Source organism: Mycobacterium sp. SA01, from assembly GCF_041287105.1.
Lineage (GTDB): Bacteria > Actinomycetota > Actinomycetes > Mycobacteriales > Mycobacteriaceae > Mycobacterium.
The window spans coordinates 338710-569395 of record NZ_JBGGNO010000019.1 but is presented as its reverse complement, the minus strand read 5'-3'; the positions used below and the strand labels follow the sequence as shown (position 1 = coordinate 569395).

Annotated in this window: 218 protein-coding genes, 3 pseudogenes and 1 riboswitch (2 of these 222 running past the window's edge); of the genes and pseudogenes, 118 read left to right on the top strand and 103 right to left on the bottom strand. The window is 67.2% G+C overall.

Annotated features, from left to right (window positions below):
• Together kdpA and AB4879_RS18695 are read right to left on the bottom strand one after the other, a co-directional pair.
• Positions 1-1655 carry the 5' portion of a potassium-transporting ATPase subunit KdpA gene (gene kdpA, locus AB4879_RS18700; RefSeq protein ID WP_370508756.1) on the bottom strand. Its footprint begins 28 nt before the window's first position, so 1655 of the gene's 1683 nt are visible here — the first part of the coding sequence; its start codon is at positions 1653-1655; its stop codon lies beyond the left edge, outside the window.
• A complete protein-coding gene (locus AB4879_RS18695) occupies positions 1655-1744 on the bottom strand; it encodes a K+-transporting ATPase subunit F (protein WP_102808100.1) in 90 nt (29 codons plus the stop codon). The genes kdpA and AB4879_RS18695 overlap by 1 nt, the downstream gene beginning before the upstream one ends.
• Positions 1745-2005: 261 nt before the next feature.
• Here AB4879_RS18695 and AB4879_RS18690 point away from each other — a divergent pair, with 261 nt between their 5' ends.
• Positions 2006-2710 carry a hypothetical protein gene (locus AB4879_RS18690; RefSeq protein WP_142391388.1) on the top strand — a complete coding sequence of 235 codons (705 nt, stop codon included), beginning with the start codon at positions 2006-2008 and terminating at the stop codon, positions 2708-2710.
• A 20-nt stretch (positions 2711-2730) separates the two neighbouring features.
• Here the strand turns inward: AB4879_RS18690 and rfbB are convergent, their stop codons facing one another.
• The 6 genes from rfbB to AB4879_RS18660 are packed head-to-tail and all read right to left on the bottom strand — an operon-like array spanning position 2731 to position 9563.
• Positions 2731-3726: a dTDP-glucose 4,6-dehydratase gene (rfbB, locus tag AB4879_RS18685; protein ID WP_370508755.1), complete on the bottom strand. Its 996-nt coding sequence runs from the start codon at positions 3724-3726 to the stop codon at positions 2731-2733.
• Positions 3727-3755: 29 nt separating this feature from the next.
• The gene (locus tag AB4879_RS18680) at positions 3756-4613 is read right to left on the bottom strand and encodes an LLM class F420-dependent oxidoreductase (protein WP_102808104.1); all 858 of its coding nucleotides are present in this window, start codon (positions 4611-4613) and stop codon (positions 3756-3758) included.
• Positions 4614-4643: 30 nt separating this feature from the next.
• Positions 4644-5483, bottom strand: a complete 840-nt coding sequence (locus tag AB4879_RS18675) for an LLM class F420-dependent oxidoreductase (RefSeq protein ID WP_102808105.1) — start codon at positions 5481-5483, stop codon at positions 4644-4646.
• A 16-nt stretch (positions 5484-5499) separates the two neighbouring features.
• Positions 5500-6333 (bottom strand): LLM class F420-dependent oxidoreductase, encoded by an 834-nt coding sequence (locus AB4879_RS18670; protein WP_370508754.1) that lies wholly within the window; start codon positions 6331-6333, stop codon positions 5500-5502.
• Between the two features lie 29 nt (positions 6334-6362).
• The gene (locus tag AB4879_RS18665; protein ID WP_102808107.1) at positions 6363-7847 is read right to left on the bottom strand and encodes an ATP-binding protein; all 1485 of its coding nucleotides are present in this window, start codon (positions 7845-7847) and stop codon (positions 6363-6365) included.
• 15 nt (positions 7848-7862) lie between these two features.
• Entirely contained in the window at positions 7863-9563 is a 1701-nt protein-coding gene (locus AB4879_RS18660; protein ID WP_199189927.1) for an FAD-dependent oxidoreductase, read from the bottom strand.
• A 284-nt stretch (positions 9564-9847) separates the two neighbouring features.
• Between AB4879_RS18660 and infA the strand changes: the two genes are divergently transcribed.
• The 8 genes from infA to truA all read left to right on the top strand — a co-directional run bounded on the left by infA (position 9848) and on the right by truA (position 14505).
• The gene (gene infA / locus AB4879_RS18655; RefSeq protein ID WP_005140011.1) at positions 9848-10069 is read left to right on the top strand and encodes a translation initiation factor IF-1; all 222 of its coding nucleotides are present in this window, start codon (positions 9848-9850) and stop codon (positions 10067-10069) included.
• A 64-nt stretch (positions 10070-10133) separates the two neighbouring features.
• Complete coding sequence (rpmJ, locus tag AB4879_RS18650) at positions 10134-10247, top strand: 50S ribosomal protein L36 (protein ID WP_003879483.1); 114 nt, start codon at positions 10134-10136, stop codon at positions 10245-10247.
• Positions 10248-10432: 185 nt separating this feature from the next.
• Positions 10433-10807, top strand: coding sequence for a 30S ribosomal protein S13 (gene rpsM / locus AB4879_RS18645; protein ID WP_036340806.1), 375 nt, complete (start codon positions 10433-10435; stop codon positions 10805-10807).
• A gap of 6 nt (positions 10808-10813) precedes the next feature.
• Positions 10814-11227, top strand: a complete 414-nt coding sequence (gene rpsK, locus AB4879_RS18640) for a 30S ribosomal protein S11 (protein ID WP_036340804.1) — start codon at positions 10814-10816, stop codon at positions 11225-11227.
• Between the two features lie 15 nt (positions 11228-11242).
• Positions 11243-11848 (top strand): 30S ribosomal protein S4, encoded by a 606-nt coding sequence (rpsD, locus tag AB4879_RS18635; RefSeq protein WP_036340802.1) that lies wholly within the window; start codon positions 11243-11245, stop codon positions 11846-11848.
• A 94-nt stretch (positions 11849-11942) separates the two neighbouring features.
• Positions 11943-12995, top strand: a complete 1053-nt coding sequence (locus AB4879_RS18630) for a DNA-directed RNA polymerase subunit alpha (protein ID WP_071949501.1) — start codon at positions 11943-11945, stop codon at positions 12993-12995.
• A 60-nt stretch (positions 12996-13055) separates the two neighbouring features.
• Positions 13056-13619: a 50S ribosomal protein L17 gene (gene rplQ, locus AB4879_RS18625; RefSeq protein ID WP_370508753.1), complete on the top strand. Its 564-nt coding sequence runs from the start codon at positions 13056-13058 to the stop codon at positions 13617-13619.
• A complete protein-coding gene (truA, locus tag AB4879_RS18620) occupies positions 13501-14505 on the top strand; it encodes a tRNA pseudouridine(38-40) synthase TruA (RefSeq protein ID WP_370508752.1) in 1005 nt (334 codons plus the stop codon). Before rplQ ends, truA begins: the two co-directional genes overlap by 119 nt.
• Here the strand turns inward: truA and AB4879_RS18615 are convergent.
• From AB4879_RS18615 to AB4879_RS18595, 5 genes are all read right to left on the bottom strand, one after another.
• On the bottom strand, positions 14502-15185 hold the full coding sequence (locus AB4879_RS18615; protein WP_370508751.1) for a cutinase family protein: 684 nt from the start codon (positions 15183-15185) through the stop codon (positions 14502-14504). The two genes, truA and AB4879_RS18615, sit on opposite strands and share 4 nt — an antisense overlap.
• A 3-nt stretch (positions 15186-15188) precedes the next feature.
• Entirely contained in the window at positions 15189-15851 is a 663-nt protein-coding gene (locus AB4879_RS18610) for a cutinase family protein (protein WP_370508847.1), read from the bottom strand.
• Between the two features lie 46 nt (positions 15852-15897).
• Positions 15898-16569, bottom strand: coding sequence for a cutinase family protein (locus tag AB4879_RS18605; RefSeq protein WP_102808112.1), 672 nt, complete (start codon positions 16567-16569; stop codon positions 15898-15900).
• A 77-nt stretch (positions 16570-16646) separates the two neighbouring features.
• Positions 16647-17240: a cutinase family protein gene (locus tag AB4879_RS18600; protein ID WP_370508846.1), complete on the bottom strand. Its 594-nt coding sequence runs from the start codon at positions 17238-17240 to the stop codon at positions 16647-16649.
• A 125-nt stretch (positions 17241-17365) separates the two neighbouring features.
• Complete coding sequence (locus tag AB4879_RS18595; RefSeq protein WP_370508750.1) at positions 17366-18361, bottom strand: DMT family transporter; 996 nt, start codon at positions 18359-18361, stop codon at positions 17366-17368.
• Positions 18362-18434: 73 nt separating this feature from the next.
• On the opposite strand from AB4879_RS18595, the gene AB4879_RS18590 reads away from it, so the two are divergent.
• Both AB4879_RS18590 and eccB read left to right on the top strand, forming a co-directional pair.
• Positions 18435-19001 carry a CGNR zinc finger domain-containing protein gene (locus tag AB4879_RS18590; RefSeq protein WP_370508845.1) on the top strand — a complete coding sequence of 189 codons (567 nt, stop codon included), beginning with the start codon at positions 18435-18437 and terminating at the stop codon, positions 18999-19001.
• Positions 19002-19037: 36 nt separating this feature from the next.
• On the top strand, positions 19038-20384 hold the full coding sequence (gene eccB / locus AB4879_RS18585; RefSeq protein WP_370508749.1) for a type VII secretion protein EccB: 1347 nt from the start codon (positions 19038-19040) through the stop codon (positions 20382-20384).
• On the opposite strand, the gene mycP is transcribed toward eccB, so the two are convergent.
• Positions 20349-21605, bottom strand: a complete 1257-nt coding sequence (gene mycP, locus AB4879_RS18580) for a type VII secretion-associated serine protease mycosin (protein ID WP_370508844.1) — start codon at positions 21603-21605, stop codon at positions 20349-20351. The genes eccB and mycP overlap by 36 nt on opposite strands.
• A gap of 50 nt (positions 21606-21655) precedes the next feature.
• A complete protein-coding gene (locus tag AB4879_RS18575; RefSeq protein WP_370508748.1) occupies positions 21656-22981 on the bottom strand; it encodes an EsaB/YukD family protein in 1326 nt (441 codons plus the stop codon).
• A gap of 92 nt (positions 22982-23073) precedes the next feature.
• Here AB4879_RS18575 and eccCb point away from each other — a divergent pair, with 92 nt between their 5' ends.
• The 7 genes from eccCb (at position 23074) to adhP (ending at position 32383) form a co-directional block, all read left to right on the top strand.
• Positions 23074-26592 carry a type VII secretion protein EccCb gene (eccCb, locus tag AB4879_RS18570; protein WP_370508747.1) on the top strand — a complete coding sequence of 1173 codons (3519 nt, stop codon included), beginning with the start codon at positions 23074-23076 and terminating at the stop codon, positions 26590-26592.
• Positions 26589-27500 carry a type VII secretion-associated protein gene (locus tag AB4879_RS18565; RefSeq protein WP_370508746.1) on the top strand — a complete coding sequence of 304 codons (912 nt, stop codon included), beginning with the start codon at positions 26589-26591 and terminating at the stop codon, positions 27498-27500. The genes eccCb and AB4879_RS18565 overlap by 4 nt, the downstream gene beginning before the upstream one ends.
• A gap of 48 nt (positions 27501-27548) precedes the next feature.
• A complete protein-coding gene (locus AB4879_RS18560) occupies positions 27549-27857 on the top strand; it encodes a WXG100 family type VII secretion target (protein WP_102808116.1) in 309 nt (102 codons plus the stop codon).
• A 15-nt stretch (positions 27858-27872) separates the two neighbouring features.
• Positions 27873-28166, top strand: coding sequence for a WXG100 family type VII secretion target (locus AB4879_RS18555; protein ID WP_370508745.1), 294 nt, complete (start codon positions 27873-27875; stop codon positions 28164-28166).
• Positions 28167-28331: 165 nt separating this feature from the next.
• A complete protein-coding gene (locus tag AB4879_RS18550; RefSeq protein ID WP_370508744.1) occupies positions 28332-29627 on the top strand; it encodes a GAF domain-containing protein in 1296 nt (431 codons plus the stop codon).
• A 110-nt stretch (positions 29628-29737) separates the two neighbouring features.
• Positions 29738-31261, top strand: a complete 1524-nt coding sequence (locus AB4879_RS18545) for an aldehyde dehydrogenase family protein (RefSeq protein ID WP_370508743.1) — start codon at positions 29738-29740, stop codon at positions 31259-31261.
• A gap of 60 nt (positions 31262-31321) precedes the next feature.
• Positions 31322-32383: an alcohol dehydrogenase AdhP gene (gene adhP, locus AB4879_RS18540; protein ID WP_370508742.1), complete on the top strand. Its 1062-nt coding sequence runs from the start codon at positions 31322-31324 to the stop codon at positions 32381-32383.
• On the opposite strand, the gene AB4879_RS18535 is transcribed toward adhP, so the two are convergent.
• Positions 32374-33018, bottom strand: a complete 645-nt coding sequence (locus tag AB4879_RS18535) for a GNAT family N-acetyltransferase (RefSeq protein ID WP_370508741.1) — start codon at positions 33016-33018, stop codon at positions 32374-32376. The genes adhP and AB4879_RS18535 overlap by 10 nt on opposite strands.
• Positions 33019-33080: 62 nt before the next feature.
• On the opposite strand from AB4879_RS18535, the gene AB4879_RS18530 reads away from it, so the two are divergent.
• From AB4879_RS18530 to AB4879_RS18500, 7 genes are all read left to right on the top strand, one after another.
• Positions 33081-33983 carry a PaaI family thioesterase gene (locus AB4879_RS18530; protein WP_370508740.1) on the top strand — a complete coding sequence of 301 codons (903 nt, stop codon included), beginning with the start codon at positions 33081-33083 and terminating at the stop codon, positions 33981-33983.
• Positions 33984-34185: 202 nt separating this feature from the next.
• Entirely contained in the window at positions 34186-34629 is a 444-nt protein-coding gene (rplM, locus tag AB4879_RS18525) for a 50S ribosomal protein L13 (RefSeq protein ID WP_036340754.1), read from the top strand.
• A 38-nt stretch (positions 34630-34667) separates the two neighbouring features.
• On the top strand, positions 34668-35147 hold the full coding sequence (rpsI, locus tag AB4879_RS18520) for a 30S ribosomal protein S9 (RefSeq protein ID WP_370508843.1): 480 nt from the start codon (positions 34668-34670) through the stop codon (positions 35145-35147).
• A gap of 315 nt (positions 35148-35462) precedes the next feature.
• On the top strand, positions 35463-35921 hold the full coding sequence (locus AB4879_RS18515) for a hypothetical protein (RefSeq protein WP_370508739.1): 459 nt from the start codon (positions 35463-35465) through the stop codon (positions 35919-35921).
• Between the two features lie 160 nt (positions 35922-36081).
• Positions 36082-37419 carry a phosphoglucosamine mutase gene (glmM, locus tag AB4879_RS18510; RefSeq protein WP_370508738.1) on the top strand — a complete coding sequence of 446 codons (1338 nt, stop codon included), beginning with the start codon at positions 36082-36084 and terminating at the stop codon, positions 37417-37419.
• A 49-nt stretch (positions 37420-37468) separates the two neighbouring features.
• Positions 37469-37759 (top strand): type VII secretion target, encoded by a 291-nt coding sequence (locus tag AB4879_RS18505; RefSeq protein ID WP_370508737.1) that lies wholly within the window; start codon positions 37469-37471, stop codon positions 37757-37759.
• Entirely contained in the window at positions 37756-39066 is a 1311-nt protein-coding gene (locus AB4879_RS18500; RefSeq protein ID WP_370508736.1) for a hypothetical protein, read from the top strand. The genes AB4879_RS18505 and AB4879_RS18500 overlap by 4 nt, the downstream gene beginning before the upstream one ends.
• Before the next feature lie 18 nt (positions 39067-39084).
• Here the strand turns inward: AB4879_RS18500 and AB4879_RS18495 are convergent, their stop codons facing one another.
• Together AB4879_RS18495 and AB4879_RS18490 are read right to left on the bottom strand one after the other, a co-directional pair.
• Complete coding sequence (locus AB4879_RS18495) at positions 39085-40125, bottom strand: LLM class F420-dependent oxidoreductase (protein WP_370508735.1); 1041 nt, start codon at positions 40123-40125, stop codon at positions 39085-39087.
• Between the two features lie 42 nt (positions 40126-40167).
• Positions 40168-41019, bottom strand: coding sequence for a dienelactone hydrolase family protein (locus AB4879_RS18490; RefSeq protein ID WP_370508734.1), 852 nt, complete (start codon positions 41017-41019; stop codon positions 40168-40170).
• Positions 41020-41073: 54 nt separating this feature from the next.
• On the opposite strand from AB4879_RS18490, the gene glmS reads away from it, so the two are divergent.
• The gene (gene glmS, locus AB4879_RS18485; protein ID WP_370508733.1) at positions 41074-42942 is read left to right on the top strand and encodes a glutamine--fructose-6-phosphate transaminase (isomerizing); all 1869 of its coding nucleotides are present in this window, start codon (positions 41074-41076) and stop codon (positions 42940-42942) included.
• Between the two features lie 9 nt (positions 42943-42951).
• Here the strand turns inward: glmS and AB4879_RS18480 are convergent, their stop codons facing one another.
• From AB4879_RS18480 to AB4879_RS18470, 3 genes are all read right to left on the bottom strand, one after another.
• Complete coding sequence (locus tag AB4879_RS18480; protein ID WP_370508732.1) at positions 42952-43620, bottom strand: peroxiredoxin-like family protein; 669 nt, start codon at positions 43618-43620, stop codon at positions 42952-42954.
• A 67-nt stretch (positions 43621-43687) separates the two neighbouring features.
• Positions 43688-44359 carry a TetR/AcrR family transcriptional regulator gene (locus AB4879_RS18475; protein WP_370508731.1) on the bottom strand — a complete coding sequence of 224 codons (672 nt, stop codon included), beginning with the start codon at positions 44357-44359 and terminating at the stop codon, positions 43688-43690.
• Positions 44360-44378: 19 nt separating this feature from the next.
• Positions 44379-44756: a nuclear transport factor 2 family protein gene (locus AB4879_RS18470; protein ID WP_370508730.1), complete on the bottom strand. Its 378-nt coding sequence runs from the start codon at positions 44754-44756 to the stop codon at positions 44379-44381.
• A 62-nt stretch (positions 44757-44818) separates the two neighbouring features.
• Between AB4879_RS18470 and AB4879_RS18465 the strand changes: the two genes are divergently transcribed.
• Both AB4879_RS18465 and AB4879_RS18460 read left to right on the top strand, forming a co-directional pair.
• Entirely contained in the window at positions 44819-46243 is a 1425-nt protein-coding gene (locus AB4879_RS18465) for an NAD(P)H-hydrate dehydratase (protein ID WP_370508729.1), read from the top strand.
• 11 nt (positions 46244-46254) lie between these two features.
• Positions 46255-47634: a glutamate decarboxylase gene (locus AB4879_RS18460; protein ID WP_370508728.1), complete on the top strand. Its 1380-nt coding sequence runs from the start codon at positions 46255-46257 to the stop codon at positions 47632-47634.
• Positions 47635-47640: 6 nt separating this feature from the next.
• Here the strand turns inward: AB4879_RS18460 and AB4879_RS18455 are convergent, their stop codons facing one another.
• Positions 47641-49041, bottom strand: a complete 1401-nt coding sequence (locus tag AB4879_RS18455) for an FAD-dependent oxidoreductase (protein ID WP_370508727.1) — start codon at positions 49039-49041, stop codon at positions 47641-47643.
• 80 nt (positions 49042-49121) lie between these two features.
• On the opposite strand from AB4879_RS18455, the gene AB4879_RS18450 reads away from it, so the two are divergent.
• Complete coding sequence (locus AB4879_RS18450; protein ID WP_370508726.1) at positions 49122-49619, top strand: nitroreductase/quinone reductase family protein; 498 nt, start codon at positions 49122-49124, stop codon at positions 49617-49619.
• Here the strand turns inward: AB4879_RS18450 and AB4879_RS18445 are convergent.
• Together AB4879_RS18445 and AB4879_RS18440 are read right to left on the bottom strand one after the other, a co-directional pair.
• Positions 49600-52056, bottom strand: coding sequence for an FAD-dependent oxidoreductase (locus AB4879_RS18445; protein WP_370508725.1), 2457 nt, complete (start codon positions 52054-52056; stop codon positions 49600-49602). The two genes, AB4879_RS18450 and AB4879_RS18445, sit on opposite strands and share 20 nt — an antisense overlap.
• A 16-nt stretch (positions 52057-52072) precedes the next feature.
• Positions 52073-52993 carry a choline/ethanolamine kinase family protein gene (locus AB4879_RS18440; protein ID WP_102808136.1) on the bottom strand — a complete coding sequence of 307 codons (921 nt, stop codon included), beginning with the start codon at positions 52991-52993 and terminating at the stop codon, positions 52073-52075.
• A gap of 55 nt (positions 52994-53048) precedes the next feature.
• Between AB4879_RS18440 and AB4879_RS18435 the strand changes: the two genes are divergently transcribed.
• Positions 53049-53813, top strand: a complete 765-nt coding sequence (locus AB4879_RS18435; RefSeq protein WP_370508724.1) for an HAD family hydrolase — start codon at positions 53049-53051, stop codon at positions 53811-53813.
• Here the strand turns inward: AB4879_RS18435 and AB4879_RS18430 are convergent.
• Together AB4879_RS18430 and AB4879_RS18425 are read right to left on the bottom strand one after the other, a co-directional pair.
• Positions 53810-55042: an HNH endonuclease signature motif containing protein gene (locus AB4879_RS18430; protein WP_370508723.1), complete on the bottom strand. Its 1233-nt coding sequence runs from the start codon at positions 55040-55042 to the stop codon at positions 53810-53812. The two genes, AB4879_RS18435 and AB4879_RS18430, sit on opposite strands and share 4 nt — an antisense overlap.
• Before the next feature lie 43 nt (positions 55043-55085).
• Positions 55086-55901, bottom strand: coding sequence for a GntR family transcriptional regulator (locus AB4879_RS18425; RefSeq protein WP_370508722.1), 816 nt, complete (start codon positions 55899-55901; stop codon positions 55086-55088).
• Positions 55902-55996: 95 nt separating this feature from the next.
• Here AB4879_RS18425 and alr point away from each other — a divergent pair, with 95 nt between their 5' ends.
• From alr to groL, 9 genes are all read left to right on the top strand, one after another.
• Positions 55997-57184, top strand: a complete 1188-nt coding sequence (gene alr, locus AB4879_RS18420; protein WP_370508721.1) for an alanine racemase — start codon at positions 55997-55999, stop codon at positions 57182-57184.
• Complete coding sequence (locus AB4879_RS18415; RefSeq protein ID WP_370508720.1) at positions 57174-58373, top strand: alpha/beta fold hydrolase; 1200 nt, start codon at positions 57174-57176, stop codon at positions 58371-58373. The genes alr and AB4879_RS18415 overlap by 11 nt, the downstream gene beginning before the upstream one ends.
• A complete protein-coding gene (gene tsaE, locus AB4879_RS18410) occupies positions 58366-58836 on the top strand; it encodes a tRNA (adenosine(37)-N6)-threonylcarbamoyltransferase complex ATPase subunit type 1 TsaE (protein WP_370508719.1) in 471 nt (156 codons plus the stop codon). The genes AB4879_RS18415 and tsaE overlap by 8 nt, the downstream gene beginning before the upstream one ends.
• Positions 58836-59480, top strand: a complete 645-nt coding sequence (tsaB, locus tag AB4879_RS18405) for a tRNA (adenosine(37)-N6)-threonylcarbamoyltransferase complex dimerization subunit type 1 TsaB (RefSeq protein WP_370508718.1) — start codon at positions 58836-58838, stop codon at positions 59478-59480. The genes tsaE and tsaB overlap by 1 nt, the downstream gene beginning before the upstream one ends.
• Complete coding sequence (gene rimI / locus AB4879_RS18400) at positions 59477-59932, top strand: ribosomal protein S18-alanine N-acetyltransferase (protein WP_370508717.1); 456 nt, start codon at positions 59477-59479, stop codon at positions 59930-59932. The genes tsaB and rimI overlap by 4 nt, the downstream gene beginning before the upstream one ends.
• Positions 59929-60969 (top strand): tRNA (adenosine(37)-N6)-threonylcarbamoyltransferase complex transferase subunit TsaD, encoded by a 1041-nt coding sequence (gene tsaD / locus AB4879_RS18395; protein WP_370508716.1) that lies wholly within the window; start codon positions 59929-59931, stop codon positions 60967-60969. Before rimI ends, tsaD begins: the two co-directional genes overlap by 4 nt.
• On the top strand, positions 60969-61961 hold the full coding sequence (locus AB4879_RS18390; protein WP_370508714.1) for an alpha/beta fold hydrolase: 993 nt from the start codon (positions 60969-60971) through the stop codon (positions 61959-61961). Before tsaD ends, AB4879_RS18390 begins: the two co-directional genes overlap by 1 nt.
• 209 nt (positions 61962-62170) lie before the next feature.
• The gene (gene groES / locus AB4879_RS18385; protein WP_036346100.1) at positions 62171-62473 is read left to right on the top strand and encodes a co-chaperone GroES; all 303 of its coding nucleotides are present in this window, start codon (positions 62171-62173) and stop codon (positions 62471-62473) included.
• 85 nt (positions 62474-62558) lie between these two features.
• Positions 62559-64181 (top strand): chaperonin GroEL, encoded by a 1623-nt coding sequence (gene groL / locus AB4879_RS18380; RefSeq protein WP_102809289.1) that lies wholly within the window; start codon positions 62559-62561, stop codon positions 64179-64181.
• 70 nt (positions 64182-64251) lie between these two features.
• On the opposite strand, the gene AB4879_RS18375 is transcribed toward groL, so the two are convergent.
• The gene (locus tag AB4879_RS18375; protein ID WP_370508713.1) at positions 64252-64773 is read right to left on the bottom strand and encodes an SRPBCC family protein; all 522 of its coding nucleotides are present in this window, start codon (positions 64771-64773) and stop codon (positions 64252-64254) included.
• Positions 64774-64855: 82 nt separating this feature from the next.
• On the opposite strand from AB4879_RS18375, the pseudogene AB4879_RS18370 reads away from it, so the two are divergent.
• Positions 64856-65080, top strand: a pseudogene (locus AB4879_RS18370) (hypothetical protein); the annotation flags it as partial.
• A 39-nt stretch (positions 65081-65119) separates the two neighbouring features.
• On the top strand, positions 65120-65482 hold the full coding sequence (locus AB4879_RS18365) for a hypothetical protein (protein WP_370508712.1): 363 nt from the start codon (positions 65120-65122) through the stop codon (positions 65480-65482).
• Here AB4879_RS18365 and AB4879_RS18360 read toward each other — a convergent pair.
• Together AB4879_RS18360 and AB4879_RS18355 are read right to left on the bottom strand one after the other, a co-directional pair.
• Positions 65479-65943 (bottom strand): OsmC family protein, encoded by a 465-nt coding sequence (locus AB4879_RS18360; protein ID WP_102809292.1) that lies wholly within the window; start codon positions 65941-65943, stop codon positions 65479-65481. The genes AB4879_RS18365 and AB4879_RS18360 overlap by 4 nt on opposite strands.
• A gap of 44 nt (positions 65944-65987) precedes the next feature.
• Entirely contained in the window at positions 65988-66506 is a 519-nt protein-coding gene (locus AB4879_RS18355) for a hypothetical protein (protein ID WP_102809293.1), read from the bottom strand.
• 129 nt (positions 66507-66635) lie between these two features.
• Between AB4879_RS18355 and AB4879_RS18350 the strand changes: the two genes are divergently transcribed.
• Positions 66636-66842 (top strand): excalibur calcium-binding domain-containing protein, encoded by a 207-nt coding sequence (locus tag AB4879_RS18350; RefSeq protein ID WP_233209470.1) that lies wholly within the window; start codon positions 66636-66638, stop codon positions 66840-66842.
• 15 nt (positions 66843-66857) lie between these two features.
• Here AB4879_RS18350 and AB4879_RS18345 read toward each other — a convergent pair whose 3' ends face one another.
• A complete protein-coding gene (locus tag AB4879_RS18345) occupies positions 66858-67424 on the bottom strand; it encodes a TetR/AcrR family transcriptional regulator (protein WP_370508711.1) in 567 nt (188 codons plus the stop codon).
• A 138-nt stretch (positions 67425-67562) separates the two neighbouring features.
• On the opposite strand from AB4879_RS18345, the gene AB4879_RS18340 reads away from it, so the two are divergent.
• Together AB4879_RS18340 and AB4879_RS18335 are read left to right on the top strand one after the other, a co-directional pair.
• Entirely contained in the window at positions 67563-68501 is a 939-nt protein-coding gene (locus tag AB4879_RS18340) for an oxygenase MpaB family protein (RefSeq protein WP_370508710.1), read from the top strand.
• A 49-nt stretch (positions 68502-68550) separates the two neighbouring features.
• Positions 68551-69585 (top strand): alcohol dehydrogenase catalytic domain-containing protein, encoded by a 1035-nt coding sequence (locus AB4879_RS18335; protein ID WP_370508709.1) that lies wholly within the window; start codon positions 68551-68553, stop codon positions 69583-69585.
• Between the two features lie 20 nt (positions 69586-69605).
• Here the strand turns inward: AB4879_RS18335 and AB4879_RS18330 are convergent, their stop codons facing one another.
• Together AB4879_RS18330 and AB4879_RS18325 are read right to left on the bottom strand one after the other, a co-directional pair.
• On the bottom strand, positions 69606-72911 hold the full coding sequence (locus AB4879_RS18330; protein ID WP_370508708.1) for a hypothetical protein: 3306 nt from the start codon (positions 72909-72911) through the stop codon (positions 69606-69608).
• Between the two features lie 21 nt (positions 72912-72932).
• On the bottom strand, positions 72933-73382 hold the full coding sequence (locus AB4879_RS18325) for a hypothetical protein (RefSeq protein WP_370508707.1): 450 nt from the start codon (positions 73380-73382) through the stop codon (positions 72933-72935).
• 289 nt (positions 73383-73671) lie between these two features.
• Here AB4879_RS18325 and AB4879_RS18320 point away from each other — a divergent pair, with 289 nt between their 5' ends.
• From AB4879_RS18320 to AB4879_RS18305, 4 genes are all read left to right on the top strand, one after another.
• Positions 73672-74388 (top strand): glycoside hydrolase, encoded by a 717-nt coding sequence (locus AB4879_RS18320; RefSeq protein WP_370508706.1) that lies wholly within the window; start codon positions 73672-73674, stop codon positions 74386-74388.
• A 33-nt stretch (positions 74389-74421) separates the two neighbouring features.
• Entirely contained in the window at positions 74422-75318 is an 897-nt protein-coding gene (locus tag AB4879_RS18315) for a DUF4349 domain-containing protein (protein WP_370508842.1), read from the top strand.
• Position 75319: 1 nt separating this feature from the next.
• Positions 75320-76957 (top strand): CocE/NonD family hydrolase, encoded by a 1638-nt coding sequence (locus tag AB4879_RS18310; RefSeq protein ID WP_370508705.1) that lies wholly within the window; start codon positions 75320-75322, stop codon positions 76955-76957.
• A gap of 61 nt (positions 76958-77018) precedes the next feature.
• Positions 77019-77768, top strand: a complete 750-nt coding sequence (locus AB4879_RS18305; RefSeq protein WP_370508704.1) for an SDR family oxidoreductase — start codon at positions 77019-77021, stop codon at positions 77766-77768.
• Positions 77769-77820: 52 nt separating this feature from the next.
• On the opposite strand, the gene AB4879_RS18300 is transcribed toward AB4879_RS18305, so the two are convergent.
• A complete protein-coding gene (locus AB4879_RS18300; protein ID WP_036340684.1) occupies positions 77821-78111 on the bottom strand; it encodes a WhiB family transcriptional regulator in 291 nt (96 codons plus the stop codon).
• 378 nt (positions 78112-78489) lie between these two features.
• Here AB4879_RS18300 and AB4879_RS18295 point away from each other — a divergent pair, with 378 nt between their 5' ends.
• The 3 genes from AB4879_RS18295 (at position 78490) to AB4879_RS18285 (ending at position 81256) form a co-directional block, all read left to right on the top strand.
• Positions 78490-79299, top strand: a complete 810-nt coding sequence (locus AB4879_RS18295; protein ID WP_370508841.1) for a hypothetical protein — start codon at positions 78490-78492, stop codon at positions 79297-79299.
• Positions 79300-79386: 87 nt separating this feature from the next.
• Positions 79387-79965 (top strand): sigma-70 family RNA polymerase sigma factor, encoded by a 579-nt coding sequence (locus AB4879_RS18290; RefSeq protein ID WP_102809303.1) that lies wholly within the window; start codon positions 79387-79389, stop codon positions 79963-79965.
• Entirely contained in the window at positions 79958-81256 is a 1299-nt protein-coding gene (locus tag AB4879_RS18285) for an anti-sigma-D factor RsdA (protein ID WP_370508703.1), read from the top strand. The genes AB4879_RS18290 and AB4879_RS18285 overlap by 8 nt, the downstream gene beginning before the upstream one ends.
• A 1-nt stretch (position 81257) precedes the next feature.
• Here AB4879_RS18285 and AB4879_RS18280 read toward each other — a convergent pair whose 3' ends face one another.
• Positions 81258-81662, bottom strand: coding sequence for a DUF5319 domain-containing protein (locus AB4879_RS18280; protein WP_036340680.1), 405 nt, complete (start codon positions 81660-81662; stop codon positions 81258-81260).
• A 99-nt stretch (positions 81663-81761) separates the two neighbouring features.
• Here AB4879_RS18280 and guaB point away from each other — a divergent pair, with 99 nt between their 5' ends.
• Together guaB and AB4879_RS18270 are read left to right on the top strand one after the other, a co-directional pair.
• Positions 81762-83351 carry an IMP dehydrogenase gene (gene guaB / locus AB4879_RS18275; protein ID WP_286145655.1) on the top strand — a complete coding sequence of 530 codons (1590 nt, stop codon included), beginning with the start codon at positions 81762-81764 and terminating at the stop codon, positions 83349-83351.
• 19 nt (positions 83352-83370) lie between these two features.
• Positions 83371-84498, top strand: coding sequence for a GuaB3 family IMP dehydrogenase-related protein (locus AB4879_RS18270; RefSeq protein WP_102809340.1), 1128 nt, complete (start codon positions 83371-83373; stop codon positions 84496-84498).
• A 73-nt stretch (positions 84499-84571) separates the two neighbouring features.
• On the opposite strand, the gene AB4879_RS18265 is transcribed toward AB4879_RS18270, so the two are convergent.
• A complete protein-coding gene (locus AB4879_RS18265) occupies positions 84572-85438 on the bottom strand; it encodes a hypothetical protein (protein ID WP_370508702.1) in 867 nt (288 codons plus the stop codon).
• 194 nt (positions 85439-85632) lie between these two features.
• Here AB4879_RS18265 and AB4879_RS18260 point away from each other — a divergent pair, with 194 nt between their 5' ends.
• On the top strand, positions 85633-87369 hold the full coding sequence (locus AB4879_RS18260) for a GMC family oxidoreductase (RefSeq protein WP_102809306.1): 1737 nt from the start codon (positions 85633-85635) through the stop codon (positions 87367-87369).
• Between the two features lie 4 nt (positions 87370-87373).
• Here AB4879_RS18260 and AB4879_RS18255 read toward each other — a convergent pair whose 3' ends face one another.
• Entirely contained in the window at positions 87374-89728 is a 2355-nt protein-coding gene (locus AB4879_RS18255) for a glycoside hydrolase family 65 protein (RefSeq protein ID WP_370508701.1), read from the bottom strand.
• Entirely contained in the window at positions 89725-90525 is an 801-nt protein-coding gene (locus tag AB4879_RS18250) for a beta-phosphoglucomutase family hydrolase (RefSeq protein WP_370508700.1), read from the bottom strand. Before AB4879_RS18250 ends, AB4879_RS18255 begins: the two co-directional genes overlap by 4 nt.
• A gap of 171 nt (positions 90526-90696) precedes the next feature.
• Between AB4879_RS18250 and guaA the strand changes: the two genes are divergently transcribed.
• Positions 90697-92265 (top strand): glutamine-hydrolyzing GMP synthase, encoded by a 1569-nt coding sequence (gene guaA / locus AB4879_RS18245; RefSeq protein WP_370508699.1) that lies wholly within the window; start codon positions 90697-90699, stop codon positions 92263-92265.
• 102 nt (positions 92266-92367) lie between these two features.
• Here the strand turns inward: guaA and AB4879_RS18240 are convergent, their stop codons facing one another.
• Positions 92368-93267: a fructose bisphosphate aldolase gene (locus AB4879_RS18240; RefSeq protein WP_370508840.1), complete on the bottom strand. Its 900-nt coding sequence runs from the start codon at positions 93265-93267 to the stop codon at positions 92368-92370.
• Positions 93268-93421: 154 nt separating this feature from the next.
• Between AB4879_RS18240 and AB4879_RS18235 the strand changes: the two genes are divergently transcribed.
• Complete coding sequence (locus tag AB4879_RS18235) at positions 93422-94108, top strand: hypothetical protein (protein ID WP_370508698.1); 687 nt, start codon at positions 93422-93424, stop codon at positions 94106-94108.
• A 1-nt stretch (position 94109) separates the two neighbouring features.
• Positions 94110-95687 carry a DNA polymerase Y family protein gene (locus tag AB4879_RS18230; protein ID WP_370508697.1) on the top strand — a complete coding sequence of 526 codons (1578 nt, stop codon included), beginning with the start codon at positions 94110-94112 and terminating at the stop codon, positions 95685-95687.
• On the opposite strand, the gene AB4879_RS18225 is transcribed toward AB4879_RS18230, so the two are convergent.
• From AB4879_RS18225 to AB4879_RS18205, 5 genes are read right to left on the bottom strand one after another with little or no spacing between them, the layout of a single operon-like run.
• Positions 95678-96751, bottom strand: coding sequence for a nucleoside hydrolase (locus tag AB4879_RS18225; protein WP_370508696.1), 1074 nt, complete (start codon positions 96749-96751; stop codon positions 95678-95680). The two genes, AB4879_RS18230 and AB4879_RS18225, sit on opposite strands and share 10 nt — an antisense overlap.
• Before the next feature lie 25 nt (positions 96752-96776).
• The gene (locus AB4879_RS18220; RefSeq protein WP_370508695.1) at positions 96777-99389 is read right to left on the bottom strand and encodes a LuxR C-terminal-related transcriptional regulator; all 2613 of its coding nucleotides are present in this window, start codon (positions 99387-99389) and stop codon (positions 96777-96779) included.
• A gap of 60 nt (positions 99390-99449) precedes the next feature.
• Positions 99450-101267: an SDR family oxidoreductase gene (locus AB4879_RS18215; RefSeq protein WP_370508694.1), complete on the bottom strand. Its 1818-nt coding sequence runs from the start codon at positions 101265-101267 to the stop codon at positions 99450-99452.
• 31 nt (positions 101268-101298) lie between these two features.
• Complete coding sequence (locus AB4879_RS18210) at positions 101299-101697, bottom strand: thioesterase family protein (protein ID WP_233209472.1); 399 nt, start codon at positions 101695-101697, stop codon at positions 101299-101301.
• A gap of 10 nt (positions 101698-101707) precedes the next feature.
• Entirely contained in the window at positions 101708-102415 is a 708-nt protein-coding gene (locus tag AB4879_RS18205; protein WP_036340645.1) for a histidine phosphatase family protein, read from the bottom strand.
• Between the two features lie 93 nt (positions 102416-102508).
• Between AB4879_RS18205 and AB4879_RS18200 the strand changes: the two genes are divergently transcribed.
• On the top strand, positions 102509-103378 hold the full coding sequence (locus AB4879_RS18200) for a MaoC/PaaZ C-terminal domain-containing protein (protein WP_370508693.1): 870 nt from the start codon (positions 102509-102511) through the stop codon (positions 103376-103378).
• A gap of 24 nt (positions 103379-103402) precedes the next feature.
• Here AB4879_RS18200 and AB4879_RS18195 read toward each other — a convergent pair whose 3' ends face one another.
• The 3 genes from AB4879_RS18195 to helR are packed head-to-tail and all read right to left on the bottom strand — an operon-like array spanning position 103403 to position 107064.
• Positions 103403-104119, bottom strand: coding sequence for a VIT family protein (locus AB4879_RS18195; RefSeq protein ID WP_370508692.1), 717 nt, complete (start codon positions 104117-104119; stop codon positions 103403-103405).
• A complete protein-coding gene (locus AB4879_RS18190) occupies positions 104116-104808 on the bottom strand; it encodes a DUF899 domain-containing protein (RefSeq protein ID WP_370508691.1) in 693 nt (230 codons plus the stop codon). Before AB4879_RS18190 ends, AB4879_RS18195 begins: the two co-directional genes overlap by 4 nt.
• A 57-nt stretch (positions 104809-104865) precedes the next feature.
• Complete coding sequence (helR, locus tag AB4879_RS18185) at positions 104866-107064, bottom strand: RNA polymerase recycling motor ATPase HelR (protein WP_370508690.1); 2199 nt, start codon at positions 107062-107064, stop codon at positions 104866-104868.
• A gap of 88 nt (positions 107065-107152) precedes the next feature.
• On the opposite strand from helR, the gene AB4879_RS18180 reads away from it, so the two are divergent.
• Positions 107153-110446 carry an error-prone DNA polymerase gene (locus AB4879_RS18180; RefSeq protein WP_370508689.1) on the top strand — a complete coding sequence of 1098 codons (3294 nt, stop codon included), beginning with the start codon at positions 107153-107155 and terminating at the stop codon, positions 110444-110446.
• On the opposite strand, the pseudogene AB4879_RS18175 reads toward AB4879_RS18180, so the two are convergent.
• Positions 110447-111729, bottom strand: a pseudogene (locus AB4879_RS18175) (HNH endonuclease signature motif containing protein).
• Positions 111730-111831: 102 nt separating this feature from the next.
• Entirely contained in the window at positions 111832-112242 is a 411-nt protein-coding gene (locus AB4879_RS18170; RefSeq protein WP_370508688.1) for a TIGR03667 family PPOX class F420-dependent oxidoreductase, read from the bottom strand.
• 23 nt (positions 112243-112265) lie between these two features.
• Between AB4879_RS18170 and AB4879_RS18165 the strand changes: the two genes are divergently transcribed.
• Entirely contained in the window at positions 112266-112907 is a 642-nt protein-coding gene (locus AB4879_RS18165) for a nitroreductase family protein (protein ID WP_036340623.1), read from the top strand.
• 10 nt (positions 112908-112917) lie between these two features.
• On the opposite strand, the gene AB4879_RS18160 is transcribed toward AB4879_RS18165, so the two are convergent.
• Entirely contained in the window at positions 112918-113382 is a 465-nt protein-coding gene (locus AB4879_RS18160; protein WP_370508687.1) for a tRNA (cytidine(34)-2'-O)-methyltransferase, read from the bottom strand.
• Positions 113383-113414: 32 nt separating this feature from the next.
• Here AB4879_RS18160 and AB4879_RS18155 point away from each other — a divergent pair, with 32 nt between their 5' ends.
• The 6 genes from AB4879_RS18155 (at position 113415) to AB4879_RS18130 (ending at position 118708) form a co-directional block, all read left to right on the top strand.
• Positions 113415-114020, top strand: a complete 606-nt coding sequence (locus AB4879_RS18155) for a trans-aconitate 2-methyltransferase (RefSeq protein ID WP_102809321.1) — start codon at positions 113415-113417, stop codon at positions 114018-114020.
• Positions 114021-114231: 211 nt separating this feature from the next.
• Positions 114232-116829, top strand: a complete 2598-nt coding sequence (locus AB4879_RS18150) for an ATP-binding protein (RefSeq protein WP_370508686.1) — start codon at positions 114232-114234, stop codon at positions 116827-116829.
• On the top strand, positions 116826-117239 hold the full coding sequence (locus AB4879_RS18145) for a roadblock/LC7 domain-containing protein (protein ID WP_102809323.1): 414 nt from the start codon (positions 116826-116828) through the stop codon (positions 117237-117239). The genes AB4879_RS18150 and AB4879_RS18145 overlap by 4 nt, the downstream gene beginning before the upstream one ends.
• Positions 117236-117592 (top strand): DUF742 domain-containing protein, encoded by a 357-nt coding sequence (locus AB4879_RS18140; protein ID WP_370508685.1) that lies wholly within the window; start codon positions 117236-117238, stop codon positions 117590-117592. The genes AB4879_RS18145 and AB4879_RS18140 overlap by 4 nt, the downstream gene beginning before the upstream one ends.
• Positions 117573-118148, top strand: coding sequence for an ATP/GTP-binding protein (locus AB4879_RS18135; protein WP_102809325.1), 576 nt, complete (start codon positions 117573-117575; stop codon positions 118146-118148). Before AB4879_RS18140 ends, AB4879_RS18135 begins: the two co-directional genes overlap by 20 nt.
• A complete protein-coding gene (locus AB4879_RS18130; protein ID WP_036340605.1) occupies positions 118148-118708 on the top strand; it encodes a pentapeptide repeat-containing protein in 561 nt (186 codons plus the stop codon). Before AB4879_RS18135 ends, AB4879_RS18130 begins: the two co-directional genes overlap by 1 nt.
• Here AB4879_RS18130 and AB4879_RS18125 read toward each other — a convergent pair.
• A complete protein-coding gene (locus tag AB4879_RS18125; protein ID WP_370508684.1) occupies positions 118695-119399 on the bottom strand; it encodes a TetR/AcrR family transcriptional regulator in 705 nt (234 codons plus the stop codon). The two genes, AB4879_RS18130 and AB4879_RS18125, sit on opposite strands and share 14 nt — an antisense overlap.
• A 194-nt stretch (positions 119400-119593) precedes the next feature.
• Between AB4879_RS18125 and AB4879_RS18120 the strand changes: the two genes are divergently transcribed.
• From AB4879_RS18120 to AB4879_RS18105, 4 genes are read left to right on the top strand one after another with little or no spacing between them, the layout of a single operon-like run.
• Positions 119594-120019: an MmpS family transport accessory protein gene (locus AB4879_RS18120; RefSeq protein WP_102809328.1), complete on the top strand. Its 426-nt coding sequence runs from the start codon at positions 119594-119596 to the stop codon at positions 120017-120019.
• Complete coding sequence (locus AB4879_RS18115; protein WP_370508683.1) at positions 120016-122916, top strand: RND family transporter; 2901 nt, start codon at positions 120016-120018, stop codon at positions 122914-122916. The genes AB4879_RS18120 and AB4879_RS18115 overlap by 4 nt, the downstream gene beginning before the upstream one ends.
• A complete protein-coding gene (locus tag AB4879_RS18110; RefSeq protein WP_370508682.1) occupies positions 122913-123275 on the top strand; it encodes a DUF732 domain-containing protein in 363 nt (120 codons plus the stop codon). Before AB4879_RS18115 ends, AB4879_RS18110 begins: the two co-directional genes overlap by 4 nt.
• A gap of 59 nt (positions 123276-123334) precedes the next feature.
• A complete protein-coding gene (locus AB4879_RS18105) occupies positions 123335-123766 on the top strand; it encodes a DUF5078 domain-containing protein (protein ID WP_370508681.1) in 432 nt (143 codons plus the stop codon).
• 15 nt (positions 123767-123781) lie between these two features.
• Here the strand turns inward: AB4879_RS18105 and AB4879_RS18100 are convergent, their stop codons facing one another.
• The 3 genes from AB4879_RS18100 to AB4879_RS18090 all read right to left on the bottom strand — a co-directional run bounded on the left by AB4879_RS18100 (position 123782) and on the right by AB4879_RS18090 (position 128145).
• A complete protein-coding gene (locus tag AB4879_RS18100) occupies positions 123782-124237 on the bottom strand; it encodes an MPT63 family protein (RefSeq protein ID WP_370508680.1) in 456 nt (151 codons plus the stop codon).
• A 94-nt stretch (positions 124238-124331) separates the two neighbouring features.
• Entirely contained in the window at positions 124332-126908 is a 2577-nt protein-coding gene (locus AB4879_RS18095; protein WP_370508679.1) for an FHA domain-containing protein, read from the bottom strand.
• 37 nt (positions 126909-126945) lie between these two features.
• Positions 126946-128145: an NADH:flavin oxidoreductase gene (locus AB4879_RS18090; RefSeq protein WP_102809334.1), complete on the bottom strand. Its 1200-nt coding sequence runs from the start codon at positions 128143-128145 to the stop codon at positions 126946-126948.
• Between the two features lie 68 nt (positions 128146-128213).
• Between AB4879_RS18090 and AB4879_RS18085 the strand changes: the two genes are divergently transcribed.
• The 4 genes from AB4879_RS18085 to AB4879_RS18070 are packed head-to-tail and all read left to right on the top strand — an operon-like array spanning position 128214 to position 131594.
• On the top strand, positions 128214-129062 hold the full coding sequence (locus tag AB4879_RS18085) for a bifunctional methylenetetrahydrofolate dehydrogenase/methenyltetrahydrofolate cyclohydrolase (protein WP_370508678.1): 849 nt from the start codon (positions 128214-128216) through the stop codon (positions 129060-129062).
• Positions 129059-129388 carry a DUF3017 domain-containing protein gene (locus tag AB4879_RS18080; RefSeq protein ID WP_370508677.1) on the top strand — a complete coding sequence of 110 codons (330 nt, stop codon included), beginning with the start codon at positions 129059-129061 and terminating at the stop codon, positions 129386-129388. The genes AB4879_RS18085 and AB4879_RS18080 overlap by 4 nt, the downstream gene beginning before the upstream one ends.
• 59 nt (positions 129389-129447) lie before the next feature.
• On the top strand, positions 129448-130059 hold the full coding sequence (locus tag AB4879_RS18075) for a TetR/AcrR family transcriptional regulator (RefSeq protein WP_102809336.1): 612 nt from the start codon (positions 129448-129450) through the stop codon (positions 130057-130059).
• Entirely contained in the window at positions 130056-131594 is a 1539-nt protein-coding gene (locus AB4879_RS18070; RefSeq protein WP_370508676.1) for an FAD-dependent monooxygenase, read from the top strand. Before AB4879_RS18075 ends, AB4879_RS18070 begins: the two co-directional genes overlap by 4 nt.
• Here AB4879_RS18070 and AB4879_RS18065 read toward each other — a convergent pair.
• Genes AB4879_RS18065 through AB4879_RS18045 form a run of 5 tightly spaced genes read right to left on the bottom strand, consistent with a single transcriptional unit; the run spans position 131558 to position 137169 of the window.
• Entirely contained in the window at positions 131558-132733 is a 1176-nt protein-coding gene (locus AB4879_RS18065; RefSeq protein WP_370508675.1) for a GGDEF domain-containing protein, read from the bottom strand. The two genes, AB4879_RS18070 and AB4879_RS18065, sit on opposite strands and share 37 nt — an antisense overlap.
• 9 nt (positions 132734-132742) lie before the next feature.
• The gene (locus AB4879_RS18060; RefSeq protein WP_370508674.1) at positions 132743-133915 is read right to left on the bottom strand and encodes a diguanylate cyclase; all 1173 of its coding nucleotides are present in this window, start codon (positions 133913-133915) and stop codon (positions 132743-132745) included.
• Positions 133916-133934: 19 nt separating this feature from the next.
• Positions 133935-134669: a class I SAM-dependent methyltransferase gene (locus AB4879_RS18055; RefSeq protein WP_102809722.1), complete on the bottom strand. Its 735-nt coding sequence runs from the start codon at positions 134667-134669 to the stop codon at positions 133935-133937.
• Complete coding sequence (locus AB4879_RS18050; protein ID WP_370508673.1) at positions 134666-135805, bottom strand: homoserine O-acetyltransferase; 1140 nt, start codon at positions 135803-135805, stop codon at positions 134666-134668. Before AB4879_RS18050 ends, AB4879_RS18055 begins: the two co-directional genes overlap by 4 nt.
• Positions 135806-135816: 11 nt before the next feature.
• The gene (locus AB4879_RS18045) at positions 135817-137169 is read right to left on the bottom strand and encodes a bifunctional o-acetylhomoserine/o-acetylserine sulfhydrylase (RefSeq protein WP_370508672.1); all 1353 of its coding nucleotides are present in this window, start codon (positions 137167-137169) and stop codon (positions 135817-135819) included.
• 44 nt (positions 137170-137213) lie between these two features.
• Positions 137214-137333, bottom strand: a riboswitch (SAM riboswitch).
• A gap of 176 nt (positions 137334-137509) precedes the next feature.
• Here AB4879_RS18045 and AB4879_RS18040 point away from each other — a divergent pair.
• On the top strand, positions 137510-139735 hold the full coding sequence (locus AB4879_RS18040) for an NADP-dependent isocitrate dehydrogenase (RefSeq protein ID WP_370508671.1): 2226 nt from the start codon (positions 137510-137512) through the stop codon (positions 139733-139735).
• A 6-nt stretch (positions 139736-139741) separates the two neighbouring features.
• Here AB4879_RS18040 and AB4879_RS18035 read toward each other — a convergent pair whose 3' ends face one another.
• Positions 139742-140581, bottom strand: a complete 840-nt coding sequence (locus AB4879_RS18035; protein WP_370508670.1) for an alpha/beta fold hydrolase — start codon at positions 140579-140581, stop codon at positions 139742-139744.
• Between the two features lie 51 nt (positions 140582-140632).
• Here AB4879_RS18035 and AB4879_RS18030 point away from each other — a divergent pair, with 51 nt between their 5' ends.
• Complete coding sequence (locus AB4879_RS18030) at positions 140633-141436, top strand: exodeoxyribonuclease III (RefSeq protein ID WP_370508669.1); 804 nt, start codon at positions 140633-140635, stop codon at positions 141434-141436.
• A gap of 62 nt (positions 141437-141498) precedes the next feature.
• Here the strand turns inward: AB4879_RS18030 and AB4879_RS18025 are convergent, their stop codons facing one another.
• The 3 genes from AB4879_RS18025 to AB4879_RS18015 all read right to left on the bottom strand — a co-directional run bounded on the left by AB4879_RS18025 (position 141499) and on the right by AB4879_RS18015 (position 143902).
• Positions 141499-141729 (bottom strand): hypothetical protein, encoded by a 231-nt coding sequence (locus AB4879_RS18025; RefSeq protein WP_370508668.1) that lies wholly within the window; start codon positions 141727-141729, stop codon positions 141499-141501.
• An 86-nt stretch (positions 141730-141815) separates the two neighbouring features.
• The gene (locus AB4879_RS18020; protein WP_370508667.1) at positions 141816-142841 is read right to left on the bottom strand and encodes an esterase/lipase family protein; all 1026 of its coding nucleotides are present in this window, start codon (positions 142839-142841) and stop codon (positions 141816-141818) included.
• Positions 142841-143902: an esterase/lipase family protein gene (locus AB4879_RS18015; protein WP_370508666.1), complete on the bottom strand. Its 1062-nt coding sequence runs from the start codon at positions 143900-143902 to the stop codon at positions 142841-142843. Before AB4879_RS18015 ends, AB4879_RS18020 begins: the two co-directional genes overlap by 1 nt.
• A 62-nt stretch (positions 143903-143964) precedes the next feature.
• Here AB4879_RS18015 and trpS point away from each other — a divergent pair, with 62 nt between their 5' ends.
• Positions 143965-144981 (top strand): tryptophan--tRNA ligase, encoded by a 1017-nt coding sequence (gene trpS, locus AB4879_RS18010; RefSeq protein ID WP_370508665.1) that lies wholly within the window; start codon positions 143965-143967, stop codon positions 144979-144981.
• An 18-nt stretch (positions 144982-144999) separates the two neighbouring features.
• On the top strand, positions 145000-146040 hold the full coding sequence (gene yhjD, locus AB4879_RS18005; RefSeq protein ID WP_370508664.1) for an inner membrane protein YhjD: 1041 nt from the start codon (positions 145000-145002) through the stop codon (positions 146038-146040).
• A gap of 92 nt (positions 146041-146132) precedes the next feature.
• Here yhjD and AB4879_RS18000 read toward each other — a convergent pair whose 3' ends face one another.
• From AB4879_RS18000 to AB4879_RS17985, 4 genes are all read right to left on the bottom strand, one after another.
• Positions 146133-147368: a D-alanyl-D-alanine carboxypeptidase family protein gene (locus tag AB4879_RS18000; protein WP_370508663.1), complete on the bottom strand. Its 1236-nt coding sequence runs from the start codon at positions 147366-147368 to the stop codon at positions 146133-146135.
• Between the two features lie 76 nt (positions 147369-147444).
• Positions 147445-148443 (bottom strand): SMP-30/gluconolactonase/LRE family protein, encoded by a 999-nt coding sequence (locus tag AB4879_RS17995; protein ID WP_370508662.1) that lies wholly within the window; start codon positions 148441-148443, stop codon positions 147445-147447.
• A complete protein-coding gene (locus AB4879_RS17990) occupies positions 148440-149819 on the bottom strand; it encodes an aspartate aminotransferase family protein (protein ID WP_083121588.1) in 1380 nt (459 codons plus the stop codon). Before AB4879_RS17990 ends, AB4879_RS17995 begins: the two co-directional genes overlap by 4 nt.
• Positions 149816-150247 carry an Lrp/AsnC family transcriptional regulator gene (locus AB4879_RS17985; RefSeq protein ID WP_102809728.1) on the bottom strand — a complete coding sequence of 144 codons (432 nt, stop codon included), beginning with the start codon at positions 150245-150247 and terminating at the stop codon, positions 149816-149818. Before AB4879_RS17985 ends, AB4879_RS17990 begins: the two co-directional genes overlap by 4 nt.
• A 206-nt stretch (positions 150248-150453) precedes the next feature.
• On the opposite strand from AB4879_RS17985, the gene AB4879_RS17980 reads away from it, so the two are divergent.
• The 7 genes from AB4879_RS17980 to AB4879_RS17950 all read left to right on the top strand — a co-directional run bounded on the left by AB4879_RS17980 (position 150454) and on the right by AB4879_RS17950 (position 157508).
• Entirely contained in the window at positions 150454-151956 is a 1503-nt protein-coding gene (locus AB4879_RS17980) for a gamma-aminobutyraldehyde dehydrogenase (protein ID WP_370508661.1), read from the top strand.
• A gap of 44 nt (positions 151957-152000) precedes the next feature.
• Positions 152001-152675, top strand: coding sequence for a TetR/AcrR family transcriptional regulator (locus AB4879_RS17975; protein WP_370508660.1), 675 nt, complete (start codon positions 152001-152003; stop codon positions 152673-152675).
• A 132-nt stretch (positions 152676-152807) separates the two neighbouring features.
• The gene (locus AB4879_RS17970) at positions 152808-153671 is read left to right on the top strand and encodes an ABC transporter substrate-binding protein (RefSeq protein ID WP_370508659.1); all 864 of its coding nucleotides are present in this window, start codon (positions 152808-152810) and stop codon (positions 153669-153671) included.
• Between the two features lie 15 nt (positions 153672-153686).
• The gene (locus tag AB4879_RS17965; RefSeq protein ID WP_370508658.1) at positions 153687-154469 is read left to right on the top strand and encodes an amino acid ABC transporter permease; all 783 of its coding nucleotides are present in this window, start codon (positions 153687-153689) and stop codon (positions 154467-154469) included.
• 16 nt (positions 154470-154485) lie between these two features.
• Positions 154486-155253, top strand: a complete 768-nt coding sequence (locus AB4879_RS17960; RefSeq protein ID WP_370508657.1) for an amino acid ABC transporter ATP-binding protein — start codon at positions 154486-154488, stop codon at positions 155251-155253.
• Positions 155254-155298: 45 nt separating this feature from the next.
• The gene (locus AB4879_RS17955; protein ID WP_370508656.1) at positions 155299-156831 is read left to right on the top strand and encodes a gamma-glutamyltransferase family protein; all 1533 of its coding nucleotides are present in this window, start codon (positions 155299-155301) and stop codon (positions 156829-156831) included.
• The gene (locus tag AB4879_RS17950; RefSeq protein ID WP_370508655.1) at positions 156828-157508 is read left to right on the top strand and encodes a YoaK family protein; all 681 of its coding nucleotides are present in this window, start codon (positions 156828-156830) and stop codon (positions 157506-157508) included. Before AB4879_RS17955 ends, AB4879_RS17950 begins: the two co-directional genes overlap by 4 nt.
• Here the strand turns inward: AB4879_RS17950 and AB4879_RS17945 are convergent.
• Positions 157505-159244: an APC family permease gene (locus tag AB4879_RS17945; RefSeq protein ID WP_370508654.1), complete on the bottom strand. Its 1740-nt coding sequence runs from the start codon at positions 159242-159244 to the stop codon at positions 157505-157507. The two genes, AB4879_RS17950 and AB4879_RS17945, sit on opposite strands and share 4 nt — an antisense overlap.
• Positions 159245-159369: 125 nt before the next feature.
• Positions 159370-159945: a carboxymuconolactone decarboxylase family protein gene (locus AB4879_RS17940; RefSeq protein ID WP_370508653.1), complete on the bottom strand. Its 576-nt coding sequence runs from the start codon at positions 159943-159945 to the stop codon at positions 159370-159372.
• Between the two features lie 93 nt (positions 159946-160038).
• Between AB4879_RS17940 and AB4879_RS17935 the strand changes: the two genes are divergently transcribed.
• From AB4879_RS17935 to fadD1, 7 genes are read left to right on the top strand one after another with little or no spacing between them, the layout of a single operon-like run.
• Positions 160039-161217, top strand: coding sequence for an acyl-CoA dehydrogenase family protein (locus tag AB4879_RS17935; RefSeq protein ID WP_115316768.1), 1179 nt, complete (start codon positions 160039-160041; stop codon positions 161215-161217).
• 1 nt (position 161218) lies between these two features.
• Positions 161219-162325 (top strand): acyl-CoA dehydrogenase family protein, encoded by a 1107-nt coding sequence (locus AB4879_RS17930; RefSeq protein WP_370508652.1) that lies wholly within the window; start codon positions 161219-161221, stop codon positions 162323-162325.
• Positions 162322-162819 (top strand): MaoC family dehydratase N-terminal domain-containing protein, encoded by a 498-nt coding sequence (locus AB4879_RS17925; RefSeq protein ID WP_102809700.1) that lies wholly within the window; start codon positions 162322-162324, stop codon positions 162817-162819. Before AB4879_RS17930 ends, AB4879_RS17925 begins: the two co-directional genes overlap by 4 nt.
• Positions 162816-163253 carry a MaoC/PaaZ C-terminal domain-containing protein gene (locus AB4879_RS17920; protein WP_102809699.1) on the top strand — a complete coding sequence of 146 codons (438 nt, stop codon included), beginning with the start codon at positions 162816-162818 and terminating at the stop codon, positions 163251-163253. Before AB4879_RS17925 ends, AB4879_RS17920 begins: the two co-directional genes overlap by 4 nt.
• Entirely contained in the window at positions 163253-164452 is a 1200-nt protein-coding gene (locus AB4879_RS17915) for a thiolase family protein (RefSeq protein WP_370508651.1), read from the top strand. Before AB4879_RS17920 ends, AB4879_RS17915 begins: the two co-directional genes overlap by 1 nt.
• Complete coding sequence (locus tag AB4879_RS17910; RefSeq protein WP_370508650.1) at positions 164452-164865, top strand: Zn-ribbon domain-containing OB-fold protein; 414 nt, start codon at positions 164452-164454, stop codon at positions 164863-164865. Before AB4879_RS17915 ends, AB4879_RS17910 begins: the two co-directional genes overlap by 1 nt.
• Positions 164862-166436, top strand: a complete 1575-nt coding sequence (gene fadD1, locus AB4879_RS17905) for a fatty-acid--CoA ligase FadD1 (RefSeq protein ID WP_370508649.1) — start codon at positions 164862-164864, stop codon at positions 166434-166436. The genes AB4879_RS17910 and fadD1 overlap by 4 nt, the downstream gene beginning before the upstream one ends.
• Here fadD1 and AB4879_RS17900 read toward each other — a convergent pair.
• The 5 genes from AB4879_RS17900 to sdhC all read right to left on the bottom strand — a co-directional run bounded on the left by AB4879_RS17900 (position 166433) and on the right by sdhC (position 172022).
• Positions 166433-168520: a cellulase family glycosylhydrolase gene (locus AB4879_RS17900; RefSeq protein ID WP_370508648.1), complete on the bottom strand. Its 2088-nt coding sequence runs from the start codon at positions 168518-168520 to the stop codon at positions 166433-166435. The two genes, fadD1 and AB4879_RS17900, sit on opposite strands and share 4 nt — an antisense overlap.
• Positions 168521-168598: 78 nt before the next feature.
• Positions 168599-169369, bottom strand: a complete 771-nt coding sequence (locus AB4879_RS17895) for a succinate dehydrogenase iron-sulfur subunit (RefSeq protein WP_102809694.1) — start codon at positions 169367-169369, stop codon at positions 168599-168601.
• On the bottom strand, positions 169369-171123 hold the full coding sequence (sdhA, locus tag AB4879_RS17890; protein WP_370508647.1) for a succinate dehydrogenase flavoprotein subunit: 1755 nt from the start codon (positions 171121-171123) through the stop codon (positions 169369-169371). Before sdhA ends, AB4879_RS17895 begins: the two co-directional genes overlap by 1 nt.
• Positions 171124-171141: 18 nt before the next feature.
• Positions 171142-171582 carry a succinate dehydrogenase hydrophobic membrane anchor subunit gene (locus tag AB4879_RS17885; RefSeq protein ID WP_370508839.1) on the bottom strand — a complete coding sequence of 147 codons (441 nt, stop codon included), beginning with the start codon at positions 171580-171582 and terminating at the stop codon, positions 171142-171144.
• Positions 171583-171599: 17 nt separating this feature from the next.
• Complete coding sequence (gene sdhC / locus AB4879_RS17880) at positions 171600-172022, bottom strand: succinate dehydrogenase, cytochrome b556 subunit (RefSeq protein ID WP_081845012.1); 423 nt, start codon at positions 172020-172022, stop codon at positions 171600-171602.
• A 173-nt stretch (positions 172023-172195) separates the two neighbouring features.
• On the opposite strand from sdhC, the gene AB4879_RS17875 reads away from it, so the two are divergent.
• From AB4879_RS17875 to AB4879_RS17860, 4 genes are all read left to right on the top strand, one after another.
• On the top strand, positions 172196-172609 hold the full coding sequence (locus AB4879_RS17875; RefSeq protein WP_370508646.1) for a cytidine deaminase: 414 nt from the start codon (positions 172196-172198) through the stop codon (positions 172607-172609).
• Positions 172606-173928 carry a thymidine phosphorylase gene (locus tag AB4879_RS17870; RefSeq protein WP_370508645.1) on the top strand — a complete coding sequence of 441 codons (1323 nt, stop codon included), beginning with the start codon at positions 172606-172608 and terminating at the stop codon, positions 173926-173928. The genes AB4879_RS17875 and AB4879_RS17870 overlap by 4 nt, the downstream gene beginning before the upstream one ends.
• Positions 173925-175013 carry an adenosine deaminase gene (locus AB4879_RS17865; RefSeq protein ID WP_370508644.1) on the top strand — a complete coding sequence of 363 codons (1089 nt, stop codon included), beginning with the start codon at positions 173925-173927 and terminating at the stop codon, positions 175011-175013. Before AB4879_RS17870 ends, AB4879_RS17865 begins: the two co-directional genes overlap by 4 nt.
• Positions 175014-175182: 169 nt before the next feature.
• Positions 175183-178338, top strand: coding sequence for an RND family transporter (locus tag AB4879_RS17860; protein WP_102808530.1), 3156 nt, complete (start codon positions 175183-175185; stop codon positions 178336-178338).
• On the opposite strand, the gene AB4879_RS17855 is transcribed toward AB4879_RS17860, so the two are convergent.
• The 3 genes from AB4879_RS17855 to AB4879_RS17845 all read right to left on the bottom strand — a co-directional run bounded on the left by AB4879_RS17855 (position 178335) and on the right by AB4879_RS17845 (position 180859).
• A complete protein-coding gene (locus AB4879_RS17855) occupies positions 178335-179336 on the bottom strand; it encodes a Gfo/Idh/MocA family oxidoreductase (protein ID WP_370508643.1) in 1002 nt (333 codons plus the stop codon). The two genes, AB4879_RS17860 and AB4879_RS17855, sit on opposite strands and share 4 nt — an antisense overlap.
• Positions 179333-180178, bottom strand: a complete 846-nt coding sequence (locus tag AB4879_RS17850; protein WP_370508642.1) for a phytanoyl-CoA dioxygenase family protein — start codon at positions 180176-180178, stop codon at positions 179333-179335. The genes AB4879_RS17855 and AB4879_RS17850 overlap by 4 nt, the downstream gene beginning before the upstream one ends.
• Before the next feature lie 78 nt (positions 180179-180256).
• A complete protein-coding gene (locus AB4879_RS17845) occupies positions 180257-180859 on the bottom strand; it encodes a class I SAM-dependent methyltransferase (RefSeq protein ID WP_102808533.1) in 603 nt (200 codons plus the stop codon).
• Positions 180860-181119: 260 nt separating this feature from the next.
• On the opposite strand from AB4879_RS17845, the gene AB4879_RS17840 reads away from it, so the two are divergent.
• Positions 181120-182583, top strand: a complete 1464-nt coding sequence (locus AB4879_RS17840) for a PE-PPE domain-containing protein (RefSeq protein WP_370508641.1) — start codon at positions 181120-181122, stop codon at positions 182581-182583.
• On the opposite strand, the gene AB4879_RS17835 is transcribed toward AB4879_RS17840, so the two are convergent.
• A complete protein-coding gene (locus AB4879_RS17835; protein WP_370508640.1) occupies positions 182584-183846 on the bottom strand; it encodes a primosomal protein in 1263 nt (420 codons plus the stop codon).
• 44 nt (positions 183847-183890) lie between these two features.
• Here AB4879_RS17835 and AB4879_RS17830 point away from each other — a divergent pair, with 44 nt between their 5' ends.
• Together AB4879_RS17830 and upp are read left to right on the top strand one after the other, a co-directional pair.
• Positions 183891-184463 carry a YdcF family protein gene (locus tag AB4879_RS17830; RefSeq protein ID WP_370508639.1) on the top strand — a complete coding sequence of 191 codons (573 nt, stop codon included), beginning with the start codon at positions 183891-183893 and terminating at the stop codon, positions 184461-184463.
• A gap of 21 nt (positions 184464-184484) precedes the next feature.
• A complete protein-coding gene (gene upp / locus AB4879_RS17825) occupies positions 184485-185108 on the top strand; it encodes a uracil phosphoribosyltransferase (protein ID WP_370508638.1) in 624 nt (207 codons plus the stop codon).
• On the opposite strand, the gene AB4879_RS17820 is transcribed toward upp, so the two are convergent.
• Positions 185109-186701 carry a phospho-sugar mutase gene (locus AB4879_RS17820; protein WP_370508637.1) on the bottom strand — a complete coding sequence of 531 codons (1593 nt, stop codon included), beginning with the start codon at positions 186699-186701 and terminating at the stop codon, positions 185109-185111.
• Positions 186698-187129, bottom strand: coding sequence for a MarR family winged helix-turn-helix transcriptional regulator (locus AB4879_RS17815; RefSeq protein ID WP_370508636.1), 432 nt, complete (start codon positions 187127-187129; stop codon positions 186698-186700). The genes AB4879_RS17820 and AB4879_RS17815 overlap by 4 nt, the downstream gene beginning before the upstream one ends.
• An 87-nt stretch (positions 187130-187216) precedes the next feature.
• Here AB4879_RS17815 and AB4879_RS17810 point away from each other — a divergent pair, with 87 nt between their 5' ends.
• Positions 187217-188329: an AbrB family transcriptional regulator gene (locus AB4879_RS17810; protein WP_370508635.1), complete on the top strand. Its 1113-nt coding sequence runs from the start codon at positions 187217-187219 to the stop codon at positions 188327-188329.
• Here AB4879_RS17810 and AB4879_RS17805 read toward each other — a convergent pair.
• Complete coding sequence (locus AB4879_RS17805; protein ID WP_370508838.1) at positions 188248-189039, bottom strand: purine-nucleoside phosphorylase; 792 nt, start codon at positions 189037-189039, stop codon at positions 188248-188250. The genes AB4879_RS17810 and AB4879_RS17805 overlap by 82 nt on opposite strands.
• Positions 189040-189070: 31 nt before the next feature.
• Here AB4879_RS17805 and AB4879_RS17800 point away from each other — a divergent pair, with 31 nt between their 5' ends.
• Genes AB4879_RS17800 through galE form a run of 3 tightly spaced genes read left to right on the top strand, consistent with a single transcriptional unit; the run spans position 189071 to position 192377 of the window.
• Entirely contained in the window at positions 189071-190258 is a 1188-nt protein-coding gene (locus tag AB4879_RS17800) for a M20 family metallopeptidase (RefSeq protein WP_370508634.1), read from the top strand.
• Positions 190255-191424, top strand: a complete 1170-nt coding sequence (locus AB4879_RS17795; protein ID WP_102808542.1) for an amidohydrolase — start codon at positions 190255-190257, stop codon at positions 191422-191424. Before AB4879_RS17800 ends, AB4879_RS17795 begins: the two co-directional genes overlap by 4 nt.
• Entirely contained in the window at positions 191424-192377 is a 954-nt protein-coding gene (galE, locus tag AB4879_RS17790; RefSeq protein ID WP_102808543.1) for a UDP-glucose 4-epimerase GalE, read from the top strand. Before AB4879_RS17795 ends, galE begins: the two co-directional genes overlap by 1 nt.
• On the opposite strand, the gene AB4879_RS17785 is transcribed toward galE, so the two are convergent.
• Positions 192374-192856 (bottom strand): gamma-glutamylcyclotransferase, encoded by a 483-nt coding sequence (locus AB4879_RS17785; RefSeq protein WP_036340427.1) that lies wholly within the window; start codon positions 192854-192856, stop codon positions 192374-192376. The genes galE and AB4879_RS17785 overlap by 4 nt on opposite strands.
• A 63-nt stretch (positions 192857-192919) precedes the next feature.
• On the opposite strand from AB4879_RS17785, the gene AB4879_RS17780 reads away from it, so the two are divergent.
• The 4 genes from AB4879_RS17780 (at position 192920) to AB4879_RS17765 (ending at position 197588) form a co-directional block, all read left to right on the top strand.
• Positions 192920-194335, top strand: a complete 1416-nt coding sequence (locus tag AB4879_RS17780; RefSeq protein WP_102808545.1) for an NAD(P)H-quinone dehydrogenase — start codon at positions 192920-192922, stop codon at positions 194333-194335.
• Positions 194336-194344: 9 nt separating this feature from the next.
• Complete coding sequence (locus tag AB4879_RS17775) at positions 194345-196090, top strand: glycerol-3-phosphate dehydrogenase/oxidase (RefSeq protein WP_102808546.1); 1746 nt, start codon at positions 194345-194347, stop codon at positions 196088-196090.
• A 7-nt stretch (positions 196091-196097) separates the two neighbouring features.
• Positions 196098-196958 (top strand): pseudouridine synthase, encoded by an 861-nt coding sequence (locus tag AB4879_RS17770; RefSeq protein WP_370508633.1) that lies wholly within the window; start codon positions 196098-196100, stop codon positions 196956-196958.
• 72 nt (positions 196959-197030) lie between these two features.
• Positions 197031-197588, top strand: coding sequence for a DUF1269 domain-containing protein (locus AB4879_RS17765; RefSeq protein WP_102808548.1), 558 nt, complete (start codon positions 197031-197033; stop codon positions 197586-197588).
• Here AB4879_RS17765 and nei2 read toward each other — a convergent pair.
• The 8 genes from nei2 to AB4879_RS17725 all read right to left on the bottom strand — a co-directional run bounded on the left by nei2 (position 197557) and on the right by AB4879_RS17725 (position 207361).
• Positions 197557-198324, bottom strand: a complete 768-nt coding sequence (gene nei2 / locus AB4879_RS17760) for an endonuclease VIII Nei2 (protein ID WP_370508632.1) — start codon at positions 198322-198324, stop codon at positions 197557-197559. The genes AB4879_RS17765 and nei2 overlap by 32 nt on opposite strands.
• Before the next feature lie 9 nt (positions 198325-198333).
• Positions 198334-198606 (bottom strand): hypothetical protein, encoded by a 273-nt coding sequence (locus tag AB4879_RS17755; protein WP_370508631.1) that lies wholly within the window; start codon positions 198604-198606, stop codon positions 198334-198336.
• Between the two features lie 634 nt (positions 198607-199240).
• The gene (locus AB4879_RS17750; RefSeq protein ID WP_370508630.1) at positions 199241-199558 is read right to left on the bottom strand and encodes a hypothetical protein; all 318 of its coding nucleotides are present in this window, start codon (positions 199556-199558) and stop codon (positions 199241-199243) included.
• 199 nt (positions 199559-199757) lie between these two features.
• On the bottom strand, positions 199758-200249 hold the full coding sequence (locus tag AB4879_RS17745) for a hypothetical protein (protein WP_370508629.1): 492 nt from the start codon (positions 200247-200249) through the stop codon (positions 199758-199760).
• A gap of 411 nt (positions 200250-200660) precedes the next feature.
• Positions 200661-201422: a hypothetical protein gene (locus AB4879_RS17740; protein WP_370508628.1), complete on the bottom strand. Its 762-nt coding sequence runs from the start codon at positions 201420-201422 to the stop codon at positions 200661-200663.
• 281 nt (positions 201423-201703) lie between these two features.
• Positions 201704-201898, bottom strand: a complete 195-nt coding sequence (locus AB4879_RS17735) for a hypothetical protein (RefSeq protein WP_370508627.1) — start codon at positions 201896-201898, stop codon at positions 201704-201706.
• Positions 201895-202125: a hypothetical protein gene (locus tag AB4879_RS17730; protein ID WP_370508626.1), complete on the bottom strand. Its 231-nt coding sequence runs from the start codon at positions 202123-202125 to the stop codon at positions 201895-201897. Before AB4879_RS17730 ends, AB4879_RS17735 begins: the two co-directional genes overlap by 4 nt.
• Before the next feature lie 724 nt (positions 202126-202849).
• Entirely contained in the window at positions 202850-207361 is a 4512-nt protein-coding gene (locus AB4879_RS17725) for an ATP-dependent helicase (protein ID WP_370508837.1), read from the bottom strand.
• A 165-nt stretch (positions 207362-207526) separates the two neighbouring features.
• Between AB4879_RS17725 and AB4879_RS17720 the strand changes: the two genes are divergently transcribed.
• Positions 207527-210691 (top strand): adenylate/guanylate cyclase domain-containing protein, encoded by a 3165-nt coding sequence (locus AB4879_RS17720; RefSeq protein WP_370508625.1) that lies wholly within the window; start codon positions 207527-207529, stop codon positions 210689-210691.
• Here the strand turns inward: AB4879_RS17720 and AB4879_RS17715 are convergent.
• From AB4879_RS17715 to AB4879_RS17695, 5 genes are all read right to left on the bottom strand, one after another.
• On the bottom strand, positions 210688-211971 hold the full coding sequence (locus AB4879_RS17715) for an acyltransferase domain-containing protein (protein ID WP_370508624.1): 1284 nt from the start codon (positions 211969-211971) through the stop codon (positions 210688-210690). The two genes, AB4879_RS17720 and AB4879_RS17715, sit on opposite strands and share 4 nt — an antisense overlap.
• A gap of 145 nt (positions 211972-212116) precedes the next feature.
• Positions 212117-214720: an AAA family ATPase gene (locus AB4879_RS17710; RefSeq protein WP_370508623.1), complete on the bottom strand. Its 2604-nt coding sequence runs from the start codon at positions 214718-214720 to the stop codon at positions 212117-212119.
• Positions 214721-214739: 19 nt separating this feature from the next.
• A complete protein-coding gene (locus tag AB4879_RS17705; RefSeq protein WP_370508622.1) occupies positions 214740-216002 on the bottom strand; it encodes a cytochrome P450 in 1263 nt (420 codons plus the stop codon).
• Between the two features lie 10 nt (positions 216003-216012).
• The gene (locus tag AB4879_RS17700) at positions 216013-217413 is read right to left on the bottom strand and encodes an NAD(P)/FAD-dependent oxidoreductase (protein ID WP_370508621.1); all 1401 of its coding nucleotides are present in this window, start codon (positions 217411-217413) and stop codon (positions 216013-216015) included.
• Positions 217410-217625, bottom strand: coding sequence for a ferredoxin (locus tag AB4879_RS17695; RefSeq protein ID WP_083121535.1), 216 nt, complete (start codon positions 217623-217625; stop codon positions 217410-217412). The genes AB4879_RS17700 and AB4879_RS17695 overlap by 4 nt, the downstream gene beginning before the upstream one ends.
• Positions 217626-217709: 84 nt before the next feature.
• On the opposite strand from AB4879_RS17695, the gene AB4879_RS17690 reads away from it, so the two are divergent.
• On the top strand, positions 217710-218801 hold the full coding sequence (locus tag AB4879_RS17690) for an epoxide hydrolase family protein (RefSeq protein WP_370508836.1): 1092 nt from the start codon (positions 217710-217712) through the stop codon (positions 218799-218801).
• 1 nt (position 218802) lies between these two features.
• Here AB4879_RS17690 and AB4879_RS17685 read toward each other — a convergent pair whose 3' ends face one another.
• Positions 218803-219453: a TetR/AcrR family transcriptional regulator gene (locus tag AB4879_RS17685; RefSeq protein ID WP_102808554.1), complete on the bottom strand. Its 651-nt coding sequence runs from the start codon at positions 219451-219453 to the stop codon at positions 218803-218805.
• A 50-nt stretch (positions 219454-219503) separates the two neighbouring features.
• Here AB4879_RS17685 and AB4879_RS17680 point away from each other — a divergent pair, with 50 nt between their 5' ends.
• Positions 219504-219950 carry an ester cyclase gene (locus AB4879_RS17680; protein WP_370508620.1) on the top strand — a complete coding sequence of 149 codons (447 nt, stop codon included), beginning with the start codon at positions 219504-219506 and terminating at the stop codon, positions 219948-219950.
• Here the strand turns inward: AB4879_RS17680 and AB4879_RS17675 are convergent.
• The gene (locus AB4879_RS17675) at positions 219947-221473 is read right to left on the bottom strand and encodes an aldehyde dehydrogenase family protein (RefSeq protein ID WP_370508619.1); all 1527 of its coding nucleotides are present in this window, start codon (positions 221471-221473) and stop codon (positions 219947-219949) included. The genes AB4879_RS17680 and AB4879_RS17675 overlap by 4 nt on opposite strands.
• On the bottom strand, positions 221470-222708 hold the full coding sequence (locus AB4879_RS17670) for a 2-oxoadipate dioxygenase/decarboxylase family protein (RefSeq protein WP_370508618.1): 1239 nt from the start codon (positions 222706-222708) through the stop codon (positions 221470-221472). The genes AB4879_RS17675 and AB4879_RS17670 overlap by 4 nt, the downstream gene beginning before the upstream one ends.
• Before the next feature lie 30 nt (positions 222709-222738).
• Here AB4879_RS17670 and AB4879_RS17665 point away from each other — a divergent pair, with 30 nt between their 5' ends.
• Genes AB4879_RS17665 through AB4879_RS17655 form a run of 3 tightly spaced genes read left to right on the top strand, consistent with a single transcriptional unit; the run spans position 222739 to position 225279 of the window.
• The gene (locus tag AB4879_RS17665) at positions 222739-223212 is read left to right on the top strand and encodes an Lrp/AsnC family transcriptional regulator (RefSeq protein ID WP_370508617.1); all 474 of its coding nucleotides are present in this window, start codon (positions 222739-222741) and stop codon (positions 223210-223212) included.
• A 48-nt stretch (positions 223213-223260) separates the two neighbouring features.
• Positions 223261-224592: an L-lysine 6-transaminase gene (gene lat, locus AB4879_RS17660; protein ID WP_370508616.1), complete on the top strand. Its 1332-nt coding sequence runs from the start codon at positions 223261-223263 to the stop codon at positions 224590-224592.
• A gap of 12 nt (positions 224593-224604) precedes the next feature.
• Positions 224605-225279, top strand: a complete 675-nt coding sequence (locus tag AB4879_RS17655) for a sensor domain-containing protein (RefSeq protein WP_370508615.1) — start codon at positions 224605-224607, stop codon at positions 225277-225279.
• Positions 225280-225353: 74 nt separating this feature from the next.
• Here AB4879_RS17655 and AB4879_RS17650 read toward each other — a convergent pair whose 3' ends face one another.
• Both AB4879_RS17650 and AB4879_RS17645 read right to left on the bottom strand, forming a co-directional pair.
• Positions 225354-225536, bottom strand: coding sequence for a Rho termination factor N-terminal domain-containing protein (locus AB4879_RS17650; protein WP_109751034.1), 183 nt, complete (start codon positions 225534-225536; stop codon positions 225354-225356).
• A gap of 80 nt (positions 225537-225616) precedes the next feature.
• Positions 225617-225829 (bottom strand): hypothetical protein, encoded by a 213-nt coding sequence (locus AB4879_RS17645; RefSeq protein WP_102808561.1) that lies wholly within the window; start codon positions 225827-225829, stop codon positions 225617-225619.
• Between the two features lie 212 nt (positions 225830-226041).
• Here AB4879_RS17645 and AB4879_RS17640 point away from each other — a divergent pair, with 212 nt between their 5' ends.
• Positions 226042-226455 (top strand): hypothetical protein, encoded by a 414-nt coding sequence (locus tag AB4879_RS17640; protein WP_370508614.1) that lies wholly within the window; start codon positions 226042-226044, stop codon positions 226453-226455.
• A 7-nt stretch (positions 226456-226462) separates the two neighbouring features.
• Here the strand turns inward: AB4879_RS17640 and AB4879_RS17635 are convergent.
• Positions 226463-226546: pseudogene (locus AB4879_RS17635) on the bottom strand (hypothetical protein); the annotation flags it as partial.
• A gap of 286 nt (positions 226547-226832) precedes the next feature.
• On the opposite strand from AB4879_RS17635, the gene AB4879_RS17630 reads away from it, so the two are divergent.
• Together AB4879_RS17630 and AB4879_RS17625 are read left to right on the top strand one after the other, a co-directional pair.
• Positions 226833-227270 carry an ATP-binding protein gene (locus AB4879_RS17630; protein ID WP_102808563.1) on the top strand — a complete coding sequence of 146 codons (438 nt, stop codon included), beginning with the start codon at positions 226833-226835 and terminating at the stop codon, positions 227268-227270.
• A 62-nt stretch (positions 227271-227332) separates the two neighbouring features.
• Positions 227333-228058: an RNA polymerase sigma factor SigF gene (locus AB4879_RS17625; protein WP_036340373.1), complete on the top strand. Its 726-nt coding sequence runs from the start codon at positions 227333-227335 to the stop codon at positions 228056-228058.
• Here the strand turns inward: AB4879_RS17625 and AB4879_RS17620 are convergent.
• Complete coding sequence (locus tag AB4879_RS17620) at positions 228029-228469, bottom strand: STAS domain-containing protein (protein WP_370508613.1); 441 nt, start codon at positions 228467-228469, stop codon at positions 228029-228031. The two genes, AB4879_RS17625 and AB4879_RS17620, sit on opposite strands and share 30 nt — an antisense overlap.
• Positions 228470-228686: 217 nt before the next feature.
• Between AB4879_RS17620 and AB4879_RS17615 the strand changes: the two genes are divergently transcribed.
• On the top strand, positions 228687-229232 hold the full coding sequence (locus AB4879_RS17615; RefSeq protein WP_370508612.1) for an NTP transferase domain-containing protein: 546 nt from the start codon (positions 228687-228689) through the stop codon (positions 229230-229232).
• On the opposite strand, the gene AB4879_RS17610 is transcribed toward AB4879_RS17615, so the two are convergent.
• Both AB4879_RS17610 and AB4879_RS17605 read right to left on the bottom strand, forming a co-directional pair.
• Positions 229229-229549 carry a hypothetical protein gene (locus AB4879_RS17610; protein WP_370508611.1) on the bottom strand — a complete coding sequence of 107 codons (321 nt, stop codon included), beginning with the start codon at positions 229547-229549 and terminating at the stop codon, positions 229229-229231. The two genes, AB4879_RS17615 and AB4879_RS17610, sit on opposite strands and share 4 nt — an antisense overlap.
• A 1-nt stretch (position 229550) precedes the next feature.
• Positions 229551-229901: a DUF1707 domain-containing protein gene (locus AB4879_RS17605; RefSeq protein ID WP_370508610.1), complete on the bottom strand. Its 351-nt coding sequence runs from the start codon at positions 229899-229901 to the stop codon at positions 229551-229553.
• A gap of 128 nt (positions 229902-230029) precedes the next feature.
• On the opposite strand from AB4879_RS17605, the gene AB4879_RS17600 reads away from it, so the two are divergent.
• Positions 230030-230686 carry the 5' portion of a phosphatase PAP2 family protein gene (locus AB4879_RS17600; protein WP_370508609.1) on the top strand. It continues 63 nt past the right edge of the window, so the window shows 657 of its 720 coding nt (coding positions 1-657); it begins with the start codon at positions 230030-230032; its stop codon lies off the right edge, out of view.

Sequence of the window (230686 nt, the reverse complement as noted above, 5' to 3'; positions counted from 1 at the left end):
AGCGCGAGCATGGGCAGGAAGGTCAGGGCCACCAGGATGAGAGTCACGCCGGCCACCATGCCGACGAACTGGGGCCGATGCGTGGGCAGCGTGCCGATCGACTCCGGGGTATGGCCCTGTTTGGCCAGGGCCCCGGCGAGGGCGAGCACCAGGATGATCGGCAGGAACCGGCCGAACACCATCGCCAAGCCCAATGCGGTGTTGTACCACTCGGTGTTGACGCTGAGGCCGGCGAACGCCGAGCCGTTGTTGTTGGCCGCAGAAGTAAAGGCGTACAGCACTTCCGATAATCCGTGCGGCCCGGTGTTGAGCATGCCTGCCCGCTGCCCGGGCATGGCCATGGCGATGGCGGTACCGGTCAGCACGATCAGCGGCGTTACCAGGAAATAGCTTGCAGCCAGCTTGATTTCGCGGGGAGTGATCTTCTTGCCCAGGTACTCCGGCGTGCGTCCGACCATCAGGCCGGCGACGAAGACCGTGATGACGGCCAGGATCAGCATGCCGTACAAGCCCGATCCGGTACCACCGGGCGCGACCTCGCCGAGCTGCATGTTGAACAGCGTCATCATGCCGCCGAGGCTGGTGTAGGAGTCGTGGAACGAATCCACCGCACCGGTGGACGTCAGCGTGGTGGCGTCGGCGAACACCGCCGAGTCGGCTATCCCGAACCGTTGCTCCACGCCTTCCATCGCCGATCCGACGGCGGTGGGGACAGTGCCGTGGCCCTGCAACTGGAACCGCAGCATCAGCGTGACGCTGATGAGCGCGAGCACAGCCATCACCGCGGCGATGGCCAATCCTTGTTTGCGGCTGTCGACCATGCGTCCGAAGGTGCGCGGCAGGGAGAAGCTGATCACCAGCAGCAGGAAGATCTCGACCCAGTTGGTCCACGTGGTGGGGTTCTCGAACGGGTGCGAGGAGTTGGCGTTGTAGAACCCACCGCCGTTGGTGCCCAGCTCTTTGATGGCCTCCTGGCTGGCCACCGGTCCGCCGGTGATGGTCTGCTGCGCACCGGCCAGGGTGTTGACCACCTGATCGTGCAGATGGAAGTTCTGGATCGCGCCGCCGGTGATCAGGATGATCGCGGCCACAACCGAGATCGGCAGCAGGATCCGCAGTGCGCCACGAACGAGGTCCACCCAGAAGTTGCCCAGTTCGGTGGCGTTGCGGCGGGCGAACCCCCGCACCAGCGCGACCGCGACGGCCATGCCGACCGCGGCGGAGGCGAAGTTCTGCACCGCAAGGCCGGCCATCTGAACCAGGTGCCCTTGGGTGGATTCACCCGAATACGCCTGCCAGTTGGTGTTGGTGACGAAGCTGACCGCGGTGTTCCACGCCAGCGCGGGCGTCATCGGGGTGCCGGGGTTGTTGAGGTGCAGCGGCAGTGTGCCCTGCACCAGCTGGAAGACGAACAGGAACAGGATGCTGACCGCCGAGAACGCCAGCACACTGCGGGCGTACGCCCCCCAGGTCTGCTCGGCCTTCGGGTCGGCGCCGATCAGTCGGTAGATGACCCGCTCGACCGCAGAGTCTTTCCTGACGGACTTCTCGTCGGAGTACACCCGGTACATGTAGTCGCCCAGCGGCACATGTACGGCGGCCAGCGCGAGGATGAGTAGGACGAGGAACACGATCCCCGCCGATGTGGTGGTCACTAGAACCTCTCCGGAAACAGCAGTGCGGCGGCCACGAACAGGGCCAGTAGCACGGACAAGATCAAGCCGACGACGTTCTCGTAGCTCACAGTCGCTCGACCAGCTTCTGCACCAGGCCGAGCAGGGCGAAGATCGCCACGGTCAGCAGCACGAATATGAGGACACTCATGACGGCGACGCTAGAGCCCGAAAACCCCCGCCAGCACCGGCGTTGACGGTTTCTTTACGCCGGAACGGGCCGTCTTGACGAAAGTCCGGCCACCCGTTGATTCAGCGAGCCCACAGCGGCATCAGAGCGGCCCCGAGGTTTGGGCGCGCACCGTCGATGGGGGAAGGAAAGAGGTGCTGCAGTGACATTGTCGACAAGTTTTCGGTCCTGGGTCCGGGCCTGTCCACCCGTCGAGCATCCGGAGATACGGCGAATGATCTGCTGCCGGGACGCGTGCGCGCCCGCCGAGGTGTCGTTCCCGGCCGGGGCGCTGCACGACGCGCTGGTGGCGCGCTGGGTTCGTGAGCACAGCTGGGCTGTCGATGTCCGCACCGTCGCGGAGTTGCATTCGGCCATCTCGGTCGGCATCCATCCGGTGCGGATGACCGTCCACGCCGACCAGTTGGGTACCGGTGGGATTCGCCGGGCCAGTGCCGCCGGGGTGGGCGGGCTGGTGCTCAGCCGTCGCGAGCAGATCGCGACGTTGCGGGCCAGCCGCACCCACCATGTGCTGGTGCGCATGACCGACGCCGCACTGCGCGGCTCCCACAACGCGGCGGACGCGGTGATCGCTTGCCGGTCAACGATTTTGGTCGGACTGCTGTGTGAGGTCGGTGCGGCCGGCGGCTGTTCGGTCCCGGTCGGCGACACCCTCGCCGAGATGGATCGCATCCGCCGTCGGCACAATATCGTGCTGACACGACTCGTCGTCGGGCTCGGCGACGCCCTCCCGACCACCGGCAGTTCAGTAGTACGCCGTGACCTTGCCGAGGAGATCGGTGAGTCGGTCGACGACGCCTGCGCGGCGTTGCGGTTCCCACGTCCCGTCGTTGTCATGGCGGCGTGATCGGACGTGCACACCCGTTGTCACTGGCCGCGTTCGGCGTAGCCGGCCTCGACCTGTTCTTTGAGTGGACCCCACCACCACTCGTTGGCGCGGTACCACGCGATCGTGCTCGTCAATCCCTCGGTCAGGTCGGTATGCGCCGGCGTCCAGCCGAGTTCGCCGCGCAGCGCGTTGGCGTCGATCGCATAGCGGAGGTCGTGGCCGGCGCGGTCGGGAACATGGTCGAAATCGTCGGCGTCGCGGCCCATCAGCTGCAGGATGAGGCGCAACACCGACAGGTTGTCCCGCTCGCCGTCGGCGCCGATCAGGTAGGTGGATCCGCTCACGCCGTCTTCCAGGATCCGCCACACCGCGCTGTTGTGGTCGTCGACGTGGATCCAGTCGCGCACGTTGGCGCCCGTGCCGTAGAGCTTGGGACGGCGGCCGGTCAGGACGTTGGTGATCTGGCGCGGGATGAACTTCTCGATGTGCTGGTATGGCCCATAGTTGTTGGAGCAGTTGGAGATTGTCGCGCGCAACCCGTAGGACCGCACCCACGCGCGCACCAGCAGGTCGGCCGAAGCCTTGGTCGCCGAATACGGGCTCGACGGGTTGAACGGAGTCTGCGCGGTGAACCGCTCGTCGCCGTGCAGGGGCAGATCGCCGTACACCTCGTCGGTGGAGACATGGTGCAGCCGAACCCCGTGCCGCCGAACGCCTTCCAACACCGAGAACGTGCCGACGACGTTGCTCCGGACGAACGGCGCTGGACCGGCCAGCGCGTTGTCCACGTGGGTTTCGGCGGCGAAATGCACCACCGCGTCGGACTCGGCGACCAACCTGTCGACCAGCGACTCGTCGACGAGGTCGCCCTCGACCAACCGGATGTGATCGTCCACGGAGCGCAGCGACTCGCGGCTGCCTGCATAGGTGAGGGCGTCCAGGACGGTCACCGACACCTCGGGCCGTTCCCGCACGGTGCTGTGGACGAAGTTGGCGCCGATGAAACCGGCGCCGCCGGTCACCAACAGCCGCATGCCGCCACCCTAACGGGCCGGTGGAACGCTCACCCCTTCGCGGTCAGCCCCAGCGGTCCGGCCAGCTCGGTCAGTGTCGGCAGCAGCTTGTCCCAGCCGCCGAGCACCTGGATGGTCACGTGGTCGGCGCCGTTGTCGAGGTGTTCGGCCAGCCGCGCGGCGATGGCGTCGGCCGTTCCGTGGGCGACCACGGCGTCGATCAGCTTGTCGCTGGCCGGCGGTGCGACGTCGGCGTCGGTGAATCCCAGCCGCTTCCAGTTGTTCACATAGTTGCTCAGCCCCAGATAGAAGCCGACGCTGTCGCGGCCGAGTTCGCGGGCCTCGTCGGGATCGGTGGTCAACACCACCTTGTGTTCGGGTGCCAGGAACACCGTCGGGCCGACCAGATTGCGGGCCTGCCCGGTGTGTTCGGGGGTGGTCAGGTAGGGATGCGCACCGGCACTGCGTTGCGCGGCCAGCTGCAGCACCTTCGGGCCGAGGGCGGCGATAACCCGGCGGCTGGTCGGCACATGCTTGTCGTCGAGTTTGTCGAGATAGTTCACCAGCGCCTGGTAGGGCTTGGTGTACTCCTGGGTGTGCTCCGGGTGTCCGACGCCCACCCCGAGCAGAAACCGCCCGGGATAAGCCTTTTCGATCCGGTGATAGGACTCGGCGACCTCGTCGGCCGGGGCGTTCCAGATGTTGACGATTCCGGTGGCGACCGACAGGTTCTCGGTCTCGGCGAGGATCGGCTCGACGAACGACAGATCGGCCGCCGGCGAACCGCCGACCCACACCGCGCCGTAGCCGAGCCGCTCGATCTCGACCGCCTGCTCCGGTGTGACCGGTCCACCGGTCCACACCCCGTAGCGGCCGAGATCTGGTTTGAGCAGCGACGGATTGGTCACGAGTCCCTCTCGTTGGGGTTGGTTGAGTCCCTACGGTTGTTTGAGACCCAGCGGGCCGGCCAGCGCGGCCAGTGCATCCACCAGCTTGTCAGATGAGGTGAGTACCTGGACGGGCACGTGGTCGGCACCCGCCTCGAGATGCTGGGTCAGCCGGGCCGCGATCGCCTCGGGGGTGCCGTAGGCCACGACGGCGTCGACCAGCCGGTCGCTGCCGGGCTTGGCGACGTCGTCGTCGTTGAATCCCAACCGTTTCCAGCTGTTGAGGTAGTTCTGCAGGTTGAGGTAAATGTCGAGGGCTTGCCTGCCGACTGTGCGCGCCTGATCCGCGTCAGTGGTCAGCACCGCCTTGTGCTCGGGCGCCAGGAACGCCTCGGGTCCGATCAGCTGCCGCGCTTCGGCGGTGTGCTCCGGCGTGGTCAGGTAGGGGTGCGCACCGGCCGCCCGAGTGGCCGACAGCTTGAGTACCTGCGGGCCGAGCGCGGCGACCACGCGCCGATTCTTCGGAACCCCGTACTCGTCGAGTTTGTCGAGGTAGCCGCGCAGCGCGTCGATCGGCTTCTGGTATTGCTGATGCGCCTCGGGATGTCCGACGCCGATGCCGAGGATGAACCGGCCGGGGTAGGCCTTCTCGATGCGGTGGAACGACTCGGCCACCGGGCCGGCCGCGGCGGTCCAGATGTTGACGATGCCGGTGGCCACCTTCAGCGTGGTGGTGTTCTCCAGAATCGGCTCCACCCAATCCAATTCGGCAGGAGGCGAACCGCCCACCCACACCGCGCCATAACCGAGGGCCTCGATCTCTTTGGCCTGCTGCGGGGTGACCCCGCGACCGAACGACCCGAACTTGCCCAGATCCGGCTTGTCTGTCATCGATCTTTCCCTTCGGTCAGCTCAGCCCGAGCGGGCCGGCGAGATCGGCCAAGGTGGGTACGACCTTGGCCTGCGACGTGAGCAGTTGGATCGGGACGTGGTCGGCGCCGGCCTCGAGGTGCTCGGTGAGCCGCGACGCGATCGTGTCGGGCGTTCCATGGACGATCAGGGCGTCCACGAGCCGGTCACTGCCGGGGCGGGTGATGTCGTCATCGGTGAAGCCCAGCCGCTTCCAGTTGTTGAGGTAGTTGCTCAGCCCGAGATACATCTCCAGTGTCTTACGGCCGACGGCTCGGGCGTGCTCGACATCGGTGGTGGGGACAACGGGTACCGCGGGCGCCAGGAACGCGTCGGGACCGATGAGTTCGCGCGCCTGCGCGGTGTGCTCGGGCGTGACGAGGACAGGGTGGGCGCCGGCGCTGCGCCGTGCCGACAGTTTCAGGACCTGCGGTCCGAGCGCGGCCAGAACGCGGTGCTCGCGTGGTACGCCGTGTTCGTCCAGCACGTCGAGGTAGGCGTTGAGCGCGGTGATCGGCTTGGTGAACTCGGCGTCGGCCTCGGGATGGCCGACACCGAGGCCCAGCAGGAAGCGGCCAGGGTGCGCGTTCTCGATGCGGTGGAACGAGGCGGCGACCGCCTCGGGTTTGGCGGTCCAGATGTTGACGATGCCGGTGGCCAGTTTCAGGGTGCGGGTCTGCTCGAGAGTTCGGTCCACCCAGTCGAGCTCGGCGGGTGGCGAGCCCGCCACCCACACCGCGCCGTAACCGAGCGCCTCGATTGCCGAGGCGTCCTCAGGCGTGATGCCCATGCCGAAGGACGCGAACTTACCGAGATCGGGCTTGGCGCTCATGGCGGCTATAACCCGGGCCCGAGTGTGAGCTATTCCGCTGCGGTGGAAAGTTCACCCGGAGTTACCGCGACGGGCGCGGACGCCACCAGCGGCAGCAGGATGATGAAGCGGGTGTTGCCCGGTTCGGATTCGACCCGGATATCGCCCTGATGCTTCTCGACGATGATCCGGCGGGCCAGATCCAGGCCGAGGCCGTCGCCCTCACCGAAGGGCTTGGTGGTGAAGAACGCGGTGAAGATCCGGTCGATGATCTCTTCCGGGATGCCGGGGCCGTCGTCGCAGATCTCCACCCGGATCCGGTCGTCGCCCTGGCGGGCGGTCCGGATCGTCAGGGTGCCGCGGCCCTTCATCGCCTGGATGGCGTTGTTGATGATGACGTCCCATACTTCGTTCAAACCGCCTGGGTAACAAGCGATTTCGGGAATAGACTTGTCCCATTCCTTGACCAGTTTGATGGGCTTGTCGGCGCCGACCTTGTCGCCGAACAGCGTCTTGAGCGTGCTGTGCAGCAGCTCGTGGACGTTGGCGACCTGGTATTCGGCGCGGTCCATCTGGGAGTACTTCTTGGCCCCGGCGAGCAGACCCGAGATGCGTTCGCTGGCGTCGGCGATCTCGTTCATCCGCAGCTCGGTGTCGATCGTGTACTTCAGCCAGCCGATCGCGCTCTGCAGCGTCGCCGAACAGTCCACCGAGTCGATCGAGGCCTCGATGCGTTCCAGCCAGTCCACATCGAGACCGGCTTCGACGAACGTGGGGGCGTAATCCCACGCGCTGGCGATGCCGTGGTCCTCGAGCCAATCGCCGACTTGGTCCTCGCGGTCGGAGGTCTCGAGCGCGGACAGTTCCTGCACCTTGGACTTGGCGACCTGTTCGGCCACCTCGTCCTGGATCCGGACCAGCACCCGCAGCGCCTCGGGACTGAATTGCCCGTCGGCGAGCATCGACAGCTTGTAGCGCATCTTGCCGACGCCTTCACGAAGGTCGGCCACGGCGCGCGCGGTAGCTGCCGCCGGGTTGTTCAGCTGGTGGGTCAACCCGGCCGTGATGGTGCCCAGCGCCAGCAGCTTCTGCCGCTGGCCGAGGATCTGGCTCTGCCGCCGCCCGCCGACCATGTGGCCCTCGAGCAGATGCACGGCCATCGGGAACTCCGACTTCATGAACTGCGCGAAGGCTTCGGCGTCGAGCACGAAGAACCGCGACGGCTTCGTGACGCGCACCGAGGCCTGATAGACCTGCTCCTCATTGGGGATGTAGGCCGACCACGCCCCGCAGTACACGCCGCGCTGCGAGGTGCGGGTGGTTTCCACGTCCACACCGCCGGAGCGTTTCGACATCACCAACTCGCCGTCGAGCAGGACGTAGAAGCAGGTGGCCGGTTCGCCTTCGACGACCACCGGGCCGGTTTCGAACGTCGCGATATGCCCGTTGTCGCACAACGTCTGGAGCTGTTCGGTCGACAGCTTTTCGAACAAGAACAGCGTCCTGAGTTCGTCGGGCATGCAGTTCTGGCCCATGTCGTTACGCCCTTTCTAGGCCTCCGCCAAATACCGGTGCACCAGCATCACCGCCATCGACCCTTCGCCGACGGCGGCCGCCACCCGTTTTGCGGACTCGGAGCGCACGTCTCCTGCAACAAACACACCGGGCACACTTGTTTCCAGGTGGTGCGGCGGGCGGTCCAGAGTCCAGCCGGCCACGTTCAGCAGGTCGGGACCGGCGAGGACGAAACCGTGGTCGTCGACGGCGACGACCTCCTTGAGCCAGTCGGTGCGGGGCTCGGCGCCGATGAAGCAGCACATCCGGCTGGCCTCGACGGTTTCGCGCTGGCCGGTCTGCCTGTTCTCCAGGATCAGGCCGGTCAGGTGGTCGTCCTCGCCGAGAGTGTCCACCACTTCGGTGCACGTGCGGACCGAGATCGTCGGGTTCTTCTCGATCTGCTGGATCAGGTAATGCGACATCGACGCCTCGAGCGACGGTCCGCGCACCAGCATGGTGACCGAGCGGGCCTCGCGGGACATGTACATCGCCGCCTGCCCGGCCGAGTTGGCGCCGCCCACGATGTAGACATCCTCGCCGCGGCACTCCGAGGCGTCGGACACCGAGGCGCCGTAGTAAACGCCGCGTCCGACGTAGTTGCATGCGGGATCGTCGGGGTTGTCCCAACAGCCGGTGACCTGCAGCTGGCGGTACGCCACACCGGTGGCCAGGATGACGGCGCGGGCGGCGATGGTGCTGCCGTCCTCGAACTCGATGGTGCGTGCGGTGCCCGCCTCACCGGCGGAGAGCTTGATCGCCTTGCGGGTGGTGATCACCTCGGCGCCGAAGCGCTCGGCCTGCCTGCGGGCCGACGTGGTGAGTTCGGCGCCGGAGACGCCGGTGGGGAAGCCGAGGTAGTTCTCGATGCGGGAGCTGCGGCCGGCCTGACCACCGGTGGTGGTCTCCTCGATCAGCACGGTCTTGAGGCCTTCGGAGGCGCCATAAACCGCGGCCGCCAGCCCGGCCGGGCCGCCGCCGATGACCGCCAGGTCGTACATCTCCAGCGACGGGCTGGTGGACAGTCCCAGCATCGCGGCCAGCTCGGCATCGGTCGGGTCGACCAGGATCTGACCCTGTTCGCTGATCACCACCGGCAGCTGGAACTCGTCAAGGCCGCCCGCGTCCAGCAGCTGCTTGCCCTTGGGCTCGTCGGCGTTGAACGCCCGGAACGAGTGCAGGTTGCGGGCCAGAAACTGGCGCACCTCCCACGAACGTTCGCTCCAGCGGTGCCCGATCACCTTGGTGTGCGGGATGGCCCGGTCGCCGGTGGCGTGCCAGGCCTCCAGCAGCGCGTCGATCACCGGGTAGAGCTTCTCCTCCGGCGGATCCCAGGGCTTGAGCAGGTAGTGGTCGAGGTCGACGACGTTGATCGCGTCGATCGCGGCGTGGGTGTCGGCGTAGGCCGTCAGCAGAACGCGGCGAGCCATCGGGTAGACGTCCATCGCCTCTTCGAGAAACTGGATGCCGCTCATCTGCGGCATCCGGTAGTCGGCGACGAACACCGCGACGGTTTCGCCGCGCAGCTTCAGTTCATTGATCGTTTCCAGCGCGTCGAGCCCGGATTCGGCGCGGACGATCCGATACCGCTCGCCGTAGTGACGGCGGAGGTCACGTGCCACGGCACGTGAGACGGCGGGGTCGTCGTCCACAGTGAGAATCACGGGTTTGCGGGGCTGGGGGGCGGGTCCAGTCATCACCGTCAAGTATGCGCTTGTTGTCCAGTGCTTATTAGGGTGGGCTTTGCGGGCCCGAGGTTGCCGCCGCGTCGCGTTCTCCGGCAGATGAAGCGGAGGTCAGCGCCGCTTCGGCGCGTTTTGGAGTACCGCGCCCGAGCGGGTATCGTTGACCAACGGTGCGGATTCCGCGCCGACTCTTGCGTGCCCTGTCTGAGGAAATCCCGGAATTTCCCGCTCCCGGCTCACGTTTTGCAGTCGGGGCGAATGCTGCCCCAAACCGAGAAAGCAGGATCGAAGAGGACATGGCCAAGAAAGACGGTGCCATCGAGGTCGAGGGCCGCGTGGTCGAGCCCCTGCCCAACGCGATGTTTCGCATTGAGCTGGAGAACGGACACAAGGTACTCGCTCACATCAGCGGCAAGATGCGGCAGCACTACATCCGCATCCTTCCCGAGGACCGGGTGGTGGTGGAGTTGTCTCCCTATGACCTGACCCGCGGGCGCATTGTGTACCGGTACAAGTAAGCCCCACCGACCCGAACCAGCACGCACGAATACAAACCGACCGAACTAGAAGGATCGAACAGCCGTGAAGGTGAACCCGAGCGTCAAGCCGATCTGCGACAAGTGCAGGGTGATCCGCCGGCACGGGCGGGTCATGGTGATCTGCTCTGATCCGCGCCACAAGCAGCGGCAGGGCTAACACCCGGCGCGAGCACTACCCACAACTGAATGCAGACCTCCCAGTACCACTGAGGGCCCGGCATCTTTAGAGATGAAGCGCCTCATCTACGTCCGGCACGGAGGCCGGACCCCGCTGAAAGGCCCATTTCGGGCGGCGGAACGGACTGGGATCAGACCTCCGCAAAGAGAAGGAATCACTGCCTGATGGCACGTCTCATGGGCGTAGATCTCCCGCGCGACAAGCGCATGGAGATCGCGCTGACCTATATCTACGGCATCGGCCGTACCCGTAGCCAGGAAATCCTGGACGGCACCGGCATCGACCGGGACCTGCGCACCAAGGACCTCACCGACGATCAGGTGACCCAGCTGCGCGACTACATCGAAGGCAACCTCAAGGTTGAGGGTGACCTGCGCCGCGAGGTTCAGGCCGACATTCGCCGCAAGATCGAGATCGGCTGCTACCAGGGCCTGCGGCACCGCCGTGGCCTGCCGGTGCGTGGCCAGCGAACCAAGACCAATGCGCGTACCCGCAAGGGCCCCAAGCGCACCATCGCCGGCAAGAAGAAGGCCAGGTAACCCCGGATGGCACAGGCAAAGAAGGGCACCGGCGCCAAGAAGGGTCAGAAGACCCGTCGCAGGGAAAAGAAGAACATCCCGCACGGCGCCGCTCACATCAAGAGCACGTTCAACAACACGATCGTCTCGATCACCGATCCCCAGGGCAACGTCATCGCCTGGGCTTCGTCGGGTCACGTCGGCTTCAAGGGGTCGCGTAAGTCGACTCCGTTCGCCGCGCAGCTCGCCGCCGAGAACGCTGCCCGCAAGGCGCAGGAGCACGGCGTGAAGAAGGTCGACGTCTTCGTGAAGGGCCCGGGTTCGGGCCGCGAAACGGCGATCCGCTCGCTGCAGGCCGCCGGCCTCGAGGTCGGCGCCATCTCCGACGTCACTCCGCAGCCGCACAACGGCTGCCGTCCGCCCAAGCGGCGCCGGGTCTAGGGAGGATAAAGAAAAATGGCTCGTTATACCGGACCCGCTACCCGCAAGTCGCGCCGCCTCGGCGTCGACCTGGTCGGTGGTGATCAGTCGTTCGAGAAGCGCCCCTACCCGCCCGGCCAGCACGGTCGCGCGCGGATCAAGGAGAGCGAATACCGTCAGCAGCTGCAGGAGAAGCAGAAGGCTCGCTTCACCTACGGCGTGATGGAGAAGCAGTTCCGCAAGTACTACGAAGAGGCCAACCGGTCCACCGGCAAGACCGGTGAGAACCTGCTCCAGATCCTGGAGACCCGGCTGGACAACGTCGTGTACCGGGCGGGCCTGGCGCGTACCCGCCGGATGGCTCGACAGCTGGTCAGCCACGGCCACTTCACGGTCAATGGTGTCAAGGTGAACATCCCGAGCTACCGGGTGTCGCAGTACGACATCATCGACATCAAGGACAAGTCGCTGAACACCTTCCCGTTCGAGCTGTCCCGGCAGACCGCCGGTGAGCGCCCGATCCCGTCCTGGCTGCAGGTCGTGGGGGAGCGTCAGCGAATCCTCGTCCACCAGTTGCCGACTCGTGAGCAGATCCAGGTTCCGCTCGCCGAGCAGCTGATCGTCGAGTTCTACTCGAAGTAAAGAAGACGACGCAGTCCTCTGCGGGGCCAACCGGTCCCTGTGGATCACTTAACGGCATCAAATAGCGGTTGCCGAGAAGGAGATAGAAAAAACCATGCTGATTTCTCAGCGCCCCACACTGAGCGAAGAGGTTATCGCCGAGAACCGGTCGCAGTTCGTCATCGAACCGCTGGAGCCGGGATTCGGTTACACCCTTGGCAATTCGCTGCGGCGTACGCTGCTGTCGTCGATCCCCGGCGCGGCCGTCACGAGCATCCGCATCGACGGTGTGCTGCACGAGTTCACCACCGTGCCCGGGGTGAAGGAAGACGTCACCGACATCATCCTGAACCTCAAGGGACTCGTCGTCTCCTCCGAGGAGGACGAGCCGGTCACCATGTATCTGCGCAAGCAGGGCCCGGGTGAGGTCACCGCCGGTGACATCGTCCCGCCGGCCGGCGTGACCGTGCACAACCCGGACATGCACATCGCGACCCTCAACGACAAGGGCAAGCTCGAGGTCGAGCTGGTTGTCGAGCGCGGCCGCGGCTATGTGCCTGCCGTGCAGAACAAGGCCTCGGGCGCCGAAATCGGCCGTATCCCGGTCGATTCCATCTACTCGCCGGTGCTGAAGGTCACCTACAAGGTGGAGGCCACCCGCGTCGAGCAGCGCACCGACTTCGACAAGCTGATCCTCGATGTCGAGACCAAGAACTCGATCAGCCCGCGTGACGCCCTGGCGTCGGCTGGCAAGACCCTGGTCGAATTGTTCGGTCTGGCACGGGAACTCAACGTCGAGGCCGAAGGCATCGAGATCGGCCCGTCGCCTGCCGAGGCCGATCACATCGCGGCGTTCGCGCTGCCGATCGACGATCTGGACCTGACCGTCCGGTCGTACAACTGCCTCAAGCGCGAAGGTGTGCACACCGTCGGCGAGCTGGTCGCTCGCACGGAGTCCGATCTGCTGGACATCCGTAACTTCGGTCAGAAGTCGATCGACGAGGTCAAGATCAAGCTGCACCAGCTGGGTCTGTCGCTCAAGGACAGCCCGGCCAGCTTCGATCCGTCGGAGGTCGCCGGCTACGACGTCGCCACCGGCACCTGGAACAGCGATGCGGGTTACGACCTGGACGCCGAGCAGGACTACACCGAAACCGAAGAGCTCTAAGTACACATCAGTCCCGGTCCTACCTGATACGGGGACCGGCCCCATTTAGGAGAAGTCGCAATGCCCAAGCCCACCAAGGGTCCTCGCCTCGGCGGGTCGTCCTCGCACCAGAAGGCGATTCTGGCCAACCTGGCCACCTCGCTGTTCGAGCACGGCCGGATCAAGACCACCGAGCCCAAGGCGCGGGCGTTGCGGCCCTACGCGGAGAAGCTCATCACCCATGCCAAGAAGGGTGCGCTGCACAACCGGCGTGAGGTGATGAAGAAGATCCGCGACAAGGACGTGGTGCACGCCCTGTTCGCCGAGATCGCGCCGTTCTTCGCCGACCGCAACGGCGGCTACACCCGCATCATCAAGGTCGAGCCGCGCAAGGGCGACAACGCCCCGATGGCGGTCATCGAACTGGTGCGGGAGAAGACGGTGACCTCCGAAGCCAACCGGGCCCGCAAGAGCTCGGCCGCCAAGGCTGCGCCGGTGGCTGCCGCTGCCGACGAGGCCCCCGCGGATGAGCCGATCGAAGCCGTCGAGGCTGAAGACGCCGGCATCGCCGACGCGCAGACCGCCGAGGCTGCCGAGGAGCAGGCCGAAGAATCCGCCGAGGATTCGGACGCTGACAAGTCCTGACGCCGTGAGTACGAACGAGCCCGTCACCGACAGCGGTGACGGGCTCGTTCGTCTACGGCTCGACATCGCCTACGACGGAACCGATTTCACCGGTTGGGCGGCGCAGGAAGGCCACCGCACGGTCGCGGGTGTCCTCGAGGAGGCCTTCTCGACGGTCTTCCGGGAGCCGGTCCGGGTCTTCGGGGCCGGCCGCACCGACACCGGAGTACACGCCACCGGCCAGGTGGCCCACCTCGACGTCCCGGCCGACGCCCTGGCTCACGCGTATCCGCGCCACGCCCGGCCCGGCGAGCCCGAGTTCCTGCCGCTGGTCCGCCGGCTGGCCCGCTTCCTGCCCCAGGACGTCCGAGCACGTGACATCACCCGCGCCCCAGCCGGATTCGATGCCCGCTTCTCGGCGCTGCGTCGGCACTACGAATACCGGCTGTCGCTGGCGCCCTACGGTGTCGAACCGCAGTCCGCGCGGTACGTGACACCGTGGTCGAAGCCGTTGGACGTCGACGCCATGAATTCGGCGTCCCGGCATCTGGTCGGGTTGCACGATTTCGCCGCTTTCTGTCGCCACCGGCCCGGTGCGACGACCATCCGCGACCTGCAGCGCCTGGACTGGGTACGCGACGGCGATGCCGTGACGGCCCACGTCACCGCTGACGCGTTCTGCTGGTCGATGGTGCGATCACTGGTCGGTGCACTCCTCGCGGTCGGGCAGGGGCGGCGCGAACCATCCTGGTGCGCAACGCTGTTGACCGCGGACGCGCGTTCCAGCGACTTCGCCGCGGCGCCGGCTCGGGGCCTGACGCTGGCCGGGGTGGACTACCCGCCGGATGACGAGCTCGCCGCGCGCATCATGATCACCCGCGACCTGCGGACGCTGGACAAGCCCTAGAGTTTGCCCGCCACGAAATCGGCGGCCTGGTCGATCATTCCGGCCTTCTGGTAGGCGGCGGCGAGGTGGTCGGGCCAGTTGGCTTCCCAGGTGTCCGGGTCGGCGGGATTGCAGATCGGATCGGCGCCGTGGCACAGCTCGATGGTCCGGTCCCGATACTCGGGGCTGAAATTCGTGATGGGACCCAACCATTGGGTGCCGTTGCCGAACAAGGCGACTGCCGCGATGTGGCTTCCGGCGTCCGGGGGCAGAAGGGTCTTGAAGCCCAGAATGGGGATCGGAACGGCCAGCACCATGTCGGTGGCCGCCGCGCCCAGCGAGTACCCGCCGAGGACCAGTCGCGTATTCGGGCAATTGTTGATGTTGTAGATGATGCGCTGGCTGATGTCGTTGGCGCCGACGTCGACCTGGTTGTCGGCCGGGTACTTCACCGCGTAGAGGCCGACGTTGCGGTGGACGCGCGAGCGTAGTGCGCTGACGAACTGGTTGCCGATGATTCCCGCGCCGGGGGATTCGAGGCGGCCCCGCGCGAAGATCACCTCCACGTCGGGGCAGCCCGCTGCGGAAGCCTGCGGCGCCGCCACCACGCCACCCCCAGGCAGTGGAGTGGGGCCGAGCACCATCGCCGCGGCCGCGACGACCACCGTGACCGCACGGGTCACTGTCCGGCGAATGCGCATGCGTCAGAGCCTGTCTGCGGTGAATTGGGCGGCCTGGTCAACCAGACCCGAGCCGATATAGGCGTCCTGCAGGTGCGAGTTCCAGTTGTCGGCGAGGGTGCTCGGATCGATGCCGTTGCAGATCGGGTCGTCCACGTTGCACTGGTCGATGGTCTTGGGGCCGTACACCGGACTGTTGGCCGCCGACACCGGCCCGAAGATGCTGCGGGTGCCATTGCCGAACAACACCACCGCCGCGACGTGATCGGCGACGGAGGCGGGCAGCGGTGAGTTGAAGCCGAATTGCGCCGTGTTCGAACCGACTACGACGTCGACCACCGCGGCACCCAGCGAGTAGCCGCCCGGCACCTGGCGGGTGTTGGGGCAGTTGGTCGCCATGTACTGCATGTGCCGGCTCAGATCGTTCGCGCCCGGCACGATGTCCCAGTCGGCGATGTAATTGACCCCGTACACCCCGACGCTCTTCGGGGTTTTACCGCGCAGCGAATCGACGAACGCCTGGCCGATGCGGCCGATGCCTGGCGGCTCGAAGCGTCCGCGCGCGAACATCACCTCCGCGTCGGGGCAGTCCGCGGCGGACGCCACCGCCGTCGGCAACAGTGATGCGGCGACGGACATCACCGCCGCCGCCGCGCTCAGAACCGTTTTCGCGCGCATGCCAGCAATGGTAGACGAGCCTGGGAAAATGCTGGCAGCAAATAAATTCGCGCGGCTACAACAGTCCGGCGAGGAAGCCGGCGGCCTGCGCCGGCGCCGGACCCTGCTCGTAATCGGTGTGTGCGAACGGATTGCGTCCCCGCGAGCAGATCGGGTCGCCGTCGTTGCACAAGTCGACGCCCTTACCGGCGAACGGCCCGCCGGCCGAGGTGATGGGGATGCTGAATTTGGTGGACGGATTACCGAAGACCGCCAGCCCGGCGACGCGGTTGGCCAGGTTGCCCGGCAGCGGTGGCGCCGAGCCGATGTCACCGACCTTGTTGCCCAGCGGCGGAATGCCGACCAACATGTCCACCACCGCGGCGCCCTGCGAGTAGCCGCCCAGGACGAATTTGGTCGCCGGGCAGGCCGCGGCCATGGTGGCGATGTGGTTGGTCGCGTCCGTGGCGCCGTCAGCGGCCCCCAGGAAGTCGTAGGTCGCCGGGTAGTTCACCGCATAGGCGCCTACCGAGCGTCCACCGAGTTGGCCCTGCAGATTGTCGACGAGGGCTTGTCCGACGCGGCCGATGCCCGCCGGCTCGCTGGTCCCGCGGGCGAAGACCACTTCGACGTCCGGGCACGGCTCGGCCTGGGCTGCCGGGGCGACGACGATCGGCGGCAGGATCGCCAGCGCCGCGATCGAGGCAACACCGAGTTTGCGGCGTGGTGTCAGGGTCGGCCTGGCCATGCTGATGAGAACCCCTTCGTCGCGAGCATTCGGCTAATAGTCACACACCCGGCTGGGAGGCCCAAACCGTTTGTGATCTAGAGCAGACCGGCGACGAACGAGGCGGCCTGAGCCGCCGACCCGTCGCTGTTGTAGATGCGGTGGGCCTGGACGTCGTCGCCGCTGCTGCAGATCGGGTCACCGGCATTGCACAGGTCGATGGCCCGGCTGCCGTAGACGGCGCTGCTGGTCAGGGGCAGGCCGACTCGTGTGGTGGGGTTGCCGAAGACGGCCAGCGCGGCGACGTGGTCCGGCACGTTCGGCGGCAACGGGTTGTTGAAGCCGACCGCCGGGAAGGGGACCGAGGTGATGATGTCGATGATCGCCGCGCCCTGCGAATACCCGCCGAGCACCAACCGCGTATTCGGGCAGTCGTTGACCACACCCTGGATGAACGCACTCGCGTCGTTGGCGCCGCCGGCGGCCGCCAGGAAGTCGTAACTGGCGGGATAGTTCACGGCGTAGACGCCCATTGAGCGGTTGCCGATCTTGGGTCGCAGCGCGTTGACGAATGCCTGCCCGACCCGGCCGATACCCGGCGGCTCGTCGGTGCCGCGGGCGAACACCACCTGCACGTCATTGCACGCGGCCGCCGCTGTCGGCACGGCAGCCGGGCTGACCAGCGCGAACATCGCGGTGAGGACGGCAGCGGCGGCGGCCAGGAGGAAACGCTTCGGCGCAGCGGTTGATGTCACATCTGGATGTTACAGATGAGAGCGGAGTTTCATTCCCGACGTTTGCTTGCGCGCCGCGGAAATCAGCTCCGCGCGGCCGCTTCCTCGATCGGTCCCGCATCGGGCCACGTCGCTGCGGTGACAGCGGCGCTGCGGTCACCCTGGCGGGCCAGAGCCAGGCCCAGCAGCACCACCACACCGCCGACGGCCTGCACTGCGGTCACGGCCTCACCCAGCAACACCCACGCCGACAGCACGGCGAACAGCACCTCGCCGAGGCCGACCAGAGAGGCGAAACTCGGGCGCAACCGCGCCACTCCACTGATGCCCAGCGTGTAGGCGATCGCGGTGGCCACCACGGCCAGCATCACCACCGGAACCCACCAGGGCACCGTCAGTCCGGCGACGACCGCGTTGTTGGCGGTGAAGATCAGCGGCATCACGCCGGTCAGGCCGAGCAGCACCACTGCGATCGTGCCGACCACAAGCCCGCCGGCGGCCAGGGTGATCGAGTTCAATCCGCCGCCGTCGGCGCTGACCTCATCGGACATCATGAAGTAGCAGGCTGCGCAGATCGCCGCACCCAAACCCCACAGAACGCCGGCCGTGTTGATGTGCGCACCTTCGAAGACGTTGAGTACCAACATGATTCCGGCAACGGCGAGTGCCACTCCGGCCAGCGTCATGGCGCGGGGGCGGCGCCGGGTGGTTCCCCAGATCCAGCCGACGACGAGGATGGGCGCGGTGTATTCGAGCAGCAGCGCCACACCGACCGACAGATGAGAGACGGCGTTGTAGTAGCAGAGTTGGGCCCCGGCGATCGGGACGAGCCCGTAGGCCACCACGACGCGGGCGTGCGCGCGGGCCTCGCGGACCCAGCCGGGCTTGACGATGGTGGCGAAGATCGCCATCACCAGCGCACCGCCGGCGAGCCGGGCGGTGACCGCGGCGGTCGGCGACCAGCCGGCGCCCATCAGCGATTTGGCGAAGGGGCCGGACATGCCGAACGTGAATGCCGATCCGATGGCGAACATCAGCCCAAGCCGGAAGTGGTCGTGGGTGCGGACCAGCGTCGACATGAGGCACTCCCGGATGTAATGAGTAAAATAGATGTTGGTCATGACACTACGTCCGGAGGAAGTCATGAGTCAAATGCTTTTCAGTCATGACACTGAGCTCACGTTGCGTGCTGCCTGTGCGCTGATCAACACCGACCGCGTCGACGGTGAGCAACTGGGCGACCAGCCCGCCCTCGACCACTATTTGGACAGCCACGGCTGGACCGGACGGCGCGATCGCGACGACGCCGAGGTCTCGGCGGTCCACACGTTGCGGAACCGGCTGGGCCGGATCTGGGCGGCAGCCGCCGACGAGGAACGCGCGGTCGGTCAGATCAATGCGTTGCTGTCCGACACCCGCGCCTCCCCGTGGCTGACCCGTCACCCGGAGATGCCGGAGTGGCACCTGCACCTGGCGTCCATCCACGATCCGCTGGCCCAGCGGATGGGTGCCGAGATGGCGATGTCGCTGGCCGACCTGGTGCGTGCCGGTGAACTGCGCAGGCTCAAGATCTGTGCGGCCCCGGACTGCGATGCGGTGTTGATCGACCTGTCCCGCAACCGCTCCCGGATGTTCTGCGACACCGGCAACTGCGGCAATCGTCAGCACGTCGCCGCCTACCGGGAGCGTCGCTCGAAAGAGGGGGCTGTTGATGAGTGACACCGCCGCCTAAGAGGGTGTTCTAGCGTCACGCAGATGGTCGGCCCCCCACGTCGAGTTCAGCTGAGTGCACAGCGATTCCTCTTGCGCCGCTTGGAGTATGCGGTCCTGGCGCGGCAGATGCCGGCCTGGCACGACCCCCTTCGCGCCCGCAAGCTCTCGCTCCTGGTCGGCTGCGGTGTTGCGGGGGTTGCCGTGGTCCTCGACACGATCCTGGGATCGACGGCCCGCGGTGTCATCCCCGGCGATGCGACGGTGGTGATGGTGCGAGGGTCCGGCGCCCTGTTCGTCAGGATCGACGACCGTCTGCGCCCGGTGGCGAACCTGACGTCGGCCCGCTTGATTCTGGGTTCACCGGCCACACCGCGACTGGTCGACGACGCCGCACTCGGCGATACGGCTACCGGTCCGATCCTGGGGATCCCCGGCGCGCCTGCGTCGTTCGGGCGCGTGATGGCGCCCCGCGACGTGAGATGGGCGGTGTGCGACGACGTCGAGGGGAAGACCACCGTCGCCGTCGGCGACGACGCCATACCGCCCGACCTGGACCGGCGCACCGCCGTCCTCGCCACAGTGGCGCACGGTGACGGATCGGCCTACCTGCTGTACGACGGCACGCGCGCCATGCTCGATCCCGGCGACCCGGCCACCGCGCGCGCCTTGCGGATCACCGAGGCGGCGCTGCGCACGGTGTCCTCGACCGTGCTCAACACGATCCCCGAAGTACCGGCGATCAGTGCACCCCGGATCGCCGGAATGGGACAACCGTCCGGGGTGACCGGAATCGCGGTCGGAACCGTCCTGCGCGTCGCGCGGACCGGGTCACCCGAGTACTACGTCGCGCTGCCGGGTGGCCTTCAGCGCATCGGCCGGCTGGCCGCCGAACTCATCCGGTTCAGGGACCCGGCCGCGCAGGCCGAGATCACCGAGGTGCCGCCGGAGCTGATTGCGCGCAGCCCGCTCGTCGACACCCTGCCGGTCGGTGGGTATCCCGATGAGCCGCCCGCACTGCTCGGTGCCGGCGACGACGTCTGTGCGACATGGATATCCGGACACAGAGGTGTCGCCGTCGCAGCACACCCCGGCGATCGTCCCGGCGCGGTCGACCTGGCCGGATCCGACGGGGACGGACCCGCCGTCGACAGTGTGCGGATGATCCCCGGCGCCAGCGTGGATGTCACCGGTGGGCCGGGAACAGGACGCTACCTCGTCACGAGCGCGGGAGTGCGCTTCCCCGTTGATGATTCGGCGACAGCCGCCCTCGGGCTCAGTGGCGTTCCCGCCACTGCGCCTTGGTCGATCGTCGGCGTGCTTCCCGCCGGTCCGCACTTGGGCCGGGACGCCGCCCTAGTCGGCCGGGACGTCCTCGGTGCGGCGCCGTAGCCGCACCGACGCCGCCACCACGCCGGCCACACACAGCGCCGCCGCACTTCCCACGAGTGCGTAGCGGTGCCTCTTCTCGGGCTGCGTCGGTGGTGGCGCCGAAGACCGCGTTGTCTGGTGCGGCAGCGGCTCGCTGGTGTGATCGCTGAGCGCAGCCAGAGGATCGATGACACCGTTGCCCACCGCGGCGTTCCACCCTTGCGCGGGATGATGCGCGGTGCCTTCGATGCGCGCCATCACCTGGCGGGCCGAGAGCCGCGGAAAGCGGGACCGCACCAGGGCCACCACGCCGGAGACCACTGGCGCGGCGTAGCTCGTGCCCGACATCGACGCCTGTCCCGCCGGCGTCGGTAGGGCGTTGATGACGCCGTCGCCGTCGGGATCCAGCGACACGACATTCTCGCCGGGGGCCGCGACGTCGACCCACGGGCCGTTGAGGCTGAATTCCGATGGCGCGCCGTCGGAGCCCACCGAGCCGACTGTCAGGACATAGTCGTCGTACCACGCCGGGCTCGCGATCACACTGGGCTGTGCCGTGGTGTTCTGGCCGGGGCACTGGCCGTCGCCGCCGACATTTCCCGCAGCGACCACCACCACGGAATCCTTGACATCGACTGCGTACGACAGTGCCGCCCCCAGCGCACGGTCGTCCAGACTCGACTCGGCGCAGGCCACCGACGAGATGTTGATCACCGACGCGCCCATGTCCGCGGCCGTCCGCACCGCCATGGCCAGCGTGCTCACATCGCCGAAGCCGTGCTCACCGGGATCAGCCAATGGCCCGAAATTGTTGCTGGACTGACGAATTCCTATCAGGGTGACCTCCGGAGCGATCCCGGAGAACCCCGTCCCATCAGTCTGATCTGGGGCAGCCGCGATGATGCCCGCGACGACGGTCCCATGTCCGTCGCAGTCCTGTCTGCCGTCGCCGGTCGACACGTAGTCGCCGCCTGCGACGACATCGGGCAACCGGCGATGCGCGGCGATCCCGGTGTCGATCACCGCGACGCGCTGACCTGCTCCCCGGGTGAGCCGCCACATCGCCGCCACGTCGACACCGGCGAACTGCGGCGCCGGTGCGCCGGACTCGGTGGGAAGCGGCACGGTGCAGGGCCGGCGTTGTTCGGTCGGCTGGGGTGGGGCAGCGGGAGCCGCCGGCGGCAGCAGCGAATTGTCGATCGGCGGCGGGATCACCGCGAACGCGATTGGCGCACAGTGCATCACCGTGAGAAGCGCCGCCGCGACGGCGGATGCGATCCGCGCGGTGGGCCTCACCAGGCCGAACCGATCTGAGCGAGCCCACTGAACATGCCTGCTGCCGCGCACGCGCCGGGTACGACCGCGGCGCCGAGCATCAGCTCCACGGTCGAGACCACCCGGCGAACCGCCGGGGCGATGGGGACCGGTCCGCGGTGCGTGACCCATACCGCCCCGGCGGCGATGAGCGCGCAGACCCCGCACAGCCAGGGGATGCTCTGCGGTGCGGCGACGGCGCACAAGACGCCGAGCGCGGTCACGGTGATTGCGGACGAAATGCTGTGCGCGACAATCCGGTATCGGGTGTGCTCTCGGACGGTCCGGAGAATCAGCAGTGTGGCAATGATCGCGAGGAAGATCGCCGCGGGAAGGAGATGCGAGGTGGTCATCGCCGTGACCGCCGCGCCGAGAGCCGTCGCAGCTGCTGCCGTCGCCGCGATCAGCGTCAGCCGGTGATGAGCCCGTCGTGCCAGGGCGTCGAGGTCGGTGTCGGCGAGGCGGGCGCTGGCCAGCCCGGAACTGTGGATCGACAATCGCGCCGACGCCGCCAACGCGGCCACTGACCCACATGCCAGCATCGGCCCGCAGGTGTCAGCCGGCCAGCACCCCGCCACCGCCCCCATCGTCGTCATCGATGCCGCCATCGCAACAGCGGCCAGCGGAAGGAAAACCTCAGTCACACAACCCAACAGGCGCCAGGCCAGCAGCGAGGCCGACGCGATCGCGGCCATCGCGACCACGAACGTCGGCATCGCCGGCGGACCCAGCGGAAGTAGGGCTGCGGTCAGACCCGCGAGGACGACAGCCAGGACGCCGAGGCCCGCCACCGTCACCTGGCCGGTTGTTGTCCGGTGCACGATGACCGCACCGGACATCGCGAGAAGCGCTGCGGCCGCAGCGACTACGGGATGACGGCTTGCAGTCGGGTCCGCGATCGCACGGCCCAGCAACACCAGCAGTGCCACGGCCGACCATCCCAGCACGCCGTGACCGACGCCGCGTCGGATGAGCCGGCACGTCGGTTCCGGCAGCGCCGCAATAGCATCGGCTACGATGCCGCCCACATCGAACCGGGTGATGGGCGCCGGCGGCTCCGCGGTGGTCAGGATCAGAAGTTCACCGTTATGGACGGCGGATTGCACGAGGGTCCTCTCCGGGTCGAGCCGTTGTCCGCACACGCGGATGAGATGCAGATCGGTGCCGCTGAACTCCGCCGCGCCGATCACGTCGACCACGGCGGGTATCAGCTCGGCGATCGGGATGCCGGCGGGCAGGCTGACGTCTGCTTCCCGGTCGGCGATACGGATCGACACCTGGCAGGTCTGGTCGGTGGCAGCCATGACAGCGGACGGTAGTGATCTCGCGGTGGTGTCGAACTCCGCTGTCCACAGGTGAATTGCCGGTCCGCGCCGACGGTGTCTACCGTCCGTACATGAATCGGGCTTGCCGGTCGGCGATCGACTTCCCGACCGACGATGTGGTCATCGGTGAGTTGCCCCGTGTCGAGCAGACGTCGGCCCTGTCGCGGTTCGTGCCGTTGGTCGCGGTCGGTGCGGTGGTCGCCGTCGGTGCCGTGATGTGGGGGTCGGGAGTTGCCTCGCACGGACCGACGACGGTGATGCTGCCGGCCATGATGGTGCTGTCGGCGGTCGGAATGGCGCTGCAGGCCGGGGCCGGGCGATCAGGCCGCGGGGTGGATCACCAACGCAGACGCTATCTGAATCATCTCGACCGGCTCAGCGAGCAGTTGCGGGACACGTCGCAGCGCCAACGCTCTGCACTGCAGCAGCGACATCCGGAGCCGGCCGCGCTGTGGACGCTGGTCGGTAGCCCACAGCTGTGGGAGCGCAGCGATCAGGACCCGGACTTCTGCCACGTCCGTGTCGGTGTCGGCCGACACCGGCTGGCGCGCCGGATGGTCGTTCCGCCGGTCGGCTCGGTGGACGAGCTGGACCCGGTGACCGCCGGTGCGTTGTGGCGCTTCGTGCACCACCACGCGACGGTCGACGATATGCCCGTCACGGTCGTGCTGCCCAAAGTTGGTGTGTTGGTCGTCGAAGGGGATCCGTCGAGTGCGCGTGCCCTGGTGCGTGCGATGCTCTGCCAGCTGGCCGTGTTCCACAGCCCGGCAAACCTGGTGATCACAGCCGATGTCACCGCAGAGCACCGGCAGCAGTGGGACTGGTTGAAGTGGCTGCCGCACAACGATAGTCGCGGACTTTGGGGCGGGTATCGGATCGTCGTCGTCGACGGAGCGGATCACCGAACGCACGCCGGGCCCGGCACCACCGTCATCGCCGTCGCGCAGGTGGAACACGATTCAGAACCGCGGCGCCTGCGGGTCGACGGGGACCGCCTCGCGGTGCGCAGCGGTGCGGGCATCGACGAGTTCGCCACCGCCGACACCATGACGATCATGCAGGCGCGGACGTGTGCCCGCCGATTGGCGCGGTACCGCCACCAGGACAGCGGGTTCGGCGTGAGTTGCCCGGAGTCGGAGGCTCTCTGGCCGCCGCTACCCTCGTCCGAGCAACTCCGGGTTGAGCTCGGTGCGGGGGTGAGCGGCGAAGCGGTCGTTCTCGACATCAAGGAGCCGGCCGACGGTGGCCACGGTCCGCACGGGCTGTGTGTGGGTGCGACGGGTTCGGGAAAATCCGAACTGTTGCGCACGATCGCTGCCGGGATCGTCGCCAGGCACTCGCCGGACGACGTCAACCTCGTGCTCATCGACTTCAAAGGCGGCGCGACGTTTCTCGGTCTGGAGGGTCTGCATCACGTCGCCGCGGTCATCACCAATCTTGCCGACGCCGCGCCGATGGTGGCGCGCGCGAAGGCCGCGCTCGGCGGCGAGGTGCACCGCCGTCAGGAGCTCCTACGGCGGGCAGGCAATGCGGTCAACCTCGCCGCCTACCGGCGGCGTCGAGGCGCAGACCCCGGGCTGCCCGCGCTGCCGACGCTGCTCGTCATCGTCGACGAGTTCGCCGAATTGCTGACTCATCAGCCCGATTTCGTCGATCTTTTCGCGATGATCGGACGGGTCGGACGCTCACTCGGAGTACATCTGTTGCTGGCGAGTCAGCGCCTGGACGAGGGGCGCCTGCGCGGTCTCGAATCGCATCTGTCCTATCGCATCTGTCTCAAGACAGCGACGGCCGCGGAATCGCGGGCGGTACTGGGTGTCACGGACGCTGCCGAGCTGGCGGCCACCCCGGGCGCCGCACTGCTGCGGACCGCCGACGGGCGGCTGGTGCGATTTCAGGCGGCCTATCTCGGGGGCGCGGCCCCGGCGAGTGTCACACCAGCGAAAGTCGCCACCGTGGCGGTGTTCGCCCGGGAATCCGCCTCGCCGCCGGCGACCGTCGAAGCCGCCGGGCCGTATCGAACCGTGTTCGATGCGATCGTCGACCGGTTCAGCGGCACCGGAACGCCGGCGCACCAGATGTGGCTCCCACCGCTCACCAGATCGGTGAACCTCGCTGACCTGCCACCCGGTGCGAGGCCCGATCGTGCGGTGGCGATCGGGGTGATCGACCTGCCGTTCGAGCAGCGACAGGCACCCATGACCGTCGACCTCACCGGTGCCCTCGGCAACGTTGCGGTGGTCGGAACTGCACAAAGCGGAAAGTCCACCACGGTGCGGTCGCTGATCACCGCGATGTCCGCCCGGCACGACGCGCGGAAAGTCCAGTTCTACTGCATCGACTTCGGCGGCGGCACCCTCGATTCACTGCGAGGGTTACCGCACGTGGGATCGGTCGCGGGCCGGGGCGAGACCGAGTTGGTGCACCGGACGATCAGCCACGTCGGCGCCGTCCTGTCCGCTCGCGAGAACCACGACGATGTCGACCCGTACGGTGAGGTCTTCCTCGTCGTGGACGGTTGGTCGAGCGTGCGGGAGGAGTGTCCCGATCTCGAGGCGGCGATCGCCGGCATCGCCTCCCGCGGTCTGTCGTTCGGCATCCACCTGATCCTGACCGCCGGTCGGTGGGCCGACATCCGGCCCGCGCTCAAGGACCAGATCGGTACCAGAATCGAACTGCGGCTGGGGGATCCGATCGACTCCGAGATGGATCGCAAGCAGGCGGCGCTCGTTCCGATCGACGTCCCGGGGCGCGGCATCACCCGCGACGGCAACCACTTCCTGATCGCCGTCCCGGACGGCGCAGACATTCTCTGCGACGGGTCGTGGCAGGCGCCGCCGGTGCGACTGCTGCCCGGACACATCGATCACTCCGCGGTCGTCGAGATGGCACCCGGCGACGTGGATGGTGTTCTGCTCGGCCTGGGTGAAGACCAGTTCGCCCCGGTGGCAGTCGACTTCCGTCGCCTGGCGCACCTGCTGGTCCTCGGCGACCAGGAATGCGGGAAGACCTCGGCACTGCGGACGCTGTGCCGCGAGATACTGCGCGTTGCGACAACGCAACCCGCGCTGCTGTTCGTCGTCGACTACCGCCGTGGACTGCTCGATGTCGCCGATGCCGATCACGTGCTCGACTACGTGTTCTCCGAACACGGCCTCGCGCAACGACTTCCCGGACTGATCGCGTTGCTGCAGAACAGACTGCCCACCGCCGACACCACGATCGAACAGCTCAGGGCGAGATCGTGGTGGACCGGACCGGAGATCTATGTCGTGGTCGACGACTACGACGTGGTCGCCGCCACCTCGCCGGAAGCGCTGAGTCCGCTGGTCGCACTGCTGCCGCACGCCGCTGACATCGGGCTGCGCATGGTCATCGCACGACGCTGCGCCGGATCTGCGCGGGCGATGTTCGAACCCCTGCTGGCGCACGTCCGGGACAGCGGGTGCGGCGCGATGCTGATGAGCGGCAGCTCCGACGAGGGCCCGCTGATCGGCCACCACCGCGCGACCCAGCGCCCGCCCGGACGCGGACTGCTGGTGACCCGGGCCGGCGCCGAGCTGGTCCAGGTCGGCTGGAGCCCACCGTGACAGTGCTGGAAGTCGGTCCCGCAGTGGTCACTCGGCTGACGCCCCACCCGCAGCGCACGGGAGACCCGGAGATGGTGACGGCTGCCCTGGCCGGCATCGACGACACGGTGGTGCTGTTTCGCGAACGGCCGGTCGCCGTTGCCGATCTGTGGCGGACGATCTTCGCCGACTGTGTCGAGGAGCGCTGCGAGACACTGACTGTCGTGCACCCGTCGTGGTGGACACCCCACCGGGTCTCGCGACTCGTCGATGCTGCGGCAGCGGTCGCCACCGAGGTTCTCGCGCAGCCCAGGTCCGCGGTGCTCGCCGAGACGATCGAGGAACCCACTCCCGCGACGGCGGCGCCAGGACCCGTCCCGCGGCGACCGTGGCGGGCAGCGGCGGCTGTGGCGGCCGGCGTGGCGTTGACTCTGTGCGTGGTGGGAGTGGCCGCGGTCGGCACCCCGGCGGTACCGACTCCCAGAGGCATCTACATCGTCGAAGGCCGCGTCACAGTGCGGATCCCACCGGATTGGGTGATCACCCGCGTCACGGCAGGCCCTGGTTCGCGCCGCGTTCAGGCCAGCTCGCCAACCGATTCGAACACGGCCCTGCACGTCACCCAATCCTATTCTCCTGAAGAGACTTTGGATCAGACCGCCGCGACCCTGCGCCAGGCGATCGACGAGCAGCCCCGCGGTGTGTTCGTCGACTTCAACCCCGCGGACCGGCGTGGCGGGCGCCCAGCGGTCACCTACCGGGAAGTCCGCATCGCCCGCGAGATCCGTTGGGCGGTGGTACTCGACGGGTCGACGCGCATCAGCATCGGCTGCGAGTCTGCGCAGGGCCGGCCCGATTCGATCGCCGAGCCCTGCGATGAAGCCGTTGAATCCGCTCATGAATTCGGTGGAACCGCAGACGGCTCATGAGCGTCGAAACCATTGTAAGCCTGCGTAACTCGACCGGAAGGACCACACGTGACGACTTTGAGCACCGACTTCGACCTGATGCGCTCGGTCGCTGCGGCTGCCGACACCCGCAACGACGAGATACGGGTTTTGTTGCACGGCTTCATCACCCGGATGGAATCTGTGCCACCCACAGTGTGGGGTGGATTGGCTGCCGCGCGATTCCAGACTGTCGTCGCGCACTGGAACAACGAGTCCACCAAGCTGTCGCAGGCATTGGCCGGGATCGCGGACACGATCAGAAACAACGAACACCAGCTGCGTGAGGCCGCTCAACTGCATGCCCAGCGCATCGCCGCCGTGACCGCACACCTCTAGACAAGGAGCACCTCCGTGGACCCCGTCCTCTCTTACGATTTCGCCGAGATCGACGCGGCGGTACTCGCCGACATCCAGCGCACGTCGGCGCGACTCGGCGCGGCCTTGGACGATCTGAGTCGTCAGATCGCTCCGCTCCAACAGGTCTGGACCCGGGACGCGGCGGCGGCCTATCAGGCCGAACAGGCCCAGTGGCAGCAATCAGCGTCGGCACTGCGCGACATCCTGGTCCGACTGGGCGTTGCCGTGCGTGACGGTGCAGCGGACGTGGCCGATGCCGACCGTCGCGCCGCCGGGGTGTGGGGCTGACGGCGTCCCTCGATCTCTGTGCGGCCCCCGCGGAGGAGAGCCAACGGGGCCGCACAGTCATCTCGACCCGATCGCATCCGATGCCCACATGCCGGTCGAGATCTGGCGTATCGTGGCCGCACGCGCGCCGGTCTCCGGTGACCGCACGCAGGAGTGTGATCGCCGATGGGCATATCCAGAACGACGCGAACCGGGGCCGGTGGCGCCCGGCCGTCGGCGCTGCTGCGCGCGGTCCACGAGCTGTTCGTCGCCGGTGAGGTCGATGCCAGCTACCTGGAATCGAGCGCGCTGCGACCGATCGTCGCCAAGAGTTGGCAACGCAGCCTGGCCAAGGGCGTCGACCCGGACGGCGCAGCCCAGCCCTCCCCGGTCGGCGAGAAATTGGCCCGGCTGCGCGAGGCGCATCCGCTGGCACCCGCACTGCCGGTGATCCGCCGGCTGCTCGTCGACGATGCCGCCGGGTCCGGGGTGGTCGTCGCCGTGAGCGGTGCCGACGGCACGCTGCTGTGGGTGGAGGGTGACCCCAACGCCTGCCGGCGTGCGGAGGCCATGAACTTTGTGCCCGGGGCGGACTGGAGTGAGCGCGGCGCGGGGACCAACGCGCCCGGTACCGCGCTCGCGGTGGACGCTGAGCTGCAGATTCACGGTTCCGAGCACTTCTCCCGCGTCGTGCAACCGTGGAGCTGCACGGCGGTCCCTGTGCACGACCCCGCCACCGGTGCCCTGCTCGGCGCACTGGACCTGACCGGCGGATCGCGGGTCGCCACGCCGCAGGCCCTGGCGCTGGTGCGCGCCACCGTCGTCGCCGTCGAAACGCACCTGGCGCTGCTGCGGCTGACCGGTGGACCCGTCGAGGCCGCGCAGCCACGGCCGCGGCTGGCCGTGCTCGGTTCCGAACGCCCGCGCTGGCTGGTCACCGACGAGTTCGGGCACCTGCGTGCCACCACGCTGACCGGGAGGCACGCCGACATCCTGGTGCTGCTGAGCCGTCACCCCGAGGGGCTGAGCGCCGACCACCTGGCGATGCTGCTCGACGACAAGGACCTGGACGTCGTGACGGTGCGTGCCGAGATGTCGCGGCTGCGCAAGGTTGTCGGCGCCGATGCCATCGAGTCGCGGCCGTATCGGCTGATGGTGCCGATCACCACCGACATCGGTGAGGTGTATGAGGCGCTCGATGCCGGGGACGTGACCGGCGCGCTCGATCGGTATCCGGGACCGCTTCTGCCGCAGTCCATCTCACCGGCAGTCGGGAGATTGCGCACAGAGTTGGCGATGACGTTGCGGGGCGCTGTGTTGTCCACCGGCGACCCCGCGGTGCTGCGCCGTTGGCTGGACAGCCCGGATGGGCGCGACGACCGCGACGGGTGGCGCGCGTTGCACGACGGGACGCTGCCGGGCTCGGTGCAGCAGGCCCAAGCCCGCGGCAAGCTGGCCGGACTGGACTTCGACCTGGCCTGAGCCGCGCCTGCAACGGTGCGCAACTCAGTGCAACCGTGCTGCAACCCCGCACTGCCTACCTTCAGTGACGACCGACACATTTCGTCGTCTTGACCAGGTAGGAGAACACCATGACCGTATACGCGAGGCCCGGTACAGAGGGCTCGCTGATGTCCTTTGCGGCCCGCTACGAGAACTTCATCGGTGGTGAGTGGACGGCGCCGGTGGGTGGCCAGTACTTCGAGAACCGCACGCCGGTGACCGGTGAGGTGTTCTGCGAGGTGGCGCGGTCCACCGATGCCGATATAGAGAAGGCGTTGGACGCCGCCCACGCCGCCGCACCCGGCTGGGGGAAGACCTCCGCAGCCGAACGGGCCCTGGTCCTGAACAAGATCGCCGACCGCATCGAGGCGAACCTGGAGTCGATCGCGCTGGCCGAGTCATGGGACAACGGCAAGCCGATCCGGGAAACCCTCAACGCCGATATTCCGTTGGCGGTGGACCACTTCCGCTATTACGCCGGGGCGATCCGCGCCCAGGAAGGCTCACTGAGTCAGATCGACGAGGACACCGTCGCCTACCACTTCCACGAGCCGCTCGGTGTGGTCGGGCAGATCATCCCGTGGAACTTCCCGATCCTGATGGCGGTGTGGAAGTTGGCGCCGGCGCTGGCCGCGGGCAACGCGATTGTGCTCAAGCCCGCCGAGCAGACCCCGGCCTCGGTGCTCTATCTCGTCTCGCTCATCAGTGATCTTCTCCCCGCCGGAGTCCTCAACGTAGTCAACGGATTTGGCGTTGAGGCCGGCAAGCCGCTGGCGTCGAGCAACCGGATCGCCAAGATCGCGTTCACCGGCGAGACCACCACCGGCCGGTTGATCATGCAGTACGCCTCCCAGAACCTGATCCCGGTCACCCTCGAACTCGGCGGCAAGAGCCCCAACATCTTCTTCTCCGACGTACTCGCCGCCAACGACGACTACCAGGACAAGGCGTTGGAGGGCTTCACGATGTTTGCCCTCAACCAGGGCGAAGTCTGCACCTGCCCGTCCCGCAGCCTGATCCAAGCCGACATCTACGACGAGTTCCTCGCCATGGCCGCGATCCGCACCAAAGCGGTCCGTCAGGGCGATCCACTGGACACCGAAACCATGATCGGCGCGCAGGCCTCCAACGACCAGCTCGAGAAGATCCTGTCCTACATCGAGATCGGCAAAAGCGAAGGTGCCCAGATCGTCACCGGCGGGGAGCGCGCCGCCCTCGGTGGCGACCTCAACGGCGGCTACTACGTGCAGCCGACGATCTTCACCGGTGACAACGCGATGCGAGTCTTCCAGGAAGAGATCTTCGGACCCGTCGTCGCCGTCACGTCCTTCACCGACTACGACGACGCCATCCGCATCGCCAACGACACCCTCTACGGCCTCGGCGCCGGAGTCTGGAGTCGCAACGGCAACACCGCCTACCGCGCCGGCCGCGACATCAAAGCCGGACGCGTCTGGACCAACTGCTACCACCAATACCCCGCTCACGCGGCGTTCGGCGGCTACAAGCAGTCCGGCATCGGACGGGAAAACCATCTGATGATGCTCGACCACTACCAGCAGACGAAAAACCTCCTCGTCTCCTACTCCAACAAAGCCCAAGGCTTCTTCTGAGCGCTTGCGCGAAGAAGCGAAGACACCGCTGAGAACGCCACCACCCCAAAGGAAATGACCATGACACAGACACTTGGCGCACCCGCCGCATCGACCGACACCGACACCATGCGCGCTGCAGTCGTCACCGAATTCGGTGCACCACTGCACGTCGCCGACCTCGACTTGCCCACTCCCGGCCCCGGGGAAGCGCTGGTCAAACTGGAGACATCCGGGGTCTGCCACACCGATTTGCATGCCGCCCATGGTGATTGGCCGGTCAAACCAGCACCGCCCTTCATCCCGGGCCACGAGGGTTACGGCACGGTCGTCGCGCTCGGCGAAGGCGTCACCGACCTGAAACTCGGTGACAAGGTCGGTAATGCGTGGCTGTGGTCGGCGTGCGGCAGTTGTGAATACTGCCGCACCGGCTGGGAGACGTTGTGCGAGAGCCAGCAGAACGGCGGCTACAGCGTCAACGGCAGCTTCGGTACCTACATGCTGGTGAATGCGGCGTACGCCGCCCGGATTCCGGATGGCATCGACCCGCTCGAGGTGGCACCGATCCTGTGCGCCGGCGTCACGGTCTACAAGGGCCTGAAGGTCACCGACACCCGGCCCGGCCAATGGGTCGCGATCTCCGGTATCGGCGGCCTGGGGCACATCGCTGTGCAGTACGCCCGTGCGATGGGCCTGCGCGTGGTCGCCGTCGATATCGACGACGCGAAACTCGCACTGGCCGAACGCCTCGGGGCCGAGGTGACTGTCAACGCCAGAACCTCCGACGTCGTCGACGAGGTACAGAAGGCCACCGGTGGTGTGCACGGCGTGCTCGTCACTGCAGTGCACCCGCAGGCGTTCGGCCAGGCGATCGGACTGACCCGGCGCGGTGGAACCATCGTCTTCAACGGCCTCCCGCCGGGTGACTTCCCCGCACCGATCTTCGACATCGTGTTGAAGGGCTTGACTATTCGCGGCTCGATCGTCGGCACTCGCCAGGACATGGCCGAGGCGCTCGACTTCTACGCGCGCGGGTTGATCCACCCCACCGTCGAAGCCGCCAAGCTCGACGACATCAACGAGGTGTTCGGCCGGATGGAGCGCGGCCAGATCGACGGCCGCGTCGTCATCGACTACCGCTGAGTCCCCAGCTGCCCGCGAACGGCCTCGATGCCGACCAGACGAATGTCGTCGCGTCGGATCGTGGCCCACCGCCCCGGCGTCATGGCGAAACCCACCATGGTGTCGGGGCGGTCGCGTCGGAGCTCCACGGTTCTGACGGTTTCGACATAGGGCAGCGAACGCGTGACCGCCAGCGACGCGGCGTTGTCATGCCAGGCTCGCGTGATCGCGAGATCGGCGTCGAATCCAGCGAAGATCAGATGCAGAGCCGCCTGGCGGACCTCCTTGCCGAGACCCCGGTCCTGATGAGCCAGGCCCAGCCAGGAGCCGGTGGTCAACCGGCGGTTGCCCGGAAAGTCCTCGGCGTGAACCGAACACATCCCGACCACCGATCCGTCGACCACCACCGCGAGGTCCAGGTTCCACCGTTGGACGGACGCCTCGGCGCGGTTGCGCCAGTAGTACTGCAGGCTGTTGCGCTCCAGCTCCGGCGAGGGCACATCGGTCCACGGCTCGGTGAACGGCATGGTCGCCGGATCGTGAATACCCTTGGCCGCCAACGTTGCCAACGCCGCGCCGAGCTCGTCGTCGATATAGCGCAGCGCGATGCGCGGTGTCACCACCTCGAGGTCGAACAGCGGCCAGATATGCGGCATGCCTGCGATCCGACCACAGGCGGTGTCGGCTCCGAAAGCGAATTACGGCAAGATGCCAGGAAATGAGCACACCTAACGGGCCTCAGTCGGTCTTCTGCGTCGGCAACACCGGAGTCAGTGAGGCCGGCATCTCGCTGGATCAACAGGTGAATTCGACGCTCGTCGACCACCGCGGTCTGCTGGAGATGCCCGCCTACGCGGTGATGGCCGAATCTGTCACCAGCGGCGCCTACTGGTACACGTTCGCCGAGCCGGTCGCCACAGTGCAGTCGTGGCTGGCGCTGACCGCCGGCGCCCGCCCCACGGTGGGGGACCGGCTGCACGCCGTCTCGGCCATGGCTCACCGCGACGACGCCCACGGCACCGCCACCATGACCATCACCAATGGCTCACATGAGGTCGTCTGCTCGGGCGTGGCCCGCGCCGTCCGGGTCGGCCGCAGCACCGAGGCGCTGCGTGCCCTCGACAAGGATGCGATCGCCGAACCCGTCGAGACACTGCCCACCCCGCCCGACATCGACACCGCAGTCTCGGCCATCGACCCGGACTGGGACGGCCGGCGCATCCTGACCGCGATCAGCCGCGGGGACATCGCCCGCGGACCCTTGAGCGAACTGCTCGCCATGACCGTCGAAAGCGCCGACGAGCCGATCCTGGCCATCGACCCGCAGCCATGGATGGCCAACCCGCTCGGCGCCATCCAGGGCGGGGTGATCGCCTCGATCATCGGGCAGGCCTGCTCGCTGGCCGGCCAGGCGCACACCGGCGCGGGCGATAGCTACACCCTGGCTGACCTGTCCGTTTACTACTTCCGGTCGCCGCCCGTCGACGGGCGGTCCCTCACATTGGCCACCACGACCGAGCGGGTCGGGCGCCGAATGGGGACGGTCTCGGCCACCATGACCGACGCTGCGGGTACCCCCTACGTCCGGGCTGTCGCCAACATCGCCTACGAGCGGGCATGAGCGTTTTGACCTGCCCCGATCGTCGCAGGTAAGCTGCCACGTTGGCGTGCGGTACGCCGCGGTTTCGCACCGCGGGTTAAGGCGGGTTCTCGGGTCAGTGTTGGTCGCCGAGGAACAATCCCGACCGTCGCGCTTCGACCGGCACCCGGGTCATACCGGGACTCACACCGGGGTGAAGACCCCAAACGAGAGAGGTAGCGCTGTGCCTACGTACACGCCGAAGGCGGGTGACACCACACGTTCGTGGTACGTCATCGACGCCACCGACGTGGTGCTCGGCCGGCTCGCCGTCGCGGCAGCAAACCTGTTGCGCGGCAAGCACAAGCCGACATTCACGCCGAATGTGGACGGTGGCGATTTCGTCATCGTCATCAACGCCGACAAGATCGCCGTCAGCGGCGACAAGCTCCAGTCCAAGATGGCCTACCGTCACTCGGGTTACCCCGGTGGCCTGCGGGCGCGCACCCTCGGCGACGAGATGGAAAAGCATGCCGATCGCGTGGTCGAGAAGGCCATCGTCGGGATGCTGCCGCACAACAAGCTGAGCCGGCAGATCCAGAAGAAGCTCAAGGTCTACGCGGGCCCGGATCATCCGCACGCCGCCCAGCAGCCGATTCCGTTCGAGATCAAGCAGGTGGCCCAGTGAGCGAAACGACAGACGTGACCGAGGTCGTGGAGACCGAAGTGACCGAGACCGCCGACGCGACCGAGGCCCCCGAGACCTCCGACGCCCCCGAGGCCGCTGCCGAGAGCACGCCGCGTGCTCCGGTGATCATCGACCGTCCCATCCAGACCGTCGGCCGCCGCAAGGAGGCTGTGGTGCGGGTTCGGCTGGTGCCGGGCACCGGCCAGTTCAACCTCGACGGCCGCACCCTGGAGGCGTATTTCCCGAACAAGGTGCACCAGCAGCTGATCAAGGCCCCGCTGGTGACCGTTGACCGGGTGGACAGCTTCGACATCTACGCCCACCTCGACGGCGGCGGCCCCTCGGGTCAGGCCGGTGCGCTTCGCCTCGCGATCGCCCGCGCGCTGATCCTGGTGCAGCCCGAGGACCGTCCGGCGCTGAAGAAGGCCGGCTTCCTCACGCGTGATCCGCGTGCCATCGAGCGCAAGAAGTACGGCCTCAAGAAGGCCCGCAAGGCGCCGCAGTACAGCAAGCGCTGATCTGCCGCGTACATCTACGCAACGGCCCACCGGGCGTCGCCAGTCTTTCGGCTGGAGGCGCCCGGTGCGTCGTTTATGACCTGGGTCACATGTCGTGTTGCCTGCTCAGCGTGCATGTCCAGATCGAGTGCCACGTTCCGGTTTGAGCCGACCGCCCTTCGGCAAGCCTCTGAGAGGCTGGCGGAAACGTCGGCTGCCCGAGGTAGGAGGCGGGACCCTTCGGGGGGTCGGTGTTCTCCTTCGGGGCTGTGAGGTGAGCTGAGTGCTCCCGCAGCTCTGATTCCCTGCCAATCACGCAGAAGAAAAGGAGCGATTATGAACACGTTCACGAAGACGGCCGCTGGTGCGGTTCTTGGCGGCTCGCTGCTCGTCGCGAGTGGTTTCGGACTCGCGAACGCGGCTCCCGAGGCCCCGGCGCCGCAGCCCCAGGCGCCGCAGGCGGGCGACCAGCTCAATGTGGGCCTGACCGTCAACGGTGAGCAACTCGGCACCATTCAGAACGTGTCGGTCAGCAGCGCGCAGACCCTGGCCACCAGTGTGTGCCCGGGCGACGACCTCTCGTCGAAGCTGCCGCAGCTCGCCAGCAAGGAGATCTCGACCGTTCCGGTGTGCGCCAGCAGCGCCACGGGCGTGAGCTACACGTTCACCCAGGCCGGACCGGGTAACTCCGAACTGGCTCCCGGCCAGAACGGACACGCCGACGCCGGTGTCGGCGCGACCGCCGTGCCCGCCGCCCCGGAGCCTGCCGAGGCGCCGATGACCGGCAGCCGGTAATCGCCGGCCAGCTGGATACCAGCAGCGCACTGCCCGCACCCGCACCGGGTGCGGGCAGTGTTCGTTCTCGGTGTCTCGTTGCCATGTCGGTTTGGCGGCGACACGGCCGTTAACCTCGTTGGTTGTGTTCTGAGCGGCTAGTTGTGAGAAATTTGTCCACATGGGTCGACTGTTCGGGACCGATGGTGTCCGCGGCGTCGCCAACCGAGAACTGACTGCCGAGCTGGGCCTGGCGTTGGGCGCGGCGGCGGCGCGCCGGCTCGCGACCACCCGAAGCTCCGGCCGGCGCCTCGCGGTCGTCGGCCGTGATCCGCGCGCCAGCGGCGAGATGCTCGAGGCGGCGGTGATCGCCGGCGTGACCAGTGAGGGTGTGGACGCGCTGCGGGTCGGAGTGTTGCCGACACCGGCGGTCGCCTTTCTGACTGCGGCCTACGGCGCCGATTTCGGTGTGATGATCTCGGCATCGCACAACGCGATGCCGGACAACGGCATCAAGATTTTCGGCCCCGGCGGACACAAGCTCGACGACGACGCCGAGGATCGGATCGAAGAGCTCGTCGCTCAAGGTCCCGGGTTGCGTCCGGTCGGTGCCGAGATCGGGCGTGTGCTCGATGCCCGCGATGCGCTGGAGCGCTACCTGCACCACATCCGCGGGGCGGCACCGGTGCGATTGGACGGGCTGACGGTCGTCGTCGACTGCGCGAACGGCGCCGCGTTCCAGGCCGCGCCGCGCGCTTACCACGCTGCGGGCGCAACCGTGATCGCGATCAACGCCGAACCGGACGGCCTGAACATCAACGACGGCTGCGGCTCGACGCACCTGGAGCAGGTGCAGGCCGCGGTGCTGACCCATGGCGCTGATCTCGGTTTGGCGCACGACGGCGACGCCGATCGCTGCCTGGCGGTGGACGCCGACGGCCGGGTCGTCGACGGCGATGCCATCATGGTGATCCTCGCCCTGGCCTTGCGCGAGGCCGGTGAGCTCGCGTCCGAGACGCTGGTGGCCACCGTGATGAGCAATCTCGGGTTGCATATCGCGATGCGTGAAGCCGGTATCACGGTGCGCACCACCGGTGTTGGTGATCGCTATGTCCTGGAGGAACTGCGCGCCGGGGAGTACTCGCTCGGTGGGGAACAGTCCGGCCACATCGTGATGCCCGCGTTGGGAACGACCGGCGACGGCGTCGCCACCGGTTTGCGGTTGATGGCGCGGATGGCGCAGACCGGCTTGTCGCTTGCCGAGCTGGCAGCGCCGATGCAAACGCTGCCGCAGGTGCTCATCAATGTCACGGTGGCGGACAAGGCGACGGTCGCCGAGGCGCCCGCGGTGCAGAGCGCGGTACGCGAAGCCGAGGCTGAACTCGGTGACACCGGGCGAATTCTGTTGCGCCCATCGGGAACTGAACAGATGGTGCGGGTCATGGTGGAAGCCGCCGACGAAGACACCGCGCGGCTACTGGCGATTCGTGTCGCCGAGTCGGTCAGCGCCGAAGGCTGACGAAGAAACACCGGGAACCGGTCGGGCCCGCCGTGCGTCATACCCGGATATGGGTAACACGCGCGTGGACTGCGCCGGGCTGCGCGCTGCCGCGCAACATTTCGACTCCACCGCCGAGGTGCTCGACGAGGCACTGCGTGGGCAGCTGAGTCGGCTGCGATTCGACGGCGCCGTGGCCGGTCGTGCGCACGTCGCCCACGGGGATGCGGTGCGGGCAGCGCTGGAGCGGCTGACAGCCACAGTGACGCAGTGGTCGCGGGCTGCCGAGGAAACGGCCGTCGCGCTGCGGGCCACCGCCGACCGCTACGGTGATGCCGAACTGCGTGCGGCGGCGCTGTGACACTGGACGTGGCGTCGCGGCTCGCAGTCGGGCGACCCTCGGTGGCCAACACCGCGGCCTACGTGGCAGCCTGCCACGCCGTCGGCTATCAGCATCCGGACCTGACTGCGCACGCCGCGCAGATCTTCGAGTGGTACGGCGGTGACGACGGCTTGGACCTGGCCGCGCTCGAAGCCGACTGCGCAGCGCTACGGGCCGCATCGGCCGCCGCCGACCAGGCGGTGCGCGTTTCGCGCGACGGGCTGGCCGCCATGGCGGTGGCGTGGGACGGTGAATCCGGTTCGGCGGCAGACGAATTCATCCGTCGACACTGTGCGGCGGGCGCGGCGGTGGCCGACTCGTTGCGGGCTGCGGCGCAGAGCTGCGAGGCGCTGCGCGACGGGCTGTCGCGGTCGGTCGACGACAAGGTCCGAGCAGTCGTGTCGATCGATGACCGTCGCGCCGGCGAGCGGCCGGGATGGCTGACCGCGGCGGCCACCGTGACGGGCGGGGGAGCGGCACGCGAGCAGGCCATCGATGTCGTCGCTCACCAGATCACCCCATACGTCGACGCCGACATCCGCACTGATTGGCTCTCCGCCATACGAGCGGCGACCTCATCGGCGACGTCCGCCTACGCGGATGCGGTGCGGCAGTTGGATCACGCTCCGACAACACATTTCGAGGTGCCAGGAGCCTTCGGTGGGCCATCGGCAGGATTCGCTGCTGCTTCACCGCGCACCGCGCCGGCCGCAGCGCCTGTCCTGCCGCCGTCCGTCGCCGAACCCGGGCGAGCTGCCCCGCCCGCGTTCTCACCGCTGGCGGATACCCCGGCAGATCAACCACTTCCGGCGCAACCGCTTCCGGCGCAGCCGCCTGCCGAACCGCCGGCGCTGCCCGCTCTGGCCACCCCTCCCTCGGCCGCGATACCGGCCATGCCCGATGTCGGGGGCGGCTTCTCCGGGCTGGTCGGACAGATCGCCGACGCGCTCGGAGGGCTGTTCGACGGCATGCCGGATAGCGCGGTGGACGACGTGCCTACGGGTCTGGACGATCCCGCGCCCGAGGGCGATCCCGCCGCCGATGGCGAGCCCGAGGATGTCGTCAAACCCGAAGACGCTGTGCCCGAGGATGATCCGACCGTCGAGCAGTCAGAACCCGCGGGTCAGCCGGCCGAGGTACCGCCGCCCAGCCCGGCTGCGGAGGCGGTCGAAACCGAGCCGCCGCCATCCCAACCCGAGGCACCGGCACCGCCGGTCGTCGAGGAGTCCGATGACAAGACACCCTGCGAGATAGCCGCCGACGAACTACCGCAGGTCGGCCAGTGACCGAATACAGCTCCGCGATCAGGGCAGCAGCTGCTGCAACTCCTCGACCCAGCTGATGTATTCGCCTGCGTCAGTGGTGGTCGGCGTGGCCAGCAGTGTGGTCACACCGGCCTCGGCGAAGGCGGCGATGCGTTCCTTGACGAAGCCGCGCGGGCCGATCAGGTTCACGTTTCGTACGAGCTCGTCGGGCACGGCGGCGACCGCCTCGGCCTTGCGGCCGGACAGGAACAGCTCCTGGATGTGATCGGCCACCTCGCCGTACCCGTACCGGGTCGCCAGTTTGTGGTAGAAATTCTGACCCTTCGCGCCCATGCCGCCGATGTACAGCGCAAGGTGCGGCTTGGCCCAATTCAGCCGTTCCTCGACGTCGTCGCCGATGGCCAGTGACACTCCGACCATCACATCGAGATCACCAAGTGCACTGTCGCGCTTAGCTTTTCCGGCGCGCAACGCATCACCCCACACGTCGTCGGCCTTCTCCGGGTAGAAGAACACCGGCTGCCAGCCTTCGGCGATTTCAGCGGTCAACTCGACGTTCTTCGGGCCCAGTGCGGCGATGGTGATCGGAATCCGCTCGCGGACAGGGTGATTGATGAGCTGCAGTGGCTTGCCCAATCCGGTGCCCTGGTCGGCGGGCAACGGGATCTGGTAGCTGCGGCCCTGATGCTGGACCCGCTCGCGGCGCCAGACCTGCCGGCAGATGTCGACGACTTCGCGGGTGCGGCCGAGCGGGGCGTCGAACGGCACCCCGTGAAAGCCCTCCACCACCTGCGGACCGGACGTGCCGATGCCCAGCCGGAAGCGGCCGTCGGACACGAAGTCCAGGCCGGCCGCCGTCATCGCCAGCAGCGACGGCGTCCGGGTGTAGATCGGAAAGACGCCGGATCCCAGCTCGATCGTCGAGGTCTTGGCGGCCAGGTAACCGAGCTGGCTGACAGCGTCATAGGAGTAGGCCTCGGCGACCAGCGCGATGTCGACCCCGGCCTTCTCCAACACCACGATGTGATCGACGGCCTCACGAAAGCCGCCCGAATAGTCCAGAAAGATCCCGGTACGCATCCGGAAAGTAAAACACCAACCAGTTGGTTGGGCGACGGCGGGTTACTTCAGCAGCGCGGCGATCTGGCCCTCAGTCGTCACCGGCGGGGCCTCGGGATCGAGCGCCTCGGTCTTCGGCAGCACCGCTTCCGGGTCGGCGAACTCGCGGTACGCCTTGTCGCCGGTCAGGTGAAACAGCAGGAAGCCGGTCAGCAGGGCGCGCACCGTCTTCTGGGTGCGCTTGTCGGAACCCGGCATGCCGAGGACCTTGGCGAACCGGCGCTTCTCGGCCAGCCCGGACGACTCGGACTTGCTGACGATGTGCAGCACCGAGCCCTTCCATGCGTCGGCCAGGTGCAGGGCGTCGGTGCGCAGCGATTGCGGATCGTCGGGCGCGCTGAGCACCAGACCGGGCACCGTGAGCGATGCCGCCGGTTCCTGGGCGGGGGGACGGGTCACCGACGGAAACAACGCCGCGACCGCCTTGGGTGCGCCCGAGGCCGCACCGGCCAGACCCGCCGCGGCGAACACCGCCGCCGAGCCGCCGAAGCCGTGTCCGGCCAGGCCCAGTTTGGTCGGATGCACGCTGATCTCGCCGGGGCCCAGTCGCACACCGGTGATGATGTCGAGCGTCGTGCCCAGGTCGACCGACAGGTTCAGCACCGACGGGGCGAGCCCGCGCTCGGTGCCGGGGGCGGCCGCCACGATGCCCCAGGACGCGAGGTGCTCGAGGGTTTTCACGTAGTGATCGACATCTGTGAGCCAATCGTGGCCGAAGGCCACACCGGGCAGGTTGAAGCCCGACGCGGGGGTGAAGACGATGCCGGGTAACCCGGCAAAGGCCAGGTCACCGCGTAGAACCTGATGTGGACCGCGGCGCGTCAGCGCCGCGAAGAGCTTGCGTGTCCGGGCCACCCCATGAACCTAGCGGACGGGCGTAATCAGGGTGCTGCACTACCCTGGGTAAACATGTGCGGAATCGTGGCCTACGTCGGGCATCGTCCTGCCCGAGGTGTCGTGGTCGACGCTCTGCGGCGGATGGAGTATCGCGGTTACGACTCATCCGGGGTCGCCCTGCTGGATGGCGACGGCGGCCTGACCGTCCGTCGCCGTGCCGGCCGGCTGGCCAATCTCGAGGAGGCGCTGACCGAAACCGGCGGCGACGCGCTCGCCGGCACCGCTGGAATGGGCCACACCCGGTGGGCCACCCACGGTCGCCCCACCGACCGCAACGCCCACCCACACTGCGACGCCACGGGCAAGTTCGCCGTCGTCCACAACGGGATCATTGAGAACTTCGCCACGCTGCGCTCCGAACTGGAGGCCGAGGGCGTCGAGTTCGCCAGCGACACCGACAGCGAGGTGGCCGTACATCTGGTCGCCCAGGCGTACCGCCGAGGTCCGACCGCGGGTGATTTCGAGGCATCGGTGCTCTCGGTGCTGCGCCGGCTGGAGGGGCACTTCACGCTGGTCTTCGCCCACGCCGACGACCCGGGCACGATCATCGCCGCGCGCCGGTCGACGCCACTGGTGGTCGGCATCGGCGACGGCGAGATGTTCATCGGCTCCGACGTCGCGGCATTCATCGAATTCACCAGGGATGCCGTCGAGTTGGGTCAGGACCAGGCGGTGGTGATCACCGCCGACGGGTACTCGATCACCGATTTCGACGGCGCCGACGACACCGCCAACGCGCGTGTTTTCCACATCGACTGGGACCTGTCCGCCGCGGAAAAAGGCGGCTACGACTACTTCATGCTCAAGGAGATCGCCGAGCAGCCGGCGGCGGTCGCCGACACCCTGCTCGGGCATTTCGTCGACGGCCGCATCGTGCTCGACGAACAGCGGCTCAGTGATCAGGAGCTCCGCGAGGTCGACAAGGTCTTCATCGTCGCCTGCGGCACCGCATTCCATTCCGGGCTGCTCGCGAAATACGCGATCGAACACTGGACCCGTTTGCCGGTGGAAGTGGAGCTGGCCAGCGAGTTTCGCTATCGCGACCCGGTACTGGATCGCGGCACCCTGGTGATCGCGATCTCGCAGTCCGGTGAGACTGCCGACACCCTGGAAGCCGTCCGCCACGCCAAGAGCCAGAAGGCCAAGGTGCTGGCGATCTGCAACACCAACGGCAGCCAGATCCCGCGGGAAGCCGACGCGGTGCTCTACACCCGCGCCGGACCCGAGATCGGGGTGGCGGCCACCAAGACGTTCCTCGCCCAGATCGCGGCCAACTACCTGGTCGGCCTGGCGTTGGCTCAGGCTCGCGGTACCAAGTACCCCGACGAGGTCGAACGCGAGTACCACGAACTGGAGTCGATGCCTGAGCAGGTCACCCGGGTGCTCGAGCACATGGAGCCGATCACGAAATTGGGTCAGCAGTTCGCGTCGTCGCCGACGGTGCTGTTCCTGGGCCGCCACGTCGGCTACCCGGTGGCTCTCGAGGGTGCGCTCAAACTGAAGGAACTGGCCTACATGCACGCCGAGGGCTTTGCCGCCGGTGAGCTCAAGCACGGCCCGATCGCGCTCATCGAGGACGGCCTGCCCGTCATCGTGGTCATGCCGTCACCGAAGAATGCGGCCACGTTGCACGCCAAGCTGCTGAGCAACATCCGCGAGATCCAGGCTCGCGGTGCGGTCACCATCGTCCTCGCCGAGGAGGGCGACGACACGGTGCGGCCCTATGCCGACCACATCTTCGAATTGCCGGCGGTATCAACGCTTTTCCAGCCGTTGCTGTCCACGGTGCCGCTGCAGGTGTTCGCCGCTGCGGTGGCCCGGGCCCGCGGTTTCGACGTGGACAAGCCGCGCAACCTGGCCAAGTCCGTCACGGTCGAGTGACGACGGCGCTCAGCCCAGTTGGGCGACGGCGGCCAGGATCTCCGCAACCTCGGTGCGAGTGGTGTAGTCGGGATGGATGTCGCTCCATGCGATAACGCCGTCACCGTCGACGACCAGGACGGTGGGCATCGGCAACTCGTAGCCGCCGTCAGCATTGGCTTCTCGCAAGTCGATGCCGAGCTGCTGAGTGACCGCGCGTGACGCTTGTGAGGGTGTGACGACGATGCCGAGCGCCGAGGCGATCTGGTTGCCGGGGTCGGAGACCACGTCGAAGGTCAAGGCGTTGGCTTCTGCAGTGGACAGCGACCCGTCGGGCTTCTGGGGGCTGACGGCGATCAGCGGTATGTCGCGCGACGTGAGTTCCGGTACCAACTGGTCCTGGTACGTCTTCAGCGCGAGATTGCAGTATGGGCACCACGCGCCGCGGTAGAAGACCACAACCGCCGGACGGTGCGCGCGCAGCGCACTAATCGTGGTCGATTTCCCGTGCGCATCAACAACTTCAGGATCTGGCAGGGCAGTCCCCGGCTGCGCCGCACCGGGCGGTACGCCGTCCTCGACCATACGTTTCTGGTCTGCGGTGAACACCTCGATGGCGTCGGCGGGCAGGTGACCCGCCATGCCCTGCTGCATGTCTGCGACCTGGGAGGCGATGGTGGCCGGTTCAGTGGTGGACATGGAGACTCCTTTTCATAGGCCTGACGCCGATGGTGTCCGGGAAAAAATGGAGTGTCAACACCAAAAATCAACGCGATCGAGCGGTCCCTGTGGACGTCTCGATCAGGAGCCCGCCGATGTGAGTGATCACGGTGTCCATTGCCGCGGTCAACGCGGCGGTATCCCGGTTGACCTGGCTCAGGAGGAGGCCTCCCTGGGTCGCGGCCAGCAGCGCCAGGGCCAGGCGGTCGGTATCGGTGCCCTCGGCGAATTGACCCGCAGCAGCCATGGCCGCGAGTCCGGTGCGCAGTATCCGCTCCCACTCGGCGAACCAGCGTGCCAGTTGTGCGCGTGCGACGGCGTCGGTCTCTGCCAGATCTGCGGCCAAAGATCCCAGCGGGCAGCCGCCCACACAGTTTTGCGCCGTACGAATACCGACAACCAGATCGCGCCAGCGCCACAGATCGGCCAGGCACGCCACCTTGTCCAGGCCCAGGTGCTGGACGTCGAGAACTCGTTGTCCTTGTAGCTCGATGACCGCTGCCACCAATGCGTCCTTGTCGGCGAAGTAGTGGTACAGCTGCGACGAGCTGATTCCGGCCGCCGCCTGGATGTCCTCCACGGTCGTGCGGGCCACGCCACGCTGCTGCATCAGGTCCGCGGCCACCGCCACGATTCGATCCCGGGTCTGCACGCCTTTACGGGTCAGTCGCCGGCCGTTCACCGCCGCGGCCACTGCGCTGCGCGCTGGATCGTTCACTCCAAAAGTGTAGCGAGCGTCAACCGGTCTTGGCGGTCTGCTGATACAGCACCAGCCGCCACCTGCCGTCGACGCGGTGATACACCGACGACATCGCTCCGACGAACGGTTCGTCGGCTCCGTCGCGATGGGCCGTGCCGACGTACACCAGCGCCGCGGCGTCGGCTCCTGCGGAGATGACGCGCTCATCGGACAACTCGAAGCTCGCCCACGGCGGCGCCTGGCCGAGTGCAGAAGTCACCGCGGAGCGATCCATCACCGAACCGTTCGCCAAGACCATGACCGCGTCGTCGGTCATCAGGTCCCCGTAGAAGCGGTCGCCGGTCGACTCGCACAACGCCTGCCACCCCGCGCGTTCGATCGCCAGGAGTTCATCGAGTAAGAGCTGATTGGTCATGTCAGTGAATACCCACGCGGACTCGGCCGTTATCGGGGGTTCAGCACGTAACCTTGGTGCCGATGCGGCACTACTACACCGCCGACGCGATTCGCGCCGCCGAGGCGCCCTTGCTGGCCGGCCTGCCCGATGGTGTGCTGATGCGTCGTGCCGCCTACGGATTGGCCACCGCGATCGCCCGCGAGCTGCGAACGCGCACCGGCGGCGTTTCCGGCCGCCGGCTCTGCGCGGTGGTCGGCTCCGGCGACAACGGCGGCGATGCGTTGTGGGCGGCTACCCTCCTGCGCCGCCGTGGGGCCGCCGCGACCGCGGTACTGCTCAACCCCGACCGCACTCATGCCAAGGCGCTGGCCGCGTTTCGATCTGCCGGCGGCCGGGTGGTGCCGGCGGTGCCGCCGTCGACCGATCTCGTGATCGACGGGGTGGTCGGCATCTCCGGCAGCGGACCCCTACGCCCGGCAGCCGCCGAGGTGTTCGCCGCCGCCGACGATGCCGAGATTCCGGTGGTGGCCGTCGACATCCCCAGCGGCGTCGACGTACAGACCGGCGCGATCACCGGGCCTGCCGTGCGCGCAGCACTCACCGTCACCTTCGGTGGCCTCAAACCCGTTCACGCCCTGGCTGACTGCGGTCGGGTCGAACTGATCGACATCGGTTTGGACCTCCCGGCCACCGACGTGCTGGGCATGGAAGCCGCTGATGTCAAGGCCCGTTGGCCGCTGCCCGGCGTGCGCGACGACAAGTACACCCAGGGTGTCACCGGCATCCTGGCCGGATCGTCGACGTATCCCGGCGCGGCGATCCTGTGCACCGGGGCCGCGGTGGCGACGACATCGGGTATGAAACGCTACGCCGGGTCCGCTGCAGCCGAGGTGGTGTCGCACTGGCCGGAGGTGGTGGCCGCGCCCAACCCGCACGCCGCCGGGCGAGTGCAGTCCTGGGTGGTCGGACCGGGCCTAGGTACTGATGAAAAGGGTTTCGCCGCTTTACATTTCGCACTCAGTACTGATCTGCCGGTGGTGGTCGACGCCGACGCGCTGACCATCTTGTCCACCCAGCCGGATCTGGTGGCGGGCCGAGCGGCCCCGACGGTACTCACCCCGCACGCGGGCGAGTTCGCGCGACTGGCCGGTGCACCGCCGGGGGAGGACCGGGTGGCCGCCACCCGCCGCCTGGCCGATGCCTTCGGCGCGACCGTGCTGCTCAAGGGCAACGTCACCATCATCGCCGAGCCCTGCGGCGGCGTCGTCTACCTGAACCCCGCAGGTGGTTCCTGGGCGGCGACCGCCGGATCCGGGGACGTGTTATCGGGGATGATCGGTGCGCTGCTGGCCTCGGGTCTGCCGCCGGCCGAGGCGGCCGCGGCGGCCGCATTCGTGCACGCGCGCGCCGCCAACGCCTCGGCCGCCGATCCCGGCCCGGCCCCCGCGCCGACATCGGCCTCGCGCATCCTCGCCCACATTCGTCAAGCCATCGCAGAACTGTAGAAAGGACACCCGTGCCCCACGTCAAATATCGTTCCCCGTCGATCGCACCGGCCTACACCGGACGCCTGTCGACCGACCCGATCCCGTCACTGCGGCTGCCCGATGAGGCGATGGAACCCACTGCGGCATACCGGTTCATCCACGACGAGCTGATGCTCGACGGCAGCTCGCGGCTCAACCTCGCCACGTTCGTCACCACCTGGATGGACCCCGAGGCCGAGAAGTTGATGTCGGAGACATTCGACAAGAACATGATCGACAAGGATGAGTACCCGGCCACGGCTGCCATCGAATCACGTTGTGTGGCAATGGTTGCCGATCTGTTCCATGCCGAGAACCTGCGCGACGACGACGCCTCCACCGCGGTCGGGGTGTCCACGATCGGGTCGTCGGAGGCCGTGATGCTCGGCGGTCTGGCCCTGAAGTGGCGCTGGAAGGCCCGCGTCGGGGACAAGTGGAAGACTCGCACCCCTAACCTGGTGATGGGTTCCAACGTGCAGGTGGTGTGGGAAAAGTTCTGCCGCTACTTCGAAGTCGAGCCGCGCTACCTCCCGATGGCCGAGGACCGCTACGTCATCACCCCCGAACAGGTTCTGGACGCCGTCGACGAGGACACCATCGGCGTGGTGGGCATCCTGGGCACCACCTACACCGGTGAGCTGGAGCCGATCGCCGAGATCTGTGCGGCACTGGACACGTTGCAGGCGGACAAGGGACTCGACATCCCGGTGCATGTCGATGCGGCCAGCGGCGGATTCGTGGTGCCGTTCCTGCACACCGACCTCAAGTGGGATTTCCGGTTGCCGCGAGTGGCGTCGATCAACGTCAGCGGCCACAAGTACGGGCTGACCTATCCGGGTATCGGATTCGTGGTGTGGCGCAACGCCGATTGCCTACCTGAGGAGCTGGTGTTCCGGGTGAACTACCTCGGCGGGGACATGCCGACGTTCACCCTGAACTTTTCCCGCCCGGGCAATCAGGTGGTCGGCCAGTACTACAACTTCCTGCGGCTGGGCCGGGCCGGCTACACCCACGTGATGCAGTGCCTGTCGGCAACGGCCCGCTGGTTCTCCGACCAACTGGAGGCCTGCCAGCACTTCGAGGTGATCTCCGACGGCTCGGCGATACCGGTGGTGGCGTTCCGGCTCAAGGGCGACTTGGGCTACACCGAGTTCGACGTGTCGGCGGCGCTGCGTTCCTACGGCTGGCAGGTGCCGGCGTACACGATGCCCGACGGCGCGGAGAACATCTCGGTGCTGCGGGTTGTTGTGCGAGAAGGGTTCTCGGCCGACCTGGCCCGCTCACTGTGGGCGGACCTCAACGCTGTGCTGGGCCACCTCGACGCGATCCAGCCCGAAGGCCACTTCACTCAGGAGCACTTCGCGCACTAGGCCCGATCAGCTGCTCGGTGCCGCCAATGCGCCGAGCAGCTGATTGAAGGCTTCCGTCATCGACGGGTGCGTATAGATGGTGTCGCGCAACTCGGTGGCGGTGATGCCGTGCCGCATGGCCAGCGCAACGGTGTTGATGACTTCATGCGAGTCGTAGCTGAGAAGCGCTGCGCCCAGGATCTTGTCGGTGCTCGCATCCACGACGACCTTCATGAGTCCTGCCGTCTCGTCGACGATGCGGGCCCGTGGCACCGTCGCCATGGCGGCAACCGGCAGCGTGGCGACCAGGATGTCCATCCCGGCTGCCGCCGCCGCGCTCTCGGTGATGCCCACCCGCGCCAGCGGTGGTGTGGTGAACAGGACGTAGGGGACGGCGGTGCGGGTGGCGGTGCTCCGGGATCCGTCGCCGGCGAGCTGCGAGAGCACCACGCGGTAATCGTCGAGCGAAATGTAGGTGAACTGCGGACCACCGTTGACGTCACCGACCGCGAAGATGTGCGGCTGGCTGGTGCGCAGATACTCGTCGACGACAATCGCACCCGCACTGGTGGTTTCGACACCGGCCTCGGTGAGGCCCAGGTCGTCGGTGACCGGCTCCCGGCCGAGTGCCACCAGGACGGCGTCGCCCTCGGCGGTGTGTTGCATCCGGTCGGCCTGATAGGTCACCGTAACCGCCTGGCCGACTCCGGTCACCGAGGTGACCTCAGCGGAGGTGATGATCTCGACGCCGCTGTCACGAAGAATGTCCTGCAGGCAGGCCGCGACATCGGCGTCCTCGCGACCGAGGATCTGCGGACCGTGTTCCAGCACGGTCACCTCGGAGCCGTACCGGGCGTACATCGCGGCGAACTCCAGGCCGACGTAGCCGCCGCCGAGCACCGTCAGCCGCGCAGGCAGCTCCGGCATGCTGAGCATTTCCGTACTGGTCTGGACCTGGGGCGTGGTCGTCAGCCCGGCGATGTCGGGCAGCACCGGACGTGAGCCGGTACCGACCACGATCGTTTGGGCCACCACGGTGACGGTCGCGCCGTCGACCGTCTCGACCTGCAGCGTGTGCGGATCGGTGAAGCGGGCATGCCCGGTGAGAACCGTGACCGAGTCGAGGTTGTCGAGCATCGCGAAATTCACCGCGCGCAGGTCGGCGGTGAGTTCGGCCGTCGCCCCCACGGCGTGGTGATAAGCGTCCGGGTGGACACCGCCGGCCGCGAGGTGCTCGGCCCGGTACACCATCGACTTCGTCGGCACGCAGCCGATGTTGATACAGGTGCCGCCGTACATCTGCGCCGACTGCTCGATCATCACCACCCGCCGGCCCTGACGGCCCAGCGTGGCGGCCAGCGTCTTACCGCCTTTGCCGAAACCGATGACCGCGAGGTCGGCATCGATGTGATCGACGTTCACCGGCATCTGTCACTCCATCCTCGCGGGTACTCCGACGAATGCTAGCGTCGGAATGCCCTGAGCGATTACCGACCGGAAGAGGTCTGATGGCTGACGCTGACGCTGACTCACTACGCTCTGACCGTGCTGACTGGACGGCACAGCACCTCGCGACATACCTGGAAAGCGGTGGGGCGCAGGGGCACGTCCTCGACCTGAGTGACGTCGGGGGCCGGTCGTTCACCACCCACTGCTTGATCCGCTACACCGGGCGCAAGTCGGGTCGGCAATACATCAAGCCGTTGATCTACGGCAACTCCGGCGGCGAAATCGTGGTCGTCGCGTCCAAGGGCGGCGCCGACAATCATCCCGAGTGGTACCTGAACGTCGAGTCGAGGGCAACGCTCGAAGTGCAGATCGCCACGCAGGCCTTCGAGGCCACGTGGCGCGAACCGCAGGGCGATGAGCGACATCAGGTGTGGGAGTACATGTGCCACCTGTATCCGCCATACATCGCCTATCAGCAGTCCACCAGCCGGCGGATCCCGCTCGTCATGCTGAGCCTGCTGCGCCCGACCGAGACGTTCAGCGCACCCGCTCGTTAGCCGGGTCGTAGATGGCCTTGAGCGACACGGTGATCGGATAGATCTGACCGCCGACGTTGACCGCGTAGGAACCCGAGCGCACCCAGTCGGGTGTGACGACGGTGTCGTCGGTCGAGCGGACGTAACCCAGCCCCACGCACGCACCGGTGGTGGCACCCCATGCCGCCGAGCTGACCTGTCCGGCGACGGCGCCGTCGCGCAGGATCAGTTCGCCGCCCCACAGCATCGGGTCGGGCGAGTCGACGGCGAAGCTGACCACCCGCCTGCGGGGACCGTCGGCCTTGGCCTTCTCCACGGCCGCCCGGCCGAGGAAGTCGACATCGGTGGACAGCTTGCAGGCGAACAGCAGTCCGGCCTGCACCGGACTGTCGTTCGGCGTCAGTTCCCGGCCGAACGCCCGATAGCCCTTCTCCAGCCGCAGCGACTCGATCGCGTAGTAGCCGCCGCGGGCGATCCCGTATTTCTCACCTGCTGCCAGCAGGTCTTCGTAGACGCCGACCGCGAACTCGGTGGGAACGTAAAGCTCCCAACCCAATTCGCCGACATAGGTGATCCGGGTGGCGCGCACGGTGGCGTAGCCCAGCGAGATGACCTGGCTGGTGGCGAACGGGAATGCGGCGTCGGAGAGGTCGGCGTCGGTGAGCTCGCCGAGCAGCTCGCGTGACTTCGGGCCCATCACGCCGAAGACCGCCATCGACGATGTGACGTCGACGAGTTCGGCGTGCGCCCCGGCGGGCAGGTTCTTGCGGATGTGGTCCTTGTCCCGTTCGGTGGTCGCTGCGCTGCTGACGATCAGGAACTCCTGCGGCCCGGTTCGGGTGACCGTGACGTCGGATTCGTAGGTGCCGCGTTCGTTGAGCATCCCGGTGTACACCGATTTGCCCACCGGCACAGCCACATCGGCGGTGCACAGCCATTGCAGACCAGCCTCGGCTCCGGGCCCGGCGAGTACGTATTTGGAGAACGACGTCTGATCGAACACTGTGACAGCGGTGCGGGTGCTGACCTGTTCGGCCGCCGACCACGGCAGCCAGTTCTGCTTACCCCACGAATATTCGATGACCGGCTCGTTGCCCGGAGGTGCGAAGAAGTTCGCCCGCTCCCAGCCCATTCGGCTGCCGAAGTTGGCTCCCGCCGCCGCGAGCAGATGGTGCACCGGGGAACGGCGGAACGGCCGCGCCGTCGCCAGTTCCCGGTTCGGCCAGGGGATTTCGTAGTGCACACCAAGGATCTCGGCGACTCGGTCATGCAACCAGGCCACGTTGCCGTTGAACGGTGCGAAGCGACGGATGTCGACGCCGGTGAGGTCGGTGGTGGGGGAGCCGTTGACGATCCATTCCGCCAGTGCGCGGCCCGCACCGCCGGCGGAGGCGATGCCCACCGAGTTGAATCCCGCGCCGACGAAGAAATTGGCGCACTCGGGAGCCTCGCCGAGGATGAACTGGTTGTCCGGGGTGAAACTCTCCGGGCCGTTGTACAGCTTCTTGAGGCCGGTGTGCTCGAGTGCGGGAATCCGCAACAGCGCGTTGTCCATCAGGATCTCGAAGTGCTCCCAATCCTCGTCGAGCAGCTGGAACTCGAAGGGGTAGGGGATCTTGTCGGGGGCCACCCACGGCTTGGCTTCCGGCTCGAACCCACCGATGACCAGCCCGCCGACCTCCTCCTTGAAGTAGGTGTAGCCGTCGGGATCACGCAGGATCGGCAGATCAGGATGGACGCCGGCAATGGTTTCGGTGACCACGTAGAAGTGTTCGGCGGAATACAGCGGCACGTTGACGCCCGCCAGTGCGCCGATCGCCTTGGCCCACTGGCCTGCGCAGTTGACCACGATTTCGGCTTCGATGTCGCCGGCGTCGGTGCGGACTCCGGTCACGCGGCCGTCCGCGGTGAGCACGTCGAGCACGCGAACGTGTTCCAACACCTTGGCGCCGCGCTGACGTGCACCCTTGGCCAAAGCCATCGTCAGGTCGGTCGGATTGGCCTTTCCGTCGGCGGGCAGCCAGATCGCGCCCACCAAGTCGTCGACCCGCATCACCGGGTAGCGTTCGAAAGCCTCTTCCGGACTGAGCAGTTCGCAGTCGAGCTGATAAGCGGCAGCATTGGCCGCAGTGCGGCGAAGCTGGATCATCCGGTCTTCGCTGCGCGCCACCGTCACCCCGCCGCACTGCTTGTAGCCCGCGCTCAGCCCGGTCTCCGTCTCCAGTTCGGCGTACAGCTGGGTGGAGTACTGGACCAGCCTGGTGCCACTCTCCGATGCGCGCAGCTGACCGACCAAACCCGCTGCATGCCAGGTGGTTCCGCACGACAGCTGGCCCTGTTCGAGCAGCACCACGTCGATGTGACCCAGTTTGGTCAGGTGGTAGGCGACGCTGGTGCCGATGACGCCGCCGCCGATGATGACGACGTGGGCACGGTCGGGCAATGATGGGGTCGACATGTGTTCCTATCGGTCGTCAGTCGGGTGCCTGGGCATCGGCGAGCAGGCGGGGGAAATCTGGCCCGCGGAACTCGGCGACCGCCGACTCATAGCGTTCCATCGCCCATTCCCAGAAGTCGAAATCCAGTGTGCTGGTGGCATTCTGAATGCACCCCCACAATGTCCAGCCGTACTTGCCGACGATCCCCTGCAGGCGGGATCGCGCTGTCTTGTGTCGTAGCCGACGGCCGTAGTACGCGCTGACCAGTTCGTCGAGCTGATCGGTGGACAGTCCGCACTCGGCCCAGATGTTGCCGAGTTCGAAGCAGGGATCGTTGTTGCCGGAGTACTCGTAGTCGATCAGCCAAACCTTGCTGCCGTCGTCCACGAAGTTCCCGGCGAGTAGATCGTTGTTGCACGGAACGGTTGCGTGTTCGCCGATGCCGAGGATGCGCTTCATCGCCTGGAACTCGCGGGTGAAGTACAGATAGTCGGTCGGTATCCGGAACCCGCGCTCCAGAACGACTTTCAAGTAGCCGGGTTGTAGTTCGAACATGTCGAAGCGGTCGCGGAAGCGCGGACCGGCGTGCAGAGTGCGGCATCCCTGCGCGACCCTGGCCAAGACGTCGGGGCGCTGAAAGTCCGCGTTGGTCAGCGTGGCGCCTTCGAGAAAGCCGACCAGCAGAATGCCGAGGTCGGGCCGATAGTCGATCACCGGCGCTCCGACGCCGGCCTTCTCCGCCGCGGCGCTGTTGTAGTACTCGTTGTCCCGGTCGATGCCGAGCAGGTCGGTGGACGTGACGCTGCACCGGGCGACGTAAGTCCCTGCCTGCGTGGTGATCTTGATGTTGCGGTTGGTGAGGCCGCCGTGGAGTTCTTCGATCTGGCGGGGTTGTCCAGCCAGCGCCGGCAGCTGATCCAGCAGCGCATCCAGTTCCGGATCGGAAATGAACGGCATGAGGGCATCCTTGCGGAGAAAGAGTGTCGCGCGTAAAAGACTAGACTATTGACTTGTGGCTGTGCCAGTGTTTGACTCGGCCGTGCCGATCTATCCGGATGCCCGTCTGGCCCGTGAGATAATCACCGGCTGGGCGGTCGGCCCGCAACCCGCGGTGATTTTCGACTTCAACGGCACGTTGTCCGATGACGAGCCGATCCTGTTCCGTATCTTCAGCGAGCTGTTCGGTGAGCACCTGAACTGGGACTTGAGCCAGCAGGACTATGACCGGCACCTGCTGGGCCACAGCGACCGCGAGATCGTCGAGAAGGCTTTGGAGATCACTGGGAAGATCACCGGCGCCGACGGTCACGACGTCGACAGGCTGCTCGAACTGCGCAAGCACCGGTACCGCGACCTCGTCGCCGGTGACAACCCGATTCGGCCCGACACGGTCCGGCTGGTGCAGTTGTTGGCCGAACACGAGGTGCCGATGGCCATCGTCACCGGGGCGCAGCGCGACGATGTTCGGGCAGTACTGTCAACCAGCCCGGTCGGTGAGCTGATCCGGGTGGTCGTCGCCGAGGAGGATGTCACGAGCGGCAAGCCGGATCCAGAGGGGTTTTTGTCCGGTGCTGCCCAACTCGGTTGTGCACCAACACAGATCGTGGTTTTCGAAGATTCGGTACCCGGGGTGCGCGGTGCCCTCGCGGCCGGGATGAGCTGCGTAGCAGTGGCGCCCGAGCCCAGCGACGAACTCGCCGCTGTGGCCCCGGCGATCGTTGCGCGGCTGTCGGTCGACATCGTCGAGCACATCTTGCCGTCGTTGCGCGGTCGCTAATTGTCCGTTGGTGGTGCCTTCGGCTGAAACGGTTGGTACCACTTCCAGCCGGCGCGTTCGCCGGTCGGTCCGGGGCAGGGCGGAACTGTTGGTGGTGGGTGGTTTGGCGGGCGGGCGAGTGACCCTGATGTGAGGAGTTCGCCGTCGCTGTCGAGGACGGTGAGTTGGTGTGCGGGGCCGAAGATGGTGATGTCGCCGTGGTGGTGTGCGCGGTGGTGAAAGGGGCACAGCAGCACCAGGTTGTGGAGTTCGGTGGGGCCGCCGTCTTCCCAGTGCTGGATGTGATGAGCATGCAGTCCGCGGGTGGCGCTGCAGCCGGGGACTGCGCAGGTGGTGTCGCGGTGTTCGAGGGCGCGGCGAAGTCGCCGGTTGATGGTGCGGGTGGTGCGGCCGGCGCCGAGGGGTTGTCCGTCGCGCTCAAACCAGACCTCGCGGGTGGCGTCGCAGGTCAGGTACTGGCGGTCGCCATCGGAGAGCAGCGGACCCAGGTGCAGTTGCCCAGTCCTCTTGTCGACGTCGAGGTGAACCACCACGGTGGCCCGCTGCCCGTGCGGGCGGCGGGCCACGTCGGCGTCCCAGCCGGCCTCGACCAGGCTCAGGAATGCATCGGTGGTGTTGGGTAGCGGTGGCGCGTTGTCGGCACCACCGTTGTCGTGGTCGCGTTTCCAGTCGGCGACCAACGCATCGAGGTGGGACTGCAGTGCGGCGTCGACGGTGGCTGCCTCGCTGTGCGGAAGGGTGATCTTCCAGGTGGTGGATTCGTCGCCGACGGTCTTGCGTATCGAGCGTGGCGGGTCGGGTTGGGGGCCAGGCTTGGGTGGGCGGGGTTCGAGTTTGATGGCGGTGCGCAGCTGGCTGACGGTGGCAACCGTGGCCAGTTGTGCGTAGTGCTCGTCGGAGCCGTCGGCGGCGCGTTCGGCGATGACGCCGACCTGATCCAGCGACAACCGTCCCTCACGCAGCGCTTGTGTGCATCGCGGAAATTCAGAAAGTCGATGCGCGACAGCTGAAATGGTGGTGGCGGTCGACGATGAGGTGCCCAGCTTCCAGGCCACCACGGCGGCGACGGAGCGCGCCCCGGTCATACCGCAGAGGTCGTCGCGATCCAATTCGGCGACCAGCTCCACGATGCGCCCGTCGATCGCATTGCGCTGGCCGGCCAGCTCCGCCAACTCCTCGAACACCACCTCCAGGCGCTCCTTCGGGCTGAGCGCGGTGGTCGAGGACATAACCCGATCATGTCAGCAGGGTCCGACAAAACGGGCTGCGACGTCAGGACGCCGGCGAGGTCTCCACTGCGGCGTCGGGTCCGCGGTCGACGCCGGACTTGACCCGGATCCGGGTGCGGTCGGAGCGGAAGTAGTCGTAGGAGAATTCGACCGGAACATCGTTGCGGTCGTACGCCGTTCGCGTCACCAGAAGCAATGGATCGCCGACCGCAACGCCCAGCAGCCCGGCCGATGACTCGCTGGCCGGCACCGCCTCGATGTGCTCGTCCGCCGAACGCAGCGGGGTGTCGAATTCGTCGGCCATCAGCGTGTACACCGATCCGGTCAGGTCGGCGGACAGCAGTCCGGGAAACCGGGCCGCCGGAAGGTACGTCTCCTCGATCAATACCGGCGTGTTGTTGGCCGAGCGCATCCGGACGATCTTGTGCACCTGGGCGCCCCGCTTGAGGTGCAGGGCCTGGCGCACCACCGCGGTCGCCGGGCGGGTCGCCGCGCCGATCACCCGCGCGCCGGCGGCCATATCCAGCCTGCGCAGCTGCTCGGTGAACCCGGGCAGGCCGATGTGGTCGAACTCCAGCCGCGGCGTCTCGACGAAGTTGCCCCCGAAACGTCCCCGGCTGCGCCGGATGAGTCCCTTGGCTTCGATGGCTGCCAGCGCCTGGCGCAGCGTCATCCGGCTCACGCCGAGCGCCCCGGCGATCTCGACCTCCGCCGGCAACTTGTCGCCGGGCGCCAGCGCACCGGAAACGATCAGTTTCTCCAGCCAGGTCGCGATCCGGGCGTGGGCCGGCTGCTCGGACGGCCCGCTCAGGTCGGGACGTTCGGCCAGGACGGCGTCGTCCATCGACAGCACCCGCATTGGGCCGACTCTACCGCTCCTACCGGCACGAAATGACAGGTCAGCGCCCTATGCGGGCTCCCGAGTCGGTTTCTGGGACAATTGGCGACGGTGACATGACTATGCACACGACTTCGTTGACCCCGTCGACGCACACCCAGGTTTGGCGCCCCGGCGCCGAGGCGATCGTCGATCTGGGGGCGATCGCCCACAATGTGCGCGTTCTGCGTGAGCATGCGGGCTCCGCTCAGGTGATGGCGGTGGTCAAAGCCGACGCCTACGGCCACGGCGCTGTTGCGGCCGGTCGCGCCGCGGTGGACGCCGGTGCCGCCGAGCTGGGAGTGGCCACCATCGACGAGGCGCTGACGCTGCGCCAGGGTGGGATCACGGCGCCGGTCCTGGCGTGGCTGCACCCGCCGGGTACCGACTTCGCCCCGGCGTTGACCGCTGACATCGGAGTCGCCGTGTCATCGGTCCATCAGGTCGGTGCGGTGCTCGACGCCGTCGAACGCACCGGGCGCACGGCAGAGGTCACCGTCAAGGTCGACACCGGGCTCAACCGCAACGGGGTCAGCGCCGCCGACTATCCGGCGCTGCTGGCCGAACTCCAGCGCGCCGCGGCCGCCGACGCCATCCGGCTGCGGGGCATCATGTCGCATCTCGCCAACGGCGATGTCCCCGACGATCCGCTCAACGACCTTCAGGCACAGCGCTTTACCGCGATGATCGCCGAAGCGCGTTCGCGTGGAATCGAATTCGACGTCGCACACCTATCCAACTCGCCTTCGGCGATGACCCGACCGGATCTGGGTTTCGACATGGTCCGCCCCGGCATCGCGGTGTACGGGCTGAGCCCCATCCCCGAGCGTGGCGACATGGGCCTGCGCCCGGCGATGACGCTTCGCTGCACCGTCGCGATGGTCAAGCCGGTCAAGGCCGGCGACGGGGTGTCATACGGCCACACCTGGATCGCCGAGCGGGACACGAATCTGGCCTTGCTGCCCATCGGTTACGCGGACGGCCTGTATCGCACACTCGGCGGCCGTATCGACATTCTGATCAACGGGCGGCTGCGGCGCAGCGTCGGGCGGGTCTGCATGGATCAGTTCGTCGTCGATCTCGGTCCGGGCGATCCCGGGGTTGCGGCCGGCGACGAGGCGATCCTGTTCGGCCCCGGCACATCCGGTGAACAGACCGCGCAGGATTGGGCCGACCTGCTCGGCACCATCCACTACGAGGTGGTCACCAGCCCGCGTGGACGCGTGGTGCGCACGTACCGGGAGCCCAGCGCCGATGGACAGTGACGGCCAGAAGAATCCCAAGCCGCGCGGCATCGATCAGCGGCTGGCCCGCCGTGCCGAGAAGAGCGCGCAGCGGTTGGCGCGCAAGGCAGACCATCCGGGTCTCGGTGTCGGCAAGCGCGCCGGTCTGCTGGCCGGCGTAGCCGGACTCGGTGCGGTCGGCACGGTCGCCGGCGTTTCGGCGGCTCGTTCGTTCGGACAGCGGTCCGGTGTCGAAGATGTGTATCAGCGTGAGGATTTCGGGCTGCTGGACGCCGATCGCGGTTGTGTGGTGACCACCCCGGACGGCATCCCGCTGGTGGTGCGCGAGGTCGGGCCCACCACCGCTCCCGTGACCGTGGTGTTCGCGCACGGCTTCTGCTTGCAGATGGGATCGTTCCATTTCCAGCGCGCGGCACTGGAGTCCCGGTGGGGTGATCAGGTCCGGATGGTCTTCTACGACCAGCGCGGCCACGGCCAGTCCAGCGCCGCGCCCGTCGACACCTATTCGGTGGAACAGCTGGGCAAGGACCTGGAAACCATTCTGCAAGTGATGGTTCCGCGCGGACCGGTGGTACTCGTCGGGCACTCGATGGGCGGCATGACCGTGCTGTCGCACGCCCGCCAGTTCCCCCAGCATTACGGCAGCCGGATCGTCGGCGCGGCGCTGATCTCGTCGGCCGCCGAGGGGCTGTCCCGCTCACCGCTGGGCGAGATTCTGCAAAACCCGGCGCTGGAGGCGGTGCGCTTCGCCGCCCGGTACGCGCCCAAACTAGTCCACCGCACCCGCGGTGCGGCGCGCTCGGTGATCCGCCCCATCCTGCGTGCCGCCTCCTACGGCGACGACCATATGAGCCCGAGTGTGGTCGCCTTCTCCGAGAAGATGATTCACGACACACCGATCGCGACCCTGGTGGAGTTCCTGCATGCCCTGGAAGTCCACGACGAGAGCGCCGCGTTGCCCGTGCTGGCCCGAATCCCGACGTTGATCGCCTGCGGTGATCACGACGTCCTCACGCCGATGGTTCATTCCGATGAGATGGCAGCGGTACTGCCCAACAGTGAATTGCTGATCGTGCCCGGAGCCGGACACCTCGTGCAGTTGGAGCAGCCCGAGCTGATCAACGACGCGCTGGTGCGCCTGGTCGAGCGTGCGACCCCGTCGAAACTGGTGGCCTTCGCCCGACGACTCAAGGACCGCAACCGTGGATAGCACAACGGTGCAGGACGGCACCCGCGAACTGCCCACCGTCGAGGACACCATCGCGCTCGGTGAACAGTTCGGCAGACAACTGCGGGCCGGTGACGTCGTTGTCCTGTCCGGGCCGCTGGGCGCCGGAAAGACCGCATTCACCAAGGGGATTGCGCTCGGCATGGATGTGGAAGGTCCGGTGACCTCACCGACGTTCGTGCTGGCCCGTGTGCATCGGGCGCGCCGACCGGGAACCCCGGAGCTCGTGCATGTCGACGTCTACCGGCTCCTCGAACACACCGGCGCCGATCTGCTGGCCGAGCTCGATTCGCTGGATCTCGACGCTGACCTCGAGGACGCCGTCGTGGTGGTCGAATGGGGCGAAGGTCTGGCCGAGCGGCTGTCGGAGAACCATCTCGACGTCAGGCTGGAGCGCAGCGCCGAGAACGACGTGCGCACCGCGACATGGCGATGGAACCACTGATGATCCGCACCATCCTGGTCATCGACACCGCCACGCCGGCCGTCACCGCCGCGGTGGTGATTCGCGACGGCTCGGGCAGCCCGACAGTGGCCGCCGAGCGGATCACCCTCGACGCCCGCGCCCACGCGGAGACGCTGACCCCCAATGTGGTCGCGGCGATGTCGGACGCCGGGTTGGCCATGTCCGATCTGGATGCCGTCGTGGTGGGTTGCGGCCCAGGCCCGTTCACCGGTCTGCGGGTCGGGATGGCCACCGCCGCCGCCTACGGGCATGCGCTGGATCGGCCGGTGTTCGGGGTGTGCAGCCTGGACGGCATCGGCACGCAGACCACCGGGGCGGCCCTGGTGGTCACCGATGCCCGCCGCCGAGAGGTGTACTGGGCGCAGTACGTCGACGGGATTCGGGTCGAGGGCCCTGACGTCGCCGCTGCCGCCGACGTGCCGGTCGGTGATGCCGCGAGCGTGGCGGGATCGCCGGATCATGCCGCGTTGTTCGGCCTGCGGGTGATCGGGCCGGCCTACCCGACAGCGACGGGACTGGTTGCCGCCGTTGCGGATTGGGATGAGGCGCCAGCGCCGTTGGTTCCGTTGTACCTGCGCCGCCCGGACGCGAAGACGCTCGCCGAACGTGGAGTTCTGCGATGAACGTTCGTTACGGCCCACTGCAGAAGACCGATGCCGCCCGCTGCGCCGAGTTGGAGAACCTGCTCTTCGACGGTGACGATCCGTGGCCGGATTTCGCGTTCGTGCGTGAACTGGCAGCCCCGCACAATCGGTACATCGCGGCCCGGGTGGACGACAAGCTGGTCGGATACGCCGGCATCTCCCGGTTGGGCCGCATTCCGCCGTTCGAATACGAGATCCACACCGTGGGCGTGGATCCCGCCTACCAGGGACAGGGGATAGGTCGGCAGATGATGGTCGAGCTGCTCAGTGAGGTCGGCCCGGAGTCGACGGTGTTCCTGGAGGTGCGCACCGACAACGAGCCGGCGATCGCGCTGTACACCAGCCTCGGCTTCGCACGCGTCGGTGTGCGCAAACGCTACTACCGGGTCAGCGGTGCCGACGCGTACACCATGCGACGGGATCCGCAATGAAAATCTTGGCCATCGAAAGCTCCTGCGACGAAACAGGAGTCGGCATCGCGCGGCTCGATGACGACGGCACCGTCACGCTGCTGGCCGACGAGGTGGCTTCCAGTGTCGACGAGCACGTCCGGTTCGGCGGAGTCGTCCCCGAGATCGCATCCCGGGCCCATCTCGAAGCGCTCGGGCCCACCATGCGCCGGGCAATGCAGACCGCCGGCATCGACAAGCCCGACGTCGTCGCGGCCACGATCGGGCCCGGGCTGGCCGGTGCCCTGCTGGTCGGGGTCGCTGCCGCGAAGGCGTACGCCGCTGCGTGGGGTGTGCCGTTCTATGCCGTCAACCACCTCGGCGGCCATCTCGCAGCCGACGTCTACGACCACGGCCCGCTACCGGAATGTGTTGGGCTGCTGGTATCCGGTGGGCACACCCACCTCCTGCACGTGCGCTCGCTCGGTGAGCCGATCGTCGAGTTGGGCAGCACCGTCGACGATGCGGCGGGGGAGGCCTACGACAAGGTGGCTCGGCTGCTCGGTCTGGGCTATCCCGGTGGCCGACCGCTGGACGAGCTGGCGCGCACCGGCGATCGCACTGCAATCGCCTTCCCGCGCGGCATGACCGGCCCACGCGACGAACCGTTCGCGTTCTCGTTCTCCGGGCTCAAGACCGCCGTGGCCCGTTACGTCGAACACCATCCCGACGCGCCGACCGCCGATGTCGCCGCCGGATTCCAGGAAGCCGTCGCCGATGTGCTCACCGCCAAGGCGGTGCGGGCCGCTACCGAGCTCGGAGTGTCGACATTGCTGATCGCGGGCGGGGTGGCGGCCAACTCGCGGCTACGCGAGCTTGCTGAAGAACGCTGCGCCGCAGCAGGTTTGACGCTTCGTATTCCGCGACCGCGGCTGTGTACCGACAATGGGGCGATGATCGCCTCGTTTGCCGCGCACCTGATCGCCGCCGGTGCGGCTCCCTCGCCGCTGGATGCGCGCAGTGACCCGGGTCTGCCGGTCGTCGCGGGACAGGTCACCGCCGGCCGAGCCGATCGTTGATGCACTACGACGTTCGGCTGCGTCCCGCGCAACCGGCCACCCCGGCGGCCGATGCGTTCATCATCCACCGATGCGAGGTGCCGGCAAGCCCCGGCCGAGACGGGCTGTCGCTGGCCGTTGTCCGTGAGGGGATAGGTGGTTACCCGCTGCTGTTGTTGCACGGCTACCCCGAGACCAAGCGGATCTGGTGGCGCAACATCGCCGCGCTCGCCGACGCCGGCTACGAGGTGATCGCCCCGGACCTTCGCGGGCACGGTGACTCCGACCTCTCGCAGGACGACGTGTATGACATCGCGGCCTACAGCCGAGACGTCCACCTGCTGGTGCACGACGTCCTGGGTCACGAACGGTGCGGGGTCGTCGGCGGCGACGTCGGTGGGGTGGTCGCGGTGGATCTGCTGCATCGCTATCCCGGCTTCGTCGACAAGCTGGTGTTCTTCGACACCGTGCCGCCGCTGGTATTCGACGACTATGTCGCGGCGGGCCTGGACCCGATGAGCATCCTGAGTGACGGTCCGACCGGCGACTACCGCCACCGGCAGGGTGCCACCCCGGACGAACTGGCCGCCGAGCTCGACACCGCAGACAAGCGTCGGCGCTACATCGGCGAGATGTACGGCCACCGGCTGTGGGCCTCGCCGGGCACGTTCAGCGCGGAGGACGTCGACTTCATGACCGAGCCGTTCAGCAGTGAGGAGCGGCTGCGGGCCGGATGGGCCGTCTACCAGTTAGCTCATGGCCGCCCGGTCAGCGAGCCGCCGATCATGGACCGCAAGGTCGATGTGCCGACCCTGATCCTCTACGGCATGGACGACCATGTCGTCGGCCCGGAGTTCGTGCACTTCTGCGAGGTCGCGTTCACCGACCGGAGCGGACCCGTCGTGCTGCCGGGCGCCGGGCACTTCCTGCAGTGGGAGCGAGCCGATCTGTTCAATGCCCTGGTCGGCGCGTTTTTTGGCGACTTACGCGTCCGTCACGAGCTGTCGGACTGAGCCGCGGCGTCCGCTCTGGGCGAATAGGCAGGATGCCACCCTTGAGTGCTAGCACTCGCATGTATAGAGTGCTAGGTGGCTTACGGACATCCCCTGCGCCGGCACCCGCGACGACGACGCGAGGGCACGGACGTATGCCGAACACCTGGTAATTCCGACTGGTCCGGGCGCACTCGCCCCGGCAACAAGTTAACTAAGTGGAGGACTCCATCGTGGCCGTGAACATCAAGCCACTCGAGGACAAGATCCTCGTACAGGCCAATGAGGCCGAGACGACCACCGCGTCGGGTCTGGTCATCCCGGACACCGCCAAGGAGAAGCCGCAGGAAGGCACCGTCGTTGCCGTCGGCCCCGGCCGCTGGGACGAGGACGGCGAGAAGCGGATTCCGCTGGACGTCGCTGAGGGCGACACCGTCATCTACAGCAAGTACGGCGGCACCGAGATCAAGTACAACGGCGAGGAGTACCTGATCCTGTCGGCCCGCGACGTGCTGGCGGTCGTCAACAAGTAGCAACCGTGAACCGCCCCGGAGATCCCCGTATTCATGCGGGTGGTGTCCGGGGCGGAACGCGCTTAAGCGAAATCAGGACTGACATATGAGCAAATTGATTGAGTTCGACGAGACCGCACGCCGGGCCATGGAGATCGGCGTCGACAAGCTCGCCGATGCCGTGAAGGTGACCTTGGGTCCGCGCGGTCGCCATGTGGTGCTCGCCAAGTCGTTCGGCGGCCCCACGGTCACCAACGACGGCGTGACCATCGCGCGTGAGATCGAGCTGGAGGATCCGTTCGAGAATCTCGGTGCGCAGCTGGTGAAGTCGGTGGCCACCAAGACCAACGACGTGGCCGGCGACGGAACGACAACGGCCACCGTTCTGGCCCAGGCCATTATCAAGAACGGCCTGCGCAATGTGGCCGCAGGCGCGAACCCGATCGCCCTTGGCTCGGGCATCGGCCGGGCTGCCGATGCCGTGTCCGAGGCGCTGCTTGCGTCGGCCACGCCGGTGGCCGGTAAGACCGGCATCGCCCAGATTGCCACCGTCTCCTCGCGCGACGAGGAAGTTGGCGAGCTGGTCGGCGAGGCGATGACCAAGGTCGGCACCGACGGTGTGGTCAGTGTCGAGGAGTCCTCGACGATGAACACGGAGCTGGAGATCACCGACGGCGTCGGGTTCGACAAGGGCTTCATCTCGGCCTACTTCGTCACCGATTTCGATTCGCAGGAGGCTGTCCTCGAGGACGCGCTGGTACTGCTGCACCGTGACAAGATCAGCTCCCTGCCCGACCTGCTGCCGCTGCTGGAGAAGGTCGCTCAGGACGGCAAGCCGCTGCTGATCGTCGCCGAGGACGTCGAGGGCGAGGCGCTGTCGACTCTGGTCGTCAACGCAATCCGCAAGACGTTGAAGGCTGTTGCGGTCAAAGCGCCGTTCTTCGGTGACCGCCGCAAGGCGTTCCTCGACGACCTGGCGGTCGTGACCGGTGGCCAGGTGGTCAACCCCGACGTCGGCCTGCTGTTGCGTGAGGTCGGCATTGAGGTGCTGGGCACCGCGCGCCGCGTGGTGGTCAGCAAGGACTCCACCGTCATCGTCGACGGCGGCGGATCTGCCGACGACATCGCGGCCCGCGTCAAGCAACTCAAGAGTGAGATCGAGGCGAGCGAATCCGACTGGGACCGCGAGAAGCTGCAGGAGCGGCTGGCCAAGCTGGCCGGCGGCGTTGCGGTGATCAAGGTCGGTGCCGCCACCGAGACCTCGCTCAAGGAGCGCAAGCACCGGGTCGAGGACGCCGTGTCGGCGGCCAAGGCCGCGGTCGAGGAGGGCATTGTCGCCGGTGGTGGCAGCGCTCTGGTGCAGGCCAACAAGGCGCTCGATTCGCTGCGGGCATCGGTGTCCGGCGACGAGGCACTCGGCGTCGAGGTGTTCGCCTCGTCGCTGTCGGCCCCGCTGTTCTGGATCGCCACCAACGCCGGTTTCGACGGTGCGGTCGTGGTCAACAAGGTCGGCGAGCTGCCCACCGGGCACGGCTTCAATGCCGCGACGCTGACCTACGGCGATCTGATCGCCGACGGTGTGATCGACCCGGTGAAGGTGACCCGCTCCGCGGTGCTCAACGCCGCATCGGTGGCACGCATGGTGCTCACCACCGAGACTGCGATCGTGGAGAAGCCGGTCGATGCCGACGAGCATGCCGGCCACGGTCATCACGGGCACGCGCACTAAGTAGTTGTCTACGAGCAGACGGAAACGCCCCCGACACTCCGAGTGTTTGGGGGCTTTTCCGTCTGTTCGCCTACCCGTCCTGTTCGTATTCGACTGGCCGAGGCTGAACTTCGATCGCCTTCTTCAGATACAGCAGTTCGGCTCGCGCGTGGGCGCGGTCCTTCTCGATGCCGTCAAGCAGCCGCTCGAAGACGAAGGAGGCCGCTCGACCGATGGTTGTCCGGGGAAACTGTGCCCACACCGTCGCGCTGACCGTGCACGCCTGAGCCCCACGCGGCTCGACTCGCCAAGTGACACCCTCCCGGACATGCACTGAGACACCGATCCATCGATAGCGGGCCTCCGCTTCCCAGCTGACCGCCGTCCCTGGCTCGACAGCAGTGATCGTGCCGACCGCTTCGCCGGGGATGCCGCCAATCTTTTCCCGAATCCGCAGCGCGGCACCGACTTCGGTCACCGACCGGGTGTCGAGGTGTTCGAGGGATTGGTGTTCCGGATTGGATTCAAGCCACCAGTCATCGATGTCGCGGAGGACATCCCATGCGTGTGTGGGCGCAGTCGCAACATCTACCGCTTCAGTGAATTCGAACATCGCTCACTCCCTTCGCCAGGTGCCTACCCCAAGATCGCCGAAGTATGCATCGTTGCGCATGTATTTTCGGCCGGTGGCGAGCACCACCAATGTCGCGGCTCGCGTCGAGCAGCTCACCAAGACCACCGGTGACGCGATTCTTCTCACTCAACAGACCGTCGGCGCCTTCGTATCTCGCCCTGCAGGGCTGGCCGACCGAGGCGTCCACGCGCTGAAAGGCAAATCGGCGCCCGCGCGAGTGTTCGGCCTTGATCCGACGGCGAGCGCAATTGTTGAGATCGGTAGCGGCGCCGAGCCCGTGCACTGATCGTGCGCTTCGCCGCAGATGTCAGTCGAAGGAGGAACGATGCGCCGAACGGTTCTGCCCTGGGCTGGGGTCCTCGCCGCTGCCGCCGCCCTCGCGGGTGGCGCACCAGCCACTGCTGATCCGTTGGACCCGATACCGGGTGAGGGTTTCTTCCTCGTCGGCCCTGACATTGCACCTGGCGTCTACAACACCAGCGGGTCGGCGTCGTCTTGGACGATCTACATCAACGATGTGCCGACACAGGACTCGATGTGTGTGTGGTTCACCTACAGCACGCCGGACACAGACAAAGATCACGTAGTAGCCACGAACATGTCCGTCGGCCCCATGAACGCGGCGATCACTTCGACGGTGAAGGCCTTCGAGTCACACAACTGTCAGCCATGGACTCGGGTGAGCTAGACGACGAGTGACGTCGCGATGTCGACTTCGGACGTCAGTGTCTGGTGCACCGGGCAACGCTCGGCGATCATCAAGAGCCGCTCGCGCTGGGTGTCGTCGAGGTCGCCAACCAAGGTGATGGTCCGGTCGATGTGGCTGACCCAGCCTTTCTTGGTTTCGCAGTCGGCGCAGTCTTCGGCGTGAATCCTCTTGTGCTGCAAGGACACCTCTACCCGTTCAAGTGGCCAGCCCTTCTTGTTGGCGTACATCCGCACCGTCATCGACGTGCATGCCCCCAGGCCTGCCAACAACAGGTCATACGGCGTCGGCCCGGCATCGTCGCCAATCGGCAGCGGTTCGTCTGCGAAAAGCTGATGCTTACCGGCGGTGATGGTCTGGGTGTAGGTGCCGGTGCCCGTTTCTGTCACCGTCACGGTGCCCTCGGATGACGCGGCGTCGCCATTGGTGTTCTGTGCCGTCATGGCTGCAATAGAACACCACACCGCACTCGCGGTGTCGGGCAGACTCAGCTGAGCGGATTGCCCGGCGGTGTCGGCTGAATCGACACCAGGCGTAAGACGCCCGGCTGGGCGTCGTCAGGCGTGAACCGGACCACCAGCACATCCGGCGGGAACTGCGTGGCGAGGTCATTCAGCGTCCTGGGCATGAACACTTTGGTCTTCGCATTGGCGTACCAACTGGGATCGAACTGATCGACGCTGAGCTGGCTGACGCTGTCGATGGTGGAGTCCCAGCGTTGCACAGGCTCGGGTGCCGAATCGCCGAACCCGGTCGATTTCAGATACGCATCGCCTTGTCCCGCAAGGGTTATCGCCGCACCGCCACCGACCGGCGCGCCGGTGATGGTGCCGTTGACGGCGTCGGCTGTGACTGACGTCAGCCGCGCGGTGCACTCGTTGCCGACGACGCGGGCCGGGGTGCAGAAATCGGGCAGTGGGTCTGCGTGCGCGGGTGCAGCCGACAATGCCAGGGCGGCCAGCGCCGCACCGGTGGTGATTGCTGCACGGTGGCACTCGGTCGTCATGTCGATCCTCCTGGCGTCACTGATGTAGTCGGCGCATCGGTCGCCGCAATTACATGAGCGGGCAAAAGTCCAGGTCACAATTTTGACGTTCCAGTCAATCGTCCGGCAATTGTGAATATCCTCCTCACCGTGATCAAACCTGTCGCACTGCTCGCGGCGTCGGCGTTCAGCGTCATCGCAGTCGGGGTCTCGGCACCCGCCCACGCGCAACCAAGCGCACCGTTCAAGAACTGCACAGCCGCGAAAGCCGCCGGGTACTGCGATATCCCCACCGACAGCCCGCTGTACACGCCGAGCCAAGACCGCGACAGCGACGGGCTCGCGTGTGAGTGCTGATGAGTCTGTCGGGGCCTAGTCGCGGCCGCCGACCAGTAGGCCCGCAGAGGCGAACTTGAGCCCGGCCCGCAGTTCGTCCAGCGAGATGGGATCGTCAGATTCGATGTAGCGCATGGTCGTTGCGACGGCCATGTTGAAGAACAACCACGCCAAGGCGCTGGTGCTCAGTTCGTCGCGGTAGTGGCTGCGGTAATGCGTCATGTGCAGTCTGGTCATCGCCAGCAGGGTGGCGTTGAGGCCGGAGACGTTCTCGAAAGTCCGGACGTGCTCGGGGCGTTCGTTGAGGTAGCGGATCAGCCGACGGTTGGCGATCGTGAAGTCGATGAGCATGTCGATCGCGGACTCCATGGCGGATTCCGGCTCGTCGAGCGTGTTCGCCCGCAACATCTCCTCGATCGCGGGGGCTTGTTCGGTGGCGAGTTGCTCGACAGCCGCGTTGATCATCTGATCCTTGTTCTCGAAGTACTGGTAGATCGACCCCTTACTGATGCCGGCCTTCTCCGCGATCAGGTTGGTGGTGATCTCCTCCGGCGCATGCCGGTGCAGCAACATCGCCGTGGTCGAGACAATTTTTGCGACCATCTCCCGGGAGCGTGCCTGTTGCGGCGACTTGCGACGCCCTGACCTGGGCTTAGCTGGGCTCACCAAATGCTCCTGACGCGACTTGAATGCGACCTGATAGTCAGGTTAGCGTCTGGCCAACCGACAGGAGGGTCACCGATGACCGCCACACCAGACTGTGATGTCCACCAGGCATTCGCTGACTCCAGGCCCGTCGAACTCGTTCCACCGGACTCGCTGACCGCCGAACACACCGGCCACTGGACGTTTCTCGTCCTCGAAGGCGCGGCGTTCATGATGCAGGCCATGCACCCGGTGATCGCCGAGGTCACCGGGAAGTACTCGGCTGCATTCCACGGCGACCCGGGCGGTCGCGCGATCCGTTCCGTCGACTCCGTCCTGCGCTGGACCTACGGCGGTGCGGAGGCCGCCGCCGAAGGCGACCGGGTGCGCGACCTGCACAAGCCGATCACGATGAAGAGCGCCGAAACCGGTAAGCAGATCAGCGCGCTGAATCCCGATGCCTACCAATGGGTGATCGCCACCGGCTACATCGTCAATGCGCAGGCCGGCCGGCTGATGATCGGGCGTGAGTTCACCGACGCGGAAAAGGATGAGCTGCTGCGGGACAATCGGCGACTGGCTCGCCTGCTGCACGTGCCGATGCGTGGTTACCCCGAGACGCAGCGGGAGATGGCCGACTACTACGAGGCGATGATCGACACGCTGCAGGGGACCCCGCAGGCGCTGTCATTGATCGAGGATTTGAAGAACGGCAAAGCCGAAGTGCCGCCGACGATTCCGAAGCCCGTGGCGGCGATCGTGCGTGCGTCGCTCAAGCCGGCGCTGCGGCTGAACTACCTCTCGATCGTCGGACTGCTCGATCCGCGGCTACGCGACAAACTCGGCGTCACCTGGAGTGCCGACGAGGAACGTCAGCTCGCCCGCCGGTACACGGCTATCCGTATCGCCTACCGAGTGCTGCCCGAGCGACTCACCTACTTCCCGTTGGCCTACCACGCCCGCAAGCACCACAAGTGCTTCGAGAAAATGAAGCAGCGTCAACAGAAGTCATTCGCCTACAACCTCCGGCAGTGACCGAGGATGCGCCAGGCGGTGGCGACCACCGGCGATCTACTGTCGAACCATGCGCGCAACCCTGATGTACGAGGCCGGCGACGTTCGCGTCGAGGACGTACCGGATCCTGTCCTGAAAGATCCCACCGACGCCATCGTGCGGGTCACCCGCTCCTGCATCTGCGGCAGCGACCTCTGGCCGTACCAATCCATGCCGCACAAGGAAGGCGGCCGCCGGATGGGCCACGAATTCATCGGGATCGTCGAGGACGTCGGCGCCGACGTCGGGGGTCTTCAGCGTGGTGATCTGGTCGTCGCGCCGTTCGTCTGGGCGGACAACACCTGCGATTTCTGCCGCGAGGGTTTGCAGACGTCATGTCGCCACGGCGGTGGTTGGGGCGCTCGCGGAGTCGACGCCGGGCAGGGCGAGGCGGTGCGCGTTCCCCAGGCGCAAGGCACTCTCGTGAAGCTTCCCGTCGCCGAAGACTCAGCACTGATGCCGTCGCTGCTGACGTTGTCCGACGTGTTCTGCACCGGCCACCACGGCGTTGTCACCGCTCGTGTGCGGCCCGGCTCGTCGGTGACCGTCATCGGCGACGGTGCGGTCGGACTGTGCGCGGTGCTGGCCGCCAAGCGCCTCGGCGCCGAGCAGATCATCCTCAACGGCCGTCACACCAGCCGAACCGATCTGGGCCGCGATTTCGGTGCCACCGATGTCGTGGCCGAACGCGGTGACGAAGCAGTCGAGAAGATTCGGGAACTGACCGGTGGCGACGGTACCCACGCCGTCATCGAATGCGTCGGCACCGAGCAGTCACTCGTCACCGCACTCGGCGCCGTCCGGGCCGGCGGCGCGGTCAGCAGGCTCGGCGTCTCCCAATACCGCAACGTTCCACTGGGATTCGACACCATGATGCGCAACATCACCCTCACCGGTGGTGCCGCACCCGCCCGCGCCTACATCGAGGAACTCATGCCCGACATCCTCGAGGGCGTCATCGAGCCCGGCCGGGTTTTCGACCGGGTGATCGGGCTGGACGAGACGCCCGACGGCTATCGCGCGATGGCCGACCGCGAAGCGCTCAAGGTGCTGATCTCGCCCTGAGCGGCGGTATGCCGGCAGAGTCAGTACCGCCAAGTCGAGGTCGAGTGTCCATTCGTGCCGGTGGTCGCTGACACGCGCTCGCTGGCGAAGGTCGCGTTCCTGGACGCGCCGGTCGCCACGGCACCGACGACGTCCGGCGAGATGCCGGCCGTGGATGGCGTAGGAGGAGGTTCAAACGGCGGGCGACCGATGCCGGTCTGCGCGGCATCGCCTGCGGCTTGTTCTGCCTGTAAGGCGATTTGTCGGCCCAGCTCCGTGTACGCCGCAAACTGTCCCTCATTGAACCATTGGTTCGAGGTCGGATCGTGAGGGAACTGCTCATTGCCCTTCGACGCCGCGAAAGTAAGCAGCCAATACGGGAGTTTCTCCCACAGAACAGTTTTCGCGAAAATCAGAGTGCCGAAGCAGTCCGGTCCCAAATCGGCCGCGGCGGGATATTTGATCCGGCCGACCAAGACCGTCGCCTTCGTCAAACGGGCGTCTAGACAGACGAATTCAGCCTGGTCATCTCGGCCGTCAAGAGATCCCGAACCCGGCGTCAGATCATCGACGGACCACGTGGTGTGGCCTTCACTCGTGGACCCGTTGGCCGAACCGCTGGTTTGCGGGGCTGGCATGACGTCGAGATCGATATCGACACCGAGTTCGAATTTCGCCAGTCGCATCGCGTCGGCGAGCCCGCCGAGTAGCGGGGGAGCGTCACCGCCGGAGTCGATGCAGACGATGAGGCGGCATCGACGCCGAAGCGCTTCAACCAAGCCCAAGTTTTCGTAGTGCCCGCCATCGGTGACCTGAATCAAGCGAGCATCTGCTCGGGTGATGCCGAACAGTTCGCGGTAGAAGTAGGAGATTCCGCGCACGGACGGAAGTCCTTTGGGAAAGTTGCCCGAATTCGCGTGACGGCTGACGTTCTTCACGAAACGCGGGTTCGGTAACCAAGTGCCCAGTCGGGCTCCCGACGCTGCGAGTAGTGTCTGGAACCCATGGTTCTGGCGGCCCATCGCAGAGGCGAATGCGGCACCACTGATCGCGACGGCGGATTGCACCGTGAGGTCGCTGCGGAGCCTGGCTGGGGCGACGTTGATCAGTTCGCTCGTGTTGAGCCAGCCCAGCTCGGGACCGCCGACGTAGTCGGCGCTCATCACGAACGACACGGCATTGAGCCCAGGCGCGGGCTTGTTGTCTCCGGAAACTGCCGCTGCGGCCGCGAATAAGAACTTCGGTGCCCGTTTGCCCAGTGCTTCAGACCGATTCGCCTGGCCGTACTGGTCCAACCATGTCATCTCCGACGGCGGGTACACGTTGGCCTGCTGCGTGTTTCCCACAACGTCCCGGCGGACTGCGAAAACCCGTGACAGGCGTTCCCGATAGAAGGGATACAGGCTCAGTGACGTCACGTCCATGAAGGACAAAACCGCCAGTGCGGCAGCGATGCTGATAATGAGCTGCCAGTAGGGGAACGCGGGACTGCCGGCGTGGGTGACGATTGCGCTGAAGGTCTTGAAGGCTGAGAGCCCCAGGGCGAGTAGCCAAACCACGCCCAGAGTCAGCAGAGTGAGCAGGACGATCCCGAGCTGAATGACTCCAGCCGGAAGAAATGAACGCTTGCCTCGCTCCTCACCGGGCTTGGCTATCGGGCTGTTGTCTTTGTGTTTCCGCGCCATCGCGATGAGCGCTGCAGCGTACTGAACTACCACCAATGCGCTGATCCCGCCCGCGGCGATTTGCTTGTTGGCGCCATCGACCAGGTGGGCGGATAGCCACATCAATGCCGGTAACGCGACAGTGAGACCGCAAATCGCGAGGGCGAAGCACAGGACGGCCGCGGCGAGTTGGCCCGAGAAGTTCTGGATCCGGGTACTGAGCTTGTTTGACGATGAGACCTGGCACACGAGCAACGGGATAGTCAGCACGACGGCCAGCACTGTGGGCACCCCGACGGCCCACCACGCCGCGGCGTGCGGAATAAGTGCCAGCGATCCGATGCCTGGTGAGACTGTCGGATGGTCGAGCAACGGGACAAACGCCGCGATGGCCAGGTGGGCCAGCGCCAATCCGCTGAGCCATCCGACCACAACAGCTGCGGCATAGATCATGAAGAATGCGGCAATCAGGTTTTTCATGACTTCGGCCAGGGCCCGGAGCAATGCGGCCGGGGAATCGGCGATGTAGCTTGCTCGGCGACGGAGATAGTCGAACTCTACCGAGCCGCTCTCAAACCGCTCGGACAGCGCGGGACCTTCAGGATCGGACTCGTCAATTCGCCTCGGACCCAAACCAAGTCGACAGAGAATCCTGCGGAGCGGGAACCGCACCCGAGCATAGATCCGGCGAATGAGACCGCCCTCGTCGGTGGAGGCCGAGACAGATGGGGTACTGCGTCGAATCATCGGGTTTGGTTGGCACGCCAACAGGCGAGCGCCGGCGCTGTAGCCGCCGCCGGAGACCGAGATGACATAGTCGAATTCGTCCATCCACGGTGACTTCGTGGGCGATCCCGGTCGTGGCTGAGAGAGGGTCTGCATGGCACCCATGGCCACGCAGGCCGAGCGAACTCCACCGCCGGACAAGCACAACGCGGTAACCGGTGCACCCTTGCGAGCTGTGATCACATCGTCAGCGCCCGGCACCGAGTATCCGGCGCGCCATCCGGGCTCATTCGTCTTGTCTGCGCCCCAGACTTCGGCTGGCGAGCTTGTTATGGAGACGGATTGGGGCTCGATCTTTCGGTCTTGAGGCATTTTGGGAAGCAACCGATCCCACCACTGCCGGCCCCCCCGCCAGTGGCGGAACTGATACACGTGGGCGCGGACACTTCTTCCGAGTGTGTAGATGGCGGCGGGAATCGCACCCAGGGCGATCAGCAGTGCAGCGCACTTGATGGTCGCCGTCACCGCAATGGGGAGTTGGTATGTCCACGATGTCATCGAGATGTCGATGAGGTGGTTCTCCATAAGATCGGCAGCGACGGCGACCGCCAAGGCGGCGATGCTCGCTTTGGCGAACCGATCTCCCAGACGGGAGAACGCCAATCGACAGAAAATGACCCCACACGTAAGGATGATCAACGTGTAGCCGGCGATGACAAGCCAGTCGGCATCCAGTTCACGGTGAATATACGACCGCAACACATCCTTCGGCCCAATGCGCGGCACATAGCCGTACCACAGTCGGGTCAGGCTCCGCTCGCCGAAGGTATATCGATTGATCGGGCCCTGCGCGTTGTGAAAGTTCCACCATAGCAACAGAATTCCAAGACATATCGATATGGGTGCCAACACCCAGAAGGTGCACCAGGTGACTCGGGTGAGCTTCGGCTTGGTCATTCCACTTCCTTAATGGGAGAGTCAGAATCTGCATGCAATGACGTACACGGGCCCGTAGTCGCTTCCGATCGCTGCGAGCCGGCCGGCCACGTTGTCGACAATTGGATCGAGTGACCACCGTTCTGCCTGGGTAGTGTTCGAAGGCAGGTACGAGTAGATGCGATTCATCCAGTCCCGCTTGTCGTCTGGGTCGCTGATCTGGTCCCTCATCGCACGGCAGGCAGCCTTCTTGACCTGCTTTTCTGCGAAGGTTCCTTCCTCGAGTTCGCCGATGAATTTCGCGAGCTGTCGCTGAGGGAAGGACAGTCCTTGCCCCGGAAGCGGTGGTGGTATGTCCGGGTGCAGCGGTGGTATATCGGTGCCGCCCTTGGGTATTTCGTTCGGCTTGATCGGCGGCAGGGGTATGTCGGGAATCTTGGGAAAGCGCCCTTGCTGAAGTTCGCCGGGCAGGTCAGCCACTTTGTTCAGCACGGCTGGTAGTTGTCGCGACTCGTTGCGAGCCGCAGGTGTGCATCCACCCGCAAGTACTGCGACGGCAATCGCGGCGACGGATAGGCGCCGTTGCGTGGGTCCCATGATGTTCCGCTTTCTCTTCGTCGAGATCGGTACGTACTTCGCAGTGGGTGAACCGAAACTAAGACCGAAGTTGTGCGGGGGATCGAGTAAGCGCCTACTCGATCTCGATTCGAACGGCACGCCGGCGGTGCGTAGTCATCCGCGGGAGCGCTGGAATCGGCGGGGCACCCCGCATGCGCCAAAAATGGGTCGGCGAAGGTTGCCCCATGGCAACACCCGCCGCAGTAAAGTGCTGCTCGTGGTCAACGTGTTCGCCGGTGCAGGGGGTCGCTGGCTGGCGGTCGCGGCTTCGGTGACCGTTGCCGGGGCGATGTTCTATGCCCAAAGCACCGAAACCAAGTGTTGTGTTGCGGCGCCGACGGTTTCGCCCGCCGCCCAGACCGCCGTCGCAGCCGACGTGCCGCGCATCGCGCAGCCCACCGAGGCGGAGCTGCTCGCCGCCAGCGCACCCCTCGCCGCCGGTAACTTCCAAATGGCGATGCCGCGCGGCATCGCCCCCGAACAGGGTCTGCAGATCCACACCATCTGGGTGGCCCGCGCGATCAGCATGATGTTCCTGGAGATCAAGACCATCGGGGGCTACCGGCAGGACCCGTTGAAGTGGCATCCCAACGGATTGGCCATTGACGTCATGATTCCGAACTATCACACCCCGGAAGGGATCGAACTCGGCAACCAGATCGCCGGCTTCGCCCTGGCGAACGCCAAACGATGGGGTGTGCTGCACGTGATCTGGCGGCAAGGCTTCTACCCGGGAATCGGGGCGCCCAGCTGGACCGCCGACTACGGCAATGAAACGGCCAACCACTTCGACCACGTTCACATCGCCACCGACGGCGGCGGCTACCCGACCGGGCGTGAGACGTACTTCCTCGGATCGATGCAATCAGAGCCGGCCTAGCAGGTGCTTACCGCGAAAGCTCGGGTGGCGGCGCTGGCCGTCGTGGGCATCGCCGCGCTGAGCCCGGTCACAGCGTGTGCCGGGCCCAATCCGCGCCAACCGACCGCGCCCGCTCCGTCGGTCAGTTCGGCCGAGGGTGCCGGCGCGCCGATGCCGCAGGACGCACCGGGCCAACCCCCGATGGCCAAGCGAGATGTGGTCAAGACGGCATCGATGTCCATCTCGGTGGCAGACCCGGCGGAGGCCGCGGACAAAGCCGCGGTCATCGTCGAGAACGCGAAGGGTCGCGTCGACAGCCGTTCCGAGGACGCGGGATCCGGTACCGGACGGGCCCGCTCGACGGTGGTCTTACGGGTACCTGCCGCCAAGCTCGACGAGACGCTGCGCGAACTCAAGACGCTGGGCACCGTCGAGCACGTTCAGGTGAGCGCCGACGACGTCACCGCCCAGCGCGTCGACCTCGACGCCCGGATCACGGCATTGCAGACCTCGGTCGACCGGCTGCTCGGCATCATGCGCGACGCCAAGGACCCCGACGCACTGATCAAAGCCGAAAGCGCGTTGTCGGAACGTCAGGCCGACCTCGACAGCCTGCGGGCCCAGCGGCAGGCGCTCGGTGACCAGATCGACTACAGCACCGTCGACGTCACCTTCGTCGCCCAGGAGATCGGCGGGCCTGCCCCCACCGAGTATCGAGGATTCTTCGGTCAGGTCGAACGGGGTTGGGACACACTGGTTTCCGTAGCCGGAAACCTGATCCTGCTGTTCGGTCTGCTGCTGCCCTGGCTGGCGGTGCTGGCGGTCGCCGGTGCGATCGTCTACCTCATCGTGCGCCTCACGAAGGCCCGCCAGCCCGCGCCGCAACCCGGGCAACCTCCGCTACCCGCCACGGTCGGCGCTCCCGATGAGGATGAGGCGCCCCCCAGCTGACATGGCACCCCGATACGACCGGCCCTGGCGACGCCCCGGCGCAGCGGCTTACGCCCGCCGTCGGATCCGGACCTTCCTGCATCCTCCGGTGACCGTCGTGCCCGCGCCGGACGACCTGCTCAAGGACCACGACGTGGCTGTCCGGATGCGCGACGGAGTCACGTTGCGCGTCAACGTCTATCGCCCACCCGGCCGGGGCCCCTTCCCGATCATCCTCTCGGTGCACCCCTACGGCAAGGATGCCCTGCCGCGCCGAACGCGCCGGGGGTGGCGGCTCAACTTCCAATTCCGGATCATGAATCAGCCGTCGCCCTTTCAGATTTCGAGTGAAACCGGGTGGGAGGCGCCGGACCCGGTGGCATGGGTCGCGCGGGGCTATGTCGTGATCAACGCCGATGCGCGGGGCGCGGGCACCTCCGATGGGACCGGCACGCTGTTGTCCGACGACGAGGCCCGCGACACCTACGACCTGATCGAGTGGGCCGGAACGCAGCCCTGGTCCAACGGCCGGGTGGGAATGCTGGGTGTCTCGTATCTTGCTCTCTCGCAATATAAGTCGGCAGCCTTGCAGCCGCCGCATCTCGCGGCGATCTGTCCATGGGAGGGATTCACCGACGCCTACCGCGATTTCATGACACCGGGCGGCGTCCCCGAGCGCGGTTTCTCGGTGATCTGGCAGGCCCTGACCCGCCGGGTCGCCCGCCTGTCGGTCGACATCGGCGAACAGCGGCGTCGGCATCCGCTGCGTGACGAGTGGTGGCAGTCCATCACGCCCGACCTCGCGCACATCGAGGTGCCAATCTTGGCCTGCGCCAGCTTCTCCGACCACAACCTGCACAGCCAGGGTTCCTGGCGACTGATCGAACAGGCGGGCTCGGCCGAACGCAGCGCATACACGCACCGCGGCGGGAAGTGGGCCGTGTTCTACAGCGACGAGGCCCAACGCGCCCAGACGGTCTTCTTCGACCGTCACCTGCGCAGCCTCGACGTGCCCGCGCTGCCGCGGGTCCGGCTGGAAGTCCGCGAGCGCCGGGACGCCGTGGTCGGCGTGCGCACCGAAAATGAGTGGCCATTGGACCGGACACGCTGGACCGCACTGCATCTCGGCGACAACGGAACGCTGGCCGAGCTGGCATCGGCGGCCGCCGGGACCGCGACGTTTCGGCTGCGCAGGCAAGCGATCGCGTTCTCGCACCGCTTCGATCGCGATGTCGAGCTCACCGGCCCGATGAGCCTGCGGCTGCGTATCGCGCTGGACGGCGCCGACGACGCACACCTGTTCGTCGGCGTCGAAAAGTGGAGCGACGGGCAGTACGTACCGTTCGAGGGGTCCTACGGCTACGGCCGGGACCGGATCGCCGATGGGCGGCTGCGGCTGGCGCTGCGAGACTCCCTGGACGCCCTCACGCCGCTGCATCCGGGAGAGGTTGTCGACGCCGACATCGCGCTGAGCGCCTCCTCGACGTTGTTTCGGGCCGGCGACGAGTTGCGGTTGCTGATCGCCGGGCGCTACCTCGAACCGTTCAACCCTCTGTTCGGCCACCTGCCCGCGCGGTACGCACCGAGCCGGCGGGGGAGTGCGGTCGTGCACTGGGGGCCGGGCGCCTCGGCGCTCACGATCCCGGTGATACCGGGATGAGAATGCGAACACGGCGGCGTTCGACCCAACAGGTATCCGTTCTCGACACTGGAGGTCTTACATGCGTATCGCGGTAGCAGGCGCAACCGGCAACATCGGTGCTCGCACCGCCGCGGCTCTCGAACGCGACGGGCACGAGGTCGTGCGGATCAGCCGGTCGGAAGGTGTCGACCTGATCACCGGCGCGGGCCTGGACGCGGCGCTGAACGGGGTGGACGCGGTGGTCGACGCCATCAGCGCGCCACCCATGGGCGTGGACGAGACCCGTGAGTATTTCGCAACCACGACGACAAACCTGCTCGCAGCCGAGCAACGCGCCGGCGTGCGTCATCACGTGCTTCTCTCGATCGTGGGGATCCACCGGCAAGAAGCCGGAACCGCCCATCACGTGGGCAAGGTGGCGCAAGAACAGTTGGTCGAGGCCGGCCCGGTTCCCTGGACGATCGTCCCGGCGACCCAGTTCCACGACTTCGCGGCGATGGTCGCCGGCTGGAGCGAGCAGGACGGCGTCGCGCTCATCCCGCCGCTGCTCGTGCAGCCCATCGCACCGGACGATATCGCCGCGGTGCTCGCCGAGATCGCGGTCGGCGCGCCCCAGGGCCGACATGTCGACGTCGCGGGACCGGAAACTCAGGATCTGGTGGATATGGCGCGACGGACCCATGCCGTGCGCGGCAAGTCGGTGAAGCTGGTTCCGACCTGGGAGGGTCCGCAGGGGGTCGAGTTCGCCGGCAATGTCCTTCTGCCTGGCGAGGGCGCGCGGATCGCCCGGACGACGTTCGAACAGTGGCTGGCGGCGGGCGCTCAGTGAGAAAGAGGCCCACCCCGGAAGTGGGTGGGCCTCTTCGCACGTTTGCTGGAAATCAGGCGGTCCGGCGAATTCCGCGCTTGAGCAACAACTCGCGTTCCGCTTCGCTCAAGCCTCCCCAGATGCCATACGGCTCCGCGACAGCCAGCGCATGCGAACGGCATTGGGCAATCACCGGGCAACTCCGGCACATTTCCTTGGCGCGCATCTCACGCTGGGCGCGGGCGCGGCCACGTTCCCCGTCGGGGTGGAAGAACATCGACGAATCGACACCTCGACAGACGCCCTGCATCTGCCAATCCCAGATGTCTGCGTTCGGGCCAGGTAGCTGCTGCGGCTGTGGCATTGGAAAACCCCTCTCTCCGCACATCTTTCAATATGCGTGAGTTGTGGAACCGATCTGAGCACTGTCGCCGGTGACTACTCGTGATCACAAATTAGGGGCGCGTTGCAAAGCGCGTCAATAGCCATGCGATGTGCGCAATCACATAATCGCAGCTCGAGAATTTACATCACGTTCATCATTGCGACCCACCGTCGCCGGGCGGCGTGCTATCCGATGCACGTCGATCGTGATGGTTTCGTGATTTGCGCAGTACGGCGCCCTCCGTATCGGCAGCTGAATTCCTGGCGCTCAATAGGCAGTAAACACAGCCGTAACACAGCGACCATGAACTGTTAACTGAGATCTTCTTCGTCGGCGGTTGATAGCGTGCCGGGTCAGATGGACGTCTCCGCACTGACCGCCGCCGCCTTCGGCGACCACCCCGACTGCTGGCCGCTGCCCGCCGGGGACACACCCGAACAGCTCTGGCATCGGGCGGTCGCCGCCGCCGGCCAGGGCCGCTACAGCACTGCGCGCGTGGATCTCGCCGAACTGCGCCGTCGGGACGCCGCCGGGGCGTTCGCATCGCTGGCGTCGAGTACCGAGGCGTCGTTGCTGCGCCAACTCGGCGGGCACCGGTCGGCGGCGGGCTGGGATGGCCGCGCGCTGGCGCTGGCGCAGACCGCCGGGGATCATCCGATGGCCGCGCAGGCCTGTGCCGACGCGATCGTCGGTTTGGCCGCCGACGCTCTGGGAGTGGGCAGGCTTGCGACCTCGGCACGGCTACTCGAGCGGGCCGGCGAGCTGACGGGTGGGTCCGGGGTGCCGCGGCTGGCTGTTCGCCTGCAGTGGGTGCGCGCTGAACTGGCGATGGCCGAAGGAAGTGGCGAGGAGGCTGTGCGGCACGCCCGGCGCGGGATCGAGATTGCCGAGCAGGCGTCGCCCGCCCTGCGACGGCATCGGGTCAAAAGCGATGTGGTGCTCGCCGCGGCGCTGTGCTGTGCCGGGGCGCTGGAGCCCGCCCGTACGGTGGCGGATGCGGCGTTGCGCGACACCGAGACCTACGGTCTGGTTCCGCTGCGGTGGGCGCTGGCGTGTCTGCTCATCGATATCGGTAGTGCATCGCTTACGTCACAGCAGGTCTCGGCCATCCGAGACGACTGTGCTGGCCTTATCACGCGGCGCGGCGGCCGATGGAGCCGCGGCTAACGCCCGATCGACAGGCCGGGCCGATATTGTCTAGCTGAATGGCTGCCGGGAAGCGTCCCGAACGTAACGTTGGAGATATCGCCGTCGATGACAATTCCAGGAGAACGTCTCGACGCCGCCGTTGCTGAGGCAGTGGCCGGCAGCCGGGATGCCCTCCGGGAAGTTGTGGAGACCATCCGCCCCATCGTGGTTCGTTATGTCCGGGCTCGCCTCGGGGCCACGGAGCGGGTCGGTCTCTCCGCCGACGACGTCGCTCAGGAGGTTTGCTTGGCCGCCATCCAGGCGCTGCCGCGCTACCAGGATCAGGGTCGCCCCTTCCTGGCCTTCGTGTACGGCATCGCTGCCCATAAGGTCGCCGACGCGCATCGCGCCGCGGCCCGTAACCGATCCGATCCCACCGAGGTGGTGCCGGAGCGGTTCTCGCTCGACGCAGGGCCCGAGCAGATGGCGATGCAGTCGGATTCCGCCGCGCGGATGACCAAGTTGCTGGAGATCCTGCCCGAGAAGCAGCGTGAGATCCTCATGCTGCGCATCGTGGTCGGGTTGTCCGCCGAGGAGACCGCCGACGCTGTCGGCAGCACACCCGGGGCGGTGCGCGTCGCCCAGCACCGCGCATTGGCCAAGCTCAAGAACGAGATCACCGCGGCAGGTAACGGCTATGCCTGACTTCGGACGTTCTTCCCGCAACGACGACCCGTCGCTGGACGCCATTCTGGCCAGCGAGCGGTTCATCGACGCTTTGGCGTCGGGGCATCCGGTGGCGCCGCAAGATCGGGCCGACGCCGAACTCGCCGATCTGCTGGGTGGGTGGCGCGACGAGATGCGCTGGCCGCCGGCGACCGGCTTGATCACCGAGCGTGACGCCGTCACCGCACTGCGCGCCGGGCTGGCGGAGAAGCAGAGCAGCGGACGCAGCCGGCGCGGGCTGAGCATCGTCGGTGCGGCAGCCGCAGGCGTGCTGGCCCTCGGCGGTTTCGGCGCGGTCGTGGCCGGTGCCGGACCGGGTGACGCGCTGTACGGACTGCGGTCGTGGCTGTTCGGTGCGCCCACCCAGGTGCGCGACGACCAGGTGGCTCTGGCTTCGGCCAAGGAGCAGCTCCAGCAGGTGCAGCAGTTGGTCGCACAGGGCGACTGGCAGCAGGCCCAGGCCAAGCTGGTCGAGGTCAACAGCCAGGTGAGCGCAGTGGCCGACCAGCCGGAGAAGCAGCAGGTCCTCGAGCAGTGGAATCAGCTGTCGGCGAAGGTCGTGCAGAAGGATCCGGAGGCGACGGTGCCGCCGGGTATCACCTACACCGTTCCGGCGTCGGCGCCCGAGCTCGTTCCGGCCGTGATCACCCCGACCGATGGGCCCGAGGTGCCGCCGACCAGCGTTCCGGGTCTGCCGTCGATCACGATCTCGACGACACCCGACGGGACCGGCACGTTCGGCCCGTCGACGTCGGAGACCCCGACCTCGTCGGTCGAGCAGACTGATCCGTCGACCAGCACGACGGCTCCGTCGACGACGACCGTCGCGCCGACCACGACGACACAGCCGACCACAACGGCACCCACGACGGCGCCCACTACGCCGACGAGCGCGACGACGACAACGACCAGGTTGCCGACGACGACCACAACCACCACCACGCTGGCCGGTACGACGTCGAGCCCCAGTTCGGCTGCCCAGTCGCCGGCCGCGGCGACAACGACCCCGGCGGCCCCGCAATCCCCGGCCGCGGCGGCGACATCGTCGGCCGTGGTGGAGCAGTCCTCGGCGTCGGTCGCACCGTCCGTAGCGGCGACCGCGACGGCCACGGCGACGGTGCCTCAGACCATTGCGTCGATTCCGTCGACGGCCATTCAGGCCCCGCGGATGCAGTCGCCGGGAGGTGTGATGACCACCACGATGATGTTCCCGATGCCGCAGGCGCCTGCGTTACCGCAATTGCCGAAGCTGCCCAGCTTCGGCGGGTAGCTCAGCGGAAGCCGTCGTAGTCCGATGTCGCCTCGTTGAGTGAGGCGTCGGCATATCCGCGGCAGTAATCCCACGTGACGTAGGCGTCCGGCTCGGGATCGTATGCGGGCTCGTGCGGCCGGACCGTTCCGTCGACCAGCAACTGAAGTAGGTTGGCGCGCAACATATCCCAGTCGTGGTAGTGGTCTTGCTGGCATTCGTCGCAGCAGACGACCAGGCCGCGGATGCCGCGGTGCGCCAGCAGGGCCTCGTAGACAGCCAGATCTGCCAGATCGGCCTCGACCGCAGCGCGCTCCTGGGGATCCAGGGGTTGACCCGGTTCCAGCGCATCCAACGCGGCCGACGGGTCGGCGGGGTCGTCGGCGAACGGATCTGGTGGCAGGCCTGGTGGGAGGTGGTCGCGCACGGCTCCACACTACGTAACGCGGCGGGTATCGCGCCAGGGAACGTGACCGTGAGCCGATAGGATGGTGTCCACATTCCGCCACTGATGGGGGCCTCACCGATGACCATTGCCGAAGGCAGCACCGGCCGCATCGACGGCTTGACCGCGCATCTGAATGCCCTGCTGGGGGAATCGGTTCCCACCGGCGGCGACGACCCCAACAAGATCGCGATGCTGGGTCTGACGTTCGACGATGTGCTGCTGCTGCCCGCCGCCTCCGACGTGGTGCCGGCCACCGCCGACACGTCGAGCCAGCTGACCAAGAAGATCCGGCTCAAGGTGCCGCTGGTCAGCTCCGCGATGGACACCGTGACCGAGGCCCGGATGGCGATCGCGATGGCCCGCCAGGGTGGCATGGGCGTACTACACCGCAACCTGTCCATCACCGAGCAGGCCGGACAGGTGGAGATGGTCAAGCGGTCCGAGGCCGGCATGGTGACCGACCCGGTGACGTGCTCGCCGGACAACACGCTGGCCGAAGTCGATGCGATGTGCGCCCGGTTCCGTATCTCGGGTCTGCCGGTCGTTGACTCGAAGGGCTCACTTGTTGGCATCATCACCAACCGCGACATGCGCTTCGAAGTCGACATGAACAAGCCGGTCGCCGAAGTGATGACCAAGGCTCCGCTGATCACCGCCCAAGAGGGCGTGACCGCCGACGCCGCACTGGGTCTGTTGCGGCGCAACAAGATTGAGAAGCTGCCCATCGTCGACGGGCATGGCCGGCTCACCGGTCTGATCACCGTCAAGGACTTCGTCAAGACCGAGCAGCACCCGCTGGCCACCAAGGACAGCGATGGCCGACTGCTGGTCGGCGCGGCCGTCGGCGTCGGTGACGACGCGTGGGACCGGGCGATGGCCCTGGTCGACGCCGGTGTGGACGTGCTGATCGTCGACACCGCGCACGCCCATAACCGCCGGGTGCTCGACACCGTCGGCAAGCTCAAGGCCGAGGTGGGGCATCGGGTCGAGATCGTCGGTGGCAACGTCGCGACCCGCAGCGGCGCCGCGGCGCTGGTCGAGGCCGGCGCCGACGCGGTCAAGGTCGGTGTGGGTCCGGGATCGATCTGCACCACCCGGGTGGTGGCCGGCGTCGGGGCGCCACAGATCACGGCGATCCTGGAGGCCACCGCGGTGTGCAGGCCGGCCGGTGTGCCGGTGATCGCCGACGGTGGTCTGCAGTATTCGGGTGACATCGCCAAAGCGCTGGCGGCGGGCGCGTCGACGGCGATGCTGGGCTCCCTGCTGGCCGGCACCGCCGAGGCCCCCGGCGATCTGATCTTCGTCAACGGCAAGCAGTTCAAGAGCTACCGCGGCATGGGGTCGCTGGGCGCGATGCAGGGCCGGGGTGCGGCCGGATCCACCGGGCGGAGCTACTCCAAGGACCGCTACTTCCAGGACGACGTGTTGAGCGAGGACAAGCTGGTGCCGGAGGGCATCGAGGGGCGGGTGCCGTTCCGCGGTCCGCTGGCCACCGTCATCCACCAGCTGACCGGCGGCCTGCGCGCCGCCATGGGTTACACCGGCGCCTCCGGCATCGAGGGACTGCAGCAGGCGCAGTTCGTCCGGATCACCGCCGCAGGTCTCAAGGAGAGCCACCCGCACGACGTCACCATGACGGTCGAAGCCCCCAACTACTACGCCCGCTAGGGGTCAAGCTGTGCGCGACATGGTTGAAATCGGCATGGGCAGAACTGCCCGCCGCACGTACGAACTCGACGAGATCAACATCGTTCCGTCCCGGCGGACCCGGTCGTCGAAGGACGTCTCCACGGCGTGGCAGCTGGATGCCTACCGGTTCGAGATCCCCGTCGTGGCCCATCCCACCGATGCGCTGGTGTCGGTGGAATTCGCCATCGAACTCGGCCGCCTCGGCGGGCTCGGGGTGCTCAACGGGGAAGGCCTGATCGGCCGCCATGCCGACGTCGAGGCCAAGATCAGGGAGGTTATCGAGGCCGCCGATAAGGAGCCCGAGCCGTCCGCGGCGATCCGCCTGCTGCAGCAGCTGCACGCCGCGCCGCTGGACCCCGAGCTGCTCGGTGCGGCGGTGTCCCGGATCCGCGACGCCGGCGTCACCACCGCGGTCCGGGTGAGCCCGCAGAACGCACAAGCACTGACGCCCGCACTCGTGCAGGCCGGCATCGACCTCCTGGTGATCCAGGGCACGATCATTTCCGCCGAGCGGGTGGCCTCCGACGGCGAACCGCTGAACCTGAAGACGTTCATCTCCGAGCTCGACATTCCCGTCGTGGCCGGCGGGGTACTGGATCACCGCACCGCGTTGCACCTGATGCGTACCGGCGCCGCCGGCGTGATCGTGGGCTACGGCTCGACGTTCGGGGTGACCACCAGCGACGAGGTGCTGGGCATCAGCGTGCCGATGGCGACGGCCATCGCCGACGCGGCCGCGGCTCGGCGGGAGTACCTCGACGAAACTGGCGGGCGCTACGTCCACGTCCTGGCCGACGGCGACATCCACACCTCGGGTGACCTCGCCAAGGCCATCGCCTGCGGCGCCGACGCGGTCGTGCTCGGCACCCCGTTGGCCGAATCCGCCGAGGCCCTCGGCGACGGCTGGTTCTGGCCGGTGGCGGCGGCGCACCCGTCGCTGCCGCGCGGCGCCCTGCTGCAGATCGCCGCGGGGGAGCGGCCGTCGCTGGACCGGGTGCTCAACGGACCCTCCGACGACCCGTTCGGTTCGCTCAACCTGGTCGGTGGCCTGCGCCGGTCGATGGCCAAGGCCGGGTATTGCGACCTCAAGGAGTTCCAGAAGGTCGGCCTGACCGTCGGCCGCTGAGGCTTGTCGCGCCGAGCAGACACAAACTTGTACTTTTTCGCGCGCAATCGCCTGAGTTTGTGTCTGCTGGCGGTTACGCGGCGAGGTGGAACGCGATGCGATTGGCGAGTCGGGCAGGTTGCTGGCGAACGTCGGCACTGACGATCGGGATCATGACCCAGCCGAGTTCCTGAATCCCAGCGAACCGCGCTCTGTCTCTGAGCATTTCATCGCGCCCCGCATGCCATTCAACGCTGTCGTATTCGGCCGCCACCCGTGCGTCCGGCCACGCGAAGTCAACTCGCCAGCGTTGGCTGTCGCGGCCCTCTATCTCGTACTGCAGTTCTGGCGCAGGCAATCCGTGGTCAAGCATCACCAAGCGCGCTTCGCTTTCCATTGCCGACTCGGACCGGCCGTCGGCGACCTCGAGAAGCTCGCGTACCTTCACGATTCCGCGCCGGCCTCGTTGTTCATCTACGACGCGAGCCAGGTCGGTCGGGGTGCACCACGACGAATGCAAGGCCGCGTCAAGCGTCGCCAAAGCGCGAGGTCGTGACAGCTGCCTCGCGACCTCGACAGCTGTCCATGCTGGTGTGGTCGCCAGCCGACCCGCGATCCTCCGGATGGGTGCTCCGGTGCGCTGATGCACCATGAGGCCGACGGTTGGACGCATCCTGGTGCCGTCGTCGAGTATGTGCACCGCGCTGGTCGCTTCCGTATCGAAGCCGTACAGTGCCGCGGCGGTGCCCAGGCATGCGACGGCCTCGTGCCTCATCAGGAGATCCAGGGCAGCGAGCCGATCCCTGGTCGTCGGTTCGTGGGTCGCATAGACGCCTGACCACACGCGGATGAGCTTGCCCCGCTGTATCTGCGTGTCGAGTTGCTGCCTGCTCATCACGCTGAGCAACTGCGCCGTTGTAGCCAGGCTGGCAGGTGGAACCATATGGCGGACGTCGGGCATGGTCGGCATCGTGGTGCGCGAAGCGCAGCTGAGGCAGTCACGCGTTCGTTGGCCTGGGGATAACCCGCCCCTGTACGCGCGAGCAGACACAAACTCTGGCATCTCGCCTCGAAATCGCCCGAGTTTGTGTCTGTTCGCTGACTTAGGCGCACCTCGCTAGCTTGTTACCCGCCGGTAAGTTCATACTGGTTTGTATGGCGCCGGATTTCGACATTCTCATCATCGGCTCGGGTTTTGGCGGCAGCGTCAGCGCGCTGCGCCTCACCGAGAAGGGCTACAAGGTCGGCGTTCTGGAAGCGGGCCGCCGCTACGCCGACCATGAGTTCGCCAAGACCTCCTGGCGACTGCGGGAATTCCTGTGGGCGCCGCGGCTGGGTTGCTACGGCATCCAACGCATCCACCTGTTGCGCAACGTGATGATCCTGGCCGGCGCGGGCGTCGGCGGCGGATCGCTCAACTACGCCAACACCCTGTACGTGCCGCCGGACCCGTTCTTCAACGACCCGCAGTGGAAGCACATCACCGACTGGCGCGCCGAATTGATGCCGCACTACGACCAGGCGCAGCGGATGCTGGGCGTCGTCAAGAACCCGACCTTCACCGACGCCGACCGCATCATGAAGGAAGTGGCCGACGAGATGGGGGTCGGCGACACGTTCACCCCCACCCCGGTCGGGGTGTTCTTCGGGGTCGACGGCGAGAAGACCCCCGGCAAGACTGTGCCCGACCCGTACTTCGGTGGTGTTGGGCCGGCGCGCACCGGGTGCATCGAATGCGGCGAATGCATGACCGGCTGCCGCCACGGCGCCAAGAACACTCTGGTCAAGAATTACCTCGGGTTGGCGGAAAAGGCTGGCGCCCAGGTCTTCCCGATGACTACCGTGACCGGATTCGCTCAGCGGCCCGACGGGGTTTGGGAGATCAAGACCGTGCGTACCGGGCGGGTGGCGCGCAAGGGCCGCCGCACGTTCACCGCCAACCAGGTCATCCTGGCGGCTGGCACCTGGGGGACCCAGAAGCTGCTGTTCAAGATGCGCGACACCGGCACGCTGCCCAAGCTGTCGGACAAGCTCGGGGTGCTGACCCGGACCAACTCCGAATCGATCGTCGGCGCAGGACGTTTGGAGGCCCGGCCCGACCTCGACCTCACTCACGGGGTGGCGATCACGTCCTCGATCCATCCCAGCCCGGACACCCACGTCGAGCCATGCCGATACGGCAAGGGCTCCAATGCGATGGGCCTGCTGCAGACCTTGATGACCGACGGGCCGGGACCCGAGGGCAGCGACGTGCCGCGCTGGAAGCAGTTGCTCGACAACGCCGCCGAGGACCCGAAGGGCATGATCCGGATGCTCAGCCCGCGCCGCTGGAGTGAGCGCACCATGATCTCGTTGGTCATGCAGCACCTGGACAATTCGATCACCACCTACACCAAGCGCGGTGCGTTCGGCAGACGGCGGATGACCAGCAAGCAGGGTCACGGCGAACCCAACCCGACCTGGATTCCGGTGGGCAACAAGGTGACTCGCCGTGTCGCGGAGAAGATCGACGGAGTGGCCGGCGGCACCTGGGGCGAATTGTTCAACATTCCGCTGACTGCACACTTCCTCGGCGGTGCGGCAATCAGCGAGAGCCCCGAGAACGGCGTTATCGACCCCTATCAGCGGGTGTACAACTACCCGACTCTGCACGTCATGGACGGCGCCTCGGTGTCGGCCAACCTCGGCGTCAATCCGTCGCTGTCCATCACCGCCCAGGCCGAGCGGGCAACGTCGTTGTGGCCCAACAAGGGTGAAGAGGATCTGCGCCCCGCGCAGGGACAGCCCTATCGGCGCCTCGCGCCGATCGCGCCCAAGAATCCGGTGGTGCCGACCCACGCGCCCGGCGGTCTGCGCAACCTGCCGATCGAGCCGATCAACACCGGGGCGTAGCGGCTCACTCCGCAATGTGCCGGCGCGGCGCCCGGCCCGGCGGTTGCTCGGGAGTGGGAAGCAGGGCGCGACGGGTCCGCAGCGGCACGGTGGTCGTGTTGCGGGTGTTCAACGTCAGCTCGTCGCCGGCGTGCCGGATGGTGAGCTGCCCGTCGGGCCCGTCGCGCAGCGTGTAGGTGACCTCGTCGTGGCTGACATCGGCGGTGAGCCGGTACTTGCGCCAGTGCAACCCGAACTTCAGTCGGGAGATCTCCTCGGGCAGTGCAGGATCCAGCGACAAGATGTGTTCGTCGTCGCGAAGACCGCCGAATCCGGCGACCAGCGCCGTCCAGGTTCCGGCCAGTGAGGCCATATGCAGACCGTCGCGGGTGTTGCGGTGCAGATCGCGAAGATCGATCAGCGCCGCTTCCTGCGTGTAATCGTGGGCCAGCTCCAGGTGCCCGACATCGGCGCACATGACGGCTTGGGTGCTGGCCGACAGTGACGAGTCGCGCACCGTGCGCCGCTCGTAATAGTCGACATTGCGGGCCTTCTGCGCATCGGTGAACGCATGGCTCTGCCACTGCATGGCCAGCACGAGGTCGGCCTGCTTGATCACCTGGGAGGGGTAGAGCCGGACGTACGGTTGATGCAGCAGCAGCGGATAGACGGTGTCGTCGGTGAAGTTCCATTCCCGCAGCCGAGTGAAACCCTCGCATTGCTGGTGTACGCCGAGCTGGTCGTCGTACGGGATATGGGCGTTGTCGGCGGCATTGCGCCATGCCGCCGTCTCCTCGGTGCTGACGCCCATTTCGTATGCGGTTTCGGCATTGCGGTTGCAGGCGTCGGCGGCGGTCCGAAGGTTATGTGCGGCCATGAGATTGGTGAACACGTTGTCGCGCACCACGGCGGTGTACTCATCGGGTCCGGTCACGCCGTCGAGATGCCAGACACCGTCGCGATCGTGGTGTCCCAGCGACATCCACAAGCGGGCGGTCTCGACGAGAACCGCCAGTCCACAATCCTTTTCCAGGGAGTGGTCCCCGGTGACCGTCCGATACCGTTCGAACGCCATGGCGATGTCGGCGTTCACGTGCCACGCTGCGGTACCCGCCGGCCAGTAGGCCGAACACTCCTCCCCGCGAATCGTCCGCCACGGGAACGCCGCGCCCCGAAGGTCGAGCTGCTCGGCACGCTTCTTGGCCAGACCCAGGATCGAGGAACGCCAGCGCAGCGCGTCGGCGGCCGCCTCCGGCTTGGTGTAGGTCAGCACGGGGAGCACGAAACCTTCCGTGTCCCAGAACGCGTGGCCGTCGTAGCCCGGTCCGGTCAGACCCTTGCCAGGGATCGCCCGTCGTTCGGCACGGGCGCTGGCCTGGATCACATGGAACAGACCGAACCGCACCGCCTGCTGAACGTCCGGATCGCCCTCGACCTCGACGTCGGCGCAGTCCCAGAACTCGTCGAGATACTCCCGCTGCGTCTGCACCAGACCCTCCCAGCCGGTGTAGCGCGCTCCGGCCAGTGCGCCGGCCACCTGGTCGCGCAGCGCGGGGCGAGACCGCAGACTCGACCAGCCGTAGGCCAGGAACTTCACGATCCGTAACTTCTGGCCGGGCCGGAGCCCGCAGATGACGGTGGTGCGGGCGATGTCCTGGTGCGCGATGGCGTCGATCTCCACCCGGCCGGGGACCTCGACCAGATGATCCATCGCGGCAGCCATCATCAGCTTGCTCGCTTTGGTGCGGTGCACCAGCAGCGACCCCTCTTCGGAGACCTCGTGCTGGATCGCCTCCAACGGATGCTTCAGTACCGCCGACACCCGCGGATCGCCGGATTGCTCCGGTTGGTCCTCGTTGGCCACCAGCTCGGATTGCACAGTGACACGGGTGAATTCGTCGAGCGCCTCGACCACGTACTCGATCGCCGCCACCGAGCGCTGGACCAGCGACACCAGTCGCGTCGACACGATTCGGATCTGCTTGCCCGCCGGTGATCGCCACAGCACGCGGCGAGTCAGCGTTCCCGCGCGCAGATCGAGGATTCGCTCGTGCTCGTCGAGGTCGCCGTATCGGACATCGAGGGGCTCGTCGTCGACGAGGAGTCGCAGAATCTTGCCGTTGGTGACGTCGACGATCGTCTGGCCGTCCTCGGGGTAACCGAAGCCGGATTCGGCGTAAGGCAGCGGCCGGGTCTCGTAGAAGGAGTTCAGATAGGTCCCCGGGATCCCGAATGGTTCACCTTCGTCGAGATTGCCGCGAAAGCCGATGTGCCCGTTCGACAATGCGAACAGTGACTCCGATTGTGCCAATTGGTCGAGATCCAGATGGGTTTCCCGGACCTGCCAGGGCTCGATGGGGAACGCTTCGCCACTGATCATTTGGAGTCGAGCAACTCTGCGAGATCGGTGACGACGATGTCGGCGCCGTTGCGCCGCAACGCATCAGCCTGCCCCAGGCGATCGACGCCGACGACGAACCCGAAGTTCCCGGCCCGGCCGGCCGCGACACCGGCCTGGGCGTCCTCGAACACCGCAGCGTTCGCCGGCTTGACGTCGAGAAGCTCGGCGCCGCGCAGGAACGAATCGGGCGCGGGCTTGCCGCGCAGGTTCTCGTCACGGATCGTGACTCCGTCGACCCGCTGCTGGACAAAACGGTCCAGACCGGTGATCCGGAGGACCTGTTCGGTGTTGGCGCTGGAGGACACCACCGCCGCGGGAATGCCCGCGGCATGCACGGCCTCGAGGTAGCGCCGCGAGCCGTCGAACACCTCCACACCCTGCTTCTGCAGGATCTGCTGGAACAACGCGTTCTTGCGGTTGCCCAGCCCGTTGACCGTCTCGGCGGTGGACGGGTCGGACTCGTCGCCGTCGGGCAGATCGATGTTGCGACTCGCCAAGAATGAGCGCACACCGTCCTGGCGTTTCTTGCCGTCGATGTAGGTGCGGTAGTCCTGCGCAGGGTCGAATGGCACGAACGCGGTGTGAGCGCGTTGCGCGCGTCGTTCGAGGTAGCTGTCGAACATTGACTTCCAGGCGCGGGTGTGCACCCGGGCTGTGTTGGTCAAGACGCCGTCGAGGTCGAACAAGCAAGCATGTACCTCGTCTGGCAGTCCCAGCACCCGCGGTCTCCTTTGTCGATCCCCCCGCTGTCCATTCCCGTTCTTACCCGAGAACATTCCTGGTCCGGCGCAAAGCTGCTAGAAGTGGCGCCGACGGTGCTGGGCCCGGTTGCCGCGGCGCCGACCCGGCCGGGCGGCCCCAGTGGTCCTGTGACCTGGGCCCTCGCCGGCCGAACGCCACCTGCGCCTGCCGGGGGGTCGGGCCGTCCGGCGCACTAGACTCTATGCGTGACATCCCCCTCGCCTCGTCCTGTGTTGGTGATCGATTTCGGCGCGCAGTACGCCCAACTGATCGCCCGTCGGGTCCGGGAAGCCCGGGTCTTCTCCGAGGTCATCCCGCACACCACGACCGTCGAAGAGATCAAGGCCAAGGATCCACAGGCCATCGTGCTCTCCGGCGGACCGGCCAGCGTGTATGCCGACGGCGCCCCGCAGCTCGATCCCGCTGTCTTCGACCTCGATGTGCCGGTGTTCGGGATCTGCTACGGCTTTCAGGCCATGGCCCAGGTGCTCGGCGGCACCGTCGCTCACACCGGCACCAGTGAGTACGGCCGCACCGAAATGGAAGTGCTTGGCGGGGAGCTGCATTCGGGTCTGCCCGGTTCACAGCCGGTGTGGATGAGCCACGGCGACGCCGTCACCTCGGCGCCGGAGGGGTTCGAGGTGGTGGCCGCCAGCTCCGGTGCCCCCGTCGCCGCCTTCGAGGACCGTGCCCGTCGGCTGGCCGGGGTGCAATACCACCCGGAAGTCATGCACACTCCGCACGGGCAGCAGGTGCTCAGCCGGTTCCTGCATGAGTTCGCCGGCATCGGTGCGAGCTGGACTCCGGCCAACATCGCCGAGAGCTTGATCGAGCAGGTGCGCGAGCAGATCGGCGACGGCAAGGCCATCTGCGGGCTGTCCGGCGGTGTCGATTCCGCGGTGGCCGCCGCACTGGTGCAACGCGCCATCGGCGACCGGCTGACGTGCGTGTTCGTCGACCATGGATTGCTGCGTTCCGGTGAACGCGAGCAGGTGCAAAGGGATTTCGTGGCCGCCACCGGCGCCCGCCTGGTGACCGTGGATGCCGAGGGACGGTTCCTGCAGGCGTTGTCGGGTGTGCATGACCCGGAAGGCAAGCGCAAGATCATCGGCCGGGAGTTCATCCGAGCGTTCGAGGGTTCGGTGCGAGACCTGCTCGCCGAGAACGACTCCGACGGTCATCCGGTGGAATTCCTGGTGCAGGGCACGCTGTATCCCGACGTCGTCGAGTCCGGTGGCGGAACGGGAACGGCAAACATCAAGAGCCACCACAATGTTGGCGGCCTGCCCGCCGACCTGAAGTTCAAGCTCGTCGAGCCGTTGCGGCTGCTGTTCAAGGACGAGGTGCGGGCGGTGGGGCGCGAGCTCGGCCTGCCGGAGGACATCGTTGGCCGCCAACCCTTCCCGGGTCCCGGGCTGGGTATCCGGATCGTCGGTGAGGTGACGGCGTCCCGGCTGGACACCCTGCGCCGGGCCGACCTGATCGCCCGCGAGGAGCTGACGTCGGCCGGTCTGGACCACCAGATCTGGCAGTGTCCGGTGGTGCTGCTGGCCGATGTCCACTCGGTCGGCGTGCAGGGCGACGGACGTACCTACGGTCATCCGATCGTCCTGCGGCCGGTGTCCAGCGAGGACGCGATGACCGCGGACTGGACGCGGGTGCCCTATGAGGTGCTCGAACGCATCTCGACGCGCATCACCAACGAGGTGCCTGAGGTGAACCGGGTGGTGCTCGATGTGACGAGCAAGCCTCCCGGCACCATCGAATGGGAGTGATTCAGCCGCGGCATCGCCGCATTTCATGACCCGACAGTGAAATAGCGCCGAGTGCGATCTTCGGCCGGGGCCGTCGCTCTCAGCGCTATCTCAACGTGAAATCTAAGTCGCTGAGGCGGCGGCGATTTCGGCGATCGCCTCATCCAGGGTCTTGTCGAATTCGTCGTCGCTCTGCTGTGCGGTCAGCCCCTCGGTCAGCGCCCGGGAGAAGCTGGCGATGACACCGTGGTTGCGGGCCAGGCGCTCGCAGGCATCGGTGCGGTTGTAGCCGCCGGACAGTGCGACAACCCGCATCACCTTGGGGTGCTCGACCAGCTCGTGGTAGAGATCGTCGGTGTCGGGCAGGGTGAGCTTGAGCATCACCTGCTGATCGTCACCGAGGGCACCGAGGTGGCTGATGATCGCGGACTTGAGCTGCTTTTCGGCCGCAGCCTTTTCCGGGCTGTGGATGTCGACCTCGGGTTCGATGATCGGCACGAGTCCGGCGCCGAGGATCTGGTGAGCGATCGCGAACTGCTGCTCGACCACGGCGTCCAGGCCACCGCCGGGCAGCTTGATGACCGAGCGCATCTTGGTGCCGAAGATGCCCTTGTCCTTCGCCCGGGAGAGCAGCGCGTCCAGGCCGTCGATGGGCTTCATCACCTGAGCACCGTCTTCTTCGGCGGCCAGACCCTTGTCGACCTTGAGGATCGGTACGACGTTTTTGACGTTCCACAGATAGTCGGCGGTGGGGCGGCCGTCGACCTCGCGGTCCATCGTCATCTCGAACAGGATGGCCGCGATGATCCGGTCGCCGTTGAAGCTCGGGCTGGTGATGATCCGGGTGCGCATCTCGTGCACGAGGTCGAACATCTGCTCGTCACCGGAGTAGGCGTCTTCGGCGATGCCATAGAGCTTGAGCGCCTTGGGGGTGCTACCGCCGCTCTGGTCGAGCGCGGCGATGAAGCCGGCTCCGTTGGCCACCTTGTCGGCTTGTTCGCGGTTGATCGTCATGCCCTGCATCGTGCCAGGTGCGATTTCGGCCGCGTCACCACCGTCGGCTTGGGTGCACAGCCGGGAGATTTCCGCCTTGACGCTGTCGGTGGGTAGGTGTTTACTCGGACTATCGAACATACATTCGAACACAGTGAATCGGGATTGCGGTTGGAGGTGGCCGATGACGGCGGCGATTGCCCTGGATAAACGTCAGCTCAACCGTGCTGAGCAGCTAGAACAACTGCGACGCAAGATGGCGGCGGTATCCGGGAAGGTGGGCGTCACCCGACCTGTTACGGATGTGGCGGATGAGGTCATTCCTACCTCTGAAAGTTTGCTGCCGGTCCCCGAATCGCTGGCCGAACAGCTGCCGGCGGGGTTGCCGCGCGGCGCTGTCGCAGTGGCGTCGGGAGCGCTCTCGCTTCCGGTGAGTATGGCAGCGGCGGTCACGGCAGGCGGGGGACATGTGGCCGTCGTCGGACTGCCGGATTTCGGTCTGCTGGCCGCGGTGGAGATGGGTGCGGATCTGAGCAGGCTGGCGATGATCCCGGACCCCGGCACCGACCCCGTCGAGGTGGCCGCGGTGTTGATGGACGGGATGGATCTGGTTGTGCTCGGGCTGGCCGGCCGGACGGTGACCGCCACCCGGGCGCGGGCGGTGGTGGCCCGGGCGCGCCAGAAAGGTTGCACCCTGCTGGTTGCCCGGGGGGACTGGCAAGGCGCGACGATGCGTCTTGACGCGCGGGTGCGCGGTTATGAGATCACCGCGGGTCGTGGCGATGCCCCGGTGTCAGGCTGTGGCCGTATCAGTCGGGTACGGCTGTCGGTCAGGGCGCACGGTCGCGCCGCCCGGTCCAGGGTGAGCTGACATGACCGGCCGGGTGCTGGCGATCTGGTGCATGGATTGGCCGGCGGTCGCCGCGGCCGCGGCGGCCGGACTGCCGGCGACGGCCCCGGTCGCGGTCACCCTGGCCAACCGGGTCATCGCCTGCTCGGCCGCCGCCCGCGCCGCCGGGGTGCGTCGCACCTTGCGCCGGCGCGAGGCGCAAGCCCGCTGCCCGCAGCTGCACGTGGTCACCGCCGACCCGGCCCGCGACGCCCGCTACTTCGAAGGGGTGACGGCGGCGGTCGACGAGGTGGTACCCCGCGCCGAGGTGCTGCGGCCGGGACTGCTGGTGTTGGGAGTTCGCGGCGCGGCCCGCTACTTCGGCTCCGAACCCGCTGCCGCCGAGCGCTTGGTCGACGCCGTTGCCGCGGCCGGTGCCGAATGTCAGGTGGGGATCGCCGATCAGCTTCCGACGGCGGTCTTCGCGGCCCGCGCAGGTAGGGTGCTCGAGCCCGGCGGGGATGCCAGATTCCTCTCGGCGCTGTCCATCCGTCAGCTGTCCGGCGAGCCCAGCCTGTCCGGTCCCGGCCGGGAGGAACTGGCTGACCTGTTGTGGCGCATGGGTATTCGCAACCTCGGTCAGTTCGCGGAATTGTCGCGCAGCGATGTCGCTTCCCGGTTCGGGGCCGACGGGGTGGCCGCGCACCGCTTCGCCCGCGGAGAACCGGTACGCGGGCCGTCCGGCCGTGAGCCGGCTGCCGACCTGGATGCGGTACTGAATTGCGACCCGCCGGTCGACCGGGTTGACGCAGCGGCATTCGCCGGGCGAACGCTGGCCGGCGCCCTGCATCGCAGCCTGGAGGCGGCCGGTGTGGGATGCACCAGGCTGGCCATCCATGCCGTCACGGCGAATGGCGGTGAGCTGACCCGGGTATGGCGCTGCGCCGAGCCGCTGACCGAGGATGCCACCGCCGATCGGGTGCGCTGGCAGCTCGACGGCTGGCTCAACAAGCGCAGACCCGACGATCGCCCGAACTCGCCGGTGACGATGCTGCGGCTGCAGCCGGTGGAAGTTGTTTCCGCGGAAGCGCTTCAGTTGCCGCTGTGGGGCGGCGTTGGAGAAGAGGATCGGCTGCGGGCACGCCGGGCGCTGGTGCGGGTGCAGGGCTTACTGGGGCAGGAAGCCGTTCAACTCCCGGTGTTGTCCGGTGGCCGTGGTCCCGCCGAGCGCATCACGTTGACCCCGCTCGGTGACGAGCTGGTGCCCAGGGCCGCCCCCGACCGGCCGTGGCCCGGCCGGCTCCCCGAGCCCGCGCCGGTGGTGATCCTGGATGATCCGGTGGAATTGCTTGATGCCCAGGGCAATCCGGTCCGGGTCACCGGCCGCGGGATGTTCACGGCCGAGCCCGCGCGATTGGACGGTGCGGGCCACCACTACCAGGGTGCACTGAGCTGGTGGACCGGGCCGTGGTCGGTGGACGAACGGTGGTGGGACAACAGCCACCAGTCCAGGGCCGGCCGCACGGCACGCGCTCAGGTGCTGGTGGACGGCCAACCCGGTGTCGCGCTGCTGCTGTGTTACCGGCAGCGCCGGTGGTATCTGGAGGGCGTCTACGAATGAGTCAGCCGGCGCGCGAACGGGCCCACCCGCTCGATGAACCGGTCGAAGAACGCCTCGGGATCGACCCCGACGCCGACGTGCGCGTTGGGTTCCCTGCCCCACCGCCGGCTCCAGTCCGCGATCGTCATGCCGCGGGTCAGCGTTCCGGTGAGCTCTACATCCACGGTCGTCGCGCGGGTTTGGATCAGCCCGGGATCGAGTGCCACCGCCGCCGCCAGTGGGTCGTGCAGATGCGCCAGATAGCCCTCGCCCTGGTCGAAGTGGAACTCGAAATAGAACCGCATCGCATCCTCGAGCGCGCGGATCACGTGGTTCTCGGCCGTCGACCGGGTGCCCCGCGCGTCAAGCACGCTCATCGCGGTGGTGGCGGTGTCCGCCGCGGCGGCAAGGCGGCTCAGGATCTTCGGTGTCAGCGCGATGTTCTCGGTCAGGTTCAACCCGCACACGATCGGAAGCTGATGCGGGGCAATCGTATTGGCATCCGCGGCCCGCCCCCAGGCATCGAACACCTCGGCCGCGGCCTCCGGGTCGACGCTGATGTTCCACTCGGCAACCGGCGTGGTGTTGCCGCGGTAGTCGAACGACCCGCCCATGATCACCAGCCGGCGCAACAGCGACGGAAGGTTCGGTTCATCACGTACCGCCAGTGCGAGGTTGGTCATCGGCCCGGTGACCAGACCGATGAGCTCCCCGGGTAGGGCGTGGGCGGCGCGGACCCAGGCTTCGGCCGAGTCATAGCTGGTGAGTTCGCGTTGATGCGGGGGCAATTCGGCATAGCCCAACCCGGCTGGGCCATGAGTGTCCTCGGCGGTGCGCAGCTCGGTGCTCAGCGGTTGGTCCGCGCCCCGGGACACCGGGATCTCGGGTGCTCCGCACAGCTCGAGTAACCCGAGGTTGTTGCGGCACACCTGATCCACGTCGACATTGCCACCGGTGGAGGCGATCCCGACGAGGTCGGCATCGGCGCTTGCCAGCAGGTACACCAGTGCCATCGCGTCGTCGACGCCGGTGTCCACATCGGCGAAAACAGGCAGGGCCGTAGGCTGGTCATCCCCGACGCTCACCGCGGTAACGATACCTGCCCGGGCATCAACTCAGCGGATCGCGCGTACCGCGTGGTCGGATGATGGCGGCCAGCCCATCACGATCGGACACACCGAGTTTCAGGCATGCCCGGTACACGTGTCCCTCCACGGTGCGCACCGAAACTGACAGCCGCTTGGCGATTTCGCGGTTCGACAGCCCGGCCGCAACCAACTCGGCGACCTCGAGTTCACGCGCGGTCACCGGCAGCGGCCGCGCCGCGGCCCGAATCGCGGGTGATGAGGCGCCACCGCACAGGGCGACCAAACGCATTGCCCGCGTTACAGATTCGATCTCCCTGCGGCGGTCATGGCGCTGCTTATGGCTCGCGGCCGCCAGCGCGGCGGCGTCGGCGGCCGACAGCAGCAGTCCGGCGCGTTCGAACTCGACGCTCACCGCGTCCAGCGCGTCGCCGTCGGAGTCCGCCACCGCCGCGGCGTGACGGGCATACAGCTGCGGCAGTGGACCATCGACACCCGCCACCAGCGACTGCAGCCGATTCGCGAGCCTGCGGTCGCCGAAACGGGCCGCGTCGTGCAATGCCTCGGCCTCCACGGCGAGCTGCCCGCTGCGGTGTGCGGCGTCGGCGGCCGCGCGGGCCAGTTCGACGGCGCGCCGCCCCCCGCCCCGGGCCGCGGCGATCCACGCCTTGGTGACCATCACCTGAGGGTCGAACAGTGCGACCGAGGGGCCGACGTGCTCGGCGGCCTCGGCCAGCACCCGCTCGGCGTCATCGGCGCTGCCCAGGCCGGCATAGGCGCGGGCCAGCAACAGCCGGCCGGGCAACCGCCACGGCAGCGAGTTCTCCGCGTTGAACGCCGCCATCGCCTGCTCGAGCGTCGGAATCGCGTCGGCGAACCGGCCCCGGTAGGTCGCCACCAAACCGGACATCGTCTTGGCGATCGCCCAGCCGAGAAACTCTCCTGACGAGGAGAACTCGGCGTAGTTCGCGGCCTGTGTTTCGGCTTTGTCGAGTTCGCCGGTGTGCACCAGCGCCAGCACCTCGCCATATCGGGCGAGCATCCGGATCAGACCATCGGTCGACTTCTGGGTGTCGAAGCAGCGCGCCATGATCGCGGTGAACTCATCGCCGCGTCCGGCCAGCGGCATCGCCATCCCGGCCGCGAAGGCGGCGGTCTCGACCGCCTGTTCGGGAGCCACCGGATCGGACAACACCGCCTCGGCTTTGGCCAGACCTTCGGGCAGCTTGTTCTCGAAGATCGTGAACGCGGCGTCGGCCGCGTCGACCATCGGCCGCAGGACCGGATGGGTGACCCGGCTCCGCAGCAACTCCATCACCTCGTAGGCGCGCGCGACCTCACCGAGTGACCAGAACACGATCGAGGCCCGCGGAACGCCCCACAGCAGCAGCTGACCCTCGTCGAGGTCGTCGGGGTCGAACCGGGCCAAGATCTCGTCGGCCTCGGCCGGCCGGCCCTGCCACATCAGCGCCCGTGACAGCAGGTGCGCCGGTCGCATCCCGCCTTCGCGTTCGAATGCGGTGCGGGCCAACCGTTCTCCCAGCGGTGCGTTGGCCAGCGACACAGCGTCCTTGGCCGCGGCGACCAACAGCCCGGTGTCGGCGGTCTGGTCGCTGTCCAGATAGAGCTCCGCGAGCCTGATCCGCCCGGCCACCGATGTCGGCTTCCGCCGGTTGAGCACGGTGACGATCCGGCCGCGCAGTATCCGCGCCGATGCCGTTCCGATCTGCCGCCGGATGACATCTCCGTAGAGCGGATGGCTGATGCGTGCGGCCAGCGTCGGGCCGTCCCGGTCGATCCGGATCAGCTGGGCCTTTTCGGCGGCGTCGATCGCCTGCTCCCCGGCCAGTTCCACCAGGGCGTCGAGGTCCAGCGGCTCGCACAGCGACAGCAGTCGTAGCGCGGTCACCGCATCGGGGTCGGCATGGTCGAAGCGGCTTTCCAACAGGGTCGCGAGACCGGACGACACCGTCGTCGCCCCGCGCAGCTGCCAGACGCCCTTGACCTCGCTCAGGGTGCCGGCCTCCAGCGCCGCCTCCACCATGTGCCGCAGGAACAGCGGGTTGCCGCCCGACTGTGACCAGATGACGTTGGCGCTGAGCTCCTCCAGGGTGCCGCCGAGCACCGACTCGACCAGGGCGATGCACTCCTCCCGGCTGAACGGCTCCAGGTCGATGCGGTGCAGGTAGCCGTCTTTCCACAGCGTCATCACCGAATCGGGGACGGCTTCCCCGCTGCGGACCGTCGCGACGATCGACCCGGTGCGTTCGACGGCGATCTGGTGCAGCAGCGTGGCCGACAGCTGGTCGAGTAGGTGCGCGTCGTCCACACCGATCACCGTGGGACCGTCGGCCAGCAGGGACTGGCGTGCCGAGACCAGCAGCTCGATCGGATCCCGCGCTTCGGTGGGCGTGACCCACTGCGCGAACGCGCCCAGCGGGATGCTGCTCGACGATGCGGTGCAGGCGGCCCATCGGGCGCGGCCCGGCAGGGCGGAGGTGACCGACCGGGCCAACGTCGTCTTGCCGACCCCGGCCGCGCCGGTGATCACCACCCCGGAAGCTTCGCTGTCTGCCAGCGCGGCCCTGATGACCTCGTGCTTGGCCGGCCGCTCCAATAGCTGCCAGCCCGTCCCCATGCGGTCAGCCTAAGTGCCCACCGGGTCCGCCGTTGGATTGTCGCTATGAACTGACTGAGTTCACCAATGCACGCCGGGTACCAGGCGCACGACTTGTTTGACCGGGCGCGGTGCGCGAAGCCGGATCACCGGCAGGCGCGGACCGTGGGCAGCCGGGCGCCGACCCTCGCCACGGGCGGCGGGCGAGTCGGGGTAGCCCAGATAGAGCTGGTGCAGGACCCGGCGGGCCAGTTTCGGGGTGAAATACTGGCCGGCGTCGGCCAGCGTCCCCAGCGGGGTGTCGATCCGGACCGGCTTGTCCACCAGTGCGCGGACCACCATCGCGGCCGCGTGTTCGGCGCTGATCGGCGGCACCGGGTTCAGCCGGCCCGACGGCGCGATCATCGGCGTCTTCACCAGCGGCATGTGGATCGTGGTGAAGGTGATGTTGTCCGACAACGTTTCCGAGGCCACCACGTCGGTGAAAGCATCGAGCGCCGCTTTGGTCGGCAGGTACGAGCTGTACTTGGGGTTTCGGGCCTGCACGCCGGCGCTGGACACGTTGACCACGTGGCCGAACCGGCGCGCCTGCCAGTGCGGCAGCAGCGCCAGCACCATTCGCACCGCGCCGAAATAGTTGACCGCCATCACCCGTTCGTAGTCGTGCAGCCGGTCGGTCGAGGCGGTCACCGATCGGCGGATCGAGCGGCCCGCGTTGTTCACCAGATAGTCGACGTGGCCGAACTGGCCGAGTATCTCGGCGATCGTCGTGTTGACCGATTCGGTGTCGGTGACATCGCAGCTGAAGGCGAACGCCCGCCCGCCGTCGGCGGTGATCTCGTCGACCAACGCGTGCAGCGCTTCACCGTTGCGCGCCAACGCGAACACGGTGGCACCGCGGGCCGCCACCGCCACGGCAGAGGCGCGGCCGATGCCACTGGACGCGCCGGTGATGATCACGTGTCTGCCGGCCAGCGGTGTCCCGGGATCGGAGCCGCTGCGCTCGGGGTCGAGGTGCTGGGCCCAGTACCGCCACAACACCGGGGCGTAGGCGGAGAACGCCGGCGGCTCGATCCCGCTGGGGAGCAATGCCTTTCGGGTGGCGTCCGAACCGAACACGGCGGTGGTCTGCAGAGTGTCGATGGCCTCGGGCGGCACCCCGAGTTGCGTTGCCGCCATGTCCCGCAACACTTTCGCCCGTCCGCGCGCGGCAAGCAGCGGCTGGGCCATCTGGCGGGGCAGGCCGCCGCGCAATGGCGGCAGTCCGGCGCCGCGGGCCACGCTCCGGTAGATCTGGCGCAGGCTCACCGACTCGGCGGCGGTCAGGTGGAACGTCTGCCCGTCGCGGCCCTCGGCATGGATGAGTTCCACCATCGCGGCGACGACATAGTCGACCGGGACGACGTTGATCCGACCGAGGTCCGGCAGAAGTATCGGCGTGAACGACGGCAGTGCGGCCAGTCGAGCCAGCAGCCCGAAGAGGTGATACGGCCCGCTGATCCGGTCGGTTTCGCCGGTGCGTGAGTCGCCGACGACCACCCCCGCTCGGTAGATGCGGAACGGAGTATTCGAGGAACGTACCCGCTGCTCCGCCTCGAATGCCGCCCGGTGACGGCGGGTGGGCAGCTGCTGGCCGACGTCGAAATCGTCCTCGGTGAACTCGCCCCGGAAGTCGCCGGCCACCGCGACCGAGGACAGGTGATGCAGCGTCGCGCCGAGTTCGCGGGCGAGCGCCACGGCCGACTCAGTGTCGGCAATCCGGCAGTTGATGACATGGTCGGCTCGCTCCGGCCGGTCGTCGGTCGACGTCCACACCTGTGCGTCATCGTGACTGTCGAGCAGCCGGGCTACGACCCGACGTCCGATGAACCCGGTACCGCCGGTAACGACATAGCGCATGGGTCATCATTGATCGCCGATCACGCCGCGGTCAACAGGCTGAGGACATCCGCTCCCGGAACCAGTCCGGCCACGGCCGCTTCTCGAACGTCACCGCGTCGACGCAGACGTGGATCATCGTCGCCTCGGCGATCAGCTCCTCACCGCGGCGGATGGCGAAGCGGCTGCTCAGCGAGGTCCGGCCGACGGGTTCGAAGCCGACGCCGACCACCAGGTCGTCGTCGAACCGCGCAGGCTGGCGGAACTGCAACTCGGCCGCGGCCACCACGAAGTCGATGCCCCCGTCGAGCAGCACCTGGTAGTCGCCGAAGATGTCGCGGACGGCCTCGTTGATGGCCATGTCGAACCAGGTCAGATAGTGGCCGTTGAAAACCCGGCCCTGCATGTCGCATTCGACGTACCGCACGCGCAGCGGCATGCCGAAGCTCATCTGCGTCATCTCAGAACGAGGTGATCCCGTCCCAGTCCACCAGCGTCCAGCCGATCACCGGATTGCCGGTCACCACCACCCGGCCGGTGTTCGGCAGCGGATGATCGGTCGCCAGGCTGTCCTTGGCGTTACGCGCATTCATCAACGTCCACAACATGATTGAGGCGGCGCTGGAAAACGCGACGGGCTTGTTGTTGCCGCTCTCGTAGATGCGTTGCACCGCCCCGGTGAACTTGCCGTTGAACTCGGCGCCGCTGACCGAACCGGGGATGCTGAAGTCGGTATCCCCGCGCAGCCAGTCGGCCGGGGCGACCATGTACGTCGCGGCGGCGTTCTTCACGCTGCGGCCGTCGAACCACCCGGCCGAGATTTCGTTGAGGCCCGGCAGCACGGTGACCTGCTTGCCCAGGGCCTTGGCCATCGGCGCCGCGGTCTGCTGGGTGCGCACCATGTCCGAGGCGTAGACGCCGTCGTACCCATTGCTCTTCAGCCGGTTGGCCGTTGCGGTCGCCTGCTGCTCGCCCGCTTCTGTCAGCGATGGTCCTGGCACGGACGTGTCGATGACCCCGGCCGCGTTGGCTTCCGACTCGGCGTGCCGGATGAACGTCAGGGTGATCGTGCGATCGTGCGGCGTATCGGAACTGCAGCTGGCGAGGAGGACGGCCGCCAGGAATGCAGCGATCAGCGAGACGAGGGTCCGGGCGCGCGGAAGATGCATGCTCCTAGCGTGCCTTGTCGAACGCTGTGGTGGGCGCGATTCTGGCCAGTGCGACTATGGAGTTTCTCCATCCACGACCTCAGGAGTGCGGCAATGGCCATCGACCCCACGGCAATCGGAGCGGTCACCGACCCTCAGCCCTACCAGTGGACCGATCGCGACGCGATGCTCTATGCACTCGGCGTCGGTGCGGGTACCGATGATTTGGCCTTCACCACCGACAACAGCCACGACATCACCCAGCAGGTCTTGCCGACGTTCGCGGTCATCTGCTGCCCGGCGTTCGGAGCTGCCACCAAGGTCGGGTCGTTCAACTGGGGCATGCTGCTGCACGGCTCGCAGGAGATCCGCTTGCACGCCCCGCTGCCCGCCTCCGGTCAGCTCTCGGTGGTCTCCGAGGTGGCCGACATCCAGGACAAGGGCGAGGGCAAGAACGCCATCATCGTGATGCGGGGCAAGGGCACTGATCCGGCCACCGGCGAGCTGATCGCCGAAACCTTGTCGACCGCGGTCATCCGCGGTGAGGGCGGGTTCGGCGGCCAGCCCGGGCAACGTCCACAGGCCCCTGAATTCCCCGACCGCGAACCGGACGCCCGCATCGCGATGCCGACCCGCGGCGACCAGGCGTTGATCTACCGGCTTTCCGGCGACCGCAATCCGCTGCACAGCGACCCCTGGTTCGCCCGTGAGATGGCCGGCTTCGACAGGCCGATCCTGCATGGGCTGTGCACGTATGGGTTCGCCGGCCGGGCGCTGCTGGCCGAACTCGCAGGCAACGACGCGGCGAAGCTGACCGCGGTCAGCGCACGATTCACCTCGCCGGTCTTCCCCGGAGAGACGCTGACGACCTCGATCTGGCGCACCGAGCCGGGCCGGGCGGTGTATCGCACCGAAGCCAGTGGCCCGGACGGTTCCAACACGCGAGTCGTGCTCGACGACGGCTCAGCCGAATACGTCGACTGATTCGCGGCGCCGTCGCGCCGACGGTCAGCCGACCGCGCCGCCGACGAGGTGGCCGATGCCGAACGTGACGGCCATCGCCAGCGCACCCCCGATGACCACCCGGTAGATCGCCCGCCGCGGATCGGCGCCGCCGAGGCGCGCGCTGACCCAGCCGGTGACCCCCAGCGCGATCAGCACGGCGACGAAGGTGATCGGCACGCGAATCGACGCCGGTGGCAACAGGATTGCCAGCAGGGGCAGGACCGCGCCGACCGTGAACGACACTGCCGAGGAGAACGCGGCCTGCCACGGGTTGGTCAGTTCGTCGGGATCGATACGCAGTTCGATGTCGACGTGGGCGGCGAACGCGTCGTGATCGGTGAGCTCCTCGGCCACCGTGCGCGCGGTGGCGGGGGACAGGCCCTTGGCTTCGTAGAGCGCGGCCAGCTCGTCGAGTTCGGCGGCGGGCTCGGTGTCCAGTTCGTTGCGTTCCTTGGACAGCATCGCTTTCTCGGAATCGCGCTGCGTGCTGACCGACACGTATTCACCGACCGCCATCGACAGTGCGCCGGCTGCCAGGGCCGCGATGCCTGCGGTGAAGATCGGGCCGCGCTCGACAGTTGCCGCGGCGACGCCGACCACGATGCCGGCGGTCGAGACGATGCCGTCGTTGGCGCCGAGGACCCCGGCGCGCAACCAGTTCAGTCGACTGCCGAAGGCGTCGTGGTGCGGCTCGGACGGATGAAGCTGCGGGCTGGTCACCTGTGCAGCGTAGGACTTTCGCCGTAGGCGCGCGCGATGTCTTCAGAGCCGGCCCAACCGGAGTATGTCGGGCGCTGCGGCCAGCCGGCCGGGGAGTCCTGCCACTCTTCCTGCCGACCCCACGGCAGCAGGTCGATGAGGGCGAACGAGTGGCTGAGTTGCTCGGTGCCGCGACCGTTGGTGTGCCAGGTGCGGTAGACGGTCTGGCCGTCGCGCAGGAAGACGTTGACGCCGAAGCCCTCGCCGGGGGCTGCGTCGACGTCGGCGCCGAACGTGCTGCCCGCCGACGAGTACCAGTCCATTCTGTTGCCGACCTTGGCCTTGTAGGCCAGGGCTTCGTCGATCGGTCCGTTGGTGACGATCACGAAGCGGGCGTCGTAGTTGTCCAGGAATTCCAGGCGGGTGAACTGGGAGGTGAAACCGGTGCAGCCCGGGCACTGCCAGTCCGCGCCGTCGGTCCACATGTGGTTGTAGACGATCAATTGCGAACGTCCGTCGAACACCTCGGCCAGCGCGACGGGGCCGTCGGGTCCGGTCAGGACATAGTTCGGCATCTCGACCATGGGCAGCCGCCGGCGTTGCGCGGCGATCGCGTCGAGTTCACGGGTGGCGGCCTTCTCGCGCGCGCGAAGTTCGTCGAGTGCGGCGCGCCAGGTCTGCTGATCGACCACCGGAGGCAGGGCGGACATGGGGACTCCTTTGTGTCGGGTTCCGTCACAAGGATGGACTCGCCCCGCCCCCGAAAGTCATCGGTTGTGTTCGACAAGCCCGGCCAGCGCCGGCGGCAGCGGGTGCTGATGCAGCACACCCAACCGCTGGGTGGCACGGGTGAGCGCGACGTAGAGCTCGGCCGCGCCGCGCGGACCGTCGGCGAGGATGAGTTCCGGCTCGACGACCAGCACCGCGTCGAACTCGAGGCCTTTGGTTTCCGACGGCGCGACCACACCCGGCATGCCCGGCGGTCCGATCACGATGCTGGTCCCGTCGTGATCGGCCTCCGCCGCCACGAATTCGTCGATGGCGCGCGGCATCTGCTCCGCGGTGACCTGCCGGGACCAGGGGCGCACACCGCATGCGCGTACTGATTCCGGGGGCCGGACGTCCGGCGCGAAGTCGGCCAACACCGCGGCGGCGACGGTCATGATCTCGGCGGGGGTGCGGTAGTTCACCGACAGCGACCGGTACACCCACCGGCCGGGCACGTACGGCTCCAGCATGTCCGCCCACGACGTCGCACCGGCCATCGAGCGGCGCTGCGCGAGATCGCCGACCACCGTGAACGACCGGCTCGGGCAGCGCCGCATCAGCACCCGCCAGTCCATCTCGGAGAGCTCCTGGGCCTCATCGACCACCACATGCCGGTAGGTCCAGTCCCGGTCGGCGGACGCGCGTTCGGCGAGATCCCGGTAGTCGCGCTCGGTGAAGCGTTCGGCCAGGCCAGCGGCGTCGATCAGGTCCTGCGCGAGCAGATGGTCCTCGTCGTCCATCAGATCCTCGTGGGCGACCATGTTCTCCAAAACGCCTCTGGCGTAGTCGGTTTCTTCCTTGAGCGCCTGTGCGGCGGCATCGTCGGCCGCCTTGTCGCGGCCCAGCAGATCGACCAATTCGTCGAGCAGCGGCACATCCGAGGTTGTCCAGGCGTCACCGACTTCCCGCAGTAGCGCCGGGTCGGCGCCGGCGGCGCGTAGCCGCTCCGGCGAGGTATACAGCTCGGCCAGCAGCTCATGCGGCTCGAGGACCGGCCAGAGTTGATCGAGGGCCGACAGGAACCGCTCGTTGTCTTCGAGGTCGGCGAGCAGATCCGCGCGCACCTTCTCCCAGGCGTCGCGATTGTCGCGGGTCAGCCAACCACGACCGATCCGGACGATCCCGCGCTCGGTCAGTACGTAGGTGACGATGTCGCGGAACACCGCACGAGCCGCGTTGTGCGGCAGTCGGCTTGCGCGCGCCTCGTCGATGGCCCATTGCGCGGTGTCGGCGGCGATCTGCATCGTGACATCGCCCAGCGGGATCTCCAACGGCTGCTCGGGCACACGTTGGCGGTCGGCGATCGCAGCCGCGAGGACATCCAGCATCGCGCGAGAACCCTTGATGCGGGCGACATCCGGGGTGTCCTCGGCGGTGACGTGCAAACCGGGCAGGAGATCGCCGACCGTGGCGAACACCACTTCCGACTCGCCCAGCGACGGCAGCACGCGCCCGATGTGATTCATGAACGCCTGGTTGGGCCCGACGACGAGTACCCCGTGGCGTTCGATCCGCGCCCGCTGGGTGTAGAGCAGGTACGCCACCCGATGCAGAGCCACCACGGTCTTGCCGGTGCCGGGGCCGCCCTCGATCACCAGCACGCCCGGGTGATCGAGCCGGATGATCTCGTCCTGCTCGGCCTGGATGGTCGCCACGATGTCGCGCATGCCCGGGCCGCGGGGCGCGTTGACGGCCGCGAGCAGTGCCGCGTCACTGCTGTACGGGCTGTCGTCACCGGCGTTCGGGTCGGGGCGGCCGAAGACCTCGTCGGTGAAGTCGACCAGCCGCCGCCCGAGAGAGTGGAACTGGCGACGCCGACGCATGCCCTCGGGGTTGGCGGCGGTGGCGATGTAGAACGCGCGGGCGGCCGGCGCCCGCCAGTCGAGCAGGAGTAGCTCGTTGTCCTCGTCGAAGATGCCGATTCGGCCGACGTAGAGACGCTCGCCCGTAATGGCGTCCAGTCGTCCGAAACACAGCCCCTGGTCGGCGATGTCCAACCGCGCCGCGGATTGCGCCAGGGTCCGCACCTCGGCATCGCGGGCAACCAGGGTGCCGCCGTCCTGGATGTCGATCGGGCCGGAGAGTGCGGCGCGGTACTGGGCCTTGACCCATCTGCGCCTGGCGTCGAGCCGGTCGTAGAGATCGGCCAGGTAGTCGCGCTCCGACTCCAGCTCATGGTCGTGTGCCTGCGTCGTCATGCCCCTCATCTCTTTGGTTCGACAACCATCTTCGTCTAGTTTTCCCGGCAGCTCAGACTTAGAACACATGTTCGATTAGGCTGGGCGGGTGCGTTGGTTCAACGGGCCGCCGAGTTGGGGCGAGATGGAGCGGGTGCTCAACGGCAAGCCCCGCCGCCCCGGCCTGTCCCTGGGTGAACCGCACGCCGACGGTGGCGACAGTCCGGCGTGGTCACGTCGACGGGAACCCTACGAACCGATCGGCGACCGCCCGCTGCGCTCGACGGTGCCCTACGCCGAGTTGCATGCGCATTCGGCCTACAGCTTTCTCGACGGGGCCAGCACCCCCGAGGAACTCGTGGAGGAGGCTGCGCGCCTGGATCTGCGGGCCATCGCGCTGACCGACCACGACGGTCTCTATGGCGTGGTGCGATTCGCCGAGGCCGCGAAGGAACTCGACATGCGCACCGTCTTCGGTGCCGAACTGTCGCTGGGCAATACCGCCCGCACTGAGGTGCCCGACCCGCCGGGTCCGCATCTGCTGGTGCTGGCCCGCGGGCCGGAAGGCTACCGTCGGCTGTCTCGTCAGTTGTCTGCCGCGCACCTGGCCGGTGGCGAGAAGGGCAAACCGCGCTACGACTACGACTCGCTCACCGAGGCGGCAGGCGGACATTGGCACATTCTCACCGGTTGTCGCAAAGGTCATGTCCGGCAGGCGCTTTCACAAGGTGGCCCGGAGGCGGCGGCCGTCGCGATGGCCGACCTGGTGGACCGCTTCGGCCGGGACCGGGTCAGTATCGAACTCAGTCATCACGGTGATCCGTTCGACGACGAGCGCAATGCCGTGCTGGCCGCGCTGGGTCCCCGGTTCGGGGTGGGGATCGTCGCCACCACCGGGGCGCACTTCGCCGAACCGAGCCGCGGCAGGCTCGCCATGGCGATGGGGGCGATCCGGGCACGCCAGTCGCTGGACGAGGCCGCCGGGTGGCTGGCCCCGCTGGGTGGCGCGCACCTGCGGTCCGGTGACGAGATGGCTCGGCTATTTTCCCAGTGCCCCGAAGCCGTCAGCGCTGCAGCCGATCTCGGCGAGCAGTGCGCTTTCGGGCTGGCGCTGATCGCCCCGCAGCTGCCGCCGTTCGATGTTCCCGACGGGCACACCGAAGACAGCTGGTTGCGCGAGCTGGTGATGGTCGGCGCCGCCCGGCGCTATGGACCGCGCGCCGGTGCGCCGGAGGCCTACGCCCAGCTCGAACGCGAACTCGAGGTCATTGCCGCCTTGAAGTTCCCGGGGTACTTCCTGGTGGTCCACGACATCACCCGATTCTGCCGGGACAACAAAATCCTCTGTCAGGGAAGAGGATCGGCAGCCAACTCCGCGGTGTGTTACGCGCTCGGCGTCACCGCCGTCGACCCGATCGCCAACGAACTGCTCTTCGAGCGCTTCCTGTCCCCGGCCCGTGACGGTCCACCCGATATCGACATCGACATCGAATCGGATCTTCGGGAGAAGGCCATCCAGTACGTCTACGACCGCTACGGCCGTGACTATGCCGCGCAGGTCGCCAACGTCATCACCTACCGGGGCAAGAGCGCGGTGCGCGATATGGCCCGTGCTCTCGGCTTTTCGCAGGGGCAGCAGGATGCCTGGAGTAAGCAGATCAGTCACTGGCACTCCGAGGCCGACTCGGCCGATCTCGAGGGCATCCCCGAGCCGGTGGTCGACCTGGCGGTCCAGATCAAGAACCTGCCCCGGCACATGGGTATCCACTCCGGCGGCATGGTGATCTGCGACCGCCCGATCGCCGACGTCTGCCCGGTGGAGTGGGCGCGCATGGAGAATCGCAGCGTGCTGCAGTGGGACAAAGATGACTGCGCGGCAATCGGATTGGTGAAGTTCGACATGCTGGGCCTCGGTATGCTCTCGGCGTTGCACTACTGCATCGATCTGGTGGCCGAACACAAAGGCATCGAGGTCGACCTGGCTCGCCTGGATCTGTCCGAACCCGCGGTGTACGAGATGCTGCAGAAGGCGGATTCCGTCGGGGTGTTCCAGGTGGAGTCGCGCGCCCAGATGGCCACCCTTCCGCGGTTGAAGCCGCGGGTGTTCTACGACCTGGTGGTGGAGGTGGCACTGATCCGTCCAGGGCCCATCCAGGGCGGCTCGGTGCACCCCTACATCAAACGGCGCAACGGGCTCGAGGAGGTCACCTACGACCACCCGTCGATGGAACCTGCGCTGCGAAAGACGTTGGGGGTGCCGCTGTTCCAGGAGCAGCTTATGCAGCTGGCGGTGGATTGCGCGGGATTTTCGGCCGCCGAGGCCGACCAGCTGCGCCGGGCCATGGGTTCCAAACGTTCCACCGAGAAGATGCGACGGCTGCGGGACCGGTTTTATGCGGGGATGGCGCAGCGCCACGGCATCACCGGCGAGGTCGCCGACCGGATCTACGACAAGCTGGAAGCCTTCGCCAATTTCGGTTTCCCGGAGAGTCATTCGCTGAGCTTCGCCTCGCTGGTGTATTACTCCTCGTGGTTCAAGCTGCACCACCCGGCGGCGTTCTGCGCCGCGCTGCTGCGCGCCCAGCCGATGGGTTTCTATTCGCCGCAGTCGCTGGTCGCCGACGCCCGCAGGCACGGGGTGACGGTGCACGGGCCCGATGTCAATGCCAGCTTGGCGCATCCCACACTGGAGAACTCCGGGATGGAGGTGCGGCTGGGATTGGGCGCCGTGCGGCATATCGGTGACGAGCTGGCTGAGCGGATCGTCGAGGAGCGTGACGCCGGTGGGTCCTACGCATCACTGGTGGATCTGACTGGGCGGGTCCAGCTTTCGGTTCCACAAACCGAGGCGCTGGCCACCGCCGGCGCGCTGGGCTGTTTCGCGATCACCCGGCGGGAGGGGCTGTGGGCGGCCGGGGCGGCGGCGTCTCAGCGGCCAGACCGGCTGCCCGGCGTCGGCTCGTCATCACACGTGCCGGCGTTGCCCGGTATGACCGAGGTGGAGTTGGCCGCCTCCGATGTGTGGGCCACCGGCATCTCACCGGACAGCTATCCCACCCAGTTCCTGCGCGAGGACCTCGACGCGATGGGTGTGGTCACTGCCGACCGACTGTTGGACGTGCCGGACGGCAGCCGGGTGCTGATCGCCGGTGCGGTGACACACCGGCAACGGCCGGCCACCGCCCAGGGCGTGACGTTCATGAACATCGAGGACGAGACCGGCATGGTCAATGTGCTGTGCACGCCGGGGGTGTGGAATCGGCATCGCAAGCTTGCCCAGACCGCATCGGCGCTGCTGATCCGCGGGCAGGTGCAGAACGCCACCGGGGCGGTGACCGTGATGGCCGAGCGGATGGGCCGCATCGCGTTGAAAGTGAGTTCGCGCTCCCGGGATTTCAGGTAGCTAGTCCTTTTCGTCGTTTTTGGGGAGCAGACGCTCGGGGTGGTGATAGGTGTTGGTGCCGCCGATGAGCGGAACATCGTGCGGCGGAATCCATTCGGTATGTCCGTTGGCGACTTGGCGGGTGGTCCAGCCGTCGTTTTCGACGAGCAGGTTGTCACACTTACAGGCCAGGGTGAGGTCGTCGATGTCGGTGGCGCCGCCGTGTTTCCAGTCCTTGGCGGCGTGGTGGACCTGGCTGTTGTAGCCGTTGACGGTGCAGCCGGGTGCGGTGCAACCACGGTACTTGGCCAACAGCATGATGCGCTGGTCCGCGGATGCCAAGCGCTTGGACCGGCCGAGCCAGAGTGATTGGCCGGTGACGCCGTCGAAGACGGCGAGGTAGTGGTGGGCGGGGGTGGCCATCTGGATCAGGTCGGTGATCGGGAGCAGGGTGCCGCCCGCGGTGACGGCGTGCCCGGCCCCGGCCTGCAACTCCTGCAACGTGGTCGTGACGATGACGGTGACGGGAAGGCCGTTGTGCTGGCCGAGTTTCGGGTCGCCGAGGCGGCCGCGCACCAATTCGGCGAGCGCGTCGTGTTGGCGTTGGGCGTGGCTGCGTAGGTCGTCGGGTTCGGGTGCGGCGAATTTCGCCAACCATGCATCCAGCATCGCCCGCAGTTCCGGATCAGCCACCAGCTTCGCGACGCTCATACCGTCGGGGCGTTGACCGCCACACCATTGGAAGCCGCGCTTGCGGGCCCGGTCTTCGTCGGAGAATCTGCCGTCGGGGTTGAGGTGGGTGGCGAGGCGGTCGGCGATCTTCTCCAGCTGATCGGGACGCATGGTGTGGGCGTGTTCGGCCAGGGTACGTTCGGCCTTCTCGATCTCGACCGGCCCGACATGATCGGGCAGATCGCGGAAGAACTTCTGAATCACCCGCACATGCTCACCGTCGAGGAGGCCGGCGTCCCAGGCCTTCCCGGTCTCCGGCAACAGTGGCGCCAACGGTTCACCGGTCAGCGCGGTGCGCGGCTCAACTGCTCGGCATCACGCAGTCGGCGTTTGGCGGCGCCGCGGCTGATCCGCAAGACATCGGCCACCACGATCGGGATCGGCGGGCACCCCTCGTAGCGCTCCAGGTGCGTCAGCTGGGCGTGGGACACCGCGACCTGGCGGCGAATCGCTGTCTCGAGCCGTTCCAGAGCCGCAAAGCGTTCCGGGGCGGGCAACTCTTCGATATCGGCGGCGCCCACGAGTTCGACTGCGGCATCGAGGGCGTCCAACGCCTCGGCTATCGAACTCATGTTCGAAACACTACGCCCGCCCACCGACAAAAACTGACGGCCAAAACAGACCTGTGGATGAAGTCAGATCTGTGGAAAACGTTGCGCCGCTGGGCTTCAGCGCTACTCCGTCGGCGTCGTCCACACCTTGTCGATGCTGATCCGCAGCCGCAGGTTGTACCCACCCATCGAGTCGGTCAACCCGGCTTGATCGGACAGTGCACCGTATTTCGCCCAGAACGCAGGGTCGTCACGCGGGTCGGCGTCCTCGCTGTCAATGGTGGCGGGACCGCCGACGACGATGATGCCGCCGCCGTCGCCGCTGGAGTCCAGATTCAGGCTGACCCGCGGGTGCGAGCCGATGTGGCGCACCTTGGCCGAGCCGGGCGCGGTGTAGATGATGACGTCGGTGCCGTCGAAGAAGAACCACACCAGCTTGGGCACCGGCTGGCCGGATTTGGCGACTGTTGTCAACCAGCCGAAGTTGTCGCCGACAAGCCGATCGCGCACCTCTTGATCCAGTTCAGTTGCCATATCGCCGAATGTAGTCTCGCCTCATGACACTCGATCTGACCGTTGATGAACTCCTCACTTCCACCCGATCGGTGCGCAAGCGGCTCGACTTCGACAAGCCCGTGCCGCGCGAGGTGCTGATGGAGTGTCTGGATCTGGCCCTGCAGGCGCCGACGGGTTCCAATGCCCAAGGCTGGCAATTCCTGTTCGTCGAGGATCCCGCCAAGAAGAAGGCGCTGGCCGATATCTACCGGGCCACCGGCACGCCCTACCTCGACATGCCCGCCCCGGTTCGCGGCGACATGCGCGATGCGCAGATGGACTCGGTGCTCAGCTCGGCCAAATACCTCAACGAGAACCTCGAGAAGGCTCCGGTGTTCCTGATCCCGTGCCTGGAGGGCCGCCCCGACGGCGCCCCCGCCGGCATGCAGGCGTCCTACTGGGGTTCCCTCATTCCAGCCGTCTGGAGTTTCATGCTGGCCCTGCGGTCGCGCGGGCTGGGCTCGGCGTACACGACGCTGCACCTGATCGGGGACGGCGAAAAGCAGGCCGCCGAGCTGCTCGGCATCCCGTTCGATCGCTACACCCAGGGCGGCCTGTGGCCGATCGCCTACACCAAGGGCACCGACTTCAAGCCCGCCAAGCGGCTGCCCGCCGAGCAGCTCACCCATTGGGACACCTGGTGACCCGGCGGGTCTAAACCCCACCTTCGAAGCCGTGCTGCCGCCACGCCTCATAGGCCATCACCGCGGCAGCGTTGGACAGATTCAGTGACCGCCGCCCGGACAGCATCGGGATCCGCACCTGCTCGGTGATGTGCGGGTCGGCCAGCGTGGCGGCGTCCAGACCGGTCGGTTCCGGACCGAAGAGCATCACGTCGCCCGGCTGGTAGGCGATATCGAACGACGACCGGGTGGCGTGCGCTGTGAACGCGAACACCCGCGCGCCGGCCACCGCCGCCCACGCCTGATCCAGGCTGGCGTGCACCGTCACCGACGCCAGGTCGTGGTAGTCCAATCCGGCCCGGCGCAGCTTCGGTTCGGACAGGTCGAAGCCCAACGGCTCCACCAGATGCAATTCGCATCCGGTCGCGGCAACCATGCGGATGGCGTTACCGGTGTTCGGTGCGATCCGCGGTGAGTAGAACATCAGCCTGAACACAGCCACCCTCCGGACACGGGGATAATGGCGGCATGGTCGAGACCAGTATCTGGATGCAGAAAGTCGCGGCCGATCCCGGGCATTCGCGGTGGTACATCGAGCGGTTCCGTGCGATGGCCCGCGCCGGTGACGACCTGGTCGGCGAGGCCCGCTTCGTGGATGCGATGGCTGCGCGCGGCTCCCACATTCTCGACGCCGGCTGCGGTCCCGGCCGGGTGGGCGGATATCTGGCGTCGGTCGGTCATGACGTTGTCGGCGTCGACGTCGACCCGGCGCTGATCGAGGCGGCCGAAGAGGACCATCCCGGCCCGCGCTGGCTGGTCGGCGATCTCGCCGAACTCGACCTGCCTGCGCGCGGTATCACCGAACCGTTCGACATCATCGTCTCGGCAGGCAACGTCATGACGTTCGTCGCGCCCAGCACCCGCGTGCAGGTGCTGAGCCGGCTGCGCGCCCACCTCAAGGCCGATGGCCGCGCGGTGATCGGTTTCGGCGCGGGGCGCGACTATGAGTACAGCCAGTTCCTCGACGACGCCGCTCACGCCGGGCTCGCGCCCGATCTGCTGCTGTCCACCTGGGATGTGCGGCCCTTTTCCGATGACTCCGACTTTCTCGTCGCGCTGCTCAAACCAGCGTAGGTAATTCGTGTGAGTTGATGATCTCAGTTGTGCCGCAGCGCAATTTGCTCGACACCCCCATAGGCGTAATGGGTGGGCGTCACCGGTATCTCTCTGTTCAGTAACGACTCTGGAAGTGCTGGGCAATCGCTGTCATACTCAACGAATTGCCAGGGGTTATGCGCAGCTCCGTTGTGGTCAACACGGGCAGCGATGACCAGGAAGTCTCCGGATGAATCAGATTCAACAGCCGACAGCTGTGCCGCCGAAGCGGCCGTCGCGGTGGTCGCTACGCAACTGGCCGGTGCGCGGCAAAGTGTTTGCGATCGTGGCTGTTCCACTCGCGCTCGCGCTCGCCTTCGCCGGAGCCCGCATCTGGGACGGCGTCGAATCGGCACGGGAGCTGCAGGTCGCCGCCGATCGCGCCCAGATGATTCCGGTGATCGAAAGCTATGTCGGCGCCCTGCAGGGAGTGCTGCTGGCCTACTCGTCGAACGGGGACACCCAGGCGAGAGCTAACACATTCGACAAGAGCAAAGCCACCCTGCAGAACAAGCTCAATTCCACCGACGTCGCTCCCGACGTCCGCACCGGGGTGACCAACCTGCTCATCGGTGGCCAGCAACTGGTGGCGGCGGTGTCGGCGAACACGATTGGGCTGCGCGACCGCATCACCACCTACGCACCGATCCTGTTGACCGCTGAAGACGCCATCAACGGCTCGGTGCGCCTCGACGACGAAAAACTGCGCGTCCAGACCCAGGGATTGAGTCGCGCGATCGGCGCCCGCGGCCAGATGCTGATGCAGGAGCTGCTCGTCGAGCAGGGCGGCGACCTACCCGAGCCGGAACTGCGCACGTCGATGATCACGCTGGCCGGCACCGAGCCGTCGACGTTGTTCGGCATGAGCCAGGTCCTCGGCGTCGGCTCGCCCGAGGCCAAGACGCTGCAGAACGAGATGGTTCGCCGGATGGGCATCATGTCCAGCCCGGACGCCACGCTGGCGGGTAACGCCGACCTGCGCCAATCGTTGCAGGCCACCGACGCCATCGCGGAGAAGGTCGTCGCGAGCACCACCGACGAGGTCACCACCTCGGTGCAGCGGCTTGCCGCCGACCGCCGTCACGCCGTCATCCGCGACGGATTGCTGGCGCTGGCTGCCTTCATCGTCGCGCTGGTCGTGGTGTTCCTGGTCGCCCGGTCCCTGGTCCGACCGCTGCGCATCCTGCGCGACGGCGCCCTGCGCGTCGCGCACACCGATCTGGAGCAGGGCATCGCCCGGGTCCGGGCCGGCGACGAACGCGAACCCGAGCCGCTGCCGGTCTACACCACCGAGGAGATCGGCCAGGTCGCCCACGCGGTCGACGAGTTGCACACCCAGGCGCTGCTGCTGGCCGGCGACGAGGCGCGGCTGCGGCTGGTCATCAACGAGATGTTCGAAACGATGTCGCGGCGCAACCGAACGCTCGTCGATCAGCAGCTCTCGCTCATCGACCAGCTGGAACGCAACGAGAAAGACCCCGAACGGCTCGACAACCTCTTCCGGCTCGACCATCTGGCGACCAGGATGCGTCGCATCGGCTCCAACCTGCTGGTGCTCGCCGGCGCGCAGGTGTCGCGCGACCACCGCGAGTCGTTGCCGTTGGCCAGCGCGGTCAACGGCGCGGTCTCCGAGGTCGAGGACTACAAGCGGGTGGAGATCGGCGAGGTGTCCGACTCGGCCCTGATCGGGCGCGTCTCCGCCGACGCGGTGCACATGCTCGCCGAGCTGATCGACAACGCGCTGCGGTATTCGCCGCCGATCTCGCCGGTGCGGGTCACCGCGGTGCACGCAGACAATGCCGGGGTCGTGATCGAGGTGCACGACGACGGCATCGGCATGACGGACAGCGACCTGCGGATCGCCAACATGCGCCTGCACGCCGGTGGCGAGGTCAGCCCGGACAACACCCGGCACATGGGGTTGTTCGTGGTCGGGCGGCTGGCGCACATGCACGGCATGCAGGTGCGGCTGCGCAACGCCGTCGAGGGGGACCCGTCGTCGGGAACGACGGCCGAGCTCTACATCCCGGCCAAACTCCTGGAGCACGGCGAGCCGGTCGGCACCGACGAGCAGCGGTATGACGCCCCCTCCGAAAAGCCTGCCGGGCAAGACATTCACGATGCACCGGCCCCGGCTACGGCCGCGCCGGGCGCGGTCGATCCGAGTGGGTTGCCGCGACGATCCCCGGGCACCAGCGGCATCACCGGAGCGCCGCCGCCCCAGCCCCAGACCAAGCCTCAGCCTCAGCCCGAGCCCGAGCCCGAGCCGCAGCCGTCGCTGTGGTTCGCGGGGGCGGAGCAGTCGGCTGCCGAGAACGCGCATGCGTCGGACACCTCAGGGTTCTTCGCGGCTCGTGCCCGCGCCGAGGAGACGCGCGACGAGCACCTCGACATCAGCGATATGGGTGTGCTGGCGGCAGGGCTGTCTGCGCCCGATTTCGAGGACACCGACACCGATTTCATCTACCAGAAGATGCTCAACGAGCTGATGGTCGACCCGCACACCATTGCCGTGCCCCAGGATTGGAAGTCGGTGTGGGACAACGGCTGGGAGACCGCCGCCGAGGTGGACAACGTACCCGTGCAGGACCACACCGAACACGGCCTGCCGGTCCGCGATCCCGGCGCCCGGCTGGTGCCCGGCGCCGCCGAGTCGCCGGCCCCCGCGCTCCCGCAACGCGATCCCGACGCGGTCCGCGCCTCGTTCAGCAGCCACTTCGGCGGCGTGCGCGCGGCGCGGTCGGATCGTCAGGCCGGTTCCGCAGAGAACGGACAAGACCACTCATGACCGTGCCGCAGCGGCCGCAGAACAATTCGCTCGACTGGCTGGTGTCCAACTTCGCCCGCGACGTGCACGGAGTCTCGCACGCGGTGCTCGTCTCGGTCGACGGCCTGCTCATCGCGGCGAGCGAGCAACTGCCTCGTGATCGCGCCGAGCAGCTCGCCGCGGTGACCTCCGGGCTGGCCAGCCTGGCCGCGGGGGCCGCCCAGCTCTTCGAGGCAGGTCAGGTACTGCAGTCAGTCGTCGAGATGGCCGGCGGCTACCTGTTGGTGATGCGGGTCGGGGACGGATCGCACCTGGCCACGCTGGCCGCGCCCAGCTGCGATATCGGCCAAATCGGTTACGAGATGGCGGTTCTGGTGGAACGGGTGGGCACCGTCGTCTCATCGTCGCGGCGGGCCACCCACCCGTCGTGACCGGTGACGCCGAGGCGAACCTGGTACGCCCCTACACGCTGACCGCGGGGCGCACCGACACCTCCGTGGAGCTTCCGGTCGAAGCGCCGATTCAGGCTGTGCCGTCGGCGAAGCAGCAGCACTGGCCGTCAGGGGATGTCCGCGGGCGCATCTGTGACCTGTGCGCCGACAGCCCCTCGGTGGCCGAGATCTCGGCCGTGCTGGATCTTCCGCTCGGTGTCGCGCGCGTCCTGGTCGGTGACCTCGTGACGGCGGGCTATCTTCGGGTACTGACGACATTGACCGACCGCTCGACACCCGACGAGCGCCGCGACCTGATAGGAAGGACCCTCCGTGGCCTACGAGCCCTCTGAGGGGCGATCATCCGCCTCGACGAAGATCGTCGTCGCGGGTGGGTTCGGTGCGGGTAAGACCACTTTCGTGGGGGCGGTGTCGGAGATCATGCCGTTGCGCACCGAAGCGATGGTGACCGACGCGTCCACCGCGGTGGATGTGCTCGACGCCACACCAGATAAGTCGACGACGACGGTCGCGATGGACTTCGGGCGCATCACCCTCGACCAGGATCTGGTGCTCTACCTGTTCGGCACTCCCGGCCAGCGCCGGTTCTGGTTCATGTGGGACGACTTGGTGCGCGGCGCCATCGGGGCGATCATCCTGGTCGATGTGCGCCGCCTGCAGGACAGTTTCGCCGCCGTCGACTTCTTCGAGCACCGCAAGATGCCGTTCCTGATCGCGGTCAACGAATTCGACGGCGCGCCACAATATCCCACCGACGAGGTGCGGCGGGCGCTCACGCTGCCCGACACCACTCCGGTGGTCACCGTCGACGCCAGGGACCGTAAATCGGCCACCGACGCGCTGATCGCGATCAGCGAGTACGCACTGGCGAGCCTGGCGTCGAACTAGTGGAGGCGGAGCACCACTGGACCGATCGCGAATTCGTCGGCCACGACTTTCGCGACGAGGATCTCTCCGGCCTGCAGACCGATCAGGTGGTGTTCACCGAATGCGATTTCGGTGGCGCCAACCTGTCCGAATCGGTGCACCGGGGGTCGGCATTCCGGAACTGTCGATTCCTGCGGACCACCCTGTGGCACAGCACTTTCCGGAACTGCAGCATGCTCGGATCGACCTTCGAGAACTGCCGCCTGCGCCCGCTCGTCTGCGATGAAGTCGATTTCACCCTCGCGGTGCTCGGCGGCGCCGACCTTCGCGGAGTTGACCTGTCCGGGTGCCGGCTGCGAGAAGCGAGCCTGGTGCAGGCCGATCTGCGGAAGGCCGTGTTGCGCGGCGCCGATCTGACCGGTGCGCGCACCAACGGGCTGCGACTCGAGCAGGCCGACCTGCGGGGCGCGCGCATCGACCCCACGCTGTGGACCACCGCCGCGTGCCGGGGCGCGCGTATCGACGTCGCGCAGGCGCTGGCGTTCTCCGCCGCGCACGGTCTCGACGTCAGCGGGGAGTGACCGCGGGTGCGCCCGCCGGCTCCCAGGTGTGCATGGCGAGGTCGAGTTCGGTTTCGCTGAGTGCCTCCACCGGCAGCCGGGTCTGGCCGGTGCGGCAGCGCAGTCCGTCGATGAACAATGCGACGTAACGGCGCCACAGCTCGGTGTTGACCGGGCCGGCGAACTCACTCACGGTTCCGGCGAGCAACCCGAGGACGGGCATGTCCGGAGCGGCGATCTCCGGCCGTAGGTGACCGTCCGCCTGTGCTCGCTCGACCAGTTTGTTCAGTGCCGGGACCAGCCGCTCTTGGGCGGCGCTGACCCGGTCGCCGGCGCAGCTCTTGCTGAAGGCGATCTCCCGCAGACCTCGGTCGGTTGCGGTCAGCTGACACATCTGCTCGACGAACCACGCGAAGCCCTGCCACGAATCCTCCTGGCGCGCCGCCAATTCGGCAAACGTGCTCAGCTGATTGATCCCGTCCGAGAAGATCGCTTCCAGCAGTTCTTCCTTGGTGGCAAAGCGTCGGTACACGGTGCCGACTCCCACCCGGGCGTGGTGAGCGACGTCGTTGAGGCTGGGCTCGATGCCCTTCTGCGCAAAAAGGTCGCGTGCCGCGTCGATGATGCGCTGCCGGTTGCGCTGCGCGTCCTTGCGCAGCGGACGCTCCTTGGCCGAATCGGGTCTCACGTGTCCGAGTGTAACGACCGCCACAAATAAGTGGATTGACTCTATCCGTTTTTATAGTTAGCTTATCTCTCGGTACTGATCAGTACTCCCGGCCGCTCGTGCCGCGGTCGTCCACGCTGAAAGGCCGGGGCCATGAGAACTGCTGGCGACCCTCCGCTCGCGACAGCCGTTGCGCGCCAAAGTCAATCGCCCGCCATGGCCGGCGCGGAAGCGCTCCGATGACCCGGGTGCTCGGCCGGTTGTGGATCCCGGTCCTCGTCGTTGTCGTCGCCGCCGCGGGAGTCGCCGCGGTGAAGAACGCCCGCGAGATCTTCGGCTCGAACCCGGTGGTCGTGACGCCGATTACCTCCGACGGTGCGGAGGACTTCAATCCCAAAGTCGTGACCTACGAGGTGTTCGGTTCGGGTGCCACCGCCGAGGTCAACTATGTGGATCTCGACGGCATGCCCCAGCGGACCGGAAGTGTCTCGCTGCCATGGACTTTGACGCTGCGAACGACGAATCCGTCGGCCTCGCCGAACATCGTCGCCCAGGGCGACGGCAGCGAAATCGGATGCCGGATCACCGTCGATGACGTGGTCAAGGAGGAAAGGACCGCTACGGGAATGAATGCCGCAACCTTCTGCTTGGTGAAATCCGCATGAGCCTCGACGTCGACGACACACCCACCGACGCCATCCCGGCCGCCCGTCACCGGGCCCGCCCGCGACTTCCCCGGCTGATCCGAACATTGGCGGTGCCGATCCTTCTGGGCTGGATCGCACTGATCGTGGTGCTCAGCACCGTGGTGCCGACACTCGAGGATGTCGGAAAGCTCCGCGCGGTCTCGATGAGCCCCAACGACGCGCCCTCACTGATCGCCACCAAACGGGTCGGCCAGGTGTTCAAGGAATACGACACCAGCAGCTCGGTGATGGTGGTCCTCGAAGGCGATCAGCCGCTGGGTGCCGAAGCGCACGCCTACTACGACAAGATCGTCGCCGAACTGCGCGCTGACACCAAGCATGTCCAGCATGTGCAGGACTTCTGGGGCGATTCGTTCACCGCGGCGGCTGCACAGAGCGCCGATAACAAAGCCGCGTACGTCCAGGTGTACATCGGCGGTGACCAGGGTGAGACGCTCGCCAATGAATCGGTGGAGGCTGTCCGCAAGATCATCGCGGACACGCCCGCCCCGCCGGGGGTGAAGGGGTACGTGACCGGGCCGGCTGCCACCACCACCGACCAGAACATCATCGGCGACAAGAGCATGCAGACGATCGAACTCGTCACGTTCGGCGTCATCGCGATCATGCTGCTGATCGTCTACCGGTCGGTCATCACCACACTGATCGTGATGGTGATGATGGGTCTCGGATTGTCCGGCGCCAGGGGAGTGGTTGCGTTCCTGGGCTACCACAACGTTTTCGGGTTGACCACGTTCGCGACCAATATGGTGGTGACATTGGCCATCGCGGCGGCAACGGACTACGCGATCTTCCTGATCGGCAGATATCAGGAGGCGCGCCGAGCAGGTGAAGACCGGGAATCGGCCTACTACACCATGTTCCACGGCACCGCCCATGTCGTGCTCGCGTCGGGCCTCACGATCGCCGGCGCGACGCTGTGTCTGCACTTCACCCGGCTGCCGTACTTCCAGACCATGGGTATCCCGCTGGCCTGCGGCATGGTGATCGTGGTCGCCATGGCGCTGACCTTGGGTCCGGCGCTCATCTCGTTGGCGAGTCGGTTCGGCCGCGTCCTGGAGCCCAAAGGCAACGGGAGACACAAACTGTGGCATCGAGTGGGCACGGCCACCGTCCGCTGGCCAGGTGCCATCCTGGTCTGCGCCATCGCCGTTTCGCTGGTCGGTCTGGTGGCGCTGCCCGGCTATCACACGACCTACAACGACCGCATCTATCTGCCCGACAACGCTTCTGCCAATGTCGGTTACACCGCGGCGGAGCGGCACTTCTCCCGGGCAAAGATGAATCCTGATCTGCTGATGGTCGAGTCCGACCACGATCTGCGTAATCCGGCCGACTTCCTCGTCATCGACAAGATCGCCAAGGCGCTGGCCCGAGTGCACGGGATCGCCCAGGTGCAGACCATCACCCGGCCTGAGGGTAAGCCGATCGAGCACTCGACCATTCCGTATTCGTTGAGCCAGAACGGTAATGGCCAGATCATGAACAACGACTACCAGCAGACCATCATCGCCAACACTCTCAAACAAGCCGACGACATGCAGGTCAGTATCGACTCGATGACCAAGATGCAGGGCATCACCCAGCAGCTGTCCGATGTCACCCGGAGTATGGCCGCCAAGATGGACGTCACCTCCGCCGACATCGCGACCGTGCGGGACCACCTTGCCGATTTCGACGATCAGTTCCGGCCGATCCGCAACTATTTCTATTGGGAGCCACACTGTTTCGACATTCCGATGTGTTGGTCGCTGCGCTCGGTGTTCGACTCGCTCGACGGCATCTCGACGATGTCGGACGATTTCCAAGACATCGTGCCCGATCTTCACCGGATGTCCGACCTGACCGGACAGATGGTCACGATCATGCCGTCGATGATCGCGTCGATGAAGAGCCAGAAGCAGCTGATGCTCAACCAGTATCAGGCGCAGAAGGCCCAGCAGGACCAGAACATGGCCCAGCTCAAGGACAACAACGCGATGGGTCAGGCCTTCGACGCGGCCAAGAACGACGACTCGTTCTACCTGCCTCCGGAAGCCTTCGACAACGACGATTTCAAGCGCGGCATCAAGTTGTTCCTCTCACCGGACGGACACGCCGTCCGCTTCACCATCATTCACCAGGGCGATCCGCTGACCGAGGAAGGCACCTCACGGATCGAACCGCTGAAGATCGCCGCCGCGGACGCGATCAAGGGAACCCCGTTGGAGGGGTCCAGCATCTACCTCGGTGGCAGTGCGGCCATGTACGCCGACATGCAACAGGGGGCCAACTGGGATCTGATCATCGCTGCGATCGCAGCGCTGATTCTGATCTTCGTCATCATGGTGATCCTCACCAGAGCCCTGGCGGCCGCGGCGGTCATCGTGGGCACCGTGGTGCTCAGTCTCGCCGCGTCGTTCGGCCTGTCCGTTCTGCTCTGGCAACACCTCATCGGGCTGCCGTTGCACTGGATGGTGATGCCGATGTCGGTGATCGTCCTGCTGGCCGTCGGTGCGGACTACAACCTGCTTCTGGTGTCGCGCATGAAGGAAGAGATCCACGCCGGCGTGAAGACCGGGATCATCAGGGCGATGGTGGGGACCGGCTCCGTTGTCACCGCAGCCGGTATGGTCTTCGCCTTCACGATGGCGTCGATGGCGGTGAGCAAGATGGTCGTCATCGGGCAGGTCGGCACGACCATCGGACTGGGTCTGCTGTTCGACACCCTGGTCGTGCGATCCCTGTTGACGCCGTCCATCGCGACGCTGCTCGGCCGCTGGTTCTGGTGGCCGCAACGGGTCCGGCCCCGCCCCCGCCCCCAGCCGTGGCCGGCGAAGCAGGCCGACCCCGTCCGTGAGGAGGCGCTGGCATGACGGCGGCGGTCAAGGGGTGGCCGGTGATCAGGATCGTGACGGCTGCCGGCGCCGCGCTGATGATCGCGGCGCCGGCCACGGCACACGCCGACCCGGACACCGATTTCGCGAATCAGCTTCATACCGTGGGCGTTTACGGGCCCAAGGACTACAACGCCTGGATCGCCAAGATCGCCTGTGAGCGCCTCGATCGCGGTGTCGACCACAACGCGGCCGACTCCGCCCGGTTCATCTCGCGACAACTGCCCAAAGACGCCACGACAGCGCAGGCCTGGCAGTTCCTGGGCATGGCATATCCGGTCTACTGCCCGGACAAAGTGGTCCTGCTGCAGCAGGTCGCCGAGACCGGTAGAGGGTGAGGCACACAATGCGAGAACGACTTCGGGGTCCGATGTGGACGGGTCTGATCGTGACCGCCATGATCGCCGGCGTGGTTGCCCTGCCGGGAAAGGCCGCGGCAGATGCCAGCGATGACTATCCGATTCCGAAGCGGATGATCGAAACCACCTGCACCGTCGACCAATACATGGCCGCGGCCCGCGATACGTCCCCGGTGTACTACCAGCGGTACATGATCGACTACAACAACCGCCCCGTCGATGTCGAGAACGCAGCCCGTGACCGCATCTATTGGTTCTTCTCTCTCGATGCGACCGGCCGGCGACAGTACTCGGAAGACACTGCGACCAACGTCTACTACGAGCAGGTGGCCACCCACTGGGGAAACTGGGCGAAGCTGTTCTTCAACAACAAGGGCGTGGTCGCCAAAGCCACGGATGTCTGCATGCAGTACCCGCAGGCCGATCCGGCGGTGTGGAACTGGGGACCCAATGAGCGGCCGACAGGCTGAGTTGCGGTCCGACAGCTACTTCCAGACCAGCAGGTCCTCGACCCCGTTGTTGTAGACCACCGAGGTTGGCGCGGGGCCGGTCACGTCGAAATACAGCTTGCCCCAGGACGTATCGCCCTGCTGCAGGGTCGCGCCGCTGATGCCCTGCGGCGTGGCGGCCTGCCACAGCACGGGGTAGTTGGCCCCGTTGGCGCGCGCGTTGAAATCCGGGATGATCGGCGTGACGGTGCCCTTGGCGGCGCGCACCTTGGCGGTCGCCTCCCACAACGTGCCCGCCAGCGGGTAGCCGGGGATCGTGTCGGTGCTGGGCTTCAGATCGGTGATCTTCCAGACCGTGATCACCTGGTCGCCGTCGTCGACGAGATGGTTCCAGCCGCCGAACGTGTCGACACTCGGATCGGCCGCCGCGACGGGGGCCAGCACCACCGACATGCTCACTGCTGCGGCCAGCGCCGCCGCTCTCATCCTCATGAGCGCCCACGCTATGGACGCCCGATGAACGGCAGTCAACCGCGACACGAACTCCAGTTGCGCTGCTCCTCAACGGAAGCTGGCGTACCGACCGTCACGCTCCCTTGAGCCGGATCTTCCACCGCACCAGCGACAGATACCCGATGCACAGGGCCCCGAGCATGCCCATGTTGAACCACCATGCCGACGCGGTGTGCTCCCAGTGCCGGTCCTTCGGCGTCAGCGGGCCCGGCACCAGTTTGATCAGGTCGATGGTCGAGGCCGACGCCGCGAAACCCCAGCGCGCCGGGGTGATCCAGGACAGCTGATCGAGCACCAGGCGTCCGGTCACCGGGATCATGCCGCCGGAGAACACCAGCTGGCTCATGACGGCCACCACCAGCAGCGGCATGATCTGCTCGTTGGACTTGGCCAGTGCCGAGAGCGCCAGACCCACCATCGCCGCGGTCACCGTCGTCGCCGCCATCACCACGAACAGCTCCAGCGTCGGACTCAGGAACGTCAACGATCCCTGCGTCGGGCCGCCCTTGCCGGCAATCGTGATCGCCGTGACGATCGTCGACTGCACGATCGCGAACACCGCATAGATACAGACCTTCGCCAACAGGTACGCCGTCGTGGACAACCCGACGGCTTGTTCTCTTCGGAAGATCGGGCGCTCACCGATCAGATCCCGCACGGTCAGCGCCGTACCCATGAAGATCGCGCCGACGTTGAGCAGCACCAGGATCTGGCCGGGCTCGTTGGGCGCATCACCCATCGGGTTGGGTACGCCGAAGCCGACCGTGCCGGGCACCGACAGCGACAGCACACCCATGATGAACGGCAGCAGCGCGAGGAACGCGAAGTAACCGCGGTCGGAGATGATCAGCCGCATCTGGCGACGCGCGATCGTGGAGAACTGCCGCAGCAAGCTGGTGTGCGTCGGCTCGCCCATGTTCGACGGCGTCTCCACCGGCGGCGGTGGGGGAGCAGGACCGGACTGTTGCAGGTAGCGCTGATAGGCGCCGTCGGGATCGCCGGCGACCGAGCTGAAGATGTCGGCCCAGTTGGTGGTGCCCATCGCCGGACCGATCTGGCTGGGCGGACCACAGAACGCCGTCTTGCCGCCGGGTGCCAGCAGCAGCACCTGGTCGCACACGTCGAGGTAGGTCAGCGAGTGGGTGACCACCAGCACCACCCGTCCGGCGTCGGCCAGCTGGCGCAGCATCGTCATGACCTGGCGGTCCAGCGCCGGGTCCAGACCGGACGTCGGCTCGTCGAGGATCAGCAGCGACGGGCCGGTCAGCAGTTCGAGGGCCACCGAAGCCCGCTTGCGCTGACCGCCGGAGAGCTTGTCCACCCGGGTGTTCTGGTGCTGGGTCATCTCCAGCTCGGCGAGTACCTGGGCCACCACCTGCTGGCGGTCTTCCTTGGTGGTGTCCGGCGGCAGCCGCAGTTCCGCGGCGTACATCAGCGCCTGGTTCACGGTCAGCTGGCCGTGCACCACGTCGTCCTGCGGCACCATGCCGATCCGGGATCGCAGGGAGGCGTACTCGGCGTGGATGTTGTGACCCTCGAAAGTGACTGTGCCACTTGTCGGATGGGTGTAGCCGGCGACCAGTCGCGCGAACGTCGACTTGCCCGCGCCGGACGGGCCGATCACGGCGGTCAGCGTGCCGGGTCGCGCGGTGAGCGAGATGTTGTCCAGCAGCGTCTTGTTGTGCTCGATCGTCCACGTCACCGCACGCACGTCCAGGCCGCCGGTGGCGGTGGCCGCCGACGTCTCGGTGCGCCGGGCCAGGGTGCCGCCGGCGAAGACGAGGTCGATGTTGCCGATGGTGACGGTGTCGCCCTCGTTCAGCATCGCGGTGTCGACCCGGCTGCCGTTGACGAACGTTCCGTTGATGCTGCGGTTGTCGACGATCTCCGTGCCGCCCGGCGTCGGGATCAGCGTGGCGTGGTGGCGCGAGGCCAGCACGTCGGGGATGACGATGTCGTTGTCGGTTGCGCGGCCGATCTTGATCCCGCCCGGCGGCACGTCGCCGGGCGCGCCGGGGCGCAGGATCTTCAGCATCGACGTCGCGAGATTCGACGACGACTGCGCCGGCTTGCCGACGGCCGGACGCATCTGGGTGGGCGCCGCCGCGGGCGTGTGTCCCACCGGGCCCGTCGCGGCGGGCGGGTGATAGGTCGGCTGTGCCCGCGAGCCGCTGGTCGGATACACCGGCGGCTGGTGGGTCGGCTGGGCTTGCGACGGCGGGGGCTGCCACTGCCCGGCGGTCGGTGCACCCCGACTTGGGTTGGCCGGCCACGACGGCGACGACGGCGGGACCGACATGCGCACCGACGAGGTCTGCGGCGGGCGTCCCACCGAGCCCTGATGGCGGCCGAGGCCGAAGCTCATCGGCGGCCCGTCGGGATTGCCGACATTGACGGTCAGGCCGTCACTGATGTCGACGGACGGCACCCGTCGGCCGTTGACGAACATGCCGTTCAGTGAGCCGTTGTCGACGGCCATCCACCGGCCGTGGTCGAAACGGAGCACCAGATGGGCGCGAGAGATCAAGGGGTGGGCGATTCGCACGTCAGCGCGGAGGTCGCGGCCAACCACGACATCGTGCCCTGCGGCGAAAGTACGCTCCGACCCGTCGTACCGAACTGTCAGATCGGGCGCGGCTGGTCGAGTCATCGGGACCAACTCTATCGGTAACGGCCCCGTCGGCCCGTCAGGCAGGACCGCCCGTCACCACGCACAGGGTCCGCGAGTAGATCGTCGGCATGCATTTGTTGCAGTGCGTGCACAGCGACTTCACCGAATGCGCGTCGCCGTCGGCCTGAATGCGATTGAGCAGGTCAGGTTCGGCCAGCAACGCCCGGCCCATCGCCACGAACTCGAAACCCTCGGCCATCGCGCGGTCCATGCTCTCGCGGTTGGTGATGCCGCCGAGCAGGATCAGCGGCATGGTCAGCTCTTTGCGGAACTGCTCGGCGTCGCGCAGCAGGTAGGTCTCCCGGTAGGGGTATTCCCGCATGAACTTCTTGCCGGTCATCCGCATGCCCCAGTTCAGCGGCCATTTCTGCGCCGCGGCGAACTCCTTGACCGGGGCGTCGCCGCGGAACAGGTACATCGGGTTGAGCAGCGAGCTGCCCGCGGTGAGTTCGATCGCGTCCAGGCCGCCGTCTTCCTCCAGCCACTTGGCGGTCTGCAGCGACTCCTCGATCTGGATCGAGCCGCGCACTCCGTCGGCCATGTTGAGCTTCGCGGTCACCGCGATAGGGGCCGGGCCCAGCCGCTCGACCTCGCGGCGTACGGCCATCACGATGCCGCGGGCCACCTTGGCGCGGTTTTCCAGCGACCCGCCGAACTCGTCGGAGCGCCGGTTGATCATCGGAGAGAGGAACGAGCTGGCCAGATAGTTGTGGCCGAGGTGGATCTCGACGGCGTCGAAGCCGGAGTCGATGGCGAACCGGGCCGCCGAGGCGTGCGCGGCGATCACGTTGTTGATGTCGTCGCGGGTGGCGTGCTTGGCGAACTTCATCGACAGCGGGTTGAAGAACCGGACCGGGGCCAGCGCGGTCGCCTTGTTGGAGCGGGCATTCGCGACCGGGCCCGCGTGACCGATCTGCGCGCTGATCGCCGCACCCTCGGCGTGCACGGCGTCGGCGAGCCGGCGCAGGCCGGGCACCGCTTCCGGACGCATCCAGATCTGCCCGCCGTTGGTTCGCCCGCCCTGGCTCACCGCGGTGTAGGCGACGGTCGTCATGCCGACACCACCGGCGGCGATCGCCCGGTGGAACGCGATCAGGTCGTCGGACACCACGTCGTCGGGGGTTCGCGCCTCGAAGGTGGCCGACTTGATGGTCCGGTTGCGCAGAGTGATGGGGCCGAGTTTGGCCGGGCTGAACACATCGGGCGCGTTGTTCATAACCGCAGCTGACCACGCTCTGAACAGTGCTGTCAACGATCGCGTTCGGTCAATGGAACAATACGGTCGTGGTCGCTATCAGCCTGGACGGCAAGCTCACCCGTGACGAGATCTTCGTCGATCTCAAAGACCGTGTGGCGGCGCTGACCGCCGCCGGACGTACCCCGGGACTGGGCACCGTCCTGGTCGGCGACGACCCCGGTTCGCACGCGTACGTCAAAGGGAAGCACTCCGATTGCGCGAAGGTCGGGATCACCTCGATCCGCCGGGATCTGCCCGCCGATGTGAGCCAGGCGCAGCTCGACGACACCCTCGACGAGCTCAACGCCAACCCCGAATGCACCGGCTACATCGTGCAGCTGCCGCTGCCGCGCCACCTCGACGAGAACGCCGCGCTCGAACGGGTCGACCCGGACAAGGACGCCGACGGCCTGCACCCGACCAACCTGGGCCGCCTGGTGCTCGGTAAGGCGGCGCCGTTGCCCTGCACGCCGCGGGGCATCGTGCATCTGCTGCGCCGCTTCGACGTGCCGATCGCCGGTGCGCACGTGGTGGTCATCGGCCGTGGTGTGACGGTCGGTCGCCCGCTGGGCCTGCTGCTCACCCGTCGTAGCGAGAACGCGACAGTGACGTTGTGCCACACCGGGACGCGTGATCTGCCCGAGCTGACTCGGCAGGCCGACATCATCGTCGCCGCCGTCGGTGTTCCGCACATGCTGACCGCCGACATGGTGAAGCCCGGCGCGGCCGTGGTCGACGTGGGTGTCAGCCGGGTCGAGGGCAAGCTCACCGGCGACGTGCACCCCGATGTCTGGGAGGTCGCCGGCCAGGTGTCGCCCAATCCCGGCGGCGTGGGCCCGCTGACCCGGGCATTTCTGCTGACCAACGTCGTCGAACTGGCCGAAGCGGCCCAGTGACGGCTCGCGCGAAGCGCCGACTGCCGACCGGCGCGGAGGCGGTCGACTTCGTCAGGCGTGTGGTGCGCTCCCAGTGGCCGATCCTCGGTGTCGGGCTGATCTTCGTGGTCGCCTTCGTGCTGGTGGCGGCCGGATTCTGGCGCCGGGGCTCGCTACTGATCGGCATCGCGGTGGGGGTGGCCGCGGCGCTGCGGTTGGTGCTCACCGAGGAGCGTGCGGGCCTGCTGGTGGTGCGGTCGCGGGGCGTCGACTTCGCGACGATGACCACGGTCTGCGTGATCATGGTGTACGTGGCCTCGACGATCGATCCGCTGGGGACGTCATAGAGATAATTGCCTGACGGGCAATCTTGCACGGTATGCAACTTTGTGGGTATCGTGGCGGCGTGACCGAGGGACTGCGTGAACGCAAAAAGGCCGACACCCGCAGAGCGCTCAGTGACGCCGCGCTGCATCTGGTGTTCGAGCGCGGGCTGGACAACGTCACCCGCGAGGCCATCGCGGAGCGCGCCGGGGTATCCCTGCGCACGTTCAACAATTACTTCGCAGGCAAATACGAGGCGATCGCCTACCGTCAGATCGAACGAATGCGCCGCAGTCTCACTGTCTTTCGGTCATGGCCGGCGGACGAGCCGCTGTGGACGGCGATCGCCGAGTCGGTGCTCGAGCCGATGCTCGCCGAGATGGGCGAGGACTTCGCGCCGACGCGTGCGCAGCTGGATCAGCTCGTCGAATTGACCATGGCCAACGAGGTGCGTAATGCGTTGGCCGACAACCTGATGGCCGAATGGATCGAGGCGATCGCCGAGCGGACCGGAACCGACCCGGTGCGCGACATGTACCCCCGCCTCGTGGCCGCCAGCGTCCGCGCCGTCGCCGAAGCCGCCATGGACACCTACATCGCCGCCGACCCGCCCGTTCCGATCGTCGGCCTGATGCGCCGCGGCTTCGCCGATGTCGTTGCAGGCCTTCCTGAACCGAAGAGGACATCGTCATGACCCAGAACCACGAAGTCGTCATCTCCGGCGCCGGGCCCAACGGCCTGATGCTGGCCTGTGAGCTGGCCCTGGCCGGGATCACCCCGGTCGTCCTCGACGCGCTGCCCGCTGCCAGCGACGAGCCCAAGGCCAACGGCCTTGTCGGACAGGTGGTCCGGATACTCGACATGCGGGGCCTCTATTCGGCGTTCACCGGTGAGGACAGGCCGCAGGCCTTGCCTGGATGGATGTTCTCCGGGATGCAGCTGGCCTATCCCGACCCGTCCACCAGTCCGATGTACGCGATGATGATGCCGCAGCCCCGGCTGGTCCGGCTGCTGGAGAAGCGTGCCCGCGACCTCGGTGTGGATCTGCGATGGGGACACGAATTGACCGGGCTCCAGCCGGCCGAGGACGGTGTCGCGCTGACTGTCGCCACCCCCGACGGTGTCTACGAGCTGAGCGCCGGTTACCTCGTGGGAGCCGACGGTGGCCGAAGTCTGGTGCGCAAGAGCGTCGGCATCGACTTCCCCGGCACCACGTCCGAGACTGTCGCACGGCTGGCCCAGGTGGAGGTGCCCGACGAGCTTCGCGCATCAGATGGTGGCTTGAACATCCCCGGGGTGGGGCACATCCCGTTCGGGCACAACAGGTTCGACAGAGGCATGGTGTTGGCCGGCAGCATGCAGCCGGGTGTGCTGCTGGTCGGAACCCGGGAGGAAGGCCGCGCCGACGAGGACGGTCCGCTGACACTCGGCGAACTGCGCGCCAGCCTTCAGCGGATCCTGGGCGTCGATGTGCCGCTGGAGGAGCCACGCGGTCCTGGCCCGCACGCGAAGCGCCGGATCGACGGCCAGAACACCAGGCAGGCCGAGCATTACCGGGCCGGACGGGTATTGCTGCTCGGCGATGCCGCCCACGTGCACTCGGCGATGGGTGGTCCCGGGCTGAACCTCGGCCTGCAGGACGCGGTGAACCTCGGCTGGAAACTGGCCGCCGACGTCAACGGCTGGGCACCGGCCGGACTGCTCGACACCTATGAAACCGAGCGCCATCCGGTGGGTCGCCGGGTCATGATGCATTCGATGGCCCAGAGCGCATTGATGGCGTCGGGACCCGAAGTGGCCGAACTGCGTGCGCTTTTCACCGAACTGATCGCCATCCCCGAGGTCACCCAGCACCTGGGCCGACTGCTCGCCGGCTCGGACGTGCGCTACGACGTCGGTGACGACCATTCGCTGTCCGGCTACCTCGTGCCGGACCTGACGCTCGACGACGGGCGGCCGGTGGCGGGCCTGCTGCACAACGCCAGGCCGGTGCTGCTGGATCTGTGCGGTGGTGTCGCCGCCGCGGCCGCGCAGGGGTGGACGGATCGCCTGGACACCGTCGTCGCGCGACTCGCAGGCGGTCCCGCCGCGCTACTCATCCGTCCGGACGGCTACGTGGCTTGGGCCGCAGACGATTTCGAGGAGGTCGACGCCCAGAATCTGCAGTCCGCGCTATCCCGCTGGTTCGGGGGTCACGGCCGGCCCGACGATCTGCGCAACTTCTCTTGATACATGGATCGGTCACATCGCGAGAGTAGATCTGACGCAGTGTCGCTAGGTTCGTCGGACGTCACCAGTCCAATGCTCACCGTGATGCGGCAGGGGCACCCGTCAAGCGCGCCAAGTTCGCTGATACGCATGCGAATTCGTTCGGCTGCAGCGCGCGCTTGCGTTGAACTCGTGTCCACCAGGCCGATACAGAATTCGTCGCCACCGAGTCGCGCAGGGAAGTCGTCAGGCTGAACTGCCGTCTGGATGATATCGCCGATCGCCGTGAGGACGTCGTCCCCGGCGGGATGCCCGAATGTGTCGTTCACCGATTTGAAGTTGTTGATGTCGAGCATGAGCAGACTCAATACTGCGCCGCCGTCTCGTGCGCGGCGCAGTTCGGCTTCCAGGCGGTTGATGAACCCACGCCGATTCAGCAGTGAGGTCAACGGATCGGTCTGTCCCAGAACTTCCAACTGCTGCTGGAGCGATTTGAGTTCGGTGATGTCGCGTGCGGTGTTGAGGACCGTGTGGATCTTGCCGTCCGGGCCGTATTCCGGGACTGTCCGGAACAGAAAATGGCGTGTCCCGTGCGGCCCGAGAAAGGTGAATTCCTGCTCTACGGTCTCCCCGGCCTCGAATGCCCTGCGATACGCGGACTGCCAGAGTTCGATCAAGTGCGGTGGCATGCCGAGCTCGTGATGGTCTTTGCCGATGTAGTCCTGCACCCCGATCAGTGGTGTAACTGACTCAATGGCCGGATTGACATACAGATGACGGAAGTTGCGGTCATATCGCGAGACGATGTCGGGCAACTTCTCCACGATGGAGAAGAACGTCTCGTTATACCGCTGGAGTCGGCTTGTCACCCGCAGGATCGCCAGGCATAGATTCGGGTTCCCGTTCACACTTGTCACGACGCACTGCCATGCGGGATCGCTCTCTCCATCCACGATGATCGGATCCGGCCCGGCCGCAGCGGAGCACGCTGCGGCGAGTCTGTCGAGCACCACATTCTCGTCGAGGTTCAGTGCATCCCGAATGGCAACGAATTTCGGTGTGCGCGATTGGACCTCGGCACTGCCCTGATCCAGTCGGCACACGAATGCGGGCACCCCCGCCAAGGCGAGGATGCCCAACCATTCGTTGGCAACCTCCACCGCACCACTTTAACGGCGCTCGCCGCCGAACTTGACCCGATACATCACGCTGTCTACGCGAGCGAGCAGATCAAGCACGTTCACATCCTGCTCCTCGGCCGCCACCACCCCGACACTTGCGTTCACCGCGAGCTTGCCGACGGAGTCGAGCGAAATCTCGCTGACCCGCCGGCCGATCCGTTCCGCGACGGCCTGCGCGGGACCCAAGCCAGTGTCGATGAGTGCGGCACAGAACTCGTCGCCACCCAACCGCGCCACCAAGTCGGTTGCTCGGGTTTCCTCGACCAGGATCTGGCTGACGGCTTCCAGCACGCGGTCACCGGCCAAGTGGCCGAACTGATCGTTGATCGACTTGAAATTGTCGAGGTCGAGCATGAGGACCGCGAGTTCCTGCCGCCCACCACGAACCCGCTCCAATGCCTCCGTGAGTTGCTCGGCGAAACTCCGCCGATTCAGCAGAGAGGTTAGTGGATCGGTATGGGCCAGCTGCTCCAGTTCGTGCTGGAGACGTTTGACCTGGGTGATGTCGCGCACCACCGACAGGATCGAGTTGACCCGTCCGCTGTTGTCGAACTCGGGTGCTGCTCGGCCCAGGTAATGACGGAGGCCTTCGGGACCGTCGTAGTCGAACTCGATCTCCACTGGCTGGCCGGTTTCGAGCACCTGCTGATAGGCGCCTACGAACTCGCGGGTGACCTCGCGTGGTGCACCGGTATCGGCGTAGGTCTTGCCAAAGCGTGTTTCGGCGGGAATACCCGTAACGCGACTGATCGCCGGATTGGCGTACAGGCAGCGGAAGTCGCGGCTGTACCGGGTCACCACGTCCGGCAAGTTCTCGACGAGGGTGAAGAAGGCGTTGTTGACCAACTGGATTTCCTCGGGCCAACGCAGAATCACCAGGTAGTCGCAGGGGCCGTCATCGACGGCTCGGACGACACATCGCCATCCCGGCGATTGCTGCTCTGAGATCACAAACGGTGCGTCGCCGACGACCGCCGGCCAGGCACTGTGCAACCGCGCGAGCAGGCTTGGTTCGTCCAGTCGCCCACTGAGGACCTGCATGACACCCACGAATTCCGGTGTGCGCCTGACGATCGACAAGCCGTCCGGTGTCCGGCAAACATGGAATGCGGGCACGCCGGCAGTCGCCAACAGGGAAAGCCACTCCCTCGCCGACTCCATGCTGTCGAACTCTAAACGTTCAGGCCGACAGCGTCGCCCGCATGCCCACGGTGATGTAGGGCAGCGCCAGGCCGGTCGAGTTCGCCAGTGCCGGATGCGTTGTCAGCAACTCGCGAACCTCGTCGAGGGTCTGGGTGCGGACGTCCGCCGGTGACGTGATGCAGTAGCTGCGTGACGCCACCAGGTCGATCAGTGCCTGCGGCGTCAGGTAACTCGTCCACTCGACGCGATGATGCTCGACGCCGACGAACGGCTCGGGCACGGTGGTGGTCTCGTTGACTTGGGCGTTCTCGTGGCCGATGATGCGGCCGAGGTCCTTGACCCAGCCCAGGCGTTCGTCGCGGGCGTTCCACACCAACCCGAGCCGCCCGCCCGGCCGCAGCACCCGGGCCACTTCGGCGACGGCCTGCTCCGGGTCGAACCAATGCCAGGCCTGTGCAACCAGTACCGCATCAACACTGTTGTCCGGCAACGGGATCTGCTCGGCAGTGCCCAGCAACGCGGGGGTGTCGGGCAGCGCCGAGCTGAGCAGCTCCAGCATCTCGGCCAACGGATCGACGGCCACCACATCCAGGCCGCGCTCGACGAGGCGGGTGGTCAGCTTGCCGGTACCGGCACCCAGGTCCAGCACATCGCGCGCACCGGCCGGCAGCAGCCAGTCGATGGCCTCCGGCGGATACGACGGGCGGCCGCGCTCGTAGGCGGCGGCCTCGGACCCGAAGGACAGGGAGCGTTCGCGCTGCGACCCGGTCACGGCGTGCGGCGACTTCTGCCGTCGGCCAGGTCGAGGGTCTGGCGGATGAGTTCGCCCACCGCGTCGGTCTCGACGAGGAAGCCGTCGTGCCCGTAGATCGATTCGACGACGTTGAGCCCCGCACAGTTCGGCAGCAATCCGGCCAGCTCCTGCTGCAGCCGCAGCGGGTAGAGCCGGTCGGAGGTGATCCCGCCGACCACGGTCGGCACCGGGCACGAGCCCAGCGCAGCCGCCACGCCACCGCGTCCGCGCCCGACGTCGTGGTTGGACAGCGTCTCGGTCAGCGTGACGTAGCTGCCCGCGTCGAACCGGTTGACCAGCTTCGCGCCCTGGTATTCCAGGTAGCTCTGCACGGCGTACCGGCCGCCGGTCAGGGTGTCCTCGTCGTCCTGGGCGGCATTGCCGAACCGGTTGTCCAGCTCCACCTCACCGCGGTAGGTGAGGTGGGCGAACCGGCGGGCCAGCTGCAGCCCGACGTCGGGGTGGCGGCCGGTGCCGTGATAGTCCCCGCCCTGCCAGTTCGGATCGGCCTTGATCGCCGCGATCTGCGTGCTCTGCGTGCCGATCTGGTCGGCGGTCGCCCGGGCCCCGACGGCCAGCACCAGCGCCGCCCGCACCCGGTCGGGATAGCCGACCATCCATTCCAGCGCCCTGGCACCGCCCATCGAGCCGCCCACCAGAGCCGCGACTTCGGTGATGCCGAGTGCTTCCAGCGCCGCCACGTCGGCATTGACCTGGTCCCGCACGGTGATGATCGGGAATCGCGAACCCCAGGGTTTGCCGTCACGGGCCAGCGAGCTGGGCCCCGTCGAGCCGCGGCAGCCGCCCAGGACATTGGTGGCCACCGCGCACCAGCGGGTGGTGTCGATCGGGGCGCCGGGGCCCGCGACACCGTCCCACCAGCCGGGCGTGGGGTGTCCCGGACCGGCAGGCCCGGTCAGGTGCGAGTCGCCGGTCAGCGCATGCAGCGCGACGACGACGTTGTCACGGTCGGGGGAAAGCTCGCCCCAGCGCTGCACGGCGATCGACACATGGTCGAGCACCTCGCCGCTTTCCAGCGTCAGCGGGCCGATGTCGACGACGCCGATCTCGCCTTCGGCCGGCAGGGTCACGATGCGCTCGTCGCTGATGGTCATGTCAGGCTCACTCAATGGGCCGCCACGGCCCGCGGGTCCGAGGCATCCGCCGACACGGACTTGGCGGCGGCGAAGCCGCGCTCCAGGTCGGCCAGGATGTCGTCGATGCCCTCGAGGCCGACGGCAAGTCGGACCAGACCCGGGGTGACGCCGGTGGCCAACTGCTCCTCGGCGGACAGCTGCTGGTGAGTGGTCGACGCCGGGTGGATCACCAGGGAACGCACATCGCCGATGTTGGCGACGTGGCTGTGCAGCGTGAGTGCGTTGACGAACGCCTTTCCGGCCTCGACGCCGCCGGCCAGCTCGAAGGCCAGCACCGCGCCGGTCCCCTTGGGTGCCAACTTCTTTGCGCGCTCGTACCACGGTGAGGTCGGCAGGCCGGCGTAGTTGACCGACACCACGTCGGAGTGCCCGGCCAGGTATTCGGCCACCTTCAGTGCGTTGGACACGTGGCGTTCGATCCGCAGGCTGAGCGTCTCCAGGCCCTGCGCGATCAGGAAGGCGTTGAACGGTGACCCCGCCGAGCCGAGGTCACGCAGCAGCTGAACGCGCGCCTTGAGTGCGTAGGCGGGCGGGCCGAGTTCGGCGAACACCACGCCGTGATAGCTGGGATCCGGAGTGGTGAAGCCGGGGAACTTACCGCTTGCGGTCCAGTCGAACTTGCCGCTGTCGACGATCACCCCGGCGATGGCCGTGCCGTGGCCGCCGAGGTACTTGGTCGCCGAGTGCACGACGATGTCGGCGCCGTGGGCGATCGGCTGAATGAGGTAGGGCGTGGCGATGGTGTTGTCGACGATCAGCGGAACCCCGTTGTCGTGCGCCACCTTCGACACCGCCGGAATGTCGAGCACATCGATTTGTGGGTTGGAGATCGTCTCGCCGAAGAAGGCCTTGGTGTTCGGCCGGACCGCCGCCTGCCACGACTCCGGGTCGTCGGGGTCGGTCACGAACGTGGTTTCGATGCCCAACTTCGGCAGCGTGTAGTGCAGCAGGTTGTAGGTGCCGCCGTACAACCGCGGGCTGGACACGATGTGATCGCCGGCTTCGGCGATGTTCAGGATCGCGAACGTCTCCGCCGCCTGCCCGGAGGACAGGAACAGCGCGGCCACGCCACCTTCGAGGGCGGCGATGCGCTGCTCGACGGTGTCCTGGGTCGGATTCATGATCCGGGTGTAGATGTTGCCCGGCTCGGCCAGCCCGAACAGCGCGGCGGCGTGGTCGGTGTTGTCGAAGGTGTACGACGTGGTGGCGTAGATCGGCAGTGCCCGGGCGTGCGTCACGGCGTCGGGGGTTTGGCCGGCGTGGATCTGCTTGGTCTCGAAGGACCACGACGCGGTCGGATCCTCGATATCTGACGTGCTCATATGAAAAACGAACCTCCATCTGTTCTGGGGGCCCGTTCTGAGCGGACCCGCGCTTGCCGTGCAGCTACCTGCAGCTGCTCAACCTGGTCTTCACCCGGAGCACCCCACCGCGGTTGGAGGGTTGCCGGCCAGCGAGCCGGGGCTTGACGCTGGCGCTCATGACCGAGTCAAAGCATAGCGGACCTTCGTAACGTGAGGCCAGCGGGATATCGGCGCCGTCGGGTACGACTGTGACGCAGACCTCTCAACAGATACGACGACGGCGGTCACGTAGGTTCAGAAGCGACGCGATACTGATAGCCGCCAACGCACCTGACTGACCGCCCGGGAGACAACAGCAATGAGCGCCGAGAACCCGACCATCATCTACACGCTGACTGATGAGGCGCCGCTGCTGGCGACGTATGCGTTCCTGCCGGTGTTGCGCACGTTCGTCGAGGCAGCCGGCATCGACGTCAAGACCAGCGACATCTCGGTGGCCGCGCGCATCCTCGCCGAGTTCAGCGACCGGCTGACCGACGAGCAGAAGGTGCCCGACAACCTGGCCGAACTCGGCGAGCTGACCCAGGACCCGAGCGCCAACATCATCAAGCTGCCCAACATCAGCGCCTCGGTACCGCAGCTGATCGCCGCCATCAAGGAACTCAAGTCCAAGGGCTACGACCTTCCCGACTTTCCGGGCGATCCGAAGACCGACGAGGAAAAAGAGATCCGCCAGCGCTACGGCAAGATCCTCGGCAGCGCAGTGAATCCGGTTCTGCGCGAAGGTAACTCAGACCGTCGTGCACCCAAGGCGGTCAAGGAATACGCCAAGAAGCACCCGCACAGCATGGGCCAGTGGTCGCAGGCCTCCCGCACCCACGTGGCGACCATGAAGACCGGTGACTTCTACCACGGTGAGAAGTCGATGACGCTGGACAAAGACCGCACCGTGAAGATGGTGTTGACGCCCAAGACCGGTGACCCGATCGTGCTCAAGCCCGAGGTCAAGCTCGACAACGGCGACGTCATCGACAGCATGTTCATGAGCAAGAAGGCGCTGATCGAGTTCTACGAGAAGGAGATCGAGGACGCCTACAAGACGGGCGTGATGTTCTCGCTGCACGTCAAGGCCACCATGATGAAGGTTTCGCACCCGATCGTGTTCGGCCACGCGGTGAAGGTCTTCTACAAGGACGCTTTCGCCAAGCACGGCAAGCTGTTCGACGAGCTCGGCGTCAACGTCAACAACGGGCTCTCCGACCTCTACGACAAGATCGAATCGCTGCCGGCCTCGCAGCGCGAGGAGATCATCGAAGACCTGCACAAGTGCCACGAGCACCGCCCGGAGCTGGCGATGGTCGACTCGGCCAAGGGCATCTCGAACTTCCACTCGCCGTCCGACGTGATCGTCGACGCCTCGATGCCCGCGATGATCCGGCTCGGCGGCAAGATGTACGGCGCCGACGGCCGCACCAAGGACACCAAGGCCGTCAACCCGGAGTCGACGTTCTCCCGGATGTACCAGGAGATGATCAACTTCTGTAAGACCCACGGCCAGTTCGATCCGACCACGATGGGCACCGTTCCCAACGTCGGTCTGATGGCGCAGAAGGCCGAGGAGTACGGCAGCCACGACAAGACCTTCGAGATCCCGGTCGACGGCGTCGCCGACATCGTCGACGTCGACACCGGCGAGGTGCTGCTGTCCTGGGACGTCGAAGAGGGCGACATCTGGCGGATGCCGATCGTCAAGGACGCGCCTATCCGCGACTGGGTCAAGCTGGCCGTCAACCGGGCCAGGCTGTCCGGCATGACCACGGTGTTCTGGCTCGATGACGAACGTCCGCACGAGAACGAGCTGCGCAAGAAGGTGAAGGCCTACCTCGCCGAAGAGGACACCGAGGGCCTCGACATCACGATCCTGCCGCAGGTGTGGGCCATGCGGTACACCCTCGAGCGGGTGATCCGCGGCCAGGACACCATCGCCGCGACGGGCAACATCCTGCGTGACTACCTCACCGACCTGTTTCCGATCCTGGAGCTGGGCACCAGCGCCAAGATGCTGTCGATCGTGCCGTTGATGGCCGGCGGCGGGCTGTACGAGACCGGTGCCGGTGGGTCGGCTCCCAAGCACGTCAGCCAGCTGGTGGAGGAGAACCACCTGCGCTGGGATTCGCTCGGCGAGTTCCTGGCGATCGGCGCCAGCCTCGAGGATCTGGGCAACAAGTTCGGCAACGCCAAGGCCAAGGTGCTGGCGACCACGCTGGACACCGCGGTCGGAGAGTTGTTGGACGCCAACAAGAATCCGTCGCGCAAGGCAGGCGAGCTGGACAACCGCGGTAGCCAGTTCTACCTCGCGCTGTACTGGGCGCAGGCACTTGCCGAGCAGAACGAGGACAAGGAACTGGCCGAGCATTTCGCGCCGCTCGCCAAGACCCTCGCCGAGAACGAGGACGCCATCATCGCTGAACTGGCCGAGGTGCAGGGGCAGGCCGTCGATATCGGCGGCTACTACTACCCGGACCGCGAGAAGACCGCCTCGGTGATGCGGCCTTCCAAGACCTTCAACTCCGCGCTCAGCTAGCCCCGGCTAACTGGCGGAGCCAGGCTGCCGCACCGGGGGAACGTGGGCGTCGACCCACTCGGTGATCAGGTTCGTGACGCGATCCGGCGCCTCGAACATCGGGATGTGCCCGACGCCGTCGAGGTGGGTCACCTTCGTGATCTCCGGGATGTTCTTGTGGAAGTGCTTGGTGAACCGGGGATGGGGCAGCACCCGGTCACGCTCGCAGACCACCAGGTGCGTCGGGACCGACAGTTCGGTCAGCTCCATCAGTCCCGGCATCAGCAACGCCTTGATCAGCAGCTGGTAGTAGGCCGGACAGTGGGTGACGTCATCGAGGATCTCCTGCAGCTGCACCTCGGTGACCCCCCGCGGGGTGGCGCTGATCGGCACCGTGGCGGCGGCTTTGACGCCGGGTAGGCGCAGCGCGCGCTCGCCGAGTAGCCGGGCGGTCAGCCACACCGGCAGGCCGGCGACGAACTTGCCGACGATCTCGTACTTCACCGGTGACCAGCGGTGCCAGCCGCCGGCCGGGGCGATCCCGGTCAGCGTCCTGGCCCGGCCGCGTCGCTCAAGTTCGAATGCCACCCAGCCGCCCAGCGAGTTGCCGACGACGTGGGCGGTGTCCCAGCCCATCTCGTCGAGCTGGCGCTCGACGTGGTCGGCCAGGGTCGCGGAATCCAGGATCAGCGATCGGCTGCGCGGGCCACCGTTGTGGCCGGCCATCGACGGTGCGAACACCTCGAAGCGGCCGGTGTCTGCCAGCCGGGGCGCAACGTCGGACCAGACGTAGGAGGACATCATGAACGGGTGCAGAAGCAGGATCGGTTCGCCGGCACCTAGATGGATTGATTCGCGGGTCGCCACAACCAGACCGTAAAGGTGATACCGCCGGTACCGCAAGATAGGTTTTCTCTCGTGATCGTGACCACCATCAATGTCAACGGCGTCCGCGCCGCTGTCCGCCAGCGTTCGGCCGAGAACCTCGGCCTGCTGGCCTGGCTGTCGCAGACCGCGTCCGACGTGGTGTGCCTGCAGGAGACCCGCTCCGACGACGAGCAGATCGCCGAGGCACTGGCACCGGCGGTGGCCGACGGCTGGCATCTGGCCTCGGCCAGCCCGCATCTCAAGGGTCGCAGCGGGGTGGCGATCCTGTCCCGCACCCCGTTCGCCGCGGTCCGGATCGGCTTGGCGGCAACCGAATTCGAGCTACACGGCCGCTACGTCGAGGCGGATCTGGCCGGCGGCGAGACAGTCGCCAGCGTGTACGTGCACACCGGCGAGGCCGGCACGGACCGCCAGCTGGAGAAGGAACGGTTCATGGCCGCGCTGGCCAAGCGGATGGCGGAGCTGACCGCCGACGGGCGCGACGCGGTGATCTGCGGCGACTGGAACATCGCCCACACCGAGAACGACATCAAGGCCTGGAAGGCCAACGTCAAGAAGGCCGGCTTTCTGCCCGGCGAGCGGCAGTGGCTGACCGACCTGATGGACTCCGGCTGGGTCGACGTGATGCGCCGGCTCAACCCCGATGTCGCCGGACCGTACAGCTGGTGGTCGTGGCGCGGTAAGGCGTTCGACAACGACGCGGGCTGGCGCATCGACTACCACCTGGCCAGTGCGAGCCTGGCGGCGCGCACGGTGTCGGCGCGGGTCGAGAAGCCCGCCGCCTACGCGCTGCGCTGGTCGGATCACGCACCGGTGACCGTCGAGTTCGGCTGAGCCGACAAAAATGGGCCGGTCGCCTCGGGGGGAGGAGGCGACCGGCCCATTGTCTTGCTGGTCTAGTAGTTTCCGTTGATCCAGGCGCCCCACGGGACGTATGTCGTGGCCGGGGTCGCATAGGTGGTCGGGGCGTAGAAGTTGCCGGTGGTCGAGTCATCGGCGTACGGCGAGGAGCTGTTCAAGCTGGTCGACGCGCTGGCCGGGCCGGCGAATGTGAGGGCGGCACCACCGATGACGGCGGCGGCGAGGGCGGGGGCTGCGATCAGGGTCTTGAAGCGGTTCGTGGTCATGACTCAATCATTCGCGCTCACCACATCTCAGTCGATCCGCTGACCAGCCCGTTTTCGTGTCCACCGATCGGGGGACACGTCCGGGGTCAGCAGCCTTGTCGGTCGGGGCCGTCGAGTGCCGTTGCCGCGCCGGCGATCGCCTCGGTCACCGCGTCGAGCACGCGCGGGTCCCAGGTCAGCGCGGTGTCGCGGGGCAGTCGGGCGATCATCGACACGTAGTCGCTGTGGGTGTCGTCGACGATGCGGCACCGCCGGTGGGGCAACACGGCGGCGTCGATGTCGCGGCCCAGAGCGCTCCGCAACTCCACCACCCCGTCATTCGGCCATACCGCCGGGGTGCCCCCGGCGTGGTCGAACCGATTGCCGCCGATCAATGTGACGGGCACCGCGTCCAGGACGCCCGCTTGAAAGCGGTTCCAGCCCTTGGGACCCGTCAGATATGACTGCCCGAGTTCGCGCGCTGACCCGGAAACGTGAACGGCCGCAATATCTCTGGCATAGCCCTTCATCTGGCTCTCGCAGAACTGGTCACCGAGGCAGTCGCTGATCTTGACGGTTCCCTCGGCAAAGTTCGCCAGATAGGAGCCCTCCCAGGGTGTTCCGATCGTCGTCAACGATCGAACCCGCACCGCTGACTGCTCGGCGGCCAGGGTGCGGATCGCCGCCCTGGCGAACAGTCCACCCATCGAATGGCCCACCAGATCCACCTCGTCGATGTGCTTGTCGGTGTGCAGCCAGTCGATGAAGCGGGCCAGGTGTTCGCCGGCGAGGTCGATGCCGCCGGTGCTGTCGAGGGTCATCGACGCGGGCAGCGGCGCCGGGCAGGAGGCGAATGCCCCGTATCCGGTCGTGTCGTGCACCTGGCCGGAGCCGGCCATCGCTGGCGCGGTGAACACCGAATATCCCTTCCCCAGAAGGTGTTCGCGCAACGACGTGTGGTCGGTGCCGGCCGGCAGGCCGATCGCACACGCGGCGTCCGGCGCGGTGTAGGGGGCGGTGCCGGCCAGGCCGGAGACCAGGACCACCGCCTGAGCCGGCGGGCGGGTACCGGTGTCGCCGTGCGAGCAACCCGCCAGCAGCACCGCCGCCGCCAGCGCCAGGATGCGGCGCACTAGGTCGGGCAGCCTTCCCGGTTGGGGCGAGCAAGCGCCTTGGGTGCGTCGTCGATGGCCTTGCGCACGACCTCGAGTACCTGCGGGTCCCACGTCAGCGCCGTCTTCTGTTCCAGCCCAGCAAGATTGGAGACGAAAATGCTGTGGGTGTCGTCGAAGGTCGAACACTGGCGGTGCGGCAGTACCGGGTCGCCGATGTCTTTTGCCAGCGCACTCTGTAGCGCCACGATGCCGTCATTGGGCCACACCGCCGGATTGACCGGGCCGGCGCTGCTGGTTTTTGGGGCGGTGAACTTCTTGCCGCCGATCAGCACCACCGGGATCTTGTCCAGCACCCCGGATTGGTATTCGTTCCAGCCGTTCTTACCCATCAGGAACGCCTGGTTGACTTCGCGGCCCGAGCCGGCCATCAGCCGCTTCACCTCGTCGGACATGCCCTTCATCGAGGTCTCGCAGAACGTGTCGGTCTTGCAATCACTGAGCGGGACAAGCCCGTTGGCGAAATCCGACAGATAGGAGCCCTGCCACGGCGTGCCGATGGTGGTCAGCGACCGCACCTTCAGCGGTGAGTTCGTCGACGCCAACACCCGGATGGCGGCGCGCGAGTACAGCCCGCCCATCGAATGACCGACGAAGTCGACCTCGTTGACGCCCTTGTCGGTGTGCAACCAGTTGAGGAATCGGGCCAGGTGTTCGCCTGCGGTGTCGATGCTGCCCGTCGAGTCGACGGTCATGTTCTCCGGCAAGGTGACCGGGCAGACCCCGAATGGACCGAACCCGGTCTGGTCGACCACCTGGCCGCGGCCCGCCATCGCGGGGGAGGTGTACACGGTGTACCCCTTGCCGAGCAGGTACTCCCGCAGCTCGGTGTCGGTGTTGCCGGCGGCCAGCCCGGTCTTGCAGGCCTGCTCCGGGCCGGTGAACGGCGTCGTCGCATCCCCGCCCGACACGATCACCACTGCCGTCGACGCCGGGCGCTTCTCGTCACCCGCGTCGCTGCCGCACCCGGCCAGCGCACAGATCATCGTCACGATGGCGGCCAGCGCCAGTCTTCCTCCCACGAAGCAGGATGCTAATGCCACTCGGTCGTCGTGGCGGGGCCTCGTGACAGGATTGACGTACCATGAACAGCTCATCTCGTCGTGTCGTTTTCTCCGGCGTCCAGCCGACGTCAGACTCGCTGCACCTGGGCAATGCCCTCGGAGCGATCAGGCAATGGGTCGGGCTGCAGGACGATTACGACGCGTTCTTCTGCGTGGTGGACCTGCATGCGATCACCGTGCCGCAGGATCCCGCCACGCTGCGCCACCGCACGTTGGTGACCGCCGCCCAATACCTGGCGCTCGGAATCGACCCGGATCGCGCGACGATCTTCGTCCAGAGTCACGTGCCCGCCCATACCGAGCTGGCCTGGGCGCTGGGCTGCTTCACCGGGTTCGGCCAGGCCTCGCGGATGACGCAGTTCAAGGACAAGTCGCAGAAGCAGGGCGCGGAGGCGACGACGGTGGGTCTGTTCACCTATCCGGTGCTGATGGCCGCCGACGTGCTGCTCTACGACACCGACCTGGTGCCGGTCGGTGAGGATCAGCGCCAGCACCTGGAGCTGGCCCGTGACGTCGCCCAGCGGTTCAACGTGCGCTTCCCCGACACCTTCGTCATCCCGGAACCGATGATCGCCAAGGCCACCGCCAAGATCTACGACCTGCAAGAACCGACCGCCAAGATGAGCAAGTCCGCGGCCACCGAGGCCGGCCTGATCAGCCTGCTCGACGACCCGAAGGTGACGGCGAAGAAGATCCGCTCGGCCGTCACCGACAGCGAGCGGGAGATCCGCTACGACGTCGACGCCAAGCCCGGCGTGTCCAACCTGCTGTCGATCCAGTCGGCGGTCACCGGCACCGACATCGACACGTTGGTGGCCGGATACGAAGGTCGCGGCTACGGCGACCTGAAAAAGGACACCGCCGACGCCGTCGTCTCCTATGTCACCCCGCTGCAGCAGCGCGTCCACGAACTCCTCGCCGATCCGGCCGAACTGCAGGCGATCCTGGCCAAGGGAGCCGACCGGGCCCGCGAGGTGTCTGCGAAGACCATCGGACGGGTATACGACCGGTTAGGGTTTCTGCCGACAAGTTCGTAGACATACGAGGGGCTGGGCATGTCAGAACCGGCCGAACCGGGTCGCCTCGACCGGCTGCGGGCCCGCTATCACTGGATCGACCACACGATCCGTGCGGGGACGCGCTATCAGAAGGTCAAAGGCGACTTCTACGCCGCGGGCATCACCTACTTCACGATCTTCGCGCTGTTCCCGCTGCTGATGGTCGGATTCGCGGCGGGCGGCTTCGTGTTGGCCAGCCGGCCGCATCTGCTGGCCGACATCGAAAACCGGATCAGGACAACAGTTTCCGGTGATTTTGGTCAGCAGCTGATCGGGCTGGTCGATTCGGCGATCCAGTCCCGTACGTCGGTGGGGGTGATCGGCCTGGCCACCGCGGCGTGGGCGGGGCTGGGCTGGATCGGGAATCTGCGTGAGGCGCTGAGCCAGATGTGGGATCAGCGGGTCGAGAATCAGAACTTCCTGCGCACGAAGCTGTCCGATCTGACGGTCCTGCTGTCGGTCTTCGTCGCGATCGTCGTGACCGTCGCGTTGACCGCGCTGACGGATCCGTCGGTCATGACGAACGTGCTGGAGTGGATCGGTGTGCCACACCTGGCCGGCCTCGGCGGCGTGCTGCGTGTCGTCTCGCTGGTGATGTCGTGGGCGGTGTCGTGGATGCTGTTCAGCTGGATGATCGCCCGGTTGCCGCGCGAGTCGGTGAGCTTCCGCAGCAGCCTGCGCGCCGGCCTGATGGCCGCCGTCGCATTCGAGCTTTTCAAACTGGTCGGTTCGATCTACCTGCGGTCGGTGGTGCACGGTCCGGCCGGTGCGACGTTCGGGCCGGTGCTGGGTCTGATGGTGTTCGCCTACATCACCGCGCGGCTGGTGCTGTTCGCCACCGCGTGGGCGGCGACGTCGAAGGACAACCTGCGCCCCGACCCGGTTCCGGCACCCGGGCCGGCCGTCATCTCGCCGCGGGTGGGCCCGGACGAGGGTCTGAGCACCCGGCAGACGGTCGCCGCGGTCGCGGTGGGTGCGGTTGGTGCACTGGGTGTTTCGCGGCTGTTCGGTAAAGGCCGGCAGTCATCGCGAGACTGAACCCACGTGTTCGTACCTCACCGAGATCGACGTGAGCGCGCGACAGTGCGAGTAAGCACCTCGCTAGCGTCAATCTCGGTGAGTTGGAGGCTCTACCGGCCGCGCACGGGTCGGCGGTTGATGGCGCGCGCCATCATGATCAGCGAGAACACCACCAGCGTGCCGACCACCCCGACGCCCACCCGCACCGGCACCGCGTCGGCCTCGGGAAGCAGCTGGGTGCCACTGGCTTTCACGGCCGTGGCCTCATCCGGCTTGGGCGGCAGCAGCGACGGATCCGGGTCGATCAGGTTCCCGATCCGGGTTCCGGGCGGGGTGGCGAAGCCGTAGTCGAGCAGGTGCGCGGCCTGTTGCCACGGCGGGATCGGCTGGCGGGTGCCGCGCATCAGCACCGCCACCAGCCGGCGGCCGTCACGGTTGGCGGCGCCCACGAACGTCTGCCCGGCGTCGTCGGTGTAGCCCGTCTTGCCGCCGAGCGCACCCGGGTAGTTGTAGAGCAGCTGGTTGTCGTTCTCCAGCTCATAGCCCGGATGATCGCCGTCCTCACCCGGCTTGGCGGGATGGCCGGGGAAGTTGTACTTCTCGGTGGCGACGATGTTCGCGAACGTCGGGTTCGCCCAGGCGTAGCGGTAGAACAGCCCGATGTCGTAGGCCGACGTGCTCATGCCCGGCCCGTCCAGACCGGACGGCGTCGCCGCGCGGGTGTCCTGACCGCCGAGCTTGCGGGCCAGGGTATTGATCTTCTGCAGCGCGGTGTCCCAGCCGCCGACCTGCATGGCCAGCGCATGCGCGGCGTCGTTGCCCGAGTGCATCAGCAGGCCGTGCAGCAGATCGTTGACGGTGTACTTGCCGCCCTCGTCCACGCCGACCCTGGTGCCCTCGGCGTTGGCGTCGTCCTGGGTGCCCTCGACCATCTTGTTCAGCGGCAGTTCGTTCATGGACTGCATCGCGATCAGCACCTTGATGATGCTGGCGGGGCGGTGCCGGGCATGGGGATCGCGCGCGGCGATGATGTCGCCGGTGTCGAGGTCGGCCACCACCCACGATTCGGCCGAGATGTCGTCGGGGACCGGCGGTGTACCCGCCGCGACGATCACGCCGCAGCCCGCCAGCGCGTCACCGCCCACCGGCTTGGCCGGAACGGGCAATGGCTGCGGCGGGTCGCCCGCCTCCGGCACCTCCGAGGAGTCGACGGCCGGCGGGGTGGTCACCCGGTAGGGGCAGGTGTTGGGGTCCGGGTCGGCCCACGCGGTCGCCGAGGTGCCGACGACGCACAGCGCCGCAGCCACCGCGGCAGCACCCCGCGTGAAGATCTTCGAGCTCGCCATCGGTTCGCAGAGTAGGGGATTGGAGCCCGGAAACCGGGGAGCCGCGCTGTGACTGATGTGGTTATTGATGCAATTGTTAGCTCGGTAGGGCGCAGTGCGCGACGGCGGAATGTCCGATCGTGGCCAGCCACAGCCGGTCCCCGCGCTCCACCAGACCGGTGACCAGACCGAACTCCGGATGGGTCATCTGCAGGCCGGCGACTGCCGCCCCGCTGTCCGGATCGAACGCCACCGCCCACACCGTCGGGGTGATTTGGGGCTGCAGATTGTCGGGCAGCTTCCACAGCAGACTGCGCAGTCGCGGCGAGCGGGCGGCGAGGAAGTCCGCGGTGGTGTTGCGGGCCGAGACCATCGCACACCAGATCCGGCCGTCGGACCCGGTCGACAAGTTGTCCGGCATCGCGGGCAGGTGCACCGCCAACGGTGTCACGGTGCCCGCGTTCGGCCCGGCCAGCCAGTACTTCGACAGCCGGCGGCCCTGGGTTTCGGCGAATACCAGTGCCGTTCCGTCGACGGTCGGCGTCAGCCCGTTGGCGAAGTAGAGGTGCTCGAGCACCGTGCTGACCGTGCCGTCCGGGTCGAGGCGGAACAGTCCGCCGTCGCCGCGCGCCTCGAAGATCGCGCCCTTGAAGTGCTGGAAGCTGAACTTCGCCGTCGACTCGGTGAAATAGATTGTGCCGTCCGGCAATTCGACGACATTCGAGCAGAATTGCAGCGCCCTGCCGGCCACCGACTCCACCAGCACCTCGACGGCACCGGTGCTGCGATCCATCGCCACCAGGCCACCCGGGCTGGTGCAGATCAGCAGTCGGCCATCACGGGCGACCGTCATCCCCAGCGGGCGGCCCGTGGTCCGCCCGATCACGGCGATGCCACCGTCAGCACCGATGCGGACGACTCGGCCGTCGACCAGTCCGGTCCACAGCGAGCCGTCCGCGTCGACGACGATGTCCTCGGGTTGCTCGCCGGGCAGTCCGACGATCGTCAGCTCGGCAGGCCCGAACTCGGGCAGGGCGTCCACCGGCGGCGGCTGCCACCGGACCGGATCGATCGTCGGCTTGGCGGCCCCGGTCACAGCAGGCGGCTGGCCTCGCTGAGCACCCGGTGCAAGATGTCGTAGATCTCGTCGAATTCCTTGGGCCCGCTGATCAGCGGCGGCGCCAGCTGTACGACTGGGTCGCCACGGTCGTCGGCGCGGCAGTACAGGCCGGCCTCAAACAGCGCCGAGGACAGGAAGCCGCGCAGCAGCCGCTCGCTCTCGTCGTCGTTGAAGGTCTCCCGGGTGGTCTTGTCCTTCACCAGCTCGATGCCGTAGAAGAATCCTTCACCGCGCACGTCGCCGACGATCGGCAGTTCGAGCAGCTTCTCCAACGTGGCCCGGAAGATCGGGGCGTTGGTCTTGACGTGATCGTTGATGCCCTCGCGCTCGAAGATGTCGAGGTTGGCCAGCGCCACCGCCGAGGACACCGGGTGCCCGCCGAAGGTGTAGCCGTGGCCGAACACCGTCTTGCCGTCGCTGAACGGTTCGAACAGCCGGTCGCTGGCGATCATCGCGCCGATCGGCGAGTAACCCGAGGTCATGCCCTTGGCGCAGGTGATCATGTCGGGCTGGTAGCCGATGTCCTCGCAGGCGAACATCGAACCGATCCGGCCGAACGCGCAGATCACCTCGTCGGACACCAGCAGCACGTCGTACTCGTCGCAGATCTCGCGGACCCGTTCGAAGTATCCCGGCGGCGGCGGGAAGCAACCGCCGGCATTCTGCACCGGCTCCAGGAAGACCGCACACACCGTTTCGGGGCCCTCGAACTCGATGGCCTCGGCGATGCGGTCGGCGCAGTACTGCCCCCACGCCTTGATGTCGGTGTCGTAGGGGGCGGGCGCCCGGTAGAAGTTGGTGTTGGGCACCCGGAAACCGCCGGGCGTCAGCGGTTCGAACGGCTTCTTGAAGTCGGGCAGGCCGGTGATGGCCAGCGCACCCTGCGGGGTGCCGTGGTAGGCGATGGCCCGCGAGATCACCTTGTACTTGCCGGGCTTGCCGGTCAGCTTGAAGTACTGCTTGGCCAGTTTCCAGGCGCTCTCGACCGCTTCACCGCCGCCGGTGGTGAAGAACACCCGATTCAGGTCACCGGGAGCGTAATTCGCCAGCCGGTCGGCCAATTCGATCGCCGGCGGGGTTGCGTAGGACCACAGCGGGAAGAACTCGAGGGTCTCGGCCTGCTTGGCGGCGGCCTCGGCAAGCTCCTTGCGGCCGTGTCCGGCCTGGACGACGAAAAGACCTGAGAGGCCGTCGAAGTATCGCTTGCCGTGGCTGTCGTAGATGTACACGCCTTCGCCGCGGCTGATGATCGGCGGCGTCAGCCCCGCACCGTGCCGGGCGAAGTGGCCCCACAGGTGGCGGTCGGCCTTGGCCGACAGCTCCGCCGTGAGATCGAGCGTGGTGGTACTCATCGTGTTCCCCAATTGTATTGTTGTTTAACGAGTTTGAGATAAACCAAGGTTTCGGTCGAGGTCACCCCGGGCACGGCGCGGATCTCGGTGTTGAGCAGCTCCAGCAGCTCGGCGTCGTCCTCGCACACGACCTCGGCGATCGCGTCGAAGGTGCCCGCGGTGAGCACGACGTAATCGACGGCGTCGATCTGTGCGAGCTTCTCGGCGACCTTGGTGGTATCTCCTGTGCAGCGGATGCCGATCATCGCCTGCCTGCTGAATCCCAGCTGGAGAGGATCGGTCACCGCCACGATCTGCATCACCCCGGAGTCGACCAGGCGCTGCACTCGCTGGCGCACCGCCGCCTCCGACAGCCCGACGGACTTGCCTATCGCGGCGTAGGAACGCCGGCCGTCCTGCTGCAGTTTCTCGATAATGGCCTTGGACATCTCGTCCAACTGGACGGGCCCGTTTCCACCCGCCCCGATGGCCCGGACGGGAAACCGAGTGGCCGGTACACCCGAGTCACGCATGCTCATGATTGTGCACGGAATCAGTTGTTTAAGGCAACAAGATCGATGAAATTGGTGGCGATAGCCCACCCGTACTGTGGGAATGCGTAGCAGTTGCTGAGCGGGTCGGTTACCGTGGGGCGGTGACCGCACTCACCTCTGACAAGACCCGAATTGTGCCCGGTAGCTGGATCGATGGTGCCCCGCTGGTGACCGGCGGTAGCCTCCACCAGGTCATCAACCCGGCCGACGGCAGCGTCGTCGCGGAGCTGGCGCTGGCCCAGCCCGCCGACGTCGACACCGCGGTGGCCGCCGCCCGCGCCGCTCTCGGCGGCTGGTCGCGGGCCACCCCCGTCGAGCGTGCCACAGTATTGGCCAAGCTGGCCGAACTCGTCGACGCCCACTCCGCGGAGATCGCCGCCGAAGAGGTCAGTCAAACCGGCAAACCGGTGCGGCTGGCCACCGAGTTCGACGTGCCAGGCAGCATCGACAACATCGCGTTCTTCGCCGGGGCCGCCCGCCACCTGGAAGGCAAGGCCACCGGGGAGTACAGCGGCGACCACACATCGTCCATCCGGCGCGAGGCGGTCGGGGTGGTCGCGACGATCACGCCGTGGAACTACCCGCTGCAGATGGCGGTGTGGAAGGTGCTGCCCGCGTTGGCCGCCGGCTGTTCGGTGGTCATCAAGCCCGCCGAGCTGACCCCGCTGACCACTCTCACGCTGGCCCGGCTGGCCACCGAGGCCGGCCTGCCCGACGGCGTGCTCAACGTCATCACCGGCGCCGGGGCGGACGTCGGCTCGGCCCTGGCCGGCCACCGCGATGTCGACGTCGTGACGTTCACCGGCTCGACCGCGGTGGGGCGGCGGGTGATGGCGGCCGCGGCGGCGTATGGCCACCGCACCCAACTGGAACTCGGCGGCAAGGCGCCGTTCGTGGTGTTCGACGACGCCGATCTGGATGCCGCGATCAACGGCGCAGTGGCCGGCTCGCTGATCAACTCCGGGCAGGACTGCACAGCGGCGACCCGTGCCATCGTGGCCCGCGACCTCTACGACGACTTCGTGGCCGGGGTGGCCGAGCTCATGGGCAAGATGGTCGTCGGCGATCCGCAGGATCCCGACACCGACCTGGGTCCGCTGATCTCGGCCACCCACCGCGACAAGGTCGCGGCGATGGTGGCCCGGGCGCCGGGCGAGGGCGGTCGCGTCGTCACCGGCGGTGCGGCCCCGGACCGGCCCGGGTCGTTCTACCTGCCGACGCTGATCGCCGACGTCGCCGAAACCTGCGAGGTCTATCGCGACGAGATCTTCGGTCCGGTGCTGACCGTACGCACCCACGACGGCGACGACGACGCGCTGCGCCAGGCCAACGACACCGACTACGGGCTGGCCGCCTCGGCGTGGACCCGCGACGTCTACCGCGCCCAGCGTGCCTCGCGCGAGATCAACGCCGGCTGCGTGTGGATCAACGACCACATCCCGATCATCAGCGAGATGCCACACGGCGGGGTCGGCGCGTCCGGGTTCGGCAAGGACATGAGCGACTACTCCTTCGAGGAATACCTGACCATCAAGCACGTGATGAGTGACATCACCGGTGTCGCCGAAAAGGATTGGCACCGGACGATTTTCAAGAAGCGGTAAGCGGCCGGTTCCGGCCGCCTCGGCGGTGGTGACACAATCTGGCGGTGAAGTACGGGCCCGACTGGCAGCCTCCCGAGGTGGATTGGACGTCGACCAGAGGTCGCATCCTGCTGGCCGCGGCCAGCCTGTTCGCCCAGCGCGGGTTCTTCGGTACGTCGACCCGTGACATCGCCGACGCCGTGCAGATCCGGCAGCCCTCGCTGTTTCACCACTTCGAGGCCAAGCACGCGATCTACCAGTCACTGGTGGAACTGGACCTCGGACCGTCGGTGGCACGGATCCGCCAGTACCTGGCCGAGGACGTCAGCTGGGCGGCGAAACTGCACCTGACCATCGCCTGCGACGTGCGCCAGTCGCTGGATCAACCGTTCGATTCGCGCGGGCTCTACCAGGACGCCGTGCTGGGCCTTGCCGAGCTCGCAGACGAGCGCGCCGGTATCGCGGTGTTCCATGACTTGGTCGAGCGGGTGGTCACCGGGGGCTGCGAGGCGGGGGAGTTCGTGGCCTTCGAGCCCGGGTTCGTCCAGCGCGCGATGAACGGCGTGCTGTTCGAGACGCTGCGCGAACAAGGGGGACCCGGCGGGCAGGTCCGCGGGCGCCGCCCGCTTGAAGCCGCCGACTTCGTGCTGCGGGCCCTGCTGGTCGACCACGGGATTCTTGCTGATCTGCAGGCCGCCACCACGGCACGACTGGCTGCCATTCCGCGCGGGCGGGGCTAGCCAACACGGCTGCTCGCTATCTGTTGCCTATCAGTCGATAGTCCCCTATCGTTCGATAGACCCCGCTGCTGGCGGGCTATCGACAACGGCTGGTCGAACTGTCAGGTCCCACCAGATATTTCGGAGGCTCCCGTGCCTGCACCCTTCTCGACCCGTACTCGCGCCGCCATCGCGCTCGGCGCGGCCCTGGCCGCGGCACTGACCGGGTGCTCGTCGGATTCCACGGACGCCGCCGGGCCGACCCGCCCGGCCTCAGTCGCACCGCCGGCGATCCTGCAGGCCGGCACCCTCCAGGTGTGCGCCGCCAATGACGGCACCCCGCCGAGTGTTTACCATGACGAAAACGGTGCGCTGGTCGGCAGCGAAGTCGACCTCGCCAAGGCGCTGGCCGGCCAGCTGGGCCTCAAGCCGGACTTCGTGGAATCAGCGTTCACCGCGCTGATCCCGACGCTCCAGGCCAAGCAGTGCGACGTGATCATGGCCCAGCTCTACATCAAGCCGGAGCGCGAGAAGGTCGTCGACTTCGTGCCATATGCGTACTCGGGCACCGGGATTGCGGTGTCCAAGGAGCATCCCGCGGCGATCACCGGCATGGATGACAGCCTGTGTGGCAAGAAGGTCATCGTGGCGATCGCCACCACCGCCGAGGAGCAGGTGGTCGACCAGTCCGGAAAGTGCACGGCCGCGGGCAAGCCGGAGATCGACATCACCCGCAACAGTCACGCAGACGTTGCGTTGCAACAAGTTCAGAACGGTCAGGTCGACGCGTACCTCGACACCGCCGAGACGTTGGGGTACTACTCGACCAAGACCGGTGCCCAGATCCAACTCGCCGGAAAGCCGTTCGGAACCATCAAGATCGGTGCCGCCACGCTGAAAGGCGATGCCGCGCTGCACGATGCGATCGCCAAGGCACTCGGCGAACTCGAGGCCAACGGCACGTACGCCAAGATCCTGGCCGACTGGGGCCAGACCGATCTCGACATCCAGAAGTGACGGGAGACCGGCGGCGTGCACTTCGATTGGCAGTTCTTCTGGAAATCGCTGTTCACTCCCAGTGAGCGTTTCCTCAACGGCCTGGTTCTCACCATCGTCATCTCCGCGGTGGCGATGGTGCTGGCCACCCTCGTCGGCCTGGTCTTAGCGCTGCTGCGCCGGTCCCGGTTCGCGGTGTTGCGTTGGTGCGCAAGCCTGTACATCTGGGCAGTCCGCGGAACTCCGCTACTGGTGCAGTTGGTCATCATCTACACCGGTCTGGCGGCGGTCGGCCTCTACCAATTTCACGACGCGTCCCTGTTCGGGATGTCGGTCAAGGCGGCGATCCAGGCGGCTATCGTCGGACTGACGATCAACGAGAGCGCCTACATCGCCGAAATCATCCGCGCAGGCTTGGATTCGGTGCCCAAGGGTCAGTTCGAGGCCGCGGAGTCCCTGGGGATGAAGCCCGCCAAGGTGATGCGCTGGATCATCGTCCCGCAGTCGCTGCGCGTCATGGTTCCGCCGATGGGCAACTCCTTCAACGGCATGATGAAGACCACCTCGGTGCTGTCGGTGATCGGTGTCAGTGAGATGTTCCTTGTGACGCAATCCATCAGCTCGGCAACCTTCCACACCTTCGAGATCTTCATCGTCGCCGCGCTGTACTACCTTGCGCTGACCACGATATGGACGGTCATCCAAGCCGAGATCGAGAACAGGCTGGCTCGTCAGCTCGGCATCAACCAGCACGTGCGCATCACCCAGCGGCTCCTCGGTGCCCGCCGCAGCCCCGCGCCCGCCGAAGCCCAGTTGTGAGGTCCATGTGAACCAAGTGGCAGAACAACTTCCGATCGTCTCGGTGCAGAACGTCTCGCGAACCCTCGGTGGCCGCAGAGTTCTCGACAACGTCTCACTGGATGTCATGCGGGGTGAGGTCGTCGTCCTCATCGGCCCTTCCGGAGCGGGCAAGACCACCCTGCTGCGATCGCTCAATCACCTGGAGACCGTCGACAGCGGCCGGATCCTGATCGGCGGGACGCCGATCGGCCATCGCGACTCCGGCGGCACCAAGAAGGTGAGCATCAGCGAGCTGGCGCGCCGCCGGCGCGAGATCGGGTTCGTCTTCCAGCACTTCAACCTGTTCCCGCACATGACGGCCGCCGAAAACGTCTGGAATGGTCCGGTACGCGTGCTCGGGGTGGCCAAGGACGAGGCGCGTCGCGACGCCATCGCGGTGTTGAGCCGAGTGGGCTTGGCGGACAAGGCCGATGCCCGTCCCAGCCAACTGTCCGGAGGACAGCAACAGCGGGTGGCGATCGCCCGCGCGCTGGCCATGCGGCCCAAGGTCATGCTGTTCGACGAACCCACCAGTGCTTTGGACGTCGAGATGGTCGGCGAGGTCCTGGCGGTGATGCGTGAGCTGGCCGACGAGCACATGACCATGGTGGTCGTCACACACGAGATGCGGTTCGCCAGGGACGCCGCTGACCGTATCGTCGTCATGGACGGTGGTCGGGTCATCGAGGACGCGCCACCGGAGCGTCTGTTCGCCGACCCGCAGCATGACCGCACCAAGGCGTTTCTTTCCACCATCCGCTGAAGGAGTCAATCTCTCGTGTCCGCCGCCCTTGGCGGGCAGCCAGTAGTGGCAGCACTGGCTACCCCGCACGCCCTGGCCACCGATGCCGGGATCGCGATCCTGCGTGGCGGTGGCACCGCCATCGACGCCGCGATCGCCGCCGCCGCTGTGCTGACCGTTGTGTACCCCCACAACGTCGCGCTCGGCGGCGACCTGTTCGCTCTGGTCCGGACCCCGGATGGCACAGTGAACTGCCTCAACGCCTCCGGGTGGGCCGGTACCACGGTGGATGCCGAGGCCCTTCGCGCCGAGCACGGGGACTGGCTGCCCGCGCGTGGTGCCGCTGCGGTGACCGTGCCGGGCGGGGTGCGAGGGTGGGAGGCGATGCGCCGCTTGGGTTCCCGCGTTTCGTGGAGTTCGACGCTGTGCGCCGCCGAGACGGCCGCCCGCGACGGTGTGCCGGTACCCGCGTCGTTGGCCAGCCACCTCGACGATCCCGAGAACCGCGATCTGATCGGCACCGTCGACTTCGACCGGGTGTTCCGCCCGCACGGTGCGCCGATGCGGGTCGGTGAGCTGTTCCGGCAGCCGGCGCTGGCCGACACGTTGGCGACCTTGCGCTCTGACGGGCCCGACGAGTTCTACAGCGGGGGTCTCGCGCAACGGTCCGTCGGTTACTTGCGCACCCACCAATCCTGTTTGACCGAAGCGGATTTCGCCGACTTCCAGGTTGAGGTCGTCGAGCCGTTGCGGGCTGAGTTCGGTGACCTGACCGTGCTGACGAGCCCGCCCAACAGCCAGGGTTTCCTGCTGCTGCATGCGCTCGGTATGGTGCACGCCGGCGGCCTGGCCGACCCGGTCGGCGACGGCATGGGGCAGTTGCTGCACGCCTTCCACCGCGGCAACGGGATTCGCGACAGTCAACTCGCCGACCCGCGGCACGCCACCGTCGACGTCGACGTGATGTTGGACGGCACCGTACCGGTGAGCCGGCCGCCGGGCGTGCCCCGCGGGGACACCGTGGGTATCGCCGTCGCCGACGGCGAGGGATACGCGGTGTCACTGATCCAGAGCGTCTATCACGCGTTCGGGTCCGGACTGATCGACCCGGTCACCGGTGTGCTGTTCCACAATCGCGGCTGCGGATTCAGCCTGGACCCGGCATCGCCGAACGTGATCGCGCCGCGAAAGCGCCCGGCGCACACGCTGATGCCGGCGATGACGATGCGGCAGGGCCGGATCGCACACGTGTTGTCGACCATGGGCGGGCAGGGTCAGCCGCAGATCCTCGGCCAGATCCTGCTGCGGGCAGTGGGCGGCGCCACGGCGGTCGACGCGGTTGCCGCGCCCCGCGCCATCGTCGGCACCCAGTGCGGCGGCGGCCCGGACAGCGTGACCGTCGAGGCCGACCTCGATCCGGCCGCGCAGGCGTCGATCCGTGCGGCGGGCTTCACCGCGACCGAGGTGCCGCCGCGCACCGAAGCCCTCGGCCAGGCCAATGTGGTCTTCGTCGATTCCGGCGGCTCGATGACGGCCGCGTCGGATCCGCGGTCGGACGGCGCCGCCGTGGTGGCGCACTACCCGCGTCCGCAGCCGTGACCACTCTGATCCGCACGCATCTGCAGCTGTGGCTGATGCTCGCGCTGACCTTCGTCACCGGACTGCTGGACGCGGTGGGGTATCTCGCGCTGGACCGGGTGTTCACCGGCAACATGACCGGCAATGTGGTGATCCTCGGGATGGGCATGGCCGGTGAGGACGAACTGCCCGTCGCCGGACCGCTGGTGGCGCTGGGCGCCTACGTGGCCGGTGCCGCGGTGGTGGGTCGCCTGCTCCAACGCCATCCCGGCGGCTGGCGGCCGGTCGTCACCGCCGTGTTCGCCACCAGTGCGGTGGTGCTCGCCGCCGCGGCCACGGTGCTGACACTCGTTCGGGTTCACGGCGAGTCGGCGGTCGGCGTCGGCATCGCCGCCACCCTGGCGACGCTGATGGGCGCCCAGGCCGCGACGGCGCGGATGCTGGCCGTCGCCGACGTCACCACCGTGGTGGTCACGTCCACTCTCACCGCCTATGCCAGCGAGACGCTGTTCGGCCCCGGGCTGACGTGGCTGACGCACCGACGGTTGTGGGCTGTCGTGGTGATCATCGCCGGCGCATTCTGCGGTGCCTCGTTGTTACGCCTCGACGCCGGCTTCCCGGTGTACCTGGCGGCCGTCGTCACCGCCGCGGTGGCCGTCGCCGGTCACCGGATGTGGCCGCGCAAGGAGTTGCCCTAAGCCTGCGGCCCCCGGGTGAACTCCTCGCCGGTCTCCGGGTTGAGGGCGGTCTCGCCCGGCGGGAGGTTCGACAGGTCGGGGGAGATGACCGTCGGCATGTCTCCGGAGTCCGGCAGGCCGAAGTGCGCCTCGACGGCGGTGGCCGGCGTCAGCACCAGATCGGCGCTGGAGCGCCGGGACAGCGTGCGGCCGCGGAAGAAGTCGGGTGACATCAGCCACCAGACCACCATCAGGATCACTCCCAGCACGAGCGCGCCGATACCCACGACCGCGACCGCGCCGAACCCGAAGATCGTGACGTTGTTGCCGTCGGCGTCGGTCAGCCAGTCCGGCTTGGCGTACTGGATCAGCCCATAGGCGAACACCACCAGCAGGATCAGGCCCCCGAGCAACGGCACCACCCCGCGCATGACGAAGTCGCGCGCCGAGGCGGTCAGGTCCTTGCGGTAGAACCACACACAGGCGAAACCGGTGAGGCCGTAGTAGAAGGCGATCATCAGGCCGACCGAACCGATCAGCGCCGAGAGCAGGTTCGAGCTGATCAACGTGAACAACACGTAGAACCCGATGGACACCGCACCCATGACGAGGGTCGAGGTGGTGGGGGTCAGGTAGGTGCGGTGGATCTTGGCGAACGACTGCGGCAACGCCCGGTAGACACCCATCGACAGCGTGGTCCGGGCGGTGGGCAGGATCGTCGTCTGAGTGGACGCCGACGCCGAGGTCAGGATCGACGCCGACAGCAGCAGCAGGCCGATGTGGCCGAGCACGCTGTCGCCGAACAGGTCCGGGCCGATCGCAGCGAACGCGTCCGCGGCGTTGTCTGGGTTGCCCAGGCCGATGCCGTCGGTTCCGGTGCCCGCGAACGCGATGGCCGAGACGCTGACGAGTGCGTACGTCGCGAGCAGCAGGAAGGTCGAGATGACGGCGGCGCGCCCCGGCGTGGTGCCCGGGTCCTCGGACTCCTCGTTGCACGCCACCGCGGTGTCCCAGCCCCAGTAGATGAAGATCGCGGTGAGGATGGCCGGGGCGATCACGGTCCCGAAGTCCAGCCCGGCGGGCCAGAACCAGGAGAGCGACGGGTGCAGTGAGTAGGCCTCCGCCTTGCCCGCGTACACCTTGACCAACGCCACGATGGAGAACACCACCAGCACCACGAGCTCGATGCCGAGCAGGCCGTACTGGATTCGCGCCGACACCTCGATGCCGCGGTAACAGATGTAGGTCATCACGATGATCCAGATGACTCCGGCCACCGTCGACCACAGGGTGCTGTTCGCCAGATCGGCCGCCGAATGCCAGCCGAGGTCGCCGACGAACGTGAACGAGTAGGCGCCGGCGATCTGGGCGAGGTTCGCCATCACGATGACGTCGGCGGCGATGATGCCCCAGCCGCCGAGCCAGCCGATCAGCGGCCCGAACGCCCGCGATGCCCAGGTGAACGTGGTCCCGCAGTCCGGTTCGGCCTTGTTCAGCTCCTGGTAGGCGACCGCGATCATGTACATCGGGATGAACGCGATCAGCACGATCGCCGGGGCCTTGACGCCGGCCAGCAGCGCTCCGCCGCTGGCCACGATCAGCCCGAGCGTCGCCGCCAGGGAATATGCCGGCGCCGTCGAGGCCATCCCGACGACGATGCTGGACAGCAAGCCCAGCGCACCGCCCTTGAGGCCTTTGCTCTCGACGGTCGACGGGGCCGGGCCGCCGGGCTCGAGGGTGAGCTCACCTTTACTCATGGCATCTCCTGCTCAAACGCCTGAACGAAACGAGACGAGACTACGGTTTCAGTCGCCAGCGTGCGGAGATTCTGCGGAATTGTTTTCCTGGAGGTAACAGGGCAATGGAATCGGTGGATTCTTCTTTACGTGGCCCAGGGCACCCGGCAGCTGTCGCCGGACCCGAAGCCCTGCTCGGTGATGCCCATCGCCGAGTTCATCCGGGCGCGCATGTTCTCGACGCCGATCTGATAGGTCAGCTCGATCACCCCGTCGGCGCCGAACCGCCGACGGAGATCGTCGACCTGCTCATCGGTGATCGTGTGCGGGTCCCTCGTCATGGCATCGGCGTAGGCGATCGCCGCCCGCTCATCGTCGGTGTAGAGCCCTGAGGTGGCGTAGTCGTCGATGTGGGAGAGCCGCTCGAGGTCGAGCCCGTCGAGGCGCATCAGCATCTGGCCGAAGTCCACACACCACGAACAGCCCACGGTGCGGGCCGTCCAGAACACCGCGAGTTCGCGGATGTCGGCGGGCAGCGTTGTGGAGGCGTTCTGCAGCAGCCCTTCGTGGACGGCGTTGGCCACCATCAGGCGGGTGTGGTGGGCGTAGACGGCGAACGGTTCGGGGACTTCGCCGAAGCGGCGCTTGGCCCAGCGGTACATCAGCCGGGTCAGCAGGGGGGCCTTGTCCGGGGTGAGCGGTTCCAGTCGTGTTGTGGTCATGTCCTCAAGATGCTTTCGGGACCGGAAATGTGACACCCCGATACCGGGCAATATTGAGTTGACGGACTAACTATTCGGCTAGGGTGCTGACTTGTGGATTTCGACCTCGACGCCGAACAGCGCGCGTGGTTGGCGGAGGTGCGGGAATTCCTGCGGGAGAACGTCACTGACGCCCTTCGTGCCGAGATCGCCGAACATAATCTGGAGCACCCGGGTGGCGAGGTGGCGGCGTTTCGCCGCAAGCTCGGCGCCAAGGGCTGGTTCGGCCTGAACTGGCCTGCGGAGTACGGCGGCCTCGGACTGGGCCCCGTGCACCTGCATCTGCTGATGACCGAGTTCGAGTACTGGGGTGCGCCGGGCCCGGATCTGACTGTCACCTCGATCGCGCCGATGATCATGCGGCACGGCACCGAGCAGAACAAGCGTGAGTTCCTCCCGCTGATCGCGCGCGGCGAGATGACCTGTGCGCTGGGGTATTCCGAGCCCGATGCCGGTACCGACCTGGCCTCGCTGCGGACCAAGGCGGTCCGCGACGGCGACGAATGGGTGATCAACGGATCCAAGATCTGGAACAGCGGCGCGCAGCGATCCACCCACGAATGGCTCTGCGTGCGCACCGACCCGCAGGCCCAGCGGCACCGGGGGATCTCGGTGATCGTCGTCCCGGTGGACAGCCCCGGTGTCCGGATCCGTCCGTTGATCGCGTGGTCCGGCTACCGGACCAACGAGGTCTTCTTCGACGACGTGCGGGTACCGGTGACCAATCTGATCGGGGAGGAGAACCGCGGCTGGTCCTACATCACCGGTGCCCTCGATCTGGAGCGCGGTGCGCTCACCAACGCCGGGGACCTGCGGCGTGCACTCGACGAGTTGCAGGTGCTGGCGCGGATGCCGCGCCGCGACGGCACCGTCCCGATCGACAATCCCGGCTTCCGCCGCCGGCTGGCCCAGGCCGAGGCTGACGTCGAGGTCGCCGGGCTGATGGGCTACGAAGCGTCGTCGTTGCTGGCCGGCGGGGTGATCCCCACCGTGGAGGTCAGCGTCGAAAAGGTCTTCAGCAGCGAGTTGCGGCAGCGCATCGCCGACCTCGGAATCGACCTGCTTGGTGCAGAAGGTCTACTGGCGCATCGTAATTCGGAGGCGCCGGCCGGAGGGCGGTTCGAGAAGCTGTACCGGTTCGCGCCCCTTATGCGCTTCGGCGGCGGCACCAACGAGGTGCTCCGCGACGTCATCGCCCAGCGCGGCAACAGCATGCCCTCCTACGGACGGTGAGATGAAACTCGTTCCTTCGCAAGACGATCGCGACCTGGAAGCCAGCCTGCGCGGTCTGCTGGCCGCCGGCCGCGCCGATCTGTGGGGTGACCTCGCCACGGCCGGAGTGATGGGGCTGGGGCTGCCGGACGTCTACGGCGGGTCCGGCGGATCCCTGTCGGATCTCGGGATCTTCGCCCGCGAAGCCGGCCGGGCCCTGTGCCCGATGCGCGTGCACAGCACCGCGATCGCCGCGCATGCGCTGCACATCCTCGGCGCTGAGAAGTCCTGCGTCACGTGGCTGCCCGACCTGACCGCCGGACGGATCGCCGCCACCACGGCGCTGTGGAATCCCAATGACGCAGCCGATGTGACCGCCACCATGCGCGCCGACCAGGATCGTGACGGCACGTGGCGACTCACCGGCACAGCCGATTTCGTCAACGACGCGGACACCGCCGACATCGTCGTGGTGTCCGGATTCGACCGGTCCGGCAACACCGTCGGCTTCGTCGTCCGGTTGCACAACGACGGCGTTACGCTGCGTCCGCTGGCGCTGATGGGCGGCCACCGCGCCTCGGTGCTGCGCTTCGACGATGTGCCTGTCGACGATGTCCTCAACGACGGCGCCGCGCTGGGCCGCGAGGACCTCCGTCGCACCGCCAACGCCGCGATGGCGTTGACGGCGCTGGATCTCGTCGGCGTCGGCGAGGCGGTCCTCGAACGCACCGTTCGCTACACCACCGTGCGCCACCAGTTCGGCAGGCCGATCGCCTCATTCCAGGCCGCCCAGCACATCGTGGCCGACATGCACATCGGGCTCGCGGCGGCCCGGCTGGCCGCCCAGTCCGCAATCTCGGCGATCAGCCAGGGCCGCAGCGCTGTCCGGGAAACCGCGATCGCCCGTATCCAGTCCGCCACGGCGGCCAAGTGGGCCACCCTCGACGCCCACCAGTTGCACGGCGGGATGGGATACGTCGTGGAGACCGACCTCTACCTGTGGTCGGAACGGGCCAGGGTGCTCTCGACGCTGGGCGGCGGTGCCGACATCGCAGCAGCCTGGCTCGACGAGGACGAGGTCAGCCGGGCCGCCGTCGGTGAGCGGTTGCGGCGCAAGGACGGCCGATGACCGACAGTTTGATCGACCCGGAGACGGCGGCGCGTGTCGGCACCGTCGCGGCCACCGCCACCGGCGAGGTGATCCGCCGGGATTGGCAACGCTGGGCCGCCGCCGTCGGCGATGACAACCCGCTGTGGTTCGACGCCGAGCACGCCCGCGCCAACGGCTACCGCGACGTGATCTGCCCGCCGCTGTACCTGCAATACGCGATCCTGGGTGTCAGCCCGCTGGCCGGTCTCCGTCAGGACGGGTCGTCGGGTGCGGTGTCGGGAAGTCTGGCCTTTCCGAAGGCGCCGCGACGGATGGCCGGCGGCGAGAGCACCACCTTTCACCTGCCCGCCTACCATCGCGACGAGATCGAGATGGTCCGCACCATCGAATCCGTCGTGGAAAAGGACGGCCGCTCAGGACGATTCGTTCTGGTCACCTGGCACACCGTCTACCGCAACCAGCACGGCGAGCTGGTCGCCGAGGCGTCCACGTCGATGATCGCGCGCCCATGAGCCAGGTGTTCTTCGACGACGTCGAGCCCGGCGACCGGATACCGGAGCTCACCGTCACCGTCGACGAGACGCAGATGTTCTTCTTCAGCGCCGCCACCTACAACGGCCACCGGATCCACTACGACAAGCAATGGGCCCGCGACCAAGAGGGTTACGACGACGTGCTGGTTCAGGGACCGCTGCAGGCCGCGCTGCTGGCCCGCGCGCTCACCGACTGGATCGGCGGCCGCGGCAAGCTGGTGAACTACTCGGTGCAGAACCGCGGGGTGGCATTTCCGGGACAGCCACTGACCTTCGGGGGCACGGTCATCGCCAAGCGGATCGAGGCGGGCCGCGCAGTGGTGGACCTGGAGATCGCAGGCAGGCGCGACGCCGAGGTTCTGATGCCCGGCACCGCCACCGTGGAACTGCCTCGACGCCGCGAGGATTCCTGATGAAGCTGGCCGGGGAGGCGGCGATCGTCGGCATCGCGGAGCTGCCCGCCGAACGCACGCCGACCGGTCCGGGACTGTTCACCCTCGACCAGTACGCGGCGCTGACCAAGCTGGTGCTCGACGACGCCGGGCTGGACGCAAGCGTGGTCAACGGGCTGATCTCGCACGGCCTGGCCGAATCGGACATGTTCGTGCCCGCCACCTTGAGCGAATACCTGGGGCTGCCCATCGATTTCGGTGAGCGAGTGGACCTGGGCGGTGCGACATCGGCCGCCATGGTGTGGCGCGCCGCCGTCGCCGTCGAGCTCGGGTTGTGCGACGCGGTACTGGCCGTGCTGCCCGGTTCCCGCGCCCTGCCGCGATCGGTTCGGCGGGAGCCGGTGGTGCCGAGTTGGTTCGGGGCGTCGAGCAACAACTATGGATCGCCGCAGGCCGAATACGAGATCCCCTACGGCAACGTCGGACAGAACGCCCCCTTCGCCCAGATCGCCCAGCGCTACGGCGCGCAGTACGGCTATGACCCGTCGGCATTGGCCAAGATCGTGGTGGATCAACGCACCAACGCCTGCGCGCATCCCGGCGCGGTGTTTCACGGCAAGCCCATCACCGAAGCGGACGTGCTCGCCAGCCCGATGATCGCCGACCCGATCCGCATGCTGGAGATCGTCATGCCCGTTCACGGGGGCACCGGAGTGCTGATCGCCAATGCCGATGTGGCCCGCAGGAGTCGTCATCGTCCGGTGTGGATCAAGGGTTTCGGTGAGCACATCGCCTTCAAGACCACGACGTACGCCCAGGATCCGATGGTCACCCCGATCGCCCGCTCGGCCGGTCGCGCGTTCGCGATGGCCGGGCTCACACCGGCCGACGTCGACATCGCCTCCGTCTACGACTGTTACACGATCACGGTGCTGATGACCCTGGAGGACGCCGGATTCTGCCCGAAGGGCCACGGCATGAGCTGGATCAAGGACCGCGACCTCACCTTCCGCGGCGACTTTCCACTCAACACCGCGGGCGGCCAGCTCTCCTACGGGCAGGCCGGAATGTCCGGGGGCATGCACCACGTGGTCGACGCCGCCCGCCAGTTGATGGGTCGCTCGGCGGCAGCGCAGGTGCCCGACGCCAACACCGCGTTCGTCGCCGGGACCGGCGGGATCATGAGCGAGCAGGTGGCCTTGGTGTTGGGGGGCGACTGATGGCCGAGCCGATGCCCGTTCCCGAACCCACGCCGGTGTCGCAGCCGTTCTGGGATGCGTTGGCCCAGCACCGGATCCTGGTGCAGTATTCGCCGTCGGCCGGCCGCTACGTGTTCTATCCCCGGACGCTTGCGCCGGGCACCCTGGCCGACGACCTGGAGTGGCGCGAGATCGACGGTGCGGCAACGCTGTACACCTATACCGTGGCGCGCCGGCCGACCGGTCCGCCGTGGGCCGACGCACTGCCGCAGCTTCCCGCCGTCGTGCAGTGGGACGTCGGGCCGCGGTTCTCCACCGAGTTGGTGGATGTCGACCCGGAGAACATCCGGATCGGGATGCGGGTCACGCCGGTGTTCTGTGACCTGCCCGGCACGGCGATGACCGTGCTGCGCTACCGCCCGGCCGACGCATGATCGACACCGTCCAGAAGCTGTTGCGCACCCGGGTGGACGATGAGTCCGTCGCGGTGATCTCTCCGGAACGCACCTGGACGTGGCGCGAGTACCTGGCCGACGCCGCGGCGGAGGCCTCCGCACTGCTGGCTCTGCTGGATCCGGGGCGGCCGAGACACGTCGGCGCACTGATGACGAATTCACCGGCCTACGTCCGGGCGATGGCGGCCGCCGCGCTCGGTGGCTATGTGCTGTGCGGTATCAACACCACCCGCCGCGGCGAGGGCCTGATGTCGGACATCACGCGCTCGGATTGTCAGCTGCTGCTGGTCGACGACGACCACGCGGCGCTGATCGACGGACTGGACCTCTCGGGCGTCACCGTGCTCAACGTGGCGGGACCGCGCTACACCGAAGCCGTCGAGACCGCGAAACCGCTTGTACCGCATGAAGTCTCCGGTACCGATCCGTTCATGATGATCTTCACCTCCGGCACCAGCGGCAACCCCAAGGCGGTGCCGTTCGTCCACACGATGAGCGTGATGTGCGGCTTGAGCCTGGTGGCTCAGATGGACATCACCGCCGAGGACGTGTGCTACCTCGCGATGCCGCTGTTCCATTCCAACGGGGTGGCTGTCGGCTTCTCGGTGGCGGTCACCGCCGGAGCGGCGATGGTGCCGGTGAAGTTCTCGGTGTCACGGTTGCTGCCTGACCTGCGCCGCTACGGCGTGACGTTCATGAACTACGTCGGTAAGCCGCTGGCGCTGGTGCTGGCCACCCCCGAACAGCCCGACGACGCCGACAACCCGTTGCGCATCATGTACGGCAACGAGGCCACCGAACGCGATATCGCGGAATTCTCAAGGCGTTTCGGCTGCCGCATCATCGACGGCTTCGGCTCCAGCGAGTTCGCCGTCGTCGTGGTCCGCGAGGACGGCACCCCGCCCGGCTCGATCGGCAAGGGCTGGGGTGGGGTGTCGATCTATGATCCCGACACCGTGACTGAATGTGCCACAGCGGTTTTCGACGACAATGGCGCCCTGATCAACGCCGACGACGCGGTCGGGGAGTTGGTCAACACGACGGGCTCCGGACCGTTCACCGGCTACTACAACGATCCGGCGGCCACCTCCGAGCGGCTGCGGCACGGTATGTACTGGACCGGTGACCTCGCCTACCGCGACGCCGACGGCTGGATCTATCTGGCAGGCCGGACGTCGGATTGGATGCGGGTCGACGGGGAGAACATGGCCGCCGCGCCGATCGAGCGGATCATGCTGCGGCTCCCGCAACTCAACCAGGTCGCCGTCTACGCCGTGCCCGACGAGCGGGTGGGCGATCAGGTGATGGCGGCACTTGTTCTGCGCCAGGGTGACTCACTGACGCCCGCGGAATTCGAGGAGTTCCTGGCCGCCCAGCCCGATCTGTCCCCGAAGGCGTGGCCGAGATTCGTCCGCATCAACGACGACCTGCCGCAGACCGCCACCAACAAGATCCTCAAGCGGGAACTGAGCGCTGCGGGTGTGAGCGCAGGCGGCGGCGTGCTGTGGGAGCGCGAACCGCGCGAGACCGGCTACCGGGTTCTCGGCTAGAGGGTGGTGTGATCCACGATCGTGCCGACGCCGGTGGCATCGGCCAACGTGGCGTTGGCCGGACCGGACAGCGCGACGGTGAACGTCTCGGTGTTCTCCGCCGCGGAATCGCCGAGCACTGTCACCGCAACGGTTTTGCTGGTCTCGCCGGGTAGGAAGGTCACCGTGCCTGCGGTGCCGACGAAGTCGCTGCCCTCGGTGGCAGTCCCGCCCGAGGTGGCGTAGTGCACGGTGACGGTCTGGTCTGAGGCAGCTGTCAGTGACACGGTGAACGTGGCCGTCGACGCGGGAGTGCGGTCGTTGAAGTCGAACTGGATGGGCGTGAGGTAGGACAACTTGTTCGGGTCGACCGTGGTCCAGTCGTCGGTCAGGATGCCGCCGTTGTCGACGAAGCTGGCATTCCACGCCCAGTATGTCCAGCTGATGGGCTCGTCGCCGGCGGGGATGTCGATGGTTCCGTTGTTGTCGAAATCGCCGGACAGGTATGAGGTGAGGGCCTCGAACCAGATGATGTCCTTCTGGTCGGTGAGGCTGGTGCCGAACTCGCCGAGATAGATCGGGGCGATGTTGTCTGTGTAGATGTAGCCCCAGGCGTTGGTGAAGACATTCGGCAGCCCGGCTCCGAAGTTGTCGCCGGTGAACCACGCCTGGGGGAACAGCGAGTTCGGATAATCGTGCGGCGAGTAGACCACTCGGTCGGGCACGTTCAGCACGATCGGGCGATCCTTGACGCCCATCAGATTGCCGCCCCACCAATAGAATTGGTTGTCGTAAACGCCGATGCCCTCGACCATGATCAACAGGTTGGGGTTGACGGCGAGGATCGCGTTGCCTGCACGTTCGGCGGCGCGGGCCCAGTCGTCGGCGCCGCCGCCGCCCCAGGTGCAGTTGTACGGTTCGTTGTGCAGGTCGACGCCGATCACGGTCGGGTTCCCGGCGTAGCGCGCAACGAGCGACACCCAGTCGTTGACCCAGTCCGTCTCGCTGTACTTGTCGTCGTACCAGAGGCCGTTGGCCGTGGTGCTGATGCCTGCGTCGTTACGGTGGTGGTCGAGAATGACTTTGAGGCCGATCTCGCCCGCGTAGTCGATGATGGTGTCCATCACCTGGATCGACGTCAGGCCTTGCAGGTCGGGATTGATGGTGAAGTCGATGCTGTCGCCCGGGACCTGGCCGTGCAGGACGTCCTGCGAGTAAGGGAGCCGGATCGTGTTGAAGCCCTCGCCGAGGATCTGGTCCATCATGTCTTTGTAATTGCGTGTCCACAGCCCGTCGGGGACGCCGTTGTAGCCTTCGAAGCCGTACCAGTTGACGCCGGCAATCTGCACCGGATTGCCTGCGGCGTCGAGGATTTGATTGCCGCTGGTGTGCCAGTAGCCGGCGCCGACCCGCGGCCCGGGCTCGGTCGCGGTGGCATCGGAGACGGTCAGCTGCGGTGGCGCGGCCACGATGGCCGCCACCGTGATGGTGGCGGTGGTGGTGCCGGCGGTCTGTGGAGAGAGCAGCGAGCGGATTCCGTGCAGCCCCATTCCGCGGTCGATGACGGCGACGACGAATTGGGCGGTGTCCCCGGCCTGCATCGGCGCACCGGGCGTGTAGACGAAGGTGCCGTGGGCGTCGATGGTCACCGTCCCCGACGTCGGCTGCTGCGTGACTTTGTAGCCGAGCGGGTCGTTCTCGGGATCTGTCGCGCCGACGTTGCCGGTGATGGCATTGCCGGCGGTGAGGCTGTTCTTGGTCGGGTCGTAGCCGATCGTCGGCACCTTGTTGAACAGCGTGTGCTCGAACTCGCGGCGCGCGAAGGTCAGCGCGCCCAGGACCGCCGAGAACACCGATTCGACGGGGTGCGGCAGCCGCGCGGCGATTGCGGGCCGGGGCCTGGCGACACTAGGCGCCTTGGTGGATATGCGATTGCGGGCCGGCGAGGTGACACCGCTTTTGGGTTTCGCGTGGCCGACGCCGTGCGACGAGCCGCTGGAGTCGTGCGAATCGGCGGCCGCGACAGCGGGGCAGCTCAGCGCCACGCAGGCGCCCACGGCAACTGCCAAGCCGCCGGTGCGGCACCACCCGATCGCCGATGGCATGAGTCCCCCCCGACTCGGAGCGAACTGCCATTGTGCTCTCGAATCGGGCCTACCGGCAGGGTTTTGGCCGACTCGGGATCAGCGCGCGAACATCAGTGCGCGCTTGACCTCCTGGATGGCCTTCGTGACCTCGATGCCGCGGGGGCAGGCGTCGGTGCAGTTGAACGTGGTGCGGCAGCGCCAGACGCCGTCGACGTCGTTGAGGATGTCGAGGCGTTCGGCGGCGCCCTCGTCGCGGCTGTCGAAGATGAACCGGTGCGCGTTCACGATCGCAGCGGGCCCGAAGTACGACCCTTCGCTCCAGTACACCGGGCAGCTGGTTGTGCAGCACGCGCACAGGATGCACTTGGTGGTGTCGTCGTAGCGGGCCCGGTCGGTCGGGCTCTGAATGCGTTCCCGGGTGGGTGCGTTGCCCGACGTGATCAGGTACGGCTTGACCGCGCGGTAGGCGTCGAAGAACGGCTCCATGTTGACCACCAGGTCCTTCTCCACGGCCAGGCCGCGGATGGGCTCGATGGTGATGGTGAGCGGCTTGTCCTTCTTCGGCAGCAGGTCGCGCATCAGGACCTTGCACGCCAGCCGGTTGACGCCGTTGATCCGCATCGCATCCGACCCGCACACCCCGTGGGCGCAGGAACGGCGGAAGGTCAGCGTGCCGTCCAGGTAGCTCTTCACATAGATCAGCAGGTTCAGCAGGCGGTCACTGGGCAGACACGGCACCCGGAAACTCTGGTAACCGGCGCTGTCGGGATCCTCCGGGTTGAACCGCGCGATCTTGAGCGTCACCATCACCGCCCCGTTCGGAATCGGCGGCAGGGCGGGCTCTTTAACGTCAGGTGCGATCGTCATTAATACTTGCGCTCCATCGGCTCGTAACGGGTCTGCACGACGGGCTTGTAGTCCAGCCGGATGTCAGACAGCAGCTCGGTGCCTTCCTTGTAGGCCATCGTGTGCCGCATGTAGTTGGTGTCGTCGCGGTTGGGGTAATCCTCGCGGGCGTGGCCGCCGCGGGACTCCTTGCGGTTCAGCGCGCCGACGACGGTGACCTCGGCCAGTTCCAGCAGGAAGCCCAGCTCGATGGCCTCGAGCAGGTCGCTGTTGTACCGCTTTCCCTTGTCGTGCACGCTGATTCGGGCGTAGCGCTCCTTGAGGGCGTGGATGTCGGTGAGTGCCTGCTTGAGGGTCTCCTCGGTGCGGAACACCGCGGCGTTGTTGTCCATCGACTGCTGCAGGGCACTGCGGATGTCGGCCACCCGCTCGTTGCCGTGTTCGCTGAGGATGTCGGAGACCCAGTTCACGACCATGCCGGCTGGCTGCTCGGGCATGTCGACGAAGTCGTGGCCGAGGGCGTAGTTCGCGGCCGAGATCCCGGCGCGACGGCCGAAGACGTTGATGTCCAGCAGCGAGTTGGTGCCCAGCCGGTTCGCGCCGTGCACCGACACGCATGCGCATTCGCCCGCGGCGTAGAGGCCGGGCACCGTGGTGTTGTTGTCCCGCAACACCTGTCCGGTGATCGTGGTCGGGATGCCGCCCATCACGTAGTGGCAGGTGGGGTAGACCGGCACCAGTTCCTTGACCGGGTCCACGCCGAGGTAGGTACGGGCGAACTCGGTGATGTCGGGCAGCTTGGCTTCCAGCACATCCGCGCCGAGGTGGCGGACGTCGATGTAGACGTAGTCCTTGTGCGGTCCGGCGCCGCGGCCCTCCAGGACTTCGAGAACCATCGAGCGGGCGACGATGTCGCGGGGCGCCAGGTCGACGATGGTGGGGGCGTAGCGCTCCATGAAGCGTTCGCCTTCGCCGTTGAGCAACCGGCCGCCCTCGCCTCGGACGGCTTCGGAGATGAGGATCCCCAGGCCGGCCAGGCCTGTCGGGTGGAACTGGTGAAACTCCATGTCCTCCAAGGGAAGTCCCTTGCGGAAGATGATGCCCAGGCCGTCGCCGGTCAGCGTGTGGGCGTTGGAGGTGGTCTTGTACATCCGGCCGGAGCCGCCGGTGGCGAACACGATGGCCTTGGCGTGGAAGACATGAATATCGCCTGTCGCCAATTCGTATGCCACCACGCCGCTGGCCACCGGGCCGCTGGGGGTCTCGGTCAACACCAGGTCGAGGGCATAGAACTCGTTGAAGAACTCCACGTCATGCTTGACGCAGTTTTGGTACAGCGTCTGCAGGATCATGTGGCCGGTGCGGTCGGCGGCGTAGCACGCCCGGCGAACCGGAGCCTTGCCGTGATCGCGGGTGTGCCCGCCGAACCGGCGCTGGTCGATGCGGCCTTCCGGGGTGCGGTTGAACGGCATGCCCATCTTCTCGAGATCGAGCACCGCGTCGATGGCTTCCTTGCACATGATCTCGACGGCGTCCTGGTCGGCGAGGTAGTCGCCGCCCTTGACCGTGTCGAAGGTGTGCCACTCCCAGTTGTCCTCTTCGACATTGGCCAGCGCCGCGCACATGCCGCCCTGGGCGGCGCCGGTGTGCGATCGGGTGGGATACAGCTTGGTCAGCACCGCGGTCCGCGCCCGGGGGCCGGCCTCGACTGCGGCGCGCATGCCGGCCCCGCCTGCCCCGACGATGACCACGTCGTAGCGGTGTTCGGTAATCATTTTCGCCTCGAAGTGCTTCTAGGAGATGTTGGGATCGAAGGTGAGAAGGACGTAGGTGCCCACCACCAACGTGATGAGCATCGAGATCACCAGCAGGGAATTCAGCCAGAACTTGGTGGAGTCCTTGCGGGCATAGTCGCCGATGATCGTGCGGATCCCGTTGCCGCCGTGCAGCTGCGCCAGCCACAGCAGCAGCAGGTCCCAGGTCTGCCAGAACGGCGAGGCCCAGCGCTGGGCGACGTAGTTGAAGTCGATCCGGTAGACGCCGCCGTCCCACATCAGCCCGATGAACAGGTGACCCAGCGCCAGGAAGATCAGGACAACGCCGGAGAACCGCATGAACAGCCAGGCGTACTTCTCGAAGTTCGGCATGCCGGACCGCCGGCGCGGGGTGCGTGGGTTGTCCAGCCCGGCCGGGCGGTCGTGATTGCGTTCCAGAATCGGAGCGGGCGGTCCCAGCCGGCTTTCGGGCGCGCTCACAGGAACCGCTCCGCCATGTGCATGCCGATGATCACCAGGGAAGGCACCATCACCAGCAGCCAGACCGCGGCCACACCCCACAGCATCTGCCGCTGATAGCGGGGGCCTTTCCACCAGAAGTCGATCAGGATGATCCGCACGCCGTTGAGTGCGTGATACAGCAGTGCGGCCACCAGGCCGATCTCCATCAGGCCGATGATCGGCGTCTTGTAGGTCTCGACGACCTCGTTGTAGGCCTGCGGGCTGACCCGTACCAGCGCGGTGTCCAGGACGTGGACGAAGAGGAAGAAGAAGATCGTGGTCCCGGTGATGCGATGCAGCACCCACGACCACATTCCCGGGTCACCGCGGTAAAGGGTGCGCCGTCGCCTCGTCGACTTGTCGCGCGGGGCCGGCACGACCGGTGCCGCTGTACTCATTCAGCGCCTCCAACACCATCGTTGCGTTATGGATTGGACTCTAACTCCGTTTGTACGGTCGAAAGAATTACGGTGCAGGGACAAGATGCGGCTCTCGGCCCATTCGGCCGGTGGGTGACAAATGCGGCGAGGCGGTTGGTGAATGCATTCAGTAGGGGTGGGTTGAGCTAGTCATGGCGTCACAAATCGACTGGACGGCCTTGCGTGACAAGGCAATTGACGTATCCGCTCGCGCCTACGCGCCGTATTCGGGGTTCCCGGTCGGGGCTGCGGCGCTGGTCGATGACGGTCGCGTGGTCACCGGCGCCAATGTGGAGAATGTCTCATATGGCCTAGGTCTCTGTGCCGAATGCGCGGTGGTCTGCGCACTGGTTTCCGGCGGCGGCGGACGACTGCGGGCCGTGGCGGTCGTCGACGCCACCGGGGCCGCCCTGATGCCCTGCGGGCGGTGTCGTCAACTTCTGCTCGAGCACGGCGGGCCGGAGTTGCTCGTCGATCACGCCGAGGGTCCGCGCCGGCTGGCCGAGCTGCTGCCCGACGCGTTCGGCCCCGATGACCTGGCCCGGGTGGAACGGGAAAAGCCGTGACGCAGTTCACATTCGATGCGCCGACGGTCATCCGGGTCAAACGTGACGGTGGCCGGTTGAGCGACGAGGCCATCGATTGGGTGATCGACGCCTACACCCATGGCAGGGTCGCCGACGAACAGATGTCGGCGCTGTTGATGGCGATCTTCCTGCGCGGGATGGACCGCGGCGAGATCTCCCGCTGGACGTCCGCGATGATCGCCTCGGGCGAGCGTCTGGACTTCAGCGATCTCGGCCGTCCGACGGTGGACAAACATTCCACCGGCGGTGTGGGCGACAAGATCACCATTCCGCTGGTGCCCGTGGTCGCCGCCTGCGGTGCGGCGGTTCCGCAGGCCGCAGGCCGGGGACTCGGGCACACCGGTGGCACCCTGGACAAGCTGGAGTCGATCCCGGGGTTCACCGCCGAGATCTCCAAAGCGCAAGTGCGCCAGCAGCTGTCCGAGATCGGTGCGGCGATCTTCGCTGCCGGAGAGCTGGCGCCCGCGGACCGGAAGATCTACGCACTGCGGGATGTGACCGGCTCGGTGGAGTCGCTGCCGTTGATCGCCAGCTCGGTGATGAGCAAGAAGCTGGCCGAGGGCGCCGACGCGCTGGTGCTCGACGTGAAGGTCGGCCGCGGTGCGTTCTTGAAAACGGAAGACGAGTCGAGGGAACTGGCCGCCACCATGGTCGAGCTGGGTCTGGCCCACGGCGTGCCGACCGTTGCCCTCCTGACCGATATGGACGTCCCCCTCGGCCGCACGGTCGGTAACGCCCTGGAGGTCGCCGAGTCACTCGAGGTGCTGGCCGGCGGCGGCCCCGACGACGTCGTGGAGCTGACGGTCCGGCTGGCACGGGAGATGCTGGCTCTGGCCGGGATCGACGGTCGCGATCCGGCGCAGACCCTGCACGACGGAACCGCGATGGATCATTTCCGCGCTCTGGTCACCGCACAGGGCGGCGACGTTCACGCACAGCTTCCGATCGGTGCCCATTCCGAGACCGTGCCGGCACCGCGAGGCGGCACAATGGGGGACATCGACGCTATGGCGATGGGGCTTGCCGTCTGGCGACTCGGCGCGGGCCGGGCCGCCCCGGGTCAGCCTGTGCAATTCGGCGCCGGCATACGCATCCACCGCAGACCCGGGGAGCCGGTGAGCGCAGGCGAGCCGCTGTTCACCCTCTACACCGACACCCCGGAGCGGATCCCCGCCGCGATGGGCGAACTGGACGGCGCCTTCTCCGTCGTCGACGTTCCGCCGAAATCTCTTCCCGGGTCGCTGCGCTCCGGCCCGCCGAACCCACGCCCGCTCATCATCGATCGGATCGCCCGATGACCACACCGCTGACGCCGGAGATGATCGGCCGAGCACCCAAGGCGCTGCTGCACGACCACCTCGACGGGGGTCTGCGCCCGGCCACCGTCCTCGACATCGCCGGTCAGATCGGGTACGACGGGTTGCCGGCCACCGACGAGGCCGGACTGGCCGAGTTCTTCCGCACCGCCGCGCACAGCGGGTCGCTGGTGCGCTACCTCGAACCCTTCGCCCACACCGTCGCCGTCATGCAGACCCCCGAGTCCCTACATCGGGTGGCGTTCGAGTGCGTGGCCGATCTGGCCGCCGACAACGTGGTGTACGCCGAGGTGCGGTTCGCCCCGGAACTGCACATCGACGGCGGGTTGTCCCTCGACGCGGTGGTCGACGCGGTGCTGGCCGGCTTCGCCGACGGGGAGAAGGCCGCCGCAGCCGACGGCCGGCCGATCGTGGTGCGCTGCCTCGTGACCGCGATGCGCCATGCCGCGCGATCGCGGGAGATCGCCGCGCTGGCGATCCGGTTCCGCGACAAGGGGGTGGTCGGGTTCGACATCGCCGGTGCGGAGGCCGGCTATCCACCCACCCGCCACCTCGACGCATTCGAGTACATGCGGAGTAACAACGCGCGCTTCACGATTCACGCCGGCGAGGCGTTCGGCCTGCCGTCCATCCACGAGGCGCTGGCCTACTGTGGGGCCGACCGGCTGGGCCACGGTGTGCGCATCGTCGACGACATCGAGGTGGCGCCCGACGGTACGGCGCGGCTGGGACCGCTGGCCGCGATCCTGCGTGACAAGCGAATACCGCTCGAACTGTGCCCGAGTTCCAACGTCCAGACCGGCGCGGTGGCGAGCATTGCCAGCCATCCCTTCGACCTGCTCGCACGGCTGCGGTTTCGGGTCACCGTCAACACCGACAACCGCCTGATGAGCGATACCACGATGAGCCAGGAGATGGCGCGCCTGGTCGATGCGTTCGGCTACGGGTGGAGCGATCTGGAGCGGTTCACCATCAATGCGATGAAATCGGCGTTCATCCACTTCGACGAACGGCTGGCCATCATCGACGAGGTGATCAAACCGCGCTACGCGGTCCTGATCGGCTGAGGCGCAGTCCCACCCTTTTTTGTTTGCTCCGCCCCGGCTTCACAGCGCTCCCACCGCGCGCCGGCAGCTCGGCGGGCGTACGATCCGATTTGCGGACCGGTATCCGCCACGAATTGCGCCGCCACCTCGTGATACGTCTGCGCCTACCAGTGCGATGTAACTTGGTGTGATGTCCAAGCGCGCCGTTTTGAGGGGCGTGTCACCACATAAGCTCCTCACGGGCTTGGGTCGGGTGATCGTTCGCCACCCTCTGCTCGTGATCGCTGCTTGGCTCGTGCTGGCCGGCGCTCTGCTGGCCCTCATCACCCCGCTGGCTGTCGTCGCGGCCCGCAACCCGCCGGATTTCCTGCCCAAAGACGCGCCGGTGCTGCTCTCCGTCAAGAAGATGCAGGACGCCTTCCACGAAGCCGACGCGGGCAATTTCGCCGCGATCATCCTCAGCAATGACAACGGGCTGACCCCGGCCGACGAGGACGCCTACCGGCGGATCGTCGACACGCTCAAGGACGACACCAAGAACGTCTCGTCACTCCAGGATTTCGTCCGCACCCCTGAGCTGAAAGAGGTGATGACCAGCAAGGACGGCAAGGCCTGGAACCTGCCGGTCAGCATGACCGGAACCATGGGCACCCCGGATGGCCAGGAGTCGTATCGCCACGTCATCAACGCCGTCCAGGAGGCGGCGAAGGGCTCGTCGCTGCAGGTCAACGTGGTGGGCGGCGGCGCGACCATCGAGGACATGAACGTCATCGGCGCCCGCGACCAGCACATGATCGAAGTCGCGACGGTGGGCTTGGTGTTCTCGATTCTGCTGTTGGTGTATCGCAGCCTGATCGCGATGCTGATGCCGCTGATCACCATCGGCATATCCCTGGTGGTCGCTCAGCAGGTCGTGGCCGGCCTCGGCGAACTGGGGCTCGGCCTGGGCCCGCAGACCATGATGTTGATGGTCGGCATGATCATGGGTGCCGGCATCGACTACGGCGTCTTCCTCTACAGCCGGTATCAGGAACTCACCAAGACCGGGATGGCCTCCGACGACGCCCTGGTCGAAGCCCTGGTGTCCATCGGCGAGGTGATCGCCGGCTCGGCGGGCACCGTGGCGCTGACGTTCCTCGGGATGTCGTTCACCAAACTGGCCATCTTCTCCACCGTCGGGCCCGCGCTGACCGTGACGATCGTGGTGGGCTTCCTGGCCTCGATCACCCTGCTCCCGGCGTTCATCGTGCTGGCCGGTCGGCGGGGATGGATCAAACAGCGGCGCGACATCACCGGCCGCTTCTGGCGCCGCTCCGGTGTGATGGTCGTCCGCCGGCCCGTCGCGTTGCTGGCGACCAGCGTGGTGATCCTGGGGGCGCTGGCCGCCACCACATCGCTGATGAGGTTCAACTACGACGACCGCAAGAACCTGCCGCAGGACTCCGCGAGCAACCGCGCCTACGAGGTGATGGACAAACACTTCCCGATCAGCAGCACGCTGCAGCAGTTCCTGTTCATCCAGTCGCCGAACGATCTGCGCACCCCCAAGGCGCTGGCCGACATGGAGCAGATGGCCGCGCGCATCGCCCAGCTGCCGGACATCGATCTGGTGCGCGGAATCACCCGTCCGACCGGCGAGGTGCTCGAACAGGCCAAGACCACCTACCAGGCCGGTGAAGTCGGCACCAAGCTCGGCGACGCGTCCAACCTGATCCACACCAACGACGACAACCTCAATCTGCTCTCCGGCGGTGCCGGCAAGATGGCCGACGTTCTCGGTCAGATCCGTACCCAGGTGGTGGGATCGATCGCCAGCGTGCGCGGGTTGACCAGCGCGCTGGACGCCATGTCGCAGAAGTACGGCGGGGCCAAGACGCTGGACCAGATCGACAAGACCGCGTCGTTGGTGACCAGCATGCGCTCGCTGGGCGACTCGTTGGGCCTGACCATTCTGCGGGTCACCGGCATCGGCGATTGGGCTGCGCCGATGCTCAACGCGCTCAACGTTTCTCCGGTGTGCGACGCGGATCCCGCCTGCGTCAACTCTCGGTCGGATCTGCAGAAGATCGTCGACGTCGCCAACACCCCGGCCGTCAAGTCCATCGAGGAATTCGCACGGGAACTCTCCAAGACCGACGGATCGCAACAGCTCGACCAGGCCGTCCACGACCTCAGCCAGAACGTCAAGAAGGTGACCTCCGCCGCGCGCTCACTCGGCGTCGGCCAACCCGGCGGGGTGGAGAAGAAACTCAACGACGCGGTCACCGGCGTCAACACGCTCGCCGACTCGAGCCGTCAACTCGCAGTGGGTGTTCAGACCCTCGTCGACCAGACCCGCAATCTGGGGCAGGGGCTGGACCAGGCGTCGTCGTTCCTGCTGGCGATGAAGCGGGAGGCGGCCGACCCGCCGATGTCGGGGTTCTACATCCCGCCGCAGGTGTTGACGATGGACGAGTTCAAGAAGGCCGCCAAACTGTTCGTCTCCGAAGACGGTCACTCGGCGCGTTACCTGGTCCAGACGGCGCTCAACCCGTTCAGCACCGAGGCGATGGATCAGACCAAGCTGATCGTCAACACCGCGAACGCGGCCACGCCGAACACGCAGCTCGCCGGTTCCGAGATCTCGATGGTGGGCTTCTCCTCGATCAACGCCAACATCCGGGACTTCTACGACTCCGACTTCGTCTACATCCTCTGCATGACCCTGATCGTGGTCTTCCTCATTCTCGTGATGCTGCTGCGCGCGATCGTCGCGCCCCTGTATCTGGTGCTCTCGGTGGTGTTGTCCTACGGCGCGGCGCTGGGCATCGGGGTGGTGCTGTTCCAGTTCATCCTCGGACAGGAATTGGCTTGGGGCGTACCGGGAATCGCGTTCATGGTGCTTGTCGCGGTCGGCGCCGACTACAACCTGCTGTTGATATCCCGCATCCGTGACGAGGCGAAATACGGTGTGCGCTCGGCGGTCATCCGCACTGTCGGCGCAACCGGCGGCGTCATCACCTCGGCGGGCCTGATCTTCGCGGCATCGATGATGGCGCTGACCGTCAGCAGCGTGCTCACCGCCGCGCAGATCGGCTTCGTGATCGGCGTCGGGCTGCTGCTGGACACCTTCTTGGTGCGCACGCTCACGGTGCCGGCCGCCGCCGTACTGGTCGGTGACGCCAACTGGTGGCCGGCCAAACCGCCGCGCATCAAGTTCGAAGCCGCCAAGCGTGCCGCCGCGAGTGCGGCGGCGACCGCCCCTGTCGCGGTGCTCGACCACGACGAGACGGACGTCCAGGATTTCGACGACACCGAAGGTGAATCCGCCTGGGAGGCGGAAGGCGGAGCGACGCGGGACGACTAGAACCGCGGGGTGGGCACCCAGGGCATGAACCGCGCCGACCAACTCACCAGGTTGTCCGCGACCGCATCGTCGAGCCGATACCGGGTGTTCACCGGGTCATCGGTCCACAGCGACGAAATCACCTGAGCGAGACCGTCTATGCGCAGCAGGTTGAACTCCGAGTCGTCCTCGAGCTTCATCTCGCGCAGCGCCGCCTGGTACGGAAGGTCGATGTGCAGCGGCTTTTCCAGCCCATCGATGGCGAACCCGGAGATGCCGTTGTCGTCCTCGACGCGACGGAGGCTGGCGCCCTTGGGGTCTGGGATCGGGTGGCCCATCGGGTCGCCGGTCAGCGTGGTCGTGCTGCCGGTGACGGAGAACGACCCCTCGGACTGCCGGTACGGCTCGTGGACCTCGCCGACCTTTCCGCCGCGGAATCGGTACTCGATGTCCACGCCGCCCGGGACGCGCCGGCTTCGGGCCGACGTCGGCGGCAGCAGTCCCAGCCATGACCGGACCAATGCCAACGCGTGATAGCGATAACCCATCTGCGACATGGCGACTCGGCTCACCTCGCCGAGTGCACCCGACCGGATCGCCTCGCCGACCAGTCGGTACTGCGGCATGTTCATGAAGTCTTCACCGACCCGGATCGGTGACCACCGGCGGAACTGGCCGAGCCGGGCGAGGTCGTCGAGACGCCCGACGCCGGGCGTGTCGATGACCAATGCGGCACCGGGAGCCAGGTGGGCCAACGACTTCAGCACGGCGACGTTGTTGGTCACCGTCACCGACACCAGGGCCAGGTCGATGTCGCCGGGGCGCAGTGTCCGGGGATCCTCGATCGCCGGCACACCCCAGCGTTCGGCCGCGCGGGATGCGTTCGCCAACGTGCGGGAGTGGACTCCGACGACCTCGATGTGGGAATCGAGCAGGCTCAACGCCGGAAGGAAAGCGTTGCGAACGCGGTATCCGGAACCGACGACCAGCGCCCGCAGCCGGCTACTGGGCTGGGTCACACAACGCCCGCGGCGGCCAGTGCACGGAATCCGACGGTCTGGGCGCGGATGTAGGCCGCCTGGGCCCGGGACAGCTCGTTGCGCGTCGTCGGCGGCAGCAAGGTGCCGGCCGGGATCTCACCGCGGTCGGTCAGCGGGGTGGTGCTGCCCACCCGGTTCTCGTCGATCAGGGCCAGCAGTGCCGGATCGCTCAGGTGCGCACGGGCGTCGGTGAACTCGGGCAGCCCGATCCGGTCGTTCGGCAGGCCGGCGGGCTGGAACGAGATCTTCAGCACGCGGCGGCGCACCGAACCGCGGTTCGGCGACGCGCGATGGAAGTAGGAGCGGTTCCACATCGCGGCGGTGCCGATCGGGCCGACCAGCTGTACCGCGTCACCGCCGGCGCGCATGCCGTTGTTGGGGCGGTGCGGATAGAACTCGAACGCGCCGTCGTCGGCGCCGACCGGCGACAGCAGGATAAAAATGCTGATGAAAGACGGGAAGTCGGGGGTATAGGACCGAATCGTTTCGGTGTCGCGGTGCCAGCCCAGCGGTTTGTCGCGGTGGATGTGCGGCCGGCCCTGGTTGGCGGCGATCTCATAGCTGTGGCAGTGGTACAGCAGGGCCGACGGATGGATCCCGGCGATCAGCTGACGCGCCGGCTCGCTGAACAGTTCGGCGAAGATCCCGGTTTCGGCCAGGGCGTCGGCACTCGCGTACGACCGTCGCTCACCGTCGGTTCCAGCAAAGATCGGATCGAGGCGACGATTCCAGTCCTCGACCATCTCGACGGGCCACAGTCCGGTGACATCGGCGATGCCCTCGTTTGCCAGCAGGTCCGCCACAGTCCGTGTCGACGTCACCAGTAATACCTCCCTCAGCGAAATCCGCGCCCCCACGCTACAGGGTATCGGCGCTGGCTGCGAGGGGTCGGGCCGCCGCTACTGCGTGGCGAAGACGAACAGCCGGTGCTGGTATCCGTCGACGTTTGCCCAGTTCTCCTCGTGCACGCTGATATAGCCGCGGTCCCGGAACAGCGTGCGGATGTCTTCTTCCAGGTAGCTGTTCAGCCAGCCGCGGCTGATCCGGTCGACCGCTCCGAGCTTGGTGCGACGGAACTGGTCATTGCTGTCCGGGCAGCCGTAGGAAATCACAACCCGCGGCACGAAAGCCGACAGCCAGTCGAGCACCGACGGCACGTCGCGCAGATACTCCAGGACCCCCATGATCACCGCGACGTCGTAGGTGTCCTTGCCCAAGTTGGGCAGTGGGCGTTCGTTCAGATCGCACACCAGCGTTCCCGGGCCCCGATCGACGAGATCGGACGGCGTGTAGGTGCACGACGGATCCAGGTGCTTCTCGAGAGTTCGGGTGCCCGCACCGAATTCGATCACCCGACTGCCTGCCGGAATCAGTTCGGCGGCCCGCTTCGTACGGGGTTCCCAGTCCGAGTAGAGGTTCCGCGTGTCGGCCCATCGCTTGTAGTCGGTCTTCTGCCGCAGTGCGGCGATGATCCCCAACTTCGGGATGTGGACGCGGCTCACTGGATGTTCACCCCAACTGTTGTCGTGCCGTGACAGGTTTTCCGAAGGTTAGCACCCCACTGCACGGTGCCCGGATGTGGTTTGCGGGCGAACCGACGCCGAAGTAAATTATCGGCCGGTCAAATTCCGCAGGTGCGCACGCTGATGCCCATGTCGGCGTTGCGCACGCCAGGAGCCGGGTGCCCAATATGACGTTTGCTGATAGAGTCTTGCAGGCCTGGTCGGGGGGCGTGGGCGAAAAAATAAGGGGAGTGACCCGTATGCGACTAGCGGCTCGCAGCGCGGCGGTGGCGGCGGCCACCCTGGCAGCATTCTTGTCCTTGGTTCTGCTGTCGACATCGACAGCTGCCCTCAAGCTTCTCGCAAGCGGCGCAACGGTTCTCGTGATGGGCGGAACCGGGCACTCGTTGTCGCCGGACGAGGACACCGATCAGTTCGTCCAGGACTACCTGGCCGGCGCGATCGGCAACTACGTCGCTCCCGCATCGACGCTGGGCACCGGCGTCCCCGGCGGTCCGTACAACACGGTCGCCGTCATCACCCCGGAACAGTCGACGCCCAACAACGGCACGCTGACGTTCGATCAGTCGGTGGCGCTGGGCAGGCAGAATCTCGACAACTGCATCAAGGCGACGTCATCGTGCAGTTACAACGACCAGGTGGGGTCCGTCGCGCCGGCTCCGGGCGACACCTTCGTCGTCTACGGCTTCTCGCAGAGCTCGACGATCTCGACTCTCGAAAAGCGGGCGTTGGCAGCCGAATACGCACCCGGTGAGGGACCCGACGTCAGCTTCGTGCTGACCGCCAACGGCAACCGCCCGAACGGTGGATTCCTCGCCCGCGGGCCCGAAGGCGTCACGATCCCGGTGGGCTTGCCGTTCGGCGGGTCGACGTTCAACGGATCGACCCCGACCGACACCCAGTACGACACGACCGACATCGCCGCGCAGTACGACGGCTGGTCGGACTTCCCGGTCAACCCGCTCAACCTGCTGGCCGTCGCCAACGCGATGATGGGCGTCGACTATCTGCATCTCGGCGGCACCTACGACAACACCACGCTCACCGATCCGGGCGTGATCGATCAGGGCCAGTACGGCGACACGCACTACTACCTGATCTCCACCCCGGTGCTTCCGCTGCTGATGCCGCTGGAGAAGCTCGGGCCGCTGGGCCACGCGTTCGCCGACACGCTGGACGCTCCGCTGCGGGTGATCATCGAGTCCTCGTATGACCGCACCACCAGCCCGGGCGTGCCGACGTCATGGAACGTCACGTACTTCCCGAACCCGGTGAAATTCGCCCGCAATCTGCTGGTCTCGATCCCCACCGGCTGGGACAACGGCATCCAGGACCTCACCGGCAAGCGCCCGTTCGGCACGACCCGGCCCGGGCCCTACGGAGTCGGCGGTCCCGACGTCACCTACACCGCCCCGGATACCACCTCGGATTCGTCGAGTGCGGCGGCAAGCACTGAGACGACCGCCGTGGCCGCCACGGAGCCGACCGTGAAGAAGGCGACGGCGGGCGTCAAGCCGCACACCACGGCGGGGACGAAGACCGCGACGGGGACGAAGACCGCAGCCGCGACCAGAGGTAAGGACACGTCGTCGTCGAAGTCGACGACCAAATCCTCGACGTCCTCGCAGTCGTCGCAGTCCACGCACAACAACGGAGTCGGCGGCTCCAAGCGCGCGAAGGCGAGCGCCGGCTCCAGCAGCTAGCTACTCGCGGCGCAGCCGCGACTCGACGAAGCGCTCGATCTCGTCCCACTCCTTGACCGCGGCCGTGTACGGGCCGGCGGGCCGGGAGTTCTCCTCGGGATCGAGCACGTAGTCGACGAGCTTGCCCAGCAGCCGGTCTTCGGCCAGCAGCGTGTCGACGGTGTCCTCCTCGGAGTACTCGCCGACGTCGCGCACCAGCTCGACCGCGAGCTCCAGCTGGTCGTGGTCGACCGCGTCGGGACCGTCGGCGATGTCGTCCGACAGCCCGGTCAGTACGTAGATGTTGTCCTCGGTGACGTCGACCCGCAGCGATCCGTCGGTGGCCGCGGTCCGGATGTCGTCGTAGGTGCTCAAGTCCGACAGGTCATGGTCGTGCTCGTCGGCGAGGTAGCGGGCCAGCGCGCGCTCGGAGGTGAATACGCTGATCCGGCCGTTGCGACCCAGGAAGATCGGCCGGTCATCGAAGTAGCAGCGCAGCGTGTAGAACGTGCCCGAGCTGGCCTGGATGCGCACCGGGTCGATGCCGACCTCGGCCCAGAAGTCCTCCTGGCTGCCGAGCACGACACCGTCCTGCGGTGCCCGCTCGTCGGCGGCCTCGTCGTCCGAGTCGCCACCGGCGGCTTCGTCGTCGACGTCGGTCTCGACAACGTCGTCGATCTCGTCTTCGTAGGGCTCCTCGAGCTCGTCGGCGGCCAGCTTGACGGCCCGCTCGTCGACCTCGGGCACGGTGATGACCTCGTCGATCGCGGACAGCACGCTGTCCCAGCCGCGGGCGACGATGTCACCGACGACGCGCCAGCGCTTGAGCCCCGGCTTGCCGCTGAACTGCTCGTAGCCGCCCGAGAGCAAGCCGAGGTTGGGGTTGCCGTTGAAGAACCGGGTCACGGCGGGCAGCTCACACACCGAACCGATCGAGGACACCACGGCCATCGTGTTGGCCAGTGCGGTCACCGATTCTTCGGTGGGCTTCTCCGCCAACAGCTCCTCGACGACCACCAGGTCGACTTCGCGGTCCGGCGCCGGCGTGAGCTTGTGGGCGTTGGCCTGGGTCAGGTCCTCCCACGCGGGGTGATCGGTGAGGTCGTTGTCGGTGTTCGTGCGCACGAACGCGGCCAGGTCCGCCACTGACTCGAAGGCGAACAGGTCGTCGTCCTTGCCGAGGAACGCCTCCCACTCGTCACCGCCGTCGCGCCAGCGGGGCGCCCACAGCGTGTACAGGTCACCAGCGGTCACGCCCACGCGCACCGGAACGAGCTCAGCCATGCCGCACAGCCTAACGACGCTTGCTGGCGGGTAGCCTGCCCCCCGTGGGGAGGGTGCGCCGCGCACTGGCGATTATGGCGACGGTCGGGGTGTCTGTCGCCGGCGTCCTGGCCGTCACGGGGTACTTCTTGTTCACTCGCCCGCACGCGGACCCGCTGTCCAAAGCCGACGCGATCGTCGTACTCGGCGGCGACGACGACGGCCGCTGGGAGTACGGCCTGAATCTGGCCAGGCAGGGTTACGCCAGCACGGTGCTGCTGTCCAACGCCTACTCGGACCGGCCGGCCGTGCTGTCCGACTTCCGGCAGGCGTGTGCGGCCAGTACCGGCAGCATCACCGTTCTGTGTTTCATCCCCGACCCGTTCACCACTCGCGGCGAGGCAATGTATGTGGCTCGGCTTGCCGAGCAGCACAACTGGAGCCACGTGATCGTGGTGTCGTGGAACTACCACATGGTGCGCGCCCGCTACGTCTTTCATCAGTGCTTCCACGGCGACGTGATCATGCGTCCGGTGCCGCGGTCCTATGACTTCACACCGTGGCAGTGGGCGACGGTGTACGCCTACCAGTACGGCGCGTTGGTCAAGGCGTTCGGTGTTGGCTGCGATTCGGCCTGAGACCTCATACAGTCTCTGCGCATGGATGTCTGCGTCATCGATCACCCGCTGGCCAGAGCACGGCTGACCACCCTGCGTGATGAGCGCACCGACAACGCGGCTTTCCGCTCCGCGCTGCGCGACCTGACCCACATGCTGGTCTATGAGGCCACCCGCGATGCGGCGTGCGCCGAGATCACCGTCCGCACTCCCGTCGCCGAAACGTTCGGCTCACGGCTGGCCTCCCCGCCGCTGCTGGTGCCGGTGCTGCGGGCCGGGCTGGGGATGGTCGACCAGGCGCATGCGCTGATTCCCGAAGCGAAGGTGGGTTTCGTCGGGGTGGCCCGAAACGAGACGACGCATCAGCCGACGCCGTACCTGGAGTCGCTGCCGGACGACCTGAGCGCCCAACCGGTCATGGTGCTCGACCCGATGCTGGCGACCGGTGGCTCGATGGCGCACACCATCGGACTGCTGCACCAGCGCGGCGCGCGTGACGTCACCCTGGTGTGCGTGGTGTGCGCGCCGGAAGGCATTGCGGCGGTGGCGAAAGTCGCGCCATCGGCGCGGCTGTTCACCGCGACCATCGACGACGGCCTCAACGACGTCGCCTACATCGTGCCCGGTCTCGGCGATGCCGGTGACCGCCAGTTCGGCCCGCGCTGACTACCAGCTGCGTGCGCTCGCCAGCAGCTGCTGCTGCACGGCGGCCGCGCGCCCACGGGCCGCGGCCAGATCGGCGCCGACGGCTTCGCCGACTTCGGTGTAGCACTTGACTTTCGGCTCCGTCCCCGAGGGGCGGACCACCACCCGCACCGTGGTCTGCTGATCGCCGCCGGCGAGGAACACCGCGTCGCCGTCCGCCGTGGCTGCGACCGCGAAGCCCGCGAGTTCGGCGGGCGGGTCTCGGCGCAGGCGATTCATCATCGCCGCCGCCTCGTCGGCGTCGGCCACCCGCCGCGACAGGGCTGCGGTGGTGTGTACGCCGTGACGCCGGGCCAGCGAGTCGAGGGCATCGGTGATCGACATGCCCTGGGCGGCAACGTGTGCCACCAGATCGCAGGCCAGCACCGCGGCACTGATGCCGTCCTTGTCCCGCACCGCGGCCGGGTCGACGCAATGACCGATGGCTTCCTCGTAGGCGTAGACCAGGCTGCACCCGGTCAGCCCGGCGTCGGCACGGGCCAGCCATTTGAACCCGGTCAGCGTCACGACGTGCCGGGCGCCGTATTCGGCGGCGATCTTGCCGAGAAGTGCAGACGACACCACGCTGCTGGCCACCACACTGGTCGCGGCATCCGCGGCGGCAAGGGTCGACAGGATGTAATCGCCCAGCAGCCAACCCGTTTCGTCGCCGGACAGCATGCGCCACCCGTCGGGAGCGGGGATGCCGACGGCGCAACGGTCGGCATCGGGATCCAGCGCGATGGCGATGTCGGCGCCGATCTGATCCGCCAGCTGCAGCAGCGCGTCGGCCGCGCCCGGTTCCTCGGGGTTGGGGAAGGCGACCGTGGGAAAGTCCGGATCCGGGGCGAATTGGCTTGCCACCGTGTGCACATCGTCGAACCCGGCCGCATGCAGGGCCCGCAGGGCGAGCTCACCGCCGACGCCGTGCATGGCCGTCAGCGCCACTCGTGGATTGCCGCTGGTGCCCCGTCGCACGGTTGCCGCACGGGCTACGTACGCGTCGACCAGCGTGTCGCCGGCAGGGGGCACGGGCCGCCGCGGGATCTCGTCGGCCGCCGGTGCTGTGGTGATCGCCGCTTCGATCTCCCGGTCGACGGGGGAGACGATCTGCAGCCCGCCCTCGAAATAGACCTTGTAGCCGTTATCGGTCCGCGGATTGTGTGAGGCCGTGATCTGAACCCCGGCGGCAGCGCCACTGTGCCGGACCGCGAACGCGACGACCGGCGTCGGCACCGGATGCTCCCATGTGATCACCGAAAATCCCTGAGCGGCAAACACTTCCGCGGCAGCGCTGGCGAACTGAGCCGACCCGTGCCGGGCGTCTCGGCCCACCACGACCGTGCAACCACTGAAGCCGCGCTCGGTCAGCACGCGGCCCACCGCCCAGGTGGCGCGCACCACGACGGCGAGGTTCATCGAGTCCGGGCCGCCGCGCACCGGGCCGCGCAGACCCGCGGTGCCGAACGTCAGCGGCCGGGCGAACCGGGCGGCGCGTTCGCCGGGATCCAGGGCGGCCAGCTCGGCGGCCGTGACCGGATCGGGATCGTGGGCGATCCAGTCCTCTTCAGTCACGAGGCGAGCTTGCGCAGGACCGGTGCGGTGAGCATCAACAGATTGAACTCCAGCTCGGAGAGCTGGCTACGCATCATGTCCTGCAGCCACGCGTCGCGCTGGGCCCGGTCGCGCGACAGCAGCTCCAATCCGTCCCCGGTGAGCTCGACGAGCTGTCGGCGGCGGTCGGTGTCGTCCGGACGACGGGACAGCAGTCCGCGCGACTCGAGCTCGTTGATGCCGTCGGTCAGTGACTGCACCCGAACCTGCAGGCGGGCGGCGATCTCGGCGGGCGTGGTCACCCCCGCGCGGCTCACGTCGCCGAGAAGCTCGAGCTGGCTGAGCGTCAGCCCGTTGTCGGGTCGATGCCTGCGAAGCTGACGGGCCAGCGCCATCATGGCCTCCCGCAGCTCGGTAGCCGCTTCCGACGGTGCGATGCTTACGGTCATATTACAAGTTATACCTTGCTAGTTAGTGAGTGATATCGCGTGAAACGCTGGTGGCGTCCGACAATATGCAAGGGCATACTTGTCATTATGCGGTGGATGTTGCTGGTGATCGTCACGATTGGGGTCACCGTGCCATTGGACCGCTTCGGCGTGCCGTCCGCCGCGCTGTTCGCCGCCCTGCTGGTCGGCATCGTGCTGGCGATCGCCCGGTTGGCGCCCACGAGCGTGCCGCGCCGCGCGGGCCTGGCCGCCCAGGGCGTGCTCGGTGTCTACATCGGCACCATGGTGCATTCCGACGCGCTGTCGGCCCTTGGGCCGAACTGGCCTGCGGTCCTCGGGGTCGGCGTGATCACGTTGCTTCTCAGCATCGGCGCCGGCGCACTGCTCGGCCTGCGCCGTGACATCAGCGCTCTGACCGGCGCGCTGGCCCTGGTCGCCGGGGGAGCGTCGGGACTTGTGGCGATCGCGCGCGAACTCGGCGGCGACGATCGTGTCGTCGCCGTCGTCCAGTATCTGCGCGTCGCGGTGATCACCGCGTCGATGCCCGTCGTCGTCACCCTCGTGTATCACGCCGAGCGCTCCGCCAACGCCGCGCAGGACACCCAATCCCATTCAGCACCTTGGTATCTGAGCCTGGGGATGATCGTCGCGCTGGTGGTCGTCGGAGCGCTGGCGGGCCGGTTGGCCCGGCTGCCCGGGTCGGGGCTGCTCGGTCCGATGGCGGTGACGATCGTGGCCGAACTCAGTGGGGTGTCCTTCGGGCTGGCCGTACCGGCGGTGCTGGTGTCGGTGTCCTACATGCTGATCGGCTGGCAGGCCGGGGTGGCGTTCACCCGCGAATCGCTGCGGGCGATCGAACGCCTGCTGCCCACCGCGCTCGGATTGATCGTGCTGCTCAACGTCGCCACCGCGGGCCTCGGCGTGGCACTGTCCAGGATCACCGGCGTCAGCCTGCTCGACGGCTATCTGGCCACCAGTCCGGGCGGTATCTACGCCGTATTGGCCACCGCGGTGGAGACCGGCTCCAACGTCACGTTCATCATCGCCGCGCAGGTGCTGCGGGTCTTGCTGATGTTGTTCGCCGCACCGATGCTGGCCCGCGGATTCGTGCGGCTGGCCTACAGGCGCCCCAGCACCGACGCCAGCAGCGAGCCCATCGCGGTGGCCGACGCTCGGCCGGCGGCCAGAACCTCGTCGTGACTGAGCGGCTCGCCGGTCATCCCGGCGGCCAGGTTCGTCACCAGCGACAACCCCAGCACCTCGGCGCCTGCGGCCCGTGCGGCGATGGTCTCGTGCACCGTCGACATCCCGACCAGGTCGGCGCCCAGCGTCCGGAGCATCCGGATCTCGGCCGGCGTCTCGTAGTGCGGACCAGGCACCCCGGCATACACGCCCTCGGCAAGGCTCGGGTCGACCTCGCGCGCCAGTGCGCGCAGCCGCGGGGAGTATGCGTCCACCAGGTCGACGAACTGCGCCCCGACCAGCGGTGAGCGGGCGGTGAGGTTCAGATGGTCGGCGATCAGCACCGGCTGGCCGACCTGATACTCGGGTCGCAGGCCGCCCGCGGCGTTGGTCAGCACCACGACCTGGGCGCCCGCCGCCCGTGCGGTACGCACGGGATGGACGATCGTGCGCAGGTCATGACCCTCGTAGGCGTGGATGCGGCCCAGCAGCACCAGCACGTTGTGCGAACCGACCGGCACCGACAGCACCCGGCCGCGATGGCCCAGCGCCGACGGCGGCGTGAAGCCGGGGATCGTCGACATCGGGATCTCGGCGACGGGCGTCCCCAGCGCCGCGGCCGCCGGCGCCCACCCCGATCCGAGGACCACGGCGACGTCGTGCCGGGGTACGCCGCTGTGCTCGGCGATCACCGCTGCGGCATGCTCGGCGTCTGGACTCACAGCCAGCGAGCCTAGTCGTGAATGCGATACTGCGTTGATGCCCACAGCCACAGCGTCGACCCGCGTCGAAGACGTGGTCGCGGCTCGTGGTGGCGATTTGATCGCGCTCTCGCACGCCATCCACGCCGAGCCCGAACTCGCCTTCGACGAGCACCGCAGCTGCGCCAAGGCGCAGGCGCTGGTGGCCGAGCGCGGGTTCGAGATCACCCCGGCGGCGGGCGGATTGGACACCGCGTTCCGCGCCGATTTCGGGTCGGGACCACTGGTGATCGGGATCTGCGCCGAGTACGACGCGCTGCCCGGCATCGGCCACGCGTGTGGACACAACATCATCGCGGCGTCCGCGGTCGGCACCGCCCTGGCGCTGGCCGAGGTGGCCGACGAACTCGGGCTCACCGTCGCCCTGATCGGCACCCCCGCCGAGGAGTCCGGCGGGGGCAAGGCCCTGCTGATCGAGGCCGGGGTGTTCGACGACGTCGCCGCGGCCGTCATGCTGCATCCGGGGCCGATCGATATCGCCGCGGCGCGCTCGCTGGCGCTCTCCGAGGTGATCGTCACCTACACCGGCCGGGAGTCGCACGCGGCCGTCGCGCCGCATCTGGGTGTCAACGCCGCCGACGCGGTGACCGTCGCGCAGGTGGCGATCGGCTTGCTGCGCCAGCAGATGGCGCCCGGTCAGCTCACCCATGGCATCGTCACCGAGGGCGGGTCGGCCACGAACATCATCCCCGGCCGGGCCCGGTTGCAGTACACGATGCGGGCTCCCGCCACCGAATCGCTGCAGGAATTGGAGGCCAGGATGCGCGGCTGCTTCGCGGCGGGTGCGGTCGCGACCGGATGCGAACACGAGATCGCCGAAGCCGCGCCGCCGTACGCCGAGCTGACCCCGGATCGCTGGCTGGCCGAGGTGTTCCGCGACGAGATGATCACGATGGGTCGCACACCGGTGCCCGCCGAGGTGGAGGCTGCCATGCCGCTGGGGAGCACCGACATGGGCAATGTGACGCAGCTGCTTCCGGGCATCCACCCGGTGGTCGGCATCGAATCCGGCGGCGCGGTGATCCACCAGCCGGGCTTCACCGTCGCCGCGGCGGGCCCCAGCGGTGACCGCGCCGTCACCGAGGGTGCAATCATGTTGGCGCGCAGCGTCGTTCGGTTGGCGCAGACGACTGCCGAGCGCGATCGGGTGCTGGAGCTGCGGGATCGTCGGGGGGTGCGGGCATGAGTATCGCGGATACGACCGAGTCCTGGTTGGCCAGCCATTTCGACGATCTGGTGCAGTGGCGCCGCCACATCCACCGGTACCCCGAACTCGGTCGCCAGGAGTTCGCCACCACGCAGTTCGTCGCCGACCGGCTGGTCGAGGCCGGGCTCAACCCGAAGGTGCTGCCCGGCGGGACCGGACTGACGTGCGACTTCGGGCCCGAGCATGCGCCGCGGATTGCGTTGCGCGCGGACATGGACGCGCTGCCGATGGCCGAGCGGACCGGCGCGCCGTACAGCTCGACCATGCCGAACATCGCGCACGCGTGCGGGCACGACGCGCACACCGCGATGCTGATCGGCGCCGCGACCGCGCTGGCGTCGGTGCCCGAACTGCCGGTGGGTGTCCGACTGATCTTCCAGGCCGCCGAGGAGCTGATGCCGGGCGGCGCGATCGACGCGATCGCCGCCGGTGCGCTGGTGGGCGTTTCGCGAATCTTCGCGCTGCACTGCGATCCCCGCCTCGCCGTGGGCCGGGTCGCGGTCATCCCGGGACCGATCACGTCGGCGGCGGACTCGATCGAGATCACCCTGACGTCGCCGGGCGGCCACACGTCGCGGCCGCACCTGACCTCGGATCTGGTCTACGGGATGGGCACGCTGATCACCGGGCTGCCCGGGGTGCTGTCCCGGCGCGTCGATCCGCGGCATTCGACCGTCATGGTCTGGGGTGCGGCCAATGCCGGTGTCGCGGCCAACGCGATCCCGCAGTCCGGATCGCTTGCGGGCACGGTGCGGACCGCCAGCCGCGAGACCTGGGTCGGCATGGAAAGCCTTGTGCAGGAGATCGTTTCGGGACTGTTGGCTCCGCTGGGCATCGAACACACGTTGCATTACCATCGCGGCGTGCCGCCGGTGGTCAACGAGGAGCGCTCGACCCAGATCATGACGCACGCCATCGAGGCGGTGGCTCCCGACGCGCTCGCCGACACCCGTCAGTCCGGCGGCGGCGAGGACTTCTCCTGGTATCTGGAGGAGGTGCCCGGCGCGATGGCACGGCTCGGGGTGTGGAGCGGGCGCGGACCGCAGCTGGACCTGCACCAGCCGACGTTCGACCTCGACGAGCGGGCACTTGCAGTAGGGGTTCGAGTTCTGGTCAACATCGTCGAGCAGTCCGCGGGGTATTGATGAAGCTTTTGGTCACTGGCGGCGCGGGCTACGTCGGCAGCGTATGTGCCCAGGTGCTGGTTGAGCAGGGGCACGAGGTCGTCGTCGTCGACGACCTGTCGACGGGCAACGCCGACGCGGTGCCGTCCGGCGCGCGGTTCGTCGAGGCCGACATGGTCGATGTCGCACCGGAACTGCTCGGCGACGGATCGTTTGACGGCGTTCTGCACTTCGCCGCGAAAATCATGGTGGGCGAGTCGGTCGAGGCGCCGGAGCGGTACTGGGACGGCAATGTCATCAAGACGCTGCACTTGCTGGAGGCGATCCGCCTTGCCGGTGTGCCGCGGTTGGTGTTCTCCTCGACGGCGGCCACCTACGGCGAGCCCGAGTCGGTGCCGATCACCGAGGACGCGGCGACCAAGCCGACCAGTGCCTACGGCGCCACGAAGCTGGCTATCGACCATGCGATCACGTCGTACGCCATCGCGCACGGGCTGGCTGCGACCAGCCTGCGTTACTTCAACATCGCCGGGGCGTACGCCGGACTGGGTGAGCGCCACCCGGTCGAGTCGCACCTGATTCCACTGGTGCTGCAGGTCGCCACCGGGCAGCGCCAGGAGATCCTGGTGTTCGGCAACGACTGGCCGACGCCGGATGGCACCTGCATTCGCGACTACATCCATGTTCGCGATCTGGCCGACGCGCACCTGCTGGCGCTGCAGAACTCGAAGCCCGGCGAACATCAGATCTACAACCTGGGCAACGGCACCGGCTTCTCGGTCCGCGAGGTGATCGCCAGCTGTGAGCGGGTAACCGGCGTCTCGATAGCGGCGCGTGATGTCGAGCGCAGGCCCGGCGACCCGGCCGTGCTGATCGCCTCCAGTGAAAAGGCCATCACCGAACTCGGCTGGAAGCCGCAACACTCGTCGATCGACGAGATCGTTTCCGACGCTTGGGACTTCGTGCGGGGCTAGCCGCTGCCATGCCCCGGGCCGACGTTGCTCGCGGGCCGGGTGCGCAGGTCGTGGACGTACTCCTCCGGCGCGCCGGCGATCTCGGCGGCGTCGGCCATCACACCGATGTAGCGCGCCGACGGTAGCCCGCCCTCCCAGGCGTCCAGCACGTAGAGCCAGGCGAGCACGGGATCGGTTGTGGTGTCCGTCGATTCGCATTCGATGCGACATCTGATCTTCTTGTGGAAGCCGAGCTCGGAGCCTTCCCAGCGGTCCAGGTTCGCCTCGTCGGCCGGGGTCATGTCGTAGAGCACCACGAACACCTTGGAGTCGGGGTCCTCGACCAGGGTCGCCAGCGCGCCCTCCCAGCCGATGTCCTCCCCGGCGAAGGTCAGCCGCCAGCCGTGCAGCCAGCCGGTTCCGGCCATCGGCGAGTGCGGCGCACGCTCCAGCATCTGCTCGGGATGCATGTTGGATCCGTAAGCGGCGTAGAGCGGCACGGGGAAAGCCTAGAGCGTCCGCTCGCCGGGAGCGCAGGGACTGGGTCAACTAGCCTTGTCCGGGTGACGACGCGGATCGTGATCATCGGTGGGGGGCCGGCCGGCTACGAGGCGGCACTGGTCGCCGCGGGTCGCGGCCGGGAGGTCGCCGAGGTCACCGTGGTGGACTCCGACGGCATCGGCGGAGCCTGCGTGCTCTTCGACTGCGTGCCGTCCAAGACGTTCATCGCCTCGACCGGGGTTCGCACCGAACTGCGCCGCGCCTCGGGCCTGGGATTCGAAATCGGCATCGACGATGCCAAGATCTCGCTGCCCGACATCAACAACCGCGTCAAGACCCTGGCCCGCTCGCAGTCCGCCGATATCGGCACCCAGTTGCTGCGCGAGAAGGTCAACGTCGTGCAGGGTCACGGTGAGCTGATCGACGCGGTCCCCGGCATGGCACACCACCGGGTCAAGGTCACCACCACCTCCGGCCAGGTCGGGGTGCTCAAGGCCGACGTCGTGCTGATCGCCACCGGCGCCAGCCCCCGCGTGCTGCCCAACGCGGTGCCCGACGGCAAGCGGATTCTGACCTGGCGCCAGCTCTACGACCTGCCCGAGCTGCCCGAACATCTGGTGATCGTCGGCTCCGGCGTCACCGGTGCCGAGTTCTGCAACGCCTACACCGAGCTCGGCGTCGACGTCACCGTCGTCGCCAGCCGTGACCAGATCCTGCCGCACGAGGACAGCGACGCCGCGGCCGTGCTGGAGGAGACCTTCGCCGAGCGCGGCGTGACGCTGGTCAAGAACGCCAGGGCCGACTCGGTGGTCAGCACCGGCACCGGAGTAACCGTCACAATGGCCGACGGCCGGGTCGTCGAGGGCAGCCACGCCCTGATGACCGTCGGATCGGTGCCGAACACGTCGGGCCTGGGCCTGGAGCGGGTCGGCATCGAACTCGGCCCCGGCAACTACATCCCGGTGGACCGGGTGTCGCGGACCTCGGCGGCCGGGATCTACGCCGCCGGCGACTGCACCGGCCTGCTGCTGCTGGCGTCGGTCGCGGCCATGCAGGGCCGGATCGCGATGTACCACGCGCTGGGTGAGGGGGTGGCCCCGATCCGGCTGCGGACGGTCGCCTCGGCCACGTTCACCCGACCCGAGATCGCCGCCGTCGGCGTGCCGCAAACCGCGATCGACAGCGGATCGGTGCCGGCCAGGACCCTGATGCTGCCGCTGACGACCAACGCCCGCGCCAAGATGTCGCTGCTCAAGCGCGGCTTCGTCAAGATCTTCTGCCGGCCTGCCACCGGCGTCGTCATCGGCGGTGTGGTGGTCGCGCCGATCGCCTCCGAACTGATCCTGCCGATCGCCCTGGCGGTGCAAAACCGCATCTCGGTGACCGATCTGGCGCAGACGCTGTCGGTGTACCCGTCACTGTCCGGGTCGATCGTCGAGGCTGCGCGCCGCCTGATGGCCCACGACGATCTCGACTAGCCTGAGGTCATGAGCGACCCGATCCTTCGACCGGGCACCGGTCAGACCTATCTCGGACCAACCGAGCGTGCGCACGCCTGGGAACGGCTGGGCAGCGAACAGTTCGACGTCGTCGTCATCGGTGGCGGTGTGGTCGGTGCGGGCTGCGCACTGGATGCCGCGACCCGCGGGCTCAAAGTGGCGTTGGTCGAGGCGCGCGATTTCGCCTCGGGAACGTCGAGCCGCAGTTCGAAGATGTTCCACGGCGGTCTGCGCTACCTCGAGCAGCTGGAGTTCGGCCTGGTCCGTGAGGCACTGCACGAGCGTGAACTGTCGCTGACCACGCTGGCGCCGCATCTGGTCAAACCGCTGCCGTTTCTGTTCCCGCTGACCAAGAGGGTCTGGGAGCGGCCGTACATCGCGGCGGGCATTTTCCTCTACGACCAGCTCGGCGGAGCGAAATCCGTTCCGGCGCAAAAGCATTTGACGAAGTCCGGTGCGCTGCGACTGGCGCCGGGGCTCAAACGGAGCTCGCTGATCGGCGGGATCCGCTACTACGACACCGTCGTCGACGACGCCCGGCACACCATGACGGTTGCCCGCACCGCCGCGCACTACGGCGCGGTGGTGCGCACCTCGACCCAGGTGGTCTCGCTGCTCCGCGAGGGCGACCGGGTGGTCGGGGTGACGATCCGGGACTCCGAAGACGGTGCGGTCGAGGACGTCCGCGGTCATGTCGTGATCAACGCCACCGGGGTGTGGACCGACGAGATCCAGGCATTGAGCAAGGAGCGCGGCCGGTTTCGGGTGCGGGCATCCAAGGGTGTGCACGTCGTGGTGCCCCGGGACCGGATCGTGTCCGAGGTGGCGATCATCCTGCGTACCGAGAAGTCGGTGCTGTTCGTGATCCCGTGGGGCACCCACTGGATCATCGGCACCACCGACACCGACTGGAACCTCGACCTGGCGCACCCGGCCGCGACGAAGGCCGACATCGACTACATCCTGGGGCACGTCAACACGGTGCTGGCCACGCCGCTCACGCACGACGACATCGACGGGGTGTACGCCGGGCTGCGGCCGCTGCTGGCGGGGGAGAGCGAAGAGACGTCCAAGCTGTCCCGCGAGCACGCGGTCGCGGTGCCATCACCGGGCCTGGTCGCCATCGCGGGCGGCAAGTACACCACGTATCGGGTGATGGCCGAGGACGCGGTGGACGCCGCCGCCGAGTACATCCCGGCGCGGGTGGCGCCGTCGATCACGGAGAAGGTGCCGTTGATGGGCGCGGACGGGTACTTCGCGCTGGTCAACCAGACCCAGAGCGTGGGCGCCGGCTACGGGCTGCATCCGTACCGGGTGCGGCACCTGCTGGACCGGTACGGCTCGCTGATCGGCGATGTGCTGGCGCTGGCCGCCGACAAGCCGGAGTTGCTCGATCCGATCACCGATGCGCCGGTCTATCTGAAGGTGGAGGCCGCCTACGCGGCGGCCGCCGAAGGGGCATTGCACCTGGAGGACATCCTGGCCCGGCGGATGCGGATCTCGATCGAGTATCCGCACCGCGGCGTGGACTGTGCCCGCGAGGTCGCCGAGGTGGTCGCCCCGATACTCGGCTGGAGTCAGGACGATATCGACCGCGAGGTGGACACCTATCTGGCGCGGGTGGAGGCCGAGGTCCTTTCGCAGGCTCAGCCCGACGACGAGTCCGCCGATGCCCTGCGGGTGTCGGCACCCGAGGCCCGGGCCGAGATCCTCGAGCCGGTGCCCTTGAATTGACCGGGCCTTGAGGCGACCCGCTCCCTTGCCGGTGCGCGACGGACTCGGGCCGGCGCGGGTGCGGTTGCAGGGCGGCAATGTGGCCGACGAGTTCGTTCGCCGGTTCGGGCCGGACGGGCTGGCGAAGGTGCGCGACGGCGAGGTGGTCGACGCCTCCGGCGCGGTGATCTCGTTGTCGACGGTGTTACCGCTCGGCGCGCACGTGTACCTGTATCGGGAGCTGCCCGACGAGGTGGTGGTGCCGTTCGACATTTCGGTGCTCTACCGCGACGACGACATCGTGGTGGTCGACAAGCCGCACTTCCTGGCCACCATGCCGCGTGGCGGGCATGTCGCGCAGACGGCGTTGGTGCGGCTGCGTCGTTCGCTCGATCTGCCCGAGTTGAGTCCGGCGCATCGGCTGGACCGGCTGACCGCCGGGGTGTTGCTGTTCACCGTGCGGCGTGAGGTTCGCGGGGCGTATCAGACGTTGTTCGCGCGGGGCGAGGTGTCGAAGACGTACGTGGCGCGCTCCTCGGCGCCACCGCGTGTGGAGCTCCCGGTGATGCTGCGCAGCCGAATCATCAAGCGGCGCGGTGTGTTACAGGCTGTGGAGGAGCCGGGCGAGCCGAATGCCGAGACGTTGGTGGAGGCGCTGGAGGAGGGTTGGTATCGGCTGAGCCCGCGGACCGGGCGCACGCATCAGTTGCGGGTACACATGGCGTCGCTGGGTTTGCCGATCGACAACGACCCGCTCTACCCGCGGATCCTCGAGGTGGCGGCCGACGATTTTTCCGCCCCGCTGCAGCTGGTGGCGCAGCGGCTGGAGTTCGTCGATCCGCTGTCCGGCGAGCCGAGGTCTTTCGTGAGCTCAGCGGGCGTGCGCTGAAGGGACCAATGCCCTCGGGGTGGTGACCTTCGGTCCCTGGTGGTTCGCTGTGAACCGCGCGACGCTCGAGGTATGGACGACGATCATGAGTTGGTGCTGGTAGCCGCATACCCTGACGTCGAGCGGGCCGCCACCGACTTCCATGAGCTGGAGAAGCGGATCAAAAACGGCTTGGAATTGCGAGCTGCGGCCTTGGTCACGAAGGACGCCGAAGGACAGCCGCACGTCTTGGAGGCGCACAATCGGCACGGCCGGGTGGCCCTCGGTATGGGCGCCGGGCTGGGGATCCTGTTCGGCCTGTTCCTGCCACCAGTAGGCCTCGCCGTCGTGGTGGGGGGCGCGGCAGGCGCTCTGGTGGGCGCGTTCGCCGAGCATGAGCTGCGCATCGGGTTGCAACGTGAAGTGGGTGGCGCGCTCGATGCCGGTACCGGGGTGGTGGTAGCGCTGGTCTATCCCAACGGCCGCGGACCGGTTGAGTCGACGCTGTACCGCGCCGCCGAGATAAGGTCGATCCGGATGGACCGCGCCACGATCAACAGCCTCGACGAACTGGTCGCCGACGAGATCGCGAAAATCACTCACCCGCCGTCCGACCCGGTCACCGCTGGCACGACGGACACCAGTACGTGATGCGGTCGTCGTCGGAGGACTCCGCGCGGCGGATCGGGGTGCCGCAGCGGCGGCACGGCTCACCGGCCCGACCGTAGACCCAGAGGTCCTGGCCGCCTCGGCGGTTTCCGGTGGTGGTGCGATTCACCCGTGTTCGGTTCGCCCACAACATGTCTCGCGCTCGGGTGACCACCCGCAGCGGATCGGAGAGGCTGCTGACGGGACTGGTGGGGAGTCGGCCGAACACGAAGCAGAGTTCGTTGGCGTAGACGTTGCCGACGCCTGCGAGGTTGCGCTGATCCAGCAGTGCCGGTGCGATGGGACGGTCGGGGTCTTCGGCCAGGTTCGCTGCCGCCACTTTGGGGTCCCAGTCGTCGCCGAGCAGGTCAGGGCCCAGGTGGGCGACGGCATCTTCGTCGCGTTCGCGGTCGAGGATCTCCAGGATGCCCAAGTCGATGCCCAGCGCTTGAATATCGCCGACTTCCAGGGCGATTCGGATCTTGTAGGCGTTGCGGATGGGTTTACCCGTCGGGCCGACCCGCCATGCGCCGTCCATCTTCAGGTGCGAGTGGATGCTGGCCGGGCCCACCCGGATGAACAGGTGCTTGCCGCGACTGATCACCTCGTCGACGGTGTGGCCGGCGAGGTCCACGGTGGCGTAGCGCGGCACGCGGATATCGCACCGGGTCAGCGTCTTACCGACCAGCGCCTCGCGCAGGTTGGCCGCGGTGCGGAAGACGGTGTCGCCTTCGGGCATGGTTCCAGCCTAGAAGGGCGGCGGATGGGCGGCGGCTCTCGCCTCGTTGAGTCCGCGTTCCCAGCGGATCCGATCGGCCCGATCCTGGGCGCGGGTCCGGCGGCGGGCCGGCATCATCACACCGCGTCCGGGCTGAGTTTGCGTCGGAGCCTGGGTCAGCTTCAGCTCTGCAGTCTGCGGGAAGAGCTGCGGAAAGAACAGCGCGCCGCCAGGTTTCGTGATGTAGGTACGCCCGACGGTGAGGTCCAGATGACCGTGCCGTCCGCAAATTTCGGGCAACACGCCTAAGACGACTGCCGTGTAGGAAATTCCCCAGTCGAATCAAACGCCGTCGCTGCTTTCTTGGCATCACCAAGTAGCCGGTACCAAGCGAGACGCCGCGCGCGCTTCATCGAGCGCAAATCTGCCCACATCGCCCCGAGCGGACGCTCTGCTGGCCCCGACCAAACCCATAACTCGTACCCAGACGGCTTGCCGGTCTGGAAGATGACATACGAGGCGCGGTCACTGTAGAGGTCGCCGTCACCAGCTATCCATGCTGCAGGCACCTTCTTCCAATTCAAGGTCATAACAACCTCCCTCGTCTCATGCGGTTCCGTTCCCTAGTCGCCGACCTTGTGCCACGTCTCGCACCCGGAGGTCGAGAACAGCACGTCCGTCGAGCGGATCTGCACCCGCCTCTTCTCGCCGATACCAGTCCGGGTACCAGCGAGCAGGTGCGCTCATGGCACTCAATGGTCCGCGTTCGTTCGGCGGAATCCGCCGGAGATGACAGAGCGGCGGTGGTGCTACGCACCGGAGATGGATCGGCCTCACCATTCGACCAGAGCTGCCTGAGGGTGGAGTTATAGGGACGATAACCCACTCGCATATCCGTCATCTGGGTGACGGCCCTCTACGGCTTCGCACGTTTGGGCTAACGTCTACCTTTCTTGGCCGGAGCTTTCTTGGCCGGAGCCTTCTTCGCCGGAGCCGCTTTCTTGGCCCGAGCGGCCTTCTTGGCCGGAGCCGCTTTCTTGGCCGGAGCGGCCTTCTTGGCCGGAGCCGCTTTCTTGGCCGGAGCGGCCTTCTTGGCCGGAGCGGCCTTCTTGGCCGGAGCCGCTTTCTTGGCCGGAGCCGCTTTCTTGGCCGGAGCCGCTTTCTTGGCCGGAGCGGCCTTCTTGGCCGGAGCCGCTTTCTTGGCCGGAGCGGCCTTCTTGGCGGGACGTTTCCTGTTGTCCCAGGGGTCAGTCATGGCCTACCCCGAAACTCAAAATCAATGTGTCAGCCATCGGCCTTAACGGTCCTTTCCGTCGCGGTCCCGGTCTTCGCGGGATTCTGGTCTCGGTTCGTCGCGACGTTCCTGTTGCGCAGCTTCATCTTTCGATCGATGTTCGACGTCATCCTTGACGTTATCGTCGAAGTTATCCCAATGGTCTGTCATATCTCGCGTCCTACCTCACGATGAAAAGCCATACCAACAAGGCGACTTCGACAACGAGCAGAAATATCGCAGCACGGAACGCCTTCTGCCTTCGGTCGAGTTTGGGCTGATTTTCTGTGCTGCCCTTGATCATTGCATCGGTGACAAAAATGCGGATCGCTTCTTCGGTCTCGCTGGCCCGATACTTCTTCATGATGATGGACGCGGAGGGCACGAAGTGCCATCCCTTCGCTGGCCAACTCACGTAGAACACACACGCACCTAGCAGGATCACGATTATTAGCAGCGCAGAGCCCGCACAGGAAGAGAGCACCGGCCCCTTGCTTGGGTCGGAGTTGATCAACCCGACGCCCGCTGAAAAGGAAGTGAAGAGCGCGGCAGTCGCAAGCAACGTATTTGCCCGCGTTCGCACGTTGCTGAGGGTGGTGTCCTGCATCGCCAGCTTTTTCTGGGCAGCGTCGTATGCGAGCTCAAGTCGCTTATCGGAGGCCTGGTCAGGCACAGGCGATATCCCTTTCCGCGCTTCCGCGAATTGCATTACGAATGGAGAGTACGCCCTGGTAGTCCGGCTTCGTCGGAGTTCGTCGCGCGAATCGAATGGACGCGCACTGCGGGGCACAGCGCGAATACGCCGACCCGGAATCGGGACATTCGGCCCCTATAGGTCCCCGTCATGCCATCGATGGGCACCGTTCATGCTGGCCTCACGCGCAATCCGGGTGGTGCCGCAACGCAAAGCGCGCGCCCGGACATGCTGTGGTCCGCCACGCCCGCACTAGGGCGGACCCCAGCTACGCCGACCTGTGATCCACCTTGGGGGTCCCAAGAATGGTGGATCTGACGGCAGGTAAAAAAGCAGTCCGTGCCGTGGGCTTGGGAGGGGAAGGGGGAGGGTTCCCCTGTGGCACGGTCGTTAGCTCGGCTCACTGCCGAGCTCGCTCGGTTGTGTGGCTGTTTGGCTTCCAACGTTATTGCTGTCGAGTTCGCTTAGGATCGCCCGCTCAAAATTGATCTGTGCAGACACGATTGTCTCGATGAGGTCGAAATACGCCTTCTTGGCCTGTTCGAGCTGTGCTTCATGGGCTTGTATCAGCGCCCTCACACCCTCGATCTCATTCTGATCCGCTTGCTCCGATATGCGGCGATTGAGGGTCTTGGCTGCGATGCGTTTGGCATTCAGCATTGCGCTGTAAGCGTGTGGTTCTCCGGATACCCCGGCGCGTGTAACTACCTGTGCGAGTTCGCGACAGGCTTTCGCCGCATCATCTGCATCGATCATGCGCAGCGCGGGACTGTTCGCCTCGATATCTGCACCCCAACTACGGACGGGTTCGAGCGCCTTGAGCCACTTCTTCTGAAAAAGATCATCGGTCGGATCGTCCTCCTCCGTGGTGGCCGTGTTGAGATGATCCAGTGTCCTGATGGCAATCCGTACCGTCTCTGTCCCGATCTGCCTCAGATTGTCCCGCCGCCACTGACGGAAGTCCCTGTCGCGCGACTCTCTCATCTCGTCTTTGCTCCGCTGATCCGCAGCGGATATCGCCATACGGTTGGTGCGATTGCTTTTGACAACGCCGGCAAAGGCGACGGCCGCGACGATGAACGCTGTAAGAACCGGTAGCCAAAGCTGCCACCACGCCGTATGGTTCAGGAGCTCGACTTGAATGTGGTTCATATCAGGTAGTCCGCCGCGTTGTAGTCGGTGTTCGGGTCACTCCAGCGGGCCACTAGTGCAATCGTCATGCGCGGTCCCTGGTCTGAGTAAACCCTCCGAGCGCATGCTCCCATGGATATCCTGGCAATTGGCTGTGAATTTGGGGATGAGGGTGGCAGCTCGGAAAAAACGGCCACCAAAGATCAGCGGCTGCCTTCGTTATCGGGTTACGGAGACGACTACATCCTCGCTAGTTCAACAATGCGGCATCAGCAGTCCGGTGTTCTGTGCGATGTCCTCTGCTAACTGCCGCCGCCCGCGACTGTAAATCTGCCAAGCCGCTCGGATCGGGTCACCACATACCCGAGACGCCAGATGCCCCGAATGGCAACACAATCCGAGGCGAAATACACGGACTCGTCGGTGGACACCTCGACCTGGCCGACGGCGCTGACGATGGCGGTGCGGTCGACCACCACACCGCTGTGCGGCGTCATTTTTCGGGGCAGACCGTGACAGGCACGCCCAGCAGCATCGGGGTGGCGTCGTTGGTGCCCGCACCCAGCAGTGTTGCGTTGTAGTCGATTCCGATCGTCAGCTTCCGCAGCGACGCCCACGCGAACGGATCCAGCACAATGCCGGATGGCCGGGAGCGGCTGGCCTCCAGGTGGGCGAGCAGGTCGACGAGGCCGTCGAGGGAGCCGTCGATTTCGCCGCCGTCCACGACGCTCGCCGTGTTGAGCAGGCCGATGCTGGGGGCGTTGCCGGGGTTGGGGGTCCGGTGCCGCCAGGAACAGCTGGTCGGCTTGTGATGGTGAGCGCCCGCGACACCGACGCCGACAGCTGCTCCGGTGTTCCGGCCTGCAGGAACTGTTCCCGCGACAGCTTGATCAACTGACTGATTTTCGCTGTGTAGCAGACCCTTTCGTCCAAATCGGGTTCGGCGTCGTCGAGGGCCTCGCCTTCGGCGGTGACCTGGGCGTCGTCGTCGGCGATGACGGCGACCCGGACGACGTGCGCATCACCTTCAACCGCTGCGCCCTGGCTGGCGGCGGTGAGCACGACGGCGTCGGGCAACACATCGGCGGGCGCGAACTCGTAAACGCCGGGTGACCATGCGCTGTCCGACGTGGACGTGGTTGTGGTGAAAGACATTTTGGTGGCTTCCTACTGGGGGCGGCATGCAGCGCTCCAGGCGCAGCCGTCTCCCCGCCGGGGAAGGGCCGACGCGGCACCACCGCGCACGGCCGATCCCCTGATCCCACTACCGGCGGTCGCGGGGTTTGAACGCGTCCGCGAAGCTGCCACTGTTGTCGCGCGCTCCCGTGGAGATCGAGGCGGCCGCAGCCCCCCAACATCCCGGTCTGCACCTGAACTCGAGATCGGCACTCGCTGCCGGCGCCGTCCACAGTGCAGCGACAACCGGTGAGCTACCGATCCCAACAACCTCAGCGCAAGCGCAGCCCGCGGGGTGTGCGGGAGAACCCGGCGTCCACCAGTGCGTCGGCGGTGGCTTTCCGGTCGGCGTGTGCACCGGCTTCCAAAACGGGTACACCGTCCAGCTTTTCGACCAGCACACCGCTGATGCGGCCACTGCTGACGAGTTCGGCCAGCGTTCCCGCCGCGGCGCGCTGCGCTTCATCGTCGGTGCTGAAGTTCAGCAGCGATCGTCCGCCGCGCTCGAGGAACCACACCAGCGCGCCGTCCACCAGAATGACCAGTGCGCCGGCTTTGCGCCCCGGCCGATGGCTGGCGTCGGCGTCCGGGCGGGCCGGCCACGGCAGTGCCGCGCCATACGGGTTGGCCGGATCGGCGGCCGCCAGCACGACCGCGCGATAGTCGGGCCGCTCCGGATCCACGCCGTCGAGATAGGTCCGCAGCCGGTCGACCGTCGACGCGACCGCGAACTGCGCTCCGCCGAGCGACTCGACGAAATAGCCGCGCTGGCATCGCCCGGCTTCCTCGAAACCGGTCAGCACCTTGTACATCGTGGCGAACCCGCCTGGCACCCCCTCGGCAGCTGCCGCGCCCTTGGTCAGCACACCGTGGCGGCTCAGCAACAGCTCGGCTGAGAAGTGCGCGCGCACAGTTGAATCCGGCTCGCGAGCCGGCACCGCCGACCACCGACCGGCGACCGTCGAATCCACCGGGCGGGCTTGGGCGTGCGCCACCGAGTAGCGGCTCAATCGCGGCGCGCGGCGCTGTCGGTGTGCCGGTGCGGCGGGACGACGCGTACCGGGCCTACGGCCGCCCGCCAGCATGGCGCGCACCGGCGCGAACGTGTCCCCGGTGACCCAGCCGGCCCAGATCAGATCCCACAGAGCGGCTTTGGCGGTTTCCTCCGAACCGCCGACCAGCTGCCGGAAGAAGAACGCGCCGCGCGCCTCGCCGGGCTCGCCCAGGACCTCGAGGATCGCGCGGTGCGCGTCGGTGAAGTCGATCTCGGCGGGAGTCGCGAGCGTCAGCGGTGCGGTATCCGCGTGGTGGAACGTGATCCAGCCGTCGCTGCCCGAGATCGATCCGGCCCCTGACCAGGTGACCTCACCGGAGGCCAGCAGCTCGTCGAGCATCGCCGGCTGGTAGTCGCGCACCCGCGGGCCGAACACCAGCGGTTCGACCGCCGATGCGGGGATCGGCACCCCGGCCAGCTGGTCGATGACGCTCGCCAGGCCGTCCACTCCCGACGTGGCCGAGCTGCCGACCTGCTGCCACGCGGGCAGGAAGCGGGCATAGGCCGCCGTGCTGACCGGTTCGACCTGCGCCCGGAGCGCCGCCAGTGAGCGGCGCCGCAGAATGCGCAGCACCTCGGCGTCACACCACTGGTCAGCGTCTGGCGCGGCAACGAACTCGCCACGAACCAGCTTGCCGTCCACCGACATCCGGCCCAGCATGTCGGCGGCGACTCGCAGTCCGAGGCCGAACCGGGCCGCGGCCTCGGCGGTGGTGAACGGGCCGCGGGTGCGGGCGAAGCGGCCCATCAACTCCCCGAGTGGGTCGGGCACCGCCTCGGTGAAACTTGTCGGCACTCCGACGGGCACGGCGACGCCGACCGCGTCGCGCAGGCGGCCGATGTCCTCGATGCCTGCCCACCAGGACTGCCCGGCGTACGACAGCGGCAGCGCGCGCCTGGCGGCGTGGAGTCCGTCCAGCCACGCGCCGACATCGCTGGCGGTGCAGCGCTCGGCGACCTCTGCCTCGGTCAGCGGGCCGAGCAGGCGCAGCAGGTCCGCTACTCCTTCGGCGTCCCGGGCCTTGCGGTCCTCGGAAAGATGTTGCAGCTGACGGGATGTCGCGGCAATGACGTCGGGGTCGAGCAGCTCCCGGAGTTCGACGCGGCCGAGCAACTCAGCTAGGAGGGTGCTGTCCAGCGACAGAGCGGCCGCGCGGCGCTCGGCCAGCGGGCTGTCGCCCTCGTACATGAACGCGCCGACGTAGCCGAACATCAGTGACGCCGCGAACGGTGACGGCATCGGAGTCTCGACTTCCACGAGTCGCACCCGGCGCTGGGCGATGCGGCTCATCAGGTCGGTCAGCGTCGGAACGTCATAGACGTCCTGCAGGCATTCGCGCACCGCCTCCAGCACGATCGGGAAGTCGGGGTATTTGCGTGCCACATCGAGCAATTGGGCCGCCCGCTGTCGCTGGTGCCACAGCGGCGAACGCTTACCGGGATGGCGTCGGGGTAGCAGCAGCGCCCGCGCTGCACACTCCCGGAACCGCGACGCGAACAGCGCGGAACCGCCCACCTCGGTGGTGACCAGGGGCTCGATTTCGTCAGGGGCGAAGACGAACAGGTCGGCGCCGGGTGGGGCGTCCTCGGTGTCCGGCAACCGCACCACGATGCCGTCGTCGGAGGCGGTGGGTTTCTCGTCGATGCCGTACCGCTCCAGCAGCCGGCGGCTGACCGCCAGCGCCAGCGGACCGTGCACCTTCAGGCCGTAGGGGGAGTGCAGCACCACCCGCCAGTCGCCGAGCTCGTCGCGGAAGCGCTCGACCAAAAGGGTGGTGTCGCTGGGTACGGTGGCGGTGGCGTTACGCTGATCGTCGAGCAGCTGCCACAGGTTGTCGGTGGCATAATCGGCGAAACCCAATTCATTGCATCGCTTTTCGAAATCGACACGGCCCATCCCGGCCAGCTCGCCGGTGAATTTGCCGATCGCCTGGCCGAGTTCGGCGGGTCGGCCCGCGTCGTCGCCGCGCCAGAACGGCAACCGCGCCGGTTGGCCCGGTGCCGGGATGACCAGCACCCGGTCGTGGGTGATCTCGGTGATCCGCCAGCTGGTCGCGCCCAGCGAGATGACATCGCCGGGGCGCGACTCGTACACCATCTCTTCATCGAGTTCACCGACCCGCGAGGGCTTTTCGGAATCAGAGGCCAGATACACGGTGAACATTCCGCGGTCGGGGATGGCGCCCCCGGAGGTGACCGCGAGCCGTTGGGCGCCGGGACGAGCGGTCAGTGTGCCGTTGTCGCGGTCGTAGATCAGTCGCGGTCGCAGCTCGGCGAAATCCGTCGAGGGATACTTGCCCGACAGCAGATCCAGGGTTGCCTCGAAAGCGCTGCGCGGCAACGTGGCAAACGGTGCACTGCGCCGGACGACGTCGAACCACTCGTCGGCACTGACCGGCTCCAGGGCGCATGCGGCCACGGTGTGCTGGGCCAGTACGTCGAGCGGATTGGTGGGTACCCGCATGGTTTCGATCTGGCCGGCGAGCATGCGCTGCACGCTGACCGCGCAGCCGATCAGGTCGGTCCGGTGCTTGGGGAACAGCACACCGCGGGAGATCTCACCGACCTGGTGTCCGGCCCGCCCGACGCGCTGCAATCCGCTGGCCACTGACGGTGGGGCTTCCACCTGGATCACCAGATCGACTGCACCCATGTCGATTCCGAGTTCCAGGCTCGACGTCGCCACAACGGACTTGAGTCGTCCGCTCTTGAGATCGTCCTCGACCGCGGCGCGCTGCTCCTTGGATACCGAGCCGTGGTGTGCGCGGGCCAGCAGCGGCTCTGCCCCGTAGGTCTGGCCGCTGCCCATGATGTGCGCCGGTGGTCCGCCGGGCACCTGGCGGTTGGGCGGCGCATCCAGTTCGACTCCGGAGCGTTCGGCATGAATCTCGTTGATCCGTGCGGTGAGCCGCTCGGCGAGACGGCGGGAGTTGGCGAACACGATGGTCGAGTTGTGGCCCTCGATGAGGTCGACGATGCGCGCCTCGACATCGGGCCAGATGGTGTTGTTCTCCAGGTTGGCCATGTCGGGCACCGGCACCTGCACGGTCAACTCGAACGTCTTGGCGGCCGGCGGCGCGACGATGGTCGTCGGCCTGGCACCGGACAGGAACCGGGCCACTTCCTCCGGCGGACTGACCGTCGCCGAGAGCCCGATACGCTGGGCCGGTTTCTCCAGCAGCGCATCAAGGCGCTCCAGGGACACCGCCAGGTGCGCGCCGCGCTTGGTGGCGGCCACCGCGTGCACCTCGTCGATGATCACCGTCTCGATACCGGTCAGCGTCTCCCGAGCCGCCGAAGTCAGCATCAGGAACAGCGATTCCGGGGTGGTGATCAAGATGTCGGGAGGCTTGGTGATGAGCTCGCGTCGGCGGGCGGGCGTGGTGTCGCCGGAGCGGACGCCGACGCTGATCTGCGGGGCGGGCACACCGTCGCGTTCGGCGATCCGGGTGATACCAGTCAGCGGGGTGCGCAGGTTGCGTTCGACGTCGACGGCCAGGGCTTTGAGCGGGGAGACATACAGCACCCGGGTGCCGTCCCGGACCGGCGCCTGGGCCAGCTGGTCGATCGCCCACAGAAACGCCGCCAGCGTCTTACCGGACCCGGTCGGGGCGATGACCAGGGTGTTGTCCCCGTCGGCGATCGCTGACCAGGCCCGCGCCTGCGCTGCGGTCGGCTCGGCGAACGTGCCCGTGAACCAGCGCCGCGTCAGCGGGCTGAACCGGCTCATCGGATCGGGGGAACTCACGAGTCCAGGGTGCCAGGGGGTACCGACAGATCGAAGGGGCGGACGCGGCCCGCAATTGACGGATATGTCGATCATCGAACGTTTGCGCGCCATACTGGTGGCCGGAGGGGCAGCCATCGGGGGAGGCTGCGGCGTTCGGGGGGTGCAGTGACGTCGGCTATCGCAGCATGTCGGTCGTGTGGGGCCGAGCCATCGCACGGGGCCCGGTTTTGCAGTTCGTGTGGTGAGCGCCTGACTCCGGCCGCGGACCATGCCGAATACAAGCAGGTGACCGTGTTGTTCGCCGATGTCGCGCGGTCGATGGACATTGCGGCGGCGCTCGATCTGGAGCGGTTGCGTGAGGTCATGACCGACCTGGTGGAGCGATCCGCCGCGGTGGCGCGCCGGTACGGCGGGTCGGTGGAGTACAACGGCGACGGGATCATGGCACTGTTCGGCGCGCCGGCAGCGCTGGAAGATCACGCCTTCCGCGCGTGTCTGGCAGGCCTCGACATCCAGGACGAGATGGCCCGGCTCGCGGCGACGGTGAAGCACCATGACGGCCTCGACATCGACGTCCGGGTTGGGCTGAACTCCGGGCGCGTGATCGCAGGTGAGATGGGTTCCGGAGCGCTCGGCTACCGCGCCACCGGTAAGACCGTGGGGATGGCACAGCGGATGGAGTCGGCGGCGCCGTCGGGGGCGGTGATGCTGTCGGAGTCGACGGCGCGGCTGGTCGAAAACGTTGCGACGCTCGCCGATCCGGAATGGGTGCACATCAAGGGCGCCGACGATCCGGTTCGTGCGTACCGATTGGTGAATGTGCTTCTTGGTGATCGACCGGTGGATCGTGCGGAGGCGAGTCTGGTGGGCCGGCGGTGGGAGATGGCCGTCCTGGACGCCATTGCCGAGCGCGCTGTCGACGGGCGCGGCGGGGTGGTCCGGCTGGTGGGACCGCCGGGGATCGGTAAGTCCCGGGTTGCCCGGGAGACCGCGGCGATGGCGGCTGACCGCGGCATGGAGGTGATGTGGACGTTGTGCGGGTCGCACGCTGCCGACATGCCGTTCTATGCCGTGAGTCGGCTGTTGCGCGCGGTCACCGGCGTGGTCGGGCTGGACCCCGACACTGCCCGGCACAGGTTGCGCAGCCTGATCCCCGGAGCCGATCCGCAGGATCTGCTGCTGCTCGACGACCTACTTGGGGTGGCTGACGCCGATGTGCCGTTGCCGCGAATCGATCCGGATGCACGGCGACGGCGGCTGACCGCACTGGTCAACACCGTGTCGTTGGCACGGGTTGCGCCCGCGCTCGTGATCGTCGAAGACGCCCACTGGATGGATGCGGTCAGCGGGTCGATGCTGACCGGATTCCTCGCCGTGGTGCCCCAAACACCTGCCATGGTGCTCATTACCTTCCGCCCCGAATACACCGGTCCGCTTGCGGGAATGGCATCGGCACAGACGGTTTCGCTGGGTCCGCTGGGCCACTCGGACACCGCGACCCTGTTGACCGAATTGCTTGGCGCAGACCCGTCGGTGCGGGACCTGGTCGGGGTGATCGCGGATCGTGCGGCAGGCAACCCGTTCTTCGCCGAGGAGATGGTCCGTGAGCTGGCGCAGCGCGGTGTGCTGACGGGTTCCCACGGACACTTCACCTGCCGGGCGGATGTCACCGACCTGAGCGTTCCGGTGACGGTGCAGGCCGCCATCAGCGCGCGGATCGACCGGCTCGGCGAACCCGCGAAGCGAACCCTGCACGCCGCCGCGGTGATCGGCGCGCACTTCGGCGCCGAGTTGCTGGCCACGCTCGACGTGGACACGACGATGGATGAGCTGCTTCGCGTCGAACTGGTCGATCAAGTCCGGTTCACACCCACCGCGGAGTACGCGTTCCGTCATCCGCTGATCCAGGCGGTCGCCTACGAATCTCAGCTGAAATCCGACCGCACCCTGTGGCATCGGCGGCTTGCAGCCGCAATCGAGCAACTCGCCCCCGACCTTGCCGACGAGAATGCGGTGCTTGTCGCCGAACATCTCTACGCGGCGGGTGATCTTCAGGCCGCCTACGCCTGGCACATGCGGGCCGGTACCTGGTCGGCGAGCCGCGACATTCGTGCGGCCCGGTTGAACTGGGAGAGGGCACGCCAGATCGCCGACGAACTGCCCGATGCTGGCGCCGGCAGATTATCGATGCGGATCGCTCCGCGGACAATGCTGTGCGCCAGCGATTTTCATGCCAGCGCCATCACCGAGAGCCGCGGCCGATTCGACGAACTCCGGGAGCTGTGCGGCGCGGCCGGTGACAGCGTGTCTCTCGCCATCGGCATGACCGGGCAGGTCACCGAGTATCTCTACGCCAATCGGGCCCCCGAAGCGGCGGTGCTGGCAACCGAGCAGATGGACCTGCTGGACTCCATCGGTGATCCGAACTTGACTGTCGGGCTGTCGTTTTCCGCGTTCGCCACCTGGTTCAACCAGGCTGATTTCGCCAACATCTCACGGTGGACGCAGCGAGTCATCGACCTGGCCGCGGGTGATCCGAGTGTGGGTGCCGGATTCGGTTTCGCCTCCCCGCTCTCGGCCGCGATGGCATTCCGCGGAATAGCCCGATGGTGGCACGGGCAGCCGGGGTGGCGCGAAGACTTGACCGACGCGATGTCGATGGCGAAGGCGGCCGACCCGGCGACGCAGGGATTTCTCTTGGCTTGGACGTACAGCCTCGAGATCGGCTACGGAGTCCTGCAGGCTGACGACTCCGCGGTCGAGGCAAGTCAGCGCGCGGTCGAGACCGCCCAGCGGGTCGGAAACGACAACGCAGTGACATTGGCGGAGTACGGCTTAGGGCTGGCTCTGATGTACCGGCACAGTGAATCCGAACGGCGTCGCGGGCTCGAACTGATGGACAAGGCACTCGCCATGCTGCGGGTCCGGGTGCCGTCGTTGGTGCCGGTCACCCAGATGTTCGCCGCGCGCCAACGGGCGAAATTCGGCGATCGCGATACGGCGATACCGGTGATACGTGATGCGCTGGCGACCTTGCGCGAGCAACGCAGTCTCGGCTGGATCGTCGCCGGAGTCGCGATCCTGGTCGAGGCGCTCGCAGAGCGGCGCGCCGACGGCGACCTCGCCGAAGCCCACGATGCGCTTGCCGGCCTGGACGACCTGTATTTCGACCACGGATCGGCGATCGTCGACATCACGAGGCTGCGCTTGCGCGCGTTGCTGGCCAGGGCCCGTGACGAGGACGACCAGTATCGGCAGTTGGCGAGCGACTATCGCGCGATGGCGGAGTCACTCGGCTTCGAGGGGCACATGGCCTGGGCGAGCACCTAACCCCTTTGGCGGTGCCCGAAGGCGTCCAGCACGCTTGTCCAGTTCGGCGATGTGCCGCGAACGTGGCTCTGCGCCAACGACATCAAGAAGCGTCGCACGCTGCCGTCGTCACTCCGCAGGGTGCCCACCACCGTGACGTCGTCACCGCAGTCATCCAACGATTCCTCGATGTCAGCGGACAATATCTGTTGCGGGCTGCATTCGATGAAGGTGCGGTAACCCCGCCCGTATGCCCAACGCACGGCATCTTCGAACAACACCGGTTGGCGCAGATTGGCAAACCAGTAGTCACCGTCGAGTACCGACGCATCGGCAGCGGCTCCGGTGACTGTCGAGATGACGGTGACCGGGGTGGGTCCGGGCCGCACGTCGGCGAGCTGCTGGCGCAGGCTTTCGCGCAGCTCGTCCATGTGCACGGAGTGGGAGGCGTAGGGCAGGGGGATTCGCTTGACCGGCGGGTGTTCACACTCGCAGCGGGTAAGCAGGTCGGCGATGGCGACCGCACTTCCCGCGACGACCGTGGAGGACGGGCTGTTGCGCTCGGCGATCGCGATGGAACCGTCACACGCATCGATCAACTCACAGACGTGGTCGACGGGCTCGGGGATGGACACCGCGATGCCTGATCCCACGACGCCGGTGATGGCCTCACACTGTGCGCACAAGACCCGGGCGGCGTCGCGCAGACAGAGCGCGCCTGCCACATAGGCCGCCGCGACCTCGCCTTGTGAATGTCCCACGACGGCATCGGGTTCGACGCCCAGCGCACGCCACTGCGCGGCCAGGGACACCATCACCGCGAACAGTATCGGCTGCGCGACGTCGTGGCGGTCCACGCCCGGTGAGCCGGGTTCACCACGCAGCGTCCTGATCAGTGACCAGTCGAGGAACTCGGCGAACGCGTCGTCACACTGCCGCATCTCATCGGCGAAGGCTCCTGCAGCGTCGAGCAATTCACTCGCCATCCCCACCCACAGCGACCCCTGCCCGGGAAACACGAATGCCGTTCGGCTCGCGCCGGTCGCTCTGCCGGTGATGACACCCGGGGACGGCGTGCCGGACGCGATCGCCCGCAACCCGGCCAGCAGTTCGCCGCGGCCCGCACCGACGATCACCGCGCGGTGCCGAAAGGACGCGCGGTCATTGCCCAACGCGTGGGCGACGTCGGCCGGGTCGGTGTCCGGTTGGTCCTCGAGCACCCGCTGCAGGGTTGCCGCTGTGCCGGCCAATGCCGACGCCGACTTCGCGGACAACGGCCACGGCGTGATGCCGGCAGTCATGGCGTTCCCCTCTCCCGACGGACGAAACGACTCCGGCCTGTCCCCGCCGCAGGCCGGAGTCATTCGTCCGGCAGTGTTCAGCCGGTAGGACGATCATCGACCGGGTACCTGCGCCGCGCTGCAGTAGTTCACTACTGCAATCAGCTCACCGCAGCAGGGCTGCCAGCTCGTCCCGGGTCTTGGTGCCGGTCTTGGCCATCGCCCGGTGGACGTGGCTTTCGACGGTGCGCACCGACAGGCAGAGACGATCGGCGATCGCGCGGTTCGACAATTGCTGCCCGACGAGCATGACGATCTCCCGCTCGCGTCCGGTGAACGGCAGCCGTTGGGACGCCTGTCGGACAGCCGGGGTGACCAATCCACCGCACCGTTGCGCCAGCGCCGCGACCCGAGTCGAACAACTCAGTGCGGACCCGCGCTGCTCCTGACGGCGGTGGATCACCGCGGCGTGTGCTGCGGAGTCGGCTGCCGCGATCCGATCACCCAGGTCCTCGAACACCTCTGAAACCGCCGTGAGCTCGTGGGCATCACCGTCGTGCAACGCCGCGGCGAAGCGGGCCGCCGCAGCGGCCCGGGGACCTTCGACGATCGTCGCCAGCTCGGTCAACCGGGCCGTGCAGGTACGGTCGCCGAACTGGGTGACCGTCTGCCAGCACAGCGCCTCCGCCCCGAACTGACCTTTCGCGCAGGCTCTCTCGGCGGCGGCGGAGGCCATCGCGATTGCCTCGCTGACGGCACCCTGGTTCGCGGCCACCCAGGCGCGGGCCAGGCTCACCTCGTAGTCCAGTGATCGGAACGGGCGTCGGATGGTGTCGAGGGTGGCGAGCAGCGCGGCCGCCTCGACGACGTCGCCGTGCAGGGCGAGTGCGGTCACGCGCACGACGCTGTAGCGGTAGCCCCAGCCCATCCCGTGGCCGGCGGCCGACAAACCCAGCGCGGCCTGTCCCAGCAGTCGGCACGCCATGTCGACGTCGCCGGCGCCCAGTGCGGCCCGTCCGGCGACCGCCGCTCCGAGTAGCTGAGCTTCTCCCGGCAGATCGGCGGCTTGCCTGCCGACGCCGTCGGCGACCTCGCCGGCATCGGCGACCCGCCCGGCAAGCAGGAGCGCGGTGAGATGGGCGTCCGCGATGTTGAAGCGCATCTGCGGTGCATCGAATCGGCGCGTCGCGGCCTGATACCCCGACTCGGCGTGGGCCTCGGCTTCGGTGACCTTGCCGGCCTCGCCCGACACCACCGTCAACGCCCACGCGATCTCGGCGCCGACGACCGGCGGCAGATCACCGAGGACGAGCGGGTGCGCGGCGTCTCGCGCGGACCGTGGGTCATCGGTGGCGAACCGGTGCACGACGCGGAACGCATCGAGGTAGGTGCGCGCCTCCGCAGACTCGACGCCGGACTCCCGGTCCACGATCTCGATCGCGCGCGGCGGATCGCCGAGCACCCACAACATGTTGCTGGCTCGGTGGAACGCGAGCCGGGCCCGATCGATGTCGGTCAGATCGCCGGCAGCCATCGCTGTCAACACGGCGTCGGCTTCGGCGCCGCGCGACAGCCACGAAAGTGCGTGCGCGCGGACGAAGTTGGGTTCGTGTCCCGCACCGGCGGCGACCGCTGCCGCGGCCAGCCGATCGGCGAGTGACAGGTCGGCCAGCCAGACCGCACCGTGGGCGGCGCGCACCAGAAGGTCCGGGTCGGGTGCGAGATCGGATTCGATGCTCAAAGTGGCTCGCTTCACCACCACCCGGATATCGTCGGCGTCGTTCGAGCGGGCCAGTCCGGCAGCGACCAGTCCGCGCAATCGCCGCAACCGGGTGACGGATGCCCGGCGGCGACGCACTTCGCCATAGATCGGATGGGCAACTCGCGCTTGGACACCGCTTCCGGTCGCCTCCAACGAGATCAGGCCGCGGGTTTCGGCCTCCTCGATCGCCGCGGGATCGGCGATGCGCGCCAGGACGGGTAACTCCATCGGCTCGGCGACGGCCAGGAGGTCGATCACATCGCCGACCGCGCCGGGCAATGTGCCGATCCGGGATTCGATCAAGCCGACCAGGTCGGGCGGCAGGACGAGATCGCCGGCCCACACCCATGTGTCACGATGCTGCACGAGTCGCCCGTCGGCGACCTCCTGCTCGACGATGTTGCGCAAGTAGAGCGGATTGCCGTGCGTGAGCTGCCAAATCCGTTGTGCGCACCAGTGTTCCACGGGTCCCTTCAGGGTCGCCGCGAGCAGGGCGGTGGTGTCGTCGAGTGACAACGGCGCAACCGCAATCCGGTCGAATCGACCGGCCACCGAAATCTCCTGCAGTGCGGCCGGAACGGTCTCGTCATCACGAATGGTCAGGATGACCTTCGCGGCGCGGCGCTGAACCAGCTGATGCAGGACGAAGATCGACAGGTCATCGAGCAGCTGCGCGTCATCCACCGCGACGACCACATCTGCGGACGACGTTGTGGCAACCAATGACTCGATCACACCCCGGACCAGCTGAACGGTTTCAGACGCGCCACGCCGCGTCCACGCGGCGAACGCACCCAGCGGAATGGACCGGGCCGAGGATGCGCCCACCACCCACCGACCCTGGAAACCCTGCGCCTCAGCGGCGCTCAGCGCCTCGCGGGCGATCCTGCTTTTTCCGACCCCGGCCGCGCCGGACACGACAACGCCCGCCACCCCCGGCGCCGCGATCGCTGACTCGATGGATCGCATCTGCCCGGTGCGGCCAATCAGCGGCCACGACAAGCGCACGCACCAAAGCCTAACGGCGTCAATCGTCGATCGACGCAAAATCCACCCATAGATGCCGGGGTCCGCGGAACACCTGGTTGCGCCGGTAGGGCGGCGGGTCGACGACGAGCCGCGGTGATCGCACCCGCTTGAGGAATATCTCCAGAGCGACGTTGATCTCCAGGCGTGCCAGCGGTCCGCCGAAACACGTGTGGATGCCGCTGCCGAAGCCGAGGTGCTCGTTGTCCGTGCGCATCGGATCGAACCGGTCCGGGTGGGCGAACCGGCGCGGATCGCGGTTGGCGGCCGCCCAGACCAGGAACACCGCCGACCCGGCCGGAATTCGCGTTCCACCGATCTCGATGTCGGCGGTGGCCCAGCGGCTCGGGAAGAACTGCACCGCGCCCTGGAGGCGTTGCACCTCTTCGACCGTGCCCGGGATCAATTCGGGGTTGTTGCGGACCAGTTCCCACGAGCCCTGATTGCGCAGCAGCGTCATCACGCAATTGCTGATGGTGTTGACGGTGGAGTCATGCCCGGCGACCAGAAGCAGCTGCGCGTTGGATTCGGCTTCGGCTCGAGATACCGGACCGTCCGGGCCGTCGTCGTGCAGGGCGGCCGACAGCAGCCCCGGTGCCGGTTCGCGGGACAGGCGCTCGACCAGATCATGGACGTAAGAATTCAGTTCGGCCATGCTCGCCGCGGCTTTCGCCGTCGCCGCACGGCCTTCCTCGGTATCGCGCTCCGGCCCGACGTCGGCGCCCTGCATGAAATCGGTTACCCACCCGTGGAACTGGGGCTCGTCGGCCATCGGGACGCCCAGCACCCGGAAGATCACCGACACCGGGATCGGGTAGGAGAAGTCGTCGACGACGTCCATTCGGGTACCGCCGCGTGCCTTTACTTTGTCCAACAGTTCGTTGGCCAGATCGGCGACCATCGACTCCATGCCCGGGATCAGATCCGGGGTGTGCGGCGGGCCGAAGTGCCGCATGAACTGCCTGCGCATCCTGTCGTGCTGGGGTGGGTCGGCAACCAGCATGCTGGAATCGCGTGTCTGCACGGCCTCCTGGGGCTCGAGGTGGGCCTGCTTCTCGCCGAACAGGCCCGACGGGCTGCGGCCGATGTCGGAGCTGACCCGCGGATCATGGGCCAGCGCAACGGCTTCGGCATAACCGGTCACCACGTAGGTCTTCTCCGACACCTTGGCCACGGGATTCTGGCGCAGCTCTTCGAAATACGGATAGGGGTTGGCGCGATTCTCGAACTTCATCGCCTCGGCCCAGGCGGTTGCGGCATCCATGACGGTCTCCTTACGCCCGCGGACGGAACTGGGCGCTGCGTTCGGTCGGGTCATGTCCGGTCAGCACCACATCGGGATTGCCCGCGGGCTCACGCGGATCGGGGAAGCGGGCCGGCATCGGTTCGGCATCCACCGGCCGGTCGTAGCCGGGCGGTGGGGGAGGGAACGGTGCAGACTTCTCGATCAGCGAGGCGTAGTAGGGCAGCCACTTGCCGTGATTGAAGGTCACCGCGCCGACGATCCGGCCACGCTTGCCATAGGCGGCCGCGAACCGGCGCTCCGACGGCGACCCCTGGGTGAACACGATCTCGTCGCCGAACGAGCACACCCCGACGCTCTTGATGTTGACGCCGAACTGGCCCGACCAGAACGACGGCAGCGGCAGGTGCGGACGCCGGCCGACCTCGAGATGAATCATGTTGTTGGCGGCCACTTCCGCGCCGAACACGGCGTTGTCCCAGTGCTCCTGGGAGAGGAACTCGTAGCCGTAGAGCACGTGCGGGGCGCGTGCGACGTCGCCGGCGACGAAGATGTGGTCGGTCACCACACCGTTGATGTCGAAGGCCCGGCAACCGGCGTCACATGCCAACCCCCACTGGCCCGCGGCCAGGCCTGCCCCGTCGAGCCACTCCACGTTGCGGATCGAGCCGAGCGATGCCACCACCACGTCGACGTCGAGTTCGGTGCCGTCGGAGAAGTGGGCCGACCGCACTTGCCCGGTGCTGTCACCGGAGAGGCCCGTCACCCCAACGCCGGTGCGCAGGTCCACGCCGGCGTCGCGCATCATGGCGGCGGCGATGTCGCTGATGACTCCGCCCAGCGCACCCCGCAACGGGCCCTTGCCCCGCTCGGCCACCGTCACGGCCAGGCCGAGATCACGGCAGACCGAGGCTATTTCGGATCCGACGAACCCGGAGCCGACGATCAGGACCCGCTTGGGGCGGTCCTTCAAGGCGGCGGCCAGCCCGGCGGCATCCTCCACGGTGCGGACGGTGAAGACACCCCGCAGGGCGCCTTCGGCGGGGTTGGGCCAGGGGCGCGCCCGGGTTCCGGTCGCGATCAGTAGCCGGTCGTAGCCGACGTCCTCGCAATTGGCCAGTGTCACCACGTGGTTGGGCCGGTCCAAGCCGACCGCCGCGACGCCCAGCTTCCAGTCGGCGTCCACCCGGCGCAGTCGCGGGAGCTTGGTGTGGTCGGCCGGAACCCAGCCCTTGAGTACCTGCTTCGACAGCGGTGGCCGATCGTAGGGTTCGTGCGGTTCGTCACCGACGATGGTCAGTGAACCGTTGAACCCTCTCTCCCGCAACGCCTCTGCCGCGCGCAGTCCCGCCAGTGAGGCGCCCACGATCGCGATGCGGCCCTCTGCCCTGAACTTCGCGACCACCTCGTCCAGGTTGTAGGTGCCGATCATGGCGTCTCGCGATCGGCGGGCGGATCCACTTCGAGGATGATCGCCTGAACCGGGCACGATGCCGCCGCCCGCAACACCCGCTGCCGTTGCGAATCGTCCGGGTTGGGGTCGTATGCCAAGGCCTCTTCCCCGACCAGTTCGAGCACCTCAGGCGCCAGCGGCACACACTGCGCGTAGCCCTGGCACTTGTTCAGATCGACCACCAACCGCATGAGCGCAGACATTAGACCGGCGCATGTCCTGGCTGGCTAGGATTGCGCCAACTTCTCCATGACAGGGCAGCGACAGTGACCGATATCCGTCCATTCCGCATCGCCATACCCGACGACGTACTCGCTGACCTGCGGGATCGGCTGAAGCGCACCCGCTGGCCCGAGCAGGAATGCGTCGACGACTGGAGCCAGGGCATACCGCTGGCCTACACCCGGGAGTTGGCCGACTACTGGGCCGAGGACTACGACTGGCGGCAGCGGGAGGCCGCGCTGAACCGGTTCGACCACTACCTCACTGAGATCGACGGACTGGAGCTGCATTTCATCCATCAGCGGTCATCGAATCCCGATGCGCTGCCGCTGATCATCACGCACGGCTGGCCCGGCTCGGTGGTCGAATTCACCAAGGTGATCGAACCGCTGACCGCGGACTTCCACGTGGTGTGCCCGTCCCTGCCGGGCTACGGGTTTTCGGGCAAGCCGACGACGACCGGCTGGGGCATCGAGAAGATCGCCGCGACGTGGGACGCGCTGATGGCGACGTTGGGTTATCAGCGCTACGTGGCGCAGGGTGGCGACTGGGGTGCGGCAGTGACCACGCAGATCGGCCGCAACGGTGGCAACTGCATCGCGATCCACACGAACATGCCGATGGCCTTCCCGAGCGGCGCGCTGACGGACCCCACCGCCGAGGAGAAGGACGCCCTGGCAGCGGGGGAGTACTACGCCAAATGGGATTCCGGCTACTCCAAGCAGCAGTCCACCCGTCCGCAGACGCTCGGCTACGGATTGGCCGACTCCCCGGTCGGTCAGCTGGCGTGGATCGTCGAGAAGTTCTGGGCGTGGACCGACTGCGACGGCCATCCCGAGAACGCGCTCAGCAGAGACGAGATCCTCGACAACGTGATGCTGTACTGGGTGAACAATGCCGCCGCGTCGTCAGCCCGGCTGTATTGGGAGAGCTTCCGGTCCTTCGGTGCGCAGGGCAGAGTCGAGGTGCCCACCGGGATTGCCCGGTTCCCGAAGGAGATCATGCGGCCCCCGCGCAGCTGGTGTGAGAACACCTACAACATCACCCGCTGGACCGATATGCCGCGCGGCGGCCACTTCGGCGCCTTCGAGCAGCCCGAGCTGTTCGTCGACGACGTCCGGGCGTTCTTCGCGACCGTGCGCTGACTCAGCGGCGGTCGGCCGCCTCGGCCAGCGCCGTCGGGATGCCCGGCACCCGCACGATCGCATCGAGCAGTGCGTGCGCGCCGGAATCCGCGAGATGGTCGGCGTCGATCGAGGGGTCGAGGACACGCTGGCGGCACAGTTCGAAGGTGAACGCCAGCCACGCGTAGACGATCGCCCGCAGATCACGCTCGACCTTTGAGTCCAGATCGCCGTGGACCACGTCGGTGATCGCGGCCATGATCCGCTGCATCTGCCGCTCGTTGTCGGTGTCGTCGATGCCGCGCAGGACCGGGTCGGTACGCCCCATCCCGATGTAGGCCGCCCATGCGCCGTGCGGATGCTGTTCGTCGTAGCGGATGTAGGCCACGACGCCGGCCCGCAACCGCTCGAAGAGCGTCTCGCCCTGGGCGGCCAGGGTGTTGGTGGCCTCGAACAGTCGCTCGGTCTCGGCCCGCACCACCGCGGCGAAGAACGCGCGTTTGTCGGGGAAGTAGTGGTACATCAGCGCGCGCGAGACCCCGGCACGCTCGGCTATCTCGTCGATGCGGACCTCGTCGTACGGACGCTGGCCGAACACCTCGGCGCCCAACGCGAGGAGTTCGCTGCGCCGGTCTTGCGGAGACAGACGGCGGCGGGCGGGTGATTCCGGCATGCGGACATACTGACACAAGTACAACAGCCCCAGCCGCCCGGAGGAACACGATGATCAGCGACGATATGCGTCGGCGTCGGCTCGACGTCATCACCGAACACATGGACACCGAGGTGACCAAGGAGTTCGACCGCACCCTGGCAACCTTCAACGGACACCCGCGCTACGAGATCGTCCCGACCAAACAGGTCTTCGACGGTGACGACGAAGTGATGACCTACTACCGCACCACGCGCACCGCGTTCCCCGACCAGCGCCACGAGAACGCCAGCTTCCACGTCACCGACGACGGCGTGATCGTCGAGTTCGACCTGCTGGGAACGAATCTCGGTGAGTTCTACGGGCTGCCGCCGACGGGCAAGGCCTTCCGGGTGCCGGTGATCGCGGTGTTCTCCTTCGACGGCGACCGCATCACCAACGAACGGATCTACTTCGACGCCGCCACTCTGGTCAACCAGATCGGCCGCGGCGAGTTGCTCAGCCTGCTGGGTGGTTAGCCGAAGTGCACGCCCTGGGCCAGCGGTAGCTCCGAGGAGTAGTTGACGGTGTTGGTGGCGCGGCGCATATAGGCCTTCCACGAATCCGATCCCGACTCGCGACCACCGCCGGTCTGCTTCTCGCCGCCGAACGCCCCGCCGATCTCGGCTCCGGAGGTTCCAATGTTCACGTTGGCGATCCCGCAGTCCGAGCCGTCGGCCGCCAGGAAACGTTCGGCCTCGCGGACGTCGGCGGTGAAAATTGCCGACGAGAGCCCCTGTGGGACAGCATTGTTGAGCTCGATCGCCTGATCGAGGGTGTCGTAGGTCAGCACGTAGAGAATCGGCGCGAACGTCTCGTTGTGCACGATCTCGGTCTGGGCGGGCATCCGCACCACCGCAGGCGTGACGTAGAACGCCTCCGTCGCCTCACCGCCGACGTGCACCCGCTCGCCACCGATCACCTCGCCGCCGTCGGTGCGCGCCTGCTCCAGCGCGCGGACCATGTCGCGATAGGCGGTCTCGTGGATCAGCGGTCCGACGAGTGTTCCCTCGGCTGCCGGGTCCCCGATCGGGAGGCTGCGATAGGCGGCGGTGATCCGCTCGACGAGAGTGTCGGCCACCGAGGTGTGCGCGATGAGCCTGCGCAACGTCGTGCACCGTTGTCCGGCGGTGCCGGCCGCGGAGAACACGATGCCTCGCACCGCCAAATCCAGATCGGCGGAGGGGGTTACGACGGCGGCGTTGTTGCCGCCGAGTTCCAACAGCACCCGGCCGAAGCGTTCGGCGACCCGCGGACCGACCTGCCTGCCCATCCGCACCGAACCGGTCGCCGACACCAGTGCCACCCGGGGGTCGTCGACCATTGCCTCGCCGACCTCGCGGCCACCGAGGACCAGGCGGCTGAGATGAGCCGGCGCTCCGACATCCGCGGCCGCCCGCTCGATGAGCGCCTGACAGGCGATCGCGGTCAGCGGGGTGAGCTCCGAGGGTTTCCACACCACGGTGTCGCCGCAGACCAGCGACACCGCGGTGTTCCACGCCCACACCGCGACCGGGAAGTTGAACGCGGTGATCACCCCGACCACGCCGAGCGGATGCCAGTTCTCCATCAGCCGGTGCCCCGGGCGTTCGGAGGCGATGGTCCGCCCGTACAGCTGACGGGACAGCCCGACGGCGAAGTCGCAGATGTCGATCATCTCCTGGACCTCGCCAAGGGCTTCGGAGGTGATCTTGCCCGCCTCGACGGTCACCAGGGTGGCCAGGTCCGTCTTGTGCTCGCGCAGCAATTCGCCGAGCCGCGCGACCAGCCGGCCGCGAACCGGGGCGGGTGTGGTACGCCAGGACGTAAACGCTTGCGCCGCATCTGCGATCGCGGTGTGGGTCTGCTCGGGTGTGGTCTCGGCGACGGCGAACAAGACCTCCCCGGTCACCGGAGTGCTCGCCGGCAGGCCGGGTGCGCCCGGCTCGGTGAGGTCGATCTTTGCGCCGATGGCATCGAAGGCGGCGCGCACGGATGCGCGCAGATCGTGGGCGGTTCTCATACGGGGGCCTCCTGGGCGGTCGCGTCGTACAGGTCGTAGGGGTCGTGGATGGGGCGGCCGATCGTGCCGGCCATCCAGTCGATGTCGTAACCGGATTCGTCTGCCACCGCGGCGGCTTCGGTGTCGGCGTCCAGATTGGACCGGAAGATCCCGGCGGCTGAGGCGGGCAGGAAATCCTCGTAGACCACCGGCGCTTCGGGGTCCCCGCGGTGGTAGTAGGCCAGGCCCGCAGAGGCCATCTCGCCGTCGGAGGCGGGAAAGTAGTCACCCCATACCGCGGCCGGGTCTGTGTGCGACATCGCGGCGTCATACCGTTCGCGGCCCTTGCGGGTCAGGGCGACACCGCGGGCCTCCACCTCACCGAAGCGCACCCGCAGCGTGCCGTCGGTGACGCGGCCGTCGGGTTCACGGAAACGGCGCGGCTCGGCCAGCGCGCGAAACGACGTCTGCCGCAACAGCACTGCGGGGCCGTCCCAGTGCGGCGGTCCCTGAATGGCATCGATCATCGCGATCCCGCGCTCGTTCATCCGGGCGTACAGATCGTCGATGTCGAGCACCCGCGGCGTCAGATGATTGATGTGGGTGGTGGGCACCCCGGCGATGTCGGCGGCGACGGCCGAGACGGCGGTCAGTTCGGCGTACCAGGACCGGTCGACCGGCTCGCGCGACAGCGCGAACGCTGCCACCGCACGTGGCACGAAATCCTCGGCCGCTGCCTCGGAACAACCGCCGGCGGCCGCGATGTGGCGGGCGTCGGCGATCAGCTGCGGATCGAACAGTTGGCGCCGGTCCAGGAATTCGTCGACGCGCCGGCGCAGGTCGGTATCGAAGAACCGGCCGTCGCGGGTCGCCAGCATCGAGGTGAACACCCGGAACGGGTTGCGCGCCAGCTCGGAAGCGTCCAGCGGGCGAAATGCCGTGGACACCACCGGCACGGGTGATGCGGCTTCGCGTAGATCGTAGTAGCCCACCGGATACATCCCGAATGCCCCGAAAAGGTCTGCCACATCGGATAATTCGGCCGGGGTGCCGACGCGGATCGCGCCGTGGCGCTCCGCGGTGACGCGTTCGATGGAACCCAGCCGCTCGGCGTGCGGATGCCGGGCGGCGTAATCGCGGTTGACGGCCTCGCTGACCTCGACCAGCGTTGTGTAGGCGGGGACCTCGGCGCCGTACATCGTCGACAGTGCCGCGGCGAAGCGTGCTCGCAGCTGCCAGATTTCGACATGACTCACGCAACACCACCGCTGGGATAGTGTGCGGCCATGGCGGAGAACGCAGACGCGACACCCGGTCTCGACGAGGTCGATCGCACGCTGGTTCGTGAACTCGTCGCCGACGGCAGGGCCACCCTGGCCGAGCTGGCCGCGGCCACCGGCCTGTCGGTGTCAGCGGTCCAGTCGCGGGTGCGTCGTCTGGAGTCCCGCGGGGTCGTCACCGGATACAGCGCTCGGGTGAATCCCGACGCGTTCGGGCCCATGCTGTCGGCGTTCGTGGCAATCACCCCTCTCGATCCTTCCCAACCCGATGATGCCCCCGCGCGGCTGGAACACATCGCCGAAATCGAGGCGTGCTATTCGGTGGCCGGCGAGGAGAGCTACGTCCTGTTCGTGCGCGTCGCGTCGCCGCCCGCGCTGGAGGTACTGCTGCAACAGATCCGTACCGCCGCGAACGTACGAACCCGAAGCACCGTCATTCTAAACACATTTTACAGGGAGAGAGTCTCGCTGCCGAAATAGTTACGGCCAGAGGCGTTGAAAGCGTAAAAATTGCGTTAGTATCGCGTCATGACGGAACTCTTGTCGCGTGACGATCTCCATGTCGTCGACCCTGGAAATGTCCGTACGGTGTTGGCCCGCAGCATCCTGGCCGACGGCCTGGACCTCGTGCTGGACCTGGAGCGGTCGTCGGGGTCGTGGCTGGTCGATGCCCGCGACGGCGCCGAGTACCTCGACATGTTCACGTTCTTCGCGTCGTCAGCGCTGGGTATGAATCACCCCGCACTGGCCGACGACGCGGCGTTCCGTGCCGAGCTGGCGCGCGCCGCGATCAACAAGCCGTCCAACTCCGACGTCTACACGGTCCCGATGGCGCGCTTCGTCGACACGTTCTCCCGGGTGCTCGGCGATCCCGAGCTGCCGCACCTGTTCTTCGTCGACGGCGGTGCCCTGGCCGTGGAGAACGCGCTGAAGGTGGCGTTCGACTGGAAAAGCCGGCACAACGAGGCGCGGGGGATCGATCCCGCGCTCGGCACCCGAGTCCTGCACCTGCGGGGCGCCTTTCACGGTCGCAGCGGCTACACCCTGTCGCTCACGAACACCGATCCGGTGAAGGTGGCGCGCTTCCCGAAATTCGACTGGCCGCGTATCGACGCCCCCTACGTGCGGCCCGGCGCCGATATGGATGCTCTGGAGGCAGAGTCGCTGCGACAGGCTCGCGCGGCCTTCGAGGCTCATCCGCACGACATCGCCTGCTTCATCGTCGAACCGATCCAGGGTGAGGGCGGCGACCGGCACTTCCGGCCGCAGTTCTTGGCCGCGATGCGCCGACTCTGCGATTCGCACGACGCGCTGATGATCGCTGATGAAGTGCAGACCGGATGTGGCATCACCGGCACCGCGTGGGCCTACCAACAGCTCGGATTCACCCCGGACGTCGTCGCGTTCGGCAAGAAGACCCAGGTGTGCGGGATCATGGCCGGCCGGCGGGTCGACGAAGTATCCGACAACGTCTTCGCCGTCAGCTCCCGGATCAACTCGACGTGGGGCGGCAACCTCGTCGACATGGTCCGTTCGCGGCGGATCCTGGAGGTCATCGAGGCCGACGGCCTGTTCGCGCGGGCCGCCGACATGGGTGCCTACCTGCTTGCCGGACTCGAGGATCTCGCCGGGCAGCTGCCGGAGGTCGGCGATGTGCGCGGGCGCGGATTGATGTGTGCGTTCAGTCTTCCCAGTCCCGAGCGCCGCGATGCCGTGCTGGCCGAGCTGTGGAAGCGCGGCGTCATCATGCTCGGCAGCGGCGGAGACAGCGTGCGGTTCCGCCCGGCGCTGACCGTGTCACGCGCCGAGATCGACCGCGCGCTGGCTGCCCTGGGAGAGGTATTGCGCGCGGCGGTCTAGCATTGGCGACCTATGCGGCTGGCTGCGATTCTCGGTGCGGCGGCGGTCCTGCTCGCCGGGTGCGCGCAGACCGTCGCAGGAAGTGCGGTGTCCAATCCCGCTCAAGGCATCACGCCGCTGCGTGCGGGTGACACCGACCAGGTGCTCATCGGACCGGCGCAGCTGCGCGACATCATCGGCGTGAAACTGCAGACCGATGCCGACCAGACCCGGCCCATTCCCGGGTCCTCGGCCGTCCCCGCGTGTTCGGCGCTTGACGCGGCCGGGATGGCTGCGTTCCTCGGCGACAACTCGCTGGGAATGCATGTGATGTTGTTCACCGATGGCGACAAGCACGACCATGTGGTCGCCGAGGCGGTCGCGATCTATGTCGACGCGACCGCGGCGGCTGCGCAGTTCGCCACCGGAACCAAGAACGCGAAGGCCTGCGACGGTCAACGCGCGCTGAGCAGCGGCGGCGATGCCGCGTGGAAGTTCACCGTGCCCGACATCAATGCCGACACCGTGCGATGGAGCAAGCAGCAGATCGGCATCCCGTTCGACTGGACGTGCTACGCGGAGGCGCGACTGCGCAACAACGCGATCGTCCAGGCGATGGCGTGTCAGGGTGACGACGGTGGCCAGGTCGCGGTGACCACGATGACCGACCGGATGTCGGCGAGCGTGTGGGAACTGTCCGGGCACTGACTCGGTGGCGGCATTGGTTCACCAATGACGAGAAAGGTCCAGCAACTCGGCTGGACCTTTATCGAAGTTCGGCGTCAATAACTGCGGATGAGCGAGATCAGCTTTTCTTTGCTCAGGCCCGAATAGCCTGAGATCCCAAGTTGCTTCGCCCTTTTCTTGAGCTCAGCGACGGTCCAGCCTTCATAGGCGCAGGACCGACTGGGCCGAAAAAAACGGATGTCGTCGACATCCGATCTCGCCGCAGAGGCGCTCGACATCTCCTACCCCCTTTGCTGAGGTTGCTATTCCCCGGAGAAACTTGTACCCAGAGCCCCCGCTGGGCCAAACATTTCCCTAACTAACGAATCTCGTCCGGGTCCGGATCCTCGACGACCTCGCGTTGGTCCTGCCAATCCAATTCGTTGCTCTCCAGTGGAGGGGCGCCGTCATCGACCGGCACGCGCTCGTCGATATCGAGACTCTCCAGGTCGGCGGACTCTGTCGCGGGCCGGATTTGCTCGATGGCATCGGGAACAGGGACGTCGTCGGGTATGGGGTCGTGCTCGATCATTCGGAACAATTTACCCCGGGTGCCGGCTCGCCATGACATCCCGGTGGCTCGATGGCGCAGGGGTGCACCAACCCCAAATTGACGGCGCCGCAACAAAAGACGCTCCGAACGCGGAGGTCAGGCCAAAGTCAGTCTCCGGTAAGGAAGCCGGCTCTCGACCATCTCGCAACGACACTCGACCCGGCTGGCGCAGTACCGCAGGGTGCGCGGTGGTGGACGGCGTTTTTCTGAACGTCAGGCCTGAGCACCCAACCGGCGGCGCGCGCCCGCGGCGTGCGACGGTACAGACTTTTCGCTCACTGGCCATCACCGAACACGGTCATGCCATGGGCGCCAACCTATTCGATGCGCGATCGAAGATGGAACGGCTTCTGGCCGGACAAGCTGACCGGGTGGTCGCTTCGTGCGTAGACGAGCTCGTCGATCTGATGCGGCTCGGCGTGGACGTCGACGCGTTCTCCATCGAGGGGCCGATTGCCGATCGCGGTGCAGGCCCTCATCTCGTCGCCGTCGGAAAGCTGTTTCCGCACAACGGATTCAGTACCCTGATCGAAGTCCTTCCCGGAATCCCCGGCGCAGAGTATGTGGTGGCCGGAAGTATCGACGGAGCGGCGGGTGGCTCGTGACGCCGCGTCGGCGACGGCCGGCCGCATCGGTGCCCGCGGCCCGGATATGTCCGCTGGGATGAGGTGATATCCACACTTTGCGCCAGGCTATGGAAAAGGAGAAACCCTCGCCGCGTCAAACGCGACGGAAACCGGGTCCGTCGACCGAACTGCGCCGAGGTCTCATCGCTGGACGAACAAGAATTTGCGGCGCCCAGGTTTGAACAGTATGGCGGGTGGGTACGGGGGGGCCACTATGATGACGACTTCCTGGGTAGTGCTGCGCTCGCTTCCGGCCTCATGCGCCCCGGTTACCCGGCCGACTCGGTCATCACACGACCGTGGCTAGCACGCCCGTGGACTGGAGTAGTCTCGGGTCGACATTGCCAGGAGGCCAGATGACGGACGGCGGAAGCCAAGGCGGCGCGCACCAGCGGGGTGAGAGCGCGGTCGAATTGAGGGTTGCTGCCAGGTTGGAGAACTTGGCCGTACTGCGCACCGTGGTCGGCGCGGTCGGCACGTTCGAGGACCTGGATTTCGACGCGGTCGCAGATTTGCGGCTGGCCGTCGACGAGGCCTGCACCCGGCTGATTCGTTCAGCGTCGCCCGACGCGACGCTCGTCGTCGTCGTCGACGCGCATGACGACGTGGTGGTGGTGGAAGCGTCGACGACATGCGATACCAACGACGTGGTCACCCCCGGTAGCTTCAGCTGGCACGTGCTGAGTTCGCTGACCGACGATGTGCAGACATTCCACAACGGTCACGAGTCCAGCAGCGATGGGCAGGTCTTCGGAATCACCCTGACCACGAGGCGGGCGGGCTCCGGGCGGTGAATTCCCGAGCTACGGATAGTTCGCCCAGGCGGACGAACTCGGAGTACGCCGACGTTCCGGACATGTTCCGGGAGTTGGCGAAGGTGGATCCTGACTCCGCCCAGTTCCAGCGACAGCGCGACCGCATCGTCGAGCGCTGCCTGCCGCTGGCCGACCACATCGCCCGCCGCTTCGACGGTCGCGGCGAACCACGAGACGACCTCGTTCAGGTGGCCCGCGTCGGCTTGGTGAACGCGGTCATCCGCTACGACGTCGAGACCGGTTCAGACTTCGTGTCCTTCGCGGTCCCCACCATCATGGGTGAGGTCCGGCGCCACTTCCGGGACAACAGCTGGTCGGTCAAAGTGCCTCGCCGGCTCAAGGAACTGCACCTGCGGCTGGGTGCGGCGACCTCGGAACTGTCCCAGCGGCTCGGGCGCGCGCCGACCGCCTCCGAACTCGCCGAAGAACTCGGCATGGAGCGCGAAGAGGTCGTCGAGGGCTTGGTCGCGGGCAGTTCGTACAACACCCTGTCGATCGACAGCGGCGGCAGCGGCAGCGACGAGGACGCGCCGGCGATCGTCGACACCCTGGGTGACGTCGACTTGAGCCTGGATCAGATCGAGAACCGGGAGGCGTTGCGTCCGCTGCTCGCGCAGTTGCCCGAGCGTGAACGCACCGTCCTGTTGCTCCGGTTCTTCGAGTCGCTCACCCAGACTCAGATCGCCGAGCGCGTCGGCATCTCACAGATGCACGTCTCGCGCCTGCTCGCGAAGTCGCTAACTCGGCTCCGGGACCAGTTGGAGTAGCCGACGGGGTTCACCGTCGAGCAGTTCGACGGCCTCCCGGACGGAGTCGGCGACCGGCAGCGTGTGGTCGGGATCGCAGACCCGCAACAGCCGCGACACCGCCTCGCCGGTCACCATCACCCATCGTGCCGAGGCATTGGCGCATCGCACGTTGATGGTGTGCAGCGCCGAGAACCCCGCGGTTCCGAAGAAGCTGAGCGGGCTCAGGTCCAGCACCAGACGGACGCCCACACCCGCGCACGCGTCGACATGGTCGGCGAAGGCGACCGCATTGGAGGCGTCGAGCTCGCCCTGGACGGTGATGATCCCGACGGTCTCGTCGGGCCAGATAGTGGTGAAGCGAGCGGTGTGGCAATCATGCGAATGCGACACAGCCGAACGCTCGGGTTGATCTGTACTGAAGACAGACATAGTGACTCCATCAGCGAACGAATATTCGTACTGTGGATCACGCCAGAGTGGGTAGGCCCGTGTAGTGCGGGAGTTTGCACGCCTCGCACGTCTTTGACGTTTTTCCGGGCGGCTGTGAACTCAACCTGACTCGAACTGTACGCCACTAGTCAGACCAGCGAACAGCATTAACAGCGGGTTCTCATGATCTTCTTGCAGTTGGGTTCACACTGTCTACATGTCGAAGCCGGGCCGGTCAGCCGGCATCCTCCTGGCGGCCGGTGCGGGTACCCGTTACGGCATGCCCAAAGTGCTTGCTGCCCAGGGCGAATGGCTGCGCTTGGCGGTCGAGGCCCTGGCCGCCGGCGGCTGCGATGACGTGGTGGTGGTGCTGGGCGCGGCGATTGTCGACGTTCCGGCAGGCACCCGTTCGGTGGTCGCAGAACAGTGGCGGCGCGGGATGGGAGCTTCCCTGCTAACCGGACTGGCGGCGGTATCGGACGCCGATCACGCCGTGATCCTGACCGTCGATACCCCCGACATCGGCGCCGACGTCGTCGCTCGGGTACTCGGGGCCGCACGCGAGTCGTCGTCCGGCCTGGCCCGTGCCAGCTATCACGGGCGGCCCGGCCATCCGGTCGTCATCGCCCGCGAGCACTGGCCGGCACTACGGGCCACCCTGGATGGCGACGAGGGCGCACGACGCTTTCTGGGGTCCCGCACCGATGTGGTGGCGGTCGACTGTGCGGACCTGGCCACCGGGCGCGACATCGACGAGCGCTAATCGGTGCCGATCGACTGGGCGAAGCGGCGCACCGAGTCGGCCGCGGTCTGGGTCGCTTCGGCATGACCACGGCGAGCCCGCAGCTGGATCATCCCGGTGCGTACGTCGAGCACCACTTCGCCGAGTAGTTCACCGGTGGTCGGCTCGCAGACCGCCCAGGAGTAGACCCGGTCCTGCTCCCAGCCGGCAAGACTTCTCGTCACGTATTCCGGATCGGTCTCGCCCAGGTCGGCGAGCGCGGGGCGGTCGTCGATTCTCTCGTCGGCCCGCAAGGCGCGCAAATACCAAGCGCCCGCGTTGATTTCGACGGGATCCATGTCAGCGGCGACCGAAGAGAAGCAGGCCGAGCACCGGTAGCGCCAGCCACGCGAGCCAGCCGTGCGGCACCAAAATTGTGCACGCCAGCGCGACCAGCGGGGTGAAGGCCATGACGACGGCCCGCCAATCCCGTGGCCGCGCGATGTCCGGGGTGCGGTGCTCGCCGGGTCTGGCCGGAAGGTCGGCGAATATCGGCGCGAGGTCGGCGCGGGTCACCGCGGCGGCGACCGCGGCGCTGCGCTCGGAGAACTCGTCAGGGTTGAGGCGCCCCTCGGAGAACTGTCGGCTGAGCAGCTCCTGCGCTTCCTCTCGCTCGGCTGTGCCGATCCGGACCCCCTCGTCTTCGTTCACAGGTCCATAATGCTGGATCGCGTGAAGAACCTCGTAATGTCGGGATCACGTGGCGATGGCACAATGCCGGCATCGGCATTCTCACCAGCGCGCTCATAGGTTCAGGGTTGCTACTGGCAGCGGGCGCAGTGAAGTGCAGTCGAAGCTGGGCTCCGCCGCTGATCGTTTCGGGGCTGGTCTTGGCCCTCCTCGGATTGACGATCAGCGTGCACGTCCATGGTTGGGTAACCGCCCTGGACGCTCCGACGACCGCGTGGATCGATCACTGGACGCAGCGGTTCCCCCGGATCCGTCGTGCAGGGGCGGCGATCGCCTACATCGGCAACCCCAGGGCCATCGCGATCGCGGGCGTTGTCAGTGGGGCGGTGCTGTCTGTTCGATTTCGATCAGTGCTACCCGGCGTCGTCGTGGTCATGACCACCGGCGCAGCCGTGCTGGCCAAGAACGTCATGGCAGCCCTGATCGAGCGCCCGGTGAGCCAGGCGGAAATGGCAGCCAGCCCGATGCTGAGCGATGAGCCGCACCCATTTCCCTCGGGGCATGTCGCCGGCACCGCCACGTTGCTGGGCATCGTAGCCGTCGGCATCGCCGCGCGCGGCGGTCGAACATTGCGAAACGCATTGGCCGCCATCGCAATCACCGGTACCGCAGCCGTCGCGATCAGCCGCGTAGTCATCCATGCGCACTGGGTCAGCGACATTGTCGGCGGCGCACTCCTGGCGGCGATCATGATCACCATCGGAGCGGTCGCGCTCGACGGCGCCGCGCGTGCGAGAACCCGAGCG

Coding starts and splice junctions, on each gene's coding strand:
- rfbB (WP_370508755.1), bottom strand. CDS start 3,726: ATGCGGCTGTTGGTGACCGGCGGCGCCGGTTTCATCGGCGCCAACTTC.
- AB4879_RS18675 (WP_102808105.1), bottom strand. CDS start 5,483: ATGACAGACAAGCCGGATCTGGGCAAGTTCGGGTCGTTCGGTCGCGGG.
- AB4879_RS18670 (WP_370508754.1), bottom strand. CDS start 6,333: ATGAGCGCCAAGCCCGATCTCGGTAAGTTCGCGTCCTTCGGCATGGGC.
- AB4879_RS18665 (WP_102808107.1), bottom strand. CDS start 7,847: ATGGGCCAGAACTGCATGCCCGACGAACTCAGGACGCTGTTCTTGTTC.
- AB4879_RS18660 (WP_199189927.1), bottom strand. CDS start 9,563: ATGACTGGACCCGCCCCCCAGCCCCGCAAACCCGTGATTCTCACTGTG.
- infA (WP_005140011.1), top strand. CDS start 9,848: ATGGCCAAGAAAGACGGTGCCATCGAGGTCGAGGGCCGCGTGGTCGAG.
- rpsM (WP_036340806.1), top strand. CDS start 10,433: ATGGCACGTCTCATGGGCGTAGATCTCCCGCGCGACAAGCGCATGGAG.
- rpsK (WP_036340804.1), top strand. CDS start 10,814: ATGGCACAGGCAAAGAAGGGCACCGGCGCCAAGAAGGGTCAGAAGACC.
- rpsD (WP_036340802.1), top strand. CDS start 11,243: ATGGCTCGTTATACCGGACCCGCTACCCGCAAGTCGCGCCGCCTCGGC.
- AB4879_RS18630 (WP_071949501.1), top strand. CDS start 11,943: ATGCTGATTTCTCAGCGCCCCACACTGAGCGAAGAGGTTATCGCCGAG.
- rplQ (WP_370508753.1), top strand. CDS start 13,056: ATGCCCAAGCCCACCAAGGGTCCTCGCCTCGGCGGGTCGTCCTCGCAC.
- truA (WP_370508752.1), top strand. CDS start 13,501: ATGAGCCGATCGAAGCCGTCGAGGCTGAAGACGCCGGCATCGCCGACG.
- AB4879_RS18615 (WP_370508751.1), bottom strand. CDS start 15,185: ATGCGCATTCGCCGGACAGTGACCCGTGCGGTCACGGTGGTCGTCGCG.
- AB4879_RS18605 (WP_102808112.1), bottom strand. CDS start 16,569: ATGGCCAGGCCGACCCTGACACCACGCCGCAAACTCGGTGTTGCCTCG.
- AB4879_RS18600 (WP_370508846.1), bottom strand. CDS start 17,240: ATGTTCGCGCTGGTCAGCCCGGCTGCCGTGCCGACAGCGGCGGCCGCG.
- AB4879_RS18595 (WP_370508750.1), bottom strand. CDS start 18,361: ATGTCGACGCTGGTCCGCACCCACGACCACTTCCGGCTTGGGCTGATG.
- AB4879_RS18590 (WP_370508845.1), top strand. CDS start 18,435: ATGCTTTTCAGTCATGACACTGAGCTCACGTTGCGTGCTGCCTGTGCG.
- eccB (WP_370508749.1), top strand. CDS start 19,038: ATGGTCGGCCCCCCACGTCGAGTTCAGCTGAGTGCACAGCGATTCCTC.
- mycP (WP_370508844.1), bottom strand. CDS start 21,605: ATGCACTGTGCGCCAATCGCGTTCGCGGTGATCCCGCCGCCGATCGAC.
- AB4879_RS18575 (WP_370508748.1), bottom strand. CDS start 22,981: ATGGCTGCCACCGACCAGACCTGCCAGGTGTCGATCCGTATCGCCGAC.
- eccCb (WP_370508747.1), top strand. CDS start 23,074: ATGAATCGGGCTTGCCGGTCGGCGATCGACTTCCCGACCGACGATGTG.
- AB4879_RS18550 (WP_370508744.1), top strand. CDS start 28,332: ATGGGCATATCCAGAACGACGCGAACCGGGGCCGGTGGCGCCCGGCCG.
- AB4879_RS18545 (WP_370508743.1), top strand. CDS start 29,738: ATGACCGTATACGCGAGGCCCGGTACAGAGGGCTCGCTGATGTCCTTT.
- adhP (WP_370508742.1), top strand. CDS start 31,322: ATGACACAGACACTTGGCGCACCCGCCGCATCGACCGACACCGACACC.
- AB4879_RS18535 (WP_370508741.1), bottom strand. CDS start 33,018: ATGCCGCATATCTGGCCGCTGTTCGACCTCGAGGTGGTGACACCGCGC.
- AB4879_RS18530 (WP_370508740.1), top strand. CDS start 33,081: ATGAGCACACCTAACGGGCCTCAGTCGGTCTTCTGCGTCGGCAACACC.
- AB4879_RS18515 (WP_370508739.1), top strand. CDS start 35,463: ATGAACACGTTCACGAAGACGGCCGCTGGTGCGGTTCTTGGCGGCTCG.
- glmM (WP_370508738.1), top strand. CDS start 36,082: ATGGGTCGACTGTTCGGGACCGATGGTGTCCGCGGCGTCGCCAACCGA.
- AB4879_RS18505 (WP_370508737.1), top strand. CDS start 37,469: ATGGGTAACACGCGCGTGGACTGCGCCGGGCTGCGCGCTGCCGCGCAA.
- AB4879_RS18495 (WP_370508735.1), bottom strand. CDS start 40,125: ATGCGTACCGGGATCTTTCTGGACTATTCGGGCGGCTTTCGTGAGGCC.
- glmS (WP_370508733.1), top strand. CDS start 41,074: ATGTGCGGAATCGTGGCCTACGTCGGGCATCGTCCTGCCCGAGGTGTC.
- AB4879_RS18480 (WP_370508732.1), bottom strand. CDS start 43,620: ATGTCCACCACTGAACCGGCCACCATCGCCTCCCAGGTCGCAGACATG.
- AB4879_RS18470 (WP_370508730.1), bottom strand. CDS start 44,756: ATGACCAATCAGCTCTTACTCGATGAACTCCTGGCGATCGAACGCGCG.
- AB4879_RS18465 (WP_370508729.1), top strand. CDS start 44,819: ATGCGGCACTACTACACCGCCGACGCGATTCGCGCCGCCGAGGCGCCC.
- AB4879_RS18455 (WP_370508727.1), bottom strand. CDS start 49,041: ATGCCGGTGAACGTCGATCACATCGATGCCGACCTCGCGGTCATCGGT.
- AB4879_RS18450 (WP_370508726.1), top strand. CDS start 49,122: ATGGCTGACGCTGACGCTGACTCACTACGCTCTGACCGTGCTGACTGG.
- AB4879_RS18445 (WP_370508725.1), bottom strand. CDS start 52,056: ATGTCGACCCCATCATTGCCCGACCGTGCCCACGTCGTCATCATCGGC.
- AB4879_RS18440 (WP_102808136.1), bottom strand. CDS start 52,993: ATGCCGTTCATTTCCGATCCGGAACTGGATGCGCTGCTGGATCAGCTG.
- AB4879_RS18430 (WP_370508723.1), bottom strand. CDS start 55,042: ATGTCCTCGACCACCGCGCTCAGCCCGAAGGAGCGCCTGGAGGTGGTG.
- AB4879_RS18425 (WP_370508722.1), bottom strand. CDS start 55,901: ATGCGGGTGCTGTCGATGGACGACGCCGTCCTGGCCGAACGTCCCGAC.
- alr (WP_370508721.1), top strand. CDS start 55,997: ATGACTATGCACACGACTTCGTTGACCCCGTCGACGCACACCCAGGTT.
- AB4879_RS18415 (WP_370508720.1), top strand. CDS start 57,174: ATGGACAGTGACGGCCAGAAGAATCCCAAGCCGCGCGGCATCGATCAG.
- tsaB (WP_370508718.1), top strand. CDS start 58,836: ATGATCCGCACCATCCTGGTCATCGACACCGCCACGCCGGCCGTCACC.
- rimI (WP_370508717.1), top strand. CDS start 59,477: ATGAACGTTCGTTACGGCCCACTGCAGAAGACCGATGCCGCCCGCTGC.
- tsaD (WP_370508716.1), top strand. CDS start 59,929: ATGAAAATCTTGGCCATCGAAAGCTCCTGCGACGAAACAGGAGTCGGC.
- AB4879_RS18390 (WP_370508714.1), top strand. CDS start 60,969: ATGCACTACGACGTTCGGCTGCGTCCCGCGCAACCGGCCACCCCGGCG.
- groL (WP_102809289.1), top strand. CDS start 62,559: ATGAGCAAATTGATTGAGTTCGACGAGACCGCACGCCGGGCCATGGAG.
- AB4879_RS18375 (WP_370508713.1), bottom strand. CDS start 64,773: ATGTTCGAATTCACTGAAGCGGTAGATGTTGCGACTGCGCCCACACAC.
- AB4879_RS18365 (WP_370508712.1), top strand. CDS start 65,120: ATGCGCCGAACGGTTCTGCCCTGGGCTGGGGTCCTCGCCGCTGCCGCC.
- AB4879_RS18360 (WP_102809292.1), bottom strand. CDS start 65,943: ATGACGGCACAGAACACCAATGGCGACGCCGCGTCATCCGAGGGCACC.
- AB4879_RS18355 (WP_102809293.1), bottom strand. CDS start 66,506: ATGACGACCGAGTGCCACCGTGCAGCAATCACCACCGGTGCGGCGCTG.
- AB4879_RS18345 (WP_370508711.1), bottom strand. CDS start 67,424: ATGGTCGCAAAAATTGTCTCGACCACGGCGATGTTGCTGCACCGGCAT.
- AB4879_RS18340 (WP_370508710.1), top strand. CDS start 67,563: ATGACCGCCACACCAGACTGTGATGTCCACCAGGCATTCGCTGACTCC.
- AB4879_RS18335 (WP_370508709.1), top strand. CDS start 68,551: ATGCGCGCAACCCTGATGTACGAGGCCGGCGACGTTCGCGTCGAGGAC.
- AB4879_RS18330 (WP_370508708.1), bottom strand. CDS start 72,911: ATGACCAAGCCGAAGCTCACCCGAGTCACCTGGTGCACCTTCTGGGTG.
- AB4879_RS18320 (WP_370508706.1), top strand. CDS start 73,672: ATGGGTCGGCGAAGGTTGCCCCATGGCAACACCCGCCGCAGTAAAGTG.
- AB4879_RS18310 (WP_370508705.1), top strand. CDS start 75,320: ATGGCACCCCGATACGACCGGCCCTGGCGACGCCCCGGCGCAGCGGCT.
- AB4879_RS18305 (WP_370508704.1), top strand. CDS start 77,019: ATGCGTATCGCGGTAGCAGGCGCAACCGGCAACATCGGTGCTCGCACC.
- AB4879_RS18300 (WP_036340684.1), bottom strand. CDS start 78,111: ATGCCACAGCCGCAGCAGCTACCTGGCCCGAACGCAGACATCTGGGAT.
- AB4879_RS18295 (WP_370508841.1), top strand. CDS start 78,490: ATGGACGTCTCCGCACTGACCGCCGCCGCCTTCGGCGACCACCCCGAC.
- AB4879_RS18290 (WP_102809303.1), top strand. CDS start 79,387: ATGACAATTCCAGGAGAACGTCTCGACGCCGCCGTTGCTGAGGCAGTG.
- AB4879_RS18285 (WP_370508703.1), top strand. CDS start 79,958: ATGCCTGACTTCGGACGTTCTTCCCGCAACGACGACCCGTCGCTGGAC.
- guaB (WP_286145655.1), top strand. CDS start 81,762: ATGACCATTGCCGAAGGCAGCACCGGCCGCATCGACGGCTTGACCGCG.
- AB4879_RS18270 (WP_102809340.1), top strand. CDS start 83,371: ATGGTTGAAATCGGCATGGGCAGAACTGCCCGCCGCACGTACGAACTC.
- AB4879_RS18265 (WP_370508702.1), bottom strand. CDS start 85,438: ATGCCCGACGTCCGCCATATGGTTCCACCTGCCAGCCTGGCTACAACG.
- AB4879_RS18260 (WP_102809306.1), top strand. CDS start 85,633: ATGGCGCCGGATTTCGACATTCTCATCATCGGCTCGGGTTTTGGCGGC.
- AB4879_RS18255 (WP_370508701.1), bottom strand. CDS start 89,728: ATGATCAGTGGCGAAGCGTTCCCCATCGAGCCCTGGCAGGTCCGGGAA.
- AB4879_RS18250 (WP_370508700.1), bottom strand. CDS start 90,525: ATGTTCTCGGGTAAGAACGGGAATGGACAGCGGGGGGATCGACAAAGG.
- AB4879_RS18240 (WP_370508840.1), bottom strand. CDS start 93,267: ATGCAGGGCATGACGATCAACCGCGAACAAGCCGACAAGGTGGCCAAC.
- AB4879_RS18235 (WP_370508698.1), top strand. CDS start 93,422: ATGACGGCGGCGATTGCCCTGGATAAACGTCAGCTCAACCGTGCTGAG.
- AB4879_RS18230 (WP_370508697.1), top strand. CDS start 94,110: ATGACCGGCCGGGTGCTGGCGATCTGGTGCATGGATTGGCCGGCGGTC.
- AB4879_RS18220 (WP_370508695.1), bottom strand. CDS start 99,389: ATGGGGACGGGCTGGCAGCTATTGGAGCGGCCGGCCAAGCACGAGGTC.
- AB4879_RS18215 (WP_370508694.1), bottom strand. CDS start 101,267: ATGCGCTATGTCGTTACCGGCGGTACCGGGTTCATCGGACGTCGGGTC.
- AB4879_RS18210 (WP_233209472.1), bottom strand. CDS start 101,697: ATGAGCTTCGGCATGCCGCTGCGCGTGCGGTACGTCGAATGCGACATG.
- AB4879_RS18205 (WP_036340645.1), bottom strand. CDS start 102,415: ATGCATCTTCCGCGCGCCCGGACCCTCGTCTCGCTGATCGCTGCATTC.
- AB4879_RS18200 (WP_370508693.1), top strand. CDS start 102,509: ATGGCCATCGACCCCACGGCAATCGGAGCGGTCACCGACCCTCAGCCC.
- AB4879_RS18190 (WP_370508691.1), bottom strand. CDS start 104,808: ATGTCCGCCCTGCCTCCGGTGGTCGATCAGCAGACCTGGCGCGCCGCA.
- helR (WP_370508690.1), bottom strand. CDS start 107,064: ATGACGACGCAGGCACACGACCATGAGCTGGAGTCGGAGCGCGACTAC.
- AB4879_RS18170 (WP_370508688.1), bottom strand. CDS start 112,242: ATGGCAACTGAACTGGATCAAGAGGTGCGCGATCGGCTTGTCGGCGAC.
- AB4879_RS18165 (WP_036340623.1), top strand. CDS start 112,266: ATGACACTCGATCTGACCGTTGATGAACTCCTCACTTCCACCCGATCG.
- AB4879_RS18155 (WP_102809321.1), top strand. CDS start 113,415: ATGGTCGAGACCAGTATCTGGATGCAGAAAGTCGCGGCCGATCCCGGG.
- AB4879_RS18150 (WP_370508686.1), top strand. CDS start 114,232: ATGAATCAGATTCAACAGCCGACAGCTGTGCCGCCGAAGCGGCCGTCG.
- AB4879_RS18145 (WP_102809323.1), top strand. CDS start 116,826: ATGACCGTGCCGCAGCGGCCGCAGAACAATTCGCTCGACTGGCTGGTG.
- AB4879_RS18120 (WP_102809328.1), top strand. CDS start 119,594: ATGACCCGGGTGCTCGGCCGGTTGTGGATCCCGGTCCTCGTCGTTGTC.
- AB4879_RS18115 (WP_370508683.1), top strand. CDS start 120,016: ATGAGCCTCGACGTCGACGACACACCCACCGACGCCATCCCGGCCGCC.
- AB4879_RS18110 (WP_370508682.1), top strand. CDS start 122,913: ATGACGGCGGCGGTCAAGGGGTGGCCGGTGATCAGGATCGTGACGGCT.
- AB4879_RS18105 (WP_370508681.1), top strand. CDS start 123,335: ATGATCGCCGGCGTGGTTGCCCTGCCGGGAAAGGCCGCGGCAGATGCC.
- AB4879_RS18100 (WP_370508680.1), bottom strand. CDS start 124,237: ATGAGGATGAGAGCGGCGGCGCTGGCCGCAGCAGTGAGCATGTCGGTG.
- AB4879_RS18095 (WP_370508679.1), bottom strand. CDS start 126,908: ATGACTCGACCAGCCGCGCCCGATCTGACAGTTCGGTACGACGGGTCG.
- AB4879_RS18090 (WP_102809334.1), bottom strand. CDS start 128,145: ATGAACAACGCGCCCGATGTGTTCAGCCCGGCCAAACTCGGCCCCATC.
- AB4879_RS18070 (WP_370508676.1), top strand. CDS start 130,056: ATGACCCAGAACCACGAAGTCGTCATCTCCGGCGCCGGGCCCAACGGC.
- AB4879_RS18060 (WP_370508674.1), bottom strand. CDS start 133,915: ATGGAGTCGGCGAGGGAGTGGCTTTCCCTGTTGGCGACTGCCGGCGTG.
- AB4879_RS18050 (WP_370508673.1), bottom strand. CDS start 135,805: ATGACCATCAGCGACGAGCGCATCGTGACCCTGCCGGCCGAAGGCGAG.
- AB4879_RS18045 (WP_370508672.1), bottom strand. CDS start 137,169: ATGAGCACGTCAGATATCGAGGATCCGACCGCGTCGTGGTCCTTCGAG.
- AB4879_RS18040 (WP_370508671.1), top strand. CDS start 137,510: ATGAGCGCCGAGAACCCGACCATCATCTACACGCTGACTGATGAGGCG.
- AB4879_RS18025 (WP_370508668.1), bottom strand. CDS start 141,729: ATGACCACGAACCGCTTCAAGACCCTGATCGCAGCCCCCGCCCTCGCC.
- trpS (WP_370508665.1), top strand. CDS start 143,965: ATGAACAGCTCATCTCGTCGTGTCGTTTTCTCCGGCGTCCAGCCGACG.
- yhjD (WP_370508664.1), top strand. CDS start 145,000: ATGTCAGAACCGGCCGAACCGGGTCGCCTCGACCGGCTGCGGGCCCGC.
- AB4879_RS18000 (WP_370508663.1), bottom strand. CDS start 147,368: ATGGCGAGCTCGAAGATCTTCACGCGGGGTGCTGCCGCGGTGGCTGCG.
- AB4879_RS17990 (WP_083121588.1), bottom strand. CDS start 149,819: ATGAGTACCACCACGCTCGATCTCACGGCGGAGCTGTCGGCCAAGGCC.
- AB4879_RS17985 (WP_102809728.1), bottom strand. CDS start 150,247: ATGTCCAAGGCCATTATCGAGAAACTGCAGCAGGACGGCCGGCGTTCC.
- AB4879_RS17945 (WP_370508654.1), bottom strand. CDS start 159,244: ATGAGTAAAGGTGAGCTCACCCTCGAGCCCGGCGGCCCGGCCCCGTCG.
- AB4879_RS17940 (WP_370508653.1), bottom strand. CDS start 159,945: ATGACCACAACACGACTGGAACCGCTCACCCCGGACAAGGCCCCCCTG.
- AB4879_RS17930 (WP_370508652.1), top strand. CDS start 161,219: ATGAAACTCGTTCCTTCGCAAGACGATCGCGACCTGGAAGCCAGCCTG.
- AB4879_RS17925 (WP_102809700.1), top strand. CDS start 162,322: ATGACCGACAGTTTGATCGACCCGGAGACGGCGGCGCGTGTCGGCACC.
- AB4879_RS17920 (WP_102809699.1), top strand. CDS start 162,816: ATGAGCCAGGTGTTCTTCGACGACGTCGAGCCCGGCGACCGGATACCG.
- AB4879_RS17915 (WP_370508651.1), top strand. CDS start 163,253: ATGAAGCTGGCCGGGGAGGCGGCGATCGTCGGCATCGCGGAGCTGCCC.
- AB4879_RS17910 (WP_370508650.1), top strand. CDS start 164,452: ATGGCCGAGCCGATGCCCGTTCCCGAACCCACGCCGGTGTCGCAGCCG.
- fadD1 (WP_370508649.1), top strand. CDS start 164,862: ATGATCGACACCGTCCAGAAGCTGTTGCGCACCCGGGTGGACGATGAG.
- AB4879_RS17900 (WP_370508648.1), bottom strand. CDS start 168,520: ATGCCATCGGCGATCGGGTGGTGCCGCACCGGCGGCTTGGCAGTTGCC.
- AB4879_RS17895 (WP_102809694.1), bottom strand. CDS start 169,369: ATGACGATCGCACCTGACGTTAAAGAGCCCGCCCTGCCGCCGATTCCG.
- sdhA (WP_370508647.1), bottom strand. CDS start 171,123: ATGATTACCGAACACCGCTACGACGTGGTCATCGTCGGGGCAGGCGGG.
- sdhC (WP_081845012.1), bottom strand. CDS start 172,022: ATGAGTACAGCGGCACCGGTCGTGCCGGCCCCGCGCGACAAGTCGACG.
- AB4879_RS17875 (WP_370508646.1), top strand. CDS start 172,196: ATGGCGTCACAAATCGACTGGACGGCCTTGCGTGACAAGGCAATTGAC.
- AB4879_RS17865 (WP_370508644.1), top strand. CDS start 173,925: ATGACCACACCGCTGACGCCGGAGATGATCGGCCGAGCACCCAAGGCG.
- AB4879_RS17860 (WP_102808530.1), top strand. CDS start 175,183: ATGTCCAAGCGCGCCGTTTTGAGGGGCGTGTCACCACATAAGCTCCTC.
- AB4879_RS17840 (WP_370508641.1), top strand. CDS start 181,120: ATGCGACTAGCGGCTCGCAGCGCGGCGGTGGCGGCGGCCACCCTGGCA.
- AB4879_RS17835 (WP_370508640.1), bottom strand. CDS start 183,846: ATGGCTGAGCTCGTTCCGGTGCGCGTGGGCGTGACCGCTGGTGACCTG.
- upp (WP_370508638.1), top strand. CDS start 184,485: ATGGATGTCTGCGTCATCGATCACCCGCTGGCCAGAGCACGGCTGACC.
- AB4879_RS17815 (WP_370508636.1), bottom strand. CDS start 187,129: ATGACCGTAAGCATCGCACCGTCGGAAGCGGCTACCGAGCTGCGGGAG.
- AB4879_RS17810 (WP_370508635.1), top strand. CDS start 187,217: ATGCGGTGGATGTTGCTGGTGATCGTCACGATTGGGGTCACCGTGCCA.
- AB4879_RS17800 (WP_370508634.1), top strand. CDS start 189,071: ATGCCCACAGCCACAGCGTCGACCCGCGTCGAAGACGTGGTCGCGGCT.
- AB4879_RS17795 (WP_102808542.1), top strand. CDS start 190,255: ATGAGTATCGCGGATACGACCGAGTCCTGGTTGGCCAGCCATTTCGAC.
- galE (WP_102808543.1), top strand. CDS start 191,424: ATGAAGCTTTTGGTCACTGGCGGCGCGGGCTACGTCGGCAGCGTATGT.
- AB4879_RS17775 (WP_102808546.1), top strand. CDS start 194,345: ATGAGCGACCCGATCCTTCGACCGGGCACCGGTCAGACCTATCTCGGA.
- AB4879_RS17765 (WP_102808548.1), top strand. CDS start 197,031: ATGGACGACGATCATGAGTTGGTGCTGGTAGCCGCATACCCTGACGTC.
- nei2 (WP_370508632.1), bottom strand. CDS start 198,324: ATGCCCGAAGGCGACACCGTCTTCCGCACCGCGGCCAACCTGCGCGAG.
- AB4879_RS17750 (WP_370508630.1), bottom strand. CDS start 199,558: ATGACTGACCCCTGGGACAACAGGAAACGTCCCGCCAAGAAGGCCGCT.
- AB4879_RS17740 (WP_370508628.1), bottom strand. CDS start 201,422: ATGAACCACATTCAAGTCGAGCTCCTGAACCATACGGCGTGGTGGCAG.
- AB4879_RS17735 (WP_370508627.1), bottom strand. CDS start 201,898: ATGACGCCGCACAGCGGTGTGGTGGTCGACCGCACCGCCATCGTCAGC.
- AB4879_RS17725 (WP_370508837.1), bottom strand. CDS start 207,361: ATGAGCCGGTTCAGCCCGCTGACGCGGCGCTGGTTCACGGGCACGTTC.
- AB4879_RS17715 (WP_370508624.1), bottom strand. CDS start 211,971: ATGACTGCCGGCATCACGCCGTGGCCGTTGTCCGCGAAGTCGGCGTCG.
- AB4879_RS17705 (WP_370508622.1), bottom strand. CDS start 216,002: ATGGATGCCGCAACCGCCTGGGCCGAGGCGATGAAGTTCGAGAATCGC.
- AB4879_RS17700 (WP_370508621.1), bottom strand. CDS start 217,413: ATGATCGGCACCTACAACCTGGACGAGGTGGTCGCGAAGTTCAGGGCA.
- AB4879_RS17695 (WP_083121535.1), bottom strand. CDS start 217,625: ATGCGGTTGGTGGTCGATCTGAACAAGTGCCAGGGCTACGCGCAGTGT.
- AB4879_RS17685 (WP_102808554.1), bottom strand. CDS start 219,453: ATGCCGGAATCACCCGCCCGCCGCCGTCTGTCTCCGCAAGACCGGCGC.
- AB4879_RS17680 (WP_370508620.1), top strand. CDS start 219,504: ATGATCAGCGACGATATGCGTCGGCGTCGGCTCGACGTCATCACCGAA.
- AB4879_RS17675 (WP_370508619.1), bottom strand. CDS start 221,473: ATGAGAACCGCCCACGATCTGCGCGCATCCGTGCGCGCCGCCTTCGAT.
- AB4879_RS17665 (WP_370508617.1), top strand. CDS start 222,739: ATGGCGGAGAACGCAGACGCGACACCCGGTCTCGACGAGGTCGATCGC.
- lat (WP_370508616.1), top strand. CDS start 223,261: ATGACGGAACTCTTGTCGCGTGACGATCTCCATGTCGTCGACCCTGGA.
- AB4879_RS17655 (WP_370508615.1), top strand. CDS start 224,605: ATGCGGCTGGCTGCGATTCTCGGTGCGGCGGCGGTCCTGCTCGCCGGG.
- AB4879_RS17650 (WP_109751034.1), bottom strand. CDS start 225,536: ATGTCGAGCGCCTCTGCGGCGAGATCGGATGTCGACGACATCCGTTTT.
- AB4879_RS17645 (WP_102808561.1), bottom strand. CDS start 225,829: ATGATCGAGCACGACCCCATACCCGACGACGTCCCTGTTCCCGATGCC.
- AB4879_RS17630 (WP_102808563.1), top strand. CDS start 226,833: ATGACGGACGGCGGAAGCCAAGGCGGCGCGCACCAGCGGGGTGAGAGC.
- AB4879_RS17625 (WP_036340373.1), top strand. CDS start 227,333: ATGTTCCGGGAGTTGGCGAAGGTGGATCCTGACTCCGCCCAGTTCCAG.
- AB4879_RS17620 (WP_370508613.1), bottom strand. CDS start 228,469: ATGTCTGTCTTCAGTACAGATCAACCCGAGCGTTCGGCTGTGTCGCAT.
- AB4879_RS17615 (WP_370508612.1), top strand. CDS start 228,687: ATGTCGAAGCCGGGCCGGTCAGCCGGCATCCTCCTGGCGGCCGGTGCG.
- AB4879_RS17610 (WP_370508611.1), bottom strand. CDS start 229,549: ATGGATCCCGTCGAAATCAACGCGGGCGCTTGGTATTTGCGCGCCTTG.